We start from the raw sequence: 227796 nt of genomic DNA, 5'->3' as shown, positions 1-227796 counted from the left end.
CTTCTCCAAGCCGTCCAGCAGGCTGGTCAGCCCCAGTTCGAAGACCTCCTCGCCCGTCCCCGAGAAGGCGTCCATGCTCATCTTCGCCTGGGTGGGGAAGCGGCCGCTGGCGATGACCTTCTCCAGGACCGGTGCCTGCGCGTTCCAGAAGTCCTCGTTGCTGACGCCGGTGCGCTTCTCGGCCAGTACGGAGTTGAGGTGGCTGCGCGCGGTGCCGGTGACATAGCCGTCGACTGCGACGAGCACGTTGATCATCTCGCGGTCGGTCAGGCCCAGGCCGTCCAGGCCGCGCAGCGCGAACTCCAGCCCCGCCATGGCGTTGGGCCCCAGGATCGGGCGGCCCTGGTCGACGTGGAGCAGCCAGGGGTGGCGCCCGTACAGCTCCCAGGTGCCGCGTGCCACCTGTTCCAGCACGGCGCGCCAGCCGAGGCCGAGGCCGGAGTCATGGGCGTCGGCGCCGAGGCCGGAGTCATGGGCGTCGAAGCCGTTGACGTGATCCAGCATCAGGTCGAGCAGTTCGGCCTTGCCGGGGATGTAGCGGTACAGCGACATCGTGCCGACGCCGAGTTCGGTGGAGAGCCGGCGCATCGAGACGGCGGCCAGGCCCTCCGCGTCGGCGATCCGGACGGCCGTCGCCACGATGCGGTCGAGCGCCAGACCGGGCTTGGGGCCGCGGCTGGGCCGCTGCGCCATGCCCCAGAGCAGCTCCAGGCTGCGGGACACGTCTCCGCTGCCGCTGTGTTCGGTGGTCATCTCCCGGTCATCGTATCGCCCTGGACAAAAACTGGGTACGGTGTACGCTGCTCGGCATCTGCATACACTGTACTCAGTTGAGAGGGGGGCCCTCGTGAGGGCTCTTGAGAGCGCGCCAGGACCCGCGGTCCTCGCCGAAGGGCTGCGCAAGCGGTACGGGGACCACAACGCCCTGGACGGCCTGGACCTGGCCGTCCCGCGCGGCACCGTGTACGGGCTGCTGGGGCCCAACGGCGCGGGCAAGACCACGGCCGTGCGCATCCTGTCCACCCTCGCCCGGCCGGACGGCGGCCGCGCCGAGGTCGCGGGCTTCGACGTGGCGCGCGAGCCCCGCCGGGTGCGCCGCAGGATCGGGCTGACCGGCCAGTACGCCGCGCTCAGCGAGGGGCTGACCGCCCGCCAGAACCTGACGCAGTTCGGGCGGCTGTACCACCTCGACCAGCGGGCGGCCCGGCGGCGCGCCGCCGAACTCCTGGACCGGTTCGGGCTGGCGGAGGCCGCCGACCGGGGCGTGAAGGAGTTCAGCGGCGGCATGCGGCGGCGGCTGGACCTCGCGGTGAGCATGATCCTCGCGCCCGAGGTGCTGTTCCTGGACGAACCGACTACCGGCCTGGACCCGCGCGGCCGCAACGAGGTGTGGGAGGCGGTGCGCGCCCTCGTCGCGGGCGGTACCACCGTCCTGCTCACCACCCAGTACCTGGACGAGGCCGACCAGCTCGCGGACCGGGTCGCCGTCGTCGAACGCGGCCGGAAGATCGCCGACGACACCCCGCACGCGCTCAAGCGGGCCGTCGGGGGCGATCAGGTGCAGGTGGTCGTGCGGGACGCGGCCGACCTGCCGACCGCCGTCAGGGCCGTGGCGCGGGTGGCGGACGGCGGCGCCGAACCGGAGCCGGACGCGGCGGCCCGGCGGGTGTCGGCGCCCGTGGCCGCGCCGGTCGACGCCCTCATCGAGGTGGCGCGGACCCTCCGGGACGAGGGGGTGGCGGTGGAGGACATCGGGCTGCGCCGCCCGACCCTCGACGAGGTCTTCCTCCGGTTGACCGGCCACCACCGCACGGGCACGCGCGGCGACGCCGCGCAGGAAGCCATCGCGTACGAGAAGCAGGAAGCCGTCGCGTACGAGAAGGAGACCACGGCATGAGCAGCGCACTGGATCCGGGATACCGCGTCGAGGACCGCGAGCGCCGCGCCTACTGGGCGGTTGCCGACTGCCTCACCGTCGTCCGCGGCGAACTCACCCACCTCGTACGCCAGCCCTCGGGCATCGCGTGGCAACTGGGCACTCCGGTGGTGATGGTGCTGCTCTTCGTCTACGTCTTCGGCAGCGCCATGACAGTGGCCGAGGGCACCGACGTCGACTACAAGGACTACGCCCTGCCCGGCATGTTCGCCATGACGATGGCCAACGGCTTCATGAGCACCGCCATGGTCGTCGCCGTCACCAGGGAGCGGGGCGTGATGGACCGCTTCCGCTCCCTGCCGATGGCACCGTCGGCCGTGGTCAGCGGACGCGGCGTGGCGGATGTCCTCAGCGCGGCCGTGGACCTGGCCGTCCTGGCGGCCATCGCCCTGGCCGTCGGCTGGCGGCCCGACCGCGGCCCGCTCGCCGCTCTGGCCGCCTTCGGCCTGCTCCTCCTGCTGCGCTCGGCGCTGACCTGGGTCGGGGTCTACCTCGGTCTGCTGGTGCCCAATCAGGAGACCGCGGGCAACCTCTTCGCGGTCGCGTTCCCGTTCGGGATGATCTCCAGCGTCTTCACCCCGCCGTCGAAGATGCCGGACTGGCTGGGCGCCGTCGCCGTGTGGAACCCGGTCTCCTCGACGGCCAACGCGGTACGCGGCCTGTTCGGGAACCCCCAGCCGGGCGGCGGCGGTTGGGTGGAGGGCCACGCGCTGCTGATGGCGGTCGTCTGGCCGCTGGTGATCACGGCGGTGTTCCTGCCGCTGGCGGTGCGCCGCTTCCAGCGCCAGAGCCGCTGACTCGCGGCAGCCGGCGTGCCGTATGCGCACGGAGGGCGGGCGCGCACCTGTGTGGTGCGCGGCCGCCCGCCGTTGGAAGTGGGGGACCGGTGCGGACTAGAGCCGCTCGATGACGTAGTCGACGCAGGCCGTCAGCGCCTCGACGTCCGCCGGGTCGACGGCCGGGAACATCGCGACGCGCAGCTGGTTGCGGCCCAGCTTGCGGTACGGCTCGGTGTCCACGATGCCGTTGGCGCGCAGCGCCTTGGCGATCGCGGCGGCGTCGATGTCGTCGACGAAGTCGATCGTGCCGACGACCTGCGACCGCTTGGCGGCGTCGGCGACGAACGGCGTGGCGTACTTGGACTCCTCGGCCCAGCCGTACAGGGCGCGGGCGGAGGCCGCCGTGCGGCGGACGGCCCAGTCCAGGCCGCCCTGCCCGTTGAGCCACTCCAGCTGCTCGTTGAGCAGGAAGAGGGTGGCCAGCGCCGGGGTGTTGTACGTCTGGTTCTTCCGCGAGTTGTCGATGGCGGTCGGCAGGGAGAAGAACTCCGGGATGTGCCGGCCGGACGCGTGGATCCGGGCCGCGCGCTCCAGGGCGGCGGGCGAGAAGGCCGCCAGCCACAGGCCGCCGTCCGCGGCGAAGGACTTCTGCGGCGCGAAGTAGTAGACGTCGGTCTCGTCGATGTCCACGGGCAGCCCGCCCGCGCCGGAGGTGGCGTCCACCAGCACCAGCGCGCCCTCGTCGGCCCCCGCCACGCGCCGCACCGGCGCCGCGACACCGGTCGAGGTCTCGTTGTGGGTGAGGGCGTACACGTCCACGCCCGCCTCGGCGGCCGGCTCCGGATGCGTACCGGGCTCGGAGGAGATGACGGAGGGCTCGGCCAGCCACGGTGCGAGCTTCGCGGCCTTGGCGAACTTCGACGAGAACTCGCCGAAGGACAGGTGCTGCGACTTGTTCTCGATCAGGCCGTGCGTCGCGATGTCCCAGAAGGCGGTGGAGCCGCCGTTGCCCAGCACCACCTCGTAGCCCTCGGGCAGGGAGAAGAGCGAGCTCACGCCCTCCCGCACCTTGCCGACCAGGTCCTTGACCGGGGCCTGGCGGTGGGACGTGCCCAGCAGGGAGGTGCCGGTGGCGGCCAGGGCGCTGAGCGCCTCCGTCCGCACCTTCGAGGGGCCCGAGCCGAAGCGACCGTCGGCGGGCTTGATGTCAGCGGGAATCCGGATCTCAGCCACGGCGGCAGCCTATCCGCCCGCACCTCGGGGTCCGGCCGCGCGTCCAGCGGCTGAGACGCCGTGTCCGGGGGAGAGAACAGCGGTGCGCCCGCACCGTACGTCCGATGATCTGCCGTGACTTCTTGCCGTACTGATCGATAACCGGATCGAGGTATGCGGACAACGAGTACGCGGACAACGAGTACGCGGACAACGAGTACGCGGACAGCAAGGGAGAACACGATGTACGGCAAGCGGTCCCGGATCCTGGCCCGGTGGGCGGTCGGCGCGGCGGCCCTGGCGGCGGGCTGCGCCCTGCCCGCCGGAACGGCGCAGGCCGACGAGTCCCCGCACCACTCGCACAACGGTTCGCGCTTCGCGCTGATCAACACCGGCCAGATCGACGACCCGGCCGAGGACGTGCTGGAGCACTTCCAGGTGGTGGGCGGCGACCACAACCTGCACTGACGGCTCGCGCTGACGCGTCGGCTCGCACCGACGCGTCGGCGTCCTCAGCGCTGCCGGGGCGCAGGCGGGGCAGGCTGGTGTCATGGCTCAGCTGAGGAAAGACGACAGCAACGAGGAGCGGCACGCGGGGCAGCACGAGGGACGGCACGGCGGGCAGCACGAGGAGCGGCGGCAGGACCTTGCGCGGGCGCTGCGGCGGGCCGTGCGCGGCGAGGTCTCCTTCGCCGCCGCCGACCGGGCGCTGGCGACCATGGACGCGTCCAACTACCGCCGGGTGCCGGACGGCGTCGTCGCGCCCCGGGACGCCGACGACGTCGCGGCGGCCCTGGCCGTGTGCCGCGAGTACGGCACACCCGTCGTGCCCCGCGGCGGCGGTACGTCGATCGCCGGGCAGGCCACCGGCGTCGGCGTCGTCCTCGATTTCACCCGGCACATGAACCGCCTGATCGCCCTCGACCCGGCCGCCCGCACCGCCGTCGTCCAGCCCGGCGTCGTCCTCGACACGCTGCGGACGGCGGCGAGCGCCCACGGCCTGACCTTCGGACCCGACCCGTCCACCCACAGCCGCTGCACGCTCGGCGGCATGATCGGCAACAACGCCTGCGGCTCCCACTCGGTGGCCTGGGGCACCACCGCCGACAACGTGCGCGCGCTCGACGTCCTCACGTACGGGGGCGAACGGCTCGCCCTGGGCCGTGGACTCGAGGGCCTCCCACCCCGGCTGCGCGACGGCCTGCGCGCCCTCACGGACCGTCACCTGGCGCTGCTGCGCACCGGCTTCCCCGCGCTGCCGCGCCGTATCTCCGGATACGCCCTCGATGCCCTGCTGCCGGAGAAGGGCGCGGACGTGGCGCGGATGTTCACCGGCAGCGAGGGCACGCTCGGCGTGCTCACGGAGGCCGTCGTGACCCTGGTGGACGCGCCGCCCGCCCGCGCGCTGGCCGTGCTCGGCTACCCCGACGAGGGCGCCGCCGCCGACGCGGCGTCGACCCTGCTGCCGTACGGCCCGCTGACCGTCGAGGGCATGGCCGCCGACCTGGTCACGGACCTGGTCGCCGGGGCCGCGGGCCTGCCGGACGGCGGCGCCTGGCTGTTCGTGGAGGTCGGCGGCGACAGCCCGGCCGAGGCGCGCGCTCGGGCGGAGGAACTGGCGCGGGCCTGCGCCGACGGCACGACGGGCCGCACGGTCGTCACCGACCCGGCCGGGCAGCGCGCCCTGTGGCGGGTACGGGAGGACGCGGCCGGGACGGCGACCCGGATCCCGGGTGGCGCGGCGCCCCGGGTCCCGGGCGGCGGGGGTCCCGGGGGTCCGTCCCGCGCGGGCGGAGCCCAGCAGGGAGCCCAGCACGCAGGAAGGCGCGGGGGAGAGACGCGGTCGGACGGGGGCGAGGCATGGCCCGGCTGGGAGGACTGCGCCGTGCCGCCCGCCCGGCTCGGCGCGTATCTGCGGGACTTCCGGGCGCTGCTGTCCGAGCACGGCCTGCGCGGCGTTCCGTACGGGCACTTCGGCGACGGCTGCGTCCACGTCCGCATCGACTTCGATCTGCTCAGCCCGGACGGCGTCGCCCGCTTCCGGGCCTTCTCCGGCGAGATCGCGGACCTGGTCGTGGCGCACGGCGGCTCGCTCTCCGGCGAGCACGGCGACGGGCTGGCCCGCGCCGAACTGCTGCCGCGGATGTACGGCCCCGAACTGGTCCGGCTCTTCGAGCACGTCAAGGACCTGTGGGACCCGGCGGGCGGCCTCAACCCCGGCGTGCTGGTCCGCCCCCGCCCGCTGGACGAGAACCTGCGCTTCGCGGTGCTGCCGAAGACGCCGGTGGAGGTGGCGTTCGGCTACCCGCGCGACGGCGGGGACTTCGCGGCCGCGGTGCGGCGCTGCGTGGGCGTCGCCAAGTGCCGTACGCAGACGGCGGCGGCCGGCGGCGGCGTGATGTGCCCCTCGTACCGGGCCACCGGCGAGGAACGCCACTCGACGCGCGGCCGGGCGCGGCTGCTGCACGAGATGCTCGCGGGCGAGGTGGTCACCGACGGCTGGCGGTCGGAGGAGGTACGGGAGGCCCTCGACCTGTGCCTGTCCTGCAAGGGCTGCCGCAGCGACTGCCCGGTGGAGGTGGACATGGCCACGTACAAGGCCGAGTTCCAGCACCACTACTACCGGGGACGGCTCCGCCCGGCCGCGCACTACGCGCTGGGCTGGCTGCCGCTGTGGCTGCGGGCCGCGGCCGCCGCCCGGATGGCCCCGGTGGTGAACGCGGCGGCGGGCGTGGACCCGCTGGCGGGCGTGGCCAAGCGGATCGCCGGGCTCACGCCGGAACGCCCGCTTCCGGAGCTGGCGCGGGAGCCGCTGACGCGGTGGTGGCGCGCGCGGACCCGCGCTGCGGCGCCCTACCCGGCACGGACCGGGGCGCCCGCCGTCGTCCTGTGGCCGGACACCTTCACCACGTACCTGTCCCCGCGGGTCGGCCGGGCGGCGGTCGCCGTACTGGAGGACGCGGGCCTACGGGTCGTCCTACCCCCCAAGCCCGTGTGCTGCGGCCTCACCTGGGTCTCCACCGGACAACTGGACCGCGCCCGCAAGGTCATGCGGCGCACGCTCGACACCATGTCCCCGGCGCTGGACACGGGCCTCCCGGTCGTCGGCCTGGAACCCAGCTGCACCGCCGCGCTGCGCACGGACCTGCCGGAGCTCCTGGGCACCGACGACCCGCGCGCCGCCCGACTCGCCGCGTCCGTCCGAACCTTCGCGCAGACGCTGGAGGAGTACGCGCCGGGGTGGCGGCCGCCGCGCCTGGACCGCCCGGCCGTCGGCCAGACGCACTGCCACCAGCACGCGGTACTCGGCGACGCCGCGGAGCGCAGGCTGCGTGCGCGAGCGGGCCTGACGGGGGAGTTGAGCGGCGGTTGCTGCGGCCTGGCGGGGAACTTCGGCTTCGAGCGCGGACATGACGAGGTGTCGGTGGCCTGCGCGGAGGAGCATCTGCTGCCGTCCGTACGGAGCGCGCCGAGCGACGCGGCGGTCCTCGCGGACGGCTTCTCGTGCCGTACGCAGATCGAGCACCTGGCGGACGGCCGACGGGCGCGCCACCTCGCGGAGCTGCTGGCGGAGGGGCTGGGCCAGGGGGTGTCCGATGGGGCTCCGCGGCGTCGCGACGCCTGGTGGCATCACCTGCCGGGGCGGCGCTCATGAACGATGTGGGCACGGCAGGCGCGTGCCATGATGGGCGACAGCGTCGTCTGACCGTAGCGCCACCACCACCGGAACCAGCGAAGGCCGCCGAAACGGAGATCGCGCCCATGAATGCCGCTCACGCCCGGCAGCGCAGCTACCTCCCCGTTGACCGGGAGGCCGCGCTCAAGTACGCCGTGCAAAAGCTCAACGACAGTGGCGTACGCGCCCAGCTCATCGAGGGGGAGTTCGAGATCATGGCGCCCACATGGGACCACGAGAACGCCGTGGACAAGATCCGCGACGGACTCGCCCCCGAGTGCGCCAGCTCAAATGTGTCAAGGGATCCGGCAACCTCGACCTCCCGGGCACCGAGAACTGGTACCTCCCCGATATCGCGATCATCCCCGAGGAGCTGGCTCGGGGCGCGAAGTCGCTGTCGGTCGACGAAGCCATCCTTGTGGTCGAGGTGACCTCCGAGTCCAACGCCGCGGACGACCGCGTGAAGAAGCGGCGCCGATATGGGCAGTTCGGGGTGCCGCTCTACCTGTTGGTGGATCGCATGGACCGGACGTGGACCCTGTTCTCCGATCCTGTCCACGACGGTTACGCCACGGAGGTCGGTCCTCACCCGTTCGGCGAGCCGGTTTCGCTTCCTCAGCCGTTCGGCATCGAGCTGGACACCAGCGGTATCTGACCGCCCCGCCCCGCATCGTTCGCCGCCTCGGCTGAGGGGCGCCGTTACGAGGGCGTCAGCTGGCCCGTGCGCGGTGCGTCCGCGGCCCCGAGGACCGCGGCGATGCCCTGGGCGAGGTAGGGGATGCGGTGCCCCGATATGCCCGCGATGTTGATGCGGCCCGAGGTGGTCCCGTAGATCGCGAACTCACGCCGCAGCCCGAGCATGTGATCCCCCGTCAGCGGCAGCGTCGAGAACATGCCCTTCTGCTGCGCCAGGATCTCCGCCTCCCGCCCACACCCCAGGGCGCTCAGCCGGGCCACCAGATCGGCGCGGTTGGACGTGATCCGCTCGCGCATCACCTCCAGCTCGGCCCGCCAGGCGGCCCGCAGGGCATCGTCGCCGAGGACGGTGGCGACGATGGCGGCGCCGTGCTCCGGCGGCATGGAGTACAGCGTCCGGGCGATGTTCTGCAGGGCCGTCTCGACGTGCCGCAGCGCGTGCCGCGAGGGGCCGAGGACGATGGCGCAGCCGGTGCGGTCGTTGTAGAGGCCGAAGTTCTTGGAGCAGCTGACGGCGATCAGCAGCTCCGGGACGCGTGCGGCCAGCGCGCGCGTGGCGTGCAGGTCGGCCTCGAAGCCGTCGCCGAGCCCGTGGTACGCGAGGTCGATGAAGGGCACCCATCCGTGGCGCTCGGCGAGGTCCGCCAGCGCGTCCCAGGTCTCGGCGGACGGGTCGACGCCGGTGGGGTTGTGGCAGCACCCCTGGAGCAGGACGAGGTCGCCGCGTCGCGCCTCTCCCAGGTCCCGCAGCATGCCCGCCTCGTCGGCGCGGCCCTCGGCGTCGAGGTAGGCGTACGTCCGCACCTCCAGACCGGCGGCCTCGAGGATGGGCCGGTGGTTGACGTAGGCGGGGTCGCTGATCCACACGGTCGTACCGGGCCGGGTCCGCGCGGCGAACTCGGCCAGCAGGCGCAGCGCCCCGGTGCCCGCCACCGTCTGTATCGCGGTGGCCCGGCCGATGAGGTCGTCCGTGCCCAGGACCGACGACACCATCGCGCGGTTGAAGGCCGGGTTGCCCGACAGGCCCCGGTACTCCTTGGACGCGGAGTGCGCGGCCAGCCGTATCTCGGCCTCGCGGACGGCGGCCATGACGGGCGTGGCGCCCGTGGGGTCGCGGTAGACGCCGAGGACGAGGTTGAGCCGCTCGGGGCGCGGGTCGGCGCCGTACTCGGCGGCCAGCTCGAACAGCGGGTCGGCGGGTGGGGGAGTGAGCAGCTCAAGCATCGGTGGGGACCTTGGTTCGGGGACGTACGCCGGGGATACCGGATGCGTCGGGGATGTCGGAGGCGTGGGGGATGCCCGAGGCGTTGGAGATACCCGAGGCGTCGGGCATATCGGTGGTGGGGGCGATGGCGCGCGGGCGCACGTTGGCGAGCACGACGCCCGCGGTGATCAGGGGTACGCCGACCAGGACGGCGAGCGTCAGGGACTCGTCGAGCAGCGGGATGGCGAGCAGGCTGGCCGCGACGGGGCTGAGGCTGCCGACGACGGAGGCGCGCTGCGCGCCGAGCCTGCGGATGGCGAACGCGTACAGCAGCCCGGCGCACAGCCCGACGCCCAGTCCCTGGACGACCAGGAACAGCAAGATGTCGCCGCCCGCCGCGTGGCCGAGGTTGGTCGGCAGCACCCCGGTGACCACCAGGAGCGCCAGCACGGCGAACGACGGCAGGCACAGCAGCCCGATCGACCCGACGGGGTCGAGCGAGACCTCGCGCAGACCGACGGTGTACAGCGCCCACAGCCCACTGGCCAGCAGCAGGACGCCGGAGCCGACCAGCACGTCCCGGTCGAGGGGGACGGTGGAGGGCGAGACCAGCGCGAGGACGCCGACGGCGATCAGGGCGAGCCCGGCCGCCTGCGTCCCCTTGGGGACGCCGCGCCCGGCCCGGACCATGAGCGCCGAGACGAACAACGGGACCATCCCCGGGATCAGCGACCCGACGAACGCGGCCGACGTCAGGCCGCCGCCGTACATCGCCGCGAGGAAGAAGGGCACCCCGGCGCCACCGATGATCTTGGCCGCGGCGGCCGGTCGCACGGCGGCCAGCTGCCTGCGACGGCGCCACAGCGCGGGCGCCAGGACCACCAGCGGCACCCCGAACCGCAGCAGGCCGGCGTCGGCGGGCTGGAGGGTGGAACTGCTCAGAGCCCGCGCGCTGAGCGCGAAGGCCGCCCAGATCGCCACGGTCAGCAACAGGGCGAGCATGCCCACGGTGGCGGGGGAGACCCGCCGACGGGTGCCAACCAACGAGACTCCTCACGCATGGGATCGGTGCGCGGGCAGAACGGGGCGCCGCGCCCGGGGCAAGGTTAGAGTCATAGCCGGGGCATGCGATTGCTACTTCTGCCTTCACTGAGCCCCTTAAGGGCAGAAACTGCCAAGAAGCCGAGGAGTGAGTGCCGATGGACGCCGTGGACCTCCAGATCATCCGCGAGCTGCAGGCGGACGGTCGGCTGTCCAACCAGGAGCTGGCGGACCGCGTCCGGCTGTCGCCCTCGCCGTGCCTGCGCCGCGTGCGGAGGCTGGAGGAGGCGGGCCTCATCCGCGGCTACACGGCGATGGTGGACCAGGTCGCCTTCGGCCTGCCGATCACCGTCTTCGTACGGGTCCGCCTGGAGCGGCACACGGCCGAGACCGTCAACGCCTTCGAGGAGCACGTCGACGAGATCGAGCACATCCAGGACTGCTACCTGATGGCCGGGAGCAGCGACTATCTCCTCAGGGTCGTCATCGAGAGCCTCGAAGCGTACGAGCAGCTGGTCCGCGACCGGATCCACGCGATCCCGGGCATCGCGTCGATCGAGTCCAGCTTCGCGTTCGGCAGCGTCAAGCAGTCCAGGACCTTCCCGCGCCCGACGCAGCCGCGCAGCCGACCGCGTACGCCGTGAGCGCTGCCGCCTATCAGCGGCCGGGGCCCGCGGCGAAGAGGGCACCGAGGGCGGTGGACCCGACGGTGAGCAATACGAGGAACAGAGGGCCCGCGTGGCGCCCGACGCGGGCCAGGGCGCGCCTGACGGCCTTCGCGGTGCGTCGCGGGGTGCGCGGCCGCGCGTGGGCGGCGACGCCCGCTGGCAGGCGGCTCGTGGGAGCGGTCGCCACCACCTGCGTCGCCCCGTGCCGGGGAGGCGGCACGGGCCCCACGCGGCAGAAGCGCTCGGCGGTGAACCTGAACTGGTGATGCGCAGGGTCGGTCCGCGTGTGGTCGATCATCCACGCGTCGACGGGCCGCCGGTCGTCGTCCCACCAGCACTCGTCCCCGCAGCGGAGGCACTGCGCCCCGAAGATCCCTTCCGGCGCGCCTTCGGCGGTCTCCGCGCAGAGCATCCAGTCGGCGCCCTTGGTGACGGGCGGAATGATGGGCGGCGGCGTGCTCACAGCCACTCCCCGGGGACGGCGCGGTAGGGGCGGGTGATGTGCTCGCGGTAGGAGAGGTGCCCGGGGTTTGCCTTGAGATGCCGGACGACCCAGTCGTGCGCGTCGTCGACGTCCTCGCTGCGGTGGCCCATCTCCTCGCAGACGGTGCACGTCATGGCGTACGTGTGCGGCTCGGCGTCGGGCTCGGTGTCCGGCGTGATGGTGTAGGAACGGAAGCGGTATGTCGCGCGGGTCACTTCGCCTTCTCCCCTCGCGCCAGATGGTCACGGATCTGCGCGGCGAGGTCGTCGGCGTGCCTGCCGAACAGCTCCTCGGTGGTCGCGAGGTCTGCGCGGCCACCGCTCTGCGGCTGGCCGTTTGGCGGCGATGGGGGCGACGTCGTGTCTGGCATCTGTGCTCCTGGTGTGGCTCGGCCCGGCGGGCACCGGGTGTAGTCAACTGCTCACCAGGACAACGCAACTTCCCCTAGGATTGGGATACTTAAGGCGGTGGTGCTTGATGTCGCTACCTGCTGCTGCGCCGCCGCGCTCGCATGACGGGAGGTCATGGCCGTGGACGAGGAGACCTCGCCGGAATACTTAAATCCGCTGCAACGCTTCGGACGCGACGTCCGGCAGGTGCGCCTGGCGCGCAAGCTCACGCAGGAGCACCTCGCCAAGGCAACGGGCTACACGTACGGCTACGTGAGCATGGTGGAGAACGGGAAGCTTCTGGCCAGCGAGAAGTTCGCCCAGGGGTGCGACCTCGCGTTCGGGACCGGTGAGCTGTTCGCCGATCTTCGACGCAGGGTCCGTGAGGGCGATCACCCGAGCTGGTTCGTTCCGTACGTCAACTTGGAGCGCAAGGCTTCCCAGATCCTCGGCTTCTCAACGACGTTCATCATGGGCATGTTGCAAACTGCGGAGTACGCCCATGCTGTCTTCCGTGCCGGGCACCCGCGCGAAGAGGCGGCCGTGATCGAGGGCAAGGTGGCGGCCCGTATGAGGCGACGCGAGGTCATGCAGCAGGAGGCGCCCCCCTTGCTATGGGCGGTACTTCATGAGGCGAGCCTGCGTACTGTCGTCGGAGGGCCAGAGGTCATGGCTGGGCAGCTCGAATACCTCGTCAGTCAGGCGGAGTCCCCGCACGTCACGCTTCAGGTCCTGCCGTTCGCGGCGGGGGCGCCTGCGACGGGCACGGCGCTTACCTTGCTGGTGTTCGAGGATTCCCCGGCGGTGCTGTTCACAGAGGGCCCCCAGGGAGGGCGCCTGAGTGAGTCCGCGAAGACGGTCAGCTCCGCACGCGAGACCTACGATCGGTTGCGGGCGCACGCGATGTCACCTGACGCTTCGGTCGCCTACATCAAGACCTTGCGCGAGGAGTACACCTCATGAGTTATGGGATAGACCTCACGGCCGCTAAGTGGGTCAAGTCGTCCTACAGCGGTCCAGAAGGCGGCGAGTGCGTGGAGTTCTCCCGCACCTTCACCTGGGTCAAGTCGTCGCACAGCGGCGGTGACGGCGGCGAGTGCGTGGAGTTCTCCCGCGCCCTCACCCAGGCCCACGGCCTCGTCCCCGTCCGCGACAGCAAGGACCCCGACGGCCCGGCGCTCGTCTTCTCCGCCGACGGCTGGTCGTCGTTCGTCTCCGCCGTCAGGCGCGGGGAGTTCTCCTGGTCACGGCGCTGAGATGAGCAGGTGAGCGGCGAATACGGCGATCAGGGCGCTGGAGGCCATGGCGGTGACGAGCCGCCCTCGGCTACTGGTCAAGGTTCGGCCGAGCAGCGCTCCGCCGCCGGCGAGAAGCAACTGCCAGCTGGCGGACGCCGCGAAGGCCGCGAAGACGAACACGGCCTGTTCGAGGTGGCCTGGAGCCGCTGTGGTCTGACTGCCGAGCACGAGCGCCGCGAAGTAGATCACGGTCATGGGGTTCATCATCGTGATCCCCAGCAGCCCCATATAGGCCCGTGCAGGGGTGAGGGGGACCTCATCGGTTCGGGTTGTCGCCTGCCGAGTGCGGTACTGGCTGATCGCCGTGACACCGCTGCGGGCCGCCACCGCGATGAGCACCAAGGCCGAGACCCATCGCAGGGGAACCATGATCGGTTCGATTGCGGGGATGAGCGCGGAGCCTCCGAGTGTGGCGATCAACGCGTAGAGGCCGTCGGCGGTTGCGACACCCAGCGCGGCACAAGCGCCGATCTTCAGAGAGGTCCGGGCTGTCAGAGCTACCAGGTACGTGCCCACCGCTCCCACGGGCACGGCGATGCCGTAGCCGGCGAGGAGGCCCGCGACCAGGGCGGCGATCACGAGTGCGCGAGCGTCGGCCTCCGCGGACGGCCCAACTGCTGCTGGACTCGCACCGATCGGACGGTGGATGTCAGCGGCGGAAAGGCGATGGTCGTGGTCATGGGCAGATCCTGAGGGGATCGCAGCTGCCCGGACAACTCATTTTCGAGAGCGCGATTGTTGATCCGCCGGACCGTCCTCAGCCCCACGTGCGCGAGCACAACACGAGGCGGTAGCCGTCCGGGTCGGCGATCGTCACCCCGTGCTCGTCCCAGTACGGGTTGTGCGCGGGGACCCGGGTTCCGCCGGCGGCGACCAGGCGGTTGACCAGGGACTCGTCCACGGGGGTGCCCAGGTAGACCACGAACAGGTCCTCCACGGTCGGGGTCGGGTCCAGCGGGTGCTCGGGGTCGTGGGTCAGCTCGAAGTGCCACGACCCGCCGGCAGGGCCGACCATCAGCAGATCGTGCTTGCCCGAGATCCGCTCGGTGGTCCGCCACTGCACGTCGAGCCCGAGGCCGTCGACGTAGAAGCGCTCCGCGGCGGCGAGGTCTCGCGAGGGGCGGGCCACGCGGACGTGTGTGGTGGAGTCGATCACGCGGAGCCCTCCAAGGCGGCACGCCAGACGGGGCTGTCGACGTAGTGGTTGTCGAAGCGTTCCGCGGACTCGGCGATCTCCTTGGGGTCGGCCTCGCCGCGCATCACCCTGCTGAGCAGACGCAGGTAGTCGAACCGGCCCATGCCCGGGGTGAACACGAACAGCACGTCCGCCTCCGCGCCCGGCGCCGCGGCGAACGCGTGCGGGACGTGGGGCGGCACCGCCAGGAAGTCGCCCGCGTTCAGGATGGTGACCTCCTCGCCCACCAGCACCCGCAGGGATCCGCTGATCACGAAGAACAGCTCTGTCGCCTTGGTGTGGAAGTGGGCCGGCGCCCCCACCGCTCCCTCGGCGAAGGTGGACCGGTAGCTCGTGAAGCCGCCGCCGGCGCCGTCCGATTCGCCCAGCAGGGTCATCACACTGCTCGGGTCGGCGCAGGTCTCGGCGTCCGCGCAGCGGGTCAGCAGCGCCTGGAGAGGCGCCGTGGTCGTGGATTCGGTGGTTGTCTCCTCGTTCATGATCACGAGCCTACGGTCTGGAGTGACCCGCTGAGTAGGTCATTTGGGTGCCAAAACCTTGGGTCAATCTCACACGTGGTCGGACCTGCTCGCTATTTCGGCGCGAAGAAAGTCCGGGAGTCGATGAACCCGCAACCGCGTTCTCGCGTCTGAGAAATTGGCCCAGGCGATGCCCGGGAAGTGCCGGGACGTGCAGAGAAGTTACGCATGCCGGATTCATTGACGCGTGACCGAAGGCACTTCTAATGTGCCGTGCGTCGTTTCCGTCCGCAGCCCCGTCCGGCCTCGCGCCGCTATTCCGTGCTGCCCGGATCTCCTACAGCCACGAGGAAGACAACCCCCATGCGACTTTCTCTGCACAGCCGCCGCGCCCAGCGCATATCCGTCGGTACGGCGGCAGTCGGGGCCGCGCTGGCGCTGGTGGGCACCGCCGCCTCCACCGCCTTCGCCGCCGGTTCCACCCCGGCCAAGCCCGACGGCCAGCGCATCATCAAGCCCATCATCGGCGGCACCGAGACGCCGAAGGACAAGTACCCGTTCATGGCCGCCCTGCTCAGCAAGGGCAAGGGCAGCGCCCTGGACCGGCAGTTCTGCGGTGGCAGCCTGATCAACCCGAACGTGATCATGACCGCCGCCCACTGCGTGGACGGCGAGACGCCGGAGGGCATGCAGGTCGCGGTCGGCCGCACCGTGCTCTCCGACTCCAAGCAGGGCCAGGTGCGCAACGTCTTCGACATCACCGTCCACCCGCGCTACGCCAAGGACCCCGCCTACGACATGGCGTTCCTCATGCTGGACAAGCCGGTCAAGGGCATCGCCCCGATCAAGCTGCCCACGCAGGGCACCGACGCGCTCATCCGGCCCGGAGCCAAGGCCACGGTCACCGGCTGGGGCAACACCGACACCGACATGCCGAACTTCCCGGACCGGCTGCGCGAGGTGAAGGTGCCGCTCGTCTCGCACGACGAGTGCAAGATCAGCTACAACGAGTACGACGCCAAGGTGAACATCTGCGCGGGCGTCGAGGGCAAGGACTCCTGCCAGGGCGACAGCGGCGGCCCGCTGTTCCGTACGGTGCCGGGCCGCGCCACCCCGTACCAGATCGGCATCGTCTCCTACGGTGAGGGCTGCGCCGCGCAGGGCGCCCCCGGCGTCTACACCTCGGTCAGCTCCGACAAGCTGTGGAAGACGCTGAGCGAGTCCGAGCAGGGCAAGAAGATCAAGCGGCTGCTCGGCCGCCGTTGATCTGATCCGCTGAACCGATAGGTGTGGGCCCCCGGCGTGACGCCGGGGGCCCACGCCGTTCCGGCGAACGGCTGGCGAGCAGTTAGACGAACTGCACGGACCGCACCTTCAGCCGGTGGGTGCCGCCCGTGCCGTTGGGCCGGATGAGGTAGGCCGTGCCCTGGCAGCCCTGGTCGGCGTAGACCTTCACGGAGGTGGTGGTCCGGTTGAGCGGGGTGTCGGCCGGATCCATATCCGCGCCTTGGACCTCCGGCAGGTTGATGCACTCGCCTGAGGGCGGGTCCACCAGCAGCGCGTGGCGCTCGGTGCCGTCCTCGGCCGTGTAGCTGTAGATGAACTCGCCGTCGGCGGCGGTGGCCGAGCCCGACAGCGACAGGCCGAGCGCGAGCGCCGTGGCGGAGACGGTCACGACATTGCGGAAGCGCATGGTGCAGGTCCCTTTCCATGGGAAAAGAGCGACAGATGGGAATCACCTTATAAGGGATTATTCCGGCATGACGATGGATCTGGCGTGGCGTCAGGTTGACTTTTGCTGACTGAAAATCATGCAATCATGCTTGATTGTTTTCAGGTCGACTGCCAGGCTCTGCCCCCGACGAGGGGAGCGCACCGTGCCCGAACCGGCAGTCGTACTCGGCGATCTGGCCGCCGAAGCGGAGGAGCTGGACGCCTTGGTCGCCGCGCTCGATGACGGCGCCTGGGCCCTGGCGACGCCCGCCCCCGGCTGGACGATCGCCCATCAGATCGCCCACCTGACCTGGACCGACGAACGCGCGGTCCAAGCCGCCACCGACCCGGCCGGGTTCGCGCGGGAGGCCGAGCGCGCCGCCGCCGCGCCGGGGACGTTCGTGGACGAGGGCGCGGCGGCCGGGGCGGTGCTGCCGCCCGCCGAACTCCTGCGCCGGTGGCGCGCGGGCCGCGCCCGGCTGCTGCGGGTGCTCGGCGCCCAGCCGCCCCGTACCCGGCTGCCCTGGTACGGGCCGCCGATGAGTGTCCTGTCCATGGCCACCGCCCGGCTGATGGAGACCTGGGCGCACGGCCAGGACGTCGCCGACGCGCTCGGCGTGCGGCGCGAGCCGACGGCGCGGCTGCGGCACGTGGCCCGGATCGGGGTTCGGGCGCGGGACTACGCGTACGCGGTGCGCGGCCTGGAGCCGCCGGCCGAGGAGTTCCGCGTCGAACTGACCGCGCCCGACGGCACGGTGTGGGCGTACGGGCCTGAGGACGCGGCGCAGCTGGTCACCGGCCCTGCTCTCGACTTCTGCCTGCTGGTGACGCAGCGCGCGCACCGCGACAACGTCGCCGTACGGGCCGAGGGGGCGGACGCCGACCGCTGGTTGGACATCGCCCAGGCCTTCGCGGGACCGCCGGGGGCGGGGCGGGCCCGGCGGACCGGTACGGGTCGGGCTGCCGGTGAGGAACGGGGTGCCATATGACCGCGTCCGCCTCCGCCCCCGCCCCCGCCTCCGCGTCCTCGCCCGCTTCCGCGGCCCCGCCGCCTCCGCCCCCGCCGCTCCGGATCGGCAACGCCTCCGGCTTCTACGGCGACCGCTTCGACGCCGTACGGGAGATGCTCACCGGCGGGCCCCTCGACGTGCTCACCGGCGACTACCTCGCCGAACTGACCCTGCTCATCCTCGGCAGGGACCGCGCGAAGGACCCGGCCCGCGGCTACGCGAAGACCTTTCTGCGCCAGCTCGAACAGACCCTGGGGCTCGCCGCCGAGCGCGGCGTACGGATCGTCACCAACGCCGGTGGCCTCAATCCGGCCGGGCTCGCCGACGCCGTGCGGGAGCTGGCCGACCGGCTCGGCATCGCCGTGCGGGTCGCCCACGTCGAGGGCGACGACCTGCGCGCCCGCGCCCAGGCCGAGGGCTGGGGCGGCGCGGACCCGCTCACCGGCAGGGCGTCTCCCCACGGCCCGGACCCGCTCACCGGCACGGCGGCCTCCCGCGGCGCGGACCCGCTCACCGTCAACGCCTACCTCGGCGGTGCCGGTATCGCCCGGTGTCTGCGGGCCGGGGCCGACATCGTCGTCACCGGCCGGGTCACCGACGCCGCGCTCGTCACCGGCCCCGCCGCCGCCCACTTCGGCTGGGCGCCCGACGCCTGGGACGCCCTCGCCGGAGCCGTCGTCGCCGGGCACGTCCTCGAATGCGGCACCCAGGCCACCGGCGGGAACTACGCCTTCTTCCGCGAGCACGACGTGACCCGCCCCGGCTTCCCGCTCGCCGAACTCCACGCCGACGGCCACGCCGTCATCACCAAGCACCCCGGCACCGGCGGCGCGGTCACGGTCGGCACCGTCACCGCCCAGCTCCTGTACGAGACGGCGGGCGCGCGCTATCCCGGCCCCGACGTCACCGCCCGGCTCGACACCGCGACGCTGACCCAGGACGGCGCGGACCGGGTACGGGTCGACGGCGTACGCGGCGAGGCCCCGCCGCCGCGTACGAAAGTCGGCCTCACCCGGCTCGGCGGCTGGCGCAACGAGGTCGTCTTCGTCCTCACCGGCCTCGACATCGACGCCAAGGCCGCCCTCGTACGCGAGCAGATGGAGCGCGCGCTCACCCCGCGCCGCCCGGCCGAGGCGCGCTGGACCCTGGCCCGTACGGACCGCGCCGACGCGGACGTCCAGGCGGAGGCGAGCGCGCTGCTGCGGCTGGTCGTCCGCGACCGCGATCCCGCGGTGGTGGGCCGGGCCGTCGGCGCCGCCGCCGTCGAGCTGGCCCTCGCGGGCTACCCGGGCTTCCACCTGACCGCCCCGCCCGGCGACGGCACCCCGTACGGCGTGTTCGACGCGGTGTACGTCGACGCGGCGAGCGTGCCGCACACCGCCGTACTGCCGGACGGACAGCGGATCGCGGTTCCCCCGCCGCCCGCCACCCGTGCCCTCGTCGAGGCCGACGCCCCGCCGCTGCCCGAGCCCTTGCCCGCCGGGCCGGTCCGCCGCGCCCCCCTCGGCCTGGTCGCCGGGGCCCGCAGCGGGGACAAGGGCGGTTCGGCCAACGTCGGCGTATGGGCCCGTACCGACGACGCCTGGCGCTGGCTGGCCCACGCCCTCACCGTCGACCGGTTCCGTGAACTGCTCCCGGAGACCGCCCCGTTCCCCGTCGTACGGCACGTCCTGCCGAATCTGCGCGCGCTCAATTTCACCGTCGACGGGCTGCTCGGCGAAGGCGTCGCCGCACAGGCCCGCTTCGACCCGCAGGCCAAGGCGGTGGGGGAGTGGCTGCGCTCCCGCCACCTGGACATACCGGAGGTCCTGTTGTGAGCCATACGCATGAGGAGACGCCATGACCGTCCTCAGCTCCGCGCTCGACCCCGCGAGCCCGGACTACGCCCGCGACCGCGCCGCCATGCTCGCCGCGCTCGCCGGCATCGAGGCCGAGCACGCCAAGGCGCTCGGCGGAGGCGGCGAGAAGTACGTGGCGCGCCACCGCGAGCGCGGCAAGCTGCTCGCCCGCGAGCGGATCGAGCTCCTCCTGGACCCCGACACCCCGTTCCTGGAGCTGTCCCCGCTGGCCGCATGGGGCAGCGACCACCCGGTGGGCGCCTCCCTCGTCACCGGCATCGGCGTCGTCGAAGGCGTCGAATGCCTGGTCACCGCCAACGACCCGACCGTACGCGGCGGCGCGAGCAACCCCTGGACGCTCAAGAAGGCCCTGCGGGCCAACGAGATCGCCCGCGCCAACCGCCTCCCCGTCGTCAGCCTCGTCGAGTCCGGCGGCGCCGACCTCCCCAGCCAGAAGGAGATCTTCATCCCCGGCGGGGCGCTGTTCCGGGACCTCACCCGGCTCTCCGCCGCGGGCATCCCCACCGTCGCCGTCGTCTTCGGCAACTCCACCGCCGGAGGCGCGTACATCCCCGGCATGTCCGACCACGTGATCATGGTCAAGGAGCGGTCCAAGGTCTTCCTCGGCGGGCCGCCCCTGGTGAAGATGGCCACCGGCGAGGAGAGCGACGACGAGTCCCTCGGCGGCGCCGGGATGCACGCCCGCGTCTCGGGCCTCGCCGACCACTTCGCCGTGGACGAGCCCGACGCGCTGCGCCAGGCCCGCCGGGTCGTCGCCCGGCTCAACTGGCGCAAGGCCCACTCCGAACCGGCCCCCGCCCAGCCGCCGAAGTACGACGAGGACGAGCTCCTGGGCATCGTCCCCGCCGACCTCAAGGTCCCCTTCGATCCGCGCGAGGTCATCGCCCGGATCGTCGACGGGTCCGACTTCGACGAGTTCAAGCCGCTGTACGGCCCGAGCCTGACGACCGGCTGGGCGGAGCTCCACGGCTACCCGGTCGGCGTCCTCGCCAACGCCCAGGGCGTGCTGTTCAGCGCCGAGTCCCAGAAGGCCGCCCAGTTCATCCAGCTCGCCAACCAGCGCGACATCCCGCTGCTCTTCCTGCACAACACCACCGGCTACATGGTCGGCCGCGACTACGAGCAGGGCGGCATCATCAAGCACGGCGCGATGATGATCAACGCGGTGTCGAACTCGCGGGTCCCGCATCTGAGCGTGCTGATGGGCGCCTCGTACGGAGCCGGTCACTACGGCATGTGCGGCCGCGCCTACGACCCCCGCTTCCTGTTCGCCTGGCCCAGCGCCAAGTCGGCCGTCATGGGCCCGCAGCAGCTCGCCGGGGTGCTGTCCATCGTCGCCCGCGCCTCCGCCGCCGCCAAGGGGCAGCCGTACGACGAGGACGCGGACGCCGCGCTGCGCGCCATGGTCGAGCAGCAGATCGAAGCCGAGTCGCTGCCGCTGTTCCTGTCCGGGCGGCTCTACGACGACGGGGTCATCGACCCCCGCGACACCCGGACCGTCCTCGGCCTGTGCCTGTCCGCCATCCATACGGCCCCGGTCGAGGGCGCGCGCGGCGGCTTCGGCGTCTTCCGGATGTGAGGCGAAGTGTCCCCGGCGATCCCGGATGTGAGGCGAAAATGATCAACTCCCTGCTTGTCGCCAACCGCGGCGAGATCGCCCGCCGCGTCTTCCGTACGTGCCGGGAACTCGGCATCGCGACGGTCGCGGTGTACGCCGACCCGGACGCGGGCGCGCCGCACGTCCGCGAGGCCGACGCGGCCGTACGCCTGCCGGGCAGCGCGCCCGCCGACACGTATCTGCGCGGCGATCTGATCGTCCGCGCCGCCCTCGCCGCCGGGGCCGACGCCGTCCACCCCGGGTACGGCTTCCTCTCCGAGAACGCGGAGTTCGCGCGGGCCGTGCGGGACGCCGGGCTGCTGTGGGTCGGCCCGCCGCCGGGCGCGATCGAGGCGATGGCGTCCAAGACCCGCGCCAAGGAGCTGATGGGGATCGCGCCCCTCACCGCCGCCGCCGTCACCGAGGACGACCTGCCGGTCCTGGTGAAGGCGGCGGCGGGCGGCGGCGGTCGCGGGATGCGCGTCGTACGCGAACTGGGCGAGCTCGACGGGGCGTTGGCGGCGGCGCGGGCGGAGGCGGCGAGCGCGTTCGGGGACGGCGAGGTGTTCGTCGAGCCGTACATCGAGGGCGGCCGCCATGTGGAGGTGCAGGTCCTCGCGGACGCGTACGGCACGGTCTGGGCGCTCGGCACGCGCGACTGCTCGCTCCAGCGCCGCCACCAGAAGGTCATCGAGGAGGCCCCGGCGCCGGGGCTGAGCGACGAACTGCGGCAGACGCTGTGCCGCGACGCGGTGGCGGCGGCACGGGCGGTGGGGTACGAGGGCGCGGGCACGGTGGAGTTCCTGGTGGCGGGGGCCGCCGCGCCCCCACACCTCGGCCACGGACCGGACGCGGCTTCCGCCGCGCGCGGGGGCTCCGCCCCGTGCCCCGGGGGCCAGCCAGTGCCCGGGGGCCAGCCAGTCCCAGGAGGCCGGGAGCGGGCCCACTTCCTGGAGATGAACACCCGGCTCCAGGTCGAGCACCCGGTGACCGAGGCGGTCCACGGCCTGGACCTGGTCGCCTGGCAACTGCGCATCGCCGAGGGCGAGAAGCTGCCGGACGCCCCGCCGGAGCCCGGCGGCCACGCGGTGGAGGCCCGGCTGTATGCGGAGGACCCGGCGGCGGACTGGCGCCCGCAGACGGGCGTGCTGCACCGGCTGGAGGTGGGGGGCGCCGACCAGGCCACGGGCCGGGGTGGTGCTGACGCGACCACGGGCCGGGGTGGTGCCGACCCGGCCACGGGCCGCCCCGGGCTCCGGATCGACGCGGGATACGGCGACGGCGACGAGGTCGGTCCGTACTACGACCCGATGCTGGCCAAGGTCATCGCTTGGGCGCCGACCCGCGCCGAAGCCGTGCGCCGCCTCGCCCGCGCGCTGGAGCAGGCCCGGATCCACGGCCCGGTCACCAACCGGGACCTGCTCGTACGGTCGCTGCGCCACCCGGAGTTCGTCCAGGCCCGCCACGACACCGGTTTCTACGACCGGCACCTGCCTGACCTGGTCAGCGCCACGGCCCCGGACTCCCGGCTCGCGGCCCTCGCCGCCGCCCTGGCGGACGCCACGCCCGGCCCCGGCGCCCGTCTCGCCCGCCGCCTCGGTGGCTGGCGCAACGTCCCCTCCCAGCCGCAGTCCAAGACGTACCGGAGCGAACCCGACGGCACCGTCCACGAGATCCGCTACCACCGCACGCGGCACGGCCTGGCCGCAGTCGGCCACCCTGGTCTCCCCGATCTCTCCGATCTCCCCGATGTCCGCGTGATCGAGGCGACCCGCGACCGCGTGACGCTGGAGGCGGCGGGCGTCGTCCGCGCCTACGCGGTCACCGCCTACGGCGACCGCGTCCACGTCGACACCCCCACCGGCGCCCACATCCTCACCGCGCTGCCGCGCTTCCCCGACCCCGGGTCGGCCGCCGCCCCAGGCTCCCTGCTGGCGCCCATGCCCGGCACGGTCGTACGGGTGGCCGACGGCCTCGCCGAAGGCGACCCGGTCGAGCAGGGCCGGCCGCTGCTGTGGCTGGAGGCCATGAAGATGGAGCACAAGATCACCGCGCCGGCCGCCGGCATCCTCACCGCGCTCCACGTCGTACCCGGCCGCCAGGTCGAGGTCGGCACGCTCCTGGCGGTCGTCGAACCCGTAGTCGCACAACCCGTAGTCGCACAACCTGCAACCGAGAGGGAGGGAGTCCCCGGATGACCAGCACCACCATCGAGAACCCGGAGCACAAGGCGCTGCGCGAGGCCGTCGCCGCGCTCGGTAAGCGCTACGGCCGCGCGTACTTCACCGCCGTCGTCCGCGACGGCAAGCACCCCGACGAGCTGTGGGCCGAGGCGGGCAAGCTCGGCTATCTCGGCGTCAACCTGCCCGAGGCGTACGGCGGCGGAGGCGGCGGCATCGCCGAGCTCTCCATCGTCCTGGAGGAACTGGGCGCCGCCGGCTGCCCGCTGCTCCTCCTCGTCGTCTCGCCCGCCATCTGCGGCACCGTCATCTCCCGCTTCGGCACGGAGGCGCAGAAGCGGCGGTGGCTCCCCGGCCTCGCGGACGGCAGCCTCCGTATGGCCTTCGGCATCACCGAGCCGGACGCCGGTTCCAACGCGCACCGCATCACCACCACCGCCCGCCGCGACGGCGAGGACTGGCTGCTCACCGGCCGCAAGGTCTTCATCTCCGGGGTGGACGTCGCCGACGCGACGCTCATCGTCGGCCGCACGGAGGACGCCCGCACCGGCAGGCTCAAGCCCTGCCTGTTCGCCGTCCCCCGCGACGCCCCCGGCTTCTCCCACCGCCGCATCCCCATGGAGGTGGAGGCCCCGGAGAAGCAGTTCGAGCTGGTGCTGGACGACGTACGGCTGCCCGCCGACGCGCTGGTCGGCGACGAGGACGCGGGGCTGCTCCAGCTCTTCGCGGGGCTCAACCCGGAGCGGATCATGACGGCCGCGTTCGCGATCGGCATGGGCCGGTACGCGCTCGGCCAGGCCGTCGAGTACGCCCGTACCCGCACCGTGTGGAAGGAGCCGATCGGCGCCCACCAGGCCGTCGCCCACCCCCTCGCGCAGGCGCACATCGAGCTGGAACTGGCCCGGTTGATGACGGAGAAGGCGGCGCGGCTGTACGACGCGGGCGACGACATGGGCGCGGGCGAGGCGGCGAACATGGCGAAGTACGCCGCGGGGGAGGCCGCCGTGAAGGCCGTGGACCAGGCGGTGCACACCCTCGGCGGCAACGGCCTGACCACCGAGTTCGGCCTGGCCTCGCTGATCACGGCGGCGCGGGTGGCGCGGATCGCGCCGGTGAGCCGCGAGATGATCCTGAACTTCGTCTCACACCAGACGTTGGGGCTGCCCAAGTCGTACTGACCGCCGCCACGAACCCCGGCCGGAGTCACCCGATGGAGGACACATGAGGATGGTCAGGCGGCGGGACGAGCGCGGGGTCGTCACCCTCGCACTCGACTCCCCGCACAACCGCAACGCCCTGTCGGCGCCGCTGGTCGGCCACTTGGGTGAGGAGCTGCTGGCCTGCGGCGAGGACGGGGACGTACGGGCGATCGTCCTCACCCACACCGGCACCACGTTCAGCGCGGGCGCCGACCTCAGGCAGCCACCCGAGCCGCAGACCTTCGTCGACCTGCTGCGGCGGATCGTCACCCTGCCGAAGCCGGTGGTCGCCCGGATCGAAGGGCGCGTGCGGGCCGGTGGGCTCGGTCTGGTCGGCGCCTGCGACATCGCGGTGGCGTCGCGGACCGCGGACTTCGCCTTCACGGAGGTACGCATCGGGGTGGCCCCGGCCGTCATCTCGCTGCCGCTGCTCCCACGGCTCGACCCGCGCGCCGCCGCCCGCTACTGCCTCACGGGCGAGCGCTTCGACGCGGCGGAGGCCGCCCGTATGGGGCTGGTGACGCGGGTCGCGGAGGCGAACGGCGACGTGGACGAGGCGCTCGCGCCCGTACTCGACGGTCTGCGCCGGTCGGCGCCGAGCGCCCTGGCGGCGACGAAGGAACTGCTCACGGCTAGGGTGCGGGATGCCTTCGCCCGCGACGGGGCGCGGCTCGCCGACGAGTCGCTGCGGCTGTTCGGGTCGGCCGACGCGCGCGAGGGCGTGACCGCCTTCCTCGAACGACGGGATCCCGCATGGGTGTTGTGACCCCGGCCGACGACCGTGCCGCCGGGACCGGACAGGCCGGGACCGGACAGGCCGGGACTGGCCACGCCGGGACCGACCACGCGGGGGCCGGACACGCCGGGATCGGACACGCCGGGGCCGGACACGCGGGGGCCGGACACGCCGCTGCCGTCCCCGGCCAGGACCGTGCCCCCGGCCAGGACCCCGCCCCGGGCCGCATCCCCCACCAGGAGCGCGCCCCCAAGCAGGACCGCAGCCGGGCCACCCGCCGACGTCTGCTGTCCGCCGCCGTGGAGTGCCTGGCCGAGCACGGCTGGGCCGGATCCACGGTGACCGTGGTCGCGGAGCGGGCCGGGGTGTCGCGCGGCGCGGCACAGCACCACTTCCCCACCCGCGAGGACCTCTTCACGGCGGCGGTGGAGCACGTCGCCGAGCAGCGGTCGGCGGCGTTGCGGGCGCTCGCCCACGACCTGCCGCCGGCCGGATCGATCGCCCGTACCCGGACGATCGTGGAGGAGCTGGTCGACCTCTACACCGGCCCGCTGTTCCGGGCCGCCCTCCAGCTGTGGGTGGCGGCCTCGAACGAGGAGCAGCTCGGTCGGCGCGTCATCGACCTGGAGTCCAGGGTCGGCCGGGAGACGCACCGTACGGCGGTGCGGCTGCTGGGCGCGGACGAGAGCGTGCCGGGGGTGCGCGAGACCGTGCAGGGGCTGCTGGACATGGGTCGCGGCCTGGGGCTGGCGAACCTGCTCACCGACGACGCGGCGCGCCGCGACCGGATCGTGGACCAGTGGGCGCGCATCGTGGACGCCGCGCTGGCCGGATCCGATCCGTCCGCCTGAGGGCCCGGGGATGCCCTCAGCCGGCGATGTCCTCGTACCCCTCGATCTCCCGCGGAGCACGCACACCCGGCCCCACATACCGCGCCGACGGCCGCACCAGCCGCCCCGTCCGCTTCTGCTCCAGGATGTGCGCGCTCCACCCGGCCGTACGGGCACACGTGAACATCGACGTGAACATGTGCGCCGGGACCTCGGCGAAGTCCAGCACGATGGCGGCCCAGAACTCGACGTTGGTGGCCAACACCCGGTCCGGCCGCCGGTTGTGCAGCTCCTCCAGCGCGGCGTTCTCCAGCGCCTCGGCGATCTCGAAGCGCGGCGCGCCCAGCTCGCGGGCGGTGCGGCGCAGCACCCGCGCGCGCGGGTCCTCGGCGCGGTAGACGCGGTGGCCGAAGCCCATCAGCCGCTCGCCCCGGTCCAGGGCCTGCTTGACGTACGCGACGGCGTCCCCGGTGCGCTCGATCTCCTCGATCATGCCGAGGACGCGGGACGGCGCGCCGCCGTGCAGCGGTCCGGACATGGCGCCGACCGCGCCCGAGAGCGCCGCGGCGACGTCCGCGCCGGTCGAGGCGATCACGCGGGCGGTGAACGTGGAGGCGTTCATGCCGTGCTCGGCGGCCGAGGTCCAGTAGGCGTCGACGGCGGCCACGTGCTTGGGGTCGGGCTCGCCGCGCCAGCGCCGCATGAAGCGCTCCACGACGGTCTCCGCCTTGTCGATCTCCTTCTGCGGCACCATCGGCAGCCCCTGGCCGCGCGCCGACTGGGCGACGTAGGACAGCGCCATGACGGCGGCCCGCGCCAGGTCGTCGCGGGCCTGCTCCACGTCGATGTCCAGCAGCGGTTTCAGGCCCCATACGGGCGCGAGCATGGCCAGCGCCGACTGCACGTCGACCCGGATGTCGCCGGAGTGCACCGGGATGGGGAACGGCTCGGCGGGCGGCAGGCCGGGGTTGAACGCGCCGTCGACCAGCAGGCCCCACACGTTCCCGAAGGACACATGGCCCACGAGGTCCTCGATGTCGACGCCGCGGTAGCGGAGCGCGCCGCCCTCCTTGTCGGGTTCGGCGATCTCCGTCTCGAACGCGATCACTCCTTCGAGTCCAGGCACGAAGTCGGACATCAGGCGGCTCCTCATGATGTGGTCGACATGGTGGGGTCGACGGTCGACAGCGGCTACGCGGTCGCCTCGGGCGACTCGCGGTCCGGTGGGCCGAGGCATTCGGGGCGGACACGATAGCGGCCGGTGTCCTTCAGGCCACAGCGGGCCAGCAAAGATTCTGCGGGGTCGGGGACGTGACGGGAAGCGTGACAAGCGGCACACGGGGCCATTTGCGGCGGGAGGGTTATCCGAGGTGGTTGCGGGGCACAAGCAGAAGCCGATGAAGCCGGGCAGGCGCAGGTGAAACCGGGCAGGCGCAGGGGAAACCGGCGGTAGCCGGTGAGATCATCCCCGACCCGCGCGGGCGATGCTGCAAGATAAGCGCGTGCCTCAAGACGAACCGATCGACTCGCACGACCCGTTCGCCGGACTGACGATCGACCCTGCCGCGATGCGCAAGGCGTACCGCTCGGAGGGGCTGGCCGAGACGGACCTCGCGGAGAGCCCGTACGAGCAGTTCGCCCGCTGGTTCATCCAGGCCGTGGAGAGCGGGCTGCCCGAGCCCAACGCGATGGTCGTCTCCACGGCGGACCCGCAGGGGCGGCCCAGCACGCGCACGGTGCTGCTGAAGTCCTACGACGAGCACGGCTTCGTCTTCTTTACGAACTACGGCTCCCGCAAGGGCCGCGACCTGGCCGCGAACCCGCAGGTCTCGCTGCTCTTCCCGTGGCACCCGCTGGCCCGCCAGGTGATCGTGAACGGGGTCGCGGAGCGCACGGGGCGGGACGAGACGGCGGCGTACTTCCGCACCCGGCCGCACGGCTCGCAGCTGGGCGCGTGGGCCAGCGCGCAGTCCACGGTGATCGGCTCCCGCGAGGAGCTGGACCGGCGGTACGCGGAGCTGGCGGCGCGCTACCCGCAGGAGCAGGTGCCGGTGCCGCCGGAGTGGGGCGGGTTCCGGGTGGTGCCCGAAGAGGTGGAGTTCTGGCAGGGCCGGGAGAACCGCCTCCACGACCGCCTGCGCTACGTACGCGAGGCGGGCGGCCCGGGGGAGGGCACGGCGTCCTGGCGCGTGGAACGCCTCTGCCCGTAGGGGGCGTACGCCGTACGGGGCGTCCGGGCGTCCGGGCGTCCGGACGTACGCCGTACGGGGCGTCGCGGGCCGGAAGGCGGCGACGCGGACCGCGCGGACCCACCGCATCCATCGGAAGACGCAGACGACCCGCGGGCTTGTATCCCTCCGGGGAGGGAACCGGCCGGACGTACCGGCGAGCCCGCGGGTCGGGTGACTGCTTGGGATTGGGCCGGCGTCCGCCGGCACCGCACACGGTGCTGAGGGCCGCTAGCCCGCAGCCACCTCACGCGTCCGGTTTCCATACATGTGCCGAACCACCTCCCTTCTCGTGTACGGCCACCTTAAGAACGGCCCCGCACCGCCACAACCCCTTTTTCCGATGGCTGGATCTCTTCGCCGTCTCTTCGCCCCGGCAACGATTTCGCCGAACGTGATGTGGCCCGTGTCACGTTCGAGTTCAATAGCGCGCGGCATGTGCGGCAGCACCCGCATGTGCAGCTCAGGCAGCCGCGTACAGCAGGGGGTCTCTGGTGACCGCTTCGCACCGCTCCGAACCCGCCCGCCCGGCGTCCGCCGTGCCCGACGGTGACAGCGAGGCCGAACCCGGTGACTCCCACCTGCTCGCGGCGCTGCTGGACGGCATGGACGCGGCGCTCTGCGCGTTCGACGCGGACGGCACGGTCACCCACTGGAACCGCGAGGCCGAGCGCATCCTCGGCTGGTCGGCGGCGGAGGCCGTCGGCAGGCGCGGGCTGCGGGGCTGGGCGGTGCGCGACGCGGACGCCCGCGAGGTGGAGGCGCGGCTGACGGCCGTCATGGCGGGGCCCGGCCGCCAGGTGCACGAGTTCCCGCTGCTGGCCAAGGAAGGCGGCCGGGTCCTGGTCCGTACGCAGTGCAGCGCCGTGCGGCCCGCGGACGGCCCGCCCGCCGGGGTCTACTGCGCCTTCAGCGAGGTGCACAGCCAGATCGACCTGGAGCGGGCCATCGCGCTGAGCGAGGCGCTGCTGGACGACGCGGCGTGGGGCGTGATCGTGGTCGACGCCGACCTGCGCCCGGCGGTGGTCAACGCACAGGCGGCGCACGCGCTGCGCGCCGGCCGCGCGACACTCCTGGGCCGTCCGCTGGGGGACGTGCTCAGCCAGGGCGTCGAGGAGCTGGAGAGCGCGCTGGAACATGTGCTGGCCGAGGGCACGCCGCCGGCCCCCGCGGAGCTGTGGGTGACGCTGCGGGGCGGCGGCGAGAGGGGGACCGGCGGGCCCGCGGCCGGACCGGAGCCCGTGCGGCGCCCGGGGCGGCCCCCTGCCGTCGGGACGTCCGGAGACGGGGCGACCGGACACGGGACGTCCGGACACGGGACGACCGGAGGCGATGACGGCGGCGGCGAGCGCCGATGCTGGCGCAGCGGCTTCCTGCGGCTGGCCTCCCCGCTCGCGGAGGAGCCGGCCCCGCTCGGCGTGGCCTGGATGTTCCTGGACGTTACCGAGGCCAAGCTGGCGGAACAGGAGAGCTCGCGGATGCGGTTCCGCAGCAGCCAGCTGCACCGGGCGGCCCGGGCGGCGGCGGAGTGCGAGGACCCGGTGGAGGCGGCCACCGTGCAGCTGGAATTCGCACTCGCGGGCTTCGCGGACCACGCGCTGATCGACCTGGTTCTGGAGCCGACCCGGCTCCATACGCACCCACACCCACACTCGGGTACGCCCCACCACTCGGGTACGCCCCACGCCCGCCCGCACGGACCGTGGCCTTCGAGGCCACCGGAAGCCCCGTGCACCTCGGAGGGACCGGAATCGGCGGAGGGCCACTCGTACGCACCGGAAGGGCCGCCCGGACCGCTCCCGCAGTACCCGGAAGCCGGACCCGGACCTGGACCCGGACCCTCATCCGCAGCCGGACCCTCACCGACACCCCCGCCCGCACCCCCGGCCACGCCCGCACCCCCGGCCACGCCCGCACCCCCGCCCGCATCCACGCCCGTGCCCGCACCGGCGCCGTACGCCGGACACCTGCCGCCGCCCGCGGCGATCCGCCTCGTACGGGCCGCGGCGACGCCGACCGGGGCGTCGGACCTGGGGCCGTGCCCCTGCCGGCCGGTGTTCTGGGGCGGCATTCCCGTGCCGTACATGGACGGCCATCCGGCGCTCCAGGCGGCCGAGCGCTGCGGTTCGGTGCGCGCCACCTCGGCGCGGCTGGACGGCGCGGCCGCCGCGCAGTGGGCGCAGGCCCGGAAGTGGCCGGAGGGGACGGTGCACGGGCTGTGTGCGGTGCTGCGCAGCCGGGGCCGCACGCTGGGCGTGGCGACCTTCCTGCGCGGCCCGAGCCGCCGCCCGTTCGACCGGGCGGACGCGGTGTACGCGGAGGACGTGTCGGTGCGGGTGGCGGCGGCGCTGGACCTGGCCCGGCAACTGGACGCGGCCCGACACCCGGGCTGACCGCCGGTCTCTCAGCTAGTGCCGGAAGAAGATCCGATCCGCGTACTCGCTCATGACGCGCCCGTTCCACTCGTGCCCGCCGTCCACGTTCCCCGACCGCAGCAGCGGCGGTTCGATGCCGCGGTCGGCGAGCTCGCCCGCGGCCGTGGCCATGACGGCCTGCATCAGGGCGCTGGTGACGACCGTGGACGCCGGCCCGAAGGGGGCACCCACCCCCTCGGCGGTCAGTTCCGCGTCCCCGATGGGGATCTTGCTGTCGAGGACCAGATCGCAGTGGTCCTTGAGGAACGTGCCCGAGGCGTGCCGGGACGCGGTGCCGGAGGCGTAGACGACCGAGGTCACGCCGATCACTTTCAGGCCGAGTGCCCGCGCGTTCTGCGCCATTTCCACGGGCAGGGCGTTGCGTCCGGAGAGTGAGATCACGATCAGCAGATCGCCCGCGCGCGCGGGGGACGTGTCCAGGACGGCGGCGGCGAGCCCGTCGACCCGCTCCAGCGCGCTGCCGAGGGTGGCGGGAACGACGTCGACGCCGGTCACGCCGGGTACGGGCAGCAGGTTCACCAGGGCGAGGCCGCCCGCCCGGTAGACGACGTCCTGCGCGGGCAGTGAGGAGTGGCCGGCGCCGAAGACGAAAAGCCGCCCACCTGCGGCGACGGTGTCCGCGACCAGGGCGCCCGCGGTAGCGATGGCGTCGGCTTCCTCGTCCCGTACCCGCCGCAGCAGGCCGATCGCGGCGTCGAAGTACCGCCCGCTCAACGTGCTCTCGCTCATCCCGGCCGGGGCCTTTCCGTGGGGTACGTACGCTGGTGGCGCGGATCACGTTGCGGTCTGGACCAGCGCTCTGTCAATACGGAGTTCACCGTGCGGGCCGACGCGCGTGGGCGTGCGCAGGGCCGACGTGGGCCGATGGGGCCCGACGGAGCCCTCTTGTCAGTGGGATGCGTCAGAATTGAGGACAGGGCCACCGCACGACACATCTGAGGGGCACGCATGTCCGGACTGATCGACACCACGGAGATGTATCTCCGCACCATCCTCGAACTCGAAGAGGAAGGTGTGGTCCCCATGCGCGCCCGTATCGCCGAGCGGCTCGACCAGAGCGGCCCGACGGTCAGCCAGACAGTGGCGCGCATGGAGCGAGACGGGCTGGTCCAGGTGGCCGGTGACCGGCACCTGGAGCTGACGGACGAGGGCCGGCGGCTGGCCACCCGCGTGATGCGCAAGCACCGCCTCGCCGAGTGCCTGCTGGTCGACGTCATCGGGCTGGAGTGGGAGCAGGTGCACGCCGAGGCCTGCCGCTGGGAGCACGTGATGAGCGAGGCGGTGGAGCGCCGCGTGCTGGAGCTGCTGCGCCACCCGACCGAGTCGCCGTACGGGAACCCGATCCCCGGCCTGGAGGAGCTGGGTGAGAAGGCCGAGGCGGACCCGTTCCTGGACGAGAGCATGGTGAGCCTCACCGAGCTGGACCCGGGCGCCGAGGGCAAGACCGTGGTCGTGCGCCGGATCGGCGAGCCGATCCAGACGGACGCGCAGCTGATGTACACGCTGCGCCGGGCCGGTGTGCAGCCGGGCTCGGTCGTCAGCGTGACGGAGTCGGCGGGCGGCGTGCTGGTGGGCAGCGGCGGCGAGGCCGCGGAGCTGGAGACGGAGATCGCGTCGCACGTGTTCGTGGCGAAGCGCTGACGCATGACACGCGGGGACGCATGACACGCGCTGACGCATGGCACGGCGCTGACGCATGACACGGCACTGACGCCGGACGACACCGCCCCGGGGCAACACCACCCCGGGGCACACCCCCGCGGAAAACACCCCCCGGACAACAACAAGGCCCCGGCGCGCTGTGTCGCCGGGGCCTCGCCTCCCCATGTCCCCCCGGTTCTCCCCTTTGGCACCTCCGGCGACCGGACCCGCGCTGCGCGCCCTGCCGCCGGAGGCGGTGGCGACCCGAAGCCCCGAGCTCTCAAGGTCGCCTCCGGCGGACTCCCTTCCCCGAGCCGTCCGCCTCCCGTTAGCTGTCTCCCCTATGCGGAGGCGAACATTCCTGAAGAGCCGTCACTCGAACGAGGGGTGTTGGGCGACAAAACCCCGTGTTCGAATAGTCGTTCGATAGCCTGAGGTGTACAGGGCTCGATGAGACCGGAATGGGGGTGCCAGGACACATGGCGCGGCGTATCGACGTCACCGGAGCCGGCGGTGTGCGGCTTGCTGCCTGGGAGTTCACCGACCCGCCCAAGACCGGGGCGGGTGATGACACGGGGCGGCCGGACCCCGGAGTGCTGCTGCTCCATGGGCTGATGGGCCGCGCGGCCCACTGGGCCGGGACGGCCCGCTGGCTCGCCGCCCGGCACCGCGCGGTCGCCCTGGACCAGCGCGGCCACGGCCGCAGCGAGAAACCACCCGAAGGGCCGTACACCCGCGAGGCGTACGTGGCCGACGCCGAGTCCGCCGTCGTCCAGCTCGGGCTCGCCCCGGCCATCCTCATCGGCCACTCGATGGGCGCCCTCACCGCCTGGCAGCTCGCCGCCCGCCGCCCCGGCCTCGTCCGGGCCCTGGTGATCAGCGACATGCGCGCCTCCGCCCTGGGCGCCGCCTCCCAGCGCGAGTGGGCGGAGTGGTTCGCCTCCTGGCCGCTGCCCTTCGCCACGCTCGCCGACGTCCGCAAATGGTTCGGCGAGGACGATCCCTGCCTGGAGCGCCCCAACCCCTCCCGCGGCGAGTTCTACGCCGAGGTCATGACCGAGCGCTCCGACGGCTGGCGCCCGGCCTTCTCCCGCCGCCAGATGCTGACGTCCCGTGAGACCTGGGTCCACGACGCCCACTGGGAAGAGCTGGCCCAGGTCACCTGCCCCACCCTGGTCATCCGCGGCCTGGACGGCGAACTGGGCCGCGCCGAGGCCCAGGAGATGGTCCGGGTCCTCCCCGCGGGGAGTACGCGGAGGTCCCCGACGCCGGCCACCTCCTCCACTACGACCAACCGGAGGGCTGGCGCCGCGCGGTGGAGTCCTTCCTCGCGACGGCGGTGCCCGCGTAGTCGCGGTCGCGCACCGACGCGAGCACGGCCCGCCCCGGCGTCAGGCCCCGCCTGCGGCAGGGGGCACCGGCGGCGCGCCTTTCGCGTGAGTAGTGTGAGTCTTATGAGTGATGTCAATCATCCGGTGTACGAGGAGTACTTCACCCGGTCGCCATTCCAGCTTCTCGGCGGCGCCGGTTGGAAACGGCTCGTCGCCTTCCGCGTCGATGAAACGGGCGTCACCCTGGGCGGAGCGCCTGCCCGTTACAAGAGCCAGACCGCCTTCGTGCCGTGGCAGGACATCGAAGCTGTGGTGTTGTGGCAGCACGAAACGGCCGGGCTCTCCCCGATGAGCTATGTGGGCGTCAGGCGCCGACCCGGTGCGCCGCCCCTTCCCGGACCCAACCGGAACCTTGGGCCACAACAGACGGCCCGTCTGGCACCGCACGTCGAACACGAGCTCTTCCTGGCCAGCCGGGCCATAAACCTTTGGCGCATCGACCCCGGACGCCTTGTGTTGTCGGTCCAGGCATTTGCTCCCGGGATGCCGGTACTCCTCTACGAAGAGAAGACGGAATAGCGGCTGGCCAACCCCTCTTCTCCGCGGATCCAGCCACGGGATAGCCTCGATGGCCCGGTGCGTTGCATCAGGGCAGGTGCGAGATCAAAGGGAGAGGCGCATCCCAATGCGAGTGCTGGTCACGTTGGCCCGGGAGGGGGCCGAGGCCCAGGACGCCGTGATCGACTTCGACGACGGTGCGTCCGTCGCCGATGTCGCGGAGGCGCTGAGCCTGCGGTCATCGAACAGCCCCTTCGCGCAGGTCAAGCAGACGCCCGCTGCCAGGGCTCTACTCTCTCTCGCACGTCCCGGTCAGGCACCCGCCGGGGGCGCCGATCTCTGGGCCGACGGATGGCGTTGCGACCCCACCATGCCCGCCAAGTCCGTGCTGCGTGATGGTATGCGGGTTTCTGTCGACGATGCCATCGGGCCGCTTCTGGCCCACAGCGAACCGAGCGGCAGGTATGAGGTGCGCGTCTGCGGCGGCCCGGGGGCCGGGCGCGTCGCGCGGCTGTCCATCGGCGCGAGCACCATCGGATCAGGGCCTTCCTGCACGGTGTCGGTGGGGGATCCCGCATTGGCCGAAGTGGCCGTCCGGATGACCATCGACGCCCAAGGCCGAGTGGAGGTCGCCCCGCAGCACAACGTGCCGGCGACCCTGGATGACCAGCCTCTGGAGAACAGCCAGGAGTGGCCGCTCGGCGGCCTGCTTCGCGTAGGTGACTCTCTCTTCACCCTCGACACCCCCACCCAACCTGACGCACACCTGTCTCCCACCGGGGAGGGCGGTCTCGCCTACAACCGCCCCCCTCGGCTGATGTCACCTCAGCAGCGCCCCCGGCTGGTCGTACCCGTAGAGCCCGTCAAGGGGGAGGGCGCGCGGTTCCAGCTCATCTCCATGTTGCTCCCGTTGGTCTTCGGCGTGGCGATGTACTTCTTCACCAAACAGGTCTACATGCTGCTCTTCTGTCTCATGTCTCCCCTGATGATTTTGGGGCAGTGGGCCAGCGATGCCCGGCATGGAAAGAAGCGGCATCGCGTCGCAGTGAAGGAGTACAAGGAGAAGAAGGCTGCTCAGGAAGCCGAAGTCGTCCGCCTCGGCCAGATCGATCAGCACAACCGGCGCCTGCAGTTCCCGGATCCCGCCCAGCTGCTCCTCTTCGCCACCGGACCGCGCCGTCGGTTGTGGGAACGGAGGCTCACGGACACGGATGCCATGCAATTGCGGGTCGGCTTTGGTGCGCTTCCGGCTGACATCGAGCTGCGGTACGCAAGCGGTGGACCTGTCGACGTCGATCCTCCCGAGCCGCCGCTTCTGAGCAACGTTCCCGTGATCTTGCCCTTCGCGAAGCTGGGGGTTGTCGGTGTCGCGGGTGATCGCCGACGGGCCGCTGCCACCGCCCGCTGGCTTGCGGCCCAGGCAGCCCTGCTGCACAGCCCGCGTGACCTTTCCATGGTGGTGCTTTCCTCTGTAGGAGATGCCGCCGCCAACTGGCAGTGGACGCACTGGCTGCCGCACACCTCACCCCAGCAGGGACAGGAGTGCGTCGCGCTCATCGGCACGGACCCGGAGACGATCTCCCGGCGAGTGAACGAAGTCCTCAACGAGCTGAACCGACGGCAGGCAGTCGCGGACTCGGCACGATCCATGAAGAGCCTCCGGCCGGATCCCTCCATCCTCATCGTGCTGGACGGCGCGCGTCTGCTCCGTCGGGTGCCTGGCGTCCCTCAACTTCTTCAAGAGGGGCCACGCCACGGCATCTATGCGATCTGTGTGGACGAGGACGAGCGCGTCCTTCCCGAGGAGTGCAGCACCGCTGTCTGCTGGACTCCGGATACCCCGAGCACAGTGCACCTCCGAGGCGGAGGGTTCGAAGCCGCCGGCGATGTGCTCGCCGACCAGGTCTCGGTGTCCTGGTGCGAGCGTGTGGCTCGGGCACTCGCTCCCGTACGAGACGTGAGCCGCGACGACGCCGACAGCGCGCTGCCCACCGCGGCGCGGCTGCTTAACCTCCTCGGGATGCCGGACCCCACCGGTGGCGACATCGCCGCGATCTGGCAGCGGGGCGGTTCCACCACGAGTGCGGCGATCGGCATCTCCGCGGACGGCCCCTTCGCCCTGGACATCCGGCGGGACGGCCCCCACGCGCTCATCGCGGGTACCACCGGCGCCGGTAAGTCGGAGCTGCTCCAGACGATCATCGCTTCGCTCGCCGTCGCCAACACACCGGACGCTCTCAACTTCGTTCTGATCGACTACAAGGGCGGCAGCGCCTTCCAAGACTGTGCGCGGCTGCCGCACACCGTCGGCATGGTCAGCGACCTGGACGCGCACCTCACAGAGCGAGCCCTCGCCTCGCTCGCGGCGGAGCTGAAGCGCCGGGAGGAGATCCTCTTCGACGCGGCCACCAAGGACATCGAGGACTACAACGATGCCAGGAAGCTCCGCCCGGCACTGGAGCCCATGCCGCGGCTCGTCCTCATCATTGACGAGTTCGCATCACTGGTCGCCGAACTTCCCGACTTCATCGCGGGCCTCGTGGACATCGCACGGCGTGGTCGATCGCTGGGCGTCCACCTCATGCTGGCCACTCAGCGCCCCGCAGGCGTAGTCAGTGCCGACATCCGGGCCAACACCAACCTGCGCATCGCGCTCCGGGTCACCGACGTCGACGAGTCCCGAGACGTCATCGACGCGCCGGAGTCCGCAGCCATCGCGAAGTCGACACCCGGTCGCTGCTATGTGCGATCTGGATCGCAGTCGCTCGTCGGCGTCCAGTCGGCTCGTATCGGTGGCCGCCGTCCTGCCCTCGGTTCGGCGCCACAGACCGTTCTGCACGACCTGAACTGGAACGCGTATGCCCGCCCGCTGCCCAAGGCAGCTCAGGGCGACGGCGACGACGGCACGATGGTGACCGACCTCGCCGTCCTAGTGGACGCGGTTCGCGCGGGATCCGAGCAACTGGCCTTCCCTACGCCGCGTAGCCCGTGGCTGCCCCCGATCCCGGAGCACGTCACCTTGGCGGACGTGCCGCCGCGGCGGCCGGCCGCTCCGGGCGCCGACACGGTACGTCCCGCGCCCTTCGGCATCACCGACCTGCCTGCCCTCCAGTCGCGTGCCCCACTGGCGGTCGACCTCGCGGATGGCGAGCACCTGCTCATCGCGGGCGGACCACGGTCCGGCCGGTCCACGGCTCTGCGGACCATAGCGGGCTCCCTCGCGCGGGAGAACTCGCCCAGCGATGTCCACATCTACGGCATCGACTGCGGCGCAAACGCACTGCTGCCCCTCACCGCGCTGCCGCACTGCGGAGCGATCGTCACGCGAGACCAAGCTGAGCGCGTCAGCCGGCTGCTGACGCGGCTGCTGGGTGAGGTCACCCATCGACAGACACTTCTCGCCGAGCAGGGTGCCTCCAGTGCGGCAGAACAACGAGCCGCGGCCGCTCCATCGGAGCGCTTCCCGTGGATGGTTCTGCTGCTGGACGGTTGGGACGCCTTCAAGGACGCATTCGAGAACTACGAATACGGTCGGCTGATCGATGCCGCGTCACGCATCTTCCGAGAAGGTGCTGCCGTCGGAGTCAAGGTGGTCATGACATCCGACCGCAGTGGCTTCAGCGGTCAGGTGTCCACGTCGTTCGCGGACCGTCTCGTGCTGCGCCTGGCTGATCCGGCCGACTACTCCTACGCCGGTCTCAACGCGCGGGACGTCCCCAAGAACATGTCCCCGGGACGCGCTCTGCGGGCGACCGACCACGGCGTGCAGGAGAGCCAGATCGCGTTGCTCGCCGAGGATCCTTCCGGACAGGCGCAGGTAGCGGCCCTGCAGGCGATCGGCAGGGAAGCCGCTCGTGTGCATGCGCGTCCGGAACCCAATCAGAGGCCGATGCGGGTCGACAACCTGCCTGCACGGATCACTGTCACCGAGGCCATGGAACTGCAGCCGGACTTCCAGGCGCCATCCCCCCTGTGGGCGATGGTCGCCGTCGGCGGGGACGAACTGCAGCCCATCGGAGTGGACTTGGAGGAGTCCGGGCCGGGCTTTGTCATCGCTGGCCCGCCGAAGTCCGGGCGGTCGAGCACGCTATTGACAGCCGCCCACTCGCTTCTGCGGCAGGGCACCGAACTCATTCTCATCACTCCCCGGCGTTCTCCCCTGCGCGACCTGGAGAGTGCACCAGGCGTGCTCGGCATGCTCGGCGCGGATAGCACAGACGGTGATCTAGAAGAGCTCACCGAGAAAGCCAAGGGCAACTATGTCGTTGTGATCGACGACGCCGAACTGCTCTATGACACGCCAATCGACGAGCCGTTGGAAGGAGTGATCCGGCGTGGTATGGATGGCGGCGTCGGTCTGATCGCCGCCGGTGCCGTTGACACACTTTCCTCTCAATACCGCGGCTTCGCGGTGGAAGCACGCCGTTCCCGGACCGGATTCCTCCTGTCGCCGCGTGGTTCATCGGACGGTGAGGTGTTCAACCTCCGCCTGCCTTCGAGTATCGGCGGTGGCCCGACCGGACGTGGTCTCTTCGTACACGGTGGCGAGCCCATGCAGGTGCAAGCGGTATTCCCAGACTGAGGCCGGAAACAAGGTAGGCACAAAAGTGGCTGGGGCCGGGCGACCTTTCGTGGTCGCCCGGCCCCAGCTGAGAGTGCTGCGCAGCGCAGAGGCAGCGTCAGTCGTTCGCGGTGTCGTTGTCCCGAGCGGCCGCGTCGGTCTCCTTGCGCGCACCGTCAAGCGACACCAGGAACTTGTCCAGCTGCGGCTTCAGCTGGTCCCACTGGTCGCGGAAGTTGTTCGCACGGCCGCCCTTCCAGAAGGAATCGCTGTTCTTCGTGCCGTTGTTGATGGCCGTGATCAACTGGCTCAGGTTCGTGTGCTGGGTCTTGAACGTTCCGGAGAGCCCCCGGAGCAGTTCGGTGTCCGCGCCCTTGAAGCCCATATGCGCCTCCCCGTGCATCAGAGGTGGACGGACGATCCGTCACCTCTTCGACGTTATCCCAATCTCGCAGTACCCGTCATCCGCTATGAGATGCGGTCAACTACTGCGACCGGTGACGCAGTCTAGCGTCAGCTGAATCAACTCAGCATATGAGGACCGGGTGCGTTAACCCAAGGAGGGGCAACCCTGGGAGAGCGGCTGGCGGCACTGCCCTGTCGGACTCGCCCCGGTTCCTCCTGGGTAGTCGGCAACGGTTCTGTCATCTAGCCAGAAGGAAGGCTGGCAAATAGCCCATTTTGGTATGCATTTGACGGAAATGCATTCGAGGGAACTCGTGAAACAGGCCGGTGCTGTTGGTTTCAGAGTCGGGACGGGATGGTAGCGGAGACGTTACACAGGATCCCAGCTGAGTGCGCGCCCGAACGGTGCTGAATGGCGGCCCCCGCAGTGGACTTGGCCATCCTCGGGCACACCGGTTTGCCGTCTTTGTCAGGATCGTCATACGTGATTGCAGCCGCATCGTGCTGAGTGAGACCATCGCTTGGTTGGAGGGGATGCCGGAACCGGGCCTACGAGAGGTAGCGTCTGGCTTCCTATACCCACCACACAGCGATAGATGTTGTGTTGAGGCTGCCACCACTGTGCTGATGGCCGGTGACCACGCCTCGTCAGAGTGGCGGGTGACGTTGCGCCACGCACCTGGGGCGCGGGTCGTCGGCCATGGGCCCAATGCAATACCGGGAACGATTCGAGACCACACGGGGAGAGGCATGGCCATTAAGGGAATGGAGACGACGGAGGTACGGAGCCTCGCCGCGTCCCTTGACGTAACGGGTACCGCACTCACCGTTCAAGGTGAGCTTGTCCGAGGCATCGTGGCCAAATGGGGAGGATCTCCCGGGAAGCTTTCGAGGTTCCCCGCACAAACCACATGGGGGTCGGGGCAGAGCAAGGACATTCGGCACCGGCTCGGTATCTTGGGGGCCGATCCTGAATATGTCGTCATGATGGCGGCATATTTGGGCGTGGTGAAGACCTGGGAATGGGCGGAGAAGAACAAGGAGCAGATCAAGAAAGATTTGATCGCTGGCGCCGAGAAGCTCCAAGACCCTCAATTGAGGAAGGATGCATTGGCTCTCGCGAAGGGGATGTCCATTGGTAAGGGGATAGCTGCATATAGGAGGATGAAGACCGTTTGGGAGGAGGCAAAGGGTGTACGGACGGCGAAGTCATTGCTTGATCTCAGCGAGGTGTTCAGGGGGGACTATCTAAAGGCTCTCGACAAGTTCGATGAAGCTCGAAAAATTTACACGAAGCCCTGGGGTTTGATGTCATGGTTGAGCAAGGCTAAGTGGCTCAAGTGGCTGAACAAGGCACCAGGTAAAGGTTTTCTCGACAAGGCGTTCGTGCCTCTGTCTTTTGTTACAGGGCTCAAGGAGCTTGTCTTCCCCAGTCATGACGGGCTCTATGGTACTGCGGATCGGTTCATGGGGCTTGTGCAGGTGGCTGGTTCTGGTGCCGTGATGTATGGAATGTGGGGAGGCGCCGCGGCTGCCGCTTCCGTAATTCCTGTTGTTGGCTGGATTGCTTTGGGTGCAGCCGGAGCCTATTTCTTGGGGAGCTGGGCTTGGGATAAATGGGGAGATGATATCAAATCGGGAGCGAAAACGGCGTACAACTGGAGTAAGGACAAAGCCGAAGACGGGTATAACTGGAGCAAGGATAAAGTCGAAGATGGATATAACTGGGGTAAGGATAAGGTTGAGGGGGCAAAGGATTGGGCGAAAAACGAGGTGAGTAAGCGAATTCCGGGTCCAGCGAAAAAGCTATTCGGCATCGGGTGACCGTAGGTGGCAAAAATATCTGGCGGGTCAGCTGGCGTACCGAAATGTGAAGGTTTGAGTCATGCTGAAAAGTGCTCACAAGCGTAGAGCGGAAGAGCTGCTTGGGGGTCGGTTGGCAGCTGGTGAATGGTGTGAGATCGGCGCCATTCCGAAGCCTCCAGAGGGTATTCATGAACAGGCAGGAAAAGGGCCGCTCAAGCCGGGTTTCATCGGCCCTGGCGGAGTCCTCGGATACATCTTGGTCTCGCCAATCCTGTTGTTCTTCGGATTCTTCGCGGCTGTGGAAGTCGTTTTGGAGGTCATCCTCTACGGGCTCACCTACCCCTTTCGTGCAGGGAAGCGCAGAGAGGCGGCACGCGCACTGGAACAAGAGCAGAACCGGGAAGAATCTGCCGTCGCCTCCCATAGGCTCAACGAGGTCTTTGATGGGGACTGGAACGCTGCGGCTGGACAGTTGCTCTTGCACTGGTATGGGCAATCTTCTCACCCCAAGCGGCTGGTGCTCCTCGCGCCCGGACGGATCGTCATCGCGGCACCTCCCAAGCGAGTCGTCACAGGTGCTGTGAAGAAGATGCGCATCGTGGCTGAAATGACCGGCGAGCAGGCGGTGATCGAGGATCCGCTGCACGGCGAAGGGGATACCGGAAAGTTCCGGATTCGTTTCTTCGACGGCTCTTGGCTGGTGCTCACTGCAGCTGATATGCCGAGCGATATCCATACGTGCCTGAAGGTAATGCGGAAGTTTGACGCCGGAAACAGTGAAAATCTGCCGGTGCGTATAAATGCCTGAATTATCTTCGCCTGGTGAAGGTGTGCGGCATTTTATAACGAGTATCGAAAGGTCTAGTATCTTGGTGGCCCAGATGGAAAGTGAAGCAGTCGATTCTGCTGAGGATCTCGCTGAGGCGCGCAGGAAGCTGGCTCAAGGCTTGGCCGATGCCGGTGGGGGGAACCGCGCGATCCTCCGTCTTACAGATGAAGAGCTCGCTGTTATCGACCCGATGACGCAGGAGGGGGAGGAGGGACTGGTCCCCTCCCCGCACATGTCTCGGTTGACTGCGAAAGAACGGGCCATGGCAATGTCCACGGCCCTGCGCTCTCTGGTCTCGCGGGGGCTCATCGAGCTCACCAATGTCGAAGAACTCTACGACTTGATGCGTCAGCAGGAGGCCGACGGCTCCGAGAATGATCCCGATGTACGGACGCCCGTAGACATTCGGATGACTGAAGAAGCCGCTCTTGTACTCAATCTGCGCCGCAGCGCGGAGCGGGCGCTGGCGGCGGAGTTGACCACCAGCGCCGGCACAGCGTATGCCCTCGTCTACATCCACTCGGCGGAGCTCTTCATGGTCGAGCGGGTGACCACTGGTGGCCTCCATCTCTTCTCGCTCACCAATTCTTCCGAAGACGCCGCCCAGCTTATTCAGGCACTGGTCGACCCGTTCGGTATCGCCGACCGAGACGGGCGGACTCAGAAACTCGATCCGAATGCCCTGGACAGCGATAATGTGGGCCAGCCGCTGCAGAAGGTGATCGACAACTCCTTGGTGATCGGCCGGTTGATGGTACTCGCTGACTCCGACGGCGCTCTCGTGCTGACTTACGCTACTGATCGTGACCTGTGGACTGTAACCGTCGACGAACCTAATTCACCGAAGGGTATTCTCGCGCAGGCCGTCGGTGCGAAGACCTTGGGCCGTAAGATCGCCGGCCTGCTGAAGCTTCCTGAACAGTCGTAATAGATGCGGTTGAGGGGTTCTGGGTATGAGCAGACTTTCCGATTGTGACAACGACATCCGCAATCTGAAGAAGTACGCGGATGAGCTGGAAAGGACGCTTGGCGCCGTCAATAGGTACGCGGCGAACAAGAACTGGCGTGGCCCTGCTGGGGAGCGGTTCCGAAAAGAATGGGCCGCACGTAGCAAGGAGATCAGAGAAGCGCTCCAGCACGCGAAGGACGAGATGACTCGGATACGTGCCAAGGTTGCGAAGGAAGAGGCGGACAAGGAGAAGGACAAGGGCGGGGATTAGACGCGCCAACGGTCCGGCGGGGCAATGGGCCGATTACTGTCAGCAGATTGAACGAGAGGGATGAAGCGATCATCATGGAGGTACGGGGCCGTCTTCGCGGCTTCGGCGAGGTTCTCACATCGGCCGCCACCGAGGCGGGCAAGAACATCACGAGCGCGGCTGCAGGCGCGGGCCGTTCAGGGCTTGACGCGTCCGGTGAATGGGTGCGCCGTGTCCTGGGTGCCTTGCCCGCTCCTGCCGCACCGGCCCACGAGCAGTGGGAATTCTCCCTCGGCGCCCTGGTCTGCAGCCATCCTAGGGTTCCCGGGGTGACCGCGAAGGCTCTGCGCTCGCTGGACGGGATCGGTGCGCTGCGGTTCGGCCCGGAGTCGGTCGGCTTCGACGGCGAGGACATCCCCTGGGAGAAGGTTGTGCGGCTGCAACTGCACGACGCCTTCAGCGCGATGACGACCGAGGCGCTTGACGCCGAGATCGACCGAATTCGCGGGATGTTGCCCCCGATTCCGGGACGCAAATGGGCCGTGACAAAGGTTGTCGAGGGTCTGGCGACCGTCGCACTCGCCGCACTGGAGCAGGCAAGCGATCAGCGGCTGGAGAGCATGAACGTCGCCTGCGAGATCACCTACCGCGGCATGCTCGGCAGAGAGAAGGCGTTGCGCGCCAACCTCTTTTCCACCGCGCTTCTCGCACAGCAGATGGATGTGGCGTACAGCCTGGTGGCCACTGCTCAGGCGAAGGGCGTGCCGGTGCTGTCCGCCGACCCGGGAAGTCTTGACGTGAAGACGGTGGACCGGATCCGCGCGCTCCGCCAGCGCACTGACGCGGTGGTAGGTGAGCTCCAGACGGAGCAGGGTGATGACACTGCCGAGAACGGAGCGGCAGCCACGCCCGCGAGCGGCTGATCACATCGCCGTACTAGGCGGGGCAGCATGGTGAGCTGCCCCGCTGTTCCAGCCTTGGTTGTGGGTCAGCGGTCACCCAGCATGGCGAAGGCGAAGGCGAGGCGTCGGTCCAGCCAATCCGCCCGGATACGGATGTTCTTGCTGGCTTCGGAGGTCATGACGAGTTCGTCGTCTGCCTTCCAGATCAGTGGGCGTCCCTTGGAAGGCTGGTCCCCGCCTTCCCCACCGATGTTGGCCAGCGAGTCCAAGAACCCGATGACGACCTTCTCGGCCGCGAGGGCCGCGAACTCCTTGGCGTCCTCCGTCGATGCCCACTCGTGGCGTCCCGCGATCTCAGGGTGGCCGGGCTGGTCGATTCGCCACGTGTGCCGGAGCAGCCGCTTCGTCGGCGGCACCCGACGGAGTGTGCCGATCACTTCACCCTGCCCGTCCCGTACCTGGTGGTGACGTTCACCGTTCGACTCCACGGCCTCATCGACGAAGCACAGCAGTCGCTCGCCTTCGCTGTCTTCGTACAGTCGGGCGATGTTCCGACCCCGATTGCGAGTGCTGTAGTCAAGGGGCGGGTGGGAGCCGGGCGCGAAGTAGGCGCAGGGCGCAAACACTTGGGAATTGCCACCGCCCTTGGGGACCCGGATGGCCCAGCGCCCGAAAACGGGGCTCTTCCGCTGCTTCGTGGCAGGTCGTTCAATGCTGCCGATGGAGAACTTCCGCACGGTTGCCCAGTCGACTGCGGGCACTGGTGGCTCCTGCTCTGTCCTGCGTCGACCGAACACCACCGTCGCTCCTCCCCCTCTGCCTGCCCCGCGAGCAGGTTCATTCCTCCTCGTGCCACGGCGGGCACCATGGCGAGCGCCGAGCCTAGCGGTTTGAGCTGTCAGCGAGCACCTGGGCCGGGAGCGTGGGAACTGCGACAGCTGCCGCGTTCGTGTATGCGACAAAGGGGCCCGGGGAGGATCCGGCGCCCTGGAGCCACGGCAGTCCGCAGTAGGCTCATGGCCCGGGTGTGACGACAGTGCACGCGAGGGATGGGGTGGTTTCGGGGTGCGGCCGTTGCAGGTGGAGGATCCCCACGTTGTGGGTCCCTACCGGCTGCTTGCGCGTCTGGGTGCCGGCGGTATGGGACGCGTCTACCTGGCCCGGTCGCCCAGTGGGCGTACCGTCGCGGTCAAGGTCGTACGGCCGGAACTGGCCGAGGACGTGGAGTTCCGGAGCCGCTTCCGGCTCGAGGTAGACATCGTGCGTGCCGTGTCGGGGGCGTACACCGCCCCCGTGGTGGACGCTGACACCGAGGCGGATCTGCCGTGGCTGGCGACCGCTTACGTGCTCGGCCCGTCCCTCGACGACGTCATCGCCGAGCACGGGGCACTTCCCGAGGAGTCCGTACGCGCGCTGGGCGCGGGACTGGCCTCCGCTCTCTCGGTCATCCACGGCGCCGGCCTGGTCCATCGAGATCTCAAACCGTCGAATGTGTTGCTGGCTGCCGACGGCCCGCGGGTCATCGACTTCGGGATTGCGCGCGCAGTCGACGGGGCGCGGATGACCAGTACCGGAGTGGTGGTCGGCTCGCCCGGATTCATCCCGCCGGAGCAGGCGAGTGGCCAGGTGGCCGGGCCGCAGGGCGACGTGTTCTCGCTGGGCGTCGTGATGGCGTACGCGGCCACTGCACAGCAGCCGTTCGGCCACGGCTCGGCGGCGGGGCTGCTGTATCAGGTCGTCCACGGAGAAGCCGAACTATCGGGGGTGCCTGAGCCGCTGCGTCCCCTCGTGGGAGCATGCCTCGCCAAGAACCCCGAGGAACGGCCCGCCCCGAGTTCCTGGTCTCAGAACTCGCGCCGGGTGGGATTGAGACGGCGCTGCACAACTGGCTCCCGGGACCGGTCGCATCCACGATCGCCCGGCACGCCGCGGCGGTCCTGGACCTCGACAGTCCGCTGCGAATGGGCGAGGAGCCACTGCGTACGCCGACCGTCCTCGACCAGGCGACCGCCACGGCGCCTTCTCGCAAGCCATTGGCGCAGACGCCGTCCTCACCGGTGTCGTCCGCTCCTTCACGGCGCAGGTTCCTCGCGCTCGGCGCCGGTGCGGGCGTGCTTGCGGCTGGTGGGGCGGTCGCGTGGGCGGTGACGCGGGGCAGCGATGCGGAGGACAAGTCCCGGCCCTCCAAAGACGACACCAAGGTGCTCTCCGAGGCGGACTTCACCACTCCGCCGGCCGGTACCAGTCCCAAAGCCCTGTGGGACGAGCGCGCGAAGCCACTGAGCCTCAATTACGGGGTTCGCCCCATGGTGATCGGCAATCTCATGGTGATCAGTGGCGATCCGCTGATCGCGCACGATGTCGTCACCGGTCAACGCAAGTGGGCGGAGCCGAACGTTGCAGGGCCAGGCGCCGAGTTGATCCTCAGCAACAACTTGCTGTTCTTCCGGAGTCCCAAGTACGACGGGGACTTCATCGGGATCGACCCGGCCACGGGCAAGGAGGCGTGGCGGAGCCGGCTGGGTGGAAAGTACGACCAGCCGTGGCCGGTCGCGGCCGATGACAAGCGCGTCTACGTCATCGCCAACGTCCTCACCGAAGACCCCACGAAGACACCAACAGTGATCGCGGCGGTTGACATCAAGAGCCGTGAGGTGGTGTGGCGCAAGCCGCGCAGCGAGGGCTCCGGTGTTTGGGAGGTCCAGGCGACGAGCGATGGCCGGCACGTGGTGTACACGGACGATCTCTATAACCTCACGGTGCGCAGAGCCTCAGACGGAGAGCAGCTGTGGACCAAGCCGGTGGGCGACAACACCGCATGGCGGCCGATGGTCCACCGTGACAAGGTCATCATCAGCGGTGCGTCGATACGGGCCTTTGACTTGAAGAAGGGCCACCAGCGCTGGGCGCTCCCCAGCGAGCACAAGAACCCGTTCAACTCGCCGCTCACGCTGGTCGGCAGCACGATCTACGCCTCGGTCCAGAACGGCGGTGTGTGGGCCGTCGACGCGGGGCGCGGCAAGAAGCTGTGGAAAGCGGACGACCTCGGTCAACGCCCGGCGCCGATGGAGTTCGTGAGGGCCGGTGACTCGGTCTACGGAGCCACCTTCTTCGATTCCGGCGGGATCTACGCTTTCGACGCCGAGAACGGCAAGCTCCGCTGGACCTTCAATGACGGAGTGCACGACGACGGAGAGTGGCACGTCACTTCGGTAGGCCGACGGCTGCTAGTTACACACTCGGACAGATTCTACGGACTTCCTGCGGTCTGAGTATCAAGTTTGCGAATTCTCTGGTCTGCGGCCCCTACATGTGCTCTGCTAATACGGCGCAGAGGAGGGGAGGGCTCGATGGGCGAGAACGGCAAGTCCGATGAAGTACCCAAGGTCGACAACCCATACCGAACACACCTTGTGAGGTTGAAGCAGAACCTCCAGGAGGAGCTGAAAGACCTCAAGGAGCTCCTGAAGACGACTGCCAAGCGGGTCGGAGAAGGGAAGGCGGAGGAAGATAAGGCATGGGTCGGCAAAACAGCCGACAAATGGCATTCGGACATCGCCGCGCGACGCACGCACATGGTGCAGCTGCTTGAGAAGCTGATCCCGGCGGTACAGGCCAAGATCGATGAAACTCCCGAGAAGGTTCCCATCGCCGACGCCAAACTGATTCAGCTCGACCTGCGCGGTTACTGATCACGGAACTTGCTCGACGAATCGCAGAAAACGTCACGGGGAGATCTCATATGGGTAAGAGTGCAGGTAGCGGTTTCTCTGGAATCGACCCCGAGCTCCTTGAAACCACAATCGCTTCATTCAAGAAGGACAAAGACCGGCTCAGGGCGAGCGCTACCTCGATCAAGGCGAGCTTCACCCGGTACGGGATCGACACCAAGGAATTGGTCGGATTGCTCGCCATCGCCGGCTGGGCAGATGACCAGCTACCCATGCTGCAACGCCGTCACCATCTGGCCATCGCCGCGGACAAGAAGTACCCGGGGCGCAAAGGCATGGTGCAGATCGACGAGAAGCTCGTCGGACAGACGGCGCAGTCGCAACGTAACGGGAAGAAACTCGGTGACGAGTTCCGGGAGAAGTTGGAGAGCGGCGGCGACATCACCCCTGAGATGTTCGCCCGATTGAACGAGTATCGGGCTGACGGGGACTATGTGAAGGCCTTCTACGACCGCCTGGGGCCTGAGTGGCTGAACCTGCTGTCGCTGCAGATGGGCGACCGGATGAACGATCACTACGAGGACGACCCGGAGCAGCGCGAAAAAGATCGCAAGGTAATCGCCGATACGTTTGGAACCTACACGCAGGTTGCTTTTGAAGGGAAATCAACGAAAGCCAGGCAGCAAGCTTGGGATAAGTGGTTCGATAAATTTTCGATAGATGAATACGACGGGTTTCGCCCCGACCGGCTGACGCCCTTCCTGAAGGGCGGGAAACACGGCAAGGATTTCCTCGTCGCGCTGGGAGACCGCGTCTACGACAAGGATCGCAGGACTGACGAGAATCGATGGATGGAAGGTGACAGCAACGCTCCGGGGGAGTGGAGCAAGGACGGCTACACTCAGTTGCTCGACGCCATCTCGAAGAACCCCGAGGCGGCCGGCGAGTGGACGGACCACAATCATGAGGTGGTCCAGCACGGGCTCTACAACACTGGAGAGAACTGGCCTTCCCAGCGCGAGAAGGCGTTCTTCAGCGTGTTGTCCGCCGGCTCGGTTACCTTGAAGAGGGCACATCCCAGACTGGCCGAGAAGAATGCGGCCTGGCTTATTTACGAGAACTATAAGCATCGAAAGGGAAGCCTCAAGGGCCTCCACCCCATCGACGGTACCGGTGAGCTCTATGCAAGCATTATGACGGCCTACTGGAAGGATGTCGAATATGGCATTACATCGCCGGCTGGGGGTGATCTCTGGAAGGGCGGAAAGGATTGGGACGAAAGAACCTTCTTTAAGGCGCAAGATGGAAGGAGGGGAGGTCTGGAGATTTCCCGAGAGCTGTGGGGAGAGTTCATGGTCGAGGCTGGCCGTGACCCACAGGCTGCAGGAGTCCTGGGAGCTCTATTCCAAGGGTACGAGAAAAAGATTGCCCACCAGGAGAACAACGTCGATCGGGACCGCAGTACGCCCGATTCAATGCGTTATCTGTCCTCTCGGAAGGGCTTGATGATGCAGTTCTACTTCGAAAATATGCGGACCGCGAGTGGCGAACTCGAAATGGATCGGGATAAGTGGATAGCGGAGACTAATGCGTACCGTGACGGTCTCATTGACCATGCCACTACAGTGGCCATGGGAGGAACTGCGGGAGCGGGCATGGCCGGAATGAAGGGCGCCGCCATCGGTATTGCCTACACTATGGGATCGGGTATCCTCACAGGCTGGATCAAAGAAGGATTCCATGTAGACGAGAAGGATGCGCCCGCTGAGTTGAATCGCCAGATAAAGGAAGTCGAGAAGGCCACGATCGACACCAGTTGGCAAGCTTCCTACCAGAGGCAGGCCAATGACTTGCTGGCAGGAGGTCAGGGCAGAAATGGCTCTGGATTTGACCGCCATGTGATTCCAGAAGTGACCGTACGTCAGGTCGACGGCACGGAAAAGGTGTACAGCGGAGACCCGGGCACGTACATCAAGGGAGACCCTGACCGGAACTTCTTGAACCGAGATGGATCGATCAAGGAATCTATGACGCCTACGCAGCGTACGGCATATAGTGAGTGGCTTCAGGATCCGGCCGTTGTGCACAAGATCTACGAGCCCTTTGCGGATGGCCGCAACTCTTGGGATTGGCCTGGCCAGACCGAAGAAAAAGACAAGACGGGATGAGCGGTCACTGCTCGGGCATGTGAATCCTGAGTACGGCGGTCTGCCAGTTCTTCGCAGAGTCCACCGGACCAGTGACGTTGGATTCGATCGCGAGGTACAGGTAGGAACGGGAAGCGGTGATGGCGTTCACTCCGCCCGTAACCGCCGTGACGTTGCCGCCCGCCACGCGGTAGACGACTTTTCGCTCCTCGGCCTCGGTGTTCGCCTGTGCCTTGTCGAGGATCTGCTGTTGAGAGGTGGAGCGATCGCCGCCCCAGCGGAAGGGCCCGTCGTGCGCGGGCCCAGACACTCCTGGCCCGGCAGCGTAGTAGAGGGGCCCGCCTCCCGGTGCTGCGACGAGGTCTCCTCGATGAGAGCGTCCCGCCAACGTCTCGACTGCGCTGTCCACGGCTCTTCCCGTGGTCGTGAAAGGCTTGCCCAAGTCTTCGTAAGGGTCGTAGTCGGAGATCTTCTTCGGGTCGCGGCCGGCGACGATCGGGGACAGAGTGCCGTCCTGGTTGATTCGGACGATACTCGGCCCCGTCTTCCAGTAGACGTCCTTATCGCTCGTTGCCACGAGGCCTGCGTCCAGAGGATCTGTCACCAGCACGTCCGTTGCCTTCGTCCCCTTGGTCGGATCGTAGCCGCGGCGTACGGCGGGATTGTCCGGCCTACGGGACTCGCTTCCGATGGCTTCGCGTCCTGCGACAAGTGAAATGCGGTCATGCTGGATAGCATGGACGAAGTTGGCCGCACTGTAGCGGTCGCGATCGCCGATGTAGATCGTTCCGTCGTCGGCCACGGCGACTCCTGTGACCTCATCCATGCAGAAGTCGGCTAGCTTCGTAGCGCGTGGTGTGGACTTTCCACACTTGGAGGTGTCGACGATCTTCTCAGCGCGGCCATCAGAGCGCACCTTCCATAGGTCGCCGGTAGCCAGATAGACGGATCCGTCCGGGGTGACGGCTGCCTGTTCTGCGTCCTCCGGGCCCATGCCTCGTATAGGAACCCTCTTTGCCTGTCCGGACTTTGCTTGCTGCCACATGATGGTGCGTTCGCCGTCGTAGGTGAAGAGCGAGACGCGGTCGTGCCGATCCACGGCCAGGGCAGAGAAGGTGCCCTTGATCTCCACCCGGCTTCCGGCACCGGAGGTGGCTGTTCCACCGCCGAGGACGAACTCGGCGGAGAGCGGATCCGCATCTTGGGGCCGGGTGGTGAGATAGATGCCGGAAGCTCCGACAAGCGCTACAGTCGCTGCCGCAACGACAGCCCACCGCCTCTTGTGGGGCATTGTTCGAAAGGTGCTCACGACTGTTCCCCTTCAATGGGTCCGGGCCGCCCTCATTGCCGTGTCGCCGATGACAAGTCGTCACTCGGTGCGTCAGAAGTGTATGGGCAGGTCTTCTTCGGGCGAGTGCGTGCGGAGAACCACATCAATCTCTGATATGTCGGTTTGGGCGGTGAGGACCAGCCAGGAGCCGTCGCGGAACCGGATGCGGAACTTCCTGAGCTCCCACCTGCCGTTCAATGGGTCCTCGATGGTCGCCTGATCACCCGGGAGCTCAGCGACGATCTCCATCTTTCTGGCAGGCTTCCGCCACACGCGCTTCCGGGGCGCGGCCAGGACGATACGGCCGGGGGCCAGCAGGGCGAGTCGGGTGTGGTGGCGGGAATCGCTGTACCAGCGCAGGAGGAGCTGACCGGCTGCCGCGCTCCAGTCGCCGTCGAAGACCTCGTCCAACCGGTGCTCTTTGATATCCGCCGCACGACGTTCCTCCTTCATCCGTGCTGGCGATCCTCTTCGCGGCGCTTCTCTGTGGAGAAGAGATATCGGAGGACGAGTTCCGGGATGGCCTCGAAGACGAGGGCGATGGCGAAGAAGCCGAGGACGAAGGGTGCCGCCAGGATGTAGGAAAGCAACTGCATCGGCGGCATGAAGCCGGGCCGCAGACGTCCCCTGCCCGCCGCGGCATGCACATCCTTCGGGGGTCGTGGGATGGTCTCGATTCTGCACCAGTCACCGGTGGCCGACGGATGGCCGACGAGCTGTATTGCCCTGCTTTGCTCCTTCGGCTTCATCATGGTGCTCCTGCTTTCTGGGTGAGGAGATCGAGCGGCCGATCAAGGAATGCGGCGGCGCCGGAGTCTGCCGTAGAGGATGAATCCCTCCATTGCGGCGGCTGATCCGGCGCACGCCGCGACCTCTGGAGTGCCCGGCTTGGAGAGGCCGGTGCTGAGGGAGGGGCTGAGCCAGCCCGTCGGGTCTTCTACGACGATGACGCTTCGGAATGGCTTGAAGTGGCCTTCGCAGCCAGACGTCTCGCCGAACTCGTAGGTTACGCGCCTGCCGTGATCCGACCGGATGGCGGTGCAATACCATTTGTCAGTGCTGCGGCTGTGTGTCTTCTCGACCTTGATGATGACCGCGCGGTGTTCCACTCCCCAGTGGTACAGAACGTAGTCGTTCAGGGTCCAGCCGATGCAGAGCATGAAGGCGAAGCCGCTGGCGGCCACCAGCGCTCCCGGGCCCGAACCGCACATCACCCAGGCGGTGACAAGGACCACCAGGCCGAGGAACACGCCCGTCATCATCTTGACCGTGCCGTCGCTTACTGCGAGCCAAGAGCACCCGATGAGGGCGATCGGGGTCAGCAGCGCGACACCCAGGGTCGCGGGCCAGCGGCGCGATGCCTGGGGGCGCGGTGGGGTACGGGTCGGTACCGGGTCGGTGTCCGATGCTGGTGTTCCTGTGCCGGAGGTCATCTCTGCTTCTCGGTTCGGTCGGTTCGGCTCTGCCGTCCAGGGTGCCGGTGCTGGTGCCGGTGGCCTCGCGGACTCAGCGGTTGATGGACTGGACTTCCTGGACGGTGATGTCCGTGGTTGTGCCGAAGCTGCCGCTGGGGAGCTTGCCGCCCTCGCCGGTGGTGCTCGTCCAGGAGATCTCCCAGGTGAGCGTCGCCTTGAGCTTGTGCGGTCCGGAGTTGGCGGTGGAGCGGAGATAGGTGACCCCGCAGGGCGGCGTCTGGCCTTCCTTGTCCTCGGAGTACGGCGTGCCGATGCTGCCGTCCTTCTGGTTGATCGGGCAGGAGCCGGAGGCGGGGTGCACCTCAGCGTCCTTGGTGCCGGGTTCCAGGGTGAGGGAGACGGGCTTGGCGGTGGTGGTCGCGGAGAGCCCGGTATCGGGGAGGCTGGCGGTGACGGAGACCGGCTTGAACCTGGCCTTGTCGAGCCAGACCCAGGTGTCGACGTTGACGGTCTGCTTGCCGTCGGGGCTCATGGTGATGTCGGTGTCGGGCACCGGGAGCTCGTCGTACGCGTACTGGGCGAGGATCTCGGGCGAGACGGCGAGAGGTTCGTCGGGCGTTTGCCCTTCATCGACCCAGAAGGGCGGCTTGTCGCAGGACATCGCCTCGGGGTCGTCCTTGCGGGCCGGGTTGATCACCGAGGTCCAGAACATGCCCTTGCCTTGCTTGGCCATGTTGTAGTCCTCGTACTTGTCCGTCTGGAAGAGGGCCTTGTACGCCTTACTCATGATGGGGCCGATGTTGAACGGAAACTTGGACTTCTCCAAGCCTTCGATCAAGGACTTGACTTCCTTGGGGGAGAACTTCGGCTCGTACCAGCAGGCGGGAGGCGTCCAGTTGGTGTCCTTGGGGGTCAGGGCGCCGGACTTGCCGGATCCTGGATTTCCATTGACGGTCTTCTTCACGCCGGACACCTGTACCTCGGCCGCTACCGAAGGTCCATTCGCGGTCCCTTTGCCACTTCCCCGGTGGCCGCCAGGAGCCTTGCCGCCTGCGACAGCAGTCGACGGAATCACTGCTACGGCCAAGGACAAGGCGACGACTGTGGCCTTGCGCGGCGGCGAACTGATCAAGGCTGGCACTTCTTGGAAGCCTCCTCTGAGATGACGTTGGACGACTGCCACACGCCCAACTTGTTCTTCTCCATGCGTTCGCTGTAGAAGGTGTAATCGCTGGGGGAAGGCGATGCTTTCGTCACCTTCTTCGTCTTGCGGTCTTTGCTGTACGCCTTGCTTTCGTCGCCACAATAAGTGACGACCGCTGCCCCATCCTTGACGAAGGTGACCTTACGGTCGTAGTAGCGAGTAACGCCGACGAAGGTCGTGTCGGCAGCGTAGAAGCTCTGGATGTATCGCGTAGCCTCAACCAGGGCGCTGCCCTTTGAATAGAACTTGAGGCCGAGGTGGTCACCCTTGCCCTTAGTGATGGCTTCGTCGATGGAGTTGATGGCACGCTCGTTGTCGGCCAGCACCGCGTCCTGCTTCGGGTCCCCGGTCTGCTTGGGCTCGAAGACGTTCTTCACGTCACCCGGAAGCTTGATCTCCGGCCGCTTGATCCCGTCCCCCGGCGCCGTCGTGGTCGGTGCCGCCGCCGTCGGAGTGTTCTTCGCGCCGTCGATCTTGTCCTTGCCGTCGGACTTCGAGTCACCGCCGCACGCCGTCAGGGCCAGTGATGCGGCGGTCAGGAGTGCTGCCAGGCTCGCCATCGTGCGTGTGTGCGTTTTCAACTTCCCTATCTCCTATGGGCGTCCGATTGGGTGTCCGATAAGCAAAGTCCATCGATGATGGCACGGATGGCTGACAGGCGTCGGACGGCATCAACGCCTGTGGATAAGTGGAGGCGGGGGGTCGAGCCCCTGGCGGAGCATGGCTGGAACCCGCGCGCCTTGAGGCGTTTATGTGCCCCTGATACGGTGCGATGACTTGACAGTCCTCGGTTCGGCGACCTAAGAGCGCAGGGGCGTGCATCGGGCACGTGAGTCGCGTGAGTCGCGCGAGTGGGGCTGCGGCGGGGCTGTAGCGGGGTAAATCCCTGAATTCGGACATTACTTGCGGGAGCGTTGGCGTGAAGATCCAGGAGCGCACGGGGGCGGCGCACGGCAGGGGGAGCTCGGCGCCGGCTCAAGGGGTCGGGGAGCGGTTGCCGTCCGCGCCCCGTGAGCGCAAGCCTGCACTGGCCGCGTTGGCGGTGCTGCTGATCCTCGTCGGCGCGCTGGGCGCGACCGTGCTCGTGCTGCGGGCCGGCGACCGTATCGAGGTCGTGAAGATCACGCAGGACGTGACGGCCGGGAAGAAGATCCCCGATTCCGCGATGGAATCCGTTCTCGTCGCCGAGGATTCCGGCATCGACTATGTGAAATGGGATCAGCGGGACGCCATCGCGAAATACCGTGCCACCAAGGACATCGTGGCGGGTTCGCTCCTCGTCGGTCCGATGCTGACCGAGGACTCCAAGGGCCTGCCCGACGGCAAGGTGCTCGTGGGCCTCTCCCTCAAGGCCGGGCAGTACCCCAAGGACCTGGCGCAGGGGGACACCGTCACCGCCTTCCGGGTGAGCGACGCCGACAACAAGGGCGGTTCGAACGGCTCCGCCGGGTCCTCCGGCGCCTCGGGCGGATCCGGTGGCGGCGCCGACACCATGCTCGCGCCGACGGCCAGGGTGCAGGACGTCGGTGACGGCAACAGCGGTGACATCGGCAGCACCGATCTCCCCGTCTCCCTGCTCGTGGACAAGAGCCAGGCCGCCACCCTGGTGCAGGCCGCGGCCGCCGGCGAGGTGGCCATCGTCAAGGTCCCCGCGGCCGGCGAGTGACCCCGTACCACGTACGCGGCAGCCGGGCGGCAGCTCCGTACCACGTACGCGGCAGCCGGGCGGCAGCTCCGTACCACGTACGCGGCAGCCGGGCAGCCGCTCCGTACCACGTACGCGGCGGCCGAGCGGCCGTACCGCGGATGCCGTCACCGGCACCGTCGCAGGCACCGTCAGAGGGATACGAGGACACGTAAGAACATGGCGCTTATCGCTCTCGCCGCCGACAAGGGTTCGCCCGGCGTCACCACGACCGCCGTCGCGATCTCCGCTGTCTGGCCGCGGCGTGCGCTGCTGGCCGAGGCGGATCCGGCCGGCGGGGACCTGGTGTACCGCGGTGTCGCGGCGCACGGTGGGCCGTTGGACCCCAACACGGGCATGCTGTCCGTCGCCGCCACCGCGCGGCGCGGGCTGGCCGCCGAGCAGCTGTGGGACCACGCGCAGCCGATGTCCGGCGGCCTCGAGGTGCTGGTCGGGCTGGGGACGTCGGAGCAGTCGGCCGGGCTGACCGGGCTGTGGCCGACCCTCGGGCACGCCTTCGCCGGACTCGCCCAGTCCGCGCACGGCCCCGCCGACGTCATCGCGGACTGCGGGCGCGTCGGCGCGGACTCCGTGGTCGTGGACATGTTCCCGCAGGCGTCGCTGGTGCTGCTGGTGGCCCGCTCGGAGCCGGAGAACCTGGCCCGCGTCCGGGACCGTGCCGGGGCGCTTTCGGCCAAGCTGCACGGCGCGCACCGCGGGGCCGCGCAGCTGGGCACGCCGCTCATCGGCGTGCTGCTGATCGCCGACTCCGGGACGGGCGCCAAGCTGGCCGGGCAGGTCAACGACATGCTCGTGGCCGCGCAGTGCGGCGCGCGGGTGGTCGGGGTCATCGCCCACGACCCCGCCGGCGCCGCCCAGCTGAACGGGCGTCGGCGCGGCCGCCTGGACAAGTCGCTGCTGATCCGTTCGGCCCGCAAGGTCGTCGGTGACCTGCATCAGAACTACGGTGCCGCGTGGGCGCAGCCCGGCGGGCCGGGGGCGTACCGATGAGCACGGTCGACCACCAGCTGGTCAAGCGGTTCCGGCAGGACGCGGGCGACCGCATCGCCGAGCAGCGGCGGGTGGACCAGGCGTCGGGCGCGGCACCGATGTCCACCGAGGACGAGCGGCAGTACGCGCGCGCGGTGATCGCCCAGATCCTGGAGGACTACGCCCGTACGGAGATCAACTTCGGGCGTACGCCGCCGGACGCGGAGACCGAGGAGCAATACGCCGCCGCGGTGCACGCCGCGCTCTTCGGCGTCGGCCGGCTCCAGCCGCTGCTGGACGACCCCGATGTCGAGAACATCGACATCAACGGCTGCGACCAGGTCTTCGTGGGCTACTCCGACGGCCGCGAGGTGCAGGGCGAGCCGGTCGCCGAGACCGACGAGGAGCTGGTCGAGCTCATCCAGGTCCTCGGCGCGTACTCCGGGCTGTCCTCCCGTCCGTTCGACTCCGCCAATCCGCAGCTCGACCTGCGGCTTCCCGACGGGTCCCGGCTCTCCGCCGTGATGGACGTGACCCGGCGGCCCGCCCTATCCATCCGCCGGGCGCGCCTCGGCAAGGTGTTCATGGCCGACCTGGTGGGGAACGGGACGCTCACCCCGGAGCTGGGGAACTTCCTCGCGTGCGCCGTACGGGCCCGTAAGAACATCATGATCGCGGGGGCCACGAACGCCGGCAAGACGACGCTGCTGCGCGCGCTCGCGAACGAGATTCCGCCCACTGAGCGTCTGATCACCGTGGAGCGGGCGTTGGAGCTCGGACTCGACCAGTTCCCCGACCTGCACCCGAACGTCGTCGCCTTTGAGGAGCGGCTGCCCAATTCCGAGGGGCTGGGCTCGATATCCATGGCCGAGCTCGTGCGCCGTTCGCTGCGTATGAACCCCTCCCGCGTCATCGTCGGTGAGGTTCTCGGTGACGAGATCGTGACGATGCTCAACGCCATGTCGCAGGGCAATGACGGTTCGCTGTCCACGATTCACGCGAACAGTTCCAGCGAAGTGTTCAACCGTATTTCCACGTACGCGCTCCAGGCCAGTGAGCGGCTGCCCATCGAGGCCAGCCAGATGCTCGTGGCGGGCGCGGTCAATTTCGTCGTCTTCATCGAACGCCGGAACAGCTATCTGCAGGGCGGTCGGCTCCAGCGCATGGTCACCTCCGTACGGGAGGTCAACGGCGTGGACGGCCGCGTCCTGTCGAGCGAGGTGTTCGCGGAGACGGCCGACGGCCGGGTCGTCCCGCACGCGCCCATCTCCTGCATCGACGAGCTGACGGCGTACGGCTACCGCCCGACCGGGACCTGGGGGTGAGGGCATGAACGGCATTTCCTCGATGGGCGGCTTTCTCTCGCTGCCGGTGCTCTACGCGCTGCTGTCCGGCGTCGTCGTCGGCGGCGGCATCGCGCTGCTCGTCGTCGCCCTCCGCGGCCTGCCCGCGAAGCCGGCGCACGAGAAGGCCAAGGCGAGCGAACGGTCCGCCGAACTCGCCCGGTTCGTCAGCCGGCGCGGCTCGCTCGCCGTCGGCGTCGGCCTGGTCGTCCTGCTGCTGACCCGATGGGCGGTCATGGGCGCCGCCAGCGCCGTCCTGGTCTTCTTCTGGGACCGGCTGTTCGGCGGCGCCGCCGAGGAGCGGGCCGCGATGCGGCGCGTCGAGGCGCTGGCCGCCTGGACCGAGTCGCTGCGCGACACCATCGCGGGCGCGGTCGGCCTGGAGCAGGCCATCCCGGCGTCGGCGCGGGCCGCGGCCCCGGCCCTGCGTCCGCACCTGGACGCCCTGGTGGACCGGCTGCGCGCGCGTACGCCGCTGCCCGACGCGCTGCAGCACCTGGCCGACGAGATCGACGACGCCTCGGCCGACATCATCGTCGCGGCACTGATCCTCAACGCGCGGCTGCGCGGCCCCGGTCTGCGCGAGGTGCTGGGCGCCCTGGCCAAGTCGGCGCGTGAGGAGGTCGACATGCGGCAGCGGGTCATGGCGCAGCGCGCCAGCACCCGGCGCAGCGTGCAGATCGTCATCGCGGTGTCGGTGCTGTTCGTGCTGGGCCTGTCGATCTTCAACCGGGACTTCGTGAAGCCGTACGGCACGGCGGTCGGGCAGCTCGTACTGGCCTGCGTCTGCGGGCTGTTCGGGCTCGGCTTCTGGTGGCTGCGCAAGCTGTCCAGCATCGAGACCCCGGACCGCTTCCTGACCCGGGACGAGCCCGCCGTGCAGTTCGTACGGCCCCGGTCGGGGCAGGGGCCGGGGCAGGAGGCGGCCGGGGCGCAGGCGGCGCCGCACGGCTATGCAGGACCGGCCGCGGGCGGCGGACCGGCGGGTGCGCCGGGCGGCGGCCGTGGCGGCGGACCGGCCGCGTACGGTCCCGGATCGCGTGAGGGGGAGGTGACGCCGCGATGAACAGCAGTCTGACCGCGCCGGTGCTGATCGGTGCCGTCTTCGGACTCGGTGTCTACGTGCTCGTACGGGCGCTGATGCCCCGTAAGCGGGGCGCGGTCGCGCGGGTCGCGCAGATCGACGCGCTGCGGGCGCGCGGCTCGGCGCACGCGGCCGCGGACCGGCAGCCGGCGGGTGACGAGGGCCGGCTCGACTCGCTGCGCTCCCGGGTCGGCGCGCGCGTGGCCGACTTCTATCTGCAGCAGGGCTGGGAGCAGCGGTCGCTGCGGGCCGACCTGAACGTGCTGGAGCGCAGTTGGGAGGCGTTCCTGGCGACGAAGGTGCTGCTGGCCGCCGCGGGGCTGTTCTTCGGCCCGTTCATCTTCGCGATCGTATGGACGCTGGGTTTCGGCAGCAGTCCGGTGATCCCGCTGTGGCTGGCGCTGTTCTTCGCGGGCCTGTTCTTCATGCTCCCGGACCTGGAGGTCAAGCGGGACGCGGCGGACAAGCGGCGTGACCTGCGGCGGGTGATCGGCGCGTATCTGGACCTGGTGTCGATGAACCTCGCGGGCGGCCGCGGCCTGCCGGAGGCGCTGATGGCGGCCGCCGAGATCAGCGACGGCTGGGCGCTGCGCCGGGTGCGCAACACGCTGGCGGACGCCCGTATCACGGGGATCAGCCAGTGGCAGGCACTCGGGAACCTTGGCGAGGAACTTGGCGTCGAGGAACTTAAGGACCTTTCTGCCTCGCTGGCACTGGTCGCGGACGACGGCGCCAAGGTGCGTGAGTCGCTCGCCTCGCGGGCCGAAACGATGCGGCACCGGGAGCTGGCAGAGATCGAGGGGAGTGCGGGAGAGAAGTCGCAGTCAATGCTGGTAGCGCAGCTGCTGCTGTGCGCGGGGTTCCTGGTCTTCCTCATCTTCCCCGCGGCGATGCGCGTGTTCCAGGTCTGACCACCCCACCACTTCTTCCCCCACCTGTTTGAGAGGACACCACCATGAACTTCGGATCTCGGATGACCGGCCTGCCGGCCGTGGACTTCCTGGTCACCTTCCTGCGCGGCCGGATCGACCGGGCGCGCTCGGGCGAGCTGGACCGCGGCGCCTCCGCGGTCGAGTGGGTGATCATCTCGGCGGTCGTGGTCGCGATCGTCGGTGTGGTCGCCGCGATCATCAACTCGGCGCTGAGCGACGGCGCGAACAAGGTCGGCGACTGCATCAAGGGCGCCAACGCCGAGAAGACGTGCTGACGTCGTCCGACGCCCTGTCGCACCGTGCTGATGCCGTGCCGCACCGCGCTGACGCCTCGCGGCACCGCGCTGACGCCGTGCCGCACCACACGGACGCTGTGCCGCACTGACCGCTGACCGTCGACCCTTGGACTGAGCTGAGCGCATGAGACGAACGGGTGCCCTGCACCGCGCCGTACGCCGCAGGCTGGACGCCGCCCGCGGCGACGGCGGCGCGGTCGTGGGCGCGGACGGCGGCGTACGGCGCACGAGCGCGGGCCGTACGGGCGCGGGCCGGACCAGCGCGGGCCGGACCAGCGCGGGCCGCACCAGCGACAGTGGCATGACCGCGATCGAGTTCGTGCTGCTCACGCCGGTGCTCTTCTTCCTCATCTTCGCCACGGTGCAGTTCGCGCTGTACTTCTTCGCCGACCACGTGGCCCAGGCCGCGGCCCAGGCGGGCGCCCGCAAGGCGCGCGCGACGGCGGACGAGAATCCGGGCGGCTGGCGCGGCGAGGCGGAGGCCAAGGCCCGTACGTACATCCGCCAACTTGGGCCCCAGTTGCTGATCGGACCGGACGTGAAGACGGTGCGGCCGGAGCAGAACACGGTGGGCGTGCAGGTCGAGGCCAAGGTGCCGACCGTCTTCCCGGGCTTGAACTTCACTGTGCACGCGCGGTCGCAGGGCCCGGTCGAGCGCTTCGTCGAGGACTTCGGATGAGCCGTGGAACGCCGTGTGCGGCGACGAAGGCGGTGACGAAGGCGTCGGCGACGGTGGCGACGACGGCGGCGGCTCGGAATCGGCTCAAGCGCCGGTGGGCCGGCCGCCTCAGACGGCCGGCGGACGCGGGCCTGTCCACCATCGAGGTGGTCATCCTCGCGCCGGTGATGATCCTGTTCATCCTGGTCCTGGTCGCTTTCGGGCAACTGGTGGACGGGCGGGGCGCGGTCGACGGGGCGGCCCGGGACGCCGCGCGCGCGGGTTCCATCCAGCACACCTACGCCGTCGCGATGAGCGAGGCGCGCAAGGCGGCCGAGGCGGATCTCGGCGACGTCTGCAAGGGCGCGGTCACGGTGCGGTTCACCGGCACGGACTTCCAGCCGGGCGGCTTCTTCAAGGTCGAGGTGAGCTGCGAGGTCCGCGGACTGGACATGTTGGGCCTGGGCATCGGCAGCACGGTCAAGGGCCGGGCCGTGTCACCCATCGACCCGCACAAGAGGGCGACATGAGCGGCAGGAAGACGGCCGGAAGGCGCGTCGAGGAGTGGCGGCAGCGGCTGCGCGGAGACGGCCGGGAGTGGCGGCAGCGGCTGCGCGGGGGCGGCCGGGAGCGGCGGCAGGGGCTGCGCGGGGACCGCGGTTCGGGCTCGGCCGCCGTCATCGTCTTCGCCGTCCTGTTCCTCGCGGTGGCCGCGTTCGTCGTGGACGGCGGGATGTCCATCTCGCAGCGCGAACGCGCGGCCGATCTGGCGGAGCAGGCGGCCCGGTACGCGGCGCAGGACCTGGACATCGAGGAACTGCGCCGCAGCAAGGGCGAGCACGCGTACATCCTCTACCAGAACTGCGACGAAAGGGTCCGCACCTTCGCCCGCGAGGCCGGAGACGGCGTCACGTCCGCCCGGTGCACCAGTGCCAGCGCCCAAGCGGTCGAGGTCGAGATCACGCTCACGTACAAACCGGTGCTGACCGGCCTGTTCTACAGCGGCTCCATCACGGTGAGCGGCACCGCGAAGGCCGAGTCGCTGACCGGCTAGCGGACCAGCTGACGACCGGTCGGCGGATCGGCTCGGCCGTACCGGCTGTCAGTGCCCCTGACTACTCTTGTCCTACCAGCATCTGTCGCACCCCCGGCGACCACCGAAGGCATAGGAAGTCCCGCCATGGCGCGCACAGCACGCACCGCACGAAACGCCCCGTCCTCGGGGCCACAGCCGAGGCCGCTGCCCCACAACCCGCAGCGCACGTTCGGCGATTTCGTCAAGGCGTTCCTCGCGTTCATCGCGCTGGCCGTGCTGCTCGTCGGGGTGCCCGGCTCGCTCGCGTACTTCGTCGGCTGGCCGCTGCCGCACGAGATGCCGTCCCTGGACACCGTCCGGGAGCCGATCACGGCCACGGTCTTCATCAAGGTGCTCACGGTCGTCGTCTGGCTGGCCTGGGCCCAGTTCACCGCCTGTGTCCTGGTCGAGGGCAAGGCCGAACTGTCCGGTGTCGGCATGCCGTCCCGGATCCCGGGCGCCGGCCCGAGCCAGCTGCTGGCGCGCCAGCTGGTCGCGGCCCTGCTGCTGGTCGGGGCTAGCGCCGCCAGCCTCGCCCCCGGACTGTCCCAACTGGGCAACGCCTACGACGCCAACCACCGGGGCACGGTCGCCGCCGCCGAGCAGACGCCGGGCGGGGGGAAGGCGGACGTGGACCACCACGCCCAGGGCCCGCGGGCGGTGGACCCCACCGGCGGCGGGGAGCGGGCGGGCAAGGGGGCCAAGGCCGAGAAGAACACGAAGTTCTACCGCATCCAGCCGCCCGAGGGCCGCCATCACGACACCCTGTGGGAGATCGCCGAGCGCCACCTGGACGACGGCCTTCGTTACAAGGAGATCTACGAGCTCAACAAGGACCGGCTCCAGCCGGACGGTTCGAAGCTCTCCCAGGCCAGCCTGATCCGGCCGGGCTGGATCATGGAGATGCCCGCCGACGCGCACGGCGGCGACCTGGTCGAGATGCCGGAGGAGGCGCCGGAGGTCCCGCGCCAGGTGCGCGAGCAGATCCAGGAGTACGACCGCAACAGCCCGCACGGGCACGAGGAGCAGGGCGGCGGTGTCGAGCAGCCCGGGCCGGGCCAGGCCGACCCGGTCGGCGACATCCACACCAAGCCGCCGGTGCAGGAGCAGCCGCTTCCGCAGCCGGGCGAGCAGCAGCCCGGCCAGTCCGGGCAGCCAGGTGAGACGGCCGTGGCCGCCGACTCCGGCGACGAGTTCGGGCTCCCCGAGGCGCTCATCGGCGCGCCGCTGCTGGCGGCCGGGCTGCTCGCCGCGCTCGGGCGCCGCCGCCGCGCCACGCTGTGGCAGGCCGCGCTGTCCGCCGTGGGCCTGGGCAGCGGGATCGACTTCACCCCCACCGGCGTGGCCGCCAACGCACAGGACGCGCTGCTGGTCGGCGCCGACCCCGCGGCCGTACGGGACCTCGACAACGCCCTGCGCGGGCTGTCCGCCAAGCTCGCCGAGGCCGGTCGCGAGCTGCCGGTGGTCTACGCCGCCTGGCTCGCCACCGGTGAGATCCACCTCCAGCTCGCCGCACCCGCGGGCGAACCGCCCGCGCCGTGGCAGCTGGGCCAGGACCAGACGTTCTGGCGGGTCTCGCGCGGCGACATCCGGCCGCGCCCGGAGGACGGCGCCGCCGCCCCGTACCCGGGCCTGGCCAGCCTCGGCACCCTGGACGACGCCCGGCTGCTGCTCAACCTGGAGGCTGTGCCCGGCATCGTCTCGCTCAGTGGCGCCGAGGCGGACCGTACGGCCGTCATGGCGTCCCTCGCCGCCGAGCTGGCCACCAACGGTTGGTCCGACCGGCTCACCATCACGCTCGTCGGCTTCGGCCAGGAGCTCGGCGCGCTCGCCCCCACCCGCGTCCGGCATGTGGACAACGTCGCCGCGCTCGTGGAGACCATGCAGGCGGAGACCCGGCAGCGGCGCGGGGCGCTCGGCGCGGCAGGACATGACTCGGTGCTCACCGGCCGCACCGGCCGTTCCGAGCACACCCAGCACGCGCCGCACCTGGTGCTGCTCGCCGACGAGCCCACCGGCGCGCAGGCGGAGGCCCTCGCCGAACTGGCCGCCGATTCCGGTCGGCTGGGCATCGGCTACCTGATCGGCACGTCGCGCGCCGAACTGCCCGGTGCCACCTGGGCCCTGGAGATCACCGCGGACGGGCGGCTGCGCGCCCCGCTGCTCGGCCTGGAACTGACGGCTCAGCTGCTGCCCGCCGCCCAGCACCGCGCCGTCGTGGAACTGTTCGCCGCGGCCGACTCCGACGCCACGCCCGACCCGGACGGCGCGCCCGGCACCCGCCCGCCGTTCATGGTGGACATCACCGAGCGAGGCCGCCCCGCGGTGTACGCCCGCCTGGTCGGCCCGTACGAGGTCATGGGCCTGGAGACGCCCGAGGACGAGCGCAGCCCGCTGCTGCACGAGGCCCTGGCGCTGCTCCTGCTGCACCGCGAGGGCGTGCACCCGCGCGTGCTCGCCTCGGGCCTGTGGCCGCGCGGCGCCACCGAGGACGTCAGGGACGCGCTGATCGACCGGCTGCGCGGCTGGCTCGGCACCGACCCGGACGGCGCGCCGCGCCTGCGTACGGACGAGACGGGCCGGCTCACCCTGGCCCCGTCCGTGGTCTCCGACCTGGACGTGCTGCGGACCCTGCACTACGAGGCGACCCAGGGTCGGGGCACCCGGCGCGCCCAGCTCCGGGAGCGGCTGCTCACCGACGCCCTGGCCCTGGCCCGCGGCCCGCTGCTGGCCGACCGCCCGGCGGGCCGATACGCCTGGCTCACCCACGAGATCATCGACGCCCAACTGCCGCTGCTGGTCGCGGACGTGGCGCTGGCGCTGGCCGCCCACCACCAGGAGGCATCCGCCCCGGCCCGCGCCATGGAGGTCCTGACCACCGCCCTGACCACCGCCCCGGCCGACGAGCGCCTGTGGAACGAGCTGCTGCGCGCGGCCCACGCCACGGGCGACGCGGACCTGCTGCGGTCCACGGCGGACGGCCTGGTGGCCCGCAACCACGAACTGAACGGCGGCGCCCGCGGCCTCCCGCCCCGCACGGAAGCCCTGCTGGACGAACTCCTGCCCTCGTGGCGCGGCCCGCAGGCAGCAGCGGCGAACTGACCGATTCCGCACGCGGCACGCACATCGGCGGGCCCGTGCGGACCTGGACGCCCGCCGCTCCGGCGCCGATGTTGCGGCCATGACATGGTGAAGGCCACAGCGGAACCGGGCACGACGGAGGTAGCGTCTCTCTTGTCTGAAAACCCCTCTCCCTCCAGGAGTTGCCCGTGGCCCGCCGCCCCCTCCTCACTGCCGCCGCACTGGCCGCGAGCGCGGCCCTGCTGCTGACCGCGTGCGGCGGCGGCAGCGACGGCAAGAAGTCAGACAAGATCGAGGGTGCAGAGGGGGGCGGCATCAAGTCGCCGTCCCCGTCCAAGTCCCCCGAATCCGACCCCATGGCGTCCAAGCGCCCGAAGCTGAAGGGTGAGAAGGGCTTCACAACGGTCTTCGAGGGCTGGACGTCGGACGACCCGAAGGAGAACGCCGTACTGCTGGACGGCAAGTACCAGGCACTGGCGGTGAACTCGGCTATCTTCAAGCAGGACCCTGAGGCACCTGAGGTGGGGTTCTACAACATTGGCCCAGCGCTCGCGAGCGCCCGGGAATGGGTCACCGGGTTCAAGAAGAACGGCGACACCCTGACCGGGACGCTGCGCTACTACGATCCGCGCATCAAGTTCACGTCCGATGATGTCGCGACACTCCGATACTGCACCGATGAGAGCAAGGCGTTCTCGAAGGACATCAAGACGGACAAGATCGACCGCACTGAGCCCTCATCGAAGAGCTATGTGCTCTATGTGACGGGCGTTGTGAAGAACAGTGAGGGAATCTGGCAGACCACCTCGCTGGTATCGCAGAGGGGGAAGTGCCAGCCATGATCAACGGACGTCGATTCGCCGTCACGGTCACGCTCGCGGTGGCCGTCATAGCGGCCTGCGGTACACCGGCCTTCGCGGACATCGGCGGTGGTGGGACCCGGGGCGAGGCGGATGGAACCACCCTGTCGGCTACCGCGACCAAGGTGACCATCACCCGGTCCGGCGGCGGATCCGGCGGCAACACTCGGCTCGCGCCCACCAACAGCAACTGGACGCCACCGGTCTGCTGGTACGAGCCGGTGGCCACCCCGAAGCAGCTCAAGGCCGCCGTCGAGAAGATCGACCCGTACAACGGATCCATCCCCGTAACGCCCTCGGTCAGCTGGGGGCGGGTCAACTTCGAGCGGTTCATGGAGAAGAAGTCCGAGTACAACAAGTACGGGGATTACGCTGTCTCACAAGAGGGCAAAGGCAAGTGGTATCGGGGCGTGATCAACCCCAACCGCAAGGACGAAGTTGAGTGGGATTCCTGCCAGGAGATCATGTTCTTCGCACTTAACGGTGAGAAGCCGAAGGCGGAAACGCTCACCCCCGAAATCCTCGCCGGCTACGCCTACGACGAGATCCGCGTCCCTGACACCAAGGTCACAATGAACCCGTCAGGCAAGCAGACGGTCAACCTGCCGACGTGGATCTGGCTGGACAAGGCGAAGTTCACGCCCGTGACCGTCAAGGCCTCGCTGGGTAAGGACCTGTGGGCCGAGACCACCGCCAAGCCGAAGAGCCTCCACATCGAACCGGGCACCAAGGACGCCGAGGTTTTCCCCGCGTCCGGGGACTGCCCCATCAGCGAGGACGGCAGCATCGGCACCCCGTACACCGAAGGCAAGGGCAAGCAGGACCCGCCGTGCGGCGTGAACTACCTGCGGTCCACCACCGGCGGCGGATCGTTCCAGCTCAAGGCCACCCTGACCTGGGAGATCTCCTGGAAGGGCAGCGGTGGCACGGGCGACAGGCTGCCCGACGGCACCTTCGGGACGACCACCACGGTCACGGTCGGGGAAGTCCAGACGATCAACCGCTGAGCACGCTCCGCGTTCCGCGTTGTCCGGCCTGGTGCGACAACTGTCGCACCAGGCCGGACAAGCAGCCTGGGTGGCTGAGGCCGGCCTGACAGCGGACCGTGAGAAGGCGGTCACGGCATTCACCGAGATCCGGTACACGGATCTGCTCCCGGCATTCGGACTTCCCGGGGGCGAGGAAGTCCAGCGGTGTTAAGGTCGGACCTTAGGCTCTGATCAGGCTGATACAACACAGCGCGGGGGAGATCGCGTGAAGGTTAAAACAAAAGCCTCGATATTGACGCTCACGACGGCACTGACGCTGGCTGGTGGTTTCACCATGGCCCCGAACGCGGCCGCCGTGGGCATGTCTGCATGTCGTTACGACTCATTCGACGTGAGTTTCAAGATCAACACGAATGGCGCGCAATTGCGCAAGGGCCCGGGAAAGCGGTACGAGACGCGCGGCACGCTCTACAAGGGGGATTCGTTCCGCTACTTCTGCCGCACCTGGGCCGGCAGCGGCCCTGACGGCTTCGACCGCAGCTGGTCGTACGGCGAGATCCAGAAGACGACGAAGTCGGGGATCTCGAAGGGGACGCGCGGCTGGGTCTACGGCCGCTACCTGGACTGAGCGGCCGGGCCGGAGGCGTCGTAGCCGGGTACGGACGGCCAGCGGACCGTCAGGACGACGGACTCCTCCTCCGCGTACCAGGAATGGTCGACGCCCTTGCCCCACACGACGTAGTCACCCTGTTCGGCCAGGAGGACGCTGCGGCCGGGGAGTTCGACGCGGAACCTCCCGCTGATCAACACGAGCAGAGCGGTGCGTTCCTCGCCGGTGACCCACCGCTTCCGCTCGTCCCCGCGGGGATGGACGCCCCACTTGATCTCCACGTCCTGGCTGTGCCGGGGATCGCCGGCTTCCTTGAAATGCCCGAGCAGCCACCCGCGGTCGAGGGCGGCGTCGTGTCCCGCGTTGCCGACGTACACGGTGTCATTCCCGCTCATGTCCGTCACGAGGGAGCACCGAATCGGCCCGCCTTTGTGGCGCGTATGAGGGCGCCTATTGCGCGGGGGGTTGTGGCGATGACGACGTCGGGGGCGTCGCTTTCGCGGAGGGCGACCGCGGTTCCGGTGATGGCCAGTTCCACGCATTCGCCATCGGCGTGCGAGAAAGAGGACTTCTGCCAGTCCGGCCGTGTGGACATCGACGGGCCTTTCACAGTTCTCTGATGACTGAGTGGATGAGGTCTCGCGACGCGGACTTGCTGAGGGCCGCGCCCTTCACCGCTTCGAAGAGCATGCGGCATCGCTTGAGGCGCGATTCGGCGTGCAGGAAGTCCATGCCGAGCGCGGTGTCGATCTGCACTGTGTCGAGCTGCGGCACGGGGCCGCCCGTGTAGTGCATAGCATGACCGGAGCCGATCGGGTCTTCGACCTCGAAGGGGATGACTCGCACGGTGATGTTCGGGTGCTCGCTCAGCTTCTGGAGGTGTTCAAGCTGGGCGCGTGTCACCTTCCGGCCGCCGAACCGCATACGCAGTGCTGTCTCGTGGATGAGCGCATCGAACGGCGGTGGCTCATCGCGGTGCAGGATCTTCTGGCGTTCCATCCGATGCGCGAGCCGCGCCTCCATGTCCGCTTGCGGAAGCGGCGGGAACGCATAGGTGAAGACCGTGCGTGCGTAGTCCTCGGTCTGGAACGTCCCGGGGAAGTGCGTGATCTGGATCGTCCGGAGAAACGTGGCGTGGTGCTCCATCTCCGCCAAGTCCCGTAGCGGAGCGGGCAGGATCCCCCGGTAGTCCTCCCACCAGCCCTGCCCTCGCTGCTCGTACGTCATGGCCGCCAGCGCGTCGATGAGCGCCTCGTCGCCGCACTGGTAGAAGGCCGCGAGGCGCCGTAGGCGTTCCTCGCTGACGCCCACGCGGCCTGCTTCGATGTGGCTGATCTTCGCCGGGTCGACTCCGAGCAGCTTTGCCGCATCGCGGGCGCTTACGGCCGCAGCCTCGCGCATCTTGCGCAGCTCCGTACCAAGGCGCTCCTGACGTGCCGTTGGGGTGCTCCTCGGCGGCATGGCTTCCTTCCCTCAGGTCCTACCGAGTGTGACGCCACAGCTTCCCACGGTCCACTTCGTTCGGGGGAGGTTCCTGTTCAAGGTTATTCCGGAGTCATCTTGAACCCTACTATCTGTGGTGCGCGCCACACGTGGCGTAGCGGCAGCGTCTCGCTGTCCAACTGCCGTGTGCTGCTTTGGCGATGCCACCGGCGCGGCAGACTCGTCCCTCACGAGAGAAGTCACCGCATGGATCGACCACACTCGTACACGCTCTACTGCCCGCCCCTCGAAACCTCGCCCCGCATCGCACGCGACTTCGTCCAATCCGCCTTGCGGCGACTGCGGTTGGAGGATGTGGCGCCCGTCGCGGCCTTATGTACATCCGAAGTCGCCACCAACGCGTATCTGCACGCCCCGGGGCTCGGGTCGCTCCTCTGGCTCGCCGTGGAGGTCGGCGAAGTGCGGATCACCGTCTACGACGGCAACCGCGACGAGCCCGTGCTGCGGCCGACGTGCGTGGAGCGCGAGAGCGGGCGTGGGTTGCGGCTGGTGGATGGGCTGGCCGACGCGTGGGGGACCAGCCCGGGTGCGCCGCTCGGGGTGGGTGGGCGGGAGGGCAAGGGGGTGTGGTTCACGCTCGCCACGCCCTCGTGTCTCTCGTAGCCCGCGTACGCTTCGCGGCTCGCACGCACCGCCCGCGTACGCGTCCCGGCTCGCACGCACCGCCCGCGTACGCCTTGCGGCCGGCGGGCACCGCGGCGTACGCATCGCGGCCCGCATGCACCGTCCGCGTACGTACCGAGGTCCGCGTATGGCGAAGGGCCGCGGTCGGCGGTGGGCGCGCCTGACCCGGCCCCTCGGGTGGTGGGTGCTCCGGTCACCCGACGACGAGGCCCACCCCGTCCACCCGGACGGCTTCCCCCGTGGCCGAGGCGTCGATCACGAGGCTCTCGCAGCCGGCGCCCTCGACGATCAGCGAGGCCTCGGCGAGGCCCGTGACCACAGAGGCCGCGAAGCTGAAGTCGATACAGCCGGCGGGGGCGGCGTGGTGGGCCTGGGCCGCGTGCGATGGCGCGGCTCCGGTGAGCATGAGCATTCCGGCCGCGGCGACGGTGGCGCAGGCGGTGAGGATGCGGCGCATGCGATCTCTCCTTGGCGGTGGTGCCGGATGGGCCCTTTGCGGCACATCCGTACGCAAGTGACTGTGTCCACCCGGAATCAGACGGTAACCACCCCTGTGGGTGGGGGAGGAGTGTGCGGCGCGCGGGGTGCCCGCCCCCGCGCGCCGGGCGACCTTGTGCTCCTCCCCCAACCTGTGCATGCCGCCGCCGACGGCAGTACGTGTGTGGCGCCCGCCGCGCCGGCCGCCCACCTAGGCATCGCGCCGCGCCGGCCGTCTACCTGGGTATCGCGCCGCGCCGGCCGTCTACCTGGGTATCGCGCCGCACCGGCCGCCTACCTGGGTATCGCGCCGCACCGGCCGCCTACTTGCTGACCGCCGTCAGGATCTCCGGCAGCCTCTCGGCCACCTTCGGCGCCGCCAGGCGCAGTCCCGCCACCGTCAGCCCCGCGCCGTACGCCAGCCCCAGCGGCAGGACCAGCCACAGCAGGCCGTGTGCGCCCGCCACGTGCAGCCAGATGGTGACGCCGACCACCGGGAGGCACAGGACCGCGCCCAGCAGCATGCCGCCGAAGATGCTCAGCGTGCCCATGGAGGCCTGCGACGGGTGGACGTTCTTGAAGCCGCTGTCCTGCGGGATGGTGTACGGGTAGAGGGCGGAGGACAGGGCTCCGGTGGCCAGCATGGCGCCGAGCAGGGCATACGTCATGCCGAGTGCCTCGGGGAACTCCGCCCACCCGTCGAGCAAGGCCGCCGCGAGGGCCACCACCGCGGTGACGTACGGCACGCCCACCAGCACCAGCGCCAGGGCCCGGCCGCGCAGTTCGAGGTAGGCGTCGCGCGGTCCCGTGATCGTCTGCGCCACCATCCAGAACGCTGAGGTGTCCTGGCCGAACTGGTTGTACATCTGCATGCCCAGCAGCCCGCACGCCCAGCACGCCCCGTAGATGTCCCCGCTGCCCTGGAGGGCGTAGACGACCGGGAGCAGGAGCCCGGCGACCAGCGCAGTGGCCCAGCCGGTCTTCGTCTTCGGATCGCGCCAGGCGTAGCGGAAGGTCCGCTCCATGACCGTGCCCGTACGGCCCGCGGGCAGCAGCCGGGCAAGGCCGCGCGCCCCCGTACCGGCGCCCGCGGCCGTAGCCGCACCCGCGCGCGCACCCGCGCCCTGTGCCGGTTCGGCGGCCTGGAGGGTGGAGGAGTCCGCGGCGGTCATGAGCCGGGTGAGGCTGCGGTGCCACCAGACCAGCAGCAGCACCAGCGCGGCGGCGGTCAGGGCGAGTTGGCCCAGCGCCGTGCCGTACGCGCCGTCGCCGATACCCCACACGGCGTCGATCGCGGCGGCGGGCGGCACCCAGCGCAGCACGTCGGCGGCCGGTTCGAGCGTGGAGAGCCCGTTCTCGCCGGACAGCTTCTGCATGCCGAGGTTCACGAACTGGAAGCCGACGGCGATGATCAGGCCGCTGAGCAGCGCCAGGTCGCGCCCCTTGCGGCTGGTCAGCAGGCGCAGGTTGGCGGTGGCGACGGCGCGGGCCAGGGCCACGCACACCAGCAGGACGAGGACGACGGCGAGCGCGCCGGCGGCCGCGGCGGCGCCGCCGTGCGCGACGGCGACGACCGAGCCGATGGCCATGGTCAGGGTGAACAGCGGGCCGACGCCGATCAGCGAGGAGAGCAGCAGGGCGACCATGAGCGGGCCCGGCCGCAGCGGCAGCATCACCAGTCGGCTCGGGTCGAGGGTCTCGTCGCCGGCGGAGAAGAACAGCGGCATGACGGCCCAGCCGAGCGCCAGGACGGCTATGGCGGTGGTGACGAGCGCGGTCGCGTGGTCATGGCCGCGCAGCGCGATCAGGCCGAGCAGCTGGAGGGCGGTGAACAGGGCCGTCAGCACGATCGAGGTGATGTACGCGGCCCGGCGGCGGCCGTTCTGCCGCAGTCCGTTGTGCAGCAGCGCCAGCTTCAACCGTACGAAGACGGGGACGGTGACGGAGACCGGTACGCCCGAGAAGGACGCGGCGGCCGGGTCCGGGGCGTCGGATATGGAGGTGGGGGAGGACGTGCTCATCGGGCGCCGCCGCCGAGCCAGTCGAGGTCGTGGCCGGCGCCGAGGTCTCCCGCGCCGACCAGGGACAGGAAGGCGTCCTGGAGGGACGGCGCGTCGCCGCGTACCTCGGCCAGCGGCCCGTGCGCGCGGATGCGCCCGGCGGCCATCACCGCCACCCAGTCGCACAGGGACTCCACCAGCTCCATCACATGGCTGGAGAAGACGACGGTGGCCCCGGAGCCGGTGTACCGCTCCAGAACGCCGCGGATGGTCTGCGCGGACACCGGGTCGACGCCCTCGAACGGCTCGTCCAGGAAGAGGACTTCGGGGTTGTGCAGCAGGGCGGCCGCCAGGCCGATCTTCTTGCGCATGCCGGTCGAGTAGTCCACCACCAGCTTGTGCTGGGCGGCCGACAGGTCCAGGACGTCCAGCAGCTGGGTGGCGCGCTTGTCGACCTCGTCGCCCGGCAGGCCGCGCAGCCGCCCGGTGTAGGCGAGAAGCTCGCGCCCGGAGAGCCGCTCGAACAGGCGCAGGCCCTCGGGGAGGACGCCGATCCGGGCCTTGACCGCGACCGGATCGCGCCACACGTCGTGACCGGCGATCTCCACGGTGCCGGAATCGGGCCGGAGCAGACCGGTGACCATGGAGAGGGTGGTGGTCTTGCCCGCGCCGTTGGGCCCGACCAGGCCGATGAACCGGCCGGCGGGCAGCGCGAGATCGACGCCCGCGACGGCGACCTGCTCTCCGTATCGCTTCCACAGCCCGGATATCCGGACCGCGGACTCGTGTTCCATCCCCGTGTTCGCTGTCACCAGTGGTGCCTTTCGACGTGCGCGACCGGGGGCCGGTCGCGCCCCCGTCGCCGCCCACCATACGTGCGGGGAGTGAGGGCGTCAGCGGCCGCGGGACGCCGCCGACTCGCGGCCGCACGCGTACGCCAGCGCGCTGACCAGCTCCTCTGCGTCCGGCAGCCAGCGGTTGCTGACGGTCGGGCGGCGGGCCCACTGGACGGAGCCGCGGGAACCGACCCGGGTCGGCGGCGCCAGCACGTAGTCGCCTTCGCCGTGTGGCACCAGGTCGACCGAGGCCGGCGCCCAGCCGAGCTTGCGCACCATGTCGGGGACCTTCACCGCGGCGCCCGGCAGCACGAAGAAGTGCATCCGGCGGTCCGGAGTGCAGGTGATCGGCCCGAGCTCGATGTTCATCCGCTCCATGCGCGCCAGTGCCAGGAAGCCCGCCGTCTCGGGGACGTCGAGGGCGTCGAAGGAGCGGCCGGTGGGCAGCAGGATCGACGCGCGGGGGGTCTTGCCCCAGATCCGGCGGGCCACGACCGCGCTGCCCGTCGCCTGGGCCGCCCAGTCGTCGCGGGCGGGGTGCGCGCCGGGGGACGGGCAGTCGGCGGCCCCGCAGGAGCAGCGCTCCATGCCCGCCCCGGGTTCCAGCCAGGTGCCGGGGGACACGTCCCAGTGCCGTTCCTCGGCGTAGCGCGCCGCGGCGTCGAGCAGCAGGTCGCCGCGCTGCTTGGGGATCTGCGGAGTTCGGGTGACGTCGATGCTCTCTTCCACGTTCAACTCAACTCGCCGTGCCAGCAAGGGTTACGGTCGCGGGGCGAGTCGGGCGGGGAGCATCGTCAGGTCACACGGGGCGCACGGGTGCATCTTCGGGGGCGCGCGGGCAGCTGCGGCGGCGTGAGCGGGTAGCCACATCGCGTGACGGGAGTCCAGTTGTCCTCCGGCCGTGCTGCGAACCCTCGGCGGCCTTGGGGCTCCCCCGTCCTGGGCGGCATGCGCGATACGGGGCGAACCCGTATGTACGGCACGGGCCGAACTCGTCTGTACGGCACGGGTCCAACCCGTATGTACGGCGCGGGGCGGACCCGTGTGCACGGTGCGGGTCGAACTCGCCTGTACGGCGCGGGTCGAACCCGTACGCATGGCGCCGGACGAACCGCGTGCACGCTGCGGGTGAATGCGGGCAAGTCCTGCATTCTCCGCATTTCCGCTGGGCAGTTTCCGCTGGGCAGTGATCACCAGGGACGGCGTTCATCCCGAACGCACCGCAGTCGCAGGGGGTAGAGCCATGGCCGCTAGGCCGCTTGTGGCGCGGCAGCCGAACGAAAGGCTGCAGGCGCTCATTCAGGAAGCCGGCTGCTCCAACGCCGGTCTCGCACGCCGCGTGAACATGTGCGGGGCCGAGCACGGCCTCGATCTGCGCTACGACAAGACCTCGGTGGCCCGCTGGCTGCGCGGTCAGCAGCCCCGCGGGCGCGCCCCGGGCATCATCGCCGAGGCGCTCGGCCGCAAACTCGGCCGTACGGTCACGATCGACGAGATCGGGATGGCCAACGGCAAGAACCTCGCCTCGGGGGTGGGCATGCAGTTCTCGCCCACCGTGCTGGGCGCCATCGAGCAGGTCTGCGAGCTGTGGCGCAGCGACGTCGGCCGCCGCGACTTCCTCAGCGGGACGACGGTGGCGGCCTCCGCGCTGGTGGAGCCGAGCCGCGACTGGCTGATCACCGGCCCGGACGCGCAGGTCGCGCGGTCGGCGGGGGCGCGGGTGGGGCTGTCGGACGTGGCGGCGGTCCAGGCCACCACCGAGGCCATCGTGGAGTTGGACCACCGGTACGGAAGCGGGCATGTGCGGCCGGTCGTCGTCCACTATCTGAACAGTGTGGTCTCCGGTCTGCTCGCCGGTTCGTACCGGGAGTCGGTCGGCCGTGAACTCTTCGCCGCCGTCGCCCGGTTGACCGAGCTGGCCGGATACATGGCGGTCGACACCGGCCAGGCGGGTCTCGCGCAGCGCTACTACATCCAGGCGCTGCGGCTGGCCCAGGCCGCCGGGGACCGCGGGTACGGCGGCTATGTGCTGGCCGCCAGCATGAGCCACCTCGCCGCCCAACTGGGTAACCCGCGGGAGATCGCGCAGTTGGCCAAGGCCGCGCAGGAGGGCGCGCGCGGGCATGTGACACCGCGCGCGGAGGCGATGTTCCTGGCGGCGGAGGCGCGCGGCCACGCGCTGATGGGCGACGCGCGCGCGTGCCAGATCGCGGCGGGCCGGGCGCTGGCCGCGCTGGAACGGGCCGAGGCCGCCGCGGACTCCGGCGACGATCCGCCGTGGATCCGCCACTTCGACCACGCGTACCTGGCCGACGAGCTGGCCCACTGCCACCGCGACCTGGGGCAGCCCGAGCCCGCGCGGCGCCGCGCGCAGGAGGCGCTGGACGGGCTCGCGGAGGGCCGGGCGCGGCGGCGGGCGATCGGCCTGCTGCTGCTGGCCACGGCGCATGTCCAGCAGCGGGACGTGGAGCAGGCGTGTCACGCCGGGACGCGTGCGGTGGACCTGCTGGGCCAGTTGCGCTCGAACCGCGGCGCGGAGTACCTGGACGACTTCCGGCAGCGGCTGGAGCCGTTCCGGGACGAGCCGGTGGTGCGGGAGTTCGGGGCGCGCTTGGAGGTCTACGCGGCGTAGTCGCCTCCCGGCGGGGGCTGTGGGCTGTCGGTGGGCGTCGTGGTTGTCCGGTGGGGCCCTTTCCACGCGCGAGGGGCGTGGAAAGGGCCCCACCGGCGCGTGGGCAGGGGCAGCGCGTGCGGCGCGGCCGCGCCTGGTCGTGCGGTGTGAGCTTCGCCTCGGGGCGGCGCTTCCGGGCGCCCGCTGTCACGCCTCCGCCGGGTTCTCGGCCTGGCTGCGGCAGGGGAGGGAGGGAATGGGGCAGAGCGGTCACCCCAGCGCTGCGCGGGGCGGGGACCCGGTAGCGTGAGCCGACGATTCCGTAAGTTCCGCATTAGCCATAGGAGTCCCGGTGACGCAGAGCGGACAGGGAAATGAGCCGCAGCCTCCTGCGGTCCCGCCCGCGCATGAGGGCGTCGTGCTGCCCGCTCACGGCGACCAGTGGGCCCCGGAGCAGCAGCAGGCGGCTCCGGCCGGTGGCCAGCCGTGGGGTGCGCCCTGGGGCCCGCAGGGGCAGGAGCAGCCGTCTGCTCCCGCCCCGCAGCAGTCATCGGGCTACGCACCGCAGCCGGACTACGGACAGGCGGCGTACGGGCAGCAGACGCACGGGCAGTCCGCGTACGGGCAGCAGCCCGGGCAGTACGGACAGGAACCCGCGTCGTCGTACGGGGACCAGCCCGCGCCGTACGGCCAGCAGTCCGAGTCCCCGTACGGCCAGCAGGGGCAGCCCCAGCAGCCGGGCGCGCAGTCATACGGGCAGGCGCCGCAGCCCCAACCGCCCGCTCCGTACGGGCAGCAGCAGGGCCGGTCACTGCCGCCGCACCAGCAGCCGGGCGCACCGGTCCACGGCGGCCAGCCGGGGCAAGGCGGATACGCCGGCCAGGCCAGTCAGCCGGGCCAAGGCGGATACGCGGGCCCGGCCGATCAGCCGGGGCAGGTGAGTCGGCCGTTGCCGCGGCTCGAACCGCAGCCGCCGCAGCGGCAGGTGCCTCCCGCGCCGCGGCCCGGCGAGGAGACCACCGTGCTGCGCCCTGTCACCGCCGACACCCCGCCCCCGTCCGCGAGCGCCCCCGCGTCCGACGCCGAGGCGACCCAGCTCATACCCCCGGCCGGTATACCCCGGGCCGGGGCCGTGCCGCTGCCCCCGAGGGAGCCCCCGTCCCGGCCGCCACGGGCGCACCGCAGACCGGCTCCACCCCGCTGCCACCCGAGCGCGCCCCGCGCGGTCGGCACGCCGAGTCGCCCGCGGAATCCACGACCGTACTGCGCAGGATCCGCCCGCAGGAGGCCGCCGCTCAGGCCGCCGCCGCCCAGGCCGGTCCGCCGCCGCAGCAGCAGGGCGCCGCCCCGGCGCGGCCGAGGAGACGCAGGTCCTGCCCGGCCCGATCCCGGCGGCCGGCGGGCCCGGCGGCGGGCACCAGCCGCCCCGGCCGCCCGGCGGCCCGTACGCGATCCGCCCCGGCCGCCCGGAGGACCGGCAGCCGCCCGCGGAGTTCGACGGCCTGTTCCGGGCCGACGGCGCCGCCCGGGGCCCGGTGCCGAACCGGCCGACTCCACCCAGCAGCTGCCGGTGTTCGACGACCGTATGGAGCCGCCCGCCGGTTACGGCGCGAACGCCGCGAGCCCGTACGGTGACGACGCCGCTTCGCCCCGGCGCCGCGGCGTCTCCCGCGGCGCGCTGATCGGCATCGTCGTCGCGGCCTGCGCCGTCGCCGGGCTGGCGGCGGGCGCCGCGCTCAGCCTCGGCGGGGACGACGAGGGCGACGGCGACACGAAGAAGACCGGCGCGAGCGCGACGCCCGGCGAGAGCGCGGAGGCCAGTGCGTCGCCGACCGCGGACCCGGTCAAGGAGCAGGCGAAGGCGCTGGACACGCTGCTCGCGGACAGCGGCAACAGCCGCGCGTCGGTCATCAGGTCGGTCGGGAACATCAGGGTCTGCAAGGACCTGACCAAGGCCGCCACGGATCTGCGGGCCGCCGCGGGCCAGCGCAACGCCCTGGTGACCCGGCTGGCCGGGATCTCCGTGGACAAGCTGCCCAACCACGCCCAGCTGACCCAGGCGCTGAACACGGCGTGGAAGTCGTCGGCGTCGGCGGACAACCATTACGCGGCGTGGGCGGACCAGGTCGGCGGGAAGAAGGGCTGCCACAAGGGCAGGGCGCGCAACACGGGCCAGACGGTCGCCGCCGAGACAGCGAGCAGGCAGGCGACCACGGCGAAGCGGAAGGCCGCGGCGCTGTGGAACCCGATCGCGAAGCGGTACGGCCTGACCGAGCGCAGGCCGGAGCAGCTCTGACGCCACCCGGTCCGGGGCCCGCCAGGGCCCCGGACCCTGGTCCCCCGGCAGCCCGGCCCCGGTCCCCGTACCCCGATCCCGGCCCTCCGGGCCGGAAGCGCGCCGCGTCAGCCCTCGCCCGTGTGGTCTTCCAGCGTCTTCGTGACGTCGACGAAGCCGTCGCGGACCGCCACCAGCCGACCGTCGCGTACCACCTGGTACGTGACGTTGGCGTTCACGATCCGGGGGTAGCCGGGGACCGCCAGCAGGTCGGTGAAGCGCCAGCGCAGCGGGGGCGTCAGGCCGCCGGTGTCGACCTCGTGGCCGCGGTTGAGCGCCTTGCGGACCGAGCGGGCGCTGATGTCGTCCTTGTCGAGCGACTTCAGGACGGACCGCAGCGCGGTGTAGGCGATCCAGGTCGTCTGCGTGCCGGGGTCGGCCGCGTCGATGCGGTTGTCGTCGAAGGCGTACCGGTTGATGACGCGGTACATGGGGCCCCACCGCGCATCGTCCGCCGCCGGATACCAGCCGGTGGCGTACGCGCCCTCCAGCGCGCTCTCGCTGCCGCCGGTGCTGTCCACCAGGGATTGCCGGACGCTGCCCAGGACGGAGGCGATCCGCACCCTGGGCTTGTCCTCCTGGACGCGGCGGAAGGAGTCGAAGAAGGTGTTCGTCCGCTTGCCGAGCGCGGCGGTGACGCACGCCGACCGGTCGAGCTCGGTGCCGTACTGGGCGGTGCCGTACCGGTGCGGGTCCGCCCCGACCCCGTCCAGGGCGCGCTGCACCTGCCGGGTGTAGTCGGAGGCGTCCTCGGGGGCCCGGACGTCGGTGGCGGGGCCGCGCTCGCCGTCCGCCAGCCCCGCGTCGAAGAGCTTCGGCAGCTCGTCGCCCGCGATGGTGTCGGGGCGGACGAGGGAGACGCGCTTGCAGACGGAGGCGAGCTGGCGCCCGTTGCCCGCCAGCAGCGAGGCCTGGCCGCCGTTGACGGGGTACGAGATCGGGCTGTTGAACTCCTGCGCGGAGACCCCGTACCCGCCGATGTAGGGGATGCCCGCGACCTCCAGCGGCGACATGACGGAGCGGCCGTACTGGCTGTAGGAGCCGACGACCGCGACGGCCTTGGCGTCGGCCGCCTCTCGCGCGCAGCGGGCGGCGTACACCGTGTCGTTGCGTTCGTTGCAGGTGAGGACCTTGAGCTCGCGGCCGTGGATGCCGCCGCTGTCGTTGACCCAGCGCGCGTACGCCTGCGCCATGGCGGGCATGCCGGGCATGTTGGTCGCTCCGGTGCCTTCCGGGGCCCAGGTCATCACGACGATCGGGGCGCTCTCGGAATCCCCGGCGGCGAAGGGGACCGCACCGCAGCCGGTGAGCAGGGACGCGCTGACCGCCGTGCACGTGGCCAGGACGGCGGTGCGGAACGGACGAGAGGAGGGGCGTCGCCTTCCGGTCATGGCGGGAGCCTGGCGGTCCCCCCGGAACGTGTGCGTTCCGTCAGATCAACGGATGGTGTCATGAAGGTGAATTGCGGGGGTCACTCCCGGCCGGAGTGTGAAGAACGTACGATCGGGCACCGTGCAAGGTTCGGAGAACTCTTCCCGTCGCGGCCGCCGCTCGACCACCATGGGCGCCATGCCGCTCAATGACATGCCGTGGTGGCGCTGGCGCAGCAACGTGCGATCGGCGCTGCACATGCTCTCCGACCCCGTCTTCCAACAGGAGTGCTGGCTCGCGGGCCAGGACGGATACGGAGACGTCACCGACGCCGTCTACCGGCTGGTCGAGGACACCTGGCTGGACAACTGGTCCGCCGAGAAGTACGTCGGGACGATCTTCCGCGACTCCCAGGAGGCCGCGCTGGTCGACGTCGCCGTGCTGCGCGTGCTGCGGATCATGCACCAGGTGGGCGCGGACGCGCCGGTCTCGGCCTATCTGGAGCACCACGGGTGGCCGGAGGCCGTGCGGGCGGCGCGGGACGCCCATGTGCGGCTCGCGGCGAACGACGGCGAGAACCCGGACGTGCCGCCGTACCCGCTGCACGTCCTCGCGATGATGACCGGCGGGATCTGAGGGACCGGGGGTCCGAGGGATGGCGACCGCCTGAGGCGGTCGGCCGGGTCCGAGGGCCCTCGCCGGTGTGCGACGCTATTGGGCTATGAGCGAGTCGCGACCTGCCGCCCCCGACCAGTACATCCTCACGCTGTCCTGCCCCGACAAGCAGGGCATCGTGCACGCCGTGTCGAGTTACCTCTTCATGACCGGCTGCAACATCGTGGACAGCCAGCAGTTCGGCGACCGCGACACGGGCCTGTTCTTCATGCGGGTGCACTTCACGGCGGAGGCGCCGGTGCGGGTGGAGAGCCTGCGGGCCAGCTTTGCCGCCGTCGGTGAGTCCTTCCAGATGGACTGGCAGATCCACCGGGCCGACGAGAAGATGCGGATCGTGCTGATGGTGTCCAAGTTCGGGCACTGCCTCAACGATCTGCTCTTCCGGGCCCGGATCGGCGCGCTGCCGGTCGAGATCGCCGCGGTCGTGTCGAACCACACCGACTTCGAGGAGCTGGTGGGCTCCTACGGGGTGCCGTTCCACCACATCCCGGTGACCAAGGACACCAAGCCCGAGGCCGAGGCGCGGCTGCTGGAGCTGGTGCGCGCCGAAGGCGTGGAGCTGGTGGTGCTCGCCCGCTACATGCAGGTGCTCTCCGACGCGCTGTGCAGGGAGCTGTCCGGGCGGATCATCAACATCCACCACTCCTTCCTGCCCAGCTTCAAGGGCGCCAAGCCGTACCACCAGGCGCACGCGCGCGGCGTGAAGCTGATCGGCGCCACCGCCCACTACGTGACGGCGGACCTCGACGAGGGGCCGATCATCGAGCAGGAGGTCGAGCGGGTGGGCCACGAGGTCACCCCGGACCAGCTGGTGGCGGTCGGCCGCGACGTGGAGTGCCAGGCGCTGGCGCGGGCGGTGAAGTGGCACAGCGAGCGGCGGGTCCTGCTCAACGGCAACCGCACGGTGATCTTCTCCTGACCGGGGCGCCGCTCGGCCCGCCGTCGACCGGGGCACCGCCCGGCCCCGCGCTCCGGCTCGGCCCGTACTAGAGCCGGGACAGGGACGCCGTCGCGAAGAGCACGTCGCGGATCGCCTCGGGGTCCCCGACCTGGCCCGCCGCCGCGTCCAGCGGCGGCACGTGCCCGGCGGCCAGCTGGTAGAACGCGTCCCGGTCCAGGGCGATGTGCGCCACCTCCCCGTCCGGCCCGGCCAGCGCGCCGGGCGAGTCCAGCGCGATGAACCAGTGGCCGCCGCCGCTGCCCTCGATCTCCAGGCGGAGGGAGCGCCCCAGGGCGCCCGCGGCACCCAGCCTCCGGGGCGGCCCCGCGAGCCCGTCGCGGCGGCGCTTGGCGAGGGCGTCGGGCAGCAGCCGCGCGCACAGGTCGATCATGTGGTGCAGATGCGTGGCCGACGGCGGCTTGTACGGGTAGTCGACGGCGTCCGCGATGTCTCCCGCGTGCACCCAGCAGGCGAAGGCGCGGTCCAGGAAGGCGTCGTGCACCGGCAGGCTTGAGCCGTCGTACGGCACGGGGAGGTCGGCGGTGCCGCGGCCCGCGAAGGAGACGGTGCGCACCAGGGAGTGAGCCTGCTCGCGCCACGCCTCGCGGAGGGTTCCGGGCGGCGCGCCGGAACGGTACGCACTGGGCACCCCGGCCGCGATGCCGCGCCCGAAGATGCCGTGCCCCTGGGAGCCGCCGCGAACGCCGTCGCCCGGGCCGTCGCCCGGACCGGCGCCCGAACCGCGGTCCGGTCCGGCGCCCGGCTCGGCGTGAGGGCCTTCCGGGTCGGTGGGCTCCGCGCGCCAGAACGCCTCCGTACGCCGCTCCGGGGACGCCGGCGCGCCGGCGCCGAGCGGGTCGGGCAGCCCGAGGGAGGCCGCGAGGAGGCCGTCCACGGCCATCAGATGCCCCATGACCCCGTGGACGGTGGTGTCGCGGCCGACCAGTCGCTTGCCGTCGAACCACTTGAGGCGGACCGGGGCGCGCCACTCCGCGCCGCCCATGTCCCGCAGCAGCGCGTCCAGCCGGGCCGCCTCGGCGTCGTAGGCGGACGCCCACTCGGGAACCGGGATCCGGGCCGGACGGCGGTCCAGGCAGCCCGTGAGGACCCGGGTGCGCAGCCGCGGGTCGAGATCCAGGCTGTCCTCGTGGTGCAGCAGCCCGACCGCGTCGCGCAGCCGCAGCGCCTCCTCCGCGCACGGTACGCAGTCGTTGAGGTGCGCCTCGACGGCCGCGGTCTCCTCGCCGGAGCACGCGGCGAGGGCCCAGGCACCGAGCAGCGACTTCAGGACCGTGTGCGTCGGCGAGGCCGTCGGAGGCCGCGCCCGTCCGGTCGGCGACGGCCGCCGCCCGGCGGGCACCGGGGGCGTCCGCGGGGTGGTGGGGCGGCGGTGGCCGGTCGGCGGTTCGCCGGGCCCGGACGTCTGGTTCGGGTCGGACGGCTTGCCGGGGTCGGACGGCCGGTCGGGGTCGGACGGCTTGCCGGGTTCCGCGGCTCCGCTCGGCTCGGGCGGTTCGACACGGGCGCGTGGTGTGCCGCCTCGTTGTGTCGCGCCACCGGGGCCCTGCCAGTCGGTGCCGTCCTCGGCGGGTGGGCGGGGTGGCGGTATCAGCGGTGGACCGGCGCCTTCCGAGCGCGAGCCACCCGCCGGGCCTCCCGGCCCTCCCGCACCGCTGCCCGCTTCGCCGCCGCCTGCACCGCCTCCCGCACCGCCGCGGTCACGGTCGCGCTCGTCGCCGGTGCCGTCCGCCCGGCCCGTACCGTCGTCCGCCCGGCCCACGCCGTCCCCACGCCTCGTACCGTCGTCCGCCCGGCCGGTGCCGTCCCCATGGCCGCAGCCGTCGCCGCTGTCGTCCTCGAACTCGTCGTGGTCGAAGCCCTCGAAGCGGTCCGGTCCGCCCGGCCCGCTCACGGTGCCTCCTCCTTCTCGCGCGCGCCGCTCACAGCGCCCGTCCGTAGCCGGGCGGGGACGCCGTATGCGGGCTGTGCGCGTTCGCCGTGGACAGCAGCTGGAGGCCGAGCCGGAGGCGGCGGCGGGCCTCGTCCTCCGTGACGCCGAGCGTGGCCGCCGCCTGGCGGTAGTCGCGGCGGTGGAAGTAGGCCAGTTCGAGGGCGGCGCGCAGCGGGGCGGGCATGGAGGTGACGATGTAGTCGGCCCGGGCGGCGGCCGAGGCGTCGCGGATCTTCGCCTCCACCTCCTCCTCCGTGGCCCGGTCGCCTTCCGCTATCGACGCGGCCTCGCTCTCCCGGAGCCGGTGGACCGCCTGGCGGTGGCTGAGCGTGGCGACCCAGGAGCGCAGTGAGCCGTGCTTGGGGTCGTAGGCGTCCGGGTTCTCCCAGATGTAGCCGAAGACCTCGCGGGTGACGCGGTCAGCCGCCTGCTCGTCGTCCAGGATGCGGAAGGCCAGGTGGTGGACGAGCGACGCGAAGCGGTCGTACAGCTCGCCGAGCGCGGCGGCCTCGCCCCGCGCCAGGCGCTGCTGCATCTTGCGGTCCCAGCGGGGAGATGCGTCGTGCGCCATACGGCCCCCATCCCTGTGGTCGGAAGTGCGGCAGTCTCCAGCAACTGTGCCCGGACTCGCATCGAATGTAGTGCGAACGACTGACTTCATCCGCACGTTCCGGGCAATGTGCCCCGATCGTGGCGCTGCGGATGGTATTGGGCCCGTCACTTTACGCAGGAATCCCTCGGCGGGACGCTGGGGCGGGGCTTAGGGTCGTGTCGGGCAGGTTTCACGGGGGCGTGTTTCACGGGGGCGTGTTTCACAGGGGAGAGGGCGGGCAGCCGCACCGGGAACAGCTGATTCCGGTTGGCGGCGGGCCGACGTGCGATTCGGCGGGCGAGGGAAGGGCATCGACGCGTGACGTTGAAGGTGATGCAGGCCGAGCGGGGGGACTGGGTCGTGCTGCGGGTATCCGGCGAGATGGACCTGGTGACCTCGCCGGCGGTCCGGCAGCATGTGCACGACGCCGTCGCCGAGGGCCGTCACGCCGTGGTTCTCGACCTCTCCGAGGTCCGGTTCTGCGACTCCAGCGGGGTGGGGGTGCTCATAGCCGCCCGGCGGCTGATGCGCTCCTGTTCCGGGCAGCTGCGGCTGATCCTGCCGCCGCAGGACGCGCCTGACGGGTCGGGCTCGCACGTGAACCGGGTCCTCGCGGCGCTCGGCGTGCGCAGGCTCTTCGAGGTGTACCCGGACCTGGCCGCCGCGACGACGGCCACCGCCGCCTAATCGTTTCTTCCGTCACCTCGGCCGGGTAAACGTTTCAGCTGCGGCTCCGCGCAGAACAGCTGCGGCTCCACGCGGATCAGCTGCGGCTCCGCGCGGACGCGGTACGCCGGCGGGCGCGCCGCGCGGCCGGTCACGCGTGCTGCGGGAACTCCGCCCTGACCACGAACCCGCCGTCGTCCGTCCGGTACGCGTCGAAGGTGCCGCCCAGCAGCCGGGCGCGCTCCCGCAGCCCCACCAGCCCGTGTCCGCCGCCCGGCAGCTCCGGGGCGGGCGCGCCCGCGTCCCGGGGGCCGTTGCGCACCTCCACCCGCAGCCGGTCGCAGGCCGGGTCCCGGTCGCTGACCCGCACCCGTACGAGGGCGCCCGGGGCGTGCTTGCGGACGTTGGTCAGGGCCTCCTGCACGGTCCGGAAGGCCGCCCGTTCCACCGCCTCGGGCCGTCCCGTCCGCCCGGTGGGCCGCTCGGCGTAGTCCGCCTCGTACTCCACCTCCAGCGCGCTCACCTCCAGCAGGCGCGGCAGATCGGCCAGCCGCGGCTGCGGGGTGAGGTCCTCCGCGTCGCCGCCCGCGGTCCGCAGGATGCCGACCATGTGGCGCAGCTCCTCCAGGGTGCGGACGGACAGGTCGCGGATGGTCCGCGCCCCCTCGCGCGCCCGGGGGTCGGCGGTACTGATCTGCACGGCCCCCGCCTGGAGGCTGATCAGGCTCACCTGGTGCGCGACGACGTCGTGCATCTCCCGGGCCAGCCGGGCCCGCTCGGTGCCCACGACCTGCTCGGCGAGCAGCCGGTCCGCGTGCCGGCGGCTGCGGGTCAGCTCGTCGAGGCGGGCCGCGAGCTCGCGGCGGGTGCGCACCAGCAGGCCGAGCGCGATGGGGCCTATGGAGGTCACGAAGGCGTCGATGAGGGTGAGGGTGTTCTCGCGGTACGCCGTCGGCTCGAAGTCGGAGACCGGCCAGGGGATGAAGTGCGCGGCGGCCAGCAGCGGCACGCACGCCGTGAGGAGCCGCCTGTCGTCCCTGCGGACCGCGACCGTGTAGATCGCGATCATGGGCGCGAACCACACGTAGCCGATGAGGATCCCCGGGAGCGTCGCGAGGAAGACGGTCAGGGGGAAGCGGGTGCGCAGCAGCAGCGCCCCGGCCGCGATCAGGGAGACGTTCAGCGCGAGGCCGAAGGTCACGCCGTTGACCAGGAACGCGTCGGCGGTGGCCAGGAGGACGGGGACGATCAGGCGGGCCCAGGGCCGCGCCCACAGGGCCTTCCAGGTGTTCACCGCGCGCCGCCGCCCGCCTGCGGCAGCCCCGCGACCAGGCCGGCGCGGTCGGCGACGATGGCCGCCTGGACGCGGTTGAGGCCGCCGAGCTTGCCGAGCACGGCCCGCACGTGGTCCTTCACCGTGCTGGCGGCGAGCCCCATCCGGTCCGCTATCTGCGGGTTGGCCAGGCCCTCGCCGAGCAGTGCCAGCACCTCCCGCTCGCGCGGGGTCAGCGCCCGTACCGCGGCGGCGGCGGTCGCCTCGGCCTCCGCCGCGAGGAAGCCGCCGATCACGGCCCGGGTGACGCCCGGGTCCAGGACGCTGCCGCCCTCGGCGAGGGTCCGCACCGCCCGCACCAGCTGCTCGGGCTCGGTGTCCTTGAGCAGGAACCCGGCGGCCCCCTCGCGCAGCGCGGCGGCCAGGTACTCCTGCGCGTCGAACGTCGTGAGCATCGCCACGGCCGGCGGGCGCGGCGTCTCCTGCAGCCGGCGCAGCACGGTCAGGCCGTCCACGTCCGGCATCCGGATGTCCAGCAGGACGACGTCGGCGCCGGCGCGCACCACCGTGTCGACCGCCTCGCCGCCGGAGCAGTCGGCGACCACCTCGATGTCCGGGGCCGTTCCGAGGATCAGCCGGAGCCCGGACCTGACGAGCTGCTCGTCGTCCACCACAGCGACACGAATCACCAGCTGCTCCCTCTTCCTTCCCCGCTGACCACGCTGACTGCGTGGATGGGTTTTGGCCAACGGTCGTTCCAAGAGTGCCGCAACGATTCGGAGAAGTGGAGGGCTCAGCTCCGTCCAGTGGGCGGGATCACCCCCTCCGATCGGCGGGGGTAAGCAGAGACCAGCGGTGGATTTCGCCGCCGCCATGGACACGGCAGAGTGCTCTTCATGCTGCACCACCCCGCGGGGACCGACCGGACTCCCGCCCGCACCACCTTGTGCCACCGCGCTCACCTGCGCACCGTGGCCGCCCTGACGGCCACAGGTGCCGTCACGGGGCTGATAGCGGGGTGCAGCACAGCGTCACAGGCCGCCGCGCCCCCCACACGCGGCGGCCTGTGGACGTCGTACCAGCCCGCCAAGAGCGACGACCATGCCTGGGCGCGCGACTTCCTGCGGCAGCGGCGGCTCCCGGAAGGGGTCGCCGAGCAGCTCAACAAGCGGCTGAAGCTGCGGGAGAAGATCGGCATCCAGGGTCGGACCTGCGGGAACTCCGATGTCGCGTACGACCCCGAGGAGCGCCGCGTCGAGCTCTGCTACGAGTTCGTCGACGAGGTCCGCGAGCTGTTCGAGGACGATGCGGCGGACGCGGCGGACGAGAGCGGTACGGCCGACGCGGAAGCCGACTCCGCAGCGATCGACGGCAAGATCGCGGACAAGACCGCCGGGGTGGTCACCGAGACCCTCTACCACGAGGTCGCGCACGCCCTGATCGACCGGCTCGACCTGCCGTTCGTCGGGCGTGAGGAGGACGTGGCCGACCAGTTCGCCGCGTACCACCTGATCCCCCAGGGCAAGGCGGGCCGCGCCGCGGTGCTGGCCGCCGCCGACAACTACCTGCTGTACGCCGGGCAGACCGACCCGGCCGACATCGACTTCGCGGACGAGCACCTCCCGGACGCCGCCCGCGCGGCCAACTACTACTGCTACGTGTACGGTTCGGCGCCGGACCGGCACCGCTCCCTCGTGGACGGCGAGCGGCTGACCAAGGAACGCGCCGAACTGTGCGAGGACGAGTACGACGACTTGCGGCGAGGCTGGAGCACGCTCCTCGCGCCGTACGAGACCAGCCGCTGACCGGCCTCCCGCGGGGGGAGAGACCGGCCGGCGGCGGAACCGTCGCGACGCCGCGGAGGAGGGGACCTTCGGCGCCGCGATTTATCGGTCCTGTCCGGCCCGACCAACCGGACAGGACCGACCCAACGTCGCCGCCGACACGGCCGTGGACAGCCGTCGGTACGGCCGCCTACAGCGGCGGCTCGGTCGGCGCCGGGCCCAGTGTCGTGGTGCCCGGCGCCGCCCGGTGCCCCAGGCCCGTGCGGTACGCGTCCATCGCCGCCTCCACGCGCCCCTCGCGGCGCAGCAGATCGCCCAGCAGCCGGCACAGGTCGGCCAGGTCCCCCGCCGCCCCGGTGCGCTCCAGCAGGGACAGCGCGGCGCAGTAGTGCTCTTCGGCGGCCTCGGTGTCGCCGCGCTCCTCGGCGATCAGCCCGAGCAGCCGGTGCGCGCCGCCCGCGTGCACGGCGCCGCGCTCGGCGGACAGCCCGCCGCCCGCCGCACCGCCGCCCGGCTCACCGCCCGCCGTACCACCGCCCGCCGCACCGTCCGCCGCGCCGCCGCCCCCGTATGCCTCAGCCGGAGTCAGCAGCGGCAGCAGCAGCGCCTCCGCCTCCGCCGGCCGTCCCCGCCTGCGCAGCACGTCCGCCAGCTCCACCTCCACCTGCACGGTGAACAGCGCGGCCCGCTTGGACGCCAGCATGTCGCGGGCCGTGCGCAGTTCGCTCTCCGCCCGTTCCAGGTCGCCGTCCTGCGCGTGCACGTATCCGCGCATCCAGTGGCAGTGCGCCAGATCGGTCCGTATCCGCAGCTGCTGGTACAGCTCCTGGGCCTTGGCGAGCGAGGCGTCCGCGTCGGCGATGCGCCCCTCGGCGATGAGCGTGCGGGCCACGCCCCGGTGCATCCCGGCGATCAGCTCCGGGTTCTCGACGCGCGGCGCCAGGGCGAGGGCCAGTTCGGCGGCGTGCGCGGCGCGGGCGTGCGCCCCCATGTCCATGTACGGGGCGATCGAGGCGGTGTAGAGCAGCAGCAGGGCGTCCGGGTCGTGCAGCCCGGAGGCGTTGAGCTCGTCGATGGTGCGCTCCAGCAGATAGCAGGAGTACCGCAGCTCACCGGCGAGCAGATGGGCCAGGGCGCGGCCGCGCACCGCCGGCACGCGCTGCGGCAGCGGCTCGTCGGCCAGCAGCGCCTCCGCGGCCTGGAAGTGGTCGCGGGCGCGGGCCAGTTCCCCGGTCTCCAGGGCGCAGTCGCCGAGCCCGAGCAGCGCGGCCGCCTGCTCCGCGGGCAGCTCCAGCCGCTCCGCCTCGGCGCGCAGCGCGGCGAACCGCTCTGCGGCGGCCTCGGCCGCGCCGGTGCTCAGGGCGCTGCGGGCGTCGGTCAGCCCGGCCCGCAGCTCGGTGGCCTCGCGCGGCGAGCGGCCGGTGGCCAGCTCCTCGTAACTGATGCCCAGCCGTACGGCGAGGTGGCGCAGCGCCGCCTCCGAGGGGCGCACCCTGCCCGCCTCCAGGGTGGAGATGTACGCCGCGGTGTAGGCGGGCTCGGCGAGCTGCCGCTGGGTGAGGCCCTTGCGGGTGCGCATCCGGAACACCCGCCGGCCTATCGCCTCCGACCCCTCGCTCCGCACGTCCCCGGCACCGGCATCCGCGATGTACGCCATGTTCCCCCCGTTCTCCCAGCGGTAGGTTAAGCAGCGAGTCAACTCCATTTACGTGAGGATTTGAAGATGCCGCAGGCGATGGTTCCCGGTTCGCACCCCTCGACCACCGTCCGTCAGCCAGGACTCGTCCTCACCGACCACCATTTCGACGTACCACTCGACCATAAGGCCCCGGACGGCGAGCGGATCAGGCTGTACGCGCGGGAAGTCGTCGCCACGGACAAGACCGGTGCCGACGGACGGGCCCGGCCCGAGCTGCCCTGGCTGCTCTACCTCCAGGGCGGGCCGGGCTTCGGCGCCGACCGGCCCGTCGGCCGCTCGGGCTGGCTGGACCGGGCGCTGGACGAGTACCGCGTCCTGCTGCTGGACCAGCGCGGCACCGGCCGCTCGACCCCGGCCGACCGGCAGACGCTGCCGCTGCGCGGCACCCCCGAGCAGCAGGCGGACTACCTCGCGCACTTCCGCGCCGACGCGATCGTGGCCGACTGCGAGCTGATCCGGCGGCGACTGACCGGCGGCGCGCCGTGGACCGTGCTCGGCCAGAGCTTCGGCGGCTTCTGCGCCGTCAGCTACCTCAGCCACGCCCCGGAGGGGCTCGCGGCCGCGCTGATCACCGGCGGCCTGCCCGGACTCGACGCGGACGCCGACGCCGTCTACCGCGCGGCGTACCCCCGTATGGAACGCAAGACGCTGGCGCATTACGGTCGTTATCCGGGTGATGCGGACGCGGCGCGGCGGATCGTGGCACACCTCGCCGAGCACGAGGAGGTGCTGCCGGACGGGTCGCGACTCACCGCCGAATCGTTTCAGCAGCTCGGTATCCTGCTCGGCTCCGGCGACGGCTCGCACCGGCTGCACTACCTGCTGGAGGACGCCTTCACGCCCACCCCCGGCGGGCCGCGGCTGAGCGACGCCTTCACCGAGCAGGTCGCCGGGGTGCTCTCGCGCGCCGGCAGCCCGCTGTACACCCTGCTCCACGAGTCCATCTACGCCCAGGACGGGCGGGCCACCGCCTGGTCGGCCCACCGCGTCCGCGCCGAGTTCCCGGCGTTCGACCCGGCGCGCGCCCTCGACGGGCCGGACCCGGTGCTGTTCACCGGCGAGAGCGTGCACCCCTGGATGCTGGAGACCCACGCGGCGCTGCGCCCGCTGCGCCGCACCGCCGAACTCCTCGCCGAGCGCACCGGATGGGGGCCTCTGTACGACGCGGAGCGGCTGGCCCGCAACAACGTGCCCGTGGCCGCCGCGATCTACCACGACGACCTGTTCGTGGACACGGCCCACTCGCTGCGCACCGCCCGCGCCGTCCGGGGCCTGCGCACCTGGGTGACGGACGAGTTCGAGCACGACGGGGTGCGCGCCGGGGGCCGCCGGGTCCTGGACCGGCTGCTGAGCCTGGTGCGCGACGCGTGAGCCGTATGAGGCACACGTGAGCCGTATCAGGCACGCGTGACCCGTATCAGGCGCGTGTGACCCGTGGGGCGGGGTTGGCGCGCCGTAACCCGCGTGCGAAGGAAAAATCACCCGCTTCCGGATTCCCTTCCGCACCACCATTGCCGGGCGCCGCGACGACGCCCTAAGTTGAGCGCACGTTAAACCATCGGCGTAACCCCGCTTAACTCGCTGCTTACGCAGCCGACTTCGGGAGTCCATCGTGCCCACCCCCCACCGCAGACGCATACGCATCCCCGTACGTGCCGCCGCCCTGGCCGGCGTCGTGCTGGCCGCCGCCCTGACGGCCACCGCCACCGCGACCGACACGGACGCGTCCCCCTCCTCCGCCTCGGCCGACCGGGCCGAACCGCAGGTGGAGGTCGAGTACTTCACCGGCCCCGGCGGCCACCCCCGCCACACCGAGGTGCCCGCCAAGACCCCCGACCGACTCACCCGCTCCGACCGCGCGCTGGCCCCCGCCCAGGCCGCCGGTGACGGCGAGGTGTCCTCGGTCGTCGACAAGGGCCCGACCGCCGACAAGGTCGACGTCGTCTTCGTCGGCGACGGCTACACCGCCGACCAGCAGGAGGACTTCCACGCCGACGTCCGCGCCAAGTGGTCGGAGATCTCCGAGGTCGAGCCGTACGCCTCGTACAAGGACCTGTTCAACGTCTGGACCGTGGACGCCGTCTCCCGGGAGTCCGGGGTCTCCGGCGACCCGGGCAAGGACGTCGTCAAGGACACCGCCCTCAAGTCGTACTTCTGGTGCGACGGCCTGGAGCGGCTGCTGTGCGTGGACACCGCCAAGGTGGAGTCGTACGCGGTCAAGGCGCCCGCCGCCGACCTGGTCATCGTGCTGTCGAACTCCGCCAAGTACGGTGGCGCGGGCTACAACGACGTGGTGTCCAAGCCCGGTTACGACGGGGTGGCCACGGCCTCCTCCGACCATCCCGACTCCGACCAGGTCGCGGTCCACGAGACCGGCCACTCGCTCGGCAAGCTCGCCGACGAGTACTTCTACCCGGAGTACGGCACGTACTCGGGCCCGGAGACCGCGGACATCAACACCAGCACGCTCAGCGCCGACGAGCTCAGGGCGCAGCAGAAGAAGTGGTACCGCTGGCTGGACCAGACCTCGCCGGACGGCGGCACGGTCGGCGCGTACGAGGGCGGCGGCTACTACCCCAAGGGCCTCAACCGCCCCACCGACAACTCGATCATGCGGACCCTGGGCAGGGAGTTCAACCTGCCCGGCCGTGAGGCGATGATCGCGGGCTTCTACCGCCACGCGAGCGTGGTCAGCAGTGCCACCCCCGCGAAGACCCTGCTCGGCCGGACCACGCGCCTCACGGTCGACGTCCCGGACACCGCCACGCTGCGGTGGTACGTGGACGGCAAGGAGGCCGTCGCCGCCAAGGGCAAGGTGGCGATCACGCCCAGGTCGCTCGGCGTGCCGGCGGACGGCCGGGAGCACACCGTCACCGCCAGGGCGACGGACAACACGAAGGCGGTGCTGGACCCGGCGCTGCGCAAGCTGCTGAGGGACTCCCGCACCTGGAAGGCCAAGGGCTGACCGGGCTCGTACCCACCCCCCACCGGAAACCCCCGCCCACCGGCGGGGGTTTTCGCGTCGGGGGAGAGCCTGCGTCGTGGGCGAACCCGCGTTGCGGGAGATCCCACGTCATGCGAGATCCCGCGTTGCGGCGAACCGGCGTTGCGGGAGAGTCCGCGTTGCGGCGAACCCGGCGTTGCGGGAAGCCCGTGCGCCGCTCGGCCCGGCTATGCGGACAGCTCCCGCTCCAGCGGCGTACGGAACCGGGGCGTGACCCGCACCTCCCCGAGCCAGCCGCGCAGCCGCTCCGCCTCCGCCTCGACGGCGGTCGTCGCCTCCCGGCCCGCGTCCGCCAGCAGCCGCCACACCAACTCGCCGTCCGCGCGCTGCGCCCAGCCGCCGATGACGCGGCCGCACCACCACACCGTGGGGCCGACGTTCCCGGCGCGGTCGAAGAGGGCGGGGACGTGCTCGGGGTCCAGATACCAGTCGCGCCCCCGCCAGCCCATGGCCGTCGGGTCCAGGCCCGGCAGCAGCGCCGCCCACGGCTCCGCATCCGGGACCGGCTCGGTGTCGCCGGGGACGACGAAGCCGGGCCCTTCGTCGAGGGTCACGCCCTCCGCGCCGATGTCGGCCAGCGCCTTGCGGGCGTCGGTGAGCGTCCAGCCGGTCCACCACTTCAGGTCCGCCTCGGTCGCCGGTCCGTAAGCGGCCAGCCAGCGCCGGGCCACCTCCGCCTTGGCCTCCCGCACCGGCACGTCGGGCAGCGCCGGGACGAGCGCCCAGGGGTACAGGCTGCTGGTCCAGCCGCCGCGCGGGCGGCAGCGCCGGACGTGGCCGTCCGAGGCGAGCAGCCGCAGCAGCCGGGTGCCGACGCTCTGCTTGGACTCGTACGGCTTGCCGCGCGCCATCGTGATCTGCTCGCGCAGCGCCGGTACGTCCTTCGCCAGCTCGGCGGTCGTCGCCTGCCCGCGCTCGGCCAGCGCCGCCAGCACCGCCACCTCCGTGGCGACCAGCCGCCGCTCGTCCCAGGCCTCCGCCGCGTCGTCCACGCCCTCGCGCAGGTGCTTGAGCGCCGTGGTCCGCTCCTTGACGGCGATGGCGCGGGCGGTGGAGGCGCCGACGTACGGGGCGAAGCCCGCCGTCACCGCGAACAGGGTGCGCCGCATGCTCAGCAGCTTCACCAGGGACACGTCCTCGTACAACGCCCGGTCCACGGCCCCGGCGTCGGGCGCCGCGAGCCGTGCGCACGCGGCCAGATAGACGGTCGCGGGATCGGTGGCGTGCAACCCGGCCAGGGCGTCGGCCACCTCCTCGACGGTCGCGGCCCGCCGGTCCGGGGCGAGCAGGTGCCGCCGGGCGAGGCGGGCACGGCGCTGGTCGGGGGCGAGGTGCGGCGTCGGCGAGCTCATGGAGCAGGAGCGTATGGCCAAGGTCTGACATCGCAAGGTCTGACATCTTCGGGAATGTCGCCGCCGCGCCCCGTGGGACAGCCCGGCTCCCGTCCGGTGATCGTTTTCACTTGCGGCAAGATGATGGCCATGAGTACGTACGGGGGCGAGAACGGCCCGCTGCTCGCGGGACGCTACCGGCTGGTGTCGCGGCTCGGCAGAGGCGGCATGGGCACGGTGTGGCGGGCCGTCGACGACCTGCTGGGCCGCGAGGTCGCGGTCAAGGAGCTGCATCAGGCGGACGAGGGGCTGTCCGGGCTGGACGCGCAGCTGCGGCGGGAGCGCACCCTGCGCGAGGCCCGTACGCTCGCGCAGCTCAAGCATCCCAATGTGATCGTCCTGCACGACGTCGTGGAGCAGGACGGCCGTCCGTGGATCGTCATGGAGCTGGTCGACGGGCAGTCGCTGGCCGACCGGCTGGCCGCCCAGGGCCCGGTGGGGCCGCGGGAGGCCGCACGGATCGTGATCGCGCTGCTGGACGCGCTGCGGGTGGCGCACGCCTGCGGAGTGCTGCACCGGGACATCAAGCCCGCCAACGTGCTGATGGAGGCGGGCACCGGCCGGGTGGTGCTCACCGACTTCGGCATCGCGCAGGTCTCCGGCGTCACGACGATCACCGACACCGGGTCCTTCGTCGGCTCGCCCGAGTACACCGCGCCCGAGCGGATGGCGGGCCGCCGCACCGGCCCCGAGTCCGACCTGTGGTCGCTGGGCGTGCTGCTGTGCGCGCTGGTCAGCGGGGAGTCCCCGTTCCACCGCGACTCGCTGGCCGGTGTGCTGCACGCCGTGGCCTTCGACGAGATCCGCCCGCCCGCGGCCGCCGGTCCGCTGCTGCCCGTCGTCCAGGGGCTGTTGGAGCGGGACTGGGAGCGGCGGCTGGACGCGGACGCGACGGAGCGGCTGCTGCGGGCGTACCAGAGCACCGGGGACACCCCTGAGATGCCGGTCCACTACACCCCGACGCAGTACAGCGTCCCGGACACGCCGCCTCAGCCCGTCGCGCCCACGCCTCCGCAGCCGTTCGCGTCCGCGCCTCCGCAGCCCCTTGTGCCGGGCTCGCCTCCGCAGCCCTTCGCGCCGGGCCCGTCGTCCGGGGCTTCGGCCCCGTCGCATGCCGCGTCGGGCTCGTCGCATGCCGCCTCGGACCCGTCCTCGGCCGCGCCGCGGTCGGACGTCGCCGATGCGGCGTACGGCGGCACCCCGCCGCGCTTCGACCTGCCGTCGTCGCCGGCTCCGGGCGCCGTGCCCGGCCCCGGGGCGGCGTCGGCCCCCGCCCCGGGCCCGGCGCCGGGGCGCGCCGGGAAGCGGCCCTCCCGCACCCGTGCCGCCCTGCTCAGCGCCGTCGCCGTCGTCGTCCTGGTGGGCGCGGGCGCCGGGATCGCCACGCTGCTCATGGACCGCGGCGACGACGCGTCCGACCTCGGCGGGCCGGGCGCGCGGACGAGCGGGAAGAGCACCCACACGTCACCGGCCTCGCCGTCGGGCGGGCCGACCACCAAGGCGAAGCCGACCCGGCGGACGAAGCTCCCGAGCGGCTACACCCTGAAGACCGACCCGCTCGGCTTCCAGGTGGCCGTACCCAACGACTTCAGCCGCTCGGTCGAGGGGCCGCGCGTCTACTACTACTCGCCGGGCAGGGAGTTCCGGATCGGCATCCACGCCCAGCCGAAGAACCCCAAGGGCCCGCTCGGGACCACGCGGGATGCCGACGCCGAGGGTCCGCAGAACTACCCGGGTTACCGCGCGGGCCAGGTCATCGAGACCGAGCACCACGGGGTCCCCGCCGCGCTGTGGGCCTTCGTCTGGAACGGCGCCGCCGACGACGGCGGCGACCGGCAGACGTTCGAACTCAGCTGGGACCAGGGGAACCAGATGCACGATGTCTGGGTCTCCGCTCCCGTGAAGCAGAAGAGCCAGGGAAAGCGGTATTTCGACATAGCCGTGCAGACGTACTCCCGGCCCGGCTGGAGCAACTGAGTCGACCGGCTGACTCGACCGACTGGCTCGACCGACTGGCTCGATTGGCGAACGACGCACCGCGACAGGTAATGATGAGGCCATGACGAACCTTGGGGGACGGGCGGACGAGCCCACCAGCTACGGGCTCCAGCCGCCGCAGGCGCCCGACGGGTACGGGGTGCCCGGCGACGCGGCACCACCGGTTCCGCCGCAGGGCGCCTACGAGCCGACGCAGATGGCCGCCCAGCCGGCATCCGCGGGACAGCCCGCACCCGCGGGGCGACAGGCACCCGCAGGACAGTCCGGACACCCGGGATACCCCGCGCAGCAGCCGGGAACGCAGGACTCCGGCTCCGGGCGGCTGGTCGGTGGCCGCTACCGGCTCGTCTCCCGCCTCGGGCACGGCGGCATGGGCACCGTATGGAAGGCCCATGACCAGGTCGTCGACCGGGAGGTCGCGGTCAAGGAGCCGCGCGTCCCCGACCACCTGCCGGAGCGCGACCGCCACACCGTCCACCAGCGCATGCAGCGCGAGGCGCGCGCGGCGGCCCGGATCGACCACCCGTCGGTGGTCACCGTGCACGACGTGGTGGTCGAGGACGGCCGCCCGTGGATCGTGATGGAGCTGGTGCACGGGCACTCGCTCGGCGACCGGCTCACCGAGGGCACGCTCGACCCGCGCGAGGCGGCCCGGATCGGCCTGGCCGTGCTCGGCGCGCTGACCGCGGCCCACGAGGCCGGGGTGCTGCACCGCGACGTCAAGCCGGACAACGTGCTGCTGGGCCGCAACGACCGTGTCGTGCTCACCGATTTCGGGATCGCGCAGGTCGAGGGCGAGCAGGGGCTGACCGAGACCGGCGCGTTCGTCGGCTCGCCGGAGTTCATCGCGCCGGAGCGGGTGCTGGGCCAGCGCCCCGGCCCGGAGTCCGACCTGTGGTCGCTGGGCGTGGTGCTGTACGCGACGGTCGAGGGCATGTCGCCGTTCCGCCGCTCGCACACCCCCGCCACGCTCCAGGCGATCCTGTCGGCCGAGCCGCAGATGCCCGCGCGCGGCTCCGGCGCGCTGGGCACCCTCGTCATGCAACTGCTGCGCAAGGACCCGGCGGCGCGGCCGTCGGCGGCCGAGGCGCGCCAGGTGCTGGAGTCGGTGGCGAACCCGCCGCAGCCCGCGGCGACGCTCCTGGCCGCGACCCCGGGTGCCCCGGCCGCCCCGCGACCACCGGCGGCAGCCGCTTCGTCCCGCCGATCCTGCACAAGAACCGCAAGGCGCAGGCGGGGCTCGGCGCGGGCGTGCTGGCGGTGGCGGCGGCGCTGGTGCTGACGCTGGTGAACCCGTTCGCGAAGGACCCCGAGCTGCCCGAGGGCTGGACGGTCCGCGAGGACCCGGAGCTGCTGTCGGCGTCGCTGGCCGTACCGGAGGACTACCGGCGCGAGGCCAAGGACGAGGATGACAGCGACGGCTACACCGAGGTCGAGTTCCGTGATCCCAGCGGTGTCTTCACCATCTCCCTGTGGCGGTCGGCGGAAGACGACGAGGGCCCCTACGCGACGTCGCTCGACGGCGCGGTCAAGACCCTTGTCAGGTACTACGGCGGCAGCGACTCCGGCATGAACGACGCCGAGCCGGGCAAGCCGGAGAAGTCGAGCCAGCAGGGCAAGGAAGCGCGCGACCTGACCACCACATACCGGGACAGCGGTGATGCCGAGGACACCCCCCGCCATGCTCACCGCGACCACATCTACATCAACAAGGACAAGACGGTCTGGGGGCTGACGGTCACGATGCCCGCCGAGGGCGATGCCCGCGAGGTCGGCGATCAGCTGTTCGATGATGTCGTGAAGAACCTGAAGATCGACGAAGACGAGCTCTGACCTGCGAGGTCCGCGATCCGCGCCAGCAACCGCTGGCGCGGATCCGTAAAATTGGTTACCGGCGGGTACCCAAACGGTCCGCCCCGTCATACGCTCCCCCGCATGACGGACTCGCAGGACAGCGCCACCACCGCACCCGCCGACGGCACCGCTGACGCCACGCCCGCCGACGGCAACCCGGTCGCCGCCCCCGGCACCCGCACCGCCGCCGACGTCGTCACCCCCGACCTGGTCGCCCGGCTCACCCGCGGTGTCGTCGGCAGTGGCAGCACCGCCAACCACTCCCCGTTCACCGGGGAGAAGCTCGCCGACCTGCCCGAGTCCACCCCCGAGGACGTGGCCACCGCCTTCGCCCGCGCCCGCGAGGCGCAGCGGGCATGGGCCGCGCTGCCCGTCCGCCGCCGCGCCGCCGTCCTGCTGCGCTTCCACGACCTCCTGCTCGGCCGCCAGTCGGAGATCCTGGACATCGTGCAGCTGGAGACCGGCAAGACCCGGCTGCACGCCCACGAGGAGATCCAGGCCGTCGCGGTCGCGGCCCGCCACTACGGCCGCAAGGCCCCGGAGTATCTGCGGCCCAAGGCCCACGTCGGCGTCGTACCGGTCCTCACCAAGGTCACTGAGCTCCGCCGGCCGCGCGGCGTCGTCGGCCAGATCGTGCCGTGGAACTACCCGCTGGAGCTGTCCATCGGGGACGCCATCCCCGCCTTCGTCTCGGGCAACGCCGTCGTGATGAAGCCCGACACCCAGACCGCGCTGACCGCGCTGTGGGCCCGTCAGCTGATGATCGAGGCCGGGCTGCCCGCCGAGGTGTGGCAGGTCGTCATCGGCGAAGGACCGGTCGTCGGCCCGGCCGTCGTCGCCGGCGCCGACTACGTCTCCTTCACCGGCTCCACCCGCACCGGCCGCGAGGTCGCCCAGTCGGCCGCCGCCCGGCTGGTCGGCTGCTCCCTCGAACTCGGCGGCAAGAACGCCATGCTGGTGCTGCGCGACGCCGACCTCGACAAGGCCGCCGAGGGCGCGGTCCGCGGCTGCTTCTCCTCCGCCGGCCAGCTGTGCATCTCCATCGAGCGGCTGTACGTGCACGAGTCGGTCGCCGACGACTTCCTCCGCCGCTTCGCCGCCCGCACCCGGGCGCTGAGGCTCGGCACGGCCCTCGCGTACGGCGCGGAGATGGGATCGCTGGTCTCCGCACGCCAGCTGGAGACCGTCACCCGCCATGTCGAGGAGGCTGTCGCCAAGGGCGCCACGGTGGTCGCGGGCGGCCGCGCCCGGCCCGACATCGGCCCGCTGTTCTACGAGCCGACCATCCTCGACGGCGTCGAGGCGCCGATGGCCGTGTGCACCGAGGAGACCTTCGGCCCGGTGGTCTCGCTCTACCGGTTCGGCGACGAGGACGAGGCCGTCGAGCTGGCCAACGCGACCCCGTACGGTCTCAACGCCAGTGTCTGGACCAAGGACGGCCGCCGCGGCCGCGCCGTCGCGGCCCGGCTGCGCACCGGCACGGTCAACGTCAACGAGTCCTTCGCCGCCGCCTACGCCAGCGTGCGCGCCCCGATGGGCGGCATGGGCGACTCCGGTCTCGGCCGCCGGCACGGCTCGGAGGGCATCCTCAAGTTCACCGAGGCGCAGACCGTCGCCCACCAGCGGCTGCTGCCGCTGGCGCCGTCGTTCGGCCTGACCGACGAGAAGTACGCCGCGTTCATGACCCGCAGCCTGCGCGCGATGAAGGCACTCCGCCTGCGCTGACCCTGAGGCCGACGTTGACCGGCACGTTCGTACGGAGGTACCAGTGGCACGGGACAAGCACGCCCAGGACCGGGACCGGTCGGAGGCCGGGGAGGACGGATACGACTACGACGTCCTCGTCATCGGCTCCGGCTTCGGCGGTTCCGTGTCCGCCCTCCGCCTGACCGAGAAGGGCTACCGGGTGGGCGTCCTCGAGGCGGGCCGCCGTTTCACCCGCGACACCCTGCCCAGGAACTCCTGGCACCTGCGCGACTACCTGTGGGCCCCGGCGCTCGGCCTCTACGGCATCCAGCGCATCCACGTCCTGGGCAAGGTGATGGTGCTGGCGGGCGCCGGGGTCGGCGGCGGTTCGCTGAACTACGCCAACACCCTGTACGTACCGCCCGCACCGTTCTTCCAGGACCCGCAGTGGGGCCACATCACCGACTGGCAGGAGGAGCTGAGGCCGTACTACGCGCAGGCGCGGCGGATGCTCGGCGTACGCCTCAACCCGACCATGACGCCCTCCGACGTCCATCTCAAGGCGGCGGCGGAGAAGATGGGCGTGGCCGACTCCTTCCACATGGCGCCGGTCGGGGTCTTCTTCGGCGACGGCCAGGACGCCGGGGAGGGCGCCGGGGAGGGCGCGGGCGTACGGGCGAGGCCCGGCGAGGAGGTCCCCGACCCGTACTTCGGCGGGGCGGGCCCGTCCCGCAAGGCGTGCACCGAGTGCGGCGAGTGCATGACGGGCTGCCGGCACGGTGCGAAGAACACGCTGAACGAGAACTACCTCTACCTGGCCGAGCAGGCGGGTGCCGAGGTCCACCCGATGACGACGGCGGTGGCGATCACCGAGGACGGGGACGGCGGCCATCGTGTCGTCACGGTCCCCACCGGCCAGCGCCGCAAGGGCCGCCGCCGGACGTTCCGCGCCCGCCAGGTGGTGATCGCCGCGGGGACGTACGGTACGCAGACGCTGCTGCACACCATGCGGGACAAGGGCCTGCTGCCGGGGATCTCGGCGCGGCTGGGCGAGCTGACCCGTACCAACTCCGAGGCGCTGGTGGGTGCGCAGACCACGCCCCGCCGCTACCGCAAGGCGACGGGCGGTGAGCGGGCGGACTTCACCCAGGGCGTGGCGATCACGTCGTCGATCCACCCGAACGACACGACGCACATCGAGCCGGTCCGCTACGGCAAGGGCTCCAACGCGATGGGCGCGCTGTCCGTCCTCCAGATCCCGCACGGCGGCAGGCTGCCGCGCTGGCTCCGGTTCCTGGCCGCCAACGCCCGCCACCCGATCCTGTCGCTGCGCTCGTTCTCCAACCGACGCTGGTCGGAACGCACCATCATCGGCCTGGTCATGCAGACGCACGACAACTCGCTGATCACGTACCGCAAGCCGAAGGGCGTGGGCAAGGGCCTGCTCACGGCCCGCCAGGGTCATGGGACCCCAACCCCGACCACATCCCCGAGGGCGCGGAGGCGGCCCGGCTGCTCGCCGAATCGATCAACGGCTTCGCGGGCAGCAACGTCGGCGAACTGATGGGCACCCCGCTGACCGCCCACTTCCTGGGCGGCTGCCCGATCGGCGAGGACCCGGACCACGGTGTCATCGACCCGTACCACCGGCTGTACGGCCACCCGGGCATCTCGGTGGTCGACGGCGCCGCGGTCTCGGCGAACCTCGGCGTCAACCCGTCCCTGACGATCACGGCCCAGGCGGAGCGGGCGATGTCCCTGTGGCCGAACAGAGGCGAGACGGACCCGCGCCCGACCCCCGGCGAGCCGTACCGGCGCGTGGCCCCGGTGGCCCCGCGCAACCCGGCGGTCCCGGAGACCGCCTTCGGCGCGCTGCGCCTGCCGTTCGTACCGATCCCGAAGATCCCGGGCCCTTCCCGTTCACGCGACGATCAGTAAACCGAGCAGACAGAGGACGGCGCAGGTCCCGACGCTCCACACGACGGCGAGCAGCCGGTCGACGGTGACGCTGCCGCGTAAGGCCCCCAGCGCGGCACAGGCCGCGCGCCCCGCCGCGCACGATGCCTGCCGGTGGGCTCGCGGCGACACATCCCGGCGGCGGCGAGGAGAAGCAGAAGCGCGGCTGCGGTGTTCGTGATCACGGCTGACCTCCGCTGAGGTGGCCGGGCTGTTCGACGGGGCGGATGTCGCCGAACAGCGTGTGCCAGGTGCCGTTTTCGAGGTCTTGGGGGTTGTCGGGGTCCGTGAGCCAGATCCACCGGCCGGGCTCGGGCCGGGTGGAGATGACGCCTCGGCGCTTCTGACGCGTGTCGTAGACGGTGTCGCCGACGGCGTAGGGGTGGCGATTGCGCAAGCTGGTCATGGGCTTCCTTCCGCGTTGGTGCGGGGCCTGTTGGTGCGTGCTGCGCGTGCGAGACCGACCGTAGGACTCACTAGTGAGCCGACGCAACAGTGAGTCGCTCGTTACGCTCGGAAGGGTGACCATGGCAGAGTGGGGATGGCGAGCCGCCACGCCAGATTGAGAGGGACCAGATGCCTGCACGCGACCAACCCACCGCACGTCAGGCGCGGTTGGGTGCGGAGTTGCGGAAGCTTCGGGAAGCGGCGGGCATGTCCAGCGCGGAGGCCGCCGCGTCGCTGGGCTGGGAGCGCCCACGGGTCAGCCACATCGAGTCGGGTCGGCATGGCGTCAGCGGAGAGCGGGTCCGGCACCTGGCCTCGCACTACTCCGCGCGGGACACCGCCTACATCGATGCGCTGGCCGCCATGGCGGACGAGCGCAGCACGGGGTGGTGGAAGGAGTTCCGCGACATCCTGACGGCCAGCGCCCTCGACCTGGCGGAACTGGAGCACCATGCGCGCTATGTGCGCGTCATCGAGCTGCTCATCGTCCCGGGGCTGCTCCAGACCGAGGATTACGCTCGCGCGGTATTCGACCGCGCCATCACCCAGCGACCGGCAGCGGCAGTCGACGCGGCCGTCCGGCACCGGATGGCGCGGCGCCGCATCCTTGAGCGGTCGTCTCCGACAGACCTTGAAGTCTTCCTGCACGAGTCGGCGCTGCACATGCGATACGGAAGCCGTAGCGTCATGCGCGCGCAGATCGAGTTCCTCTGCGAGGCCGCAGACTGGCCGACGGCGTCCATCCGGCTCATCCCGTTCGAGGCCGAGGGGATCACGTCGTCGATCCAGTCTCTTACGTACGCGGGCGGACCCGTCCCCCAGCTGGATACAGTCCAGGTGGACAATGCCTTCGATGGCGCGTTTCTGGATGCCGACGCTCAGCTCGGCAAGTACCGCGCGCTCATCGAGCACGTTGAAAAGATTTCGCTCAGTGCCGGCGATTCGAAGAAGCTGATGCGCGCCGCTGCGCGGGAACTGTGAGCCGCTGTGAAGAACACCGAAATCCATTGGAAGAAGTCGTCCTTCTCCAGCGGAGGGGACGGCGGCCAATGCATCGAACTGGCCGCGACCGCTGACGGCATCCTCATGCGGGAAAGCGATGAACCCGCCACCGTCGTGACCACGAGCCGCGACGAGTTCCGGGCGCTCGTGCTCGGCGTCAAGGCGGGGGAGTTCGACCACCTGACCTGACACTTCCCGCACGCCGGAGCCGTGACGTCACGAACGACGCAGTTCGTAGACGGGGTACGGCACCATCACGCCGTCGATGGCATGAAGGTTGGATGTGCGGACGCATTGGAATCCCGCCTTGGCCAAGACGCGGCCGGAGGCGGGATTCTCAGGGTGGTGCTTGGCTTCCAGCCTCTCCAGGTCGGCAGTGGTGAAGGCGAACTCAACAACCTGCTTGGCCGCTTCGGTGGCGTAGCCCTTACCCCACGTGTCCTCGCGCAGGATGTAACTCAAGGTGCCGAGTCCTGGCTGACGGAGGCGAAGGGCCGTGACGCCGACCACGTCTCTCCCCGCCACAATGCCGAAATCCCATCGCGGCCGGGGAATTTGGCGGGCCACTTCGAGGGCTTTGGCGACTCGCGCGCGGGCCTCTTGAGCGGTGAAGGGGCGGTCATGGGTGAACCGGACCGAGGCGCCGCTGTAGATGCGCTGGACGGCGGGTGCGTCGTCCATGGTGAGGTCCCGGATCGTGATCACTGGTCTGCCTCGGTGAGCCCGGCAGCCACCTGAGCGGTGGAAGGGCGCTGGTCAGGGGCAGTGGCCATGCACGCCGTGATGATGCGCTCGAACGCGGGGAAGGCCCACGGTCGGACATTGTCGAGAGGGACAGTGCGCCCCCGGGCGATGGCCTGGAGCTTCGCCATGCGGTCCACGGTGTCCTCGTACGCGACGGGTCGCTGTCCGGTCCAGCACCAGAACAGCGAGGCGCCAAGGCCCCACACATCGGCTTCGGGGCGGGCCTGGATATGGGTGTCCGCGCTCGTGGACAGGACGGCGTCGGCGACTTCGGGGGCGGTGGTGTGGGTGAGGGCACCCCGGTACGGCACGCGCCGGCCTTCCGCGGGCCCACACGCGAGGGCGTAGTCGATCAGGTGGACGGTCTCCGCATCGACAAGGGTGTTGGTGGGCTGTACGTCGGCGTGTGCCCACCCGGCGGCGTGCAGGCCTGCGAGGCGCTGCGCCCAGGAGCGGGCGATGGCGAGGAGCCACGGCCGCACGGAGGGCCGGTTTCCTTCAGGGCCGCGCGCCAGGGCCAGCGCGTGCCACAGCGGGACGCCGTCGAGCCACCGGACGGCGAGCCACTGGCCGCCCTCCCATGGCCCGGCGTCGACCCGGTACGACGGTTCGACGGCACTGACCTTGGTGAGGTGGAGCAAGTGCTGATCTTCCTGTTCCAGCTCCGCGGCCTTGTCCCGTGCCCTGTCCTGTCCGGGAACGTTGGCCTTCACCGCCAGGGGCACGGCTGGGGTGACTACCTTCCAGGTCCGCGAGCCGCGGCGGTCGCTGAGGAGATCCGCGGTGACGGGGGAGCCGAACCGTTCGGTCAGAAGGCCCATCGCCTCACGCGGGGGTGCTGTCATGCCAGGAGTCCCTTCGCCCATGCACGTACTGCCTTCCAGTCCTTCGGGAAATCCTCGAACACATCGCGCCCGTCATCTACTGCGACAGCCACGGTGGCGGCTAGGTCCGGTGTCGCCGCCAGAAACCGGGGATCGCGCGGACGTATCGCCACCCGCACAGGCAGGAACGAGAGCGGTGGTTCCGGGATACCGCGACCGTCCCGGCTGACGCGCTGTTCGCCCGCGCGGAACTTGCCGAACATCAGCCCCACTGGCCCATACAGGTTCTTGAGAACCCAGTGCGGCCACGTCAGCAGCCCTTCGTGCCCGCCGAGGATGACGATGTTCTCGCAGACGAGCACGCCGTGCCGTCGCGTCGCGAGAGGCCGCACCCACTCGGCAGCCTGTACCCCGGCGTGGAATACCTCGGCTTCGACGTCATCGGGATCCCCTGCCGCCTCGTACACGGTCCAGCCGGTCAAGTCACGCTCCACCGAAGGAGCGAGGTAGGGGCAGTGGTCGGAGACCGCTTCCACGTACGGCTCGATGTCCGCGGTCTTCGGGCTGGTCGTGCGTCCCTCAACGAGGCGGAGCGCCCCAGCGGTCAGCCGGAGCGCTCCGTCAGTGTGTGCGGTGATCACCGCGTGGTGGCCTTCCGCGGCGTGGGCACGAGGTCGTCGCCATCACCGGTGGTGGGGCCGCAGTCCCACTCGGAAACCACGGTACCGGTCTTCCGGTACTGGGCCAGAGTCTCTTCGTCGACCTGGCCGTCCGCACCGGTGAACCAGACTTCGGGCAGGGGGCCGAACATGTTCTCGTAGGCGCGGACCCAGGAGATTTCACCCAGACCCTTCATGGGCGCGTGGCCGATCACCATGCCGGCGGTCTCGGTGCAGAAATCGCCGTACCCCGGGCCCCCGAGCATCCGGTGCCACTCGGCGTCGATGGCTCCGGAGAACATCTCCAGCGGGCTCGTCTCGCCTTCGCGGAACCGCTGCCCGGTGATGGTGAAGAACCGGCCCAACTCGTCGCGCTCCGGGCTGAAGGGGGTGCTCATGATGGTGCTCCTCTCGATCAGTTCGAGTGGTGCTGCGGATGGCGCCAGGGGTTTTCGGGCCCGCCCTGCGACGTCAACGACGGTAGAGAGAACGCCAGAGCATCCTCAATGAAGTTGCGGAATATTGCGCGGATTCACCCGAGGGCGTCGACCGCGGACGTGATGTGCGCGCGGGCACGGTCGCCGAACACGGCCATCTTCGACAGCTTGTCGAAGGCACGTGCGTAGTCGGCAAGTTCGCGCGGTTGGACGACGTTGACCTCCGCCGTCAGCGTTTCGACGACAACGCGGCTTCCGTCGAAGAGGTAGAACGCCTCCAATGGCCAGACGGTGCGCTCGGTGCCGAAGGGAATGACGCCGAGGGAGACTGATGGTAGGCGCATGACGGTGAGTAGATGCCGGAGCTGACCGTCCATCGTCTCCCGGTCGCCGATGCGGTACCGGAGGACGGCCTCCTCCATGATGACCGCGTAGCGGTGGCCGCCCTCGTAGAGGAAGCGGCTGCGAGCGACCCGAGCCGCGACGGCCTCGGTGACGTCGTTGGGGGTGCCGTGGAAGTCGGTGATCGACTCCATGAGCGCGGACGCATACGCCGGAGTCTGGAAAAAGCCCGGCATGACGTTGGAGACGTACACCCGCTGGTGTGAGGACTGTTCGTTGAGCGCGTACACGCTCTCCTGAATCTGGCGCATCCCGTTGCGCTGGAGCCTGCGCCACTCCACATACATCGAGTCGACCGCGCGGGCCGTGGCGATCAGGTCGTCTGCCTGGCTGTCCGCCCCGCATGCCGTGCACCAGGCCCGGATGTCCGCATCCGACGGTGCTGCCTCGCCCTTCTGAATGCGGGTCGTCTTGGCAGGGTGCCAGCCGCACCGGGCGGAGAGTTCCTTCCCGGTGAGGCCGGCGTCAACGCGGAGATGCTTCAAGCGCACCGCGAGTGCTTCACGGGCCGTCTGGGCGCTGGACGAAGGGGAGGCGGGCATGAATGCGCTTCGGAGTCAGACCGTGAACTTCTCGTGGTCGACAGCTTGCTCCCACACTGCCTCGAAAGCGGAGACGCAGAGCTTGACCACGGCGGGGTCCTCGGACATCGAATACTTCGGATCGGCCCAGTCCCCATCACCGGTGAAATGGTTGAACTGCACCAGGCGGCCATCGAAGACCCAGAAGTCGTTGCCGGGGAGGGCGATCTCCGACGCCTGGCGACGCGGGAGCCAGCGGACCCGTTCGCCGACGGTGAGGTTGACGGGGGTCAGGGCGTGTTCGTACCGGATGTAGTCGGTCACCGGCTCGGAGACGATCCGGGCCCGGCGCATCACCACACTGCGTCCCACCGCCTCACGCACCAGCGATGTCCACGGTACCCAGAACGCCGAGTCCGGGTTCTGGTCGGCGTCCCCGGTTCGCTTGAAGTGCTGGAACCCTGCGGCCTCGTCGCCGACGCCGTAGTTGTCCCGCATCTCCAGGTGGACGGCCGTGTGTCGAGCGTTCTTCAGCAGCTCATCGAACTCCGGCACGTCGCTCCGCGACATCGCACGCCTCCCTCAAGATCGGCACCATACGGGCCGGAAGGCGGATCACCGTCTCGTGATCGGGGATGCCCGTCTCGTGCCCGACTGCCCACTCCGTACTGCTGACCAGTGCTTTCAGTGCTTCCTCGGCCTTGATGCCCTGGAGGACCAGGTCGGCTGTTTCCTCATCCACCCACACCGTCGGTGAGCCGTTGCCCGATGTCGTCGGGTCGATCCCGATGAACTGTAGGTCCACGATCCCCTCCCGGATCAAGCCGGTTGCGGTTCCTTGCGGTGACGTTTCCGGAGGCTCTCGGAGCCGTCAAGGGCGCACGCGGCGATTGGCTTGATTCGGAAGCGGCGGGCGCCCGCCACAGGCCGGGCGGCCGCCCCTTCCGTCGCTGGACAACCCCCATGCCCGTGTGGGCATCCCGGTGGCTAGACTCCGCGCGACCGCGGGCGCGCAAGGCGCCCGCTTGCACGAACGGGGAATGTATATGCGCAAGTTGGCTTCGCTGCTGGCTGTGGCGGCGATGACGGGGGCAACACTGTTCACCACGGGGGCGGCCTCGGCCGGGTCCCTCACGCCTGCGAAGGCTCCCACGACCGCGGCGAAGGGCGGTGCGTGCGACAAGGGCATGACGCTCAAGGCGAAGGAGAGCGTCAAGATCCGCGCGTCGAAGAGGCTCAACTCGACGGCGCGGGGTCTCTTCCCGAAGGGCGGGCTCGCCAAGCAGGCGAAATGCGGCGACGAAAAGGGGCAGTCGTACGACCTGTGCGGCTGGGAGAAGAACCTGTGGACGTACCTGGACTACCGGGGGACCAAGGGCTGGGTCCCGGCCGGCTGCACGCTCACCGGATGGTGAGCTGAGCCGCTCCATGCACGGCGCCGCCTCAGCATGCGCAGCGGCACGGGCCGGAAGGTGACCGTGGACCGGCCGGGTGGTGTGCCGGCCGGGACGAGGTCCAGGCGGTAGCGCTGGGGGCGGTGGGGCGTTACGGCGTGCGGCGGCGGGCGCGGCGGACCGTCAGCACCGCTCCCGTGCCCGCTGCCATCGCCACTCCGCCGATGATGGCGATCGCCGGCAGGGGCGAGGAGGTGCCGGTCTCGGCGAGGCCGCCTTGGGGGGCGGGGGCCGGGTTGGGGTGCGGGACCGGGAAGGGGCGGTTTCCGCCTTGCGGGTGCGGCTTGGGCTTGGCTGGCGGGACCTCGCCCGCCCTCCGGCCCGCCCGCAGCACGTCGAACTCGTAGTACTCGCCGGTGGAGTAGACGCAGTTGCCCTCGTCGTCCACATACGCGCCCACGGTGATGGCGTAGCCGAACCCCTCCGGGGCCCGGGCGGAGACGCTCAGGCGGAGGTCCAGCCGGACGGTCGCGTGCGGGGGCACGCCGGTGAAGGTCATGTAGGTGTCCTGTACGTCGTGCCAGGCACCGGTACGCGGGTCCTTGAACTGCAGGGTCAGGAACTCCTCGGTCCCGTCAGGGTGGTTCGCGTGGACGGTGCCCGCGAGGACGCCGTAGTCCACGCGCTCGTAGGAGCGGCCGGAGCCGTTCCTGACCTCGTACGCGAAGGTGTGGAAGCCGCTGCCCGCGACGACCTTCGACGGCAGGCCGACCAGGGTCGTGGCGAGGTCCGGGTCCTCGTGGTACTCGTCGTTCCCGCACCCGGAGATCGGGCCCTCGGAGGATGGCGGGGGAGGAGTGGGCGCAGTGGCCGGGGGAGTCGGTGTGGGGCCCGGCGCGCTCGCCGTGTCCGTCGGGCCCGGCGTGGTGGGGGTGGGGGCCGGTGCTGTGGGGGCGGAGGTGGTGGGTCCGGGGGCAGGGCCGGGGTCCTCGGTCGACGGGGCCGTCGGATGCGGTGCCGTGGGCGTCGGGCCGGGTGGGGTCGGCGCCGGAGTGGCGGTGGCGGACGGGGGCGGCGTGGGGGTCGGCGTCTCGGCATGCGCGACCGGGGCGGCGAGAAGCGCGGCGGGGGCGAGGGCGGCCGTCGCCGCCGTGGTCGCCAGTGCGCGGCGAAGCTTCATGAAGACCTCTTCTGGGTCCGTACGCGCTGCTGGTGGGCAGCAGCGGTCGTGGGGGGAGACCGTCGCGGTGGGCGCGGGATGACCCGACGTTTACACGTACATGACCAGTCGTGCCCGGACATAGGTTGCCCACAGAAAGGTCACAGTGTGAAGTGATCCGACGCATCGGAGCCGGCTGCCGGGGCGGTCAACGGGCCGTCGAGAGAGCGCACCCTTTGCCGGGGTGCGTCGCGTCGGCCGCGGCAGGCGCCACGGCACGCAGGCACAAGGGCCCCGGGGCGCCCGCGAGGGGCAGGCGTCCACGGGGCCCTCGGCGGTCAGCACCAGCGTCAGGGCAGCGCCGGTGCTGAGGGCGGCGCCGGGGGGTTGCGCCGCTGGTCCGAGTGCGCGGTACGGCTCGTTCGAGCGCGCCGCAGGATGGTTCGAGTGCGCGGGTATCGACGCGGGCCACGAGCGGGTGCGGAGTCCGGGTGGTGCTGCCGGAAAGAGGGAAGCGGGAAGCGGGAAGCGGGCACGGTGCGGAGTCGCCCCCGCCGACACCTGCCGACAGTGGGCCGAACGGGTCTCGTTCTGCTGTGCATCGTGGTGGATACGTCACATCCGACGCAACCGTTTCGACCGGATACGGTCGGTCGGTCCCAGGCGTCCCCGGGACCGACCGTCCTTAGGGTGATGACCGGGCTGCTGTCCCCTGCTGACCGGTCACCGCGCCGAAGCGAGGTCCCACGACGCGCACCGCCTGAATCACCGCAGGGGCCACGTCTCATCGCTCCGGCGAATCTAGCCACGCGTGGATGTGGTGGTCCGCTCCTGGCTGGCGCGGACACCGGGACCAACGAGGCGTTTGACGACCTGGTCACGCGCCGTATGGGTGACGGGCCCTGCGGTGTGGCCGGGGGTGGCCCTCCGTCCCCGCTCGGATCGGTCAGGCCCCGGAGCGGTCAGATCCTGCCGCGGCACAGCTCCAGCAGCGTCATCGCCAGCGCGGTGCCGGGCCTGCCCAGCTGGTCGCTGTAGTGGCCCAGCACCTCCATCTCGCGGGAGAGGCTGAGCCGGCGTCCGCCGGAGGCGATGCGCTCGCGCTGGATCACCTCCGAGACGGCGATCCGCTCCTGGACGAGCCCGATGATCCGGGCGTCCAGGTCGTCGATCCGCAGGCGCGCGCCGTTGATCGCGGCGGCCGCCTCGTCGGTGCGCGCGCCGGTGTCGGGAGTGGTGGCAGTGCTCACGTCGGTGCTCGTGTCGGTGCTCATGTCGGTCTCTCCTGGGTCGTGGCCCCGGAGCCGGTGCACAGACCGGGAGAACGACCAGCGCCCCGGGCCTGTGTGGCCCGGGGCGCCTGGGAAGTCGCGTGCTCGCAGTTGCTCAAGCAGCATGACCATGGCAGCCGGACGGGCCGGTGCCATAGGTAAAGACGCAGGTCAGCTGCTTGGACATGGGGCACAGTATGAGCCCGTTAGTATGGAAAGTCCAACCCTTAATGCAACCCCGCCGGAAGGCCGCCGAAGTGCCCTCAGCGTCCCCTGCTGCCGCCCCCGACACCGTCCTGGTTGTCGACTTCGGCGCGCAATACGCCCAGCTCATCGCCCGCCGCGTCCGTGAGGCCCGGGTCTACAGCGAGATCGTGCCGTCCACCATGCCGGTGGCCGAGATGCTCGCCAAGAAGCCCGCGGCGATCATCCTTTCCGGCGGTCCGTCGTCGGTGTACGCGGACGGCGCGCCCAGCGTCGACCGCAGCCTGTTCGAGGCCGGGGTCCCGGTCTTCGGCATGTGCTACGGCTTCCAGCTCATGGCGGTGACGCTCGGCGGCACCGTCGACAACACCGGTGCCCGCGAGTACGGCCGTACCCCGCTGGCCGTCTCCAAGACCGGCTCGACCCTCTTCGAGGGCACCCCGGCCGAGCAGACGGTGTGGATGTCGCACGGCGACGCCTGCTCCGCCGCCCCCGAGGGCTTCACGGTGACCGCCTCCACCGACCTGGTGCCGGTCGCGGCCTTCGAGAACGACGAGAAGAAGCTCTACGGCGTGCAGCACCACCCCGAGGTGATGCACTCCACCTATGGCCAGCAGGTCCTGGAGCACTTCCTTTACCGAGGCGCTGGGATCGAGCCGTCCTGGACCACCGGGAACGTGATCGAGGAGCAGGTCGCCGCCATCCGCGAGCAGGTCGGCACCAAGCGCGCCATCTGCGGCCTGTCCGGCGGCGTGGACTCCGCGGTCGCCGCGGCACTGGTCCAGAAGGCCATCGGCTCCCAGCTGACCTGCGTGTACGTCGACCACGGCCTGATGCGCAAGGACGAGACCGAGCAGGTCGAGAAGGACTTCGTCGCCGCCACCGGCGTGCAGCTGAAGGTCGTCGACGCGCAGGAGCGCTTCCTCACCGCGCTCAAGGGGGTCTCCGACCCGAGGAGAAGCGGAAGATCATCGGCCGGGAGTTCATCCGGGTCTTCGAGCAGGCCCAGGCGGAGATCGTCGCCGAGGCGGGCGCGCACGGCGAGCCGGTGGAGTTCCTGGTACAGGGCACGCTCTACCCGGACGTGGTCGAGTCCGGCGGCGGCACCGGCACCGCGAACATCAAGTCCCACCACAACGTCGGCGGCCTCCCCGAGGACCTCGAGTTCCAGCTGGTCGAGCCGCTGCGCAAGCTGTTCAAGGACGAGGTCCGGATGGTCGGCCAGGAGCTGGGCCTGCCGGAGGAGATCGTCCAGCGCCAGCCCTTCCCCGGCCCCGGCCTGGGCATCCGCATCGTCGGCGAGGTCACCAAGGAGCGCCTGGACCTGCTGCGCGAGGCCGACGCCATCGCCCGCGAGGAGCTGACGGCGGCGGGCCTGGACCGCGAGATCTGGCAGTGCCCGGTGGTCCTGCTCGCGGACGTCCGCAGCGTCGGCGTCCAGGGCGACGGCCGTACCTACGGCCACCCGATCGTGCTGCGCCCGGTGTCCTCCGAGGACGCGATGACGGCGGACTGGTCGCGCCTGCCGTACGACGTGCTGTCGCGGATCTCGACCCGCATCACGAACGAGGTGGACGAGGTCAACCGCGTGGTCCTGGACATCACGAGCAAGCCTCCGGGCACGATCGAGTGGGAGTAGTCCGTCTCCGGCTCCCTTGAGGTCAACCCCGCGCCGCCCCTTCACCCGCTGGAGGGGCGGCGCGGGGTTTTCGCCGCTCGCGGGCTGCGGCGCGGCAACGATGGCGCTGTGGACGTACACGAGAAGTTCCCCGACTGGCCGCGGCCTCCGTGCGAAGGTTTCACGGCCACGGATCTGTTGACCCTGGCGGGGCTTCCACCGCACACCCAACTGATCGATGGCAGCTTCGTCTTCCGCAGTCGGCAGAGCCTCTTCCACACGACTGCCAACTGCCTCCTGGAAGCGGGTCTTCGCCGGAGCCTCCCCGACGAGCTGAGGGTACGGCGGGAGATGGTCGTGGTCGTCGATCCGCGTCAGGCGCCCGAACCGGACCTCTCCGTGATCCGCGCCGATGCGGCGACCAGCCTGGATGACAACCACTACCCGGCGGCGGACGTCGTGCTCGTGGTGGAGGTCGTCTCTCCCGACTCGGAGGAGCGGGACCGCAAGCGCAAGCCGCAGCTGTACGCGGAGGCAGGCATCCCGCATTTCTGGAGGGTGGAGATGAACAGCGCGGACGAACGCCCGGTTGTCTACGTATTCGAGCTGGAGACCGCTACCCGCAGCTATGTCCCCACCGGCATCTACCGCGACCACCTCAAGCTGACTGCCCCCTTCGACATCGACATTGACCTCACCGAGATCGACAACCTGTAGGGCGTAGGGGCCAGGCCGTTCGAGGGACGTCCGCGCGTCAACCGCGCGGGTCCCGTCATTCACCCGCACGTGCGGCGGCCGTGACCCGGTGCGGTGCAGGTCACGAGGCAGCGTCCGCACCGGACCCGGATCACCGGCCCGGGGCCATCGATTCGTACGGCACAATTCCCTCTTGATGTTTGACAGTTGGGAGTGAGCCCCGTGGCCGTGGACCAGGCGCAGGACGCCACGACGGGCGGTACGTACGTGCCGGGGCGCGAGGGGGACCCGGCGTGCCCCCCGTACCCCGCCGCACGCCCCCGTCCGAAGAACGATCCGCACGGCGCCGACTGCCTCTGCCCGCACAGCGCCCGCGACGCGCACCGGAGGGCGGTCGCCGCGCTCGACGCGCTGCGCGACCGGCTGGCGACGGGCCGGGGCCTGCCCGCCGCCCTCGCGCACTCCGCCTCGGCGTCCCGCCAGTGGGTCTCGGACGAACTGACACAGGCCGCGCACGAGGTCGCCGAGCGCGGCCGCGCCGCGAGCGACGCCTGGTTCGGGCAGGTGTGGCGGCGGGCGGTCGTCGCGGTGTGGGGCGCGGCCGGGGTGCTGCTGCTGACCCAGCTGATCACCGCGCTGGCCGCGGACGGCTGGTCGGCGGCCCGTACGGCCGGGCTGTTCGCCGCGCTCTGCATCGCCGTGCCGCTGACGCTGGCCGCCTGGCTGCACCGGGCGCGCGGCGGGCTGCTCGCCGTCCTCGTCGGGGAGGACAACCGGCTGTCCACCTCACGGGCGGTCGCCGCCGGCTGGGTGCTGCTCGCCGGGTACGCGGTGCTGCTCCTCGCGCTGCAGCGGGCGGGCGGCCGGAGCCCCGGCGGCCTCGCGCTCGCCGACTCCGCCGCCCTGCTGACCGTCCTCGCGCTGAGCTGCGCGGTCGCCGTCCTGGCCCGCGTGGTGGTGGCCAACCGGGTCCGCGACCGGCGCGCCCAGAAGGTCCGCGCCGACCGCCCACGGCCTGCCGACCTGCTCACCGACGACGCGGGCCGGGCCGGTTTCGCCGCCACGCAGTACGTCCTGCTGAACGGGGCGGCCGTCGTCTTCGCGTGCGTCACCCTGGCCCGTGCGCCGCAGCGGCTGCCCGAGCTGCCGTGGGGGCTGGCCCTGCTGGTGGCGGTGTCGGCGGCGACGTACCTGGGCGGGAAGTACGCCGACGGCGGCCGACCCACGGTCCTGTCGGTCGTACGGGCGCGGGAGGCGGGCGACCTCGACTCGCCGATCCGCACCGGCGACGACATCGAGATCCGCGGCAGCGGCTTCGTGCCGGCCGGCGCGCAGGACGCCGAGCGGCTGGCCCGCACGGTCGTCCGGATCGGCCCGGTGCACGTCCACGTGCCGCTCGTACCGGTCGCCGGGGGCTTCACCAACCCCACGGACACCGTGCTGACCGTGCCGGTCCCGGTGGATGTGGAGCCGGGCCGGGTGGACGTCCAGGTCATCACCGCGTCGGGCGCGGAGACCAACCGCTACCCGATCGACGTCCTCGACTGAACGCCTCGCGGCGGGCGCCCGTATGAAGGAGTGGGGGCGCGACGCAGAGGCGGAGGGCACGATGGCACACGCGAACCGTAGGGATGGGACGGGTGGGACGGGCGGGACGGGTGGAACCGGCGGCTCGGGCGGCGGCCCGGATGGCACCGGCGGCCCGGGTGGCGGCCCGGATGGCACCGGCGGCCCCGGCGGCGGCCCGGATGGCTCCGGAGCGGACGGCGGTCTGCGGGCGGCGGCGTCCCGGTACGCGCTCGTCCCGCTGCGCGTCTTCCTCGGGGTGACCTTCGTCTACGCGGGCCTCGACAAGCTCACCACCTCGGGGTTCATGGCCGACAGCGGCCCGAGGTCGATCGGCGAGCTGATGCGCTCGGTGCGCGACGGCTCGGCGGTGCCGTGGCTGGTCGACCTGGCGCTGAAGAGCCCGGAGAGCTTCGGCTACGCGATCGCGTGCGGTGAGATCGCCGTCGGCCTCGGCACGCTCTTCGGCGTCATGGCGCGGGTGGCGGCCCTCGGCGGCGCGCTGATCTCGCTGAGCCTGTGGCTGACGGTCAGCTGGCAGACCGAGCCGTACTACTACGGCAACGACCTGGCGTATCTGATGGCGTGGCTGCCGTTGATCCTGGCGGGGGCGGGGGTCGCCTCGGTCGACGTGGAGCTGCGCAGACGCGGCGTCCGGTACGGGGGCGGGCTGCCGGGCCGCCGCGGTGGCCGCCGCGGTGGCCACCGCACGTCGGCCTGACCCGGGGCTGCCTCGGCGGCCTCGTGCCGCTTACGAGCGCTGCCCGGATCCGCGGCGCCACCGCGCCGCCGTCACGGGCCGACGCGAGGTGACAGCCGCACCGGCGGTCCCACGCGCGCTACGGGACCTGCGGCCCCACGCGCTACGGGACCGGTGGCCCCGGCGGCGGCCCGCCGTCACGGCCGACGCGAGACGACACCCGGACCAGGCGGTCCCACGCGCACTCCCCACACCGGCGGTCTCACGCGCTGCCGGGACCGGCGGTCCCACGCCGCAGCGCGCTACCGGGACCGGCGCGCCCGCGCCCGCCGCAGCGCGTACGCCAGTATCGAGACCAGCGCCGCCAACGCCAGCCCCGCCGGGATCGCGACCAGCGGGGCGAACGGCGGGACGTCCCACTCACCGGCCGCGTCCACGCCGTACACGACGGCGACGCCCAAGAGCACCAGGCCGACGACGAGCTTGCCGGGTTCGAACGGGTGGCGCCTCATCCGCGGATCACCTGCACCTGGCCGACTCCGACCTCCAGCTCCAGCTCCAGCGTGCCGCGCGGGTCGCGGCCGCCCGTGGGCTCCAGCGTCACGGTCCGCTCCTCCGCCGGCTCGATGTCGACATCGTCGCTCGTGTCCCCCGGCAACTGGACGTCGCCGAGGCCCACCTCGATGCGCATCCTCACCCGTACGTCGTCCGGGACGGTCACGGCCAGCCGGCCCGCCCCGACCTCCGCCCGGGTCCGCACCGTCCGGTCCTTCCCCGGCGTCACACCGGTGAGCTTCAGCGTGCCGACGCCCGTTCCCAACTCGTAGGTGTCGTGCACCGCCGCCGCGTTCGGCGGCCGCCAGGTCTCGCGCCGCCAGTCCGTCGTCACCGACTTCGGCAGCGCCGCCGCGCCCGCCAGCAGCACGCTGGTCAGCACCGCCGCGACGAGCATGCCCGCCCCCGTCCGCCCGTACCGGCTGCTGACGGCGATCCCGGCCGCGAAGACGGCGAGCGCGCAGGCCAGGCCGATCTCCAGGCTGGTGCCGAGCGGCTGCTCGGACCAGGACACGGCGGTGCCGACGGCCGCCGCGGCCAGGGCGGTCAGCAGCGTCCAGCCGCTGATCGACGGGGGCTCGCCGCCGCGCGCACCGCCCCGTTCGCCGACCTGCCCGCCGCCGTACCCGCCGACCGGGCGGAAACAGCCCGCGGGGGGCGCCCCCGAGGTCTCGTACGCCTCGTCCGGGCCGTCGTCGGGCCCCCACAGGTAGCCGGTGCCGACATGCCCGGTGGTCCCGTCCTTGACGATCGGGTCGCGCCACCACGAGGGGCCGCCCAGCGTGGGCGGGGCCTGCGTCTCGGGGGGCGCGGCCCCGTAGCCCTTGGCGGCGGGCTTGCCGGCGTGCTTGGTGGCGGTCGCCGTCTGGGGGACGGTGCCGCCGCCGGCCGCCGCCTGCGCCGCCGCCGCGTCCGCCTCGCCTGCCGCGTGCTCCGGCTCGTGCCGGTGCAGCGACCAGTACGCGGCGCCGACGGTGGCCAGCGACAGCATCACCGAGAAGGCGATGACGCCGCCCTTGTTGAGCATCGACAGGAACAGCCCGCAGCCGACCAGCGCGCACAACACGGCGGTCAGCGCGGTCCCCTCGACCCGCCCGGACAGCAGCCGCCGCCCCTCGTTCTCGTCCTCGCCGAGCAGGGGGACCAGCAGCCAGCAGAACCCGTACACGATCAGGCCGACGCCGCCCGCCACGGCCAGCACGGACAGCACCACACGGAAGATCACGGGGTCCATGTCGCAGTACCGGCCGAGCCCGCCGCACACCCCGCCGATCACCTTGTGCTCCCGGCTGCGCCGCAGCGGCGCGGACGCGGGCGCGGGTGCAGGGGAGGGCGCGGCGGGCGGAGGGGCGGCGGAGCCTCCCGGCGGGGTCCGGTCCGACCCGCCGGGCGGGTTCCCGTCCGAGCCCCCGGGCGGGGCACCGCCGCCGTCGTGCGCGTCCGCCACGCGGTGTGCATCGGTCATCCGCCCATGGTGGCAAGTGGCTGGGCCGGGCCGCATCCGGCCCGACCCCGGACGTTCCCCGGACCTTCCTCGGGCCTGCCCCGGATCTTCCCCGGATCTCCCCTGGACCTCTCCCGGACCTCTCCCGGACCCGCCCCGAACCTTCCCTGAGATCGATCCGGGGGCGGCGGCGGCTATCGTGTCGCTTCGAACGCATGTGGGGTCGGCAAGGCTGGCGGGGCAGGCAGAGGGGTGCACGGTGTCGGACGAGGGGCGGCTGGTCGCCGGACGGTACCGGTTGATCGAGCGGATCGGCCGCGGTGGCATGGGCACGGTGTGGCGCGCCGAGGATGAACTGCTCGGCCGTCAGGTCGCGGTCAAACAACTGCACATATCCATCCACGTCTCCGACGACGAACTGGCCACCCTCCACGAGCGCACCCGGCGCGAGGCGCGCAGCGCCGCCCGGATCACGCACCCCAATGTGGTCGTCGTGCACGACGTCGTGGACGACGGCGGGCTGCCGTGCATCGTCATGGAATACGTGCCGTCCACCACGCTGGGCGCGCTGCTCAAGGAGAACGGCACCGTCTCCCCGGCCGAGGCGGCCCGGATCGGCCGCGGCATGGTGGCGGCGCTGCGCGCGGCGCACGCGGCCGGGGTCCTGCACCGCGACGTCAAGCCCGGCAACGTGCTGCTGGGGCGGGGCGACAGCGCGCAGGCCGAAGGCCCCTGGGGCGGCCGGGTGGTGCTCACCGACTTCGGCATCGCCATGGCGACGGGGACGTCCACGCTGACCAAGACCGGCGAGGTGGTCGGCTCCATCGACTACATCGCGCCGGAGCGCGTCAGGGGCCGCAAGCCCGGCCCTGCCTCGGACCTGTGGGCGCTGGGCGCGACGCTGTATCAGGCGCTGGAGGGGCGTGCCCCGTTCCGCCGCGACACGGCGATGGAGACGGCGTACGCGATCGCCATGGACCCGCTGGAGCCGATGCGCAAGGCCGGTCCGCTGACGGGCCTCATCGAGGCCCTGCTGGCCAAGGACCCGGACGAGCGGCCGTCGGCGGGGGAGGTGGAGCGCGCGCTGCGGGCTCCGTCGGCGGAGGCGGCGACGGAGCCGGAGATGCTGATCGGCTTGTCGTTCACGACGGGTACGACAGGTACGACAGGTACGGCGGGTACGACCGGTACGCGGGGGCTGCCCGCGGACGGGGGTACGGGTCCGGGTCCGGGTCCGGGCACGGGCACGGGCACGGGCACGGGCACGGAGGCGCGCACGGGTGCGGACACCGGGCGGGAGCCGGCGCCCGAGCCCACGTGGGACGCCACCCCCGTATCGGACATCACGCCCGCGCCGCGGGACGACGCGTCCCGGACATACTCCCCGGGCACGGTACGCGCCGGCGGCAGCCCCACCCGTAAGACCCTGCTGGCCGCGATGGCGATGGTCCTGGTCGCCGGAGGCGGCTACTGGGCGTACCAGCAGTACGCGGGCGACAGCGGCGGATCCGGGACGCGCGCGGAGGGGACGAAGGACCCCGGCGCGACGGACACCCCGACCCCGGGCGCGGTCCACACGCCCCCGCCCATCCCGGCGGGGTATCACCTTCAGTACGAGAAGCAGTTCGACGTCTCGCTCCCCGTGCCCAACAACTGGAGCCGTCAGGTGAAGGGGACCCGGGAGGTCCGGTACGTCGACCCCACCGGCATGGTCGGCATCCGGTTCAACGTCCTGGACTATGCGAGTCCTGACCCCTTGGGGCACTTCAAGGATGTGGAGGAGCAGTTCAGGAACTCGGACGGTGTCGACCAATACAGGCGCGAGCGGATGCAGAAGACCGCCTTCCGCGGCCAGACGGCGGCCGTGTGGGAGATGAGCTGGCGGGGCAAGACACGCGACTGGTACGCCATCGACCTCGGCTGGGGCCGCGAGGGCGAGCGCGAGTACGCCCTGTACCTCTCCGCGCCCAAGGAGGAGTGGGATCGCTACAGCCCGATCTTCGACAAGGTCAGGGACGGGCTCGGCCTCCCGGGGGACGCCGAGCGGCCCGGTTCCCAGCCCGCGTCCGGGTCCGGTCAGGGGTGACCCTGATGCCCGTATGCCGCTGATCATGTGACCATCGGGGACATGGCCGCCACCGCCCCGACCGCCGGGCCGCACCACCCGGTGCCTCCCGACCACGCCGAGCCGCCCCCGCGCAAGCTGTACCGCAGCGCCGAGGGCCGGATGCTCGGCGGCGTCGCGCGCGGGCTCGCCGGGCATCTGGGCCTGCCGGTGCTGTGGGTGCGCGTCGTCTTCGTGGCGATGGTCATGGCCGAGGGCTTCGGCGCGCTGGTGTACGCGCTGTTCTGGTTCGTCGTACCGCTCGGCGTCGGCGGCGTGGACACCGAGCGCCCGGCCCCGTCCCTCACCGCGCCCGGCCCCGACGGCAAGCGCCGGCTCTTCGCCCACAAGCCCGACAAGGGGCAGGTCCTCGCGCTGCTCGCGCTGCTCGTCGGCATGGGCATCTTCGTGGACTCCTTCCAGCTCGGCCGCGCCAACACCTACATCTGGCCGCTGCTGCTGGTCGGCGCGGGCGTCGCCCTGGTCTGGCGGCAGGCGGACAACGCCCGGCGCGCCCAGTGGATGGAGCTGAGCCGCCGCAAGCGCGTGCTGCCCATCGCGCGCAGCGCGGCGGGGGTGGTCCTGACCGGGGTGGGCGTGACCGGCATCGTCGTCGTCCAGGGCGCGGCCGAGCACCTGGGCGCGGTGCTCCAGGCCGCCCTCGCCGTCATCGTCGGCGTGGCGCTGCTGGCGGGACCGTACCTGGTGCGGATGATGCAGGACCTGTCCGAGGAGCGGCTGATGCGCATCCGCGCCCAGGAGCGCGCCGAGGTCGCCGCCCACGTCCACGACTCCGTGCTGCACACCCTCACCCTCATCCAGCGCAGCGCCGACGACTCCCGCGAGGTGGCGCGGCTGGCCCGTGCCCAGGAGCGGGAGTTGCGCGCCTGGCTGTACAGGCCGGAGGGCACCGGCAAGGACGAGGGGGAGGCGCCGGACACCTTGGCGGAGGCGGTGCGCCGCACGGCGGCGGAGGTCGAGGACCACCACGGCGTCCCGATCGAGGTCGTGGTCGTCGGCGACTGCCCGCTCGACGAGAAGCTGACCGCCCAGCTCCAGGCCGCGCGCGAGGCGATGGTCAACGCCGCGAAGTACGGTGGCGAGGGCGGGCCCGTGCAGGTGTACGCGGAGGTCGAGGGCCATACGGTCTTCATCGCGGTACGGGACCGGGGCCCGGGCTTCGACCTGGACGCCGTGCCGGACGACCGGATGGGCGTACGCGAGTCGATCATCGGCCGGATGCAGCGCAACGGCGGCACGGCCCGACTGCGGTCGGCGCCGGACGGGGGCACGGAAGTGGAGCTGGAGATGGAGAGGGCGGCGGGATGACGGGGAACGGACGGACGACGGGGAACGGGCCTGCGGCGGACGGACGGCCGACAGGGAGCGAGCCTGCCGGGAACGGACGGACGACAGGAAACGGGCCTGCGGGGAACGGCCCCGGCGGGAACGGCCCCGGCGGGAACGTCCCCGGCGGGAACGGCCCCGGTGGGAACGGGCCCGGTGGGAACGGGCCGGCGGCGGGCGAGACGGTCTCCGGAGCGGCGCCCTCGGCACCGTCGGGAGCGGCCCCGTCAGCACCGTCAGGAGCGGCGCCCTCCGAAGCCGGTGCCGCGCGCCGGGTGAGGGTCGTCCTCGTCGACGACCACCGCATGTTCCGCACGGGGGTCCAGGCCGAGATCGGCCACACGGACGTGACGGGCGTGGAAGTGGTCGGCGAGGCGGCCGACGTCGACCAGGCCGTGACCGTGATCAACGCGACCCGCCCCGAGGTCGTCCTGCTGGACGTCCACCTGCCGGGCGGCGGCGGCGTGGAGGTGCTGCGCCGCAGCGCGGCCCTGATAGGCGCCCCGGACCGCCCGGTGCGCTTCCTGGCGCTGTCGGTCTCCGACGCCGCCGAGGACGTCATCGGCGTCATCCGCGGCGGCGCGCGCGGCTATGTCACCAAGACCATCACCGGTACGGATCTGGTGGACGCGATCTTCCGCGTGGCGGACGGCGACGCGGTCTTCTCCCCGCGCCTCGCGGGCTTCGTCCTGGACGCGTTCGCCTCCACCGACGCCCCGCCGGTCGACGAGGACCTCGACCGCCTCACGCAGCGGGAACGCGAGGTGCTGCGGCTGATCGCCCGCGGGTACGCGTACAAGGAGATCGCCAAGCAGCTGTTCATCTCGGTGAAGACGGTCGAGAGCCATGTCTCGGCGGTACTGCGCAAGCTCCAGCTGAGCAACCGCCACGAACTGACGCGGTGGGCGACGGCCCGACGACTGGTCTGAGGCGGCGCCGCGCCAACGCGGCGGGGTGGCCAACACGGTGAGGGGCCAAGACGGCGGCACCGCCAACGCGGCGGGGCGGTCAAGACGGCGGCGCCGCCAAAGCGGCGAGGCGGTCAAGGTGGCGGCGCTGTCAACGCGGCAGCGGCGCCGTCAACGCGGCGAGGAAGCCAACGCGTCGACGAGCGTCCGCACCGCCGCGTCCGTCCGCTCGTCGTCGCGGGTCACCAGCCGGTCCAGCAGAATGCCCCGCGCGCCCGACACCAGCGCGGTGGCCCGCGCCCGCGCGTCGTCGGGCGCGTGCCCGATGCGCGCGAACGCCGTGGCCAGCGGCTCGACCCAGCCGTCGACCTCCCGCTGGGCGAACGCGCGGTACGGGCTGTCCGGGACGCCCGCCAGCGCCATCACCTGCAGCATGAGCGGGGCACTCCGCCGCTGTTGGCCCGCGGTCACGTCGTGCCACAGCGCCAGCAGCGTCTCCCGCAACGCAGCCCCGGACGCCGCCCGTCCCAACAACCCCGCCACATCCGGCCGCGAGGCGTCCAGGGCCTGCGCCAGCATGTTCTCCTTCGTACCGAAGTAGTAGACGAGCATCCGCGAACTCGTGCCGAGTTCGGCGGCGACGGCCCGCAGGGACAGGCCCGCGATGCCGTACGTCTCCAGGTACCCCACCACCGCGGCGAGCAGCTCCGCGCGCTTGTGTTCATCGACGGGTCGAGCCATCTGTTGACTGTAGCGGATGGTTCATGAATGATCGCCGCCATGGATGAAGCACTTGGTACAGAAACCGCGTGGACCGTCTTCCTGCACCTCACGGTGGCCCCGGCCTGGCTCGCGCTGACCCGCGCCGAGCGGGACGCCGCCCTCGCCGAGCACGTGGCTCCGCTGCTCGCCCGCCACGCGCCGGTCAGCACGCTGGAGTGGTACGACGCCGACGCCTTCAGCGCGTCGCCGACCGATGTCGCCGTCGTGCGGACGACGGACCTGGAGGACTGGAACCGCTTGCTGGAAGGGGTGCGGGACTCGCCGCTGCTCGCCGTGCCCTACTACCGGCTCGACCGCGTCATCGTCACCCGGGCCGGCGGCTTCGCGGAGCGCGTCGCCGCCTGAGTGCCGCCGTCCGCGGCCCGCCCCGGAGCGACCATCCGATGTAATATGCCGACACGACATTCGTCTATTACACGGGGGTGGATGCACATGGACGCGGAGCTCGTCCGTTCATGGGTGGAGGGCTGGGTCGTCTCGCGTGGAGCCGCGCCACCGGTGGTGGAGCCGTGGGGCTTCACCTTCGAGGTGGGGCTGACCGGGCAGGTGACCCGGCACGTACTGACCGATGCCGACGAGCCGCTGATACGCAAGCTCACCGAGACGGTCACCGCCCCCAACACCTGGATCAAGTTCTTCCTGCCGCCGCAGACCGTCGCGCCGTGGGTGGCCCCCGGCTGGCGCTTCGACAGCGACGGCTTCGTGATGTCCGCGCCGCTGCGCCCGACCGCGGCCGAGGCTCCCGCCGGATACCGGGTGCGCACCTGGGGGCGGGGCGGCGTCACCCGGGTGGTCGTTCTGACCGACGACGGCGCGTTCGCCGCCCGCGGCCAGGTCGCCGTGCCCGGCCCCGGGCGCACGGCCGTCGTCGACCAGGTCGAGACCTCCCCGGCCCACCGCCGCAAGGGACTCGGCAGCCTGGTCATGCGGACGCTGGCGAACGCCGCCGTCGACGCGGGCTCCTCGACGGCGGTGCTCGGCGCGACGACCGAGGGGCGGGCACTGTACGAGTCCCTGGGCTGGCGCACCCACGGCCCGCTGACCGGTCTGATCCGCGACGCTGCGCCCGAGGCCGCGTACGCATAGCCGCTGCCGACGCCACCGGCGATCAGGCGGCGCCCGGAACCGCCGGTGGACTCGCCGGACTTCCGGACTTCCGGACTTCCGGACTTCCGGACTTCTGGACTTCCGGACCTCTGGCGCCGGGCACCGGGCGCGGGGCACGGGGGCGGCCCGGCCCCGTGCCCGGGGGCGCCTCAGCCCGCGGCGGACAGCGTCATGGACTCCTTCGCCAACTCCAGCGCGGGCAGCATGTCCTTGTGCTCCTCGGTGTCCAGTCCGCCGAGGCGCAGCAGGACCGGTCCCTGGGGCGTCGCCACGGCCAGGGCGCTCACCTGCCGGGACTCCTCCATCAGCTTGCTGTAGAGGGAGTAGACGACCTCGACGGCGGCCACGCCGTCGTCGCCGACCTCGATGTCGCGGTAGGTCGTCTTTCGTACGTCGTCGCTCTCCTCGGCCAGATACCGCTCCAGCACCGCGCGTGGCTTGTCGTCGGCGGCCGACTTCGGCCCGGTCCACACCTGGAGGAAGCCGATGTGTCCAGCGGGCTTGGCGTCGATCTCGCACACCATCTGGACCCCGCCCTGATGAAGAAGCTCGTTGAAGCCGTGATCGTCCTTACCCGCCGGGATCGGTTCGACGGCCTTCGGCTTCCAGGACTTCGCCACGTCGAACGTCACGGGCAGCACGCAGGCAGATCCCTTGCCGCCGAGCTGCCTGCCGGACGAGGCGGTGGACTTCGTGCCGCCGTGGCCGCCGCCGCTGTCCTTGTCGGTTCCCTTGCCCGCGACCTTGTCCTTGCCGGTGGCCTTGCCCTTGTCGCCGTCGCCCGACGTCGAGCAGCCGGTGAGCGCACCGAGCATGGCCGCCGCGGCCACCGCGCCCGCCACGGCTCTGCCTGCTCTGCTGAAATGGTGCATGTCGTACATGTATTGCGTTCCCGCCCCTGAGTTCGAAAATTCGCCGCAGCATATACCGCGCTGAGCCTTCCGGGTGCGTCCCGGCATCCGGTCCCACCCGGATCCACGGAAAGGGGCGGCGGCGGTGATAAGTGGACAGTGACGTGTGCCGGCGAACAGTGGCGTGTGCTGGCGAACGGTGGCGTGTGCCGGCCAAGCGCGGAACGAGGAGCCCTCCCCATGCCCATCAGCCCCGACAACCTGACGGACCCGCAGGTCCGCGCCTTCGTCCAGGCGCTCAACGCCGGCGACAGTGCGGCGTTCTTCGCGCTGCTGACCCCGGACGCGACGATGTCCGACGACGGATCCGACCGTGATCTGGCGGGGTGGGTCGACCGGGAGATCTTCTCCGCCAACGGCCGCATGGACGTGGTCGAGGAGTCGGACGGCGGCCGCACGCTGCTGGCGGACTACCGCAACGACACGTGGGGCGGGATGCGCACCCGTTGGACGTTCGTCGTGTCCGGCGACAAGATCAGCCGCTTCGAGACGGGCCAGGCGTAGGCGTGGGCGTGGATGTAGGCGTAGGTCGAACCCCGGTCGCCTTCTCGTCGGCCTGACGGGCCTCATCGGCGTCCGCCAGCCAGAAGAACAGCGGCGACAGCACCAGTTCGACGACTGCCAGCACCACCTGGAACCAGTGCGGCCACCCGTGCGCGGCGAGCGACAGCAGCCGCCCGAGCGCACCCAGCAGGAAGACCCCGGCCAGCCACCGCACCGCCGTCGCGGGGATCGGCGACTGCCGGGCCGCCCAGAGCCAGCCGAGGCCGTAACCGGCGAAGATCGCGCCGAAGAACCGCCCAAGGCTGTCGACCGTCGGGCCGGCCGAGCCCGCGCCCGGGATCGAGGCGTTGCCGAGAGCCACGTGGAAGAGCCCGATCGCCACGCAGGCGTACCCCATCGCCCGTACGAGCCCTCGGAGCACCTTGACCCTGGCCATGACCGGCCACCACCCCTCCGCTAGTAGACACGCGTCCACCAAGTGCGCTTCCACCAAGCTACGCCCGGCTAGTAGACGTGTGTCAAGTAGCAAGTAGCATGGGTCCGTGCCTCCGCGTCAGCGACTCAGCCCCGACGAACGCCGCGCCCAGCTCCTCGGCGTCGCCGCGCGGCTCTTCGCCGCGCATCCGTACGACGAGGTGCTGATGGAGGACGTCGCCGAGCGGGCCGGGGTCTCGCGCGCGCTGCTCTACCGGTACTTCCCGAGCAAGCGCGACCTCTTCGCGGCCCTCTACCAGCAGGTCGCCGAGCAACTGCTCGCCAAGACCCGGCTCGATCCCGCCGACACCCTGGTCGAGCAGCTCGTCGAGGGCCTGGACGCCCATATCGAGTACTTCGCGGAGAACCGCAACACCGTCCTGGCGGCGAACCGGGTGCTGACCGGCGACCGCCTGGTCCAGACGATCATCGCCGACGAGCTCGACGCCCTGCGCGAGCGGCTGCTCGGCGTGCTCCCGCTCGCCGACGACGGCACCCGGGAGGCCGTGTCGGGCGTCCTGAAGAGCTGGCTGGTCTTCGTCCAGGTGCTGTGCCTGGACTGGCTCACCAAGGAGACCTGCACCCGCGCCGAACTGCGCGACGTGTGCATCGGCGCCGTACTGGGCGCCATCCGGCCCCTCCTCGACGAGGACCCCGCGCCGGAATGGCCCTGACCGGCGGCGGATTCAGCCGCCGTCCGGCCCCGCCCAGTCGAACGGGATGTGCTTGCTGGACTGGCCCTCCCGGCTCCAGGTGAAGCCGAACGCGTCAGCCCGGTCGGCCGTCGAGCGGCCCCAGGTCGCGACGTGGCCCGGGCCCGTCTCCGAACCCGGCAGGTTGTGCACCTGGACCCGTGCGCCCTCCGGCGTCGTCGGACCGGTCAGGGCCTCCGCCCGGGCCTCCACGCGGCCGGGGATGCGGGCGCTCCAGGAGCCCAGGTCCTCGTCGACGCTGAATTCGATCGGGGCCGTGTCCATGCCCCGCATCTCCGGCCCGAACATGGTGACCATCTCGGTGGGCCAGCTTCCGGCCTCGCCGCCGAAGATCATCTGGAGGGCTTCGCGCTGCGCGTCGTCGGCGCGCTCGTCCAGGAAGACGGCCGCGTACGCGTCGGAGTGCTCGGCCCAGACGTTCCCGACGAAGGACGCGAGCATCAGCACGTTGAGGCCGTCCAGCCGTACGTCGCCGTAGGTGCCCTCACGGATGTGCCAGGCCAGGACGCCGTCGCAGTCGCCGAAGGTGGGTGGCTGGGCGAACGAGCAGGGGCACGGGATATTGCATTTACAGGTGTCGAACCAGTCCCCGGTGACGTGCCACTTCGGGATGGTCGGCGCGGATTCGGTCATCACGGCACCTCCTCGCGACTCCAACGCCCGCGGGCTCTCCCTTCCATCGTGCACCCCGCGCCCCCGCCGCAGCCAGGACTCCCGTCCCGATATGTGATGTCCTGGGGGCATGCTCCGGAGCGGCGGGCCCGGCACCTCGACGCCCCTGCGGAACGGGAGCCTGCTTCCCGCGCGGGCGCTGGCGTACGCCTGGACACTGATGGCGCTGCTCGCGCTGCTCGCCTGGCTGGTGACCGTGGCGCAGGCGCGCGACATGGGGGTCGAGCCGGGGACGATGGGGATGGGGCTGCCCCTGTTCCTGGCGCTGTGGCTGGTGATGATGGCCGCCATGATGCTGCCGTCCGTGGCGCCGGTGGCGATCACGTGGGTACGGGGCATCCGCCGCCGGTCCGCGGGTGCGGCGCGCGCGGCCCGTATCGCCCAGTTCATGGGCGGCTACCTGCTGGTCTGGGGCCTGTTCGGCCTGCTGGTCTACGCGGCGCTCGGCGCGACCGGCGACCTGGTCGACGAGCACCCCGGCGCGGGGCGCTGGATCGGCGCGGGAGCGTTCGCGCTGGCCGGGCTGCAGCAACTCGGCCCGTTGAAGGACATCTGCCTCCGCCACTGCCGCAGCCCCATGGGGCAACTGGTCCGCTACGCCGGTTTCCGGCCCTGGGCCCGCGACTTCCGGGTCGGCGTCCACCACGGGCTCTTCTGCGTCGGCTGCTGCTGGGGGCTGATGCTGATCCTGGTTCCGCTGGGGGTCATGAACATCGCGGCGATGGCCGGGGTGGCGGCGGTGATCTTCATCGAGAAGCTGTGGGGCCGGGGCCCGTACGTCGCCACCGCCGTGGGCGCCGTCTTCCTGGCCCTCGCCGTCCTGGTCCTCTTCGACCCGTTCACGGACTGGCTCCTGCCGGGCCTGACGCATTCCGGCTCCGAAATGGAGATGGGGCGAATGCGCTGAGGGGTGTGGCCCGTGTGGGGCCACACCCCGCGTCACTCACTGATCGGCAAGAGGGATCAGCAGCCCGGAGGGGTCAGGGGCGGGGTCTCGAAGGTGCCCCCATCGGCGGCCGACAGGATGCCGACGATGGGGCTGCAGCCGAGGTCCTGGTTCTTGAACTGGTAGACCTTCGCACCCACACCCATGTTGAAGCCCTCGCTCCACTTGGTCCAGTTGCCCTTCCTGAACCCGAACTTGACGGTGACCTTGCCGCCGCGGAACTTCGAGTACGTGAGGTGTACGACGCTGTGGTCCTTGATGGCGACGCACAGCGACCCGTTGGAGAGCTCGGTACAGGTAGGGCCGGAGGTGCCGCGCGCGACGGCCGAGGCCGAGGAGCCGGCGGCCGACGGGGTGGCGGCGGAGGCGGGGGCGGTCAGGGCCACCGCGGTGACCAGAGAAGAGGCGGCGAGGATGCCGACGCGGGCGTACTTGCGCATGCAGAAATCCTTAAACGGCAAGGTGGGGGGGGCTTCCCGAGGGCGCCCCTTGCTGTTGATCATCAGCCAGGCTACAGAGGTGAAAGTCGTGCAACAAAACCGTTATGGGCGCTTACCTGCGATTTCGGCCAATGTGCTGAGGGGTGTGGCCTCGTAGGCCACACCCCTCATTCGTGCGCTGATCGGCAATCAGTAATCAGCAATCAGCGTGTACGCGTCGCTGTACTTGATCAGGCCGCTCTTCACGGTCGAAACGGATTGCACCATTCCGCATCATGTCGGGCGTGCCGCGCCCGCGAACGGCATCTCGTCGATGGACGCGATCCGCACCGGCGCGCCCGGTCGCGGGGCGTGGATCATCTTGCCGCCGCCGACGTACAGGCCCACATGGCTCACACCCGAGTAGAAGAACACCAGGTCGCCCGGGGCGAGTTCGGATCGCGGGACGCGCGCGCCCGTGTTGATCTGGGTGTACGTGGTCCGGGGCAGGCCCACCCCCGCCGCCCGCCACGCCGCCTGGGTGAGCCCCGAGCAGTCGTAGCCGGAGGGCCCGGTCGCACCCCAGACATACGGCTTGCCGAGCGCCCCGTACGCGTACGACACCGCCAGCGCCGCTCGGCCCGTCGGGGGAGCGGCGGGGGCGCGGGTCCCCCTGGCCGTCCCCCGGTCGGCGTGCGGCCGGTGCCCTCCGCGGCCGTCCCCGTCGGCCGCGCCGCTGCCGCCGTCGACGGCGGTGCCGCCGCCGGGCTCGGCGAGGGCCCTCGCCCGCTGCTTCGCCGTCAGCCGGTCCAGCAACTCCTCCGCGGCGTCGAGCTTCTCCTCGACCGTCCTCTTGTGCCGGGCCAGCGCTTCGCGGGAGCGGTTCAGCTCGCGCAGCCTGCCGCTCGCCTCCGCGCGCACCTGCTTCAGGCCCCTTATCTGCCGCATCAGCCGGGCCACGGCCGCGCCCTGGCGGCTGCCCGCGCGGTCGGCGAGCGAGGCGCGGTCCAGGTAGTCCTCGGGGGAGGAGGACAGGGCGAGTTGGAGGTCCGGGGCGACGGCGCCGGAACGGTACTGCGCGGTGGCGTACGAGCCGAGTGCGTTACGGGACGCGTTGAGGCGGGCCGTCTTGCGGGCGGCCTCGTCCTGCAGTTCCTCGTACGCCGTACGCGCCGCCTCGGCGTCCGCCCGCGCGCCGTTGTAGCGCTCGGTGACCTCCTCGGCCTGCCGGTGGTAGCGGTCGACCCGCGCCTTCACCTCGGCCGGAGTGAGCCCGGGCGCCGCGTGCCCGGTGCCGTCGAGGGCCGTGGCGGCGGTGGCGGCGCCCGCCAGGGCGATGGTCGCGGCCCGGCGGACGGTACCGCCGGCGAACGGACGCTGCCTGGGCTTCCGGTGCGAGGCCACGGCGGTGGGTCACTTCCTTCCGAGCGCTTCCCGAGTGCTTCCCGAGCGCTTCCGACGCTTCCCGGGTGCAGGGAAAGCTAGACCCGGCCGTCGGCCCAGGACACGGCGAAGGCCGGGAATGAGCGATATCGGTGGATAGCGGACCGCCGCTGACCGGTCGGCCCACGGAGTGCTGGAACGTTCGGGCACGCGGATGACCGAAGCGGTGATCCGCCCCCGGCCGGGCGCCGACGGTGCTATAGCCGAACCGGCCCGGCCGTCGGGGCGGCCATGGGTGCGGCCGTCGGCCCGGCCGTCAGGGTGGCGGACCGGGCGGGCTACGCTCCGAGGCCATGGACGCAACTCTGCACGCCGTCGTCGGCCTGCACATCATCGGCATCGCCGCGCTGCTCGGCGGCTTCCTCGCCCAGATGAAGCTGATAGGCGCGGGCGACGCCCGGATGTCGCCCGCGATGCTGCACGGCGCGCTCACGATGCTGGTGACGGGCATCGCGCTCGTGGGGCTCAACCAGGCCGACGGCAACAGCCTCGACAACGTCAAGATCGGCGTGAAGACGGCGCTGCTCGTCGTCATCCTCGGCCTGGTCTACGTGAAGCGGGACGAGGAGAAGGTGCCCGCCCCCGTCATTGGTGCGGTCGGGTTGCTGACCACCGCCAACATCTTCATCGCGGTGATGTGGACGTGATCGCTCACGCCGGGCGGACGTTCCCGTAGATCGGCATCTCGGTGATCGGCGCGATCTTCACGTTGTCGCCCGGCTTCGGCGCGTGGACCATCATCCCGTCGCCTATGTACAGCCCGACGTGGCTGATGTCGTCGTAGAAGAAGACCAGGTCACCCGGCTTGAGCTCGGACGTCGACACCCGCGTGCCGACCTTCACCTGCTCCCACGTGGTGCGCGGCAGCGTCACCCCGGACGACTTCCACGCCGCCTGGGTCAGCCCCGAGCAGTCGTAGGAGTTCGGGCCGGTGGCGCCCCACACGTACGGCTTGCCTATCTGGGCGCGCGCGAACGCGACGGCCTGCGCCGCCTTGGTGGAGTCGGAGGGCGCTGACGGGTCCGTCGTCCCCGACCCGTCACCCGTACCCGTACCGTCACCCGTCCCCGTGTCCGGCCGCTGCTCCTCCTGGCGCCTGCGCTCCGCCTCCTCGCGCTGCTTCTCCGCCAGCTCGGCCGCCTTGCGCCGCGCCTCCGCTTCCTTCTTCTTCTCCAGTGCCGCCAGCCGCGCCTTCTCCTCCGCGGTCAGCTGGGACAGCAGCGTCCTGGCCTGGGACAGCTTCTGCTGGATCGTCTTCTTCTCGGCCTTGAGCCGGCTCTCCGACGCGGTCAGCTCCGCCAGGCTGCGGGTGGCCTTGCCGCGCTGCCGGGCCAGCTCCGTCTGCTGCGTACGGAAGTCGTCGACCGCGTCCTTCTGCCGCCCGGTGAGCCGGTCCATCAGGTGGTTCTGGTCGACGAAGTCCTGCGGGTCGTCGGCGAGCAGCAGGGTCGCGGTGCCGTCCATCCCGCCGTGCCGGTACTGGGCGGCCGCGTACGCGCCCAGGGTGCGCCGGGCCTCGTTCATCTTCTCGGTGCGGGTGGCGGCGTCGGCCAGCAGGCGGTTCACCTCGGTCCGCCGCTTGCCCGCGGCCTCCTTGGCCGCGTTGTACTTCTGCGTGGCGGTGCCCGCCTGCCGGTAGAGGGCGTCGACCTTCTTCTTCACCTCCTCGACCGTCGGCTTCGGCGCGCGCGGCGCGGCGTTCGCGGTCTGCGACAGGAGGGTGACCGAGGCGAGTGCGGCGGTGGTGACCCCCACGGCCGTGCGGCGGCCGGCGGGCGACTCGAGCAATCGAGGACGCGGCTTGCGGTGCGACGCCAAGGGAGGCGACTCCTTCCGTGGACCGCCTACCGGGTTAGCTGTCGGGTTCGGGCGTACGGAAGGCTGCCCTACGGCCGTACGTGCGACGTACGGGCCGATTCACCCCAGATTGTGCGGGTGGGTCCCCGGCTCCGGAACCGCCTGAGGGGCGGGCCGGACTCGGCGGTGGCGGCACGCGCCGGCTTCGGTCGCCGACAGGGAGCGGGCCGCCTGAGCGAGCACCGTAGCCAACCAGTGAGGCCCCTGGGAAGGCTGGTGTTCGATTTGCCCGAGATCTTTCCGTGACATTGTCGTGTCGGCTGTCAGTGGCGGGCCCTAGACTCGGTGGGCGATGAGCAGCAGCCTCTTTGATGACAGCTTCCTGGCGGACCTCGACGGCGCGGAGCCGCCGCCCGAGGATCCCCAGCCCGACGGTCCCCCGGTCGGGGAGGAGGTTCCGCATGACCTCTTCGGCGACACTTTTAACGTGCCCGTACCGAGGGAGCCGTACTACCGCGACGGCGCGCCACGCCCGGTCGCGGACCCCGCCGCGCTGCTGGAGGGGCTGAACGAGCAGCAGCGGGCCGCCGTCGAGCACCACGGCGCGCCCCTGCTCATCGTCGCGGGCGCCGGATCCGGCAAGACCCGTGTCCTCACCCACCGCATCGCCCACCTGCTCGGCGCGCGCAAGGTGCACCCGGGCTCCATCCTCGCGATCACCTTCACCAACAAGGCCGCGGGCGAGATGAAGGAGCGCGTCGAGGAGCTGGTGGGCCCGCGCGCCGGCGCCATGTGGGTGATGACCTTCCACAGCGCGTGCGTGCGCATCCTGCGCCGCGAGTCGAAGAAGCTGGGCTTCACGTCCTCGTTCTCGATCTACGACGCCGCCGACTCCAAGCGGCTGATGGCTCTGGTCTGCCGGGATCTGGACCTGGACCCCAAGCGCTTTCCGCCCAAGTCGTTCAGCGCGAAGATCTCCAGCCTCAAGAACGAGCTCATCGACGAGGAGACCTTCGCCGACCAGGCCGCCGACGGTTTTGAGAAGACGCTGGCCGAGGCGTACGCGATGTACCAGGCGCGGCTGCGCGAGGCCAACGCCCTGGACTTCGACGACCTCATCATGACCACGGTCAACCTGCTCCAGGCGTTCCCGGACGTCGCCGAGCACTACCGCCGCCGCTTCCGGCACGTCCTGGTCGACGAGTACCAGGACACCAACCACGCGCAGTACACCCTGGTGCGCGAGCTCGTCGGTACGGGCACCGACACCTTCGACCCGGCCGAGCTGTGCGTGGTGGGCGACGCCGACCAGTCCATCTACGCCTTCCGCGGCGCCACCATCCGCAACATCCTCCAGTTCGAGGAGGACTACCCGGACGCGCGCACCATCCTGCTGGAGCAGAACTACCGCTCCACGCAGACGATCCTCAGCGCGGCCAACGCCGTCATCGAGCGCAACGAGAACCGGCGCCCCAAGAACCTGTGGACCGAGGCCGGGGCCGGGGCCACCATCACCGGTTACGTCGCCGACACCGAGCACGACGAGGCGCAGTTCGTCGCCGACGAGATCGACCGGCTGACGGACGCGGGCGACGCCAAGGCCGGAGACGTCGCCGTCTTCTACCGCACCAACGCCCAGTCCCGTGTCTTCGAAGAGATCTTCATCCGTGTCGGCCTGCCCTACAAGGTCGTCGGCGGCGTGCGCTTCTACGAGCGCAAGGAGGTCCGGGACGTGCTCGCGTATCTGCGGGTGCTCGCCAACCCCGAGGACACCGTCCCGCTGCGCCGCGTCCTGAACGTGCCCAAGCGCGGCATCGGCGAGCGCGCCGAGGCCATGATCGAGGCCCTCGCGCTGCGCGAGAAGATCTCGTTCGCGCAGGCGCTGCGCCGGGTGGACGACGCGTACGGCATGGCGGCCCGCTCGGCGAACGCGGTGAAGCGCTTCAACGCCCTGCTGGAGGAGCTGCGCACGATCGTGGAGTCCGGCGCCGGACCCGCCACCATCCTGGAGGCGGTGCTGGAGCGCACGGGCTATCTGGCCGAGCTCCAGGCGTCCACGGACCCGCAGGACGAGACCCGTATCGAGAACCTCCAGGAGCTGGCGGCCGTCGCCCTGGAGTTCGAGCAGGAGCGGACCGAGGAGGAGCCGGGCACGCTCGCGGAGTTCCTGGAGCGGGTCGCGCTCGTCGCCGACTCCGACCAGATCCCCGACGAGGACGCGGAGGGCACCGGCGTCATCACCCTGATGACCCTGCACACCGCGAAGGGCCTGGAGTTCCCCGTCGTCTTCCTCACCGGCATGGAGGACGGCGTCTTCCCGCACATGCGCGCCCTCGGCCAGGCCAAGGAGCTGGAGGAGGAGCGGCGGCTGGCGTACGTCGGCATCACGCGCGCGCGTGAGCGGCTGTATCTGACGCGCTCGACCATGCGCAGCGCGTGGGGGCAGCCCGCGTACAACCCGCCGTCCCGCTTCCTGGAGGAGATCCCCGACCAGTACGTGCAGTGGAAGCGGACGGGGCCGTCGGCGCCGTCGGCCTCGATGGGCGCGGTGTCGGGCCTTGCCTCGAGCCTGTCGTCCGGGCTCTCCGCCTCGCGTGCCCGGGGCGGCGCGGGCGCCGCAAGCGGTTTCGCGACCCGGCGGGCCAAGGACCGCCCGGTGGTCTCGCTGGCCGTCGGCGACCGGGTCACGCACGACTCGTTCGGTCTCGGCACGGTGATGGCGGTGAAGGGCAGCGGCGACGCGGCGGAGGCCACGATCGACTTTGGCGACGAGAAGCCGAAGCGGCTGCTGCTGCGGTACGCGCCGGTGGAGAAGCTCTAGCGCTCGCGAAGCCCTTGGCGTTGTCCGCGCTTGGCGTGGTCCTGGCCGGGACGAGCTTGGCGCTGGGACGGGCTTGGTGCTGGGACGGGCTTGGCATCAAGCCCGTCTTGGGGGCTTAGGGGGCAGGGGAGCGGGCTACATCGGGTCGAGGCCGTGACTGCGCAGCCACGGCAGCGGGTCGACGGCCGAGCCCGCGCCCGGACGCACCTCGAAGTGCAGGTGCGGGCCGGTGGAGTTGCCGGAGTTGCCCGAGTACGCGATGACGTCCCCGGCCTTCACGGAACCGGACCGGATCTTGGTGCTGCTCAGGTGGCAGTACCAGGTCTCGGTGCCGTCGGGGGAGGTGACTATCGCCATGTTGCCGTACGCGCTGTTCCACTGCGTGCGGACGGTCCCGTCGGTGGCGGCCATCACCGGCGTGCCGTAGCTGACGGGGAAGTCGATGCCGGTGTGCACGGACATCCAGTTGATGCCCGCTTGACCGTACTGGGCGCTGAGGCCGTGCTGCGCCACGGGGAGCGCGAACTTGGGGCGCAGCCGCTCCTTGCGGGCGGCCTCCTCGGCCTTGCGCTTGCGCTCCGCCGCCTGCCGCTCCTTGAGGTCGATGCGCTCCTGGGTGCGGTTGGCGCGGTCGGCGAAGTCGTCGGCGCGGTCGGCGAGTCCGGCGAGCTGGGTGTCCAGCTTGCTGTTGGCAACCGAGGGCTTGACGGAGCCCGGGTCGGGCGCGGCCTGGGTCGTCGAGTCGTCCTTCTTGCCGTCCTCGCCGCCGATGCCGCCGACGGCGGCCGCGGCGACGGCCGTCACGCCCATGATGGCGACGGAGGGCACGGCGACGGTGAGCAGCGCGGAGCGCTTGGGGCGGGAGGCGGACGTGCGGCGGCGGGTGCGGCTGTCGCGACGTGAACCGCCGTCGCGGCGGGGGCCGCCCGCTCCGGTGGCCGCGGAGACCAGTACGGGCTCGTCGTCCCGGTCGCCGGTGCCCACCGCGTCGACGTCGGCGGCCGCATCGGGGGCGGCAGTGTCGTCGTCGGCGGTCAGCTGCTGCTCGTAGACGGAGTCGCCGGTGGCCCAGGCGGTGGCGTCCCAGGTCTGGGTCAGTCCGGAGTCGACGCCGTTGGCGTCGTAGGTCCCGGTCCCGCCCCACTGGGTCGTGTCGTGGGTGCCGGTGTCGGCGGCGGCATCGGGGTCGTACGCGTCGCCGAGGTCCCAGTGACCGCTCGTGTCCCACTGGCCGGTTGCGTCCGCGGAGCCGCCGTGCGGACCGGGGAGGTCGGCGGAGAGCTGATAGCCGCCGGTGTCCCATGCCGTGCCGGTGCCGGTGCCGTCCAGGCCGGTGGTGTCGTAGGCGCCCGTGTCGTAACCGCCGGTGCCGAAACCGCTGGTGTCGTAGGAGCCGGTGTCGTAGCCGCCCGTGTCGTACGCGGCCGCCGCGGCGGTCTGCTGCGCGGCGGCGCCGAAGTCCCACTGGCCGGAGGTGTCGTAGTGGCCGGTGTCGTACGACCCGGTCGCGTACTGGCCCGTGTCGTAGCCGGTGGCGCAGTCGCCGTAGAGGTCGCCCGGCACGGAGCCGAAGAGAGGATCGCCTTCGCCGTAGGCCGTGCCGAGGGCGTCGAAGGTACCGGTGGAGTAGCCGTCATACCCGGCATAGGCGTGCTGAGCGCCCTGCTGCGTGTCGTACGCCCCGTAAGTCTGGGTGTAGGAGGCGTCAGGAGCGGGGACGGTCGGGGTCGGGTTACCCGACGGGTGACGGTCGTTCACCACCAACTTCTCTTTCGCCTCGGCAGTAGGAGCTGGGGGTCCGGGGGTGCTCCCCCAGGGCGGTTCAGTGCGGCGACTGTACCCGGCGGTATGCGACGGCGACAATCTTCAACAGGTTTTCCGGAGCCCCGGAAAGGGCATTTGGTGGCCTTTCGGCTGTCTGGGCGGCGTAACTTGGCCGGGCGTTCGATTGCTGTTCGGTAATTTTCCGGGTCGTTACGCAACCGACGCGGATCCGGAAGCGTCTTCCGGATCCTGCGCCGTCTCCTGCTCCGCCCCGTGCCCGGTCTCCTCCAGCGACATCCGGACTCCCTGCACGACGGCCGGATGCACGGGCAGGGCGAGGTGCCCGATTCCGGTCACCCGGACGTTGCGCGAACGGAGGTCGGGGTGGTCGACGCACGCCATCTCGATCGGCGTGACCACCTGGTCCACATCGCTCCAGAAGCTCACGAACCGGGTGGCGCAGCCGGGGGCCGGGCGCCGCAGTTCCTCGATCACCTCGGAGTCCGGACGCATCTGCCGGACCAGGGGGTGCGCCGACAGCAGGGGAGCGGCGCGGGTGCCGCCGTGCGGGGTGCCGAGGGTGACCAGCGTGGCCACCCGGCTGTGGCCGCCCAGGCGCTGTACGTAATAGCGGGCGATCAGGCCGCCCAGGCTGTGCCCCACCAGGTCCACCTGGCCGTGGCCGGAGCGCGCGCAGAGCCCCTCCACATGCTCGCCGAGCAGCTCCGCGGCGGCGCGGATGTCGCAGGTCATCGGCGAGTAGTTGAGGGCTTCGACGTGGTGGCGGCCGTGTCGGCGCAGCGAGCGGCGCAGCAGGACGAAGACGGAGCGGTTGTCGATGAACCCGTGCAGCAGCACGACGGGGCGCTGGCCCCGGCCCGCCCCGGGCAGGCGGGGAGGGGCGGCCGAAACGCCGCCGGGGTCGGTCTCGGCCTCGGCGCCGGGTCCCGTGCCGGTGCCGGTGGCGGTGCCGGCCTTGGTGTCGGCGCGGGGAACGGGGGCGGGGACCGGGCGCTCCTGGGCCAGGCCGGTGGGGTAGAGGACCACGTGCCCGGCGAGCACGGCCGCGTCCATGGCGGTGGCCCGGATCAGCGTGGCGGAGGAGCGCAGCGACGACACGAGGGAGAGGGGGAAGGGCAAGGTCCTCATGGCTGACCTCCCGGCGGCGACGCGGGGAGGGCTCGGTCCCCGTGCGCCCTCGCGGGCAGCCGGGGCGGGTGCGTATCGCCGCGCCGACTCGACGCGGCGATACGGCTTCCCCGCTGCGGCTCCCTGGCAGCCCTCCGTGACGGAAGGTCCGGAGCGGCTGGCTGTGAACGTGTCCCATGTGTGATTTCCCCCTCCCCACTCGCCGCGAAACTGCTGCGTACGGGAAGCTGGAGATAACGTTCGTTCACCGCTTACGGCCGGTGACGGCTGTCGTGCACGGAGGCATGGAGGCAGTGATGGGAGTGACTGGGCCGATCCGCGTGGTGGTCGCCAAGCCGGGGCTCGACGGCCACGACCGCGGGGCCAAGGTCATCGCGCGTGCGCTGCGCGACGCCGGTATGGAGGTCATCTACACCGGGCTGCACCAGACGCCCGAGCAGATCGTCGACACCGCGATCCAGGAGGACGCCGACGCGATCGGGCTGTCCATCCTCTCGGGCGCGCACATGACGCTCTTCGCCAAGGTGCTGGAACTGCTCCGGGACCGTGAGGCCGAGGACATCAAGGTGTTCGGCGGCGGCATCATCCCGGAGGACGACATCCCGCCGCTCAAGGAGCAGGGCGTCGCCGCGATCTTCACGCCCGGCGCGACGACGACGTCGATCGTGGAATGGGTCCGGGAGAACGTACGCCCGGTGGCGGCGTAGCGGTACGGGTACGCCTCCGGCGGCCTCCTTCCCCACCCGGCCCTGCGCCGTAGGACGCGCCTGGCCATGGCGGCCGGTGCCGCCGCCCGAACGCGCACGGTAAGCCGTGACCGGTTGATCACGACGCCTGCGCGGGCGGCGTGCCTGCGCGGGGGCGGCGTGTCCGCGCGGGCGGTGCGGCCGGGCGGGCCCGGCCCACTCTGTCCCCGAGCGGGTTGGGTGCCGTGGGGCATCCCGGCGCGGCGCGTCATGGTGGCCCGGGGCGCGGCGGTCGCGGGGCCGGGTCCCGCTCCGTCACGGGGCGGTCCGGTCCGTGGTGTCCGCGAGCTCCAGCTCGCTCCGCATCGTGGCGCGCAGCCGCAGCGTCGCCACCAGCCGCTGGAACGTCTCCGACCAGTACCCCACCGCCCCCGGCGAGCCGTCCTCCGGGTCGTCGCCCAGCGCGGTGAGCACTTCGAGGCGGTCCGCCTGCGCCGGGTCCAGACAGCGCTCGGCCAGCCCCATCACCCCGCTGAAGCTCCACGGGTAGCTGCCCGCATCCCGCGCGATGTCCAGCGCGTCCACCACGGCCTGGCCCAGCGGTTCGCTCCACGGCACCGCGCACACGCCCAGCAGCCGGAACGCGTCCGACAAGCCGTGCGCGGCGATGAACTCCGCGACCCATACGGCCCGTTCCTCCGGCGGCAGCGCGGTGAGCAGCTTGGCCGGGTCCCGCCAGGACGCGGTGGGTGCCGCGACCGCCAGCACGGCATCGCCGGAGCCGGCCGGGGTGGTCGGCGGGTCCGAGGCCGCGCCGAGGAGTGCCCGCGACCAGGCCGTGTCGCCCTGCCGGACCGCGGCCCGGCACCACGCCGCGTGCAGGTCCGCCTGCCAGCCGTCGGCGACCGGCAGTGCCACGATCTCCTCGGGCGTGCGGCCGCCGAACCACTCCGTCCAGCTCTCCAGCGGGGTCGCCTCCACCAACTGGCCCAGCCACCAGGACCGCTGACCGCGTCCCGACGGCGGCTTCGCCGCGATGCCGTCCCGCTGCATCCCGCTGTCGCACGCGCTCGGGGCCTCGACGGCGATCCGCGCCGCCGCGCCGCGGCCGTCCGCCCGCTCGAGGGTCACGTACGCGCGCGATCGCTCGGCCATCCGCGCCGCCAGCGCGGAACCGGGCAGCGCGGACAGGAGTTCGGCGGCCGTGGCCCGTACGTTGCGGCTGCGGTCGGACAGCGCCTGCTCCAGGAACGGCTCGTCCTGTGGCGACAATTCGTCGCGCAGCGAGTCGAGGAACATCAGCCGGTCCTCCGCGCGCTCCGTCGGCCAGGTGCTCGCGAGCAGGGCGAGACCGGCCGCGGGGTCGCGGTGCCGCACCGCGGTGAGCAGCGCCACGCGCTCCGCGAACAGCCCTTCCTGCCACAGCTTCGCCACGGCCTCGGGCCCGGCGGACTCCGGCGGCGCGGCCCCCGCCGCGGTGCCGCGCCCCGCGCCGCCGCGCAGCGCGAACCTCCAGTCCGGGTTCAGCCGCGCCAGCCACAGCCCGCGCGGTCCGGCGAAGGTGAGCGCCTCCGGACGCAGATCGGTCCGGGCACGGGCCGCGTCGAGTAGCGCGGGCAGCAGCGCGGCGGGCGCGCCGTAGCCGTGCTGGTTGGCGATGGCGAGCCATTGCGGGAGCAGTTCGGTCAGGTCGGGCGCGGCCCGCGAACCGGACTGGCCGGGACTCGAACGGTCGGCCAGCAGCAACCCCAGCCGTCGGCGGGCGGCCGGGGCAGGGCCGGACGCGGATCCTCCGGCGCGGGCACCGGCAGGGCCCACGCGTCGGCGGGCCGCAGCCCGGCGCGCCGCGTCACCGTGCTCAGCGCGGCGGCGTCCAGCAGCGCGGTCGCCGCGTCCTGTCCGGGCCGAACGGGCACCGGCGGCATCCGCCGCTCCGTCCCGAGCAGCGCGGCCGCCACCAGATCGCCCCACGGGACGGTCCCGGGCACGGGCCCGGCACCGCCCTGCGGCGGGCTCTCGGTGCCGAACCCTGGTCCGGATCCCGGGCCGGATCCCGAGCCGGATCCCGGTTCGGCGGCGTGGGCGGTGGTTGTCGGGCCGGTGGCGGTACGGGTCATGTCGATCCTCCGTACGAGTCCGTGCAAGTCCGTGCAAGTCCGTATGGGCCTGTACGAGGCCGTACAGGCCGTCTGGCGCCGGGGAGGCGTGGCGGTCACAGCGATACGGGCTGCGGGTCCCACGTGGTGAGCGGCGCGAAGCCCCGGTGGCCGCACTCGCCGAAGACCGTGACCGGGCCGCCTCCCGACACGGCCGTCAGCTGCCACAGGTTCGTACGCGCCAGGCAGCGCGGGTCCACCGGAAGCGCGGAGGCCGTCCGGGCGTCCGCGAGCTGCCAGCCGTCCGGGCCCGGTATCGGGGTGACGCCGGTCAGGACGGTGGGCCAGGCGTCCAGCCACGGGTCGTCACGCAGCGCCGCCCCGTACCCCGCCAGGGCGGTGGGGATGTCGACGCCGTGCGGTACGGCCGACGCGTCCGACGGCGGCGACGGTTGTCCGTGGCGGGTGCCGAGCGCCGCCCGCAGCGGGCGGGCGGAGGGGTAGTAGACGAGGTCCGCGTCCACGACGAGGCCGGTGGGCGGGGCGGGTTCGGGCGGCCGTCCGGCCGCGCCGAAGGACAGCAGCAACGCCATCCGGTCCGTGCGCTCGCCGCGCAGCCAGACCCGGCGCGTGGTGACCTTGCCGTCGCTGCTGTCCTGCCGGCCCAGGACCAGCCAGCGGTCCCGCACGGCCGGGCCGGAGGACAGCACCTCCGCGGCGTTCATGGTGATGCCGACCCGCGACCGGGTCGTCGCCGCCAACTCCGGTGCCAGCGCGTCCATATGGAGATAGCCGCGGTTGAGCAGATGGGTGAGGGCGCACTCCTCCAGAAGCCGGGCGGGCCAGCCGGGGCCGGAGGCGCGCACCGCCCCCAGCTCGCGCACGCGCGCGCCGAGGCCCGGCGCCTGGGCGTCGACCATGCGGGCCGCGGTCTCGTCCCACAGGTCGGGATGGCTGTCGCCGACCTCGGCCAGTCCGCCGCGCAGCAGGTCGGCCAGCCGCTGCTCCAGCTCCGTGGCGCCCGCGGTGATCCGCCGCGCCCGCTGTTCGGCCCGCCGCCCGGCCGCGGCCGGAACGGCGGCTCCCGCACCGCCGCCTCCGCCCGGACCGGCGGCCCCGCCAGGACCGTCCGCCGCCTCGGTGGCCCGGCGCTCCGCGCGCTCACGCCGCCCGCTCAGCCACGGCTCGGCCCACTCCGGAGGCCCCTCCGCCTCCCGCACGCCCCCTTCTCCCGTCTCGCCCGCCCACAGCAGAAGCAGGCCCAGCGCGTGCTTGCACGGGAACTTCCGGCTCGGGCAACTGCACGTGTATCCCGGGCCGTCCGGCCCGCCGAGGTCGACGATCGTCTGGTAGGGCGTGCTGCCGCTGCCCTTGCACAGGCCCCACAGAGCCTGTCCGCCGCGCCCTTCCGTCGCCACGGTCGCCGCTCCGGTCCCCGACCAGGGCCCGGCCGCGGCCAGCTTGCTTCCCGCCTTGCGTGATGCGGCGTCAGGAGCGAGCGAGAGCACCTGTTCCGCCGTCCAGCGTTCCCCCTGCGGATTCATGTCTACGACAGTACGGCCACCCACTGACAATCGCCCTGACCTGCGGGTTTGTTGGGCCCGGACGGATTGTCAGTGGGCTGGTGCAGGGTGGGACACGCATCCGGAAACGGACTGAGTGACGAGTTGGGGGAACTGTGACCACGACTGCGCCCGGACCCACGACACACACCACGAACACGGTGAACGCGGCGGCGGAGACGGCCCTGCGCCCGCACGCGGAAGACGCCTTCGCCGACGAACTCGCGGCGCTCGCCGCGGCTGACGACCGACCGCGCCCCGCCCGCTGGCGGCTCTCGCCCTGGGCCGTCGCCACGTATCTGCTCGGCGGCACCCTGCCCGACGGCTCTGTGATCACGCCCAAGTACGTGGGCCCCCGCCGCATCATCGAGGTCGCCGTGACGACGCTGGCCACCGACCGGGCGCTGCTCCTGCTGGGGGTCCCCGGCACGGCCAAGACCTGGGTGTCCGAGCACCTGGCGGCGGCGGTCAGCGGCGACTCGACGCTGCTGGTCCAGGGCACCGCGGGCACCCCCGAGGAGGCCATCCGCTACGGCTGGAACTACGCGCAGCTGCTCGCCCACGGCCCCAGCCGCGACGCGCTCGTGCCCAGCCCGGTGATGCGGGCGATGGCGGAGGGCATGACCGCGCGGGTCGAGGAGCTGACCCGTATCCCCGCCGATGTACAGGACACCCTGATCACGGTGCTGTCCGAGAAGATCCTGCCGATCCCGGAGCTGGGGGAGGAGGTGCAGGCCGTCCGCGGCTTCAACCTGATCGCCACGGCCAACGACCGCGACCGCGGGGTCAACGAGCTCTCCAGCGCGCTGCGCCGCCGGTTCAACACGGTGGTGCTGCCACTGCCCGCGACCGCCGAGGCGGAGGTCGACATCGTCGCGCGGCGCGTCGAGCAGCTCGGCCGCTCCCTGGACCTGCCCCGGCTGCCCGAGGGCGTGGACGAGATCCGCAGGGTGGTCACGGTCTTCCGGGAGCTGCGGGACGGCGTCACGGCGGATGGGCGTACGAAGCTCAAGTCGCCCTCCGGCACGCTGTCCACGGCGGAGGCGATCTCCGTGGTCACCGGCGGGCTGGCGCTGGCCGCGCACTTCGGCGACGGCGTGCTGCGCGCCGGGGACGTGGCCGCGGGCATCCTCGGCGCGGTGGTCCGCGACCCGGCCGCCGACCGCGTGATCTGGCAGGAGTATCTGGAGGCGGTCGTCCGCGAACGGGAAGGGTGGAAGGACTTCTACCGGGCGTGCCGTGAGGTGAGCGCGTGACGACCCCATCGCCGCACGCGGCCCGCGGGCCCGGCGGCGGCCCGGTGCTGCTGGGCATACGGCACCACGGCCCCGGCTCCGCGCGGGCCGTCCGCGCGGCGCTGGACGCCTGCCGGCCGAGCGCCGTGCTCATCGAGGGGCCACCGGAGGCGGACGCGCTGATCGGCCTCGCCGCCGAGGACGGCATGCGCCCGCCGGTCGCGCTGCTGGCCCACGCCGCCGACGACCCGGGCCGCGCCGCGTTCTGGCCGCTGGCCGAGTTCTCGCCGGAATGGGTGGCCATGCGGTGGGCGCTGACCCACGAGGTTCCGGTCCGGTTCATCGACCTCCCGGCGGCGGTGTCGCTGGCGCTGGCCGAGCGGAACGGCGCCGAAGGCGCCGAGAAGGCCGAGCGTGGCGAGGGTCCCGGCAGCGCCACCGAGGGCGCCCGCGGCGACGGCGCCGAACCTGGCGACGGTGCCCGGGGTGACGAGGGCGCCGGGCGGCCCGAGCCGCCGCCCGACGGCGCGGGGACGTACGCGCCGGGCCCCGCCACGGCCGCGGAGCCGCCCCCGAACGCCCCGGCGGACGGTGTCGGCCCGGCGGACCCGCGCGTCGACCCGCTCGCCGCACTCGCCCAGGCCGCCGGCTACGACGACCCGGAGCGCTGGTGGGAGGACGTCATCGAACACCGCGCCTCCGGCCCGCGCCCCGCCCCGGAGGCCGCACCCGCCACGGCGGGTGACGCCCCGTCCGAGCGCGACGCCGCGACGGGCGCGGGGGCGACGGGCGCGGCGACGAGGGCTGACCGTGCCGGCGCGCCGGAAGACGCGCCTGGGGACGCCGCGCCTGGGGACGCCGCACCGCACGGTTCCGCGGCGATTCGCTCCGCGCTCGCGCCGTTCGTGGCGCTGGCGGAGGCCATGGGTGCTCTGCGGGCCGCGTACGGGCATGGGGGGCAGCCCCACGACGCCGTGCGCGAGGCGCACATGCGGTTGCGGTTGCGGGAGGCGCGGCGGGAGTTCGGGGACGGGGTCGCCGTCGTCTGCGGGGCCTGGCACGTACCCGCGCTGTCCGAGAAGACCACCGTGACCGCCGACCGCGCGCTCCTCAAGGGCCTGCCCAAGGTCAAGGCCGAGCTGAGCTGGGTGCCGTGGACCCACCGCCGGCTCTCCCGCGCCAGCGGGTACGGCGCCGGAATCACCTCACCCGGCTGGTACGGCCACCTCTTCCGCGCCCCCGACCGGCCCATCGAGCGCTGGCTGACCGAGGTCGCCAACCTCCTCCGCGCCGAGGACCTCCCCGTCTCCTCCGCCCATGTCATCGAAGCCGTACGGCTCGCCGAGACCCTCGCCGTCATGCGTGGCCGTCCGCTCGCCGGGCTCGCCGAGACCCTCGACGCGGTGCGCGCGGTGATGTGCGACGGCTCCGACGTGCCGCTCGCGCTCGTACGGGACCGGCTCGTCGTCGGCGACGTCCTCGGCGAGGTGCCGGACTCCGCCCCTGCGGTTCCGCTCCAGCGCGACCTGACTCGCGCCCAGCGCACGCTGCGCCTCAAGCCCGAGGCGGCGGAGCGCGAGCTGGAGCTGGACCTCCGCAAGGACAACGACGCCGCGCGCAGCCGCCTGCTGCACCGGCTGCGGCTCCTCAGCGTCGACTGGGGCACCCCCGCCCGCCCGGCGCGCGGCACCACCGGCACCTTCCGGGAGAGCTGGCGGCTGCGCTGGGAGCCGGAGTTGTCGGTACGGGTCGCGGAGGCGGGCGTCTGGGGCACCACCGTGGTGTCCGCCGCCACCGCCAAGGCGCAGAGCCAGGCCGTGGGGGCGGCGGCGCTCGCCGAGATCACCGAGCTGGCCGAGCGCTGCCTGCTCGCCGACCTCACCGACGCCCTGCCCGTCGTGATGCGCGCGCTCGCCGACCGGGCCGCGCTCGACGCGGACGTCGGGCACCTCGCGCAGGCGCTGCCCGCCCTGGTCCGCTCCGTGCGGTACGGCGACGTGCGCGGCACCGGCACGGCGGCGCTGGCCGAGGTGGCCACCGGGCTCGCGGAGCGGGTCATCGTCGGCCTGCCCCCGGCCTGCGCCGGGCTGGACGCGGACGGCGCGGCGGAGCTGCGCACCCATATGGAGGCCGTCCACCAGGCCATCGGGCTGCTGGCCGACGACGGACTGCGGGTTCGCTGGACCGGCGCGCTCCGCGTCCTCGCCGACCGCGACAGCGTCCCCGGACTGCTGCGCGGCCGGGCCACCCGGCTGCTGCTGGACGACGGCCGGCTGGCCGAGGGCGAGGCGGCCCGGCTGATGCGGCTCGCGCTCTCGCCGGGCACCGAGCCGCCCGAAGCCGCCGCGTGGATCGAGGGGTTCGCCGGAGGGGGAGCGGGCGGCGGCATGCTCCTGGTCCACGACGAACGGCTGCTGGCCCTCCTCGACGGCTGGCTCACCAGCGTGCCCGCCGGCGCGTTCACGGACGTGCTGCCCCTGCTGCGCCGCACGTTCTCCGCGTACGAGGCGGGCATCCGCCGCACGTTGGGCGAACTGGTCCGCCGGGGCGCGGGCCCCGCCGCCCCGGGCGGCGCGCGGTCCGCGGCCGAGCCGCCCGCCCCGGGTTCGGCCCGGGCCTGGACCACGACCGCGCGGTCGCCGTACTCCCCACGCTCCACCTGCTGCTGGGGCTCGGCGACGACCACCGCCACACGAACCCACGGACAGGGGCGGCCTGATGACGGGCAGGACGGACAGCACGAAGGGCACGACCACGACATCCGGCATGAACGACACCGACGCCGCGCGAGAACGGCTGCGCCGCTGGCGGCTCGTGCTGGGCGGCGAAGGCGACGCGGGCTCCGGCGCCGGCGCCGACGGCACCGGGTACGCGCTGAGCGGCCGCGACGCCGCCATGGATCGCACCCTGGAGGCGCTGTACGGCGCGGCCGCCAAGGACGGCACCGGCCGCGGCGGCCAGGGCGCGGCGGGCGGCCCGCGCTCGGCCGGGCTCGGCGCCGGCGCGCCTCAGGTGGCGCGCTGGCTGGGCGACATCCGCGGCTACTTCCCCACGTCCGTCGTCCAGGTCATGCAGCGCGACGCGATCGACCGGCTCGGCCTGTCCGCCCTGCTGCTGGAGCCCGAGATGCTGGAGGCCGTCGAGGCGGACGTCCATCTCGTCGGCACGCTGCTGTCGCTCAACAAGGCGATGCCGGAGACCACCAAGGAGACGGCGCGCGCCGTCGTCCGCAAGGTCGTGGCGGACCTGGAGAAGCGGCTGGCCACCCGGACCCGGGCCACGCTCACCGGCGCCCTCGACCGGTCCGCGCGCATCAGCCGCCCGCGCCACCGCGACATCGACTGGGACCGCACCATCCGGGCCAACCTCAAGAACTACCTCCCCGAGCACCGCACCGTCATCCCCGAACGCCTTGTCGGCTACGGGCGGGCCGCACGCGGCGTCCGCAAGGAGGTGATCCTGTGCATCGACCAGTCCGGCTCGATGGCCGCCTCCGTCGTCTACGCGTCCGTGTTCGGCGCCGTCCTCGCCTCGATGCGCTCCCTCGCCACCCGCCTGGTCGTCTTCGACACCGCCGTCGTGGACCTGACCGACCAGCTCGAGGACCCGGTGGACGTCCTCTTCGGCACCCAGCTCGGCGGCGGCACGGACATCAACCGGGCGCTGGCGTACTGCCAGTCGCGGATCACCCGGCCCGCCGACACCGTCGTCGTCCTCATCAGCGACCTGTACGAGGGCGGGATACGGAACGAGATGCTGAGCCGGGTCGCGGCGATGAAGGCGTCCGGCGTGCAGTTCGTGACGCTGCTCGCGCTGTCCGACGAGGGCGCGCCGTCGTACGACCGCGCGCACGCGGCGGCGCTCGCCGGGCTCGGCGCGCCTGCCTTCGCCTGCACGCCTGACCTGTTCCCCGAGGTGATGGCGGCGGCCATCGAGAAGCGCCAATTGCCGATACCGGACAAGGCGGAGCATCGGTAACCGGGGGGTTGCGCCGCCCCCCGGTGGTCATGCAAGGATCAAGCCACCGGCCGAGACGTGTCGTTCTCCGTCCGACCGATCCTCTCTGACCTCACCTGGTCTGTGTGCTCTTGTCCGCATCCTTTGGGAAGGCCCCTCTCTTGTCTGTCGCTTCCGCAGCATCCGCCGCCGTGCGCACCTCGCGCACGGTGGCGCTGCGGCGGGCGCTGCTGGGGATGCTCTTCCTCGGGGGCTTCCTGGTGCTCGCGGCCGTCTTCGGCGGCAGCGCGCACGCGGCGGAGCAGGGCGGACTCGGCGACGCGGACGAGCAGCGGCCGGGCGCGTCCCGGCTGTTCGACTCCGGCTCCGCCGACACCATGCGGGAGCGGACCGAGGACGGCGCGCAGGCGTCGGCCACGACCGTGAAGACCGCGGGAAGCACCCTGCGGACCGCGGCGCAGCCGGTCGAGGAGCAGACGCGGAAGGTCGCGGAGCCGGTCGTCGACGTCGTGCGGGACACCGCCGACACGCTGCCCGTACGGCTGCCCGCCGACGGGCTCGACGCGGACACCGGCGCGCACACCGACGCGCCCGAGCACGGCGGTCAGCGCCAGGACGACGCCCGTGCGCAGCAGCGCGACCGGGCCTCCGACGGCGACCGCCGCCCGGCGGCCGATGCCGCCGAATCCCTTGTGTGGCAGGCCAGTTGGGCGCGTACCGACGCGCCGGACAGCGCGTCCCACGACTCCACGCGCCACCACACTGCCTTCGCCGGCGCCGCCGACAGCGGCCTTCCCGGCGGTGCCCCGACGCAGGGCCGTCTTCCGCAGGCCCCCTGCGGAACGGCGTCCCAGATCAGCGGCGACAACAGCGGTTCCCGAGGCGGGGACCAGCACGCCGCCCTGCCGCCGTATGACACCACGCGCTTCGGGCTCGCCCGCGGCGCGGTCGGCGCCGGCAGCTCTGCCGCGACGCGCGAGCGGTACAACGAAGTCCTCGAATTCCCTGGCTAGGGCAGACCTTTCCCCCGTCTGCTGAGACCTGCCGCGCGGGGGTGGACAGGTCTGCCCATTCGCCAATCCTCCTGAATTCGAAGGACTTCCCTCATCATGCGCAAGAACCTGCGTCGCTCCATCCTCGTCGCCGCCACCGCCACCGGTATCTGGGCCCTGGGTACCGCCGCCGCGAGCGCCGACGAGCTGCCGGCCGTCCCCTCCACCGACAGCGTCACCAGCTCGGTGACCGGTGCCACCGACACGGCCAAGGGCGCCCTGCCCGCCCCCGACCTCTCCGGGGCGACCGGCGCGACCGACACCGTGAAGGGCGCCGTGGACGGCGCGAAGGCGAAGGCGACCGACACGGTCGACGGCACCGTGGGCGGCGGCCTGCCGGACGTCTCCGGCGCCACCGGCGCGATCGACGGCCTGGGCGGCGCCGACGCGCTCGACGGTGTCGACGGTCTCGGCGCGCTCGACGGCGTCACGGGCCAGGCGAAGAACGCCGACGTGAACAAGGCTGTGAAGACGGTCAAGAAGACCGGCAAGCAGGCCGAGAAGACGGCCAAGAAGACGGCCAAGGGTGCCGACCTGGACCTGCCCACCGGCGAGGTCCCCGGCGTCGTTCCCAACATCCCGGTCCTCGGCTCCCTGCCGGGCGCGCCCGCCGTCCCGTCGGTCCCGGCCGCGCCCGCCGTTCCGCAGCTCCCGGCCGAGCTGCCCGCCACCCCCGGCTCCGCCGACAACCTGCTGTCCGCCCTGTCCGGCGCGGGCGTCCGCCCCGAGGAGCTGACCGGCGCCGCCAGGCAGGTCATCGCCGAGGCCCGGCCGACCGTCGACCAGACCGCCACCGACGTGCTGCCGCCCCTCGCGCACCGCGTCGTCGTCCAGGTGCTGCCGGTGGCCGAGCAGGCGGTCGGCAACGTCGGCGAGCTGGCCGGCCACGTGACCGGCCGCACCGTGCCGTTCGCCCAGCGGACCGTCGGCGGCGTGCAGGTCTTCGCCACCGGTGCGGTCGGCAAGGCCCAGACCCTGGCCACCGGCGTGACCGCCGACGCGCAGACCCTGGCGAACGGCGTGGCCGCCGACGCCGCCCCGTTCGCCCAGGACCTGGTCACCGTCGTCGTCGCCGACGCGCAGGCCACCGCCGCCGACGCCACCGCCGGTGTCCAGCGGGCCGTGCCGGGCACCCCGGGCGTCCCGGCCCTGCCCGCCGACCTGACCGACGCCGCCAACATCCCGGCGCTGCCGGTGCTGCCGGGCCTGCCGGGCACCGTCCCGAGCGTGCCGGCCGTCCCGAGCGTGCCCGCCGTCCCGGCCGAGCTGCCCACCGTCCCGGCCGTCCCGACCGCGCTGCCGACCGTCCCGGCTGACCTGCCGACCGTCCCGGCTGTCCCGGCTGAGGTGCCCGCCGTCCCGGCCGAGCTGCCGACCGTTCCGGCTGTCCCGACCGCGCTGCCGACCGTCCCGGCTGACCTGCCGACCGTCCCGGCCGTCCCGGCGGACCTGCCCACCGTTCCGGCCGAGCTGCCGACCGTTCCGGCCGAGCTCCCGACCCTGCCCGCCACCGGCGGCCTGGGCGTCTGATCTCTCTGATCCCTCTGAGGTGACTCCCCTTGGGGAGGCACCCCCGGGGCCGTAGGGCACGAGCCCGCAGCGCCCCCTCCGCCATTCGGTCGTACGGCGGTACGGCCGAACGGCGCCCGCGACACCGGCCGGGCAGCCCTGTTTGGGGACAGGGTTGCCCGGCCGTCGCATGCCCGCGACCTCAGTTCCCGGTGCCGGTGGCCCCGCCGGGCTCTGTGACTGTAATCACCGCGCGAGTGTGACCTGTGATTTAGGGACCCACCTCCGGCGGGGATAACCTGCCAGACGGACATGCCGCGTACCCGGCGCACGTGTGCCGCCCTCGTAAAAGATCGCGTCCTCACGCTGCCACCGCGGCACGCCCGCGCAGACAACGAACCGCGAATTCAGGGAAAAGGGACGGACGCGCGTGGACCTGTTCGAGTACCAGGCGAGGGACCTCTTCGCCAAGCACGGTGTACCGGTGCTGGCCGGTGAAGTCATCGACACGCCTGAGGCGGCGCGCGCGGCGACTGAGCGCTTGGGCGGCAAGTCGGTCGTCAAGGCCCAGGTGAAGGTCGGTGGCCGAGGCAAGGCCGGCGGCGTGAAGCTGGCCGCCACCCCGGACGAGGCCGTCGCCCGCGCGACGGACATCCTCGGCATGGACATCAAGGGCCACACGGTCCACAAGGTGATGATCGCCGAGACCGCTCCGGAGATCGTCGAGGAGTACTACGTCTCGTACCTCCTCGACCGCACCAACCGCACCTTCCTGGCCATGGCCTCGGTCGCGGGCGGCATGGACATCGAGGAAGTCGCGGCGACGACGCCCGAGAAGCTCGCGAAGGTCCCGGTCGACGCCATCGAGGGCGTCTCGATCGAGAAGGCCCGCGAGATCGTCGCCCAGGCCAAGTTCCCGGCCGACGTCGCCGAGAAGGTCGCCGAGGTCCTGGTGACCCTGTGGAAGACCTTCATCGCCGAGGACGCGCTCCTCGTCGAGGTCAACCCGCTGGCCAAGGTCGCCTCCGGTGACGTCCTCGCCCTCGACGGCAAGGTCTCCCTGGACGCGAACGCCGAGTTCCGCCACCCGGACTTCGCCGAGCTGGAGGACAAGGCGTCCGCCAACCCGCTGGAGGCCGCGGCCAAGGCCAAGGGCCTGAACTACGTCAAGCTCGACGGCGAGGTCGGCATCATCGGCAACGGCGCGGGTCTCGTCATGAGCACCCTCGACGTCGTCGCGTACGCCGGTGAGGCGCACGGCAACGTCAAGCCCGCCAACTTCCTCGACATCGGCGGTGGCGCCTCCGCCGAGGTGATGGCCAACGGCCTCGAGATCATCCTCGGCGACCCGGACGTCAAGTCCGTCTTCGTCAACGTCTTCGGTGGCATCACCGCCTGCGACGCGGTCGCCAACGGCATCGTGCAGGCCCTGGAGCTGCTCAAGTCCAAGGGCGAGGACGTCAGCAAGCCGCTGGTCGTGCGCCTCGACGGCAACAACGCCGAGCTGGGCCGCAAGATCCTGACCGACGCGAACCACCCGCTGGTGCAGCAGGTGGACACCATGGACGGCGCCGCCGAGCGCGCCGCCGAGCTGGCTGCGAAGTAAGAAGGACGAGGACACCAACACCATGGCTATCTTCCTCACCAAGGAATCCAAGGTCATCGTCCAGGGCATGACCGGCTCCGAGGGTCAGAAGCACACCCGCCGGATGCTCGCCTCTGGCACGAACATCGTCGGCGGTGTGAACCCGCGCAAGGCCGGCACCTCCGTCGACTTCGACGGCAACGAGGTCCCGGTGTTCGGCACCGTGGCCGAGGCCATCGAGAAGACCGGTGCGGACGTCACGGTCATCTTCGTCCCGGAGAAGTTCACCAAGGACGCGGTCATCGAGGCGATCGACGCCGAGATCCCGCTGGCCGTCGTGATCACCGAGGGCATCGCGGTCCACGACACCGCCGCGTTCTGGGCGCACGCCCAGGCCAAGGGCAGCAAGACCCGCATCATCGGCCCGAACTGCCCGGGTCTGATCACGCCGGGCCAGTCCAACGCGGGCATCATCCCGGCCGACATCACCAAGCCCGGCCGCATCGGTCTCGTGTCCAAGTCCGGCACGCTGACCTACCAGATGATGTACGAGCTGCGCGACATCGGCTTCTCGTCGTGCGTCGGCATCGGCGGTGACCCGATCATCGGCACCACCCACATCGACGCCCTGGCCGCGTTCGAGGCCGACCCCGACACCGAGCTGATCGTGATGATCGGCGAGATCGGCGGCGACGCCGAGGAGCGGGCCGCGGACTTCATCGCCAAGAACGTGACCAAGCCGGTCGTCGGCTACGTCGCGGGCTTCACCGCGCCCGAGGGCAAGACCATGGGCCACGCCGGCGCCATCGTCTCCGGCTCCTCCGGCACGGCCCAGGCGAAGAAGGAGGCCCTGGAGGCCGCGGGCGTGAAGGTCGGCAAGACGCCGTCCGAGACCGCGCGTCTGGCGCGGGCGGCGCTCGCCGGCTGAGCTTTCGGCTGTATGCCGTCACGAGGGTAAGGGCGTGGCCCGCACCGACAGGTGCGGGCCACGCCCCTTTGGCGTACGAGCCTGTGTGCGGGCCGTCGGTGGGAAAGGGCACCGCCGGTCCGGCCGCACCACGGTGGGGGGCGGTCGGGTCGGCGCACGGGCTCTGCCGTCGGGACCGGTCAGGGGGTCGGGCGGGGGAGAGGGTGCTGCTCCGCGTGCGGGGGGTTGGGGGGCGCGGTCGGTGCCGTCGGCGTAGGGGGTGGCGGCTCCGACGCGGGTTCGCCGGCGTCGGGCGTGATCGCCGTCGCCAGCCATGTTCCCGCCGCGAGCGCGGCCGTGAGCCCGAGCGCCGCCCGCGTCCACCGCCGCGCGGCACGCTCGCCCGCCAGCCGTACGGCCCGCGCCTCCCGCGTACGCATCGGCGGGGGATCCGCCAACTCGGCCAGCCGCTCACGCACGATCGGACTCCTCCCCAGCGCGGCCGCTGGGAGCCTCCAGCGGGCGCCGCCTCCCGTAGCTCCGGCAGCCGCTCGGCGAGTACGTCGTACGCGTGCGTCAGCCGGTTCGCGGTGGCGCGCGTGGTCGCCTCGGACTCGGCGGCGGTCTCGGGGAGGCCGAGGCCCACGCCGTCGTAGAGGAGCAGCGCGCGGCGGTAGGAGCGGGGCAGGCACAGCAGCGCGTCGAACAGCGGCTGCCGTGCCGGCGCGTCGCGCCGGTGCCGTGGCCGCCACGGGGACAGCGCGTACTCGTACGCGGCGGCCCGTATCCAGCCCGCCGGGTCGCCGTCGACGGCCACCTCCGGCCAGTGCTGCCAGGCCCGTCGGAAGGCGCACTCGACCGCGCGCCGGGCGGCGGTCGCAGAGCCCGTGAGCAGGTACGTCTGGTGGGTCAGCGCCGCGGCGTGGCGGGCGTAGAGCGCGTCGAACGCCTCGGCGGGCCCGGCCGGGGCAGCACGGGCGCGGGCGGTGCCGGCCTCGGCATCGGTCCCGGGGCTGGGGGCGACATCGGTCCCGGGGCTCGGGGCGGCGGCTGAGCCGGTCGGCCCTTCGCGCGCCGCCGCCTGCGCCGTCTGAGGGCGCGCCTCCTCGGCGGCCGCGGTCTGTTCGGCCAAGGGCCCGATGACCGCCGCTTCGGTTTCGGCTGACCGGGTGGTCCGTGGCTCCATGTCGGCCGGTTCGCTGATCACCGGCAGAGGGATCGTGTCCTCGTCATCCGGCGACGGAGAGGGAGACGAGGGCGGGGGCGGGGACGGGGGCGAGGAGGGGGACGGGGCGCGTGCGGCACCAGCGGGCGGCCGCCCCGGTCGCCTCCGTGCCGCCGTCCTCGAACCCGCGTGGGGACCACGTCCGTCCGGCCGCCCACCGGGTCTGCCGGCGCGCGTCATATCCCGTGCTCCCCGGCTCGTATCCAGCGTCCCCCGGCCGACCCGCCAACCCGTACAAAAATACGCATAGCTACATATTCGGCGACACGGCGATTATTCGCCCGCTGCGGGGATGAAACGGATGTTCTTGGCAGCATGACCACGTGACCCGGACGACCGACCACAGCCCGTCGCTGTCCTCGCCCGGCCTCCCCGTGGCGGCCCGTGATTCGAGCGCCGTCGGCCAGGCCTTCTTCTGCGGGGCCGTGGCCGCGGGGCTCGGCCTCGGCGTGCTCGCCGTCGCCGTGCTCCTGCTGTGGATCGCCTCGCCGTACCCCGACAGCGGATTCAGCGGCGCGCTCCACCTCGCCGCCGACCTGTGGCTGCTCGCCCACGGCGCCGAACTCGTCCGTACGGAGACGCTGTCCGGCGACCCGGCGCCCATCGGCCTGACGCCGCTGCTGCTCAGCGCCCTGCCGTGCTGGCTGCTCTACCGGGCCGCCCGGCACGCCCTCGAACCGCCCGAGCCGGTCGCCGTCCCCGGAACCACCCCCTCGCCCCCCGCCGAACTCGCCCTGTCGACACCGCCGCTCGTGCCGCGCCGCGCCATCCTCTGGGTGTCCGCCGGATATCTGGTGGTCGGGTTGGCGGCGGTGGTCTACGGGGCGGAGGGCCCGGTGCACGTCGAGCCGTTCGGCGCGCTGCTGCGGCTGCCCGTGGTCACGTTCGCCGTCGCGGCGGTGGGCGCGTGGGCCGGGTGCGGCCGTCCGTACGGGCTGCTGCCCACCGCCGTGCGCGGTGCGCTGGTCCGCGTCCCCGGCGGCGACCAGGTCGCCGCGTGGCGGCCCCCCGCCTGGCTGCCGCGCACCTGCCTGCTCGCCGCCGCCCGCGCCGCGGCGGGCGCGACGCTCGCGGCGGTGGCGGGCGGCGCGCTGCTGACCGCGCTGTCGATGGTGTGCCATGTGGGGCCGATGAGCGGGGCGTTCGCGCAGCTCACCCACGACTGGTCGGGCCGCTTCGCGGTGCTGCTGCTCAGCGTGACGCTGCTGCCGAACGCCGTGGTCTGGGGTACGGCGTACGGGCTGGGGCCGGGGTTCACCGTGGGCGCGGGCAGCGCGTTCGCCCCGCTCGCCGTGACGGACCATCCGGCCCCGCCGAACTTCCCGCTGCTCGCCGCGCTGCCCGGCGCGAACGCCGCGGACGGGACGCTGCACGGCCTGCTCGCGGGGCTGGTGCCGATCGCGGCAGGGGTCTCGGTGGCGGTCTTCGTCGCCCAGGACAGCCACCGCGGCAGCGGCCATACGAGGAGCGGTCGTCCTCGTCCGCACAACGGCCACCGAAGCGGCGGCCAGGGCGGTGGGGCGGCGGGGCGGGGGGCGTGGAGCCTGCGGCGTACGGCGCTGACGGCGGTCCTGGCCGCGGCGGGCTGCGGTGTCGCCATGGCCTTCCTCGCCGGCCTCGCGAGCGGCCCCGTGGGCACCGGGCGGCTGGCGGACTTCGGCCCGAGCTGGTGGGCGGTGGGGCCCGTGGCGGCGGGTTGGACGGCGTTGATCGGGATCCCGGGCGCGCTGTTGGTGCGTTGGTGGCTGAGCATGCGCGCCGCGTCGGCGCGCGCGCGGGAGCGGCGCGCGTCGGGTCAGGGGCGGGCGTCGGGTCAGAGGCGCGGGCGGGGGCGCGTGTGGGACAGCTGCGCGCGGCTGATCACGCTCGGGCGGCGTACGGAGGCGGGCGCGGGGGCGGGCACGGGGGCGGCGGACATGGCCGGCTCCGCCGGTGTCCCGGGTTCCGCGAGCGATCCGGGCTCGGCTCCGGCGCCCGCCGGCTCGGCAGCCGCCGAGCCCCGGACCGCGGCCCTTGCGCCCGCCGGGCCCCCTGCCAGTGGCGGGCCGACGGGCGGCGGCGCCGCGCCCGCCGGACGCCGCCGGCGCCTGTACCGGCGGGACGAGGTCCGCTTGCGGCCACCGGCGGACGACGCGCGCGACGCGGGTCCGCCGGAGCCGACCAGGGCCCCGGTGTTCGTGGAACCGTTCACCGACGAGGACCGGTTCCCGTGACGCCGCGCTGCCGGTCTCTGTTGCCCGTCCCTCCCCCTACGCCCTTGAGGGCGTGGGGGGACCCCCACCTTCCCGAACTGGTGCTCCGCCCCAGGCCCCACGCGGCGGAGCCGCACATCGGTGCCACCACCCGGTCGGCAGTTGAGGATCGGCTGCGCCCGGGGGCCATCCGGGCAGGCGCGGTACGGCCCGGTGGACCCGCGTCGGGTCAGTCGTCCGCGCTCAGCAGCGGGCGGAGGTGCTTCGGCAGGATGTCCTCGCACGCCTGGCGCGACTTCTGCGTCAGCGCGTCGTCCACGCACGAGTAGTAGTCGCTGTAGATCAGTTGGGAGCTGAACGTCGCCGCCACGATCGCGAGCGCGATGCCGCCCGTCACCAGGCCGCTGATCGCCGCCGTCGCCTGCGGCTTCGAGCCGCTGCGGGGGCCGGGAGCGCGGCGCGGGCCGCGTCGGGGGCGGGTGGCGGGGCGTCCACGGCGGCTCCGCCCGGCTGCGCGGCGCGCCGCGGCTTGGCGCGCAGGGAGCTGATGCCCCAGTACGTGGCCAGCGCGCCCAGCAGCAGCGCGATCTCCGGCAGGCTGAACAGCGCGAAGAAGAACGCCCACATACCGGCCAGCAGGGCATAACGGGCCCGCCGCTGGGCCGGGTCCTTCGGGTCCCAGCGCAGTCCGCCGGAGCCGCGCCGGCCGTTCGGGCCGGGGGGACGGCTGCCGCCCGGCCCACCGGAGCCGCCGGACCCACCGGAGCCGCCCCAGCCGCCGTTGCCGAAGCCGCCGCTCTGCCGTCCGGGCTGGCGGCTGCTCCACTGGCTGCCCCAGGTCGGCGGCTGCTGCGGCGGTTGCGGCTGCTGCGGGTCCTGGCCGCCGGAGCCGTCGCTCCCGGGGCCGTGCCCGTTGCCACCCCCGTGTCCGTCTCCCTGTCCGCCGCCGTCGGCTCCCGGGGCCGCGCCCTCGCGGCCGCCCGCCGGGTGGCGTGGCTGCCAGGGCTGGTCCGGGGCGCCCTCGGGCGGCGGGGCGAACGGGTTGTGCTCGTCCTGGCCGCCCCGCGGGGCGGAGGAGGACGGCGACTGCCGCTCCCGCAGCAGCGCTGCGGGCGGCGTGCTGGCGCGCCTCATCGCCACACCCCCGGCGAGGTCGGGGGTCGGTGTGGGGGAGTGAGCCGCGCGGCGGCGTCGGTCCGGCATGTGGAGTGTGTCTTCCCCTTGTGTCGTCGTCCTGCACGTCCTGCACGTCGTGGCGTCGACGTCGTGTCGTCGTCGTGCACCCCCGGGCACGGTACGGGGTCCGGTGGCCGCGCGGTATGCCCGCACGCGATCCGGCACGGGGGCGCGTACGCGACGGCGCGACGCGATCGCGCGTGGACCGGCGTACGCACCTGTACCGGCGTACGGGATCACGCGCGTCCGCGCACCGCTCCTTGACGTGTCGGCGGTCCGCACCGGCTGCCGGTGGGACTGCCTGCCCAGACGCTACCTCTCGCGTCCGCCCCCGTCCCGTGGGGGCCGCGTGAAGTGCCGGTATCGTTGCTGACGGTCGGCGGCTTCGTAGAGTTCCCCGGAATTGAAACCAGCGTCGGCTTGTACGACCACACAAACCGCACCGTCAGCGAGAAAGAGCCCCGCCGTGGCCTCCCCGCCTCCCTCCGTACCTCCGGCCTCCCCGGCTCCGGCCCGCCTCGTCGTCCTCGTCTCCGGCTCGGGCACGAACCTGCAGGCGCTGTTGGACGCCATCGCCGACCAGGGTGCCGCCGGGTACGGCGCGCAGATCGTCGCCGTCGGCGCGGACCGCGACAAGATCGCCGGACTGGAGCGCGCCGAGCGCGCCGGGATCCCCACGTTCGTGTGCCGGGTCAAGGACCACGCCGACCGTGCCGCCTGGGATCGCGCGCTCGCGGAGGCGACCGCCGCGTACGCCCCGGACCTCGTCGTCTCGGCCGGGTTCATGAAGATCGTGGGCCGGGAGTTCCTCGCCCGCTTCGGCGGCCGGTTCGTCAACACCCATCCCGCGCTGCTGCCCAGCTTCCCCGGCGCCCACGGCGTACGCGACGCGCTCGCGTACGGCGCGAAGGTGACCGGCTGCACCGTCCACTTCGTCGACGACGGCGTCGACACCGGCCCGATCATCGCCCAGGGCGTGGTCGAGGTCCGGGACGAGGACGACGAATCCGCGCTGCACGAGCGGATCAAGGAAGTCGAGCGTTCGCTGCTCGTCGATGTCGTAGGGCGTCTGGCCCGCAACAGCTACCGCATTGAGGGACGAAAGGTAATGATCCCGTGACCCCCGTGACCGCCACCCACGCCGAGTCCACCGCCGAGTCCGCCACCCGGCGCCCGATCCGCCGCGCCCTGGTCAGCGTCTACGACAAGACGGGCCTGGAGGAGCTGGCCCGCGGGCTGCACGCGGCGGGCGTCCAGCTCGTCTCGACCGGCTCGACCGCGGCGAGGATCGCCGCCGCCGGAGTCCCGGTCACCAAGGTCGAGGAGCTGACCGGCTTCCCGGAGTGCCTGGACGGCCGGGTCAAGACCCTGCACCCGCGCGTTCACGCGGGCATCCTCGCCGACCAGCGACTGGAGGCGCACCGCGCGCAGCTGGCCGAGCTGGGCGTCGAGCCGTTCGAGCTGGTGGTCGTCAACCTCTACCCGTTCCGGGAGACCGTCGCCTCCGGCGCGAGCCCCGACGACTGCGTCGAGCAGATCGACATCGGCGGCCCGTCGATGGTCCGCGCCGCCGCCAAGAACCACCCGTCCGTGGCGGTCGTCGTCAACCCCGAGCGGTACGGGGACGTCCTGAAGGCGGTCGCCGACGGCGGCTTCGACCTGCCGGCGCGCAAGCGGCTCGCGGCCGAGGCATTCCGGCACACCGCGGCGTACGACGTGGCCGTGGCGAACTGGTTCGCGGTCGGCTACGGCGCCGACGAGGACGACACCACGGGCTTCCCGGAGTTCCTGGGCGCCACCTTCCAGCGTTCCAACGTGCTGCGGTACGGCGAGAACCCGCACCAGCCCGCCGCCCTCTTCACCGCCGAGGGCGCCCCGTGCGGCCTCGCCGGCGCCGAGCAGCTGCACGGCAAGGAGATGTCGTACAACAACTACGTCGACACCGAGGCCGCGCGCCGGGCGGCGTACGACCACGACAAGCCCTGCGTCGCGATCATCAAGCACGCCAACCCCTGCGGCATCGCGGTCGGCGCGGACGTCGGCGAGGCCCACCGCAAGGCGCACGCCTGCGACCCGCTGTCGGCCTTCGGCGGCGTCATCGCCGTCAACCGGCCCGTGACGGTGGAAATGGCCGAGCAGGTCGCCGAGATCTTCACCGAGGTCATCATCGCGCCGTACTACGAAGAGGGCGCGGTCGAGGTGCTCTCCCGCAAGAAGAACATCCGCGTGCTGCGCGTCCCGGACGCCCCCGCCCAGGAGCAGGAGATCCGCCCCATCGACGGCGGCGTGCTGCTCCAGACCCGGGACCGGCTCCAGGCGGACGGCGACGCCCCGGCCAACTGGACCCTGGCCACGGGCGAGCCGCTGGACGCCGACGAGCTGGCCGAGCTGGCGTTCGCCTGGCGCGCCTGCCGCGCGGTGAAGTCCAACGCGATCCTGCTCGCGAAGGACGGGGCGACCGTCGGCGTGGGCATGGGCCAGGTCAACCGCGTCGACTCGGCCCGGCTGGCGGTGCAGCGCGCGGGCGAGGAGCGGGCGCAGGGCTCGTACGCCGCCTCCGACGCCTTCTTCCCCTTCCCCGACGGGCTGGAGGTGCTGACGGCCGCGGGCGTCAAGGCCGTGGTGCAGCCGGGCGGATCGGTCCGTGACGAGCAGGTGGTGGAGGCCGCGAAGGCGGCGGGCGTGACGATGTACTTCACGGGCACGCGCCACTTCTTCCACTGACCTGATGGACACCGACATCCCGGCATCCGGGAGGATGGACCTATGACCGCCCAGATTCTTGACGGCAAGGCCACCGCGGCCGCGATCAAAGCCGACCTCGCCACCCGTGTCGAGGTCCTGAAGGCGAAGGGCGTCACGCCCGGCCTGGGGACGCTGCTGGTGGGCGACGACGTCGGCAGCCAGAAGTACGTGGCCGGGAAGCACCGCGACTGCGCCCAGGTCGGCATCGCCTCGATCCAGCGCGAGCTGCCCGCCACCGCCACCCAGGAGGAGATCGAGGCGGTCGTCCGGGAGCTGAACGAGGACCCGGAGTGCACCGGGTACATCGTCCAGCTGCCGCTGCCCAAGGGCATCGACGAGAACCGCGTCCTGGAGCTGATGGACCCCGCCAAGGACGCGGACGGCCTGCACCCGATGAACCTCGGCCGCCTGGTCCTGGGCGAGCCGGCTCCGCTGCCCTGCACCCCGTACGGCATCGTCACGCTGCTGCGCGAGCACGGCGTGGAGATCGCGGGCGCAGAGGTGGTGGTGGTCGGGCGCGGCGTCACGATCGGCCGCCCGATGCCGCTGCTGCTCACCCGCCGTTCCGAGAACGCGACCGTGACCCAGTGCCACACCGGCACCCGCGACCTGGCCGCGCACCTGCGGCGGGCGGACATCATCGTGGCCGCGGCGGGCGTGCCGCACCTGGTCAAGCCCGAGGACGTCAAGCCGGGCGCGGCCGTCCTGGACGTCGGTGTCTCGCGCGACGCCAACGGCAAGATCGTCGGTGACGTGCACCCCGGCGTCGCCGAGATCGCGGGCTGGCTCTCGCCGAACCCCGGCGGCGTCGGCCCGATGACCCGCGCCCAGCTGCTCGTCAACGTGGTGGAGGCCGCCGAGCGCGCCGCCGGGATCGGCGATGTCGGCTGAGGCGGGTGTGACGACGGAGGGCCTGATGGCTGCCGCATCGCGGAAACCGGCTCCCGAACCGCGGAAGTCGCGTCGCTTCCCGCTGATCACGCGGGACACGGCGCGGCCGGAGGGCGGCGGCCGGGCCGCGCCGGGCGACGCCCCCGCCCCCGTACGGCAGTGGCCGCTGCTGACGGTGATGGCCGGGGTGGGCCTCGGGCTGCTGATCGTCGCCCTCGACGCGTTCCGCGCCGGAACGATCGTCATCGGGCTCTCGCTGCTGCTGGGCGCCGCTCTGCGCTGGACGCTGCCCGATGTCGGCATGCTGGCGGTTCGGTCGCGCTTCACCGATCTGCTGACCTACGGCGGGCTGGGGTTCGCGATCGTGATGCTGGCGATGATGGCCCAGCCGGATCCGTGGCTGGAGGTCCCGTTCCTGGAGGACGTGGTCCACTTCACGGTGCGGTGACCCGCGCCCCACGCGCATGACGGCGGCCCGTCCCCTCCCCCGTGGAGAGGACGGGCCGCCGTCGTGCGTGATCAGCCGCGGTAGTACGTGGTCACCCGCGCGCCCTGGTCACCCTCGACGCGGACGCGCAGCTTGTGGTTCACGTTCACGCGCGCCTCGGCGATCATCGAGCGGTTGGGGTTGCAGTACGTCCAGCCACTGCTGCCGACCCACCGCTGGTCCGCGACGTCCCAGATGCGCACCCGCATCTTCTCCCGGGTGTTCCAGCACCGCAGGACCGCGCGGGTCGTGGAGGTGGGCGTCCGGTACCGGTTGGAGGTCCACTTCCCGTTGCCGTTGATCAGTTCCGCCTGGCTGATGTCGTGAGGTCCCCAGAGCCGGTGCCAGGCCCGTGCATCGGCATCGCCCTGGGGCGCGGTGGCCGCGGTGGTACGGGCAGGCGCTTCGGCGGCCTGCGCGGCCGGGGCCGCCAGGGCGAGCCCGGATCCGAGCGCCACCGTGGCTGTCGCGAGCGCGAGGCTCTTACGGGTCTTCATCGATGGGTTTCCTTCCTCCTGATTCGTGGACCGGGCGGCGCGAGCGGTGCGCCGCCCGGCTTGCCCTGCCGAGACTGCGCGTCGCGCCGCCCGGCCGGCCACCGGCGGCGGGCAGCGTGGGACATTGTGGGACGTCCCGCCCTCTGGCCTGCGGGAATGCCCATGGCGTCAGGCCCGTTCGGGGACGGGAGTGGGACGTCGGCTGACCGGAGCGGAACCCTCCGCGACGGTGGTCCGTCTTGTGCACGGGGAAACACGCGGCCACACGGGGGTGGAACAGTGGCGCGATGGACAGCACTGTCCGGGGAACTGCCGTCCGAAGTACGGCACTTGGTCGAACAGCTGCGACGGCTCAAGGACCGCACCGGCCTCAGCCTCGTGGCGCTCGCGGACAAGACCGCGTACAGCAAGTCGTCATGGCAGCGGTACCTCAACGGGCAGAAGATGCCGCCCCGGCAGGCGGTGCTCGCGCTGGGCACGGTGGCAGGCGCGGACCCGCGGCGGCTCACGGTGCTGTGGGAACTGGCGGACGCGGCGTGGCTACGTGACGAGCCGTGCACCGGCGAAGGGGAGCGGGCGCGGGACAGGGAGGCGCCGGAGCCACCGGGCGCCGCTGCCGAGCCACCGCCTGCCGAGGCGGCCGAGGCGCCACCTGCCGAGGCGCCTGCAGAGGCACCGCGGGACGTCCCGGGCGACGGGCCGGCGCCTGCGCCCGCGCCCGCGCGGCGATGGGGGCGGTTGACGGCCGTGCTGCTGGCCGGCGTCGGCGTGCTCGCCGCCGTGGGGGGTGCGGCCGCCGCCTTCGGGGACCGGGACCGGGACCGCACCGAGGAGGTCAAGCGCTGCCGGGCAGTGGAGTGTTCGAACCGCGACCCCGCCGCATACGACTGCCACGACGACCGCAAGCGGCTGACGCAGGCGAGGGTGCGCCAGGTGGGGTTACGCATCTGGTACAGCGCGCGCTGCCACGCCGCGTGGGGCGAGATGGAGGCCGAGGAGGAGGCCCAGGCCATGTCCTTGTTCATCGAGTCGGAGCACGGCAGCGCGCGGACGCTGCCCGCGACGGACGGCGTCGTCCGCACGATGATGCTGGCGACCGCCTTGCCGGACCGGGTGCGGCTCGTCGCCGCGATCGCCGGAGGCGACGCCGTGCTTCTGGGGTCCGGGGAGCAGGACTTCCTGCCGACCCGCGACGCCGGAGGCGGAGAACCGGTCAACCGTTCTGGCCGAAACTATCCCCCGATTGGGGGGCATGCGCCGGCGGATTCGGGGCAGGCGCAGCCCGACCCCCCACGGGTGCCGCCAGGCGGCCGTCTGCGCTCCCCCTCCTAGCGAGCAGACGGCCGCCGTCTGCGTGATACGCCCCCGAGCGGGCACCCGTACGAACGCGGCGCGGTGAGCAGGGACACAGAGGGGCGGCGGGGCTCCGGTGCGTCAGGGTCGGATAGCCTGACGCCCGGTATCTCGACACCAAGAGATCGATCAGAAAACACAGCGCAGGAGACCGCCATGACCCGCACTCCCGTTAATGTCACCGTCACCGGCGCCGCCGGCCAGATCGGCTACGCGCTGCTCTTCCGCATCGCCTCCGGTCACCTTCTCGGCGCGGACGTGCCGGTCAAGCTGCGCCTGCTGGAGATCCCACAGGGTCTCAAGGCCGCCGAGGGCACCGCGATGGAACTGGACGACTGCGCGTTCCCGCTGCTGCGCGGCATCGACATCTCCGACGACCCGAACGTGGCCTTCGACGGTGCCAACGTGGCGCTGCTGGTCGGCGCCCGCCCGCGCACCAAGGGCATGGAGCGCGGTGACCTGCTGGAGGCCAACGGCGGCATCTTCAAGCCGCAGGGCAAGGCCATCAACGACCACGCCGCGGACGACATCAAGGTCCTGGTGGTCGGCAACCCGGCCAACACCAACGCGCTCATCGCGCAGGCCGCCGCGCCGGACGTACCGGCCGAGCGCTTCACCGCGATGACCCGCCTGGACCACAACCGCGCCATCTCGCAGCTCGCGCAGAAGACCGGCGCCCCGGTCTCCGAGATCAAGAAGCTGACGATCTGGGGCAACCACTCCGCGACGCAGTACCCGGACATCTTCCACGCCGAGGTCGCGGGCAAGAACGCCGCCGAGGTGGTGGGCGACCAGCAGTGGCTGGCCGACACCTTCATCCCGACCGTCGCCAAGCGCGGCGCCGCGATCATCGAGGCGCGTGGCGCGTCCTCGGCCGCCTCCGCCGCCAACGCCGCCATCGACCACGTCCACACCTGGGTGAACGGCACCGCCGAGGGCGACTGGACCTCGATGGGCATCCCGTCGGACGGCTCCTACGGCGTTCCGCAGGGCCTCATCTCCTCCTTCCCGGTCACCTGCAAGGACGGCAAGTACGAGATCGTCCAGGGCCTGGAGATCAACGACTTCTCCCAGGCCCGCATCGACGCGTCGGTGAAGGAGCTGGAGGAGGAGCGCGAGGCCGTGCGCGGCCTCGGCCTCATCTGACGGCCGCACCGTCCAGGAGCCGTAGCAGCTCCCGTAGCCGCACCGCTTCGACAGCCGTACCAAAGCGAAGGGCCGTGACCCGGATCTGATCCGGGTCACGGCCCTTGTGCCGTTTCCGACGTGGGGGGTGGGGACGCCCGTCGGGCGTGTGCGGGCCCGGAGGCCCTCAGGTCAGCCGGACGACTTCGCCAGCTCGTCCATGTCGATGGTCTCCATCTCCGGCGGGGTCTGGGTCCCGACCGGCTTCTCGAAGTCCGACAGCGTGCTGGTCGACGCGTCGGCCCCGGTCTTCACGATCTTCACCGGGTAGGGCTTGCCCTCCAGCGCGACGCTGAGCGTGATCGGCTCGCCGGAGCGGTTCTTGCCGCTGACCGGGATGACCTGGTGGCCGTCCAGCGTGGTGACGGCGCCCTTGGTGAAGGTCTTGTTCGACTCGCTGCTCCCGCCCGCGCTCGCCTGCAGGCCCTTGAGGTCGCACACGGCGGTCATGTCCTTGAGGTCCTTGTCGGCCGTGGTGGTGCCGTACATCCACTTGCCGTGGAGGAGCTTCTGGACCTCCTTGTCGTCGCCGAAGATCGACTTCATGGCCTGCTCGTCGGGCTTCATCCACACCTTGTCGCCGAGCTTGACGAGCTCGAACGCGCCCTCGGCCGTGGTCATCGAGCCGCGGCAGTCGCCCTTGGTGTCCATGATCATGTTCATGTTCATGGCGGCGCCCTCGTCCTTGCCGCTGACGTTGATCCGCATGGACGTAGCGCTCGTGAGCTCGTTCTTCGCCTTGTCGGCGATCTCCGGGCCGGTCAGCTTCTCCACGCCGTTGGTGGCCGGCGCCGGCGGCTTGGTGGGCTTGTCGTCCTTCTTGTCGTCACCGCCGCAGCCGGTGAGACCCATCGCCATGGCCGCACACGCGGCCAGGGCCCACGCCCCGTACTTCTTCGTCATCGGACGCCCTACCCCTTGATCAAAAAATGCTTACTTACTGGCTCTTTACCTTACTTTCCGCGGGTGAGTCTGCCTGCGCCCGGTCGCGTATCCAGTGATGCGGGCCACATTCCCGCATGAATGACGCATACAAATCGACCTCCCGGTTAGGCGACCCCAGTCGTTGGTGTGTGACCAGCGAGAAGAACGACGGGCGAAGGGCCCGCGAACCGGAAGGCAGAGCACCAGTGTCGGCAGTCGAGACCATTCATGTGGACGGGGCGTGGCGAGCGGCCGCGTCCGGCGCGCAGCGGGAGGTCCTCGACCCCGCCGACGCCACCACACTCGCCCTAGTCGCCGAGGGCGGCACCGAGGAGACCGACGCGGCCGTGGCCGCCGCGCGCCGCGCCTTCGACAGCGGCCCCTGGCCCCGTACGCCCGTCGCCGAGCGCGCCGCGCTGCTCCGCCGCGTCGCCGAGCTGCTCCAGCGCGACCGCGAGGAGATCGCGCTGGTCGAGAGCCGCGACACCGGCAAGACCCTGGAAGAGGGGCGCACCGACGTCGACTGCGTGACCGACGCCTTCCGCTACTTCGCCGACCTCGTCGTCAACGAGTCCGGCGGCCGCGTCGTGGACGCGGGCAGCCCCGACATCCACAGCGTCGTCGTCCACGAGCCGGTCGGCGTGTGCGCGATGATCACGCCCTGGAACTACCCGCTGCTCCAGGCCAGTTGGAAGATCGCCCCCGCTCTGGCGGCCGGCAACACCTTCGTGATCAAGCCCAGCGAGGTCACGCCGCTCTCCACCGTCGAGCTGATGAAGCTGCTGGTGGAGGCCGGGCTTCCGGCGGGCGTCGGCAACCTGGTGACCGGCGCCGGCGACCCCGTGGGCGCCCGGCTGGCCGAGCACCCGGACGTGGACCTGGTCTCCTTCACCGGCGGCCTCGCCAGCGGTACGAAGGTGATGAAGGCCGCCGCCGACAGCGTCAAGAAGGTCGCCCTGGAGCTGGGCGGCAAGAACCCCAACGTCGTCTTCGCCGACGCCTGTGCCACCGACGAGGGCTTCGACACCGCCGTCGACCAGGCGCTGAACGCCGCCTTCATCCACAGCGGCCAGGTCTGCTCGGCCGGTTCCCGGCTCATCGTCGAGGAGTCCGTCGCCGACCGCTTCGTGGCCGAGCTCGCCCGCCGCGCCGAGCGGATCCGGCTCGGCCGCGGCACCGAGAAGGGCGTGGAGTGCGGCCCGCTGGTGTCGGCGGCGCAGTTGGAGAAGACGGAGGGCTACGTGGCCTCCGCGCTCGCCGAGGGCGCCCGGCTGCGCTGCGGCGGCCGGCGGCCCGCCCCGTCCGCCGAGCGCCCCGCCTCCGGCTACTTCTACCAGCCGACCGTCATAGAGGGCTGCCACCGCGAGATGCGGGTCGTCCGGGAGGAGACGTTCGGCCCGATCCTGACCGTGGAGACCTTCCGTACGGAGGACGAGGCGGTCGAGCTGGCCAACGACACCGAGTACGGGCTGGCGGGCGCCGTCTGGTCCGCCGACACCGCCCGCGCCCGCCGGATCGCCGCCCGGCTGCGGCACGGCACCGTATGGATCAACGACTTCCACCCCTACCTCCCGCAGGCGGAGTGGGGCGGCTTCGGCAAGTCCGGCATCGGGCGCGAGCTGGGCCCCACCGGCCTGGCCGAGTACCGCGAGTCCAAGCACGTCTACGAGAACCTGCGGCCCCGGCCGGTCCGCTGGTTCGCGGGCTGAGCGGAGACCGGCCCGGCGCCCCCCCGAGCCTGGAACCGGCTCCCCCTCCGGCCCGACGCGTCCCCCTGACGCAAGCCCCCTTAGGCAAGCCCCCTTACGCAAACCCCATTACGCGACGCACCTTTGCACCACCGACAGGAGTACCTCCCCATGTCCCAGTACGACTACGTCGTCATCGGCGGCGGCACCGCGGGTTCGGTGATCGCCTCCCGGCTCACCGAGAACCCGGACACCACGGTCGCCGTCATCGAGGGCGGCCCGTCCGACATCGACCGCGAGGACGTCCTCACCCTGCGCCGCTGGCTGGGTCTGCTGGGCGGTGACCTCGACTACGGATACACGACGGTCGAGCAGCCGCAGGGCAACTCGCACATCCTGCACAGCCGCGCCAAGGTGCTCGGCGGCTGCTCCTCCCACAACACCCTGATCGCCTTCAAGCCGCTGCCCTCCGACTGGGACGAGTGGGAGGCCGAGGGCGCCACCGGCTGGGGCGCGGCCGCCATGGAGCCGTACTTCGGCAAGCTCCGCAACAACATCGTGCGGGTCGCCGAGAAGGACCAGAACGCCATCGCCAAGGACTGGATCGACGCGGTCAAGTCCTCCCTCGACATCCCCGAGGTGATCGGCTTCAACGACGAGCCGTTCCACGAGGGCGTCGGCTTCCTCGACCTCGCCTACCACCCCGAGAACAACAAGCGCTCCTCCGCGTCCGTCGCCTACCTCCACCCGCACATGGAGGCCGGGGACCGGCCGAACCTGGAGCTGTTCCTGGAGACGTGGGCGTACAAGCTGGAGCTGGACGGGAAGCGCGCCACCGGCGTGCACGTCCGGACCAAGGACGGCCAGGAGCGGCTGATCTCGGCCCGGCGCGAGGTGCTGGTCTGCGCCGGCGCGATCGACTCGCCGCGGCTGCTGCTGCTCTCCGGCATCGGCCCGCGGAAGGACCTGGAGGAGCTGGGGATCCCGGTCGCGCACGACCTGCCGGGCGTCGGCGAGAACCTCCAGGACCACCCCGAGTCGGTGATCGTGTGGGAGACCAACGGGCCGCTGCCGGAGAACTCCGCGATGGACTCCGACGCGGCGCTGTTCGTCCGGCGGGACGAGGCGCAGGACGCGCCCGACCTGATGTTCCACTTCTACCAGATCCCGTTCACCGACAACCCCGAGCGGCTGGGCTACGAACGGCCCGAGCACGGCGTGTCGATGACCCCCAACATCCCCAAGTCCCGCGCCCGCGGGCGGCTCTACCTCACCTCCGCCGACCCGGAGGCCCACCCCGCCCTCGACTTCCGCTACTTCACCGACGAGGACGGCTACGACGCGCGGACCCTGGTCGACGGCGTCAGGATCGCCCGTGAGATCGCGCGGACCGAGCCGTTCGCCAAGTGGCTCAAGCGCGAGGTCTTCCCCGGCCCGGACGTCACGGACGACGAGCGCCTGAGCGAGCTGTTGCGGAAGGCGCACCACACCGTCTACCACCCGGCGGGCACCTGCAAGATGGGCGCCGAGGACGACCGAATGGCCGTGGTCGACCCCGAGTTGAAGGTCCGGGGCCTGGACGGGATCCGCGTCGTCGACGCCTCCGTCTTCCCGACGATCCCCGCGGTCAACCCGATGATCGGCGTGCTGATGGTGGGGGAGAAGGCCGCCGAGTTGCTCGCCGAAGCCACCAACCAAGGAGGTGAGGCGTGATGAACGCCGACCCCAAGGCCGCATCCGCCACGTCCGCGAACGAGACCACCGCCGCGTCCGCCACGAAGGCCGCCGCCGCGTCTGCCACGAAGACCGCCGCCGAGGCCGCCGCCGCGTCCGCCGCCGAGGCCGCCGCCGCGTCCGCCACCGAGGCCGCCGCTGCGTCCGCCACGGAGGCCGCCGCTGCGTCTGTCACCGAGGCCGCCGCCGGCGAGCCCGTCTTCTCCGTCCGCAACCTGTGGAAGGTCTTCGGTCCCAAGGCGGACCGCGTCCCCGGCAGTGCCGAGGCGGAGCTCTCCCCGGCCGAACTGCGCGAGCGCACCGGCTGCACCGCCGCCGTCCGGGACGTCTCCTTCGACGTACGGCAGGGTGAGGTCTTCGTCGTCATGGGCCTGTCCGGCTCCGGCAAGTCCACCCTCGTCCGCTGCCTGACCCGCCTCATCGAGCCGACCTCCGGCAGCCTGGAGATCGACGGCGAGGACGTGCTCGGCATGGACAAGAACCGGCTGCGCGACCTGCGCCGCCACCGGGCCGCCATGGTCTTCCAGCACTTCGGCCTGCTGCCGCACCGCACCGTCCTCGACAACGTCGCCTACGGCCTGGAGATCCAGGGCGTGGCCAAGGCCGAACGCCGCGCCAAGGCCGCCGAGATGGTGGACAAGGTCGGCCTCGCCGGACTGGAGCACCGCCGCCCCGGCCAGCTCTCCGGCGGCCAGCAGCAGCGCGTCGGCCTGGCCCGCGCGCTCGCCGCCGACCCCGAAGTGCTGCTGTTCGACGAGCCGTTCAGCGCCCTCGACCCGCTGATCCGGCGCGACATGCAGGAGGAGGTCATCCGCCTGCACCACGACGAGGGCCGCACCATGGTCTTCATCACGCACGACCTGAACGAGGCCCTGCGCCTCGGCGACCGCATCGCGCTGATGCGCGACGGCCGGATCGTGCAGCTCGGCACGCCCGAGGAGATCGTCGGCTCCCCGGCCGACGACTACGTACGGGACTTCGTCCGCGACGTGCCGCGCGAGCAGGTCATGACGGTGCGCACCGCCATGCGCGCCGGGGACTGCGGCGGCCAGGAGCACCCCGGCGCCCTCGCCCCCGACACGGCCGTCGTCGACGCCATCGAGACCGTCGCCCACATCGGCAGCGCGGCCTGCGTCATCGAGGACGGCCGCTGCCTGGGGGTGGTCGACCACGAGTGCCTGCTCGCCGTGGTCGCGGGCCTGCCCCGGGAGGAGGTGGCCGCGTGACCCCCGCCCTTCGGCACCGGCACGAACGGTGCGCCCCCGGCCGCCGCACGACGGCGGCCCGCCATGCGGCGCGTGTCAGACGGCTGACCGCCACCGACGCCGGCACGGCGCGTACGGCTGTCGCGCCGCGCGGCGGCGCCGCGCGTCCGGAGGCCGCGCGCCCTGAGCGTCACGCCGCGCGTATGCGACGACTCCGCGCGCTCATGGGCGGCCCCCGACGGGCCGCGCACCCCGGCCTGGGGAGGACCGCATGAGTACGGCCACCACCCCGACCCTGCCCGAGCCGACCCGCGACAGCGGCGCGGACCCGGGCGCCAAGCAGGCCGCCGCTGCCGCGCCCGCCCCGGCCGCCGGCTCTCCGCTGGCCGCCTTCCGGGCGCGCCCCGCGCTCGGCAAGCTGGCCGTCCTCGCGCTGCTCGCGGCCGTACTCATACCCCTCGCACACGCCAAGTGGGCCAGCGGTACGTGGCCGGACGCGCTGACCGTCGACCTGTCCGAGCCGCTCGGCGACGCCAGCGACTGGATCATCGACAACCGCGACACCCACCCGCTCTTCGTCTACTTCTTCGGCCACATCAGCAACGCGATCATCGTCTGCGTCCGCGCCGTCTACGTCGTGCTGCTGGCCCTCGGCTGGGCCGGGACCACGGCCGCGGCCACCCTGCTCGCCTGGCGCGTCGCGGGGGTGCGCGTCGCCGTCACCGCCGCGGCCTCCTTCGCCGTGTGCGGGCTGCTGGGCATGTGGGTGCCGACGATGCAGACGCTGGCGCTGATGGTCGTCGCCGTCACCGCCTCGGTCGTCATCGGCGGACTGCTCGGCCTCGCGGGCGGGCTGTCGGACCGTACGCACCGGGCGCTGCGGCCGATCCTGGACACCATGCAGGTGCTGCCCGCCTTCTCCTACCTCCTGCCGGTCGTCATGATCTTCGGGATGGGCGTGCCCGGCGCGGTGCTGGCGACCGTGGTCTACTCGGCTCCGCCGATGGCCCGGCTCACTGCGCTCGGACTGCGGCAGGCGGACGCCGGCGTGCTGGAGGCCGTGGCCTCGCTCGGCGCCACCGGGCGGCAGCGGCTGCTGTCCGCGCGGCTGCCGCTGGCCCGCAAGGAGATCCTGCTCGGCGTCAACCAGGCGATCATGATGGCGCTCTCCATGGCCGTCATCGCCTCGATGATCGGCGGCGGCGGTCTGGGTGACCGCGTCTACCAGGCGCTGTCCACCGTCGACGTCGGCAAGGCGCTGGCCGCGGGCATCCCGATCGTGCTGCTCGCGATCGTCCTGGACCGTACGACGGCGGCGGCCGGCGAGCGCGCCGGGGCCGAACCCACCGGCCCCCGCCTGCTGCGCGGCTGGCCCGCCTGGGCCGCGGCCGCCGCCGGCACCGCGGCGGTGGCCCTCGTCGGCCGCGCCATGGACGCCCTGACCTGGCCGGGCGGCTGGACCGTCGCCATCGTCGAGCCCGTCAACGACGCCAAGGAGTGGATGGTCGACCACCTGTACTCCGGGGTGCCCGTCGTCGGCGGCACCGCCGACTGGGCCTCGCGCTACGTCCGCTGGGTCCTCGACCCGCTGCGTGACGGCCTGTTGGCCCTGCCGTGGTGGTCGGTGCTGCTGATCGTCGCCGCCCTGGCCTGGCTCATCGGCACCTGGGGCACCGCCCTGACCGCCACCCTCGCCATGGCCGCGATCGGCGTGCTCGGCGTGTGGGAGCCGTCCATGGACACCCTCTCCCAGGTGCTGGCGGCCCTCGCCGTCACCCTCGTCCTCGGCTTCGCCATCGGCGTCGCGGCGGCCCGCAGCCCCCGCCTGGAACGGCTGCTCCGCCCCGTCCTGGACGTCTTCCAGACGATGCCGCAGTTCGTGTACCTGATCCCGGTGGTCGCCCTGTTCGGCGTCGGCCGGGCCCCGGCGGCGGCCGCGGCCATCGTCTACGCCCTGCCCGCCGTCATCCGCATCACCACCCAGGGGCTGCGGCAGGTCGACCCGGCAGCACTGGAGTCCGCGCGCTCCCTCGGCGCCACGCCGCGCCAGCAGCTGTGGCAGGTCCAGCTCCCGCTGGCCCGCCCCGCGCTGCTGCTCGCCGTCAACCAGGGCGTCGTCCTGGTCCTCGCCGTCGTCGTCATCGGCAGCCTGGTCGGCTCCGGCGCGCTCGGCTACCAGGTCCTCGCCGGCCTGGCCCAGGGCGACCCGGCCACCGGCATGGTCGCGGGCGTCGCGATCGTCTGCCTGGGACTGATGCTCGACCGGGTGACGCAGCCGACGGCGCGCCGCTCACGGAAGGGGGCCTGACATGGCCCGTATGCACATGCGCAGAACGATGACCGCGGCGGCGGCCACCGCCGCCGCGGCCCTCCTCGCCGTCACCGCCACCGGCTGCGGCAAGGCCGACATGTCCAAGCAGTCCTCGCCGTACGCGAACGTGGACGGCGCGAACACGGTCACGCTCTCCGTCCAGTCCTGGGTCGGCGCGCAGGCCAACGTCGCCGTCGCCCAGTACCTGCTCGAACACGAGCTGGACTACCGCGTCGACACCGTCCAGGTCGACGAGATCCCGGCGTGGGACGCGCTCAGCCAGGGCCGGGTGGACGCCCTGCTGGAGGACTGGGGCCACCCGGAGCAGGAACAGCGGTACGTCAAGGACAAGAAGACCATCGCGAACGTCGGGGACCTCGGCGTCACCGGCCACATCGGCTGGTACGTACCGAAGTACTTCGCCGACGCGCACCCCGACGTCACCGACTGGAAGAACCTCAACAAGTACGCCGACCAGTTCCGCACCTCCGAGAGCGGCGACAAGGGCCAGCTCATGGACGGCTCGCCGTCGTACATCACCAACGACAACGCGCTGGTGAAGAACCTCGACCTGGACTACAAGGTGGTCTTCGCGGGGTCGGAGGCGGCGCAGATCACCCAGATCAAGCAGTTCGCCAAGAAGAAGAAGCCGTTCCTCACCTACTGGTACGAGCCGCAGTGGCTCTTCAACGAAGTGCCGATGGTCGAGGTGAAGCTGCCGAAGTACACGGACGAGTGCGCGGAGAAGGGCGCGGAGGATCCCAAGACGGTCGACTGCGCCTACCCCACGACGCCGCTGCAGAAGCACCTCAACGCGGATTTCGCGAAGAACGGCGGCAAGGCGGCGAAGTTCCTGAAGAACTTCCGCTGGACGAAGGAGAGCCAGAACGAGGTCTCGGAGCTGATCGCGTCGGACGGGATGGCACCGGAGGACGCGGCGGAGAAGTGGGTGAAGGAGAACCCGGAGGTCTGGAAGAAGTGGATCCCCTGACGCCCCTGAGATGAAAAGCCGCGGCAGCGGCGGCCGGTGGTGCCTTCCTCACCACGGGCCGCCGCTGCCGCCTTTTCCGCTCTGCCGCACCCTCTACCGAACGGCCGCCCAACCGGCGGCGCGGCTCTCGAACTCGCCGTCTCCGGCCGCCCGGTGCCGGTGCGGGTGCGGGCAGGGGTAGTCGGGTCGTACGCGGTGGGGGCAGGCGATGAGGTTCAGGGAGAGGAACCGGCCGCCGGTGAGCCACCAGCCGCCGACGATGTCGTTTCCGGCGGTGAGGCTGCGGATGATCTCGGCACGTCCGGGGGCAGGCCCGTAGCTGCCGGTGACGGCATCGGCGTACTGGGCGATCTGGGCGTCGTACCAGTCGGCGGCGGGCTCGGGGGCGAAGGTCCCCGCGATGCGGGTGGCGGGTTTGAGGAGCCAGTGGGCGCACTCCAGGGGTGGCGCGTCGGCGGTACGGAACTCGGGGTGCACGGGCCGTCGGGGCCCGTCTTTGAGGAGGGCGCGTCCGTTGCCGACCCAGAGGTAGGCGTGGTGGTGCGGCGTACGTGTCATGGCGGATCCTCGATCGCAGGCGGTCCCCGCCCCCGGGGCGGGGACCGTTGTGTCCGTCTGCTGTCAGTGGCGACCGCATCCGTCGCCGTCACCGCAGCCGCCGGACTGGCCGCCGCCCTGGCCGTCGTCGTCCTCGGGTCGTGGTTGACCGCGTCGCGCTGGTGGCGCATCGTGAACCTCCTGTGCTGTGTGGTCGGCGCGCGGCGGGTTCCGGGCGCCGGTCGGGCACTGCCAAGGGCCTCCTTTTGCGGGGCCCGTCCCGCCCTGGTCGCCAGGTCCGGCAAGACATGCGGCGGCCGGGGCGGGGGTCTTGTGGTGGGGCGATCCGCGAGGTTTACGAGGGGCGCTTTGCCCTGGCCTGGCGGGCGGCTTCGCAGGACGGCGCGCAGGCCCACAGCTCGACGGTCTCTGTCGTACGGCCGAAGGTGAGCTCGAAGAGCCCAAGGGACCGGTCGGCGAACAGCCGCGCCCCGCACAGGGCGCAGTACCAGCCCTGGATTTGGTCCAAGGTCAGCCGCTGGACCTCGACATGGGCGGCGTCGGCCGTGCTCACCGGCTCCGCACCGCCTCGCGCCGCACACGGAACACCGGTGCACACGGCGGGCAGGCGTAGACGGTGTGGCCGGGACCGCTCCCGCCATGCACCACGTCGACGGGCACGCTCGGTCGTGGGCTTGTCGCAGCCGCGGCAGACCTGCACGTGTGCGAGGGCCGACAGCAGCGCCCGGTGGAGCCGGTCCGGCTCGGTGAGATACCGGCCAGGGACGTACGGCACGCGCCAGTGAACCCCTGGCCCTCGCACACACCCTGCTGGCGGCACCCCCACGTACGTCACCTCGTGGGCCTTCGCCCCGAGCACGCTCACATGCGGCAGGCGCCAGTCCGCGGCGGCTCCCGGCGCCACCAGCCAGTACAGCGACCGGCCGTACAGATCCGCGATGACCGCGCCACTGTCGTCGCCGAGCGCGCCCAGGGCCAGCGCCCCGACCGGCTCGGTCACGCGCACCGCGTCCCACCAACGGCCTGCTCTTAACGCCTGGATGTCCATACCGCCAGGCGGTGTCCACACGTCCACTGTGCTCGTCATGATTCGAGAAAACCGGATGTGCTCTGAGCGGCATCAGGACACAAACACGGCAGCTACTCTCGTACGACCGGACACTTTCTGTGATCCACCGAACGCGAAGTGCTCCGATCTCGGAGTCGCCGTGAGGGAGCCGTGACATGTCGAAGCAGCGCAACGTGAAGCTGGAGGAGCTGCTGAGCGAGTTCGGCTTCACACACGAGGAACTTGCAGAGGAGGTCAATCGGACGGCAGAGGCTCTGTTCGGCGAGGGCACCACATGCACCGATCGGCACGTCCGCCGTTGGATCGCAGGCGACGTCCAATGGCCGTGGGCGCGCTACCTTCGACCCTTGCAGGAGATCTTCGGCCGCAGCCCCGACGCAATGGGGTTCGTGCCACGAGGCAAGTCCTCACGCGCTCCTGCTCCCGTGGCGCGTCAGGCGCCCGCGAAGGAGCCACAGCCCGTGCGACGCCGAGAGTTCATCGCCGCTGGATTGACGGCCGCGATCGGCATCGACGCCATCCCCACGGCCGGCCGTTTAGGAAGCACCGGTGCCGCGCGCATCCGCAGCATCGTCCCCACGCTGTACGCACACGATCACGCTCTCGGAGGCGGTGCTCTCCACGCCGTTGCCGCAGAGGCACTGGTCCGCGTGCATGAAGCCCTCAACCTCTGCACCTACGGTGAGCGGGTCGAGAGGCAGCTCTACGCCGCCGCAGGTGACTTGGCCGCTTCGGCAGGCTGGTTCGCCTACGACGCAGGCCATCAACGAGCGGCAAGTGACCTGTACAACGAGGCGCTTCAAGCAGCGATTCTCGCCGGAGACGGCTCGTTGCAGGCCCGGGTCTGGTCAAACCTGGCAATGCAGGCCCGATTGCTCGGCCGAGAGCAGGAGGCAGTACGAATCGGGCGGGCCGCGGTGGAGACGCGCCAGGCCAAGGGGATCCATGGCTCATGGCGCTGCTGCACTGCCGCCAGGCGGTCGGCCACGCGCGCACGGGCGAGCGTTCGCGCGCTGAACGGTCCTTGGCTCGCGCGGAGGCCGCGTACGACCGGACCTCCGGACGACCGGATGCGTGGCTGACATTCCTCACTCCCGCCGAGCTGTCCGGGCTTGCCGGTGCCGCCCACCAAGCCCTTGGCAACCACCAGCGTGCCCACGAACTCACTGCCAGCGCACTCACCATGCTGGAACCGCAGTTCGAACGGAACCGCTTCTATTACACAGTCCAGCAAGCCAAAACGCTCCTTGACAGCGGGGAGCTCGAAGAGTCCGTCGCCACGGCTACTCGCGCGGTGGCCATGAGCGGGCACGTGGAAAGCGCACGGGTACGGGGAAAGCTAACCGATCTGCGTCGCGAGATCGGCGCCCATAAGAAGGCGCATGCGGCAACGGACTTCTGGGAACAGACGCGTGACATGGAGGCGTGACATGGAGCACCTGACGGTCGAACATCGCACCGCCGCAGACCTGGCGGACGTCAGGCCCGACATCCTCAGCGTGTACGCCGAAGCGTTCGTGGACCGGCTCGGCGAGGAGTTCCACAGCGTGCCCAGGTTCGACGAGCGCCTTGGCTGGAACATGGAGGTCCCCGGCTTCGCGGCCGCCATCGGCTACTCGTCGGGCACGCCGATCGGATTCGCCTACGGTTGCACGCTCCAGCCCGGCACCCGCTGGTGGGACGGGCTTCATACCCCTGTCCCCACCGACGCCGTCACGGAGACAGGCGCCCGGACATTCGCCCTGTCCGAACTGATGGTGACCGACAAGGCGCGAGGCACGGGAGTAGCCCGGCGGATCCATGATGAGCTGATGGGCGACCGGAATGAGGAGCGCGCCACGCTCTTGGTCGAGCGTGCCCATCCACGGGTGCGCGCCCGGTACGAGGAGTGGGGCTACCAGTGGCTTGGCGAACTCATCCCGTTCCCTGACGCGCCCATCTACGACGCCATGATCCTGCCGCTCCGCTGACGGCGACACACGCAGCGTCCCGCCGCGGCTACGGCGGGAGGGCCGACGTCGTGGCCTACGCCAATAACGACCCCGGGGGAAATTGGGGTCCGGACGTGCTGGCCTGACAGTTCGGCTGGTGTGATCAGGTTCTGTCGCGGACGAGGACGAGGTCGGTGCTGGTCCGGCGGCGGGTGGGGCGCCGCGCGGAGCGGTCGGAGACCAGGCTGGCGATCGCCAGTTGGGTCTCGGCGTAGGTGTCACGGGATCCGGTGAAGCGTCGCAGGGGCGCCCATTGCCGCAGCTCGGCGTTGGTGTGCTCGATGCAGATCCGGGCGGAGGACTGTCTCCGCCGTGCCTCGTGCCAGGCCCGCTTGTCGCCGTCACACGCGTCGTCCTTCGGCTTCTTCGGCGGGGCGGTGACCTGGTCGGGGAACTCTTTGGCCAGCCCGGCATACCCGGCGTCGGCCTGGGACTTCACCGACGGGTGGAGCCGGAACTGCTCGGCGATGCCCTCAGTGCGCACGGCGGTCTGATCGTGCATCCGGCCGGGCCGTACAACCCCGGACAGCAGCATCCGGCCCTGTCCGTCGCTGAACGTGGTGGTCTTGATCGTGTTCTGCTTCCGCTTGCCAGAGACGAATGCCCGGCGTCCGGGGCGGTCGGTCTGTGGGCGCCTGACCTGCGTCTCAGCTCCGTCGAGCCGCAGTTCGACGGCCTCGGCCTCGGCGTAGGCGAAGACGTCGGCCAGCGTCCGCAGTCGTACCCCGGGCCGGTCGGGCACCGCGAAGCCGCGTGCCGCGAGCAGCGGGCGGACCTGCCGGATCGCCGCCGAGGCGGTTGAGCGGTCGACGTCGAAGAGTTCACCCAGGACCTCGTGCGGCAGCTGATGGCGCAGGTGTACCAGCGTGAGAAGCAGCCTGTCGTAAAGAACCAGCTTCGGCTTGCGTCCTGCTCCGGCCGCCCGCTTGCGTTCACCACCCCGCGCCACGCGCAGCGTGGACTGTCGGGCCGCCTCCCACGGGTCGGCGAGTTCGGCGAACAACTCGCCGAAGTGTGCGCGGGAGATACCGGAGAGGGCAGGATGGGAGCAGGCCGTGCGGGCCCAGGTCAGCTTCACAACTCCCCTAACCCGCACGGCGCTTCTCACGTCACTGCCGACCGGCCCCCGCCAGCATTTCCCCCAGGTCGCAAGCCATGGGGTAGTCGTAGCGTATGAACCCCTTGAAGCTCGCTACCTTGTCGTACAGTGCGCGGGCGGCGGTGTTGTCCTCCTGAGTGGTCCAGTAGAAGCGGGATGCCCCCTGCTCCCGCGATGCATCGGCCACCTTCTCGATCAGCATCCGTGCCACGCCTCGGCCGCGTGCCGCCTCGTCGACGAAGAGGTCCTGGAGGTAGCAGCTGTCTTCCATCCAGAACGTCGGGTGGAACAAATAGTGTGCGATGCCGACCAGCTTCCCTTGCGACCAGGCGCCGATGCCGTGGAACTCGGTGCCGCCCCGTAGCCGCTGCCAAGTCTGCTCGTAGCCCTCGTCCGGCACCGTGGTGCGGTAGAACGCCTTGTAACCGCGCGCCAGCGCTTCCCAAGCGGCGCGATCCTCCTCGCGCAACGAACCAATAGTGATCACAACTGCCCATCCTCACTAGCGAGCCTCAACTGATCTGCCGATCTGCGGGCCACTGTCCCGGAGCCGCCCTGGCGGGCCGTGCCCTCGCCCGTACGCCTGCGAGGCGCCACCAGCAGGCTGAGCACGTCGTACGGACGCGGCGCGACCGGGTGAGCCCCGGCACGGACACCGGCGCGTGCACCCCACCTGGCGTGCACTCCCAGCGATCCCGCGGCGTCGGCACAGCCGAGGTCCACTTCAGCATCACCCACATAGGCAGTTGCCTCGGCCGGAACCCCGAGCTGCCGCAGCGCCAGCAACAACCCGTCCGGCGCCGGCTTGGGTCTGTCGACTTCGTCGCCTGCGATGACCACCCCAAATCGAGCGTCGATTCCGGCGGCAGCGAGCATGCTCGAAGCCACTCGCCGGGTGGCCGCCGTGAATACGCCCAGCCGCATGCCCGCATCGGCGACTGCGTCGAGCAGGGCCGGTATGCCAGGGAACGGCCGCAGCTCGGCGACGGCCGGATCCAGGTGAGCGTGGAAGCGCTCGACCTCGGCGGGGCCGCAGGTACGGCCGAGGAAGTGTGCGAGAACCAGCTCTGTGTGGCCGACATGCCAGCTGGCGACCACCTCATCCGGCGAGACCGGCGGGCCGCCGAGCGAGCGAATCGCGTCGGCGTACGCGCGGGACACCGTGGGGACGCTGTCCAGCAGCGTCCCATCCATGTCGAACACAACTGCACGCATGACTCACGATCCTGCCTACGTCGTCGCGTTCGACGCCAGGGCCACTTTCTAAACACTGGCTACATGTAGCGAGCTCTATATCGCGGCAGGCCAGCACGTCCGGACCTCAATTTCCCCCGGGATCGTAAGACCGGTGTCGCCGTCCGCCGCATCTGGCCTTCTCGCCTCGACGAAAGCGCGCAGGTCGCGCCGGAGCTCGGGCGGCCGGGGGCCGGTGGAGCGGGGCCAGGTCCGTGTGGGCCGGGGGCCGGTGGGCCGCGCGATCCCTTAGAGGAACGGTAGAAATACCCCCCATCCCAATCCCTCACTCTTACGGGTGAGTTGTGTGCAATCGCCGCTCGGGCAGGGTTACGCTCAGCGACGACAACCGCACACAGAAACGGCCCCCGGCCGGGACTGCAATCCCGAACGAGGGCCTGACCGATCAGGAAGCAGGACCTTCCCGATGGCTAGCCAGCAGCCTAGCGCGCCCACGCGCGCCGGCGGGGTGATCCATATCCGCCACCGCCACAAGTCCAAGTTCACGATCATCTCCAACCGCCTCGCCCAGCGCCCCGGAAGCGCGGTCACCGGCGGCGTCGCGCTCTACATTTTCTCCCTCGCCGACGGCGAATCGATCACGATCAAGGCCCTGTGCAGGCACTTCGAAGAGGGCGAGATCCGGATCCGCCGCGCGCTCAACGAGCTGGAGGCCGAGGGGTGGCTGGAGCGCCGCGTCGAGCGGGGGCCGGACGGTCGGCTGATCACCAGGACCTACCTCTACGACAAGCCGCGCGTGGGTGCGGCCCCGCCTACCGCCCCAGCACCGCCCGAGGACGCGATGACGACAGGTCCTGTCCCTGCTGCCGATCCCGAGCCCGAGCCCGAGCCCGAGCCCGAGGAGGCCGTGGCCGAGGCCGTACGAGGTCCCAACCCCGCACCCGATCCCGCACCCGCACCCGATCCCGCACCCGATCCCGCATCCGCACCCGCACCCGCATTCGCACCCTCAGACCCTGATGACCCGCACGCGCCCGTACCGCTGGACCCGGCCAAGTGGGACGAGGACCCGCCGCCCAGCCCCGCCGCCATCGGCGTCCTGGTCGCTCTGCGCACCCGTGATCCCCGACTCGCTCTCTCCGCACGTGAGATCGCGCACCTCGCGCCCCTCGTGGACCTGTGGCTGGAGCGCGTGGCCTGGCCCACCGAGATCATCGACGCGGTTGTCACCGGCCTGCCCGAGCGCTTCAAGGGCCGCCCGACCGGACTGATCGCCTACCGCCTCCGCGAACTTCTCCCGCCCGCCGGGCGCGTCCACCCCGGAGTGCCGTCGGCCTTGAGGGGACCGGCCCGACCGGCGGTCGTCGCGCTCCGCAACTGCCCCGGCTGCGACCGCGCCTTCCGCTCCGCCGAGCACAGCCGCTGCCGCGACTGCCGGGCGGCTGCGTCCTGAGCTCCCCCTACGCGCTACGCGCCACCAGGATCGGCAGCAGGACTCGGCGGGCTCCGTATCCTTTGCCGAACGGTCGACCAACCGGAGGCCGGGGCCACATAGCGTCGAAGACGTCCTTGAGATCGTCGAAAGTCAGCGGGAGCGACGCATGGTGGGTGGTCGGGTCAGTCCGGTCAGTCCGGTCAATCTGAACGAGACGGCGGCGGGCCTCCCGCAGGCATGGAGCTCACTCGTCCTCGGACGGGTGGGCTCCGCCTGCGTGAAGGTGCTGCGGATGGACGAACTGCCGCTGGCGGAGGAGAGCCACGAGGCCCCCGAAGCGCTGCTCGTCCTCGACGGCCGGCTCGAACTCGCCGTAGCGGGCCGTCCGGTGACGGTGCGATCGGGCGAGCTGTATCTGATCCCGGCGGGTACGCCCCACGCGGTCCGGCCGGGCAGCCGGGGCACGTTGGTGATCGTGGAGCTGGGGAGCCGCCGAGCGGAGAGGCGCGGCAGATGATCGAAGCGGAGCTGAAAGCCCGGGTGCGCGTACCGGAGACCATGCTGCGCGCGTTGGAGGAACGCGCCACCGGGCGGCCGGAGGTGTATCACGACACCTACTACGACGATCTGTCCGGCAGCCTCGGCGCATCCGACCGCGAACTGCGGGTGCGGACCGTGCACGGTGCGCACGAGACCCACTCGCTCCTCACGTTCAAGGGCCCCAAGGTCGACGAGGCCTCGGGCTCGAAGCCGGAGCACGAAACGCGTGTGAGGGACGTCGAGGCGGTCCACGCGATGCTGCGCGGCCTCGGATACGCGCCGGCCATCGCTTTCCAGAAACGGTGCAGGAACTACGAGTTCGATGCGCTGGGCCGCCGCATGCTCGCCACGCTGGTCCGCGTACCGGAGATCGGCGGGACGTTCATCGAGGTGGAAACCCTCGTCGCGCATGAAGGGGACGTGCAGGCCGCGCTTGTCGCGGTGCGCGGCGTGCTGCGAGAACTCGGCGTCGCCGATGGCGACCTCACCACGGAGTTGTACACGGACGCGGTGAGGTCGGCGCGTGGCCGTGGGAGCCCGCCGAAGTCGTGAGCGGGGTTGCCAAGCGGGGCGACCAGCGGAGTTACCTGTGGGCGGGCGAACTCGTTCCGTTCCCTGACACGCCGCGCTACGACGCGATGGCGCGTACACGCGTATCCCTCTCATCCCTCTATCCCCCGCGACAGGAGACGGACGGTGACTGACGAACTTCAAGCGGTGGCGCGCTTTCTCTTCGAGGCCGGGACGCTGAAGCATGCACGGCGCACCGGCTGGTGGATGGCCGGGGTGCGCGATCCGGAAAGCGTCGCCGAGCATGCGTGGCGCACCTCGCTCATCGCCTCGATCATCGCCACGCTGGAGGGCGCGGACCCCGCACGAGCGGCCCTTCTGGCGGTCTGGCACGACTCGCAGGAGAGCCGTACGGGAGACGTGAACCACCTCGGCAAGAGGTACGCCACCAGTACCGACCCACGGGAGGTGACCGCCGCCCAGACGGTGGGCATGCCGGAGCCTCTCGCCTCGACCGTGCGGGCGGTCGTCTCGGAGTACGAGGCCAGGGAATCGGCCGAGGCCGTATGCGCTCGGGACGCGGACAAACTCGAATGCCTGCTGCAAGGGATCGAGTACAAGGCCCAGGGCTATGCGAACACCCAACGGTGGATCGACAGCAGCCGCGAGCGGTTGGTGACCGAGACCGCGAGGCGCCTCGCGGACGGGCTCCTCGGGCAGGACTCCCTCGACTGGCTCCGTACCGCCATGGGCGAGAAGGGCTAGGCCGTTCGTTCCGGTCTATCTGGTCAGCGACCTGCGTGCCGGGGCCGGGGCCGGGACAGCGTCCGTGAGTGGCCGGATATCGGCATGTGGACGAGCCCTAGAGGGGACCGTCCGCCACCTGTTTGTATTCCCCTGAAAAGCATCCAGGAGGTGACGGCCACATGGTGTCCACGGAGAGCATGCTCGCGTTCGCGGCGATGTCGCTGCTGGTGATCGTGGTTCCGGGGCCGAGCGTGCTGTTCGTGATCGGCAGAGCGCTCGCGCACGGCCGCCGCACGGCACTCGCGACGGTCCTCGGCAACCTGGTCGGCTCGTACCTCTTGGTGATCGCTGTGGCGTGGGGCCTCGGCGCCCTGGTGGAGAGCTCGGCGGCGGTGTTCATGGGCGTGAAGCTGGCCGGAGCGGCGTATCTCGTCTACCTGGGCGTGCAGGCGTTCCGGCACCGCAAGGCGATGCGTGCGGCGGACATGGAGGTGACGGCGGGTGAGCGGCGCGGTGATCTGCGCACGATCCTTGACGGGATTCTCGTGGGCGTCACCAACCCGAAGGGCATCGTCTTCTTCGCGGCGGTGCTACCGCAGTTCGTGGACCACTCGGCGGGCCATGTCCCCCTCCAGATGATGGTGCTGGGCTTGGTCCCGGTCGCCATCGGCCTGATCACGGACACGCTGTGGGGCCTGGGCGCCTCGGCGGCCCGTTCGTGGTTCGCCCGCTCGGACCGCCGCCTGTCGATGGTGGGCGGGGCGGGCGGCTTCGCGATGATCGGACTGGGTGTGACGGTGGCGGCGACGGGCCGCGCCGACTGAGCGGTCGATTCCCACCCCGAATGCAGACACGGTCGAGGTAGCGGTGGTACGGCGGTGTCCCCCTCCCCCCGCGGGGGGACACCGCCGCGCCGTTTGCTCAGTCCGCGGTCCGCTCCACCGGGATCCACAGCTCCGCGTCCGCCTGTGCCGCGTCCTGCGACAGCCGGGTGCGCAGGATCTCAGGTCCCGGCCTGCTCTGGTACGGGTTGGAGGGGAACCACTGCGTGAACACGTCCCGCCACAGGTACTGGAGGGCCTGCGGGAACGGCCCGGAGTTCTCGAAGACGGCCCATGTCCCCGCCGGGACGGTGAGCGCGTCCAGGTCCTCCGGAGCAGGGTCGGCTCCGGTCACCACGCCGTGGTAGTAGTCGAGTTCCGTTCCCTCCGCCCGGCTCGGGTCGAGGTTGTCGCTCACCCCGACGATCCCCTCCGGCGCCTGATCGGACAGCGCGGTGATGCGCCGCATCGTCTCCTGGTCGATGCTCCGGATGAAATCGGCGATCGCCGGGTTCATGCCCTCGTGCACGAGGGGGACGCGGGCCTTCTTGCCGACCACACGGAACTGCTCCTTCTCCACGATCCGGTATCGCATGCTGCTGCTCCCTTCGACTATGAGGCGGAAGGACATCCGAGGCTGGGAGCGCAGTGAGGCGCCCGTTCGCCGGGCGTCGCCCGGGCCCACACCGTGGACGGCCCGGAACGCGCGCGCGAACGCCTCCCCCGAGCCGTAGCCGTATCGCACCGCGATCTCCAGCAGCGTCCGCTCTCCGGCGAGCACCTCGGCGCCCGCGATGGTCAGCCGCCTGCGCCGGATGTACTCCGACAGCGAGATCCCCGCCAGCGCGGAGAACATCCGGCGGAAGTGGTACTCCGACGTCACCGCGATCCGCGCCAGCTCGGCCACCTCGATCTGCTGATCGAGATGCGACTCGATGTGTTCCAGGGCCTCGTTCAGCCGCTCCAGCACCTCGGTCTCCTTCCCTTACGTCCCTCACGTTAGGAAGGCCGCACCCTCCCGGACCCGACATCCTGTGCCCGGTCCGATCGGGTGGGACAGGCTGCAGACCACAGACGCAGCCGCAGGCGCCTACCGTGCGGTGACCTTGGCCACGAAGGAGTCCAGGTTGCCCGACATGCGGGCGAGGCGCTCGTCCAGGGTCAGGGTCTCCTCGTACAGCCCGGAACGCAGCTTCGGCTGCCGCTTGCCGCGCAGATACAGGGGGCAGGCGAGGTCCGCGCAGATGTAGATACCGACCGTGTTGCCCTCGCGGCCCCGGGCGCCCGCCAGGGGGGCGACGAGCAAGGCGACCCCTGAGGCAGCGTGACCCGTCAGACAGATCTCGCACATACGGGACTTCACCGCGCTGCTGCGGCTCGCGGGGGGTACGCGCAGAGAGATCCCCAGGGGGCCCTGCGCGCGGGGGAGCACGAGATGTGCCCGCAGCGGCGCTCCCGGGTCCACCCACCCCAGGAAGTCCAGGTCATCCCAGGGGAGTTCGGCGAAGTCCTGCGGAAGACGCAGCCGCGCGGCCTCGCCCTTGGTGCAGTTCACGAAGGATGAGCGGATCTGTTTCTCACTGAGCGGTTCCACGGGCGTCGACCCTAGGCCCGCCTCGACGGGTGCCGCATCCCAATATCGGAGGGGTCCGCCGTCCGCCGGGCAGGGCGCCTGCCGACCGCGGCTGGAACCCTGCCCGTAGGCCCGTAGGCCCGTAGGCCCGTAGGCCCGTAGGCCCGTAGCCGGCGGAGCCGCGTACGGCCATGCCTACGACCGGCGCAGCCGCTCCGCCGCCGTCGTCAGCGCCGCCATCGACGCTCCGTGGAGCCCGCCCCCGAACGTCACGCGCGACGCCCCCAACTCGCCCAGGCGCGACGGCGTTGGGGCATCCGGCCCCGCCTCCGCACCCGCGAGCGCGTTGATCGGCGCGCCGATCGCGGCCGCCAGCTCCGGCAGCAGCTCCGGGGGCGCCGCGATCGGGTACACGCAGTCCGCGCCCGCCGCCGCGTACAGGCGGCCGCGTTCGATCGCCGCGCCCGCTGTCGGCTCGCCGCTCAGGAACGTGTCGACGCGGGCGTTGATCACCAGGCTGTCACCGGCCGCCGCGCGTACCTCGGCCAGCCAGTCGGCGTGCCGACGGGGGTCCTTGAGGTGTTTGGACGCGGCGTCGGAGTCCTCCAGGTTGCAGCCGACCGCCCCGGCCGCCAGCAGCCGTTCGACGATCTCCTTCGGCGCGAGCCCGTACCCGTCCTCGATGTCGGCCGACACCGGGATGTCCACCGCGCGCGCGATCCGGGCGATGACGGCGAACATCTCGTCGGGCGGGGTCGCGCCGCCGTCCGGGTAGCCGAGCGACGCCGAGACCCCCGCGCTCGGCGTGGCCAGGGCCGCGAATCCCGCGTCCGCGAAGACGCGGGCACTGGCCGCGTCCCAGGGGCCGGGCAGGATCAGGGGGTCGCCGGGCGTGCGGCCGTGGTGCAGCGCGCGGAAGGCCGCGGCGCCGCTCGCCGCGTCCGCACGCAGCGGGGCGCCGCTCGCCGAGGCTTCGCTCACCGCGCCCCCACGCACCGCGCCCCCACGCGCCGCGGCGCCACTCACGCGTGCTGGCCCGGCTGGTAGGCGCCGGGCACCGCGCGGGTGGTGACGGCGAACCGGTTCCAGGCGTTGATGGTGATGATCATGGCGATGAGCTGGGCCAGCTCCTGCTCCTCGAAGTGCGCGGCCGCGCGCTCGTACACCTCGTCCGGCACGAAGCCGTCGGTCAGCACGGTGATCGCCTCGGTGAGCGCGAGTGCGGCGCGCTCCTTCTCGGTGTAGTAACCGGCCGCCTCCTCCCAGGCGTTGAGGAGATAGAGCCGCGCCTCGGTCTCGCCCGCGTGCCGCGCGTCCTTGGTGTGCATGTCGAGGCAGAAGGCGCAGTGGTTGATCTGCGAGGCGCGTACCTTGACCAGTTCGACGAGGACGGGGTCCAGGCCCTTGCTGGACGCCGCGTCGAGGCTGACCATGGCCTTGTAGACCTCGGGAATACGGCCGGCGATGTTCAGTCGTGCCTTGTGCTCCTGGGGTACCCGGGTGTTCTCGGTGGTGTTCTCGGTTGTCGTCATGACCACCACGCTAGAGCGGTATCAGCCCAGGAGTATGGTCCATTTCCATGGAGGATTCCTGGGCCACTTTCGGCGCCGATCTGCATCTGGACCTGTCCGCGTACCGGTCTCGGGCTGACGGCGCGTCGGGCCGCGGCGCGACCGGCGTACGGGCCGCGCTCATCCGGGCCCTGCGCGACGCCGTACGCACCGGCCGGCTCGCTCCCGGCACCCGGCTGCCCTCCTCCCGCTCCCTCGCCGCCGACCTCGGCATCGCCCGCAACACCGTCGCCGACGCGTACGGCGAGCTGGTCGCCGAGGGCTGGCTCACCGCCCGCCAGGGCTCCGGCACCCGCGTCGCCCGGCGCGTCGTGCCCTCGGAGCCCGCGCCGCGTGAACCCCGACCCGCCGGGCTGGCCCCCCGCCCCACCTACGACCTCACGGCCGGGTCCCCGGACGTCTCCGCGTTCCCCCGCGCCGCCTGGCTCGCCGCGGCCCGCCGGGCCCTGACGGCCGCCCCGCACGCGGCCTTCGGCTACGGGGACGCCCAGGGCCGCCCCGAGCTGCGCCGTGTGCTGGCCGAGTACCTGGCGCGGGCCCGAGGTGTGCGGGCCCACCCCGAGCGCATCGTGATCTGCGCCGGGTTCATGCAGGGGCTCTCCCTGCTCGGCCGCGTCCTCAAGGAGCGGCGCGGCTGCCCCGCGGTGGGCATCGAGTCGTACGGGCTCGACTTCCACCGCGCCGTACTCGCCCGCGCCGGGCTGCGCACCGTACCGCTTCCGGTGGACGAACACGGCGCCCGTACCGAGTTCTTGCCGTCGCTGCCCGACGTACGCGCCGTCCTGCTCACTCCGGCGCACCAGTTCCCCACCGGCGTCTCCCTGCATCCGGACCGGCGCGCGGCCGTCGTCGACTGGGCGTCGCGCGAGGGCGGGCTGGTCCTGGAGGACGACTACGACGGCGAGTTCCGCTACGACCGGCAGCCGGTCGGGGCGCTCCAGGGACTCGACCCGGAGCGGGTGGTCTATCTGGGTACGGCCAGCAAGAGCCTGGCGCCCGCGCTGCGGCTGGCCTGGATGGTGCTGCCGGAGCAGCTCATGGAGGAGGTGCGGGCGGTCAAGAGCACGGGGGAGTGGCAGTCCGGGAGCCTGGACCAGCTCACGCTCGCGGAGTTCATGGCCTCCGGTGCGTACGACCGCCATGTGCGCGGGATGCGGCTGCGCTACCGGCGCCGCCGCGACCAACTGGTGGCGGCGCTCGCCGAACACGCGCCGCACATCGAGGTCACCGGGATCGCGGCGGGGCTGCACGCGGTGCTGCGGCTGCCGCCCGGGACGGAGCGGTCGGTGGTGCGGGGCGCGGCGTGGCAGGGCCTGGCGCTGGAGGGGCTGGCACGGTTCCGGTACGCGGACGGGCCGCTGGGCGACGGGTCGGAATGGCGGGGCGGGCCGCCGGCCATCGGGCAGGGCGGGCGGGCTGGTCAGGGCGGGCGGCCGGGTACCGGGCAGGGCAGGCAGGCTGGTCAGGGCGGGCCACCGGGTGCCGAGCATGCTGGTCAGCCATCGGGTGCCGGGCACGCTGGTCAGGGCGGGCCATCGGGCGAGGCGCCGGACGCGCTGGTCTTCGCGTACGGCACCCCGCCCGACCACGCCTTCGCGGGCGCGCTGGACGCGCTGTGCCGCGTACTGGCGTGAACGCGAGCGCGTCAGCCGGTGACGATCTTCCCGTTCTCCACATGGAACCGGTGCACCGGTGAGCACCCGATGGAGGGGGTGACCAGCAGGCTCACCCTGATGCGCTGCGGTGCGGCGCTGGCCGTGGAGAACTCGCACACCGCCCGCGAGCCGGTCAGCGGGAACCAGAACCAGCTGTCCTTCTGACCGACCCTGGTCCTGTCCTGGAGCCGCCACTCCCCCTTGACCTGGACGAATGTGGCGAGGTCGACCGTCGCCGCGAGCTGGTCCCTCGTGGAGCGCACGGCGGTGAGGGTGACCTGAAGATCCTTCCCGAGGGTGCTGGTCGCGATCCGCTGCGTCTGCTGGCGGACCGGGCTCGGGCTTCCGGCGGTGGAGGCGCCCGCGGCGGCCCCGGGCGAGACGGCTCCGGTGACCGTCACCGAGGTGAGTGCCAGCGCGCCCACGGCCATCGCGACATGACGGATCCGGCGTGCGTCGGTCTTCATGCTGATCTCCTGGAGAGAGAGAAAGAGACAGGCAGGCGGGAGTTCGGCCGCATCCCATGCGGTCACGCCAGTTGTCTCACTATCAGATGAGACTCTTGCGAAGTATGTCCGGTTGTACGGGTATGGCGCGAGTCCACCCGCCCGGAGCAGGCCTACTGGAACAACGCGCAAGCCGTGAGGCGCTGCCGGAGCGGGCGCCGCTGACAGGGGGGTACGGGGGATATCCCCCCTGCTGAAACGGTAGTCAGCGGGATGGTCCGGGCCGGGCGGCGAAGACGACCATGGTGCTCCGAGGATGTGAATCGATCCACAGGGGGACCTGATCGTGCTGTCGAGGCGTTCCGCCGCCAAGGCCGCTAAGGCCACCAAGACCACCAAGGCTGTCACCGCGGCCGCGCTGCTGGCTGTCGTGGGCGGGGTGATGACGCTGCCCGAGGACTCCGCGCGTGGCACCGGCGCGCACCTGGACGGCGTGTGGCGGATGGACGGCTACGGCACCGTGCTGGAGCTTTCGAACGGGCGGTTGCGGGAGTACCAGACCACCGGCGTCAGCTGCCTCGAGGGTGGCTCCGCGCGGCGCACCGAGACCGGCGACGGCGGCGGATCGGCCACGTACACGGCCGCCGACAAGACGGTCTACCGGCTGCGGACCGGTGGCGGCGGGCACCGGGGCCGGGGCGGGGATCAGGCGTGGCTGCACATCGACGGTTCACCCGGCGACCGGGGGCTGCGCCGCCTGGACGAGCTGCCCCGCACCTGTACGGAGGCGCGGCGGCCCGGGGGCGGCGGCACGGCCCCGGCGGCACCCGACCCGGTGCGGACCTTCGACGTCTTCTGGCAGACGTTCGAGGAGAACTACCCGTTCTTCGCCGCCAAGGGGATCGACTGGCACGCGGTCCGGGACCGCTACCGGCCCAAGGTCCGCGCCGGGATGTCCGACGTCGAGCTGTTCGCCGTCCTGAGCGACATGGTCAAGCCGCTGAACGACGCGCATGTCCACGTCGCCCACCCCAAGGGCTACTTCGCGCGGGCCCGCCCCGGCACCGTCGTCCCGAGCGAGGACCTGGACAAGCGGACCACGTCGTACATCACGAAGCGGGACCTCGGAGGCCACCGGCTCCGGGAGTTCGCGCGCGGCCGCATCGGCTACGTCGATCTGCCCGGCGACCAGGGCTATCTGCGTATCTCCGGCTTCGGGGGCTACACACACGACCGGCACAACAGCTACGCCGCCAACCGCGCCGAGCTGGATCGGGCCCTGGACGCCGTCCTCACCCCCGCGCGCACCGCCCGGCTGCGGGGCCTGATCATCGACCTGCGGATCAACGGCGGCGGATCCGACGCCCTCGGACTGCGGATCGCGGAGCGGCTCACCGACCGTGGCTACCGGGCCTACGCCAAGCAGGCCCGCAACGACCCCGCCGACCCGACCCGCTTCACCCGGCTCCAGCCCATATCCGTCCACCCCGCGCCGGGCCCCCGTTACACCGGCCCGATAGCCGTTCTGACCGGCGGCTCGACGGTCAGCGCGGGCGAGACGTTCACCCAGGCCCTCATGGACCGCCCCGGCCGGACCATACGGATCGGGGAGCCGACCCAGGGCGTCTTCTCGGACGTGATGGTCCGCGCCCTGCCGAACGGCTGGGAGTTCGGCCTGCCCAACGAGGTGTTCCGCACCCGCTCCGGCCGGACCTTCGACGCGACCGGCATACCGCCGCACATATCCGAACCCGTCTTCACGGAGGAGGAGTTCGCCGGCCACCGCGACTCCGCCTTCGACCGGGCCGTCGCCGTCCTCCGTTAGAGCCTTAGAGCCCTTAGATCCCTAGGGCCCTCCGGTAGCCGTCGCGAGCGCGTCCAGGTGGCCGCGCAGCACCCGCCGCACCACAGCCGGGGTCATGTGGTCCGGCCGCAGCACCGCCTGGAGGGTGAGGCCGTCGAGGAGGGCCGTCAGGCGCAGGCTCTCCAGCGGGATGTCGGTGCCCTCCGGGAGGCTGCCCAGGCGTCGCGCTTCCTGGAGGACGCGGGTGATCACCGCGCGCGCGTTCTCGTCCAGTTCGTGTGCGCGGGGGCGCAGTTCGGGGCGGGTGCGGGCCGCGGTCGTGAAGGCCAGGAGCAGGACGGCCTCTTCGTGGCGTGCCGCGTCCAAGGGGAGGAACTCCCCGAGGAGTTCCTCCGTGGCGGCGCGGCGGTCGATGCCGGAGTCGGGGGACAGCAGGCGCTCGGCGTGGGCATGGATGCGTGTCCCGACGCGGCGGGCCAGCTCGTCCATCGCGAAGAGCATCAGCTCGGCGTGGTCGCGGAAGTAGTGGCGGACCGACCCGATGGCCAGCCCCGCCTCGTCGGCGACGTTGCGCAGGGACGCGTGCTCCAGGCCGTCCCGGGCGCTGACCCGGAAGACGGCCTCGGCCACGGCCCGGCGGCGGGCCTCGGGGTCGACGATCTTCGGCACGTTGCCTTTATAGCACGATCAAGCTAAATTCTTTTTGGCACGAGCGAGCTATAAACAGGGGGCCGGGGAATGCACACATGGCTGGTCGTGGCGGTCATCGCCGTCGTGGTGGTCGTCGTGGTGGTCAGACGGCTGGGGGGCGAACCGCTCAACGCCCGCGATCTGTTCGCGCCGCCGGTCGTGCTGACCGGCCTCGGGGCCTGGTCGCTGTGGGAGACCGGGGGGCTGACCGGCGCCGACATCGCGTGGGTGGTCGCCGGTGCCGCCCTGGGGCTCGGGTTGGGCGCGGTGCGCGGCGCGACCATCCAGGTCTTCGACAAGGGAGGAGTGCTGTGGCACCGCTACACCGGCCGGACCTTCCTCGTCATGGTCGTCTCCCTGGCGGCCTCGGCCGGGTTCGGGCTGCTGGCCACCTCCCTGGGCATGCATGAGGAGGCCCGGTCCACGCAGTTGTCCATCGGCGTCGGATTCCTCGGCGAGGCACTCGTCGTCGGCCGCCGCGCGCTGGTGACCGGGCTGCCCTTCGCCCCGGAGACCGGCCTCCGTCGGTGACTCGGTCTTCGGGGTGTTGGTCACTCAGCCTTCGGGTCGTTGGTCACTCGGCCCCGGCCCCGCCGCCGCGCCGCCCCCGCCGCCCGGGCGCACACCTGTCCGGCTAGCCTGTCGGTCCGCCCGCCGCGCCGAGGTCGTGCGTGGCGCACCGCTCGGTGGCGGGGACGACGACATACGGGGGAGCACCATGGGGAACACGCCCGCGCGGCGACGGCTGCGGTCCAGCACCGTGATCCTGGGAGGCATGGGCGCGCTGGCGGCGGCGCTGACCTCCTGCGGGTCGTCCGAGCCCGACAAGCGCTGTGTGGATCCGAACAGTTACGACTACGTCAAGGGCTACCGGATCCTCGACTCCAGCGAGTGCAAGAGCTCCAGGTCGTCCTCGTACGGCACGGGCCGCTCCGGCAAGTGGTACTACGACTCCGACCGCAGCGCCGGATACGCCGACAACGGCACCTTCAACAAGAGCGCGGTGAGCCGTGGCGGCTTCGGGTGCTCCGGGTCCGGCGGCGGCTGAGGGGCGTAGGAAGCCATGGACCGGCACACCATCGAGCCCCGGCCCGGCTGGCAGGCCACCGTCGAGGCGCAGGGGCTCATCTACCCCCTCACCCGCTACCCCGACGACTCCCTGCGGCCCTACTGGGACGAGAGCGCCTACTACGCGTTCTCGCTGCCGGAGGTCGAGGCGCTGGAGGAGGTCGTGGAGGAGCTGCACCGCATGTGCCTGGCCGCCGCCGCGCACATCGTGGAGCACGAGCGGTTCGGCGATCTCGGCATCACCGATCCGCGGGTCGCCGACCGCGTCGCCGAGTCCTGGCGGCGGCGGGACGAACTCCCCTCCCTCTACGGCAGGTTCGACCTGCGGTACGACGGCACGGGGCCCGCGAAGCTGCTGGAGTACAACGCCGACACCCCCACCTCGCTGGTGGAGGCCGCCAGTCCCCAGTGGTTCTGGATGGAGGAGCGGTTCCCCGGCGCCGACCAGTGGAACTCGCTCCACGAACGGCTCGTGGACGCCTGGAAGCGGCAGGCCGCGCTGCTGCCGCCCGGCGCGCCGGTGCACTTCGCGCACTCCGCCGGTGACGAGCTCGGCGAGGACCTGATGACGGTGGCGTACCTGCGGGAGACCGCCGAGCAGGCCGGACTCGACGCCCGCGCCATCTCGGTGGAGAACATCGGCTGGGACCGGATATCGGGCCGCTTCGTGGACGAGGGCTACGGGTTCATCCGGGCCTGCTTCAAGCTCTACCCGTGGGAGTGGCTGGTCACCGACGCGTTCGGGCCGCACGTCCTGGACACCCTCGACAACGGCGGCGGCACCGGCTCCACCCTGTGGATCGAGCCCGCCTGGAAGATGCTGCTGTCCAACAAGGCGCTGCTGGCCGTCCTGTGGGAGCTGTTCCCCGGCCACCCCAACCTGCTGCCCGCCTACCTCGACGGGCCCCGCGAGCTGGCCCGTACGACGGGATACGTCGCCAAGCCGCTCCTCGGACGGGAGGGGGCCGGGGTGACCGTGCACCCGGCCGGGGCGCCCGAGGAGCCGCGCGACGAGCCCTGCTGCTACCAGGCGCTCGATCCGCTCCCTGTCTTCGACAGCAACCACGTCGTGCTGGGCGCGTGGGTCGTCGAGGGCGAGGCGGCCGGGCTCGGCATCCGGGAGTCCGCCGGGCTCGTGACCGACGGGTACGCCCGCTTCCTGCCGCACGTGATCCTTTGACCCGCCTCCCGGCCGGGGCAAGACTGGGCATAAGGGACCAGACTGGTCCGGTCATGGAGGACGTCATGACGGCGACGACACGGAAAGACGCGCCTGTCGTGTTCGAGAGCGGCGACGTCGAGGTGCGGCTGCAGGACATCGGCGGGGACATGTGCGCCGCGTTCATCAAGTTCCCCAAGGGCACGGACATGACACCGGGCGTGAAGGGCCTGCCCGGCGACATGTGCACGTGCCCCCACTGGGGATACCTGTTCTCGGGGCGGCTGAAGATGGTGCGCAAGGACCGCGAGGAGATCTACGAGGCCGGACAGGCTTTCTACTTCGCACCTGGCCACATCCCCGTGGCACTCGAGGACTGCGAACTCCTGGACATCTCGCCGACCGCGGAGTTCACCAAGGTCATCAACCACGTCAAGGCCCAGATGCAGCCGGGCTGACCGGCCAATACGGCCACCGGACGGCCCCCGCACGGCGCGCAGCGCGCGCGGGGGCTGCCCTCTACTCTCGGCTCAGCCCGCGCCCAGCACCGACCGCAGCTGGTCCAGACCCCAGTCCAGGTCCTCCTTGCTGATCACCAGCGGGGGAGCGATCCGGATCGTGCTGCCGTGCGTGTCCTTCACCAGCACGCCGCGCTCCATCAGCTTCTCGGAGATCGCGCGGCCCGTGCCGTGCGCCGGGTTGATGTCGACGCCCGCCCACAGGCCCCGCCCGCGCACCGCGTCGACCGCTCCGGTGCCCACCAGGACGCCCAGCTCGCGGTGGAGGTGCTCGCCCAGTTCCGCCGCCCGCTGCTGGTACTCCCCGGTCCGCAGCATCGCGACCACCTCCAGGGCGACGGCGCAGGCCAGCGGATTGCCGCCGAAGGTCGAACCGTGCTCGCCCGGCCGGAACACGCCCAGCACCTCGTGCGACGACACCACCGCGGAGACCGGCACCACGCCGCCGCCGAGCGCCTTGCCCAGGACGTACACGTCGGGGACGACGCCCTCGTGCTCGCAGGCGAACGTGGCGCCGGTGCGGCCCAACCCCGACTGGATCTCGTCCGCGATGAACAGCACGTTCCGCTCGCGGGTCAGCGCGCGCACGCCCGCCAGATAGCCGGGCGGCGGCACCAGCACGCCCGCCTCGCCCTGGATCGGCTCCAGCAGCACCGCCACCGTGTGCTCGTCGACGGCGGCCTCCATCGCCGCCAGGTCCCCGTACGGCACGATCTCGAAGCCCGGGGTGTACGGGCCGTAGTCCGCGCGGGCCTCCGGGTCGGTGGAGAAACTGATGATCGTCGTCGTACGGCCGTGGAAGTTGTTCTCCGCCACGACGATCTTGGCGCGGCCGTCCGGCACCCCCTTGACGCGGTAGCCCCACTTCCGGGCCGTTTTCACCGCCGTCTCGACGGCCTCCGCGCCGGTGTTCATCGGCAGCACCATCTCCATGCCGCACAGCTCCGCCAGCTCGGCGCAGAAGTCGGCGAACCGGTCGTGGTGGAACGCGCGGGAGGTGAGGGTGACCCGCTCCAGCTGGGCCTTCGCGGCATCCAGCAGCCGGCGGTTGCGGTGCCCGAAGTTGAGCGCGGAGTACCCGGCGAGCATGTCCAGATAGCGGCGGCCTTCGACGTCGGTCACCCAGGCACCCTCGGCGGACGCGACGACGACCGGCAGCGGATGGTAGTTGTGCGCGCTGTGGGCCTCGGCGGCGGCGATGGCGCGTTCCGTAGACGTCAACGTGTACTCCGTTCGGTCTTGCGGGTGGCTGCGCCTCATTTCTATCGCCGCCTGGCCGATTTACGAAGGGTCCTTTCGGAGTACGTCCAGGTGTGCGGGTATCGGATCGGGGCTACGCCGGTAGCGCCGTAAAATGAGCAGCGCGCGCCGTGACTGGCGAACGTGGAACGAACCACGAGGGAGCGGCGCGCATCGAGGCCGCCGACGGCCGAACCACCACGAGGTGCCGCCCGCCTGGGCACCCCGGGAACACGACCGGAAACCAGCCGATCGCCCCGGAGGAACCGCATGAGCCTGCCCCTCTCCCACCCCGCCCTGTCCGCCGCGGACCCCGAGCTCGCCGCCCTCGTCGGCGCTGAGGAACAGCTCCAGGCGGCGACCCTGCGCCTGATCGCCAGCGAGAACTACGTCTCCAGCGCCGTGCTGGAAGCGGGCGGCACGGTGCTGCAGAACAAGTACAGCGAGGGCTACCCCGGCCGCCGCTACTACGAAGGCCAGCAGGTCATCGACCAGGTGGAGAACCTGGCCCGGGAGCGCGCCAAGGCGCTGTTCGGCACCGGGCACGCGAACGTCCAGCCGTACTCCGGCTCGCCCGCCAACCTCGCCTGCTACCTGGCGTTCGCCCAGCCCGGCGACACCGTGATGGGCATGTCGCTGCCGATGGGCGGCCACCTCACGCACGGCTGGGGCGTCTCCGCCACCGGCAAGTGGTTCCGGGGCGTGCAGTACGGCGTGCGGCAGGACACCGGCGTCGTCGACTTCGACGAGGTGCGCGACCTGGCCCGCAAGGAGCGCCCGAAGCTGATCTTCTGCGGTGGCACGGCGGTGCCCCGCACCATCGACTTCGCCGCCTTCGGGGAGATCGCCCGCGAGGTGGGCGCCGTCCTCGTCGCGGACATCGCGCACATCGCCGGGCTGGTGGCGGGCGGCGCGCACCCCTCCCCGGTGCCGCACGCCGACGTGATCTCCACGACCACTCACAAGACGCTGCGCGGTCCGCGCGGCGCGATGCTGCTCGCCCGTGAGCCGGAGAACCTGGGCAAGGCCGTCGACAAGGCCGTCTTCCCCGGTCTCCAGGGCGGCCCGCACAACCAGACCACAGCGGCCATCGCGGTGGCCCTGCACGAGGCCGCGCAGCCCGCCTTCCGCACGTACGCGCACGCCGTCGTCGCCAACGCCAGGGCGCTGGCGGCGGAACTGCTCGCGCGCGGCTTCGACCTCGTGACGGGCGGCACCGACAACCACCTGATCCTCATGGACCTCACGCCCAAGAACGTGCCGGGCAAGGTGGCGGCCAAGGCCCTGGACCGGGCCGGGATCGTCGTGAACTACAACACGGTCCCGTTCGACCCCCGCAAGCCGTTCGACCCGTCCGGTGTCCGCATCGGAACCCCGTCGCTGACCTCGCGCGGCCTGGGTACGGAGCACATGGCGACGGTGGCGGAGTGGATCGACCGGGGCGTGAACGCGGCCAGGACCGGCGACGAGGAGACCCTCGGCAAGATCCGCGCCGAGGTCGCCGAGCTGATGGCGGCCTTCCCTGCGCCGGGCCTGCCGACCGACTGACCGCGTTGGTCGACCGACGTACGGGGGCGGTGAGAGGACTGCCGGGCACCTGAGACAATGGGTGCCATGGCCCTCGACCGTCCCCGTGCGCTCTCCGGTATCCAGCCCACCGCAGGCTCTTTCCACCTCGGGAATTACCTCGGTGCCATCCGGCAGTACGTCGCGCTCCAGGAGACCCACGACGCGTTCTACATGGTCGTGGACCTGCACGCGATCACCGTGCCGCAGGACCCCAAGGACCTGCGCGCCAACACCAGGGTCGCGGCGGCCCAGCTGCTGGCCGCCGGCCTGGACCCGGACCGCTGCACGCTGTTCGTCCAGAGCCACGTCCCCGAGCACGCCCAGCTCGGCTGGCTGATGAACTGCCTCACCGGCTTCGGCGAGGCATCCCGGATGACGCAGTTCAAGGACAAGTCGGCCCGGCAGGGCGCCGACCGCACCACCGTCGGCCTGTTCACCTACCCGATCCTCCAGGTCGCGGACATCCTGCTGTACCAGGCCGACCACGTGCCCGTCGGCGAGGACCAGCGCCAGCACATCGAGCTGACCCGCGACCTGGCCGAGCGGTTCAACGGCCGCTTCGGCGAGACGTTCGCCATCCCGAACCCGTACATCGTCAAGGAGACCGGGAAGATCTACGACCTCCAGGACCCGGCGATCAAGATGAGCAAGTCGGCCTCCACGCCGAAGGGCATCATCAATCTCCTGGACGAGCCCAAGGTCTCCGCGAAGAAGATCAAGAGCGCGGTCACGGACACCGGGACCGAGATCCGGTTCGACGAGGAGAACAAGCCCGGCATCAGCAACCTGCTGACCATCTACGCCACCCTCACCGGCAGCTCCATCGCCGAGCTGGAGGCGAAGTACGAGGGCAAGGGGTACGGTGCGCTCAAGACCGACCTCGCCGAGGTCATGGTCGAGTGGGTAACGCCCTTCCGGTCGCGCACGCAGGAATACCTGGACGACCCGGAGACGCTGGACAAGATCCTGGCCAAGGGCGCCGAGAAGGCCCGTGCCGTCGCCGGCGGGACACTGGCCCTGGCCTACGACAGGATGGGATTCCTGCCCCCCGCGCACTGATCGCCGGGCACGGGATCACCAAGCGAGGGTGCACCGGGCACGGGACCATTGAGTAGGGGATCACCCAGCACGGAATGAGCAAGCGCCGGTGTAGGGACCATGGGCCCGTGCACCGGGGGACCGACGTAGGTAGCCGCGAGGGCGGTGCAGCCGCCACACTGACACGGGGTGCAGCAGCCGGGGCTCGCGAGAGCCAGGAGGGAGACCGCAGTGGGGACCGTAACCCTCGGCGTTTCGATCGCGGTCCCGGAGCCGTACGGCAGCTTCCTCCAGAAGCGGCGCGCGGCCTTCGGGGACCCGGCCGCACACGGCATCCCCACCCACGTCACCCTGCTGCCGCCCACCGAGGTCGACGTCTCCGCGCTGCCCGCCGTCGAGGCGCATCTGGCGGGGGTCGCGGCGGCGAGCCGCGCCTTCCCGATGCGGCTGTCGGGCACCGGCACCTTCCGCCCGCTGTCCCCGGTCGTCTTCGTCGCGATCGCGGAGGGCGCCGACCAGTGCACGGAGCTCCAGGCGCGGGTCCGGGCGGGCGCCGGGCCCTGCGAGCGCGAGCTGCAGTTCCCGTACCACCCGCACGTGACCGTGGCGCACGGCATCGACGAGGCGTCGATGGACCGGGCGCAGCGGGAACTGGCGGACTTCGAGGCGTCCTGGACGATCAGCGGCTTCGCGCTGTACGAGCAGGGACCGGACGGGGTCTGGCGGCTGGAGCGGGAGTTCCCGTTCGGGGGGAGCGCGGCGCCGGGCGTGCCCCGGCAGGGACACCTCTCCCGCCCGCCCGCGCCGACGCTGTAGAGCCCGACGCTGTAAGAGCCCGCTGTAGAGCCGACCCCGTCCGGGGAGCGGCCGGTCACAGCGGCAGGCGGCGGAAGACCGGGCGCGGGATGTGCCGCAGTGCCGACATCACCAGCCGCAGCGGACCCGGCACCCACACCGTCTCGCTGCGCCGCCGCAAGCCCGTCTCGATCGCACCGGCGACGGCCTCGGGGGTGGTCGCCAGCGGCGCCTCCGCCAGCCCGGCGGTCATCTTCGTCCGTACGAAACCGGGGCGTACCACCATCACGTGCACCCCGCTGCCGCGCAGCGCGTCGCCCAGGCCGTGCGCGAAGGCGTCCAGCCCCGCCTTGCTGGAGCCGTAGATGAAGTTCGAGCGGCGGGCGCGTTCGGCGGCCACGGAGGACAGCACCACCAGCGAGCCGTGGCCCTGGCGGCGCATCGCCTGGGCGCAGACCAGGGCGGCGGACACGGCGCCGGTGTAGTTGGTCTGGGCGACCCGGACGGCGGCGAGCGGCTCGTCCTCGTCCCGCTCCTGGTCGCCCAGCACTCCGAAGGCCAGCAGCACCATGTCGATGTCGCCCTCGGCGAAGACCTTGCCGAGGGTCGGCTCGTGCGCCTCGGGATCGAGGGCGTCGAAGGGGACGGTCCGGATGTCGGTGCCGGGCCGGGTGCGCAGCCGCGCCGCGGCGGCGTCCAGCGCGGGGGAGGGGCGGCCGGCCAGCCAGACGGTGCGGGTGCGCCGCGTGATCAGGCGGGCGGCGGTGGCCAGGGCGATCTCGGAGGTGCCGCCGAGAACGAGCAGGGACTGCGGGGCGCCGAAGGCGTCTTTCATGGGGGCTCCAGGGCATGTGGGGGGAACGCGGACTCATGGAGGCGTACGAGGCGGCTCATAGGGGGTGTACGGAGGCGGATTCACAGGGGCGTAGGGCTCACAGGGGCGGCGGGCTCACAGGGGCGTAGGGAGGCGGACTCGCGGGGACGTATGGAGGGGCGGACTCACAGGGCCAGGCGGCGGGCCATGTCGGAGGTGAAGACCCCGTGCGGGTCGACCGCGCGCCGCAGGCTGCGGAAGTCGGCCAGCCGCGGATACATCGCGTCGAGCAGTTCGGGCCGTACGCGGGCGTCCTTGGCCAGGTAGATCCGGCCGCCCGCCTCGGCGACGTCCTCGTCCAGGGCGTCGAGGAAGCGGCCGAGACCGGGCAGCCGGGCGGGGATGTCCAGCGCGAGGGTCCAGCCGGCCGACGGGAAGGACAGCCAGCCCCGGTCGGCCTCGCCGAACCGCTTCAGCACGGCCAGGAAGGACGGCCAGCGGCGGCGCGCGATGCGCTGGACGACGCGGCGCAGGGTCTCCTCCCGGCCGTGGCCGACGACGAACTGGTACTGCACGAAGCCGTCGCGGCCGTAGATCCGGTTCCAGTGCGGCACGCCGTCGAGGGGGTGGAAGAAGGCGGGGATGGTCTGGAGCTCGCCGGTGCGCAGGTCGGGCGCCCGGCGGTACCAGAGCTCGTTGAAGACCCCCACGGTGGTACGGGACAGCAGTCGGCCGGGGAGCCCGCGCGGCGGAGGAGGCAGTCGGCCGGGGCGGAACGCCAGCGGCCGCGCGGCCCGGCGGACGCGGGCGGGCAGCGCGTCGAGCGGGGCGTGCTCACCGCGGGTGAGGACGGCCCGGCCGGTGGCCGCGCCGCGTGCGAGCAGGTCGATCCAGGCGACGGAGTAGCGGTAGTGGTGGTCGGTGGCGGCGAGCCGGTCCATCAGGTCATCGAGGTCGCGGGCACGCTCGGTGTCCACCGACATCCAGGAGGTCTCGACGGGCAGCAGCCGGAGGGTGGCGGAGAGGATGACGCCGGTCAGCCCCATGCCGCCCGCGGTGGCCCGGAACAGGGCCATGTCGGGGGTGAGGGTGCGCACGGAACCGTCGGCGGTGAGCAGTTCCAGGGACCGTACGTGGCGGCAGAAGGCGCCGGAGACGTGGTGGTTCTTGCCGTGGATGTCCGCGCCGATCGCGCCGCCGACGGTCACGTAGCGGGTGCCGGGGGTGACGGGCACGAACCAGCCGAGCGGGAGCAGCACCTCCATCAGGTGGTGCAGGCTCACTCCGGCGTCGCAGACCACCTCGCCGTGCTCGGCGTCGACGGTCCGGATCCGGTCGAGGCCGGTCATGTCCAGGACGGCCCCGCCCGCGTTCTGCGCGGCGTCGCCGTAGGCCCGCCCCAGCCCGCGCGCGATGCCCCCGCGCGCACCGCAGCCCCGCACCGCCTCGGCGGCCTCTTCGTACGAGCGGGGGCGCAGGACCCGGGCGGCGGCGGTGGGCGCGGTGCGGCCCCAGCCGACGGTGACAAGGGACATGTCCGCGACGGTATCGCCCGTTGCGTCCCTGGTGTGGAGATACGCACCTTTCTCGCCGAAAAGGGTGATTAGCGGAGTGTCGGACAACATTGCCGTGGAACTCCGGCGGCGGCCGGGGAGAGTCGGAGGCGGACGAGGCGCGACGCGATGGACGGGCGCGACGCGCTGGACGGGCACGACGGAAGAGCGCCACGGAGGAGAGGGGGCGGGTCCGCTGCCGCCGAAGGACACGTATGCGCGGGGGGTGCCGCCTGGCGTGCTGATGGGGGCGCTTGCCGGGGCGCTGGCGAGGCCGCGCCCCGGGCGCCCCGCGCCGCGCCGTCCCGCGGCGGTCAGCCCGCCGTGGCGTGCGTCGGCGCGCGCCCGTCGGGACGGTGCGCCCCGTACCGGGAACGGGTCGGGGCGGCGCGGCGGCGCGGGGCCGGGGGCGGCGTCGCCGTTCCCGTGGGCGGTGTGGGGCCTCGCGGCGGGCTGCCTCGAAGGCCCGCCGGCCGGTGGCGGGCTCGATCGGCGGTTGCTCGTCGCGTTGCGTGACCGCGGGAGCGATCCGCGGGTGGCGGCCGCCGTCCGCGCGCTGTCCTGGTGCGGCGAGCATGGCGCGGTGTGGCTGGCCGCCGGGCTGACCGGAGCGGCGCGGGCGGGCAGGACCGGCGACGCCGGGCGGCGTGCCGCGTGGTTGCGCGGCACGGTGCTCGTCGGCGCGGCGCACCTGGCGAGCATGGGCCTCAAGCGGGTGGTACGGCGGCCCCGCCCGGACCTCCCCGGCCGCCCGCCCCTCGTTCGCACGGCGGCCCGGCACTCCTTCCCCAGCTCCCACGCGGCCTCCTCGGCCGCGGCGGTGGTCGCGTACGGCGCGCTGCGGCCGACCGGGTGGCCGACCGGGTGGCCGAGCGGGCGATGGCTGCCGGGCGCGGCGGCCGCGATGTGCGTGTCCCGGCTGGTGGCGGGCGTCCACTACCCCACGGACATCGCGGCGGGCGCCCTCCTGGGCGCCCTGACCGCCCGCCTCGCCGCCCCTTGGGCCCGCGGGCCCCTCCAGGGGAGGGGAAGCGGTCATGGGTGACGCCGCGGCGGTTCGGAAGGTGCCGCCCGCCGGCCGCCGGTGTCGCGGGTCCGCGACGGCCGTGCCTCGTCGGCTGTGCCCCGTCGGCTGTGCCTCGGCGGCGCTTCTGGGGCGCGTAGCCGGCTTGCGGTGTGCGGGGCCCGGCCAGGGGGCCCGACCATGGCACCCCAGGCACGTGTGCCGCGCCCGGGCGTGCCGCATGCGGCTGCCGTGTGCCCGGAGGGTCCCGTGACCGACCCGGACACGCTGCTCGAAGAGCCCCAGCCGCAGGGGCCCCGGCCCCAGCCCCCGTCGGCCGCCGCCACGGCGCGGGCGAGGGCGGCGTCCCTGCCCGCCGGGCTGCTGCGTACCGCGCGGCCGCGCCAGTGGGTGAAGAACGTGCTCGTCGTCGCCGCGCCCGCCGCCGCCGGCGAACTCGGCTCCGGGCCCGTCCTGGCCCGGCTCGCCGTCGTCTTCGCCCTCTTCACCGCCGCCGCGTCCGCCGTCTACCTCGTCAACGACGCCGTCGACGCCGAGGCGGACCGCGCGCATCCCGACAAGTGCCGACGCCCCGTCGCCTCCGGGCAGGTGCCCGAGTCCGTCGCGTACGCCGTCGGCGCGCTCCTCGCGGTCCTCGCCCCCGTCACCGCCGCGGCGCTGTGCAACACGGCCACCGCGGGGCTGCTGACCGCCTACGTCGCCATGCAACTGGCCTACTGCGTCTCGCTCAAGCACGTCCTCGTCGTCGACCTGGCCGTCGTCACCACCGGCTTCCTGATGCGCGCCGTCGTCGGCGGGCTGGCGCTCGGCATTCCGCTGTCGCGCTGGTTCCTGATCACCACCGGGTTCGGCGCGCTGTTCATGGTGGCTGCCAAGCGGTACAGCGAGGCGCTGCTGATGGCCCGCCCGGCGGGCCCGGGCGACAGCCGCCCGCCGGGCGCCTCGCGGGCGCTGCTGCGCGAGTACACCGTCGGCTATCTGCGGTTCGTATGGCAGCTCGCCGCCGGGGTGGCCGTGCTCGCGTACTGCCTGTGGGCGCTGGAGGGCGTGGAAGGCGTGGGGGGCCTGGAGGGTCTGGAGGGCGGCACCGGCGGTGGCGGGGGACTGCTGCCGTGGCGCCAGCTGTCCATGATCCCCTTCATCCTCGCCGTCCTGCGGTACGCCGTGTTCGCGGACCGGGGCACGGCCGGGGCGCCGGAGGATGTGGTGCTGCGCGACCGCCCGCTGGCGGTGATCGCGCTGGCCTGGACGGGACTGTACGGACTGGCGGTCGCGGGGCTGTGACGGCGCCCGGCGCTCCCGGTGACGTCGGCGACGTCGGTGACGTCGGTGACGTCGGCGGCCCGCCGCGGGGGCCGCGCGATGCGGCCGATCGGGCCGCCCCGCCGCGAGGCGCCGTCGGCCGGGGCGTCCTGCGGCGCGGTGCCGCCGATCCGGGTGCACCGCCGCGTGGTGCCGCCGATCCGGGTGCGCCGCCGCGTGGTGCCGCTGATAGGGGTGCGCCGCCGCGCGATGCCCTCGGCCCCGCCCGTCCCCGTGTGCCGCCGCGCGCTCGTCCCGCCGGTGCCGTCGCCCGCCTCCGCGCCCTGTTGCCCGAGCTGGCCGGGTTCGCCCTCGCCGGGGGCGCCGCGTACGCCGTCGACGTCGTCCTCTTCGTCTGGTTGCGCGGGTCCGCCGGGTTCGGGCCGCTGTCCGCGAAGGCGCTGTCCTTCGCCGCCGCGTGCACCGTCGCCTACCTCGGCAACGCCGTCGGGACCTACCGGCGTCGGCCGGGCGTACGCCGCGCCCGCCGGTACGTCGTCTTCTGCGCCGTCAACGCCGCCGGCGCCGCCGTGCAGTTGCTGTGCCTGCTCGTGTCGCACTACGGCCTCGGCCTGACCTCCGCCCGCGCCGACACCGTCTCCGGGGCCGGAGTCGGCATGGCCCTCGCCACCTGCCTACGCTTCTGGGGCACCCGGAACCTTGTGTTCCGGGTTCAGGACCACGCATGAACACTGACGAACCGGTGAGGTCTGGACCATGGACTGGTTGACCCGGCTGCCGTGGATCGGCCCGCTCGCCGCCCGCCTGATGCGTACGCACGCCTGGCGCGCGTACGAGACGCTGGACCGCGTCCACTGGACCCGGCTGGCGGCCGCGATCACGTTCGTCAGCTTCGTGGCGCTCTTCCCCCTCGTCACGGTCGCGGCGGCGATCGGCGCGGCCGTACTCAGCGAGCGCCGGATGAACGAGCTGGAACAGGAGCTCGCCGAGCGGGTGCCCGGCATCTCCGGCCAGCTCGACCTCAGCGGCCTGGTGGACAACGCGGCCACCGTCGGATCAGTCGCGGGCGCGCTGCTCCTCCTCACCGGTATCGGCTGGGTCGGCTCGCTCCGCGAGTGCCTGCGGGCCGTATGGGAACTGGACGACGAGACCGGCAACCCGGTGCTGCGCAAGCTCAAGGACGGCGGGGTGCTCATGGGCCTCGGCGGGGTCGCGGTCGGCTCCTTCGCCGTCTCCACCTTCGCCGTGACCGCCATCGGGTGGACGGCGGACCAACTGGACATCTCCGGCAACGGCGTCGGCGGCTGGCTGCTGCGGCTCGCCGCCTTCGCCGCCGCCGTCGCCGCCGACTTCCTCCTCATGTGCTACGTGCTGACGCTGCTGCCCAGCGTGCATCCGCCGCGCCGCCAGGTCCTCGTCGCCGCGCTCATCGGCGCGGTCGGCTTCGAGGGGCTGAAGCTGGCGCTCAGCGGCTATCTGCAAGGGGTCGCGGCCAAGAGCATGTACGGGGCGTTCGGTGTGCCCATCGCCCTGCTCCTGTGGATCAACCTCACCGCGAAGCTAACGCTGTACTGCGCCGCCTGGACGGCCACCGGCGGCACCGAGGAGGAGGCGGCCCCCGGCGGCACCGAGGAGGACGCGGCCCCCGGTGCCGCCGCGGGCCCGGCCGCTGACGCCCAAGCTGACGCCGACGGCCCTGCCGCGACCGCTGACGCCGACGGCCCTGCCGCTACCGCCGACGCCGCCCCTGAAAGCGATGCCGACGCGGCCGACGGCAGCGTCAGCCGCGGCCCCGGCCGCCCCGACGCGCCGGCTGCGGAAGCGGCCAGCGGCGACGCACCAGGAACGCCACCGCGCCCAACGCCGCCACCGAACCCGCTGTGAGCCCCACCGCCGTCCACTTGCCGCCGCCACCGGACCCGTCGCCCGAGCCCGCCGAGGCCTGCGCCTGCCCCTTGCCGTCGCCCGGCTTGCTGTCGTCGGTCCCCGACGTGCCGCCGTCCCCGGTGAGCTTGCCCGGCTTGACCAGCGTGCCGACCGGATCGACCGAACCGGCCGCCTTGAAGCCCCAGTCGAAGAGCTGCGCGGTCTCCTTGTAGACCCCGTACAGCTGCTCGTCGCGCGGGTTCATGACGGTGACCAGCAGCACCCGGTCGCCGCGCTGCGCGACCCCGGTGAAGGTGTTGCCCGCCTCGGTGGTGGAGCCGTTCTTCACCCCCGCGATGCCCTTGTAGAACGGCACCCCCGAACCGGTCAGCAGCCGGTTGGTGTTCTGGATCGCGAAGTACTCGCGCTGCCGCTTGCCCGGCTTGCCCTTGTCGCCCTTCTCCGGCTTCTTGAACTCGCCGGGGAACTTCGCCGTCGGCGTCGAGCAGTACTCCCGGAAGTCCTTCTTCTGAAGCCCGGAGCGGGCGAAGAGCGTCAGGTCGTACGCGCTGCTGACCTGCCCCTTCTCGTCGTAGCCGTCGGGGGTGACCACATGTGTGTCCAGCGCGTTCAGTTCCTCGGCGTGGCGCTGCATGTCCCGGACGGTCTTGTCCACGCCGCCGTTCATCGCGGACAGCACGTGCACCGCGTCGTTGCCGGAGCGCAGGAAGACGCCCAGCCACAGGTCGTGCGCCGTGTACGTGTAGTTCTCCTTGATGCCGACCAGGCTGCTGCCCTCGCCCATGCCCTCCAGGTCCGAGGGCAGCACCTTGTGCTGCGCCGTCTTGGGGAACCTCGGCAGCACCGTGTCCGCGAAGAGCATCTTCATCGTGCTGGCCGGAGCCAGCCGCCAGTGCGCGTTGTGCGCGGCCAGCACCTCGCCGGACTCCGCGTCCGCCACCAGCCACGACCGCGCGGACAGCTTCTTCGGCAGGGCGGGGGCGCCCGCCTTCAGGGACACCTGCGTCCCGGGCCGGCCGAGCCGCTCACCCCCACCGTCGACATCCGCGCGGGCGGCTCGGGCTCGCGCGGCTTGTCCTTCTGCGCTCCGGTGGCAAGGGCGGCGGGCGCGGTGGCGAGCAGCAGGGACACGGCAACGGTCATGGCCGCGGCGGAGGCGGCGGAAGTCCTGGACACGGAGGTGAACGTACCGCTGCGCGATCGAGTGGTGACGGGCGGCACGGTCGAACCGGACCCACGAGGGGGAACGCGCCGCGCGGAGCCCATACTGGAACCCATGAAGCTCAGCCGCCCCGTGTCCTGGTTCCTGCTCGCCTTCGGGGCATGGAGTTGGGTCATTTGGTCCACTTTCGTCAAAAATCTATGGAAAGACGGCAGTGGCCTGGCCTTCGACGACTCCGGCGACCCCACCGCGTACTTCTGGGTGCATCTGCTGCTTGCGATCACCTCGTTTCTCTTGGGGACGGGTATCGGCGTGATCGGGTTGCGCGGACTGCGGGCCCTGCGCCGGAACGATGCCGAGTCCTGACTCGTAGAACCTCTGGAGCCTCGTGGAGCCTCGTGGGGCACTCGTAGGGCCTAACGGGGAACCTCCCGTAGGACGTCACGGGGGACGGCGGGGGAAGGCGGGGGAAGGGACGACGTGGTCGCGGTCTTCGTGCTCATCGCGCTGGCGGTGGTCGGCCTGCTGGCCGGGGTGCACTGGTACCTGTGGCGGCGGCTGGTGCACGACACCACCGCCCCCGGCGGCCGGGCCCGCCGCGCGGGCACGGCGGCCGCCGTCCTCCTGCCGCTCGTCAGCGTCGCCGCGCTGGTCAGCGGGCGCGCGGGCGCGCCGTTCGCGGTCCAGCGGGTGCTGGCCTGGCCGGGGTACCTGTGGCTGGCGCTGGTCCTCTATCTGACGCTGGCGCTGCTGGTGGGTGAGGCGGTACGGCCCCTGCTGCTGCGTTTCCTGCCGTCGGCCCGCGCGGACCGCTCCGGCGCCGAGCCGCGGCCTGCGGACCCGCCGACGGCCGGAGGGAACCCTGGACCGAAGGCCGAGCCCGGACCGAAGCCCGAGCCCGGACCGAAGGCCGAGCCCGAACCCAAGGCGGACCCCGGACCGAAGGCCGAGCCCGGGCCGCACGCCGAGCCCGAACCCGAGGCGGACCCCGGACCGAAGCCCGAGCCCGGGCCAAAGGCCGACCCGGAACCGGACGCCGAGCCCGAGCCGGACACTGAGCCGGGTCCGAAGGCCCACCCCGCGGCCTCGCGGCGGTTGTTCGTGTCGCGGGCCGTCGCGCTCGGCGCGGGCGCCGTCGCCGCGGGGACCGTCGGGTACGGCGCGTACACCGTCCTCAGCGGGCCCCGGCTCAAGCGGATCACCGTGCCGCTCGCGCGGCTGCCCCGGCAGGCGCACGGCTTCCGGATCGCCGTCGTCAGCGACATCCACCTCGGGCCGATCCTCGGCCGCGCCCACACCCGCCGGATCGTCGACACCATCAACCGCACCGGGCCCGACCTCATCGCGGTCGTCGGCGACCTGGTCGACGGCAGCGTCGAGGACCTCGGCCCCGCCGCCGAGCCGCTGCGCGAGCTGCGCGCCCGCCACGGGGCGTACTTCGTCACCGGCAACCACGAGTACTTCTCCGGCGCCCGCCAGTGGATCGACCACGTCCGCGAACTCGGCCTGCGGCCACTGGAGAACGCCCGCGCCGAGCTGCCGGGCTTCGATCTCGCCGGGGTCAACGACATCGCCGGCGAGCGGGACGGCCAGGGCCCCGACCACGCCAGGGCGCTCGGCGACCGCGACCCCGGCCGGGCGTCCGTGCTGCTCGCCCACCAGCCGGTGGTGATCCACGAGTCCGTCAGGCACGGCGTGGACCTCCAACTGTCCGGGCACACGCACGGCGGCCAGCTGTGGCCCGGCAACTACATAGCCGAGCTGGCCAATCCGACCGTCGCCGGGCTGGAGCGGTACGGCGACACCCAGCTGTACGTCACACGCGGCGCGGGCGCCTGGGGGCCGCCGGTGCGGGTCGGGGCGCCGCCGGACGTCACCGTGGTCGAGCTGGCCGCCACCCGGGCCTGACCACCCGTCCGTACCACCCCCTCCCGTCGTTCCCGTCGTTACCGCTTTACCACCCCGGCTCGGCGTCGCGCCGGACGGCTTGTTACGCCCAGGGACACAAGTTGCAAACGATGCACGGCAGTTGCTGACGTACGCATGTTCCATGTGGTTGGCTGCTGAACCACCGTGGGATGGATGTGCGCATGCATACGTACGTCCGCCTCAGCGCTGGAGGGGGCGCAGGATGCGCAAGGTAGGAGTACGGGTAGCGGTCGGTTGTCTGGTCCTGGCGGCCGCAGGGGTGGGCGGCTTCCGGCTGGTGTCCTCATCGGACGAGGACGGCAAGGCGATCCGGATCGGGACGACGGAGACGGTCACCGCACTGGACCCCGCCGGCGCGTACGACGGCGGCTCCTGGGCGCTGTACAGCAACCTCTACCAGTCGCTGCTGACCTTCACCTCCGGCGACAGCGAGCCGGTCCCGGACGCGGCCTCCTCCTGCGGCTTCGAAGGCGGCGAGTTGCTCAAGTACGTCTGCGAACTCCGCCCCGACCTGCACTTCTCAGGCGGCCGCACCATGACGGCGCAGGACGTGGAGTTCTCCTTCCGCCGCATCATCGACATCGGCGACAAGCAGGGGCCCAAGCCGCTGCTGAGCACCCTCAAATCCGTACGCGCAGAAGGGGACCGGAAGGTCGTCTTCGAACTGCGCAGCCCGGACGCCACCTTCCCGTACAAGATCGCCAGCGGCGCCGGGTCCATCGTGGACCGCGAGTTCTACCCGGCCGACAAGCTGCGCACGGACAACAAGGTCTCGGGATCCGGCCCGTACGTCCTCAAGGAGTACAAGGACGGCGAGAAGGCGGTGCTCAAGCCCAACGGCGAATACCACGGCGCCGCCGGCACCGGCAGGTCCGTCACCGTCCGCTACTTCGACTCCGCCGCGGCCCTGAGCGGGGCCTGGCAGCGCAGGGACATCGACGTGGTCGGCGGCGGCCTGCCGCCGAAGGAACTGGCCGACCTCAACCCGGCCGACCCGGAACTGCGATCCATGGAGATCTCGGCGGCGACCACCCGCTCCCTGGTGTTCGACCTGCGCGGCCACTCGCCGATGAAGGAGAAGGCGGTGCGCCGCGCCATCGCCTCGATCATCGACCGCGAGCAGATCGTCCGCGACGTGTACAGCCGCACCGTGGACCCGCTGTACTCGCTGATCCCGCAGGGCATGAGCGGCCACAAGACCCCGTTCTTCGACGCCTACCCCAAGCCCGACGCCGACCGGGCCCGCGCCCTCCTCCAGGAGGCCGGGATCACGACGCCGGTCCGCTTCACGCTCGGCGTGGCGCGCGGCACCTCCAGCGAGGCGGAGACGGTCGCCGTACGCCGCCAGTTGGAGGACACCGGGCTGTTCGAGGTGACGATAGACCGGCGCGACTGGGACGGCTTCACCAACGCCTTCCCCAAGGGCGAGTTCGACGCCTACCTCATCAGCTGGATCGCGGACTTCCCCGACCCGGACACCTTCACCACCCCGCTGGTCGGCCCCGAACCCGTCTTCTACAACGGCTACCAGAGCAAGCAGATCAACAACCTGATCCTCGCCACCCAGCGCGAGGATGAACGTTCCCGCGCGGTCGGGGACTTCCGCGCCATCCAGAAGATCGTCGCCGAGGACGTGCCGATGATCCCGATCTGGCAGCAGAAGGACCACATCCTCAGCACCAACGACATCGCCGGCACGGAGTACCTGTCGGACGGCACCGGCATGTGGCGCCTGTGGAAGCTGGACCATATCTGACGTTACGTGTGAAGGGCGCCGACGCGGGCGGCGAGTCCGCGGAGTTCGGTGGTGGTGCGTCCGGAGACCAGCAGCCCTGAGACCAGGGACTTGACGGCCGGGCGGGCGTGGGTCTCCTCGGGGGCGTGGTGCTCGGCGGCCAGGAGGGCGCGGATGCACTCGGCACGGCGGCCCCACCGTCCGAACGCGGCGGCGATGTCGGTGTAGTAGCGGGCTCGGCGCTCGGTGCTGGGCAGGCTCTGCGGTACCACGGCCTGTGCGGCGGCGAGAGCGGCGGAGGGGTCGCCGGCGGAGTTCTCGGCGGAGACCCGGTGGAGCTGAATGGTGGTGGGGCTGAAGCCGCCGCCGTGGTCCCGCAGCAAGGTGCTGCCTCCGAGCTCCGTCGCCATGGCGGCTGCCTCGTCGGTCAGCTCCCGCATCCCGGCGGCGTCGCCGGCCCGGGCGGCGGTGTAGGCCGCGGACTGGATCAGCAGCCCGCGCGCGGCCGTGTGGGCTGGTACGCCACTGCGCAGGCTGGGGTGGTCGGCGGCACTCAGGGCGATGGACATCGACTGGTCGTGCCAGTCCGCCTTGCGCGCGAGGACAGCGAGCTGGCGGGCTGCGTCGGCGACCAGGAGCGGATCGCCGACGGCCTCGGCGGTCTGGCGTGCGCGGTCGGCGGCCATCCAGCCCAACTGCTGCTCGTCGAGCTTGATCAGCATGCGCGTGGCCAGCAGGTAGCTCTGAGCCAGCAACGTACCGTTTTCCGCACCGTCGCCGCCGGCCACGCGTGCATGCGCCGCGCAGATCAGCCGGGGCAGGCGCACGGCGAGACTGCCGTAGCGGCAGGTGTGGAAGTCCGTGAGAGCGCGGGACATGTCAGCGTGAAGCGCTGAGGTGGGTGGGACGGTGACGCCGGTGTGCAGGCCGAGCATCGCGTCCCGTACGCGGCCGACGAGCAGCTCGCCGAGCGCGGCTCCGTTCACCGGCGGACTGCCGGTTGGCAGGATGGAGGCGCCGGACGCGGCGGCGGCCGTGACCGCGAGGTTCGCCAGCAACTGCCTGCGCCGCACTGGATCCTCACCGCCCTCCCGAAGAGTCGTACCCGCCACCCTAGGGGCGGGAAGGCTGGGGTAGGCGATGGTTGGCCCGATCACCTGCCCATGTCGGACCTCTGGCTCAGGAGTGAGACCGAGCCTGTGGGGCGGGATGGCGAGCGCGTCGGCGAAGCGACGCAGCACCACCACGTCCGTCAGTGGCGAGATGCCTCGTTCGTACCGGGAGACCTGGGCCGCGGAGTAGCCGGTCAGCCCACCGAGTTGGGCCAGGGTCAGTCCGCGCTCCCTGCGTATACGGCGGACCAGCTCGCCGGGATCTGCGCCCGCGGGCACCGCCCGAGCTCTGACCGCATCCATATCGTCCCCGCCTGTAGCCGAGAGGCGCGCCACCCCTCACCGTAGCGGTGCGCGCCGGGCCGGGGCAGGGCCTTTGCATCAGATGCAAACGGCTTTGCATGCCCCGCCAGTGGGCCTCCCGATCCAGCCTCAGACGCGGTGTCCTCGAAGGGCAGGTGGCCTGCAGTCGGCGGGCCACCGCTCGCATTCGGAAGAGGTGTGAGCGATGAGCATGCCCAAGAGGGCCGCCGTGGTGGGACTCGGCGGCCAGGCGCAGAAAGACCACCTTCCCGCTCTGGCCGACTGTCGGCTCGCGGAGCTCGTCGCCGTGTGCGACGTGGACCCGCGGCGCGCGGCCACGCAGGCCGATCAGTGGCGAGTGCCGGGCTTCACCGATCTGACGCGCCTACTGAAGGAGGCACGGCCGGATTTCGTCGTCGCCGCGGTGCCGCATCACGCCGGACGGGCGGTCATCGAGGCGTGCGCCGAGGCAGGGGTGCACGTGATGAAGGAGAAGCCGTTCGCCACCGACGCCCACGAGGCCGTCGAGCTGGCCGCGCTGTGCGGGAAGACAGGAATCGAACTGATGGTCACCGTCCAGCGGCGCTTCCACCCCCTCTACGCCGCCGCCGTCGATCTGCTGGAGCACATCGGCAGCCCGTACCTGGTCGAGGGCCGGTACACCTTCCACTGCCCCGACCCGGCCGCCGGCTGGCGCGGCCGGGCCGAGCTCGCCGGTGGCGGATGCCTGGCCGACATGGGCTACCACCTGATCGACCTGCTGATCTGGTACCTCGGCCTGCCCGACCGGGTCCTGGCGGATACCTCGGCCGCCGCCGCGCCGGGCGCGGACTACGACGCCGAGGACACCGCCCTGGTGCACCTGGCCTACGACGCGGGACTGTACGGCTCGCTGTTGGTCTCCCGCTCGGCGGGACCGAAGACCGAGCGCCTGGCCATTACGGGCCCGCACGGAGCCGTGGTCGTCGAGCGCGGCATGGTGCGACGCCTCGACTCGGCCGGGCAGGTGCTCGAGTCGCTCGTGCGCGAACCGGCCTGGCCGTGCGCGGCCGCCACACAGATCGACTACTTCTGCCGTGTTCTGGACGGTACGCGCCCCAACCCCTCCGGCCCCGCCGAGCACCTGCCGCACGCCGCGTTCCTGGCCGCCGCCTACGCCTCGCAGGCCACCGCCCGCCCCGCCGACCCGAAGGAGTACCTGGCGTGAACGACTCCCCGCTCGCTCTGCTTGGCGGCGAACCCGCCATCAGCGTCCCGGGACCGCACTTTGCCTGGCCGCCGATCGCGGAGACCGACCGTGAGGCGGTCGCCGCGCAACTGGAGGCGGCCGTCTCGATCCCGGACCGCTCCGGCGTTGTCGCCGACCTGGAGGACGCGCTCGCCTCCTACCTCGGAGTTCGGCACATCGTGACCACCTGCACGGGGACCGCCGCACTGCACTCGATGTACGCCGCGGCCGGGATCGGCCCAGGGGATGAGGTGATCGTGCCTGCGCTCACCTTCCACGCCACGGCCACACCGCTCTTCCACCTCGGTGCTCATCCCGTGCTGGCCGACGTCGACAGCCGCGGGCAGCTCGACCTCAGCGATGCCGCCCGACGTATCACCGCCCGGACGCAGGCCGTGGTCGCCGTCCACCTGTGGGGCCTGCCCGAGGACATGGACGCCCTGGCGTCCTTCGCCGACGAGCACGGCCTGATGCTGCTCGAAGACGGCTCCCACTCACACGGCGCCACGTGGAACAGCCGACGCACGGGTTCGTTCGGCACCGCCGCGGCGTTCAGCCTCAACGGGCCCAAGCCGCTCTCCGCCGGCGAAGGCGGGTTCGTCGCCACCGACGACAGTGAGCTGTACTACCGGGTGCTGCTGCACGGTCAGTACAACAAGCGATGCCGCCGCGAGATCCCCGCCGACCACCCACTCGCGCGGTTCGCGGTCACCGGCATGGGACTGAAACTGCGCATCCACCCGCTCGCCGCCGCCTTCGCCCGCGCCCAACTGCCCCGCCTGGACGGCTACCTGGCAGGGCGCCTGGCCATCGCGGCCCGGATGTGCGAGGCCCTGGACGACGTGCCTGGCGTCTATCCGCCGTACGTGCCCGCCTCGGCCCGGCCGGCCTGGTACGCGCTGCCTTTGCGGTACGAGTCGGCCGAGCTCGGTGGACTGCCGATCCGACGGTTCCTCGATGCCGTACACGCCGAGGGCGCTGTGGAGGCGGACCTGCCAGGGGCGACCTGCCCGCTGGGCACCCATCCGTTGTTCCGGCGCCCCGGGGCCCTGCTGCCTGGCTACGCTGGCTTCCAAGGGCCCGTAGCCGGGGAGTTCCCGGTCGCCGAACACGTGCACGCCACCACCCTCAAGCTGCCGGTGTGGCACGGGGAGGACGACGTCCGCCTCGCCGACGCCTACACCGCGGCCATCGCCAAAGCCGCTGCCCACGCGAAGGATCTGCTGTGAGTCCGTCTTCCGTCACCAACGAACTCCTCGAAGACCTCACCCACACGGCTGAACGTGAGGGCGTCGAGAAGACCGTCGTCGGCGCCGTCATCGCCGACCCGGACGGGAAGGTGCTGCTGCTCCACCGAGCCGCCGGCGACTATCTCGGCGGGCTGTGGGAACTGCCTTCCGGCGGCGTCGAGAACGGCGAAGACCTCGTCGACGCGCTGCGGCGGGAGGTCGCCGAGGAGACCGGCCTGACGGTCGCCGCTGTGGGTGACTACCTGGGCCACTTCGACTACCGCTCCGGCAGCGGCCGCAAGACCCGCCAGTTCAACTTCACCGCCGCCGTCACCACAACCGACGAGACGGTGAAGCTCACCGAGCATGACGCTCACGTGTGGGCCGACCGCTCTGAGCAGAACCAGGTCTCACGTGCCGTCCAGGCCGTCCTCGACGCCTGGCGCGACGGAGCGTCCTGACAGTCGACCAGGCAGCCGAACAGGGCCCCGGCTCCCATGGGGGAGCCGGGGCCCTGTCGTTCTGCATCGATATGCGGCTACCGCCGCGTGGCCCGCGCAGGCGGAACCCGGTCAGAAGCGTCGCGTGATCAGCGCGCGCTTGACCTCCTGGATCGCCTTGGTGATCTCGATGCCGCGCGGGCACGCCTCGGTGCAGTTGAAGGTGGTGCGGCAGCGCCAGACGCCGTCCTTGTCGTTCAGGATCTCCAGCCGCTGCTCACCGCCCTCGTCACGCGAGTCGAAGATGAAGCGGTGCGCGTTGACGATCGCCGCCGGGCCGAAGTACTGGCCGTCGTTCCAGAACACCGGGCACGAGGACGTGCACGCGGCGCACAGGATGCACTTGGTGGTGTCGTCGAACCGCTCGCGGTCGGCCGCGGACTGGCGCCGCTCGCGCGTCGGCTCGTTGCCCGTGGTGATCAGGAAGGGCATCACGTCGCGGTACGCCTGGAAGAACGGCTCCATGTCCACGACCAGGTCCTTCAGGACCGTGAGGCCCTTGATGGGCTCGACCGTGATCGGCTTGAACGCGCCGTTCTTGTCCGGGCTGGTGATGTCCTTGATCAGGGTCTTGCACGCCAGCCGGTTGCGGCCGTTGATCCGCATCGCGTCGGAGCCGCAGATGCCGTGCGCGCAGGACCGCCGGAAGGTCAGCGAGCCGTCCAGGTCCCACTTGATCTTGTGGAGGCCGTCGAGGACCCGCTCCTTGGGGTCGATCTCGATCGGGAAGTCCTGCCAGATCGCCTCGTCCGAGACCTCCGGGTTGAACCGGCGGATCCGGAAGGTGACGGTGATGTACGGCGAGGCGTCGGCCGCGGTCTCCGCCTTGTCCAGGGTCGGGGTAGCCATCAGTACTTACGCTCCATCGGCTGGTAGCGGGTCTGGACGACCGGCTTGTAGTCGAGCCGGACCGACTCGGAGCCGTCGTCGCCCACCTCGCGGTACGCCATGGTGTGGCGCATGAAGTTGACGTCGTCGCGGTTCGGGAAGTCCTCGCGGTAGTGACCGCCGCGCGACTCCTTGCGGGCCAGCGCGGAGACGGCCATGACCTCGGCCAGGTCGAGCAGGTTGCCCAGCTCGATGGCCTCCAGCAGGTCGGTGTTGAAGCGCTTGCCCTTGTCCTGGATCGCCACGTTCTTGTAGCGCGCGCGGAGCTCGGCGATCTTCTCGACGGCTGTCTTGATCGTCTGCTCGGTGCGGAACACCATGACGTTGGCGTCCATGGTCTCCTGCAGCTCCTTGCGGAGCTCGGCGACCCGCTCGTTGCCGGTGGACTCGCGCAGCCGCTCGACCTGCTCGACGACCAGGGACGCCGGGTCCTCGGGCAGGTCCACGTAGTCGGCCTTCGCCGAGTACTCGGCGGCGGCGATGCCGGCGCGGCGCCCGAAGACGTTGATGTCCAGCAGCGAGTTCGTGCCCAGGCGGTTGGCGCCGTGGACGGAGACGCAGGCCACCTCGCCGGCGGCGTACAGGCCGGGGACGACGGTGGTGTTGTCCGCCAGGACCTCGCCCTCGACGTTGGTCGGGATGCCGCCCATGGCGTAGTGCGCGGTCGGCTGGATCGGGATCGGGTCGGTGTACGGCTCGATGCCCAGGTACGTCCGCGCGAACTCGGTGATGTCCGGCAGCTTGGCGTCCAGCTGCTCCGGCGGCAGGTGGGTCAGGTCCAGGTAGACGTGGTCGCCCTCGGGGCCGCAGCCGCGGCCCTCGCGGATCTCGGTGTAGATCGAGCGCGAGACGACGTCACGCGAGGCGAGGTCCTTCATGACGGGCGCGTACTTCTCCATGAAGCGCTCGCCGTCCTTGTTGCGGAGGATGCCGCCCTCGCCGCGGGCGCCCTCGGTCAGGAGGATGCCCATGCGCCAGATGCCGGTCGGGTGGAACTGGAAGAACTCCATGTCCTCCAGCGGCAGCCCGCGGCGGTACACCGCAGCCTGGCCGTCGCCCGTCAGCGTGTGCGCGTTCGACGTCACCTTGAAGAACTTGCCGCAGCCGCCGGAGGCGTAGATGACGGCCTTCGCCTGGAAGACGTGGATCTCGCCGGTGGCGAGTTCGTACGCGACGACGCCCGCCGACTTCTTGACCCCGTCGACCTCGGTGATCAGCTGGTCCAGGACGTAGAACTCGTTGAAGAACTCCACGCCCTCCTTGACGCAGTTCTGGTACAGCGTCTGGAGGATCATGTGGCCGGTGCGGTCCGCGGCGTAGCAGGACCGGCGGACCGGCGCCTCGCCGTGGTTGCGGCTGTGGCCGCCGAAGCGGCGCTGGTCGATGGTGCCGTCCGGGGTCCGGTTGAACGGCAGGCCCATCTTCTCCAGGTCCAGGACCGAGTCGATGGCCTCCTTCGCCAGGATCTCCGCGGCGTCCTGGTCGACCAGGTAGTCACCGCCCTTGACCGTGTCGAAGGTGTGCCACTCCCAGTTGTCCTCCTCGACGTTCGCGAGGGCGGCGGCCATGCCGCCCTGCGCGGCGCCGGTGTGGGAGCGGGTCGGGTACAGCTTCGTCAGGACGGCGGTGCGGCTGCGCTGCGTCGCCTCGATGGCGGCGCGCATCCCGGCGCCGCCGGCGCCGACGATGACGGTGTCGTACTTGTGGATCTTCATGAGTTCCTCTGTCCCTCGTGTCCCGACGTCTAGCGGATGTTCGGGTCGAAGGTGAAGATCACCAGCGTGCCCAGCAGGATGGTGAAGGTGGCGGCGGTGTAGAGCAGCCCCTTCAGCCACAGGCGGGTGTTGTCCCGCTCCGCGTAGTCGTTGATGACCGTGCGCAGACCGTTCGCGCCGTGCAGCGTGGCGAGCCAGAGCATGAGCAGGTCCCAGGTCTGCCAGAACGGCGAGGCCCAGCGGCCGGCCACGAAGGCGAAGCCGATCTTGCTGACGCCGCCGTCGAGGACCAGCTGGATCAGCAGGTGGCCCAGGACCAGGACGACGAGCAGGATGCCGGACAGCCGCATGAACAGCCAGCCGTACATCTCGAAGTTGGTACGGGTCGCCTTCGGCGTCTTCTTGCTGCGGGCCCGCGGCGGCTCGATGACCGGCGCCGGGTTGTCCACGTCGTACAGGCTGACGTCGGTGTTCACGTCGTTCACGTCGCTCGCGGTCGAAGTCGTCTCAGTGGACATCGTCAGCTCCCGAACCAGTCGCGCAGCGTGTGCTGAAGGATCGGGTAGAAGGCGCCGGCCATCAGCGCCACCCAGACGCCGACGACGGTCCACAGCATCTGCCGCTGGTACTTCGGGCCCTTGGACCAGAAGTCGACGGCGATGACCCGCAGACCGTTGAGCGCGTGGAAGAGGATGGCGGCGACGAGGCCGTACTCCATCAGGTTGACGATGGGGTTCTTGTACGTGGCGACGACGTCGTCGTACGCCTCTGGCGACACGCGGACGAGCGAGGTGTCGAGCACGTGCACGAACAGGAAGAAGAAAATGAGGACGCCGGTGACTCGGTGAGCCACCCAGGACCACATGCCTTCCCGGCCGCGGTAAAGCGTTCCAGCCGGCACGGAAAACCCTCCGGGAGCGGGGATCGGGGCCTGCCGGCTTCGCTGTCGGTCGGGCCCGGCCGGGTACGGTCCACCGGCCCTGGCCATCGTAGCGACGTGTTGTCGGTTCCTTCGCTCGGGGTCGAGCGGTGTGATCAAACAGGCACGTACGGGCTATCGCACAGGGACGAACGGGTATCTACCGGCAGATTCCGGCGAGGTGTGTGAGGCGGCCGCGGGCCATACGGCGTAGTTCGTCCGCGCAGACCGCGGTTTCCGTTTCCTCGTCGTGACCCAGTCGCATGCGGATCGCCGCCAGCTCCGCGTCGAGCGCCTCGTCCGGGCGGACGCCGTCGAGGCAGATGACGAACACATGCCCGAATTTTCGCTCGTACTCCGCGTGCGCCGCGGTCAGCGCGGTGCGGGCGGCCGGTGAGATCAGCCCGCGGGGCGGGGTGCGGCGTACGGGTGGCGCGGTCCGCGCGCCTCCGCGGCGAGCGCCTCGGCGAGATCCGCGGCCGTCAGGTCGTAGCTCGCCTCGTCGCCCGCGGCCAGCAGGGACTCCAGGTCCGGGTACGGGCGGTGCGCCGCGATCCGCCGGGCCCAGCCGCGGCTGCCGCAGCAGGCGAGCAGCGCGGCCTCGGCGGCCCCGGCGGGCGCCGTGTTGAAGCGGTCCAGGCTCCGGGGCCGGGAGGTGCGCGGCCCGGTGGCCGCGGAGAGGGCGGCGGCGGTGGCGCCCGCGGCGGCGGAGACCGCAGCGGCGGGGACGGGGACGGTGGCGGCCGGGACGGTGGCGCGGGGCTGTCGCCGTCTGACGCGCCGGGCCGGCGAGGTCGGGGCGGGAGTGTCGCTGGACAGCGTGGGCTCCTCGGGCGCGCGGGACGGGAGGGCTTCGGTGGGACGGGAGCGACGTAACCGTAACGGGGTATGTCCGGCTCTGTCCGGTGGATCCGCGCAATTCACCCGGACGGGAGGGCTCTCCCCGGCGTGGTGGACGACTCCTTGACGGCCCCTGGCATGGATCTTGGCGTGGATCTTGGCGTGGGCGCGCCCGGACCGCGGCGGTGCGCGGAATGCGAGAGTCCGGCTACGCCCGTACTTTCGGGCGTAATGAGGAGGTTTCTTCCATGAGGGTGCCGCGCATGTCCCGGCCCACGCCGATCCGGGCCGCTGCCGTCGTGACCGTCGCCGCCATCGTCGCGCCCCTCATGACCCTGGCCGGGTGCGGCGACGGGGACGGCCGGTCGAAGCCGAGCCCCAGCCGCCCCCGGACCACCGCCCCGTCCTCGGCCCCTCGCTCGCCCTCGCCCTCCGCCACCCCGTCCCCGACGAGCCATCCGGTGCCGCCGCCGCGCACCATCCCCGCCGTACGGACCGCCGACACCCGCTCCGGGCCCGGCTGGCGGCCCGGCGGCGGCAGCCGCGTCGTCGCCGACCCCGAGGGACCGCTCGCCGACGAGGCCCGGCTGCTCGCCGGCGAACTGCGGCTGTCCACCGGCGACGGCCCGCCCCGCCGCGGCGACGTGGAGCTCGCCGTCGCCTCCGGGCACACCGGCGGCCCGGAGGCCTACACCCTCGCCGTCCACGACGGCCGCGTCCGGATCACCGGCGCCGCCGACGCGGGCGTCTTCTACGGCACCCGCACCCTGCTCCAGGCCGTCCGCTCCACCGGCGGCCTCCCCGACGGCGAGATCCGGGACCGGCCCGAGCGCCCGCAGCGCGGCCTGCACCTCGACATCGCCCGCAAGTACTTCACCCCCGCGTGGATCGAGGCCCGGCTGCGGGAGATGGCCGACCTCAAGCTCAACCAGCTCGCCCTGCACTTCTCCGACGACCAGGGGTTCCGCATCCAGAGCGACACCCACCCCGAGATCGTCTCCGAGCGCCACCTCACCAAGGACCAGGTGCGGCGGATCGTCCGGCTCGCCGGCGCTCTGCACATCACGGTCATCCCGGAACTCGACTCGCCCGGCCACCTGGGCGCGGTGCTGCGCGCTCACCCCGACCTCCAGCTGCGCCGCGCCTCCGGGACGCCCGTCACCGGCTCCGTCGACATCGCGAACCCCGCCGCCGCCCGCATCGTGGACGATCTGCTGCGCGAGTTCACCCCGCTCTTCCCCGGCCCGTACTGGCACCTGGGCGGCGACGAGTACCTCGCGCTGACGGCCCGCGACCCCGAGGCGTCCTACCCGCGGCTCGCCGCGGCGGCCCGCCGCGACCTCGGCGGCCGGGCCCGGGTCCAGGACCTGGCGACGGACTGGCTCAACGACCGGGCGAGGCTGGTGCGGGGCCTCGGCAAGACCCCCAAGGCATGGAACGACGGCTTCTTCCCCGGCGGCGTCGTCGCCCCCGACCGCGCCTTCCAGGTCGAGTACTGGACCGGAAGGGAGATCGGCGCCCGCCCGCCCGCGCAGTACCTGGCCGAGGGCTGGAAGATGGTCAACCTCAACGACGAGTACCTCTATTACGTACTCGGTGAGCCGAACCAGTTCCGCTACCCGACAGGTGAACGTATTTACGAGGAGTGGTCCCCGGAGGTACTGCGCGGCACCCGGCCGGTCCCCGGCGGGCTGCCCACCGGTCCTGACCGGGTGCTCGGCGGCAGGCTCGCCGTCTGGTGCGACCGGGCGAACGCGCAGACCCAGGAGCAGGTGGCCGCCGGCATCCGGCTGCCGCTACGGGCCGTCGCCCAGCGGCTGTGGGACCCGCGGAAACCGGCTCTGAGCTGGCAGGACTTCACGGTACTGGCGGGGCGCGTGGACTAGCGGGCCCGGCGGAACCACGGGCGCGGCGGCGCGGAGACCGCCCGGAAAGGGCGGAGGAAGGGCGGAGAAAAAGGGACGGCCGGGGCCGCCACCCCCCACAGGAGAGGCCCCGACCGTCGTCCAGGGGCGGGCCGCTCACCGACCCGCATCACTTACAGCGTCGCACGCCGGGATTTCGTCACACCCGGGCGCCCGCTTCCGCTCTGGACTTGACTGGGCCCCTGCCCGTAACGTGCAGGTCCGCGCCGTCGTGCGGTGTGTTGGTCATTTTCCTTGCGTGGTCCGGAGCCGGCCACGCCTCTGGGGGACTCGAAGAATGTATCCGTGTGGGAACTGCCGGGCTGCCGCCGTCGGGCCGGACGGGCGGTGCGCCGCGTGCGGCACGTACCAGCAGCAGCTGTCGCAGGCCCCGGCGCCGCCCGCGGGCCCCGCCCCGTACCCGGCTCCCGCGATGGGCATGCCCGCCGCCGGGGCCGACCTGCGGCGCGGGCTGTCCACCACGCTCCAGGTGCTGCTCGGCATCGTGGCTCTCGCCTTCCTCGGAGCGCTCATCGCGCGGTTCCACCAGTGGTCGCTGGCCGGTGACGCGATGGACGGCGAGCCCGTGACCATGGCGGAGGCCGACGACGCGGACGACACCTTCGGGGCGATGCTCCTGCTGTCGATGCTGGCCTGGATCGGCCCGGCGATCGCCTGGCCGATGTGGTTCCACCGGATGCGCCGCAACGCCGAGGTCTTCGCGCCCGGACAGCACCGGCTGAGCACCGGCTGGGCCGCGGGCTCCTGGTTCACCCCGGTGGTCAGCCTCTGGTTCCCCAAGCAGATCGCCAACGACATCTGGCGCGCCAGCTCCCCGCACGGCCCGCAGCAGGCCCCCACCGGTCTGCTCAACGCGTGGTGGGTCTGCTGGATCGGGGGCGTCAACCTGTTCGGAGTGACCTTCGGCTGGTACTCCAACGCCCACGAGAAGGTCGAGGACAACCTCTTCGGCGACGACGACGTGCTCAAGGAGGCGCACAACGCGATGTTCTCCAACGTCATCGCCTTGGGCGTCATGGTCGCCGCGGCGGTGCTGGCCATCCTCCTCGTCCGCCGGCTCACGGCCATGCAGGAGCAGCGCGCCTCCCTCCCGCCGCAGGGCGGCCCCGCGCCGTACGGGGCGCCGAATCCGTACGGCGCGGCGAGCCCGTACGGCCAGCCCGGTGCCGCGCCCTACGGCCAGCCCGGTGCCGCGCCCTACGGCCAACCCGGTGCCGCGCCCTACGGCCAGCCCGGCCCCGCGCCGTACGGCCAGCCGGGCTCCCAGCCCGGCGCGTATCCGCCGCCCCCCGGCCCCGGCCCCGCCGGCTACTGATGGGAGGCGGCCACGGCTGACTACGGCATTGGCATCGGCAGCCGCGTCGGCATCGCGGGGCGTGGGTTTCTCCGAGTGGAGCGGGAAGAGGGCGTGCAGGGGGACGACGCGGAACTGACCGCCGCGGTGCGCGCGGCGCAGAACGGGGACGAGACGGCGTTCCGGACCGTGTACCGGTCCGTGCACCCGCGCCTGCTCGGATACGTACGGACACTCGTCGGCGAGTCCGACGCGGAGGACATCGCCTCCGAGGCGTGGCTGCAGATCGCCCGGGACCTGGGCCGCTTCACCGGCGACGCCGACCGGTTCCGGGGCTGGGCCGCGCGGATCGCGCGCAACCGCGCCCTCGACCACATCCGGATGCGGGGCCGCCGCCCGGCCATCGGCGGCGACGAGACCGAACTGGAGGGCCGCCCCGCCGACGCGGACACCGCCGGCGAGGCGCTGGAGGCGCTGGGCACCGACCGGACGCTGGGCTTCATCGCCCAGCTGCCGCAGGACCAGGCCGAGGCCGTGGTGCTGCGGGTGGTCCTCGGGCTCGACGCGAAGAGCGCCGCCGACGTGCTCGGAAAGCGGCCCGGAGCGGTGCGCACCGCCGCACACCGGGGCCTGCGCCGCCTCGCGGATCTGCTCGGCCCGGCCGCGGACGGCGACCCGGCGGTGCTCGACGGCGTACCCGCGCAACGGGAGACCCGGCGCGGAGCGGCGAAGTCGGCCGGTGTGACGGATTCGCGCGCGCGTACGCAGAAGGACATGTGATGGCCGACGACCACCGCTACGACTGGTTGGACAACGATGCCGTGGAGCGGTTGCTGCGCGGTGAGCAGGTCGATGCGCGCCAGACCACGCCGGACCGGGACGAGCGGTCGCACGCCGAAGCGGAGCGGTTGGCCGCCGCGTTGAAGGCGCTCGCCGAACCGCCCGCGCTACGCGCGGAGCCGCTGCCCGGCGAGGAGGCGGCCGTGGCCGCTTTCCGCGCCGCACGGGCCACCGGAACGGTGCGTTCGAGTGAGGTGGCGGGGATACGGGCCTTCGGCCCGCGACTGGGCCGCCTCGGCGCCGACCACCCCTCGCGGCTGCGCCGACCGCTGCGCGCGGGCATGGTCGTGGCCCTGGCGGGCTGCGCCTTCGGTGGCATGGCCGTCGCGGCCGGGGTGGGCGTCCTGCCGACGCCCTTCGGCGAGAGCGACGAGCGGCGGCCCGCGACGACGGCGTCCGCCGGGGCGACGGCCGGCGGCGCCTCGGTCAGGCCCGAGGTCTCCGGCGGCTCGGTCACGCCGTCGCCGGGCGCGACCGGCCCGGACGGCCGCACCAAGGGACCCGGTGACCGCGACGGCGACGGGGACGAGCGCCCCGGCACGGTCGCGAGCGGGACCCCCGGGGACGGCGACGAGGACGGCCGCACGGAGGGCCCGGACACCGGAACCGGATCGACGCCGGTGCCGGACAAGACGAAGTGGGTGCTCAGAGTCTGCCGCCAGTACGTGGCGGGGCAGGGGGCCGAGATCGAGCCGACGCTGCTGAAGAAGCTGGAGAACACGGCGGGCGGCGCGGCGGCGGTCCGCTCCTACTGCGAGCGTGTCGTCAAGAACGCGGGGGAGACCGGCGGCGGCTCCGGCGGTTCCGGTGGTTCCGGCGGTGGCTCGGACGGCTCCGGTGGCTCCGGCGGTTCCGACGGCTCGGGCGGTGGCTCCGGGAGCGGCGGCGGTTCGGGCGGCTCCGGCGGCGGTTCCGGTGGTGGCGGCTCCGGCGGCGGCTCCAGCGGCGGCGGCTCCAACGGTGGCGGTGGCGGCGAGAACGGCGGAGGAAAGGGCGGCGGAAACGGAAGCCCTCCTCCGCCTTCTGACTCCACCGCCACGCCCGTTCCCACCCCCACCGCCCCCGCCACCGCACCGGCGACCGCGGCTTCCCCGACGGCTCCGGGCACCGGAGAAACACAGGTGTGACGTTTTTTGCGGCGGTGACGCTGTAAGAAACAAGGCCGACTGGTCATCGGCCGCGCGGGAGCCGGGGTTCCCCCCGTACCTACGGCACCGCGCAACCTGGCGCGGGTGGGGCACGTTCCCCCGGCCCCACCCGCGCCCCACTTCATCCCCTCCAGCCCCAGCCGAACGAGTCCGGCCCGGTCGATGCGCCCTACCGGTAGACGACGACCCGGTCGCCGGTGCGCACCTGGCCGAAGAGCGTGGCGAGCTTCGCCTTGTCCCGCACGTTCACGCATCCGTGGGACGCCCCGTTGTAGCCGCGGGCGGCGAAGTCCGACGAGTAGTGCACGGCCTGGCCGCCGCTGAAGAACATCGCGTACGGCATGGGCGTGTGGTAGATCGACGAGACGTGGTCCCGGCTCTTCCAGAACACCGTGAACGAACCCTCGCGGGTCGGGGTGTACTGCGCGCCGAACCGCACGTCCATCGCGCTGCGGACCGTGCCGTCGACCATCCACGTCAGGGTGCGGCTCTGTTTGCTGATGCACAGCACCCGGCCGGTCAGGCAGCGCTTGTCCGGCTTGGCGACCGGGCGCGTGGTCACCGGGTACAGCTGGTCGCGGGTCGGTGCCTTGGTCCTGGCCTTCAGGGCCTTCCACGTCAGCGGGCCCGCGTTGCCGGTGGTGGGAAGGGCGTGCGCGCGCTGGAAGGCCAGCACCGACGCCTGCGTGATCGGGCCGAAGTACCCGGTCGGATTGAGCTTGAACAGCCCCAACTGGAGCAGCCGCGCCTGGAGTTCGCGGACCTTCGTGCCCGTCGAGCCGAGCGACTGGACCCCGGGCTGCGCCGCGGCGACGGCGCCCGCCACCGTGCCGGACCTGCCCTTGAGCGTGCCGGGCGGCACCCCCGTCGCGTTGGCGCTGCGCGCGCCCTCGCTCGGCGCGGTCTCCAGCGCCACCTCCTGGTCGGCGGCGAGCTCCGCCTTCCGCTGCGCGGCCTCCGCGGCGGAGCCGCCCGCCGCGCCGCCGCCCCCGGCGCCGTCCGCCTCCTGCCGCGTGTGGTTCCCCCCGTCCGCGGCCCTGCCGCCGGTGACTCCCGCTCCCACCCCGCAGCCCGCGGTCAGCGCGGCCGCCGCCGCGACCGCCGTCGCGACACGGATGACGGATGACCGTATCCGGATCATCAGCTTCCCCTCCCGGTGCATGACTCTCCCCGCACATCCTCTGATGCCCGCGCCCCTCAGGGGGTGAACATCCGACAAGAGCGGCAAAGCTTTCCGTGTCGACCGAACCGAATGGCACGATGAACGTGTGGGACGCGATTGACTCGACCGAACGTGATCGTTGCGCCGGCGACCGGCCGGCGACGGACCGGGAGGCGTGAACCATGGCCCGCGAGACGGAGTCGGGACTCCCCATCGAGCCGGTGTACGGACCGGAGGCGCTCGCCGGGTGGGACCCGGCACAGCGGCTGGGCGCGCCCGGCGCGTACCCGTACACCCGCGGCGTGTACCCGTCGATGTACACGGGGCGGCCGTGGACCATCCGGCAGTACGCGGGCTTCGGCACCGCCGACGAGTCCAACGCCCGCTACCGGCAGCTGATCGACCACGGCACCACCGGCCTGTCCGTCGCCTTCGACCTGCCCACCCAGATGGGCCACGACTCCGACGCCCCGCTCGCCCACGGCGAGGTCGGCAAGGTCGGCGTGGCCGTCGACTCCCTCGACGACATGCGGCTGCTGTTCCACGGGATCCCGCTGGACGAGGTCTCCACGTCGATGACGATCAACGCGCCCGCCGCGCTGCTGCTCCTGCTCTACCAACTCGTCGCCGAGGAGCAGGGTGTGGCCCCCGCCCAGCTCACCGGCACGCTGCAGAACGACATCCTCAAGGAGTACATCGCGCGCGGTACCTACATCTTCCCGCCGGGCCCCTCGCTGCGGCTGACCGCCGACATCTTCCGCTACTGCAAGGCCGAGATGCCGAAGTGGAACACCATCTCCATCTCCGGCTACCACATGGCGGAGGCGGGCGCCTCGCCCGCGCAGGAGATCGCCTTCACCCTCGCCGACGGCGTCGAGTACGTCCGCACGGCCATCTCGGCGGGCATGGACGTGGACGACTTCGCGCCCCGGCTGTCGTTCTTCTTCGTCGCCCGCACCACCCTGCTGGAGGAGGTCGCCAAGTTCCGTGCCGCCCGCCGCATCTGGGCCCGCGTCATGCGCGAGGACTTCGGGGCCCGCAACCCCCGGTCGCAGATGCTGCGCTGCCACACCCAGACCGCGGGGGTCCAGCTCACCGCCCAGCAGCCCGAGGTCAATCTCGTACGCGTCACCGTCCAGGCGCTGGCCGCCGTGCTCGGCGGCACCCAGTCGCTGCACACCAACTCCTTCGACGAGGCCATCGCCCTGCCGACCGAGACCGCCGCCCGGCTGGCGCTGCGCACCCAGCAGGTCCTGGCGAACGAGACGGACGTGACGGAGACCGTGGACCCGTTCGCGGGCAGTTACGCCGTCGAGTCGATGACCGACGACCTGGAGGGTGCCGCCGTGGAGCTGATGGAGGAGGTCGAGGGCATGGGGGGCGCGGTGGCCGCCATCGAGCAGGGCTTCCAGAAGAGCGAGATCGAGCGGAACGCGTACCGGATCGCGCGCCAGATGGACAGCCATGAGCGCGTCGTGGTCGGCGTCAACCGCTTCCAGCTCGTCGAGGAGCAGCCGTACGAGCCGCTGCGGGTCGACCCCGCCATCGAGGCGCGGCAGGTGGCGCGGCTGGCGCGGCTGCGGGACGAACGGGACGGGGCGGCGGTGGACGCGGCGCTGTCGGCGCTGTGGGAGGCCGCGGCGGCCGATGCCGCGAGCGTGAACGTCATGTACCCGATGAAGGCCGCGCTGGCGGCGCGCGCCACGGTGGGCGAGGTGTGCGGTGCGCTGCGGGAGGTGTGGGGTACGTACGTTCCGGCGGATGCTTTCTAGGACGAGTCGAGGGGGGACGGGGCCGATGCGCGGGAGCAGGTCGGGTAGCGCCGCGGTGGCGGCGGTGGTGGTGCTGGCGGGGTCTTGACCGCCGGATGCGGCGGTGACGATGACGAGGACGACGGCCTCCTGGGCGGCAAGAGGCCGGGACAGGGGCAGGGACAGCCGGACGCCACGGGCTCCGGCCCGGCGCCGAGCACGCCGCGTCCGGTGCGGGGCGGGCCGCTGCGATTCGTGGCGGTGGCACAGGAGCGGCCCGGCGCCTGCGCGGCCGAGTCGGCCACGTCCTTCACCGATGAGGCATCCGGGAGCTGCCTCACCGTCGCCTCCGGGGACGGCGGCGCCGACGGCATGCGGGTCACCGGCACGCTGTCGTCCGAGGCGTCGTACGACGCGGAGAACGGCAGCGGCTGGACCGTGAAGATCAAGCTGACCAGCGGCGACGCCAAGCGCTTCGCCGACCTCACCGGCCGACTGGCCGGCCGGACGCCCCCGGCCAACCGGCTCGCCGTCGTCCGCGGGAACGAGCTGCTCTCCGCGCCGTCGGTCGCCACCGCCATCACCGGCGGCGAGGTGCAGATCAGCGGCGGCTTCACCCGCGAGTCCGCCGAGCGACTGGCCCGCGACCTCGGCGGTGGGTAGACGGGGCCGGGGTGAACCCCGTGCCCGCGGGCCTACCGGCCCGTGCGCATCACCTCGAAGATGCTGGTGAACCCCTCCGCTCCGCGGCCCTCGGCCAGGGCCCGGTCGGCGCTCGCCTTGACGGCCTCCAGTCCGGTCATGTCGATGCCCTTCGCCCGGCCCGCGTGGAGGACGTGCTCCACACCGGCCGCCATCATCGCGAGGTTGGCCTGCTCGCCCGGGTAGGTCCGGGCGTCGATGTCGGTGGCGATCCCCTCGATGATCGGCGGCATGATCTTGCCGATCTCCAGCGCGAACGGGGCGAAGGCGGTGGCCGTCACGCCTTCCGCGGCCGCCATGGCGAAGGAGCGCAGCAGCCCCCGTACGTGGAGTAGAAGACGTTCAGCATCGCCAGGTCGTAGACCGCGGACAGGCCGGGTTCCGTGCCGAGGAAGGGCAGGTTGCCCGCGAGCGCCCGGAGGGTCGGCTCGTGCGTCTCGAACGCGGACTGCCCGCCGCTGAAGAGGATCAGGGCCTCGGGCAGGCCGATCACCGGGGTCGGCACCATGATGGAGCCGTCCACGTAGTCGATGCCCGCTTCGGCCGCCCACCGCGCGGCTTCCCGCGCCCGCTGCGGGGTGTCGGAGGTCAGGTTGACCAGCGTCCGGCCGCGCAGGGTGTCGGCGAGGGGCTCCAGGACCGCCTGGGAGGCGTCGTAGTCCGTCATGCAGACGACCGTCAGCGGGCCGGCGGCGACGGCCTCGGCGGCGGTCGCGGCGCGCCGGGCGCCCTTGGCGACCAGTTCCTCGTCCTTGCCGGCGGAGCGGTTCCACACCGTCGTGGGGTGGCCGCCGGCGAGGAAGGCGGCCGCCAGTGACTGGCCCATGGCGCCCAGGCCGAGGACGGTGACGGGTGCCGGGGCGGACGTGCTCGCGTGCATTCGAACTCCTGTTCCTTGCGGGTCTTGCTCCAGCGTCCCCGCGGCGGTCCGGATGATCAAGTACTGACAAAAAGGTGCGTAGGCGCCGTGCTGCTGCGCGGCCAACCCCATGCGCACTACCGTTTGTTCGAGGGGTGGTTGTGCGATGGGCGCCGCCCCCACCCACGGCCGAGGAGGCGTACGTGACCGCCGTCATGACCCGGGGCCTGACCGGACAGGCCCGCGCGCTCGCCGAGGGCGAGGTGTCCTCCGTCGACCTGGTGGCCGAGTCGCTCCGGCGGATCGCCGCGACCCGGGCCACGCTCAACGCCTTCCGCCGGATACGGGCCGAGGCCGCGCTCGCGGAGGCCGAGGAGGCGGACCGGCGGCTGGCCGCGGGCGAGCGGTTGCCGTTGTTGGGCGTACCGGTCGCGGTCAAGGACGACACGGACGTGGCGGGGGAGCCGACCGCCTTCGGCTGCCCGGGTGACTTCCCGGTCAAGACGGCGGACGGGGAGGCGGTGCGGCGGCTGCGCGCCGCCGGGGCGGTGATCGTCGGCAAGACGAACACCCCGGAGCTGGGCCAGTGGCCGTTCACCGAGGGGTCCGCGTTCGGCGACACCCGCAACCCGTGGCACCTTGGCCACACCCCCGGCGGCTCCTCCGGCGGCGCCGCGGCCGCCGTCGCGGCCGCGCTCGTGCCCGCGGCCCTCGGCTCCGACGGCGCGGGCTCGGTCCGCATCCCCGCCGCCTGGACCCATCTGGTGGGCGTCAAGCCGCAGCGCGGCCGGATCTCGACCTGGCCGGACGCCGAGTCGTTCAACGGCATCACCTGCCACGGCACCCTGGCGCGTACGGTCGCGGACGCCGCGCTGCTGCTGCACGCGGCCGCCGGCAACCGGCCGGAGGACGTGCACCGCCCGCCCGCCGTGGACGTCCTGTCCGCGGTCGGCCGCGACCCGGGGCGGCTGCGCGTCGCCCTGTCCTTCAAGCCCGCGTTCACGGGCCTGCCGCACCGCCTCGACCCGACCGTGCGCGCCGCCGTCGTACGCCTCGCGGACCGGCTGGCGGCCCTCGGCCACGAGGTGTCGGAGGCCGATCCGCGCTACGGGCAGGTGGGCCTGGCCTTCGTGCCGCGGGCCACGGCCGGGCTGCGGGACTGGGCCGACCGCGTCCCCGACCCGGCGCTGCTCGACGCCCGCACCCGCACCGCCGCCCGCACCGGCCGGCTCCTGGGCGGCAGACCGCTGCGGCTGGCCCGCGCCGCCGAACTCCCGCTGCGCCGGAGGGTGGGCGAGCTGTTCCGCCGGTACGACGTCGTGCTGACCCCGACCACGGCCGTGCCCCCGCCGCGCATCGGCACCATGGCCCGGCTGTCCGGCTGGGCCACGGACCGCGCGATGATCGCGGCGTGCCCCTACGCCTGGCCGTGGAACGTCCTGGGCTGGCCGGGCGTGAACGTCCCCGCGGCCCTGACCGACGGCGGCCTCCCCCTGGGCGCCCAACTCCTGGGCCCGGCCAACAGCGAGCCGACGCTGCTCTCGCTGGCCGCGCAACTGGAGGCGGACCAGCGCTGG

204 protein-coding genes, 10 pseudogenes and 2 riboswitches (2 of these 216 only partly in view) are annotated in these 227796 nt (G+C 71.8%); of the genes and pseudogenes, 128 read left to right on the top strand and 86 right to left on the bottom strand.

Annotated elements, in window-relative coordinates:
* Positions 1-753 carry the 5' portion of a TetR/AcrR family transcriptional regulator gene (locus tag Q3Y56_RS14790; protein ID WP_304462396.1) on the bottom strand. Its footprint begins 51 nt before the window's first position, so 753 of the gene's 804 nt are visible here — the first part of the coding sequence; the start codon lies at positions 751-753; its stop codon lies beyond the left edge, outside the window.
* Between the two features lie 94 nt (positions 754-847).
* Here Q3Y56_RS14790 and Q3Y56_RS14785 point away from each other — a divergent pair, with 94 nt between their 5' ends.
* Both Q3Y56_RS14785 and Q3Y56_RS14780 read left to right on the top strand, forming a co-directional pair.
* Positions 848-1897 (top strand): ATP-binding cassette domain-containing protein, encoded by a 1050-nt coding sequence (locus tag Q3Y56_RS14785; RefSeq protein WP_304462395.1) that lies wholly within the window; start codon positions 848-850, stop codon positions 1895-1897.
* Positions 1894-2733, top strand: a complete 840-nt coding sequence (locus Q3Y56_RS14780) for an ABC transporter permease (RefSeq protein ID WP_304462394.1) — start codon at positions 1894-1896, stop codon at positions 2731-2733. The genes Q3Y56_RS14785 and Q3Y56_RS14780 overlap by 4 nt, the downstream gene beginning before the upstream one ends.
* Before the next feature lie 96 nt (positions 2734-2829).
* On the opposite strand, the gene serC is transcribed toward Q3Y56_RS14780, so the two are convergent.
* On the bottom strand, positions 2830-3948 hold the full coding sequence (gene serC / locus Q3Y56_RS14775) for a phosphoserine transaminase (RefSeq protein WP_304462393.1): 1119 nt from the start codon (positions 3946-3948) through the stop codon (positions 2830-2832).
* Between the two features lie 222 nt (positions 3949-4170).
* On the opposite strand from serC, the gene Q3Y56_RS14770 reads away from it, so the two are divergent.
* The 3 genes from Q3Y56_RS14770 to Q3Y56_RS14760 all read left to right on the top strand — a co-directional run bounded on the left by Q3Y56_RS14770 (position 4171) and on the right by Q3Y56_RS14760 (position 8258).
* Positions 4171-4395: a hypothetical protein gene (locus Q3Y56_RS14770; protein ID WP_304462392.1), complete on the top strand. Its 225-nt coding sequence runs from the start codon at positions 4171-4173 to the stop codon at positions 4393-4395.
* A gap of 82 nt (positions 4396-4477) precedes the next feature.
* A complete protein-coding gene (locus tag Q3Y56_RS14765) occupies positions 4478-7582 on the top strand; it encodes an FAD-binding and (Fe-S)-binding domain-containing protein (protein WP_369696749.1) in 3105 nt (1034 codons plus the stop codon).
* Positions 7583-7880: 298 nt separating this feature from the next.
* Complete coding sequence (locus tag Q3Y56_RS14760; RefSeq protein ID WP_369696748.1) at positions 7881-8258, top strand: Uma2 family endonuclease; 378 nt, start codon at positions 7881-7883, stop codon at positions 8256-8258.
* Positions 8259-8302: 44 nt separating this feature from the next.
* On the opposite strand, the gene Q3Y56_RS14755 is transcribed toward Q3Y56_RS14760, so the two are convergent.
* Both Q3Y56_RS14755 and Q3Y56_RS14750 read right to left on the bottom strand, forming a co-directional pair.
* On the bottom strand, positions 8303-9523 hold the full coding sequence (locus tag Q3Y56_RS14755) for an amino acid aminotransferase (protein WP_304462391.1): 1221 nt from the start codon (positions 9521-9523) through the stop codon (positions 8303-8305).
* The gene (locus Q3Y56_RS14750) at positions 9516-10547 is read right to left on the bottom strand and encodes a DMT family transporter (RefSeq protein WP_304462390.1); all 1032 of its coding nucleotides are present in this window, start codon (positions 10545-10547) and stop codon (positions 9516-9518) included. Before Q3Y56_RS14750 ends, Q3Y56_RS14755 begins: the two co-directional genes overlap by 8 nt.
* A 155-nt stretch (positions 10548-10702) precedes the next feature.
* Here Q3Y56_RS14750 and Q3Y56_RS14745 point away from each other — a divergent pair, with 155 nt between their 5' ends.
* Positions 10703-11188 (top strand): Lrp/AsnC family transcriptional regulator, encoded by a 486-nt coding sequence (locus tag Q3Y56_RS14745; protein WP_304462389.1) that lies wholly within the window; start codon positions 10703-10705, stop codon positions 11186-11188.
* Positions 11189-11201: 13 nt separating this feature from the next.
* Here the strand turns inward: Q3Y56_RS14745 and Q3Y56_RS14740 are convergent, their stop codons facing one another.
* The 3 genes from Q3Y56_RS14740 to Q3Y56_RS14730 are packed head-to-tail and all read right to left on the bottom strand — an operon-like array spanning position 11202 to position 12066.
* On the bottom strand, positions 11202-11675 hold the full coding sequence (locus Q3Y56_RS14740) for a hypothetical protein (protein ID WP_304462388.1): 474 nt from the start codon (positions 11673-11675) through the stop codon (positions 11202-11204).
* Entirely contained in the window at positions 11672-11911 is a 240-nt protein-coding gene (locus tag Q3Y56_RS14735) for a hypothetical protein (RefSeq protein ID WP_304462387.1), read from the bottom strand. The genes Q3Y56_RS14740 and Q3Y56_RS14735 overlap by 4 nt, the downstream gene beginning before the upstream one ends.
* Positions 11908-12066, bottom strand: a complete 159-nt coding sequence (locus tag Q3Y56_RS14730) for a hypothetical protein (protein ID WP_304462386.1) — start codon at positions 12064-12066, stop codon at positions 11908-11910. Before Q3Y56_RS14730 ends, Q3Y56_RS14735 begins: the two co-directional genes overlap by 4 nt.
* 154 nt (positions 12067-12220) lie before the next feature.
* On the opposite strand from Q3Y56_RS14730, the gene Q3Y56_RS14725 reads away from it, so the two are divergent.
* On the top strand, positions 12221-13048 hold the full coding sequence (locus Q3Y56_RS14725; protein ID WP_304462385.1) for a helix-turn-helix transcriptional regulator: 828 nt from the start codon (positions 12221-12223) through the stop codon (positions 13046-13048).
* Positions 13045-13341 (top strand): DUF397 domain-containing protein, encoded by a 297-nt coding sequence (locus Q3Y56_RS14720; RefSeq protein ID WP_304462384.1) that lies wholly within the window; start codon positions 13045-13047, stop codon positions 13339-13341. The genes Q3Y56_RS14725 and Q3Y56_RS14720 overlap by 4 nt, the downstream gene beginning before the upstream one ends.
* Here the strand turns inward: Q3Y56_RS14720 and Q3Y56_RS14715 are convergent.
* From Q3Y56_RS14715 to Q3Y56_RS14705, 3 genes are all read right to left on the bottom strand, one after another.
* Positions 13330-13962, bottom strand: a complete 633-nt coding sequence (locus Q3Y56_RS14715) for a LysE family transporter (protein WP_304462383.1) — start codon at positions 13960-13962, stop codon at positions 13330-13332. The genes Q3Y56_RS14720 and Q3Y56_RS14715 overlap by 12 nt on opposite strands.
* 178 nt (positions 13963-14140) lie before the next feature.
* A complete protein-coding gene (locus tag Q3Y56_RS14710) occupies positions 14141-14539 on the bottom strand; it encodes a VOC family protein (protein WP_304462382.1) in 399 nt (132 codons plus the stop codon).
* Positions 14536-15057, bottom strand: coding sequence for a cupin domain-containing protein (locus Q3Y56_RS14705; protein ID WP_304462381.1), 522 nt, complete (start codon positions 15055-15057; stop codon positions 14536-14538). The genes Q3Y56_RS14710 and Q3Y56_RS14705 overlap by 4 nt, the downstream gene beginning before the upstream one ends.
* A gap of 342 nt (positions 15058-15399) precedes the next feature.
* Between Q3Y56_RS14705 and Q3Y56_RS14700 the strand changes: the two genes are divergently transcribed.
* Positions 15400-16302: a trypsin-like serine protease gene (locus tag Q3Y56_RS14700; protein ID WP_304462380.1), complete on the top strand. Its 903-nt coding sequence runs from the start codon at positions 15400-15402 to the stop codon at positions 16300-16302.
* A gap of 82 nt (positions 16303-16384) precedes the next feature.
* On the opposite strand, the gene Q3Y56_RS14695 is transcribed toward Q3Y56_RS14700, so the two are convergent.
* Positions 16385-16729, bottom strand: coding sequence for a hypothetical protein (locus Q3Y56_RS14695; RefSeq protein WP_304462379.1), 345 nt, complete (start codon positions 16727-16729; stop codon positions 16385-16387).
* A 184-nt stretch (positions 16730-16913) separates the two neighbouring features.
* On the opposite strand from Q3Y56_RS14695, the gene Q3Y56_RS14690 reads away from it, so the two are divergent.
* The 7 genes from Q3Y56_RS14690 to Q3Y56_RS14660 all read left to right on the top strand — a co-directional run bounded on the left by Q3Y56_RS14690 (position 16914) and on the right by Q3Y56_RS14660 (position 26181).
* Positions 16914-17738 (top strand): TIGR03084 family metal-binding protein, encoded by an 825-nt coding sequence (locus Q3Y56_RS14690; protein WP_304462378.1) that lies wholly within the window; start codon positions 16914-16916, stop codon positions 17736-17738.
* Positions 17735-19576, top strand: coding sequence for an acyclic terpene utilization AtuA family protein (locus tag Q3Y56_RS14685; RefSeq protein ID WP_304462377.1), 1842 nt, complete (start codon positions 17735-17737; stop codon positions 19574-19576). The genes Q3Y56_RS14690 and Q3Y56_RS14685 overlap by 4 nt, the downstream gene beginning before the upstream one ends.
* Positions 19577-19598: 22 nt before the next feature.
* Positions 19599-21197 carry an acyl-CoA carboxylase subunit beta gene (locus Q3Y56_RS14680; protein WP_304462376.1) on the top strand — a complete coding sequence of 533 codons (1599 nt, stop codon included), beginning with the start codon at positions 19599-19601 and terminating at the stop codon, positions 21195-21197.
* 38 nt (positions 21198-21235) lie between these two features.
* Positions 21236-23413: a biotin carboxylase N-terminal domain-containing protein gene (locus tag Q3Y56_RS14675; protein ID WP_304462375.1), complete on the top strand. Its 2178-nt coding sequence runs from the start codon at positions 21236-21238 to the stop codon at positions 23411-23413.
* Positions 23410-24573 (top strand): acyl-CoA dehydrogenase family protein, encoded by a 1164-nt coding sequence (locus Q3Y56_RS14670; protein WP_304462374.1) that lies wholly within the window; start codon positions 23410-23412, stop codon positions 24571-24573. The genes Q3Y56_RS14675 and Q3Y56_RS14670 overlap by 4 nt, the downstream gene beginning before the upstream one ends.
* A gap of 43 nt (positions 24574-24616) precedes the next feature.
* Positions 24617-25360, top strand: coding sequence for an enoyl-CoA hydratase family protein (locus tag Q3Y56_RS14665; RefSeq protein WP_304462373.1), 744 nt, complete (start codon positions 24617-24619; stop codon positions 25358-25360).
* A 197-nt stretch (positions 25361-25557) separates the two neighbouring features.
* Entirely contained in the window at positions 25558-26181 is a 624-nt protein-coding gene (locus Q3Y56_RS14660; RefSeq protein WP_304465612.1) for a TetR/AcrR family transcriptional regulator, read from the top strand.
* Positions 26182-26197: 16 nt separating this feature from the next.
* Here Q3Y56_RS14660 and Q3Y56_RS14655 read toward each other — a convergent pair whose 3' ends face one another.
* Positions 26198-27298: a citrate synthase 2 gene (locus Q3Y56_RS14655; protein ID WP_304462372.1), complete on the bottom strand. Its 1101-nt coding sequence runs from the start codon at positions 27296-27298 to the stop codon at positions 26198-26200.
* 430 nt (positions 27299-27728) lie between these two features.
* Here Q3Y56_RS14655 and pdxH point away from each other — a divergent pair, with 430 nt between their 5' ends.
* Both pdxH and Q3Y56_RS14645 read left to right on the top strand, forming a co-directional pair.
* On the top strand, positions 27729-28370 hold the full coding sequence (gene pdxH, locus Q3Y56_RS14650) for a pyridoxamine 5'-phosphate oxidase (RefSeq protein ID WP_304465611.1): 642 nt from the start codon (positions 27729-27731) through the stop codon (positions 28368-28370).
* Positions 28371-28993: 623 nt separating this feature from the next.
* A complete protein-coding gene (locus tag Q3Y56_RS14645; protein ID WP_369696857.1) occupies positions 28994-30781 on the top strand; it encodes a PAS domain-containing protein in 1788 nt (595 codons plus the stop codon).
* Positions 30782-30796: 15 nt separating this feature from the next.
* Here the strand turns inward: Q3Y56_RS14645 and Q3Y56_RS14640 are convergent, their stop codons facing one another.
* On the bottom strand, positions 30797-31552 hold the full coding sequence (locus tag Q3Y56_RS14640) for an SIS domain-containing protein (RefSeq protein WP_304462370.1): 756 nt from the start codon (positions 31550-31552) through the stop codon (positions 30797-30799).
* Positions 31553-31771: 219 nt separating this feature from the next.
* Here Q3Y56_RS14640 and Q3Y56_RS14635 point away from each other — a divergent pair, with 219 nt between their 5' ends.
* The 4 genes and pseudogenes from Q3Y56_RS14635 (at position 31772) to Q3Y56_RS14620 (ending at position 38935) form a co-directional block, all read left to right on the top strand.
* A complete protein-coding gene (locus Q3Y56_RS14635; protein ID WP_304462369.1) occupies positions 31772-32464 on the top strand; it encodes a metal-dependent transcriptional regulator in 693 nt (230 codons plus the stop codon).
* A 479-nt stretch (positions 32465-32943) separates the two neighbouring features.
* A pseudogene (locus tag Q3Y56_RS14630) lies at positions 32944-33815 on the top strand (alpha/beta fold hydrolase).
* 103 nt (positions 33816-33918) lie between these two features.
* Positions 33919-34374, top strand: coding sequence for a hypothetical protein (locus Q3Y56_RS14625; RefSeq protein WP_304462368.1), 456 nt, complete (start codon positions 33919-33921; stop codon positions 34372-34374).
* A 106-nt stretch (positions 34375-34480) separates the two neighbouring features.
* The gene (locus tag Q3Y56_RS14620; RefSeq protein ID WP_304462367.1) at positions 34481-38935 is read left to right on the top strand and encodes an FtsK/SpoIIIE domain-containing protein; all 4455 of its coding nucleotides are present in this window, start codon (positions 34481-34483) and stop codon (positions 38933-38935) included.
* Between the two features lie 97 nt (positions 38936-39032).
* Here the strand turns inward: Q3Y56_RS14620 and Q3Y56_RS14615 are convergent, their stop codons facing one another.
* A complete protein-coding gene (locus tag Q3Y56_RS14615) occupies positions 39033-39299 on the bottom strand; it encodes a WXG100 family type VII secretion target (protein ID WP_304462366.1) in 267 nt (88 codons plus the stop codon).
* Positions 39300-40069: 770 nt separating this feature from the next.
* On the opposite strand from Q3Y56_RS14615, the gene Q3Y56_RS14610 reads away from it, so the two are divergent.
* The 5 genes from Q3Y56_RS14610 to Q3Y56_RS14590 all read left to right on the top strand — a co-directional run bounded on the left by Q3Y56_RS14610 (position 40070) and on the right by Q3Y56_RS14590 (position 44076).
* On the top strand, positions 40070-41143 hold the full coding sequence (locus Q3Y56_RS14610) for a hypothetical protein (RefSeq protein WP_304462365.1): 1074 nt from the start codon (positions 40070-40072) through the stop codon (positions 41141-41143).
* A gap of 61 nt (positions 41144-41204) precedes the next feature.
* Entirely contained in the window at positions 41205-41933 is a 729-nt protein-coding gene (locus Q3Y56_RS14605) for a hypothetical protein (RefSeq protein ID WP_304462364.1), read from the top strand.
* 64 nt (positions 41934-41997) lie between these two features.
* Entirely contained in the window at positions 41998-42882 is an 885-nt protein-coding gene (locus Q3Y56_RS14600; protein ID WP_304462363.1) for a hypothetical protein, read from the top strand.
* Positions 42883-42907: 25 nt separating this feature from the next.
* Positions 42908-43174 (top strand): hypothetical protein, encoded by a 267-nt coding sequence (locus tag Q3Y56_RS14595; protein ID WP_304462362.1) that lies wholly within the window; start codon positions 42908-42910, stop codon positions 43172-43174.
* A gap of 47 nt (positions 43175-43221) precedes the next feature.
* Positions 43222-44076 carry a hypothetical protein gene (locus Q3Y56_RS14590; RefSeq protein ID WP_304462361.1) on the top strand — a complete coding sequence of 285 codons (855 nt, stop codon included), beginning with the start codon at positions 43222-43224 and terminating at the stop codon, positions 44074-44076.
* 65 nt (positions 44077-44141) lie between these two features.
* Here the strand turns inward: Q3Y56_RS14590 and Q3Y56_RS14585 are convergent, their stop codons facing one another.
* A complete protein-coding gene (locus Q3Y56_RS14585; RefSeq protein ID WP_304462360.1) occupies positions 44142-44816 on the bottom strand; it encodes a hypothetical protein in 675 nt (224 codons plus the stop codon).
* Positions 44817-45195: 379 nt separating this feature from the next.
* Here Q3Y56_RS14585 and Q3Y56_RS14580 point away from each other — a divergent pair.
* From Q3Y56_RS14580 to Q3Y56_RS14565, 4 genes and pseudogenes are all read left to right on the top strand, one after another.
* Positions 45196-45834 (top strand): annotated as a pseudogene (locus Q3Y56_RS14580) (serine/threonine-protein kinase); the annotation flags it as partial.
* 17 nt (positions 45835-45851) lie between these two features.
* Complete coding sequence (locus Q3Y56_RS14575) at positions 45852-47327, top strand: PQQ-binding-like beta-propeller repeat protein (protein WP_304462359.1); 1476 nt, start codon at positions 45852-45854, stop codon at positions 47325-47327.
* A gap of 78 nt (positions 47328-47405) precedes the next feature.
* Positions 47406-47747: a hypothetical protein gene (locus tag Q3Y56_RS14570; protein ID WP_304462358.1), complete on the top strand. Its 342-nt coding sequence runs from the start codon at positions 47406-47408 to the stop codon at positions 47745-47747.
* Between the two features lie 50 nt (positions 47748-47797).
* Entirely contained in the window at positions 47798-49894 is a 2097-nt protein-coding gene (locus tag Q3Y56_RS14565) for a hypothetical protein (protein ID WP_304462357.1), read from the top strand.
* A 4-nt stretch (positions 49895-49898) separates the two neighbouring features.
* Here Q3Y56_RS14565 and Q3Y56_RS14560 read toward each other — a convergent pair whose 3' ends face one another.
* The 6 genes from Q3Y56_RS14560 to Q3Y56_RS14535 form a co-directional block, all read right to left on the bottom strand.
* The gene (locus Q3Y56_RS14560) at positions 49899-51164 is read right to left on the bottom strand and encodes a hypothetical protein (RefSeq protein ID WP_304462356.1); all 1266 of its coding nucleotides are present in this window, start codon (positions 51162-51164) and stop codon (positions 49899-49901) included.
* 90 nt (positions 51165-51254) lie between these two features.
* Positions 51255-51656: a hypothetical protein gene (locus Q3Y56_RS14555; RefSeq protein WP_304462355.1), complete on the bottom strand. Its 402-nt coding sequence runs from the start codon at positions 51654-51656 to the stop codon at positions 51255-51257.
* The gene (locus tag Q3Y56_RS14550) at positions 51653-51955 is read right to left on the bottom strand and encodes a hypothetical protein (protein WP_304462354.1); all 303 of its coding nucleotides are present in this window, start codon (positions 51953-51955) and stop codon (positions 51653-51655) included. The genes Q3Y56_RS14555 and Q3Y56_RS14550 overlap by 4 nt, the downstream gene beginning before the upstream one ends.
* Before the next feature lie 39 nt (positions 51956-51994).
* A complete protein-coding gene (locus tag Q3Y56_RS14545; protein ID WP_304462353.1) occupies positions 51995-52636 on the bottom strand; it encodes a hypothetical protein in 642 nt (213 codons plus the stop codon).
* A 73-nt stretch (positions 52637-52709) separates the two neighbouring features.
* The gene (locus Q3Y56_RS14540; protein ID WP_304462352.1) at positions 52710-53582 is read right to left on the bottom strand and encodes a hypothetical protein; all 873 of its coding nucleotides are present in this window, start codon (positions 53580-53582) and stop codon (positions 52710-52712) included.
* Between the two features lie 164 nt (positions 53583-53746).
* Complete coding sequence (locus Q3Y56_RS14535; RefSeq protein WP_304462351.1) at positions 53747-54382, bottom strand: hypothetical protein; 636 nt, start codon at positions 54380-54382, stop codon at positions 53747-53749.
* Positions 54383-54741: 359 nt separating this feature from the next.
* Here Q3Y56_RS14535 and Q3Y56_RS14530 point away from each other — a divergent pair, with 359 nt between their 5' ends.
* The 13 genes from Q3Y56_RS14530 (at position 54742) to Q3Y56_RS14470 (ending at position 67442) form a co-directional block, all read left to right on the top strand.
* Positions 54742-55488 (top strand): hypothetical protein, encoded by a 747-nt coding sequence (locus Q3Y56_RS14530; protein ID WP_304462350.1) that lies wholly within the window; start codon positions 54742-54744, stop codon positions 55486-55488.
* Positions 55489-55686: 198 nt separating this feature from the next.
* Positions 55687-56517: a hypothetical protein gene (locus Q3Y56_RS14525; RefSeq protein ID WP_304462349.1), complete on the top strand. Its 831-nt coding sequence runs from the start codon at positions 55687-55689 to the stop codon at positions 56515-56517.
* Positions 56514-57821: a CpaF family protein gene (locus Q3Y56_RS14520; RefSeq protein WP_304462348.1), complete on the top strand. Its 1308-nt coding sequence runs from the start codon at positions 56514-56516 to the stop codon at positions 57819-57821. The genes Q3Y56_RS14525 and Q3Y56_RS14520 overlap by 4 nt, the downstream gene beginning before the upstream one ends.
* Before the next feature lie 4 nt (positions 57822-57825).
* Positions 57826-58905, top strand: a complete 1080-nt coding sequence (locus tag Q3Y56_RS14515) for a type II secretion system F family protein (RefSeq protein WP_304462347.1) — start codon at positions 57826-57828, stop codon at positions 58903-58905.
* Complete coding sequence (locus tag Q3Y56_RS14510) at positions 58902-59834, top strand: type II secretion system F family protein (RefSeq protein ID WP_304462346.1); 933 nt, start codon at positions 58902-58904, stop codon at positions 59832-59834. Before Q3Y56_RS14515 ends, Q3Y56_RS14510 begins: the two co-directional genes overlap by 4 nt.
* A gap of 44 nt (positions 59835-59878) precedes the next feature.
* On the top strand, positions 59879-60130 hold the full coding sequence (locus Q3Y56_RS14505) for a hypothetical protein (RefSeq protein ID WP_304462345.1): 252 nt from the start codon (positions 59879-59881) through the stop codon (positions 60128-60130).
* A 145-nt stretch (positions 60131-60275) separates the two neighbouring features.
* Positions 60276-60830: a TadE family protein gene (locus Q3Y56_RS14500; protein WP_304462344.1), complete on the top strand. Its 555-nt coding sequence runs from the start codon at positions 60276-60278 to the stop codon at positions 60828-60830.
* The gene (locus Q3Y56_RS14495; RefSeq protein WP_304462343.1) at positions 60827-61339 is read left to right on the top strand and encodes a TadE/TadG family type IV pilus assembly protein; all 513 of its coding nucleotides are present in this window, start codon (positions 60827-60829) and stop codon (positions 61337-61339) included. The genes Q3Y56_RS14500 and Q3Y56_RS14495 overlap by 4 nt, the downstream gene beginning before the upstream one ends.
* Positions 61336-61863, top strand: a complete 528-nt coding sequence (locus Q3Y56_RS14490; protein WP_304462342.1) for a Tad domain-containing protein — start codon at positions 61336-61338, stop codon at positions 61861-61863. Before Q3Y56_RS14495 ends, Q3Y56_RS14490 begins: the two co-directional genes overlap by 4 nt.
* Positions 61864-61989: 126 nt before the next feature.
* Positions 61990-64986, top strand: coding sequence for a BTAD domain-containing putative transcriptional regulator (locus Q3Y56_RS14485; protein WP_304462341.1), 2997 nt, complete (start codon positions 61990-61992; stop codon positions 64984-64986).
* 167 nt (positions 64987-65153) lie between these two features.
* Positions 65154-65807, top strand: coding sequence for a hypothetical protein (locus Q3Y56_RS14480; RefSeq protein ID WP_304462340.1), 654 nt, complete (start codon positions 65154-65156; stop codon positions 65805-65807).
* A complete protein-coding gene (locus tag Q3Y56_RS14475; RefSeq protein ID WP_304462339.1) occupies positions 65804-66832 on the top strand; it encodes a hypothetical protein in 1029 nt (342 codons plus the stop codon). Before Q3Y56_RS14480 ends, Q3Y56_RS14475 begins: the two co-directional genes overlap by 4 nt.
* Before the next feature lie 247 nt (positions 66833-67079).
* Entirely contained in the window at positions 67080-67442 is a 363-nt protein-coding gene (locus Q3Y56_RS14470) for an SH3 domain-containing protein (RefSeq protein WP_304462338.1), read from the top strand.
* On the opposite strand, the gene Q3Y56_RS14465 is transcribed toward Q3Y56_RS14470, so the two are convergent.
* From Q3Y56_RS14465 to Q3Y56_RS14455, 3 genes are read right to left on the bottom strand one after another with little or no spacing between them, the layout of a single operon-like run.
* Positions 67430-67819, bottom strand: coding sequence for a signal peptidase I (locus tag Q3Y56_RS14465; RefSeq protein ID WP_304462337.1), 390 nt, complete (start codon positions 67817-67819; stop codon positions 67430-67432). The genes Q3Y56_RS14470 and Q3Y56_RS14465 overlap by 13 nt on opposite strands.
* Before the next feature lie 5 nt (positions 67820-67824).
* Positions 67825-68019, bottom strand: coding sequence for a DUF397 domain-containing protein (locus Q3Y56_RS14460; protein WP_304462336.1), 195 nt, complete (start codon positions 68017-68019; stop codon positions 67825-67827).
* An 11-nt stretch (positions 68020-68030) separates the two neighbouring features.
* Entirely contained in the window at positions 68031-68885 is an 855-nt protein-coding gene (locus Q3Y56_RS14455; RefSeq protein WP_304462335.1) for a helix-turn-helix transcriptional regulator, read from the bottom strand.
* A 228-nt stretch (positions 68886-69113) separates the two neighbouring features.
* Between Q3Y56_RS14455 and Q3Y56_RS14450 the strand changes: the two genes are divergently transcribed.
* A complete protein-coding gene (locus Q3Y56_RS14450; RefSeq protein WP_304462334.1) occupies positions 69114-69530 on the top strand; it encodes an ATP-binding protein in 417 nt (138 codons plus the stop codon).
* A 214-nt stretch (positions 69531-69744) separates the two neighbouring features.
* Here the strand turns inward: Q3Y56_RS14450 and Q3Y56_RS14445 are convergent, their stop codons facing one another.
* From Q3Y56_RS14445 to Q3Y56_RS14430, 4 genes are all read right to left on the bottom strand, one after another.
* Complete coding sequence (locus Q3Y56_RS14445; RefSeq protein WP_304462333.1) at positions 69745-70008, bottom strand: hypothetical protein; 264 nt, start codon at positions 70006-70008, stop codon at positions 69745-69747.
* A 343-nt stretch (positions 70009-70351) separates the two neighbouring features.
* A complete protein-coding gene (locus Q3Y56_RS14440) occupies positions 70352-72049 on the bottom strand; it encodes a transporter (RefSeq protein ID WP_304462332.1) in 1698 nt (565 codons plus the stop codon).
* Positions 72046-72822, bottom strand: a complete 777-nt coding sequence (locus tag Q3Y56_RS14435) for an ABC transporter ATP-binding protein (protein WP_304465610.1) — start codon at positions 72820-72822, stop codon at positions 72046-72048. Before Q3Y56_RS14435 ends, Q3Y56_RS14440 begins: the two co-directional genes overlap by 4 nt.
* Positions 72823-72921: 99 nt before the next feature.
* Positions 72922-73593, bottom strand: coding sequence for a bifunctional DNA primase/polymerase (locus tag Q3Y56_RS14430; protein ID WP_304462331.1), 672 nt, complete (start codon positions 73591-73593; stop codon positions 72922-72924).
* Between the two features lie 514 nt (positions 73594-74107).
* Here Q3Y56_RS14430 and Q3Y56_RS14425 point away from each other — a divergent pair.
* Both Q3Y56_RS14425 and Q3Y56_RS14420 read left to right on the top strand, forming a co-directional pair.
* Positions 74108-75496: a transcriptional regulator gene (locus Q3Y56_RS14425; protein WP_304462330.1), complete on the top strand. Its 1389-nt coding sequence runs from the start codon at positions 74108-74110 to the stop codon at positions 75494-75496.
* A gap of 331 nt (positions 75497-75827) precedes the next feature.
* Positions 75828-77771, top strand: a complete 1944-nt coding sequence (locus Q3Y56_RS14420; protein ID WP_304462329.1) for a hypothetical protein — start codon at positions 75828-75830, stop codon at positions 77769-77771.
* A gap of 107 nt (positions 77772-77878) precedes the next feature.
* Here Q3Y56_RS14420 and Q3Y56_RS14415 read toward each other — a convergent pair whose 3' ends face one another.
* A complete protein-coding gene (locus tag Q3Y56_RS14415; RefSeq protein ID WP_304462328.1) occupies positions 77879-79201 on the bottom strand; it encodes an ABC transporter substrate-binding protein in 1323 nt (440 codons plus the stop codon).
* A 178-nt stretch (positions 79202-79379) separates the two neighbouring features.
* Between Q3Y56_RS14415 and Q3Y56_RS14410 the strand changes: the two genes are divergently transcribed.
* Complete coding sequence (locus tag Q3Y56_RS14410) at positions 79380-79817, top strand: hypothetical protein (protein ID WP_304462327.1); 438 nt, start codon at positions 79380-79382, stop codon at positions 79815-79817.
* Positions 79818-79902: 85 nt separating this feature from the next.
* Entirely contained in the window at positions 79903-80775 is an 873-nt protein-coding gene (gene purU / locus Q3Y56_RS14405; protein ID WP_304462326.1) for a formyltetrahydrofolate deformylase, read from the top strand.
* A gap of 67 nt (positions 80776-80842) precedes the next feature.
* On the opposite strand, the gene Q3Y56_RS14400 is transcribed toward purU, so the two are convergent.
* Together Q3Y56_RS14400 and Q3Y56_RS14395 are read right to left on the bottom strand one after the other, a co-directional pair.
* Positions 80843-82708 (bottom strand): zf-HC2 domain-containing protein, encoded by a 1866-nt coding sequence (locus Q3Y56_RS14400; protein ID WP_304462325.1) that lies wholly within the window; start codon positions 82706-82708, stop codon positions 80843-80845.
* Positions 82709-82736: 28 nt separating this feature from the next.
* Positions 82737-83318 (bottom strand): sigma-70 family RNA polymerase sigma factor, encoded by a 582-nt coding sequence (locus Q3Y56_RS14395; protein ID WP_304462324.1) that lies wholly within the window; start codon positions 83316-83318, stop codon positions 82737-82739.
* A gap of 354 nt (positions 83319-83672) precedes the next feature.
* Here Q3Y56_RS14395 and Q3Y56_RS14390 point away from each other — a divergent pair, with 354 nt between their 5' ends.
* Positions 83673-84026 (top strand): STAS domain-containing protein, encoded by a 354-nt coding sequence (locus Q3Y56_RS14390; protein ID WP_304465609.1) that lies wholly within the window; start codon positions 83673-83675, stop codon positions 84024-84026.
* A 130-nt stretch (positions 84027-84156) separates the two neighbouring features.
* On the opposite strand, the gene Q3Y56_RS14385 is transcribed toward Q3Y56_RS14390, so the two are convergent.
* Both Q3Y56_RS14385 and Q3Y56_RS14380 read right to left on the bottom strand, forming a co-directional pair.
* Positions 84157-85299, bottom strand: coding sequence for a sensor histidine kinase (locus tag Q3Y56_RS14385; protein ID WP_304462323.1), 1143 nt, complete (start codon positions 85297-85299; stop codon positions 84157-84159).
* Positions 85296-85967, bottom strand: a complete 672-nt coding sequence (locus Q3Y56_RS14380) for a response regulator transcription factor (RefSeq protein WP_304462322.1) — start codon at positions 85965-85967, stop codon at positions 85296-85298. Before Q3Y56_RS14380 ends, Q3Y56_RS14385 begins: the two co-directional genes overlap by 4 nt.
* A 207-nt stretch (positions 85968-86174) precedes the next feature.
* On the opposite strand from Q3Y56_RS14380, the gene Q3Y56_RS14375 reads away from it, so the two are divergent.
* On the top strand, positions 86175-87083 hold the full coding sequence (locus tag Q3Y56_RS14375; protein WP_304462321.1) for a DUF4344 domain-containing metallopeptidase: 909 nt from the start codon (positions 86175-86177) through the stop codon (positions 87081-87083).
* A 169-nt stretch (positions 87084-87252) separates the two neighbouring features.
* Here Q3Y56_RS14375 and Q3Y56_RS14370 read toward each other — a convergent pair whose 3' ends face one another.
* Positions 87253-88719 carry a helix-turn-helix transcriptional regulator gene (locus Q3Y56_RS14370; RefSeq protein ID WP_304462320.1) on the bottom strand — a complete coding sequence of 489 codons (1467 nt, stop codon included), beginning with the start codon at positions 88717-88719 and terminating at the stop codon, positions 87253-87255.
* 66 nt (positions 88720-88785) lie between these two features.
* Here Q3Y56_RS14370 and Q3Y56_RS14365 point away from each other — a divergent pair, with 66 nt between their 5' ends.
* Positions 88786-90132, top strand: coding sequence for an alpha/beta fold hydrolase (locus Q3Y56_RS14365; RefSeq protein WP_304462319.1), 1347 nt, complete (start codon positions 88786-88788; stop codon positions 90130-90132).
* A gap of 241 nt (positions 90133-90373) precedes the next feature.
* The gene (locus Q3Y56_RS14360; RefSeq protein ID WP_304462318.1) at positions 90374-91726 is read left to right on the top strand and encodes a M64 family metallopeptidase; all 1353 of its coding nucleotides are present in this window, start codon (positions 90374-90376) and stop codon (positions 91724-91726) included.
* Between the two features lie 206 nt (positions 91727-91932).
* Here the strand turns inward: Q3Y56_RS14360 and Q3Y56_RS14355 are convergent, their stop codons facing one another.
* On the bottom strand, positions 91933-93117 hold the full coding sequence (locus tag Q3Y56_RS14355) for a winged helix DNA-binding domain-containing protein (protein ID WP_304462317.1): 1185 nt from the start codon (positions 93115-93117) through the stop codon (positions 91933-91935).
* Between the two features lie 129 nt (positions 93118-93246).
* Here Q3Y56_RS14355 and Q3Y56_RS14350 point away from each other — a divergent pair, with 129 nt between their 5' ends.
* From Q3Y56_RS14350 to Q3Y56_RS14335, 4 genes and pseudogenes are all read left to right on the top strand, one after another.
* The gene (locus tag Q3Y56_RS14350) at positions 93247-95133 is read left to right on the top strand and encodes a serine/threonine-protein kinase (protein WP_304462316.1); all 1887 of its coding nucleotides are present in this window, start codon (positions 93247-93249) and stop codon (positions 95131-95133) included.
* Positions 95134-95215: 82 nt separating this feature from the next.
* Positions 95216-96987, top strand: a pseudogene (locus Q3Y56_RS14345) (protein kinase).
* A 102-nt stretch (positions 96988-97089) separates the two neighbouring features.
* Positions 97090-98733 carry a succinic semialdehyde dehydrogenase gene (locus tag Q3Y56_RS14340; protein WP_304462315.1) on the top strand — a complete coding sequence of 548 codons (1644 nt, stop codon included), beginning with the start codon at positions 97090-97092 and terminating at the stop codon, positions 98731-98733.
* A gap of 43 nt (positions 98734-98776) precedes the next feature.
* Positions 98777-100632, top strand: a pseudogene (locus Q3Y56_RS14335) (GMC oxidoreductase).
* Between the two features lie 199 nt (positions 100633-100831).
* Here Q3Y56_RS14335 and Q3Y56_RS14330 read toward each other — a convergent pair.
* Positions 100832-101056 (bottom strand): hypothetical protein, encoded by a 225-nt coding sequence (locus Q3Y56_RS14330; protein WP_304462314.1) that lies wholly within the window; start codon positions 101054-101056, stop codon positions 100832-100834.
* Between the two features lie 170 nt (positions 101057-101226).
* Between Q3Y56_RS14330 and Q3Y56_RS14325 the strand changes: the two genes are divergently transcribed.
* The gene (locus tag Q3Y56_RS14325; RefSeq protein ID WP_304462313.1) at positions 101227-102078 is read left to right on the top strand and encodes a helix-turn-helix transcriptional regulator; all 852 of its coding nucleotides are present in this window, start codon (positions 101227-101229) and stop codon (positions 102076-102078) included.
* Between the two features lie 6 nt (positions 102079-102084).
* On the top strand, positions 102085-102288 hold the full coding sequence (locus tag Q3Y56_RS14320) for a DUF397 domain-containing protein (RefSeq protein ID WP_304462312.1): 204 nt from the start codon (positions 102085-102087) through the stop codon (positions 102286-102288).
* Positions 102289-102315: 27 nt separating this feature from the next.
* Here Q3Y56_RS14320 and Q3Y56_RS14315 read toward each other — a convergent pair whose 3' ends face one another.
* From Q3Y56_RS14315 to Q3Y56_RS14285, 7 genes are all read right to left on the bottom strand, one after another.
* Positions 102316-102804, bottom strand: a complete 489-nt coding sequence (locus tag Q3Y56_RS14315) for a GNAT family N-acetyltransferase (RefSeq protein WP_304462311.1) — start codon at positions 102802-102804, stop codon at positions 102316-102318.
* On the bottom strand, positions 102801-103688 hold the full coding sequence (locus Q3Y56_RS14310; protein WP_304462310.1) for a protein kinase: 888 nt from the start codon (positions 103686-103688) through the stop codon (positions 102801-102803). The genes Q3Y56_RS14315 and Q3Y56_RS14310 overlap by 4 nt, the downstream gene beginning before the upstream one ends.
* Positions 103685-104308 (bottom strand): hypothetical protein, encoded by a 624-nt coding sequence (locus tag Q3Y56_RS14305; RefSeq protein ID WP_304462309.1) that lies wholly within the window; start codon positions 104306-104308, stop codon positions 103685-103687. Before Q3Y56_RS14305 ends, Q3Y56_RS14310 begins: the two co-directional genes overlap by 4 nt.
* Positions 104305-104724 (bottom strand): hypothetical protein, encoded by a 420-nt coding sequence (locus Q3Y56_RS14300; protein ID WP_304462308.1) that lies wholly within the window; start codon positions 104722-104724, stop codon positions 104305-104307. Before Q3Y56_RS14300 ends, Q3Y56_RS14305 begins: the two co-directional genes overlap by 4 nt.
* Positions 104725-104858: 134 nt before the next feature.
* Positions 104859-105707, bottom strand: a complete 849-nt coding sequence (locus Q3Y56_RS14295; RefSeq protein ID WP_304462307.1) for a helix-turn-helix transcriptional regulator — start codon at positions 105705-105707, stop codon at positions 104859-104861.
* A 15-nt stretch (positions 105708-105722) separates the two neighbouring features.
* Complete coding sequence (locus Q3Y56_RS14290) at positions 105723-106256, bottom strand: DUF6879 family protein (RefSeq protein WP_304462306.1); 534 nt, start codon at positions 106254-106256, stop codon at positions 105723-105725.
* Positions 106225-106491, bottom strand: a complete 267-nt coding sequence (locus Q3Y56_RS14285) for a hypothetical protein (RefSeq protein WP_304465608.1) — start codon at positions 106489-106491, stop codon at positions 106225-106227. The genes Q3Y56_RS14290 and Q3Y56_RS14285 overlap by 32 nt, the downstream gene beginning before the upstream one ends.
* 241 nt (positions 106492-106732) lie before the next feature.
* Between Q3Y56_RS14285 and Q3Y56_RS14280 the strand changes: the two genes are divergently transcribed.
* Positions 106733-107101, top strand: coding sequence for a hypothetical protein (locus Q3Y56_RS14280; protein WP_304462305.1), 369 nt, complete (start codon positions 106733-106735; stop codon positions 107099-107101).
* A 130-nt stretch (positions 107102-107231) separates the two neighbouring features.
* On the opposite strand, the gene Q3Y56_RS14275 is transcribed toward Q3Y56_RS14280, so the two are convergent.
* A complete protein-coding gene (locus Q3Y56_RS14275) occupies positions 107232-108260 on the bottom strand; it encodes a peptidase (protein WP_304462304.1) in 1029 nt (342 codons plus the stop codon).
* Between the two features lie 941 nt (positions 108261-109201).
* The gene (locus Q3Y56_RS14270; RefSeq protein WP_304462303.1) at positions 109202-109513 is read right to left on the bottom strand and encodes a chorismate mutase; all 312 of its coding nucleotides are present in this window, start codon (positions 109511-109513) and stop codon (positions 109202-109204) included.
* Positions 109514-109740: 227 nt separating this feature from the next.
* On the opposite strand from Q3Y56_RS14270, the pseudogene guaA reads away from it, so the two are divergent.
* From guaA to Q3Y56_RS14250, 4 genes and pseudogenes are all read left to right on the top strand, one after another.
* Positions 109741-111353, top strand: a pseudogene (gene guaA, locus Q3Y56_RS14265) (glutamine-hydrolyzing GMP synthase).
* Positions 111354-111461: 108 nt separating this feature from the next.
* Positions 111462-112049 (top strand): Uma2 family endonuclease, encoded by a 588-nt coding sequence (locus Q3Y56_RS14260; RefSeq protein ID WP_304462302.1) that lies wholly within the window; start codon positions 111462-111464, stop codon positions 112047-112049.
* A gap of 390 nt (positions 112050-112439) precedes the next feature.
* Positions 112440-113576 (top strand): hypothetical protein, encoded by a 1137-nt coding sequence (locus Q3Y56_RS14255; protein WP_304465607.1) that lies wholly within the window; start codon positions 112440-112442, stop codon positions 113574-113576.
* Positions 113577-113637: 61 nt separating this feature from the next.
* Positions 113638-114315 (top strand): DoxX family protein, encoded by a 678-nt coding sequence (locus Q3Y56_RS14250; RefSeq protein ID WP_304462301.1) that lies wholly within the window; start codon positions 113638-113640, stop codon positions 114313-114315.
* 281 nt (positions 114316-114596) lie between these two features.
* On the opposite strand, the gene Q3Y56_RS14245 is transcribed toward Q3Y56_RS14250, so the two are convergent.
* Together Q3Y56_RS14245 and Q3Y56_RS14240 are read right to left on the bottom strand one after the other, a co-directional pair.
* Positions 114597-114806, bottom strand: a complete 210-nt coding sequence (locus tag Q3Y56_RS14245) for a hypothetical protein (protein ID WP_304462300.1) — start codon at positions 114804-114806, stop codon at positions 114597-114599.
* Complete coding sequence (locus tag Q3Y56_RS14240) at positions 114803-116314, bottom strand: PspC domain-containing protein (RefSeq protein WP_304462299.1); 1512 nt, start codon at positions 116312-116314, stop codon at positions 114803-114805. Before Q3Y56_RS14240 ends, Q3Y56_RS14245 begins: the two co-directional genes overlap by 4 nt.
* 238 nt (positions 116315-116552) lie before the next feature.
* On the opposite strand from Q3Y56_RS14240, the gene Q3Y56_RS14235 reads away from it, so the two are divergent.
* The 3 genes from Q3Y56_RS14235 to Q3Y56_RS14225 all read left to right on the top strand — a co-directional run bounded on the left by Q3Y56_RS14235 (position 116553) and on the right by Q3Y56_RS14225 (position 120673).
* Positions 116553-118379, top strand: coding sequence for a serine/threonine-protein kinase (locus Q3Y56_RS14235; RefSeq protein ID WP_304462298.1), 1827 nt, complete (start codon positions 116553-116555; stop codon positions 118377-118379).
* 42 nt (positions 118380-118421) lie between these two features.
* On the top strand, positions 118422-119726 hold the full coding sequence (locus Q3Y56_RS14230) for an ATP-binding protein (protein ID WP_304462297.1): 1305 nt from the start codon (positions 118422-118424) through the stop codon (positions 119724-119726).
* Between the two features lie 293 nt (positions 119727-120019).
* A complete protein-coding gene (locus Q3Y56_RS14225) occupies positions 120020-120673 on the top strand; it encodes a response regulator transcription factor (protein ID WP_304462296.1) in 654 nt (217 codons plus the stop codon).
* A gap of 150 nt (positions 120674-120823) precedes the next feature.
* Here Q3Y56_RS14225 and Q3Y56_RS14220 read toward each other — a convergent pair whose 3' ends face one another.
* Positions 120824-121393 carry a TetR/AcrR family transcriptional regulator gene (locus Q3Y56_RS14220; RefSeq protein ID WP_304462295.1) on the bottom strand — a complete coding sequence of 190 codons (570 nt, stop codon included), beginning with the start codon at positions 121391-121393 and terminating at the stop codon, positions 120824-120826.
* Positions 121394-121432: 39 nt separating this feature from the next.
* Here Q3Y56_RS14220 and Q3Y56_RS14215 point away from each other — a divergent pair, with 39 nt between their 5' ends.
* Both Q3Y56_RS14215 and Q3Y56_RS14210 read left to right on the top strand, forming a co-directional pair.
* Positions 121433-121780: a darcynin family protein gene (locus Q3Y56_RS14215; RefSeq protein ID WP_304462294.1), complete on the top strand. Its 348-nt coding sequence runs from the start codon at positions 121433-121435 to the stop codon at positions 121778-121780.
* 87 nt (positions 121781-121867) lie between these two features.
* Positions 121868-122521 carry a GNAT family N-acetyltransferase gene (locus Q3Y56_RS14210; RefSeq protein WP_304462293.1) on the top strand — a complete coding sequence of 218 codons (654 nt, stop codon included), beginning with the start codon at positions 121868-121870 and terminating at the stop codon, positions 122519-122521.
* Between the two features lie 170 nt (positions 122522-122691).
* On the opposite strand, the gene Q3Y56_RS14205 is transcribed toward Q3Y56_RS14210, so the two are convergent.
* Complete coding sequence (locus tag Q3Y56_RS14205) at positions 122692-123423, bottom strand: lipoprotein (RefSeq protein ID WP_304462292.1); 732 nt, start codon at positions 123421-123423, stop codon at positions 122692-122694.
* Positions 123424-123633: 210 nt separating this feature from the next.
* Between Q3Y56_RS14205 and Q3Y56_RS14200 the strand changes: the two genes are divergently transcribed.
* Positions 123634-123957 carry a nuclear transport factor 2 family protein gene (locus Q3Y56_RS14200; protein WP_304462291.1) on the top strand — a complete coding sequence of 108 codons (324 nt, stop codon included), beginning with the start codon at positions 123634-123636 and terminating at the stop codon, positions 123955-123957.
* On the opposite strand, the gene Q3Y56_RS14195 is transcribed toward Q3Y56_RS14200, so the two are convergent.
* The gene (locus Q3Y56_RS14195) at positions 123929-124393 is read right to left on the bottom strand and encodes a DUF4345 domain-containing protein (protein ID WP_304462290.1); all 465 of its coding nucleotides are present in this window, start codon (positions 124391-124393) and stop codon (positions 123929-123931) included. The genes Q3Y56_RS14200 and Q3Y56_RS14195 overlap by 29 nt on opposite strands.
* Before the next feature lie 106 nt (positions 124394-124499).
* Here Q3Y56_RS14195 and Q3Y56_RS14190 point away from each other — a divergent pair, with 106 nt between their 5' ends.
* Positions 124500-125105: a TetR/AcrR family transcriptional regulator gene (locus tag Q3Y56_RS14190; protein ID WP_304462289.1), complete on the top strand. Its 606-nt coding sequence runs from the start codon at positions 124500-124502 to the stop codon at positions 125103-125105.
* A 12-nt stretch (positions 125106-125117) separates the two neighbouring features.
* Here the strand turns inward: Q3Y56_RS14190 and Q3Y56_RS14185 are convergent, their stop codons facing one another.
* On the bottom strand, positions 125118-125777 hold the full coding sequence (locus Q3Y56_RS14185) for a DUF1326 domain-containing protein (RefSeq protein ID WP_304462288.1): 660 nt from the start codon (positions 125775-125777) through the stop codon (positions 125118-125120).
* A 109-nt stretch (positions 125778-125886) separates the two neighbouring features.
* Between Q3Y56_RS14185 and Q3Y56_RS14180 the strand changes: the two genes are divergently transcribed.
* Positions 125887-126723, top strand: a complete 837-nt coding sequence (locus Q3Y56_RS14180) for a DUF2182 domain-containing protein (protein WP_304462287.1) — start codon at positions 125887-125889, stop codon at positions 126721-126723.
* 56 nt (positions 126724-126779) lie between these two features.
* On the opposite strand, the gene Q3Y56_RS14175 is transcribed toward Q3Y56_RS14180, so the two are convergent.
* Entirely contained in the window at positions 126780-127202 is a 423-nt protein-coding gene (locus tag Q3Y56_RS14175) for a hypothetical protein (protein ID WP_304462286.1), read from the bottom strand.
* 273 nt (positions 127203-127475) lie between these two features.
* Complete coding sequence (locus Q3Y56_RS14170) at positions 127476-128585, bottom strand: C40 family peptidase (RefSeq protein WP_304462285.1); 1110 nt, start codon at positions 128583-128585, stop codon at positions 127476-127478.
* 332 nt (positions 128586-128917) lie between these two features.
* Between Q3Y56_RS14170 and Q3Y56_RS14165 the strand changes: the two genes are divergently transcribed.
* Positions 128918-129271, top strand: a complete 354-nt coding sequence (locus Q3Y56_RS14165) for a hypothetical protein (protein ID WP_304462284.1) — start codon at positions 128918-128920, stop codon at positions 129269-129271.
* Positions 129272-129275: 4 nt separating this feature from the next.
* On the opposite strand, the gene Q3Y56_RS14160 is transcribed toward Q3Y56_RS14165, so the two are convergent.
* Positions 129276-130442: a C40 family peptidase gene (locus Q3Y56_RS14160; protein ID WP_304462283.1), complete on the bottom strand. Its 1167-nt coding sequence runs from the start codon at positions 130440-130442 to the stop codon at positions 129276-129278.
* Between the two features lie 7 nt (positions 130443-130449).
* Positions 130450-130617, bottom strand: a riboswitch (cyclic di-AMP (ydaO/yuaA leader).
* A gap of 156 nt (positions 130618-130773) precedes the next feature.
* Between Q3Y56_RS14160 and pcrA the strand changes: the two genes are divergently transcribed.
* Complete coding sequence (gene pcrA / locus Q3Y56_RS14155) at positions 130774-133242, top strand: DNA helicase PcrA (protein WP_304462282.1); 2469 nt, start codon at positions 130774-130776, stop codon at positions 133240-133242.
* Positions 133243-133377: 135 nt separating this feature from the next.
* Here the strand turns inward: pcrA and Q3Y56_RS14150 are convergent, their stop codons facing one another.
* Complete coding sequence (locus Q3Y56_RS14150; protein WP_304462281.1) at positions 133378-135000, bottom strand: M23 family metallopeptidase; 1623 nt, start codon at positions 134998-135000, stop codon at positions 133378-133380.
* Between the two features lie 216 nt (positions 135001-135216).
* Positions 135217-136155, bottom strand: a complete 939-nt coding sequence (locus tag Q3Y56_RS14145; RefSeq protein WP_304462280.1) for a triacylglycerol lipase — start codon at positions 136153-136155, stop codon at positions 135217-135219.
* A gap of 296 nt (positions 136156-136451) precedes the next feature.
* Between Q3Y56_RS14145 and Q3Y56_RS14140 the strand changes: the two genes are divergently transcribed.
* A complete protein-coding gene (locus tag Q3Y56_RS14140; RefSeq protein WP_304462279.1) occupies positions 136452-136862 on the top strand; it encodes a cobalamin B12-binding domain-containing protein in 411 nt (136 codons plus the stop codon).
* Between the two features lie 294 nt (positions 136863-137156).
* Here the strand turns inward: Q3Y56_RS14140 and Q3Y56_RS14135 are convergent.
* Positions 137157-138766 (bottom strand): annotated as a pseudogene (locus Q3Y56_RS14135) (DUF5691 domain-containing protein).
* A 287-nt stretch (positions 138767-139053) separates the two neighbouring features.
* A complete protein-coding gene (locus Q3Y56_RS14130; protein ID WP_304462278.1) occupies positions 139054-140481 on the bottom strand; it encodes an SWIM zinc finger family protein in 1428 nt (475 codons plus the stop codon).
* Between the two features lie 179 nt (positions 140482-140660).
* Between Q3Y56_RS14130 and Q3Y56_RS14125 the strand changes: the two genes are divergently transcribed.
* The 7 genes and pseudogenes from Q3Y56_RS14125 to sucD all read left to right on the top strand — a co-directional run bounded on the left by Q3Y56_RS14125 (position 140661) and on the right by sucD (position 150765).
* Entirely contained in the window at positions 140661-141755 is a 1095-nt protein-coding gene (locus Q3Y56_RS14125; protein WP_304462277.1) for an AAA family ATPase, read from the top strand.
* Positions 141752-144453 (top strand): annotated as a pseudogene (locus Q3Y56_RS14120) (DUF5682 family protein). The gene Q3Y56_RS14125 and the pseudogene Q3Y56_RS14120 overlap by 4 nt, the downstream one beginning before the upstream one ends.
* A 47-nt stretch (positions 144454-144500) precedes the next feature.
* Positions 144501-145712 carry a VWA domain-containing protein gene (locus Q3Y56_RS14115; RefSeq protein ID WP_304462276.1) on the top strand — a complete coding sequence of 404 codons (1212 nt, stop codon included), beginning with the start codon at positions 144501-144503 and terminating at the stop codon, positions 145710-145712.
* A gap of 170 nt (positions 145713-145882) precedes the next feature.
* Complete coding sequence (locus Q3Y56_RS14110; protein ID WP_304462275.1) at positions 145883-146704, top strand: hypothetical protein; 822 nt, start codon at positions 145883-145885, stop codon at positions 146702-146704.
* A 96-nt stretch (positions 146705-146800) separates the two neighbouring features.
* Positions 146801-148273 (top strand): hypothetical protein, encoded by a 1473-nt coding sequence (locus Q3Y56_RS14105; protein ID WP_304462274.1) that lies wholly within the window; start codon positions 146801-146803, stop codon positions 148271-148273.
* A gap of 409 nt (positions 148274-148682) precedes the next feature.
* Positions 148683-149858 (top strand): ADP-forming succinate--CoA ligase subunit beta, encoded by a 1176-nt coding sequence (gene sucC / locus Q3Y56_RS14100; RefSeq protein ID WP_304462273.1) that lies wholly within the window; start codon positions 148683-148685, stop codon positions 149856-149858.
* Between the two features lie 22 nt (positions 149859-149880).
* Positions 149881-150765, top strand: coding sequence for a succinate--CoA ligase subunit alpha (gene sucD / locus Q3Y56_RS14095; protein ID WP_304462272.1), 885 nt, complete (start codon positions 149881-149883; stop codon positions 150763-150765).
* Between the two features lie 179 nt (positions 150766-150944).
* Here sucD and Q3Y56_RS33510 read toward each other — a convergent pair whose 3' ends face one another.
* A complete protein-coding gene (locus Q3Y56_RS33510) occupies positions 150945-151223 on the bottom strand; it encodes a hypothetical protein (protein WP_369696746.1) in 279 nt (92 codons plus the stop codon).
* Between the two features lie 1069 nt (positions 151224-152292).
* Here Q3Y56_RS33510 and Q3Y56_RS14085 point away from each other — a divergent pair.
* Positions 152293-154182 (top strand): DUF6350 family protein, encoded by a 1890-nt coding sequence (locus Q3Y56_RS14085; protein ID WP_304462271.1) that lies wholly within the window; start codon positions 152293-152295, stop codon positions 154180-154182.
* Between the two features lie 208 nt (positions 154183-154390).
* Here Q3Y56_RS14085 and Q3Y56_RS14080 read toward each other — a convergent pair.
* Positions 154391-155295, bottom strand: a pseudogene (locus tag Q3Y56_RS14080) (hypothetical protein).
* 508 nt (positions 155296-155803) lie between these two features.
* On the opposite strand from Q3Y56_RS14080, the gene purN reads away from it, so the two are divergent.
* From purN to Q3Y56_RS14060, 4 genes are read left to right on the top strand one after another with little or no spacing between them, the layout of a single operon-like run.
* Entirely contained in the window at positions 155804-156457 is a 654-nt protein-coding gene (gene purN / locus Q3Y56_RS14075; protein WP_304462270.1) for a phosphoribosylglycinamide formyltransferase, read from the top strand.
* Positions 156458-156462: 5 nt separating this feature from the next.
* Positions 156463-158061, top strand: coding sequence for a bifunctional phosphoribosylaminoimidazolecarboxamide formyltransferase/IMP cyclohydrolase (gene purH / locus Q3Y56_RS14070; protein WP_304465606.1), 1599 nt, complete (start codon positions 156463-156465; stop codon positions 158059-158061).
* A 42-nt stretch (positions 158062-158103) separates the two neighbouring features.
* Complete coding sequence (locus tag Q3Y56_RS14065; protein WP_304462269.1) at positions 158104-158973, top strand: bifunctional methylenetetrahydrofolate dehydrogenase/methenyltetrahydrofolate cyclohydrolase; 870 nt, start codon at positions 158104-158106, stop codon at positions 158971-158973.
* Positions 158974-158998: 25 nt separating this feature from the next.
* Positions 158999-159421, top strand: a complete 423-nt coding sequence (locus Q3Y56_RS14060) for a DUF3017 domain-containing protein (protein ID WP_304462268.1) — start codon at positions 158999-159001, stop codon at positions 159419-159421.
* Between the two features lie 71 nt (positions 159422-159492).
* Here Q3Y56_RS14060 and Q3Y56_RS14055 read toward each other — a convergent pair whose 3' ends face one another.
* Positions 159493-159957 (bottom strand): hypothetical protein, encoded by a 465-nt coding sequence (locus Q3Y56_RS14055; protein WP_304462267.1) that lies wholly within the window; start codon positions 159955-159957, stop codon positions 159493-159495.
* Positions 159958-160236: 279 nt separating this feature from the next.
* On the opposite strand from Q3Y56_RS14055, the gene Q3Y56_RS14050 reads away from it, so the two are divergent.
* Positions 160237-161289, top strand: coding sequence for a helix-turn-helix transcriptional regulator (locus tag Q3Y56_RS14050; RefSeq protein ID WP_304462266.1), 1053 nt, complete (start codon positions 160237-160239; stop codon positions 161287-161289).
* Between the two features lie 177 nt (positions 161290-161466).
* Positions 161467-162456, top strand: coding sequence for a malate dehydrogenase (locus Q3Y56_RS14045; protein ID WP_304462265.1), 990 nt, complete (start codon positions 161467-161469; stop codon positions 162454-162456).
* 171 nt (positions 162457-162627) lie between these two features.
* Here Q3Y56_RS14045 and Q3Y56_RS14040 read toward each other — a convergent pair whose 3' ends face one another.
* Positions 162628-163398, bottom strand: a complete 771-nt coding sequence (locus tag Q3Y56_RS14040) for a hypothetical protein (RefSeq protein ID WP_304462264.1) — start codon at positions 163396-163398, stop codon at positions 162628-162630.
* A gap of 227 nt (positions 163399-163625) precedes the next feature.
* Between Q3Y56_RS14040 and Q3Y56_RS14035 the strand changes: the two genes are divergently transcribed.
* The 5 genes from Q3Y56_RS14035 to Q3Y56_RS14015 all read left to right on the top strand — a co-directional run bounded on the left by Q3Y56_RS14035 (position 163626) and on the right by Q3Y56_RS14015 (position 171348).
* Positions 163626-165128: an aldehyde dehydrogenase family protein gene (locus tag Q3Y56_RS14035; RefSeq protein ID WP_304462263.1), complete on the top strand. Its 1503-nt coding sequence runs from the start codon at positions 163626-163628 to the stop codon at positions 165126-165128.
* 150 nt (positions 165129-165278) lie between these two features.
* The gene (locus Q3Y56_RS14030; protein WP_304462262.1) at positions 165279-166820 is read left to right on the top strand and encodes a GMC family oxidoreductase; all 1542 of its coding nucleotides are present in this window, start codon (positions 165279-165281) and stop codon (positions 166818-166820) included.
* A complete protein-coding gene (locus Q3Y56_RS14025) occupies positions 166820-168067 on the top strand; it encodes a glycine betaine/L-proline ABC transporter ATP-binding protein (protein ID WP_304462261.1) in 1248 nt (415 codons plus the stop codon). The genes Q3Y56_RS14030 and Q3Y56_RS14025 overlap by 1 nt, the downstream gene beginning before the upstream one ends.
* A 250-nt stretch (positions 168068-168317) precedes the next feature.
* Positions 168318-170354: a proline/glycine betaine ABC transporter permease gene (locus Q3Y56_RS14020; protein ID WP_304462260.1), complete on the top strand. Its 2037-nt coding sequence runs from the start codon at positions 168318-168320 to the stop codon at positions 170352-170354.
* A 1-nt stretch (position 170355) separates the two neighbouring features.
* Positions 170356-171348 carry an ABC transporter substrate-binding protein gene (locus tag Q3Y56_RS14015; protein WP_304462259.1) on the top strand — a complete coding sequence of 331 codons (993 nt, stop codon included), beginning with the start codon at positions 170356-170358 and terminating at the stop codon, positions 171346-171348.
* A gap of 93 nt (positions 171349-171441) precedes the next feature.
* On the opposite strand, the gene Q3Y56_RS14010 is transcribed toward Q3Y56_RS14015, so the two are convergent.
* Positions 171442-171906, bottom strand: a complete 465-nt coding sequence (locus Q3Y56_RS14010; protein ID WP_304462258.1) for a hypothetical protein — start codon at positions 171904-171906, stop codon at positions 171442-171444.
* Between the two features lie 334 nt (positions 171907-172240).
* Positions 172241-172993 (bottom strand): hypothetical protein, encoded by a 753-nt coding sequence (locus Q3Y56_RS14005; protein ID WP_304462257.1) that lies wholly within the window; start codon positions 172991-172993, stop codon positions 172241-172243.
* 137 nt (positions 172994-173130) lie between these two features.
* Between Q3Y56_RS14005 and Q3Y56_RS14000 the strand changes: the two genes are divergently transcribed.
* The 3 genes from Q3Y56_RS14000 (at position 173131) to Q3Y56_RS13990 (ending at position 174945) form a co-directional block, all read left to right on the top strand.
* Positions 173131-174057 carry a hypothetical protein gene (locus tag Q3Y56_RS14000; RefSeq protein WP_304462256.1) on the top strand — a complete coding sequence of 309 codons (927 nt, stop codon included), beginning with the start codon at positions 173131-173133 and terminating at the stop codon, positions 174055-174057.
* A gap of 101 nt (positions 174058-174158) precedes the next feature.
* Positions 174159-174404, top strand: a complete 246-nt coding sequence (locus tag Q3Y56_RS13995; RefSeq protein ID WP_304462255.1) for a hypothetical protein — start codon at positions 174159-174161, stop codon at positions 174402-174404.
* A 1-nt stretch (position 174405) separates the two neighbouring features.
* The gene (locus Q3Y56_RS13990) at positions 174406-174945 is read left to right on the top strand and encodes an N-acetyltransferase (RefSeq protein ID WP_304462254.1); all 540 of its coding nucleotides are present in this window, start codon (positions 174406-174408) and stop codon (positions 174943-174945) included.
* Positions 174946-175069: 124 nt separating this feature from the next.
* On the opposite strand, the gene Q3Y56_RS13985 is transcribed toward Q3Y56_RS13990, so the two are convergent.
* From Q3Y56_RS13985 to Q3Y56_RS13975, 3 genes are read right to left on the bottom strand one after another with little or no spacing between them, the layout of a single operon-like run.
* On the bottom strand, positions 175070-176044 hold the full coding sequence (locus Q3Y56_RS13985) for a transposase family protein (RefSeq protein ID WP_304462253.1): 975 nt from the start codon (positions 176042-176044) through the stop codon (positions 175070-175072).
* A 31-nt stretch (positions 176045-176075) separates the two neighbouring features.
* Positions 176076-176552 (bottom strand): GNAT family N-acetyltransferase, encoded by a 477-nt coding sequence (locus tag Q3Y56_RS13980; RefSeq protein WP_304462252.1) that lies wholly within the window; start codon positions 176550-176552, stop codon positions 176076-176078.
* Positions 176549-177268 (bottom strand): HAD family hydrolase, encoded by a 720-nt coding sequence (locus Q3Y56_RS13975; protein WP_304462251.1) that lies wholly within the window; start codon positions 177266-177268, stop codon positions 176549-176551. Before Q3Y56_RS13975 ends, Q3Y56_RS13980 begins: the two co-directional genes overlap by 4 nt.
* 457 nt (positions 177269-177725) lie before the next feature.
* On the opposite strand from Q3Y56_RS13975, the gene Q3Y56_RS13970 reads away from it, so the two are divergent.
* The 5 genes from Q3Y56_RS13970 to Q3Y56_RS13950 all read left to right on the top strand — a co-directional run bounded on the left by Q3Y56_RS13970 (position 177726) and on the right by Q3Y56_RS13950 (position 181315).
* The gene (locus tag Q3Y56_RS13970; protein WP_304462250.1) at positions 177726-178712 is read left to right on the top strand and encodes a GntR family transcriptional regulator; all 987 of its coding nucleotides are present in this window, start codon (positions 177726-177728) and stop codon (positions 178710-178712) included.
* Between the two features lie 148 nt (positions 178713-178860).
* Complete coding sequence (locus Q3Y56_RS13965; protein ID WP_304462249.1) at positions 178861-179211, top strand: cupin domain-containing protein; 351 nt, start codon at positions 178861-178863, stop codon at positions 179209-179211.
* Positions 179208-179786 (top strand): class IV adenylate cyclase, encoded by a 579-nt coding sequence (gene cyaB, locus Q3Y56_RS13960; protein WP_304462248.1) that lies wholly within the window; start codon positions 179208-179210, stop codon positions 179784-179786. Before Q3Y56_RS13965 ends, cyaB begins: the two co-directional genes overlap by 4 nt.
* Before the next feature lie 144 nt (positions 179787-179930).
* Positions 179931-180509, top strand: a complete 579-nt coding sequence (locus tag Q3Y56_RS13955) for an HD family hydrolase (RefSeq protein ID WP_304462247.1) — start codon at positions 179931-179933, stop codon at positions 180507-180509.
* A 161-nt stretch (positions 180510-180670) separates the two neighbouring features.
* Positions 180671-181315 (top strand): LysE family translocator, encoded by a 645-nt coding sequence (locus Q3Y56_RS13950; RefSeq protein ID WP_304462246.1) that lies wholly within the window; start codon positions 180671-180673, stop codon positions 181313-181315.
* Positions 181316-181412: 97 nt separating this feature from the next.
* Here Q3Y56_RS13950 and Q3Y56_RS13945 read toward each other — a convergent pair whose 3' ends face one another.
* From Q3Y56_RS13945 to Q3Y56_RS13930, 4 genes are all read right to left on the bottom strand, one after another.
* Positions 181413-182282: an AraC family transcriptional regulator gene (locus Q3Y56_RS13945; RefSeq protein ID WP_304462245.1), complete on the bottom strand. Its 870-nt coding sequence runs from the start codon at positions 182280-182282 to the stop codon at positions 181413-181415.
* Positions 182283-182402: 120 nt separating this feature from the next.
* Positions 182403-182906 (bottom strand): FBP domain-containing protein, encoded by a 504-nt coding sequence (locus Q3Y56_RS13940; RefSeq protein WP_304462244.1) that lies wholly within the window; start codon positions 182904-182906, stop codon positions 182403-182405.
* Between the two features lie 174 nt (positions 182907-183080).
* On the bottom strand, positions 183081-183836 hold the full coding sequence (locus Q3Y56_RS13935) for an isocitrate lyase/phosphoenolpyruvate mutase family protein (protein WP_304465605.1): 756 nt from the start codon (positions 183834-183836) through the stop codon (positions 183081-183083).
* 71 nt (positions 183837-183907) lie between these two features.
* On the bottom strand, positions 183908-184417 hold the full coding sequence (locus tag Q3Y56_RS13930; RefSeq protein WP_304462243.1) for a carboxymuconolactone decarboxylase family protein: 510 nt from the start codon (positions 184415-184417) through the stop codon (positions 183908-183910).
* Between the two features lie 47 nt (positions 184418-184464).
* On the opposite strand from Q3Y56_RS13930, the gene Q3Y56_RS13925 reads away from it, so the two are divergent.
* On the top strand, positions 184465-186090 hold the full coding sequence (locus Q3Y56_RS13925) for a PLP-dependent aminotransferase family protein (protein WP_304462242.1): 1626 nt from the start codon (positions 184465-184467) through the stop codon (positions 186088-186090).
* 11 nt (positions 186091-186101) lie between these two features.
* On the opposite strand, the gene Q3Y56_RS13920 is transcribed toward Q3Y56_RS13925, so the two are convergent.
* Positions 186102-186578 (bottom strand): hypothetical protein, encoded by a 477-nt coding sequence (locus tag Q3Y56_RS13920; RefSeq protein WP_304462241.1) that lies wholly within the window; start codon positions 186576-186578, stop codon positions 186102-186104.
* Positions 186579-186999: 421 nt separating this feature from the next.
* Here Q3Y56_RS13920 and Q3Y56_RS13915 point away from each other — a divergent pair, with 421 nt between their 5' ends.
* The gene (locus Q3Y56_RS13915) at positions 187000-188382 is read left to right on the top strand and encodes a S41 family peptidase (protein WP_304465604.1); all 1383 of its coding nucleotides are present in this window, start codon (positions 187000-187002) and stop codon (positions 188380-188382) included.
* Between the two features lie 21 nt (positions 188383-188403).
* Here the strand turns inward: Q3Y56_RS13915 and Q3Y56_RS13910 are convergent, their stop codons facing one another.
* Positions 188404-189030 carry a TetR/AcrR family transcriptional regulator gene (locus Q3Y56_RS13910; RefSeq protein ID WP_304462240.1) on the bottom strand — a complete coding sequence of 209 codons (627 nt, stop codon included), beginning with the start codon at positions 189028-189030 and terminating at the stop codon, positions 188404-188406.
* Positions 189031-189099: 69 nt separating this feature from the next.
* Between Q3Y56_RS13910 and Q3Y56_RS13905 the strand changes: the two genes are divergently transcribed.
* The 4 genes from Q3Y56_RS13905 to Q3Y56_RS13890 all read left to right on the top strand — a co-directional run bounded on the left by Q3Y56_RS13905 (position 189100) and on the right by Q3Y56_RS13890 (position 191736).
* Positions 189100-189582, top strand: coding sequence for a DUF1453 domain-containing protein (locus tag Q3Y56_RS13905; RefSeq protein WP_304462239.1), 483 nt, complete (start codon positions 189100-189102; stop codon positions 189580-189582).
* A 187-nt stretch (positions 189583-189769) separates the two neighbouring features.
* Complete coding sequence (locus tag Q3Y56_RS13900) at positions 189770-190099, top strand: hypothetical protein (RefSeq protein ID WP_304462238.1); 330 nt, start codon at positions 189770-189772, stop codon at positions 190097-190099.
* A 15-nt stretch (positions 190100-190114) separates the two neighbouring features.
* Positions 190115-191299 carry a glutathionylspermidine synthase family protein gene (locus tag Q3Y56_RS13895; protein WP_304462237.1) on the top strand — a complete coding sequence of 395 codons (1185 nt, stop codon included), beginning with the start codon at positions 190115-190117 and terminating at the stop codon, positions 191297-191299.
* A gap of 65 nt (positions 191300-191364) precedes the next feature.
* Positions 191365-191736 carry a hypothetical protein gene (locus Q3Y56_RS13890; protein WP_304462236.1) on the top strand — a complete coding sequence of 124 codons (372 nt, stop codon included), beginning with the start codon at positions 191365-191367 and terminating at the stop codon, positions 191734-191736.
* Between the two features lie 72 nt (positions 191737-191808).
* Here the strand turns inward: Q3Y56_RS13890 and rocD are convergent, their stop codons facing one another.
* Positions 191809-193017 (bottom strand): ornithine--oxo-acid transaminase, encoded by a 1209-nt coding sequence (rocD, locus tag Q3Y56_RS13885; RefSeq protein WP_304462235.1) that lies wholly within the window; start codon positions 193015-193017, stop codon positions 191809-191811.
* Positions 193018-193156: 139 nt separating this feature from the next.
* A riboswitch (ZMP/ZTP riboswitch) is annotated at positions 193157-193264 on the top strand.
* Between the two features lie 41 nt (positions 193265-193305).
* On the opposite strand from rocD, the gene glyA reads away from it, so the two are divergent.
* The 3 genes from glyA (at position 193306) to Q3Y56_RS13870 (ending at position 196458) form a co-directional block, all read left to right on the top strand.
* Entirely contained in the window at positions 193306-194583 is a 1278-nt protein-coding gene (gene glyA / locus Q3Y56_RS13880) for a serine hydroxymethyltransferase (RefSeq protein ID WP_304462234.1), read from the top strand.
* A 66-nt stretch (positions 194584-194649) separates the two neighbouring features.
* Positions 194650-195663: a tryptophan--tRNA ligase gene (trpS, locus tag Q3Y56_RS13875; RefSeq protein ID WP_304462233.1), complete on the top strand. Its 1014-nt coding sequence runs from the start codon at positions 194650-194652 to the stop codon at positions 195661-195663.
* Between the two features lie 210 nt (positions 195664-195873).
* A complete protein-coding gene (locus tag Q3Y56_RS13870) occupies positions 195874-196458 on the top strand; it encodes a 2'-5' RNA ligase family protein (protein ID WP_304462232.1) in 585 nt (194 codons plus the stop codon).
* 55 nt (positions 196459-196513) lie between these two features.
* On the opposite strand, the gene Q3Y56_RS13865 is transcribed toward Q3Y56_RS13870, so the two are convergent.
* Positions 196514-197272: a decaprenylphospho-beta-D-erythro-pentofuranosid-2-ulose 2-reductase gene (locus Q3Y56_RS13865; RefSeq protein WP_304462231.1), complete on the bottom strand. Its 759-nt coding sequence runs from the start codon at positions 197270-197272 to the stop codon at positions 196514-196516.
* A 164-nt stretch (positions 197273-197436) separates the two neighbouring features.
* A complete protein-coding gene (locus Q3Y56_RS13860; protein ID WP_304462230.1) occupies positions 197437-198786 on the bottom strand; it encodes an FAD-binding oxidoreductase in 1350 nt (449 codons plus the stop codon).
* Between the two features lie 553 nt (positions 198787-199339).
* Between Q3Y56_RS13860 and Q3Y56_RS13855 the strand changes: the two genes are divergently transcribed.
* From Q3Y56_RS13855 to Q3Y56_RS13840, 4 genes are all read left to right on the top strand, one after another.
* Positions 199340-199849: a phosphatase PAP2 family protein gene (locus Q3Y56_RS13855; protein WP_369696745.1), complete on the top strand. Its 510-nt coding sequence runs from the start codon at positions 199340-199342 to the stop codon at positions 199847-199849.
* 228 nt (positions 199850-200077) lie between these two features.
* Positions 200078-201112 carry a decaprenyl-phosphate phosphoribosyltransferase gene (locus tag Q3Y56_RS13850; RefSeq protein ID WP_304462229.1) on the top strand — a complete coding sequence of 345 codons (1035 nt, stop codon included), beginning with the start codon at positions 200078-200080 and terminating at the stop codon, positions 201110-201112.
* 254 nt (positions 201113-201366) lie between these two features.
* A complete protein-coding gene (locus Q3Y56_RS13845; RefSeq protein ID WP_304462228.1) occupies positions 201367-201819 on the top strand; it encodes a GtrA family protein in 453 nt (150 codons plus the stop codon).
* A gap of 28 nt (positions 201820-201847) precedes the next feature.
* A complete protein-coding gene (locus Q3Y56_RS13840; RefSeq protein ID WP_304462227.1) occupies positions 201848-202975 on the top strand; it encodes a YihY/virulence factor BrkB family protein in 1128 nt (375 codons plus the stop codon).
* On the opposite strand, the pseudogene Q3Y56_RS13835 reads toward Q3Y56_RS13840, so the two are convergent.
* Positions 202872-204316 (bottom strand): annotated as a pseudogene (locus tag Q3Y56_RS13835) (D-alanyl-D-alanine carboxypeptidase). The gene Q3Y56_RS13840 and the pseudogene Q3Y56_RS13835 overlap by 104 nt on opposite strands.
* Between Q3Y56_RS13835 and Q3Y56_RS13830 the strand changes: the two are divergent.
* From Q3Y56_RS13830 to Q3Y56_RS13820, 3 genes are all read left to right on the top strand, one after another.
* On the top strand, positions 204255-204506 hold the full coding sequence (locus Q3Y56_RS13830; protein ID WP_304462226.1) for an SCO4848 family membrane protein: 252 nt from the start codon (positions 204255-204257) through the stop codon (positions 204504-204506). The pseudogene Q3Y56_RS13835 and the gene Q3Y56_RS13830 sit on opposite strands and share 62 nt — an antisense overlap.
* A gap of 114 nt (positions 204507-204620) precedes the next feature.
* Positions 204621-206048, top strand: a complete 1428-nt coding sequence (locus Q3Y56_RS13825) for a metallophosphoesterase (protein ID WP_304462225.1) — start codon at positions 204621-204623, stop codon at positions 206046-206048.
* A gap of 223 nt (positions 206049-206271) precedes the next feature.
* Positions 206272-207825, top strand: a complete 1554-nt coding sequence (locus tag Q3Y56_RS13820; protein WP_304462224.1) for an ABC transporter substrate-binding protein — start codon at positions 206272-206274, stop codon at positions 207823-207825.
* A gap of 2 nt (positions 207826-207827) precedes the next feature.
* Here Q3Y56_RS13820 and Q3Y56_RS13815 read toward each other — a convergent pair whose 3' ends face one another.
* Positions 207828-209195 carry a helix-turn-helix domain-containing protein gene (locus Q3Y56_RS13815; protein WP_304462223.1) on the bottom strand — a complete coding sequence of 456 codons (1368 nt, stop codon included), beginning with the start codon at positions 209193-209195 and terminating at the stop codon, positions 207828-207830.
* A gap of 229 nt (positions 209196-209424) precedes the next feature.
* Between Q3Y56_RS13815 and Q3Y56_RS13810 the strand changes: the two genes are divergently transcribed.
* From Q3Y56_RS13810 to Q3Y56_RS13800, 3 genes are read left to right on the top strand one after another with little or no spacing between them, the layout of a single operon-like run.
* The gene (locus tag Q3Y56_RS13810) at positions 209425-210426 is read left to right on the top strand and encodes a Gfo/Idh/MocA family protein (RefSeq protein ID WP_304462222.1); all 1002 of its coding nucleotides are present in this window, start codon (positions 209425-209427) and stop codon (positions 210424-210426) included.
* A complete protein-coding gene (locus Q3Y56_RS13805; protein WP_304462221.1) occupies positions 210423-211676 on the top strand; it encodes a DegT/DnrJ/EryC1/StrS aminotransferase family protein in 1254 nt (417 codons plus the stop codon). Before Q3Y56_RS13810 ends, Q3Y56_RS13805 begins: the two co-directional genes overlap by 4 nt.
* Positions 211673-212137, top strand: coding sequence for an NUDIX hydrolase (locus Q3Y56_RS13800; protein ID WP_304462220.1), 465 nt, complete (start codon positions 211673-211675; stop codon positions 212135-212137). Before Q3Y56_RS13805 ends, Q3Y56_RS13800 begins: the two co-directional genes overlap by 4 nt.
* A gap of 111 nt (positions 212138-212248) precedes the next feature.
* Here the strand turns inward: Q3Y56_RS13800 and Q3Y56_RS13795 are convergent, their stop codons facing one another.
* From Q3Y56_RS13795 to Q3Y56_RS13775, 5 genes and pseudogenes are all read right to left on the bottom strand, one after another.
* Entirely contained in the window at positions 212249-213025 is a 777-nt protein-coding gene (locus tag Q3Y56_RS13795) for a succinate dehydrogenase iron-sulfur subunit (RefSeq protein WP_304462219.1), read from the bottom strand.
* Positions 213025-214779: a succinate dehydrogenase flavoprotein subunit gene (sdhA, locus tag Q3Y56_RS13790; RefSeq protein WP_304462218.1), complete on the bottom strand. Its 1755-nt coding sequence runs from the start codon at positions 214777-214779 to the stop codon at positions 213025-213027. The genes Q3Y56_RS13795 and sdhA overlap by 1 nt, the downstream gene beginning before the upstream one ends.
* 29 nt (positions 214780-214808) lie before the next feature.
* Positions 214809-215297 carry a succinate dehydrogenase hydrophobic membrane anchor subunit gene (locus Q3Y56_RS13785; protein WP_304462217.1) on the bottom strand — a complete coding sequence of 163 codons (489 nt, stop codon included), beginning with the start codon at positions 215295-215297 and terminating at the stop codon, positions 214809-214811.
* A gap of 2 nt (positions 215298-215299) precedes the next feature.
* On the bottom strand, positions 215300-215680 hold the full coding sequence (gene sdhC, locus Q3Y56_RS13780; protein WP_304462216.1) for a succinate dehydrogenase, cytochrome b556 subunit: 381 nt from the start codon (positions 215678-215680) through the stop codon (positions 215300-215302).
* A gap of 178 nt (positions 215681-215858) precedes the next feature.
* Positions 215859-216337, bottom strand: a pseudogene (locus tag Q3Y56_RS13775) (2-oxo-4-hydroxy-4-carboxy-5-ureidoimidazoline decarboxylase).
* A gap of 449 nt (positions 216338-216786) precedes the next feature.
* Here Q3Y56_RS13775 and Q3Y56_RS13770 point away from each other — a divergent pair.
* The 4 genes from Q3Y56_RS13770 (at position 216787) to Q3Y56_RS13755 (ending at position 221724) form a co-directional block, all read left to right on the top strand.
* The gene (locus tag Q3Y56_RS13770; RefSeq protein ID WP_304462215.1) at positions 216787-218424 is read left to right on the top strand and encodes a family 20 glycosylhydrolase; all 1638 of its coding nucleotides are present in this window, start codon (positions 216787-216789) and stop codon (positions 218422-218424) included.
* A gap of 316 nt (positions 218425-218740) precedes the next feature.
* Positions 218741-219778, top strand: coding sequence for a DUF4328 domain-containing protein (locus Q3Y56_RS13765; protein ID WP_304462214.1), 1038 nt, complete (start codon positions 218741-218743; stop codon positions 219776-219778).
* Positions 219779-219871: 93 nt separating this feature from the next.
* On the top strand, positions 219872-220537 hold the full coding sequence (locus tag Q3Y56_RS13760) for an RNA polymerase sigma factor (RefSeq protein WP_304462213.1): 666 nt from the start codon (positions 219872-219874) through the stop codon (positions 220535-220537).
* The gene (locus Q3Y56_RS13755) at positions 220537-221724 is read left to right on the top strand and encodes a hypothetical protein (protein WP_304462212.1); all 1188 of its coding nucleotides are present in this window, start codon (positions 220537-220539) and stop codon (positions 221722-221724) included. The genes Q3Y56_RS13760 and Q3Y56_RS13755 overlap by 1 nt, the downstream gene beginning before the upstream one ends.
* 190 nt (positions 221725-221914) lie before the next feature.
* Here the strand turns inward: Q3Y56_RS13755 and Q3Y56_RS13750 are convergent, their stop codons facing one another.
* Positions 221915-222907: a L,D-transpeptidase family protein gene (locus Q3Y56_RS13750; RefSeq protein ID WP_304462211.1), complete on the bottom strand. Its 993-nt coding sequence runs from the start codon at positions 222905-222907 to the stop codon at positions 221915-221917.
* Positions 222908-223089: 182 nt separating this feature from the next.
* Here Q3Y56_RS13750 and Q3Y56_RS13745 point away from each other — a divergent pair, with 182 nt between their 5' ends.
* The gene (locus tag Q3Y56_RS13745; protein ID WP_304462210.1) at positions 223090-224679 is read left to right on the top strand and encodes a methylmalonyl-CoA mutase; all 1590 of its coding nucleotides are present in this window, start codon (positions 223090-223092) and stop codon (positions 224677-224679) included.
* An 84-nt stretch (positions 224680-224763) separates the two neighbouring features.
* Complete coding sequence (locus Q3Y56_RS13740) at positions 224764-225321, top strand: hypothetical protein (protein ID WP_304462209.1); 558 nt, start codon at positions 224764-224766, stop codon at positions 225319-225321.
* Between the two features lie 32 nt (positions 225322-225353).
* On the opposite strand, the gene Q3Y56_RS33505 is transcribed toward Q3Y56_RS13740, so the two are convergent.
* Entirely contained in the window at positions 225354-225659 is a 306-nt protein-coding gene (locus Q3Y56_RS33505) for a hypothetical protein (protein WP_369696744.1), read from the bottom strand.
* Positions 225638-226240, bottom strand: coding sequence for an NAD(P)-binding domain-containing protein (locus tag Q3Y56_RS13735; RefSeq protein WP_369696743.1), 603 nt, complete (start codon positions 226238-226240; stop codon positions 225638-225640). The genes Q3Y56_RS33505 and Q3Y56_RS13735 overlap by 22 nt, the downstream gene beginning before the upstream one ends.
* Positions 226241-226434: 194 nt before the next feature.
* On the opposite strand from Q3Y56_RS13735, the gene Q3Y56_RS13730 reads away from it, so the two are divergent.
* Positions 226435-227796 carry the 5' portion of an amidase gene (locus Q3Y56_RS13730; RefSeq protein WP_304465602.1) on the top strand. It continues 48 nt past the right edge of the window, so only the first 1362 of its 1410 coding nucleotides appear in the window; its start codon is at positions 226435-226437; its stop codon lies off the right edge, out of view.

Origin of the sequence: Streptomyces sp. XD-27 (genome assembly GCF_030553055.1) — a bacterium.
Taxonomy (GTDB): domain Bacteria; phylum Actinomycetota; class Actinomycetes; order Streptomycetales; family Streptomycetaceae; genus Streptomyces.
This window is presented reverse-complemented; position numbering and strand designations above follow the sequence as displayed.

Bases quoted from the DNA above. Each gene is read 5' to 3' on its own strand.
- Q3Y56_RS14415 (WP_304462328.1), bottom strand. From the start codon at position 79,201: ATGACCGGAAGGCGACGCCCCTCCTCTCGTCCGTTCCGCACCGCCGTC.
- purU (WP_304462326.1), top strand. From the start codon at position 79,903: ATGAGCGAGTCGCGACCTGCCGCCCCCGACCAGTACATCCTCACGCTG.
- Q3Y56_RS33505 (WP_369696744.1), bottom strand. From the start codon at position 225,659: ATGGCGGCCGCGGAAGGCGTGACGGCCACCGCCTTCGCCCCGTTCGCG.
- trpS (WP_304462233.1), top strand. From the start codon at position 194,650: ATGGCCCTCGACCGTCCCCGTGCGCTCTCCGGTATCCAGCCCACCGCA.
- Q3Y56_RS14440 (WP_304462332.1), bottom strand. From the start codon at position 72,049: ATGAGCACGTCCTCCCCCACCTCCATATCCGACGCCCCGGACCCGGCC.
- Q3Y56_RS14270 (WP_304462303.1), bottom strand. From the start codon at position 109,513: ATGAGCACCGACACGAGCACCGACGTGAGCACTGCCACCACTCCCGAC.
- Q3Y56_RS14560 (WP_304462356.1), bottom strand. From the start codon at position 51,164: ATGCCCCACAAGAGGCGGTGGGCTGTCGTTGCGGCAGCGACTGTAGCG.
- Q3Y56_RS14755 (WP_304462391.1), bottom strand. From the start codon at position 9,523: ATGCTTGAGCTGCTCACTCCCCCACCCGCCGACCCGCTGTTCGAGCTG.
- Q3Y56_RS13865 (WP_304462231.1), bottom strand. From the start codon at position 197,272: ATGAAAGACGCCTTCGGCGCCCCGCAGTCCCTGCTCGTTCTCGGCGGC.
- sdhA (WP_304462218.1), bottom strand. From the start codon at position 214,779: ATGAAGATCCACAAGTACGACACCGTCATCGTCGGCGCCGGCGGCGCC.
- Q3Y56_RS14330 (WP_304462314.1), bottom strand. From the start codon at position 101,056: ATGACCAGCTTGCGCAATCGCCACCCCTACGCCGTCGGCGACACCGTC.
- Q3Y56_RS14410 (WP_304462327.1), top strand. From the start codon at position 79,380: ATGCCGCTCAATGACATGCCGTGGTGGCGCTGGCGCAGCAACGTGCGA.
- Q3Y56_RS14685 (WP_304462377.1), top strand. From the start codon at position 17,735: ATGACCGCGTCCGCCTCCGCCCCCGCCCCCGCCTCCGCGTCCTCGCCC.
- Q3Y56_RS14510 (WP_304462346.1), top strand. From the start codon at position 58,902: ATGAACAGCAGTCTGACCGCGCCGGTGCTGATCGGTGCCGTCTTCGGA.
- Q3Y56_RS13990 (WP_304462254.1), top strand. From the start codon at position 174,406: ATGGAGCACCTGACGGTCGAACATCGCACCGCCGCAGACCTGGCGGAC.
- Q3Y56_RS14450 (WP_304462334.1), top strand. From the start codon at position 69,114: ATGGATCGACCACACTCGTACACGCTCTACTGCCCGCCCCTCGAAACC.
- Q3Y56_RS14545 (WP_304462353.1), bottom strand. From the start codon at position 52,636: ATGACCTCCGGCACAGGAACACCAGCATCGGACACCGACCCGGTACCG.
- Q3Y56_RS14730 (WP_304462386.1), bottom strand. From the start codon at position 12,066: ATGCCAGACACGACGTCGCCCCCATCGCCGCCAAACGGCCAGCCGCAG.
- Q3Y56_RS14200 (WP_304462291.1), top strand. From the start codon at position 123,634: ATGCCCATCAGCCCCGACAACCTGACGGACCCGCAGGTCCGCGCCTTC.
- Q3Y56_RS13810 (WP_304462222.1), top strand. From the start codon at position 209,425: ATGAGCATGCCCAAGAGGGCCGCCGTGGTGGGACTCGGCGGCCAGGCG.
- Q3Y56_RS14665 (WP_304462373.1), top strand. From the start codon at position 24,617: ATGAGGATGGTCAGGCGGCGGGACGAGCGCGGGGTCGTCACCCTCGCA.
- Q3Y56_RS14290 (WP_304462306.1), bottom strand. From the start codon at position 106,256: ATGTCGCGGAGCGACGTGCCGGAGTTCGATGAGCTGCTGAAGAACGCT.
- Q3Y56_RS14245 (WP_304462300.1), bottom strand. From the start codon at position 114,806: ATGAGGCGCCACCCGTTCGAACCCGGCAAGCTCGTCGTCGGCCTGGTG.
- Q3Y56_RS14040 (WP_304462264.1), bottom strand. From the start codon at position 163,398: ATGACGAAGAAGTACGGGGCGTGGGCCCTGGCCGCGTGTGCGGCCATG.
- Q3Y56_RS14020 (WP_304462260.1), top strand. From the start codon at position 168,318: ATGAGTACGGCCACCACCCCGACCCTGCCCGAGCCGACCCGCGACAGC.
- Q3Y56_RS14015 (WP_304462259.1), top strand. From the start codon at position 170,356: ATGGCCCGTATGCACATGCGCAGAACGATGACCGCGGCGGCGGCCACC.
- Q3Y56_RS13915 (WP_304465604.1), top strand. From the start codon at position 187,000: ATGACGCTGCCCGAGGACTCCGCGCGTGGCACCGGCGCGCACCTGGAC.
- Q3Y56_RS14695 (WP_304462379.1), bottom strand. From the start codon at position 16,729: ATGCGCTTCCGCAATGTCGTGACCGTCTCCGCCACGGCGCTCGCGCTC.
- Q3Y56_RS14250 (WP_304462301.1), top strand. From the start codon at position 113,638: ATGGCACACGCGAACCGTAGGGATGGGACGGGTGGGACGGGCGGGACG.
- Q3Y56_RS14700 (WP_304462380.1), top strand. From the start codon at position 15,400: ATGCGACTTTCTCTGCACAGCCGCCGCGCCCAGCGCATATCCGTCGGT.
- Q3Y56_RS14515 (WP_304462347.1), top strand. From the start codon at position 57,826: ATGAACGGCATTTCCTCGATGGGCGGCTTTCTCTCGCTGCCGGTGCTC.
- Q3Y56_RS13840 (WP_304462227.1), top strand. From the start codon at position 201,848: ATGGACTGGTTGACCCGGCTGCCGTGGATCGGCCCGCTCGCCGCCCGC.
- sucD (WP_304462272.1), top strand. From the start codon at position 149,881: ATGGCTATCTTCCTCACCAAGGAATCCAAGGTCATCGTCCAGGGCATG.
- Q3Y56_RS14655 (WP_304462372.1), bottom strand. From the start codon at position 27,298: ATGTCCGACTTCGTGCCTGGACTCGAAGGAGTGATCGCGTTCGAGACG.
- glyA (WP_304462234.1), top strand. From the start codon at position 193,306: ATGAGCCTGCCCCTCTCCCACCCCGCCCTGTCCGCCGCGGACCCCGAG.
- Q3Y56_RS14115 (WP_304462276.1), top strand. From the start codon at position 144,501: ATGAACGACACCGACGCCGCGCGAGAACGGCTGCGCCGCTGGCGGCTC.
- Q3Y56_RS14205 (WP_304462292.1), bottom strand. From the start codon at position 123,423: ATGTACGACATGCACCATTTCAGCAGAGCAGGCAGAGCCGTGGCGGGC.
- Q3Y56_RS14185 (WP_304462288.1), bottom strand. From the start codon at position 125,777: ATGACCGAATCCGCGCCGACCATCCCGAAGTGGCACGTCACCGGGGAC.
- Q3Y56_RS14000 (WP_304462256.1), top strand. From the start codon at position 173,131: ATGTCGAAGCAGCGCAACGTGAAGCTGGAGGAGCTGCTGAGCGAGTTC.
- Q3Y56_RS14375 (WP_304462321.1), top strand. From the start codon at position 86,175: ATGCTGCACCACCCCGCGGGGACCGACCGGACTCCCGCCCGCACCACC.
- Q3Y56_RS14615 (WP_304462366.1), bottom strand. From the start codon at position 39,299: ATGGGCTTCAAGGGCGCGGACACCGAACTGCTCCGGGGGCTCTCCGGA.
- Q3Y56_RS14705 (WP_304462381.1), bottom strand. From the start codon at position 15,057: ATGAACGAGGAGACAACCACCGAATCCACGACCACGGCGCCTCTCCAG.
- Q3Y56_RS14240 (WP_304462299.1), bottom strand. From the start codon at position 116,314: ATGACCGATGCACACCGCGTGGCGGACGCGCACGACGGCGGCGGTGCC.
- Q3Y56_RS14435 (WP_304465610.1), bottom strand. From the start codon at position 72,822: ATGGAACACGAGTCCGCGGTCCGGATATCCGGGCTGTGGAAGCGATAC.
- Q3Y56_RS14065 (WP_304462269.1), top strand. From the start codon at position 158,104: ATGACCGCCCAGATTCTTGACGGCAAGGCCACCGCGGCCGCGATCAAA.
- Q3Y56_RS14525 (WP_304462349.1), top strand. From the start codon at position 55,687: ATGGCGCTTATCGCTCTCGCCGCCGACAAGGGTTCGCCCGGCGTCACC.
- Q3Y56_RS14310 (WP_304462310.1), bottom strand. From the start codon at position 103,688: ATGACAGCACCCCCGCGTGAGGCGATGGGCCTTCTGACCGAACGGTTC.
- Q3Y56_RS14145 (WP_304462280.1), bottom strand. From the start codon at position 136,155: ATGAGGACCTTGCCCTTCCCCCTCTCCCTCGTGTCGTCGCTGCGCTCC.
- Q3Y56_RS14575 (WP_304462359.1), top strand. From the start codon at position 45,852: ATGCCTCGCCAAGAACCCCGAGGAACGGCCCGCCCCGAGTTCCTGGTC.
- Q3Y56_RS14445 (WP_304462333.1), bottom strand. From the start codon at position 70,008: ATGCGCCGCATCCTCACCGCCTGCGCCACCGTCGCCGCGGCCGGAATG.
- Q3Y56_RS14220 (WP_304462295.1), bottom strand. From the start codon at position 121,393: ATGGCTCGACCCGTCGATGAACACAAGCGCGCGGAGCTGCTCGCCGCG.
- Q3Y56_RS14465 (WP_304462337.1), bottom strand. From the start codon at position 67,819: ATGAGCGGGAATGACACCGTGTACGTCGGCAACGCGGGACACGACGCC.
- Q3Y56_RS14230 (WP_304462297.1), top strand. From the start codon at position 118,422: ATGGCCGCCACCGCCCCGACCGCCGGGCCGCACCACCCGGTGCCTCCC.
- Q3Y56_RS14605 (WP_304462364.1), top strand. From the start codon at position 41,205: ATGCTGAAAAGTGCTCACAAGCGTAGAGCGGAAGAGCTGCTTGGGGGT.
- Q3Y56_RS14500 (WP_304462344.1), top strand. From the start codon at position 60,276: ATGAGACGAACGGGTGCCCTGCACCGCGCCGTACGCCGCAGGCTGGAC.
- Q3Y56_RS13785 (WP_304462217.1), bottom strand. From the start codon at position 215,297: ATGTCCACTGAGACGACTTCGACCGCGAGCGACGTGAACGACGTGAAC.
- Q3Y56_RS13745 (WP_304462210.1), top strand. From the start codon at position 223,090: ATGGCCCGCGAGACGGAGTCGGGACTCCCCATCGAGCCGGTGTACGGA.
- Q3Y56_RS14645 (WP_369696857.1), top strand. From the start codon at position 28,994: ATGGACGCGGCGCTCTGCGCGTTCGACGCGGACGGCACGGTCACCCAC.
- Q3Y56_RS13830 (WP_304462226.1), top strand. From the start codon at position 204,255: ATGAAGCTCAGCCGCCCCGTGTCCTGGTTCCTGCTCGCCTTCGGGGCA.
- Q3Y56_RS14045 (WP_304462265.1), top strand. From the start codon at position 161,467: ATGACCCGCACTCCCGTTAATGTCACCGTCACCGGCGCCGCCGGCCAG.
- Q3Y56_RS14475 (WP_304462339.1), top strand. From the start codon at position 65,804: ATGATCAACGGACGTCGATTCGCCGTCACGGTCACGCTCGCGGTGGCC.
- Q3Y56_RS13950 (WP_304462246.1), top strand. From the start codon at position 180,671: ATGGTGTCCACGGAGAGCATGCTCGCGTTCGCGGCGATGTCGCTGCTG.
- Q3Y56_RS14495 (WP_304462343.1), top strand. From the start codon at position 60,827: ATGAGCCGTGGAACGCCGTGTGCGGCGACGAAGGCGGTGACGAAGGCG.
- Q3Y56_RS14725 (WP_304462385.1), top strand. From the start codon at position 12,221: ATGGCCGTGGACGAGGAGACCTCGCCGGAATACTTAAATCCGCTGCAA.
- Q3Y56_RS14770 (WP_304462392.1), top strand. From the start codon at position 4,171: ATGTACGGCAAGCGGTCCCGGATCCTGGCCCGGTGGGCGGTCGGCGCG.
- Q3Y56_RS14670 (WP_304462374.1), top strand. From the start codon at position 23,410: ATGACCAGCACCACCATCGAGAACCCGGAGCACAAGGCGCTGCGCGAG.
- cyaB (WP_304462248.1), top strand. From the start codon at position 179,208: ATGATCGAAGCGGAGCTGAAAGCCCGGGTGCGCGTACCGGAGACCATG.
- Q3Y56_RS14005 (WP_304462257.1), bottom strand. From the start codon at position 172,993: ATGACGAGCACAGTGGACGTGTGGACACCGCCTGGCGGTATGGACATC.
- pdxH (WP_304465611.1), top strand. From the start codon at position 27,729: ATGCGCAAGGCGTACCGCTCGGAGGGGCTGGCCGAGACGGACCTCGCG.
- Q3Y56_RS14780 (WP_304462394.1), top strand. From the start codon at position 1,894: ATGAGCAGCGCACTGGATCCGGGATACCGCGTCGAGGACCGCGAGCGC.
- Q3Y56_RS13755 (WP_304462212.1), top strand. From the start codon at position 220,537: ATGGCCGACGACCACCGCTACGACTGGTTGGACAACGATGCCGTGGAG.
- Q3Y56_RS14275 (WP_304462304.1), bottom strand. From the start codon at position 108,260: ATGAAGCTTCGCCGCGCACTGGCGACCACGGCGGCGACGGCCGCCCTC.
- Q3Y56_RS14595 (WP_304462362.1), top strand. From the start codon at position 42,908: ATGAGCAGACTTTCCGATTGTGACAACGACATCCGCAATCTGAAGAAG.
- Q3Y56_RS13920 (WP_304462241.1), bottom strand. From the start codon at position 186,578: ATGAAGACCGACGCACGCCGGATCCGTCATGTCGCGATGGCCGTGGGC.
- Q3Y56_RS14175 (WP_304462286.1), bottom strand. From the start codon at position 127,202: ATGCGCAAGTACGCCCGCGTCGGCATCCTCGCCGCCTCTTCTCTGGTC.
- Q3Y56_RS13895 (WP_304462237.1), top strand. From the start codon at position 190,115: ATGGACCGGCACACCATCGAGCCCCGGCCCGGCTGGCAGGCCACCGTC.
- Q3Y56_RS13820 (WP_304462224.1), top strand. From the start codon at position 206,272: ATGCGCAAGGTAGGAGTACGGGTAGCGGTCGGTTGTCTGGTCCTGGCG.
- Q3Y56_RS14625 (WP_304462368.1), top strand. From the start codon at position 33,919: ATGAGTGATGTCAATCATCCGGTGTACGAGGAGTACTTCACCCGGTCG.
- Q3Y56_RS14635 (WP_304462369.1), top strand. From the start codon at position 31,772: ATGTCCGGACTGATCGACACCACGGAGATGTATCTCCGCACCATCCTC.
- Q3Y56_RS14140 (WP_304462279.1), top strand. From the start codon at position 136,452: ATGGGAGTGACTGGGCCGATCCGCGTGGTGGTCGCCAAGCCGGGGCTC.
- Q3Y56_RS14195 (WP_304462290.1), bottom strand. From the start codon at position 124,393: ATGGCCAGGGTCAAGGTGCTCCGAGGGCTCGTACGGGCGATGGGGTAC.
- Q3Y56_RS13905 (WP_304462239.1), top strand. From the start codon at position 189,100: ATGCACACATGGCTGGTCGTGGCGGTCATCGCCGTCGTGGTGGTCGTC.
- Q3Y56_RS14130 (WP_304462278.1), bottom strand. From the start codon at position 140,481: ATGAATCCGCAGGGGGAACGCTGGACGGCGGAACAGGTGCTCTCGCTC.
- Q3Y56_RS14350 (WP_304462316.1), top strand. From the start codon at position 93,247: ATGAGTACGTACGGGGGCGAGAACGGCCCGCTGCTCGCGGGACGCTAC.
- Q3Y56_RS14720 (WP_304462384.1), top strand. From the start codon at position 13,045: ATGAGTTATGGGATAGACCTCACGGCCGCTAAGTGGGTCAAGTCGTCC.
- Q3Y56_RS13900 (WP_304462238.1), top strand. From the start codon at position 189,770: ATGGGGAACACGCCCGCGCGGCGACGGCTGCGGTCCAGCACCGTGATC.
- Q3Y56_RS14010 (WP_304462258.1), bottom strand. From the start codon at position 171,906: ATGACACGTACGCCGCACCACCACGCCTACCTCTGGGTCGGCAACGGA.
- Q3Y56_RS14570 (WP_304462358.1), top strand. From the start codon at position 47,406: ATGGGCGAGAACGGCAAGTCCGATGAAGTACCCAAGGTCGACAACCCA.
- Q3Y56_RS13925 (WP_304462242.1), top strand. From the start codon at position 184,465: ATGGAGGATTCCTGGGCCACTTTCGGCGCCGATCTGCATCTGGACCTG.
- Q3Y56_RS14675 (WP_304462375.1), top strand. From the start codon at position 21,236: ATGATCAACTCCCTGCTTGTCGCCAACCGCGGCGAGATCGCCCGCCGC.
- Q3Y56_RS13795 (WP_304462219.1), bottom strand. From the start codon at position 213,025: ATGGCTACCCCGACCCTGGACAAGGCGGAGACCGCGGCCGACGCCTCG.
- Q3Y56_RS13890 (WP_304462236.1), top strand. From the start codon at position 191,365: ATGACGGCGACGACACGGAAAGACGCGCCTGTCGTGTTCGAGAGCGGC.
- Q3Y56_RS13765 (WP_304462214.1), top strand. From the start codon at position 218,741: ATGTATCCGTGTGGGAACTGCCGGGCTGCCGCCGTCGGGCCGGACGGG.
- Q3Y56_RS14505 (WP_304462345.1), top strand. From the start codon at position 59,879: ATGAACTTCGGATCTCGGATGACCGGCCTGCCGGCCGTGGACTTCCTG.
- Q3Y56_RS13930 (WP_304462243.1), bottom strand. From the start codon at position 184,417: ATGACGACAACCGAGAACACCACCGAGAACACCCGGGTACCCCAGGAG.
- Q3Y56_RS14180 (WP_304462287.1), top strand. From the start codon at position 125,887: ATGCTCCGGAGCGGCGGGCCCGGCACCTCGACGCCCCTGCGGAACGGG.
- Q3Y56_RS14535 (WP_304462351.1), bottom strand. From the start codon at position 54,382: ATGGCGAGCCTGGCAGCACTCCTGACCGCCGCATCACTGGCCCTGACG.
- Q3Y56_RS14485 (WP_304462341.1), top strand. From the start codon at position 61,990: ATGGCGCGCACAGCACGCACCGCACGAAACGCCCCGTCCTCGGGGCCA.
- Q3Y56_RS14425 (WP_304462330.1), top strand. From the start codon at position 74,108: ATGGCCGCTAGGCCGCTTGTGGCGCGGCAGCCGAACGAAAGGCTGCAG.
- Q3Y56_RS13750 (WP_304462211.1), bottom strand. From the start codon at position 222,907: ATGCACCGGGAGGGGAAGCTGATGATCCGGATACGGTCATCCGTCATC.
- Q3Y56_RS13770 (WP_304462215.1), top strand. From the start codon at position 216,787: ATGAGGGTGCCGCGCATGTCCCGGCCCACGCCGATCCGGGCCGCTGCC.
- Q3Y56_RS14765 (WP_369696749.1), top strand. From the start codon at position 4,478: ATGGCTCAGCTGAGGAAAGACGACAGCAACGAGGAGCGGCACGCGGGG.
- Q3Y56_RS14550 (WP_304462354.1), bottom strand. From the start codon at position 51,955: ATGATGAAGCCGAAGGAGCAAAGCAGGGCAATACAGCTCGTCGGCCAT.
- Q3Y56_RS14370 (WP_304462320.1), bottom strand. From the start codon at position 88,719: ATGGCGTACATCGCGGATGCCGGTGCCGGGGACGTGCGGAGCGAGGGG.
- Q3Y56_RS14165 (WP_304462284.1), top strand. From the start codon at position 128,918: ATGGACGCAACTCTGCACGCCGTCGTCGGCCTGCACATCATCGGCATC.
- Q3Y56_RS14640 (WP_304462370.1), bottom strand. From the start codon at position 31,552: ATGAGCGAGAGCACGTTGAGCGGGCGGTACTTCGACGCCGCGATCGGC.
- Q3Y56_RS14390 (WP_304465609.1), top strand. From the start codon at position 83,673: ATGCAGGCCGAGCGGGGGGACTGGGTCGTGCTGCGGGTATCCGGCGAG.
- Q3Y56_RS14300 (WP_304462308.1), bottom strand. From the start codon at position 104,724: ATGAGCACCCCCTTCAGCCCGGAGCGCGACGAGTTGGGCCGGTTCTTC.
- Q3Y56_RS14395 (WP_304462324.1), bottom strand. From the start codon at position 83,318: ATGGCGCACGACGCATCTCCCCGCTGGGACCGCAAGATGCAGCAGCGC.
- Q3Y56_RS14060 (WP_304462268.1), top strand. From the start codon at position 158,999: ATGGCTGCCGCATCGCGGAAACCGGCTCCCGAACCGCGGAAGTCGCGT.
- Q3Y56_RS13965 (WP_304462249.1), top strand. From the start codon at position 178,861: ATGGTGGGTGGTCGGGTCAGTCCGGTCAGTCCGGTCAATCTGAACGAG.
- Q3Y56_RS14460 (WP_304462336.1), bottom strand. From the start codon at position 68,019: ATGTCCACACGGCCGGACTGGCAGAAGTCCTCTTTCTCGCACGCCGAT.
- Q3Y56_RS14355 (WP_304462317.1), bottom strand. From the start codon at position 93,117: ATGAGCTCGCCGACGCCGCACCTCGCCCCCGACCAGCGCCGTGCCCGC.
- Q3Y56_RS14280 (WP_304462305.1), top strand. From the start codon at position 106,733: ATGCGCAAGTTGGCTTCGCTGCTGGCTGTGGCGGCGATGACGGGGGCA.
- Q3Y56_RS14325 (WP_304462313.1), top strand. From the start codon at position 101,227: ATGCCTGCACGCGACCAACCCACCGCACGTCAGGCGCGGTTGGGTGCG.
- Q3Y56_RS14565 (WP_304462357.1), top strand. From the start codon at position 47,798: ATGGGTAAGAGTGCAGGTAGCGGTTTCTCTGGAATCGACCCCGAGCTC.
- Q3Y56_RS13970 (WP_304462250.1), top strand. From the start codon at position 177,726: ATGGCTAGCCAGCAGCCTAGCGCGCCCACGCGCGCCGGCGGGGTGATC.
- Q3Y56_RS14025 (WP_304462261.1), top strand. From the start codon at position 166,820: ATGAACGCCGACCCCAAGGCCGCATCCGCCACGTCCGCGAACGAGACC.
- Q3Y56_RS14210 (WP_304462293.1), top strand. From the start codon at position 121,868: ATGGACGCGGAGCTCGTCCGTTCATGGGTGGAGGGCTGGGTCGTCTCG.
- pcrA (WP_304462282.1), top strand. From the start codon at position 130,774: ATGAGCAGCAGCCTCTTTGATGACAGCTTCCTGGCGGACCTCGACGGC.
- Q3Y56_RS13735 (WP_369696743.1), bottom strand. From the start codon at position 226,240: ATGCACGCGAGCACGTCCGCCCCGGCACCCGTCACCGTCCTCGGCCTG.
- Q3Y56_RS14490 (WP_304462342.1), top strand. From the start codon at position 61,336: ATGAGCGGCAGGAAGACGGCCGGAAGGCGCGTCGAGGAGTGGCGGCAG.
- Q3Y56_RS14680 (WP_304462376.1), top strand. From the start codon at position 19,599: ATGACCGTCCTCAGCTCCGCGCTCGACCCCGCGAGCCCGGACTACGCC.
- Q3Y56_RS14365 (WP_304462319.1), top strand. From the start codon at position 88,786: ATGCCGCAGGCGATGGTTCCCGGTTCGCACCCCTCGACCACCGTCCGT.
- Q3Y56_RS14215 (WP_304462294.1), top strand. From the start codon at position 121,433: ATGGATGAAGCACTTGGTACAGAAACCGCGTGGACCGTCTTCCTGCAC.
- Q3Y56_RS14555 (WP_304462355.1), bottom strand. From the start codon at position 51,656: ATGAAGGAGGAACGTCGTGCGGCGGATATCAAAGAGCACCGGTTGGAC.
- Q3Y56_RS14055 (WP_304462267.1), bottom strand. From the start codon at position 159,957: ATGAAGACCCGTAAGAGCCTCGCGCTCGCGACAGCCACGGTGGCGCTC.
- Q3Y56_RS14340 (WP_304462315.1), top strand. From the start codon at position 97,090: ATGACGGACTCGCAGGACAGCGCCACCACCGCACCCGCCGACGGCACC.
- Q3Y56_RS14105 (WP_304462274.1), top strand. From the start codon at position 146,801: ATGCGCAAGAACCTGCGTCGCTCCATCCTCGTCGCCGCCACCGCCACC.
- Q3Y56_RS14610 (WP_304462365.1), top strand. From the start codon at position 40,070: ATGGCCATTAAGGGAATGGAGACGACGGAGGTACGGAGCCTCGCCGCG.
- Q3Y56_RS13860 (WP_304462230.1), bottom strand. From the start codon at position 198,786: ATGTCCCTTGTCACCGTCGGCTGGGGCCGCACCGCGCCCACCGCCGCC.
- Q3Y56_RS13995 (WP_304462255.1), top strand. From the start codon at position 174,159: ATGCTGGAACCGCAGTTCGAACGGAACCGCTTCTATTACACAGTCCAG.
- Q3Y56_RS14030 (WP_304462262.1), top strand. From the start codon at position 165,279: ATGTCCCAGTACGACTACGTCGTCATCGGCGGCGGCACCGCGGGTTCG.
- Q3Y56_RS14295 (WP_304462307.1), bottom strand. From the start codon at position 105,707: ATGCCCGCCTCCCCTTCGTCCAGCGCCCAGACGGCCCGTGAAGCACTC.
- Q3Y56_RS14620 (WP_304462367.1), top strand. From the start codon at position 34,481: ATGCGAGTGCTGGTCACGTTGGCCCGGGAGGGGGCCGAGGCCCAGGAC.
- Q3Y56_RS14520 (WP_304462348.1), top strand. From the start codon at position 56,514: ATGAGCACGGTCGACCACCAGCTGGTCAAGCGGTTCCGGCAGGACGCG.
- Q3Y56_RS14455 (WP_304462335.1), bottom strand. From the start codon at position 68,885: ATGCCGCCGAGGAGCACCCCAACGGCACGTCAGGAGCGCCTTGGTACG.
- Q3Y56_RS14745 (WP_304462389.1), top strand. From the start codon at position 10,703: ATGGACGCCGTGGACCTCCAGATCATCCGCGAGCTGCAGGCGGACGGT.